Raw genomic sequence first — 226689 nt, forward strand, 5'->3', positions numbered from 1 at the left:
AGCTCCTTCCCTCCGCCCAGGGTGCCCAGGGCCATACCGCTGGAGTAGTCGACCAGCGCGACGCCGAGCGCGCCCTCGATGCTCGTCATCGCCTCTTTGAGCGCGGTCTGGGTGTTCGCCATGATCGTGGCAGTTCCTTTCGATGGGTGGTGTCCGGATGGTGCCGCTGTCGCGGCGGTGGGGGAAACCAAGGTGGGAGGGGACCGTGTGGTCAGGCCTGCTCGGCCTGGCCGAGTGCGTCGCCGACCAGTTCGGCGACGCGCGCGCCCGCCCTACGGGCCTCCAGATGGAGCCGGCCGACGTTGGTGCGCCCGTCCGCCAGCACGGTCAGGACGGCCGCGGGACCCGCGGCGTAGGTGGCGACATAGCCGTCCTCGCCCCGTACCAGCAGCTCGCGGAAGGCCCCCCGGCCGGTGGCCTCCGCCATCGACCGCGCCACCCCGAGGGCCGCGGCGGTCAGCGCGGCGACCCCCTCGGGCTCGATGGCGGCCGTGTCGTGCGCCAGCACCAGGCCGTCGCTGGTGGCGGCCAGGGCCCCGGTCACATCGGCGACGCGCGCCCGCAGCCGCCTGAGCTCCTCCAGCACCTCGGGCTCGGCGGCCATCAGCTGCTTCCTTTCCGTGCGCTGCCGCTCCGTGCGCTGCCGCAGGGTGCGTCTCATGAGGCCGGTCACCGGGCGGGCCGGGCGGTCGGGGGAATCACAGGTGTGCCTCCAAGGCGTCACGGAGCCGGCGCAGCAGGGTGATGTCGGGGTCGGCGAAGACGGCCGCGGCGGGGCCGCGGCCCGGGGTCGGTGGCGGGGGAGTGCGGGGCCGGGGTGTCTCGACGTGTCCCGCGGCCGCCAGCCGCCGGATGTCGATGAGGGTGTGGAAGGCGGGGCGCCCCAGGGCCCGGGCGATGGCGGCGGGGGTGCGGACGCCGTCGGCGAGCGCCAGCACCGCGCGCTGGCGGCGGGTGACCGGCGGGGCGTGGGCGTCGGAGCGGCGGGCCGCCACGGGCTCCTGGTCGACCTGCGGATACGGCCACAGATCGGCGAGCAGTTCCTGGCGGCGAAGGGTCTCCCGCTCGACGGCGCCCGCGTCCACCGGGCGCACCGGGCCCAGCCAGTGGGCCGCGCCCCGGTAGAAGCCGCGCGGACGGCTGTCGGGGCCCAGCGCGAAGTACGCGGCGTCGAACAGCGCGCCCAGGTGGCAGATCTCCAGCTCCGCGAGCGACAGCCGGCCGGTGTCGACGAGGCACCGGCCGACGCCGCCGAACGCCTCCCTCCGGTCCACCGCCTCCCGCCAGGAGTCGGCGGTGAGCCGCCCGCAGACGGTCAGCAGCACATCGATGCCGGGGGCCGCGGCGCTCTCGGCGTGCATCACCCGGCCCTCGGTCAGATACACCGTGCCCGCGTCGCACAGCAGGGCGCCACTGGCCCGCTCGGCGGCGAGTTCGGCGAGGCCGGGCGCGCGATGGGCTCTGCCGGAGGTCATATGAGCGCCAGACGCCGGGCCAGATCGCGCAGCCGCATCCGGGCGAACGCCAGGTTTCCCTCCTGGCGGTCGAGCCACAGATAGAGGAAGACACCGCTGTCGAAGGCCGTGTCGACGAAGCGCAGCAGGTGGTAGCAGGTGCGGGTGGTGACGATGACGTCTTCCACGGGCGCCGCCCCGGCCGCCTCGTCCTCCGTGTCCGTGTCCGTGTCTGTGCCTGTGTTGTCTGCCATGAGCGAGGCGAACGCGGTCTGTTCGGCGGCCATGCGGGCCAGTTCCGCGGTCTCCGCGGCGGTGGCCTCGGGGTCGCCGCCCCGGGTCTCGCCGACCATGCCGAGCGCGAGCCCGCTGGTCCACTCGATCACGGCCGCTCCCCGCGCGCCGTGCACGGTCATGGCCTCGAGCAGACACTCGTCGATTCCGGGCATGCGGCTCCCCTCCAGCGTGGCCCGAGTCGCACCGGCGGCGTTTCGCCAGTGACGACGAGGTTACGCACCGTTCAGCCTTGGGGAGGGAAATCCGGCAATGCTCCGAAACAACGGGGTGTTTGTAGTAGAGTCCGCGGCCCCGTCGGGTCAGGTCACGGGCGGCCGCTCGGCGAGCCGGGTCATCTGGCGGCGCGCCAGTTCGGTGGTCCGCCGCATATGCCGCAGCAGCACGGCGAGATCGGCCTCGCCGTCCTCGTGGAACAGTTCCTCCCAGCCGGCGCCCAGCTCCCGCCACACGGCGCCGAACCGCTCCAGCGCCCCCGGCACCACCTCCACCAGGACCCGCCGCCGGTCCTTCTCGTCCCGGCGGCGGGTGACCTGGCCGGCCTTCTCCAGCCGGTCCACCAGCCGGGTGGCCGAGCCGCTGGTCAGCCCGGTCAGCTCGGCGATCCGCCCGGTGGTGACCGGGCCGTCCTCGAGCGTGAGGAGGTTGAGGCACTGGAGATCGGTGGGGTGCATCCCCAGATGGTCCGCCACCGCCTGGTTGAACAGGATGTACGAGGCCATATAGCGCCGGGATTCCGGCCCCAGCTCCGCCAGCAGATCTTCGCGTGCCATCGGCAGGGCCTCCCGCGCCTCTCCGTCTCCAAATGGGGCGTCTCGTGCCGGCCGCGGACGGATGCGCCGCGCGGCCGCTGCGCCGCGCAGACATCTTACGGCCGGGCCGAGGCCATAATTATTTGCGTCACGCAGTCACTGCGTCCTATGTTTCTCTGCGTGACACAGATAAGTGATCAGCTTCCGGTGGCCGTGACCGGTGCCACCGGCGCCCAGGGCGGCGCCACGGCCCGAGCGCTGCTCCGCCTCGGCCGCCCCGTCCGCGCCCTCACCCGCGACCCCGCCTCGCCTGCCGCCGCCGAATTGCGGGCGCTCGGCGCGGATGTGGTCCGGGCCGACTTCGACGACCAGGATTCGCTGGCGGCCGCGCTCGCCGGCACCGCGGTGCTCTTCGCGATGTCCACGCCGTTCGGCAGCGACCTCTCCGCCGAGGTGCGCCAGGGGGTCGCCCTGCTGGACGCGGCTGCCGCCGCCGGGGTGCGGCACACCGTCTTCACCTCGGCCGCCAACGCCGACCGGTCCACGGGCATCCCGCACTTCGAGAGCAAGTGGCGGATCGAGCGGCACCTCGCCACCCTCGATATGCCATGGACGGTGATCGGCCCGGGCGCCTTCATGGAGAACTACGCGAACGGCTGGACCACGCGATCGCTCCGCGAGGGGGTCTTCCCCCTGCCCATGCCGCCCGGGCGCCCGCTGCCGGTGATCGCCGCGCGGGACATCGGCGCCTTCGCGGCCCTGGCGCTGACCCGTCCGGCGGAGTTCGCCGGGCGCCGGATCGACATCGCCTCGCAGTGGCGGACCCCCGAACAGATCGCCGCCGCGATCAGCGCCGCGAGCGGCCGTCAGATCCGCTTCCAGGAGGTGCCGCTGGCGGTCGCCGAGACCTACTCGGACGACCTGGCCGCCATGTTCCGCTACTTCCAGGAGACCGGGCTGGACGTGGACATCGACGGACTGCACCGCGACCACCCCGGAGTGGGCTGGCACACCCTCGAGAAGTGGGCCGCCGACCGCGCGTGGGACCTCTGACGCCCCTCGGGCCCCCGCCGGGCCCGAACCGCCGTGTCCCAGCCGGGTGGGACACGGCGTACGAGGTCAGCGGGACGGCTGCTGAGCCGCCCAGGAGTCGAGCACCGTCAGCACGTCCTTGAGGGTGTGCGCGGTGGCGTCGGGCTCGGCCGAATCCGGCCCGAGCTCCTCGTCGGGGATCTCGCTGTGCGGCACCCAGATCGTGCGCATACGGGCCTGCCGCGCACCGTAGATGTCCTCGAAGAGCCGGTCCCCGACGAAGGCGCACGCGCCGGGGTTGTCGGCGCCCAGCCGCTCGGCGATCAGCTCGAAGATGAGCGGGTTGGGCTTGGTCCAGGGCACCTCGCTGGAGTACACCGCGGCGTCGATGAGGTCATGGACGCCGTCCCGCTCGAAGATCTCGTGGTGCCATTCGGCCGACCACAGCGTGTTGGACAGCACGCCGACGCCCAGGTCCCGCTCGCGCAGCGTGCGCAGCAGTTCGGCCCCCTCCGGGTCGAGATAGGTGTGCTCCTCCCAGGCCCGCCGGTAGGCCGCGATCGCGGTGCCGTCCGGCACCACCTCCGCGGCGCGGAACACCTCGTCGAGGGTGGCCGAGCACTGGGTGTCCCGGCAGCGGGCCGCCAGGTCCCGGTCGGCCCGCAGCAGCCGCTGGGCGAGGTCCGGCGCGCCGTCCGGGTCGATCTCGCGCGCGGTCTCGAGCCAGATGCCCGCCAGATCCACCGTGTGCCACGGAGTGAGCGTTCCCGCCCAGTCGAAGACGACGTACTTGATGGTCATGCTGTTCCTCACCCTTCCCGCCCGAACCGGTCACGCCTGCCGTTCCCTGCCCACCGCGGCCCGCAGCAGTACGACGCCGACCGCGCATCCGGCCAGCAGCGTCGGTCCCACCGCCCACCACCCGTCAGCCGCGGTGACGACCAGACCCACCAGCGGCGGTCCCGCGAGCGATCCGACGCTGCCGAGCTGGGCCACCAGGCCGTTGGCGACGCCGACGTCCGCGCTGGTCCTCACCACGAGGGGGAGGGCCGCGAAGACGGTGGCGACGACCAACTCGTTGGTGACCGCGATCAGCACCGCGCTGGTCATGGAGATGCCCAGCCCGCCCGTCGCCCCGAAGGCGGCGAAGGCGCCGGCCGGCATCAACAGAGCAGCCGTGAAAAGGTACTTCATGGGCGCCCCCCGGCGCAGCAGCACACTCGCCGCGAAGCCCCCCGCGACCCCGGCGAAGGACACGCTTCCGGTGAGCGTCCCGGCCGCCGCGGTGGGCACGTCGAACTCGTCGTGCAGATAGGTGGGGTACAGCGCGACGAAGGTGACGATCGTGGCGCTGATGGTGGCGAACCCGGCGCCCAGCGCCACCGGGCGGGCGAGCCTGCGGGCGCGCGCCCGCAGGGCGGGGGACCCGGCGCCGTCCCCCGATCGCGTGACCCCCGAACCCTCCGGGGCCGGTCTGTCCGCGCCGGGTCTCGCCGATTCCGGTCCGTCCGAGTCCGAGCCCGCGTCCGCGTCCGCGGCGCGGGCCCCGGGCAGCCGGAGCGCCACACCGGCCACCACGAGGGTGGCGGCCGCGGCGACCGCCAGGGAGGTCCGCCAGCCGAACCCTCCGGACAGCAGCCCGCCGCCGAAGGCGCCCAGCGCGAGCCCCACCGGCATGAAGGTGCCCCAGATCGCCAGCGACACCGTGCGGTGCTCGTCGTCGCCGAGCCCCAGGATCAGCACGGGGGCCGCGATCACCACGACCACATAGCCCACGCTCTCCACCAGCCGCCCGCCGAGCAGCAGCGGAAAGCCACCGGCCCGGGAGACCAGCAGCCCCGCGAGCCCCATCACCACCAGACCGCCGATCAGCGTCCGCCGTGGATCAAGGGGGCGCAGCGCGAAGCTCACGGCCAGACCGAGCACCGCGGCCACCGCGGTGACCGAGGACGCGACCAGGCCCACTTGCCCCAGCGACAGTCCCAAGTCGCTCTCGAGGTCGATGGATACGGGGGTGATTCGGCCGATGCTGGTGGCGGCCATGACCCCCGACAGGTAAATTAATGTGAAATTCCACCAATAAGTGCGCTGCCCATGGACATGCTTGTTCTGCTCGCCGGATTCCGGAATCCCCGCGTCGGCGGTATCAGTGGTGTCGCTCTTCCTGCCCATCGGTCAAAGCCCTTTCCTTACGGGTCGACGAATCGGTCAACGGCATACATCGTGCGGAAACTCAGGGGAGGATCGCTCGACATGGTGGCAGCAGAGGATGGGACCGCGCCGCGCTCCGGCATTCTTGTGCTCGGTTCGCTGGCGATGGACCGTAAGTTTTTCGCCGCCGGGCTGTTCGGCCGCGGAGCGGCCCGCGGTGAAACGGTGTGGGCCGTGGAGCGGCACCACGGCGGCATCGGCCGGAATATCGCGACGAACGCGGCCCGGCTCGGCCTGCCGGTCACCTTCGTCGGCCTGTCCGGATTCGGCCCGGACGCGGCGGAGCTGGAGGGCGCGCTGTCCCGGCTGGGTGTCGTCCTCCACTTACGCCGCGCCGCCGAGGGCGTCGGCCGGTTCGACGTCACGCTGGATACGAACGGCTCACAGCTCTCCGCGCGCATCGCGCTGCCCGACCCGGCCCTCGGCAAGGCGCTGTGCGGACCGGAGCTGGCCAGGAGCATCGCCACCGCGGGCGCGGTGGTGATGGAGGGCGGGCTCGACGAGGACCTGATGGTGTGGGTGTCGGAACAGGCACGACGTCACGCGGTGCCGGTGTGCTGCCTGCCCACCCGGCAGGCCGACTTCGGCCCGCGCGCCCATCTGCTGCCCCGCTACGACGTGCTGGTCCTCAACGCCAAGGAGGCGCGCACCCTGCTGGGACAGGACCCCGGCGCGCCGGCCCGCCCCGCCGAGCAGGCAGGCCTGCTCCTGCGCCGGGGCCCGGAGGTGGTCGTGGTCACCGACGCCGCCCGAGGGGCCGCCCTGGCGACCGCGACGGGCCCCGGGCCGGTGCACCTCCCGGCCGAGCCGGGCGTATGCACCGACGACACGGGCGCGGGTGACGCGCTGGCCTCGGCCTTCGTCGTCGCCCTGGTGAACGGCGAGACACCGCGGGAGGCTCTGGCCCAGGGGCTGCGCGCGGCCCGGGTGACCATCGAGTGCCCGCAGACCACCTGCCACTCCCTGTCTCCGGCCGTCGTCGGTGCGGAGCCGACGGGGCGCGACCCTGTCGAAAGGGAGAGCGCGCGGAGGCCCCGAGGTACGAGGGGCCGAGCACGGTCGACCGTCGACAGGGGCTGAGGCGCCCCGGAGGCGTACGGAGTGTTGCAGTTCAGCCGCAGCTGACGGTGGAGGCCACCCGGTGCGCGCGCATCGTGATGCCGTCCGCGGCGAGGGCGCGCTCGATGACCTCGTGGTCGTACGACGCGAGCCCGGCGTCGGTGAGGATCTTCAGATCCGTGGAGTGCATCGGGAAGTCGTCGATGCTCCCCTGGCGGACCTCGCCCACGTTGTGCCCCGAGAAGCCCTCGGGCAGCTCATACGCGCGGTCGGCCAGGCAGGCGAACATCAGCAGGTGGTAGTCGCCCTGCTCCCACGCGCCGGTGAACTCGTAGACGGCGAAGAGCGAGCAGGAGTCCACGAGGATGCCGGTCTCCTCGTGGGCCTCCCGCCGCGCCGCGTCACAGGCCGCCTCGCCCGGCTCGATGCCTCCGCCCGGCAGCAGCCAGCTCCCGGCGTACGGCCCCTTCAGCTGGTGGACGAAGGTCACGGTACGGCCGGGCCCCGGCACCACCAGCAAGGCGGCGGGCAGCACACGGTCGAAACGGCTCATGCTGATGTCCTCATTCAGTACTCGGTGGGCCGCCCCTCGGGCGGAATGACCAAGGCCAGGCCCACGCGTTCGCCCTCCACCCTTCCCTTGCGGTGATATGGCTCCGTGTGCGTGGTGAAGCCATAAGTGGCCAGCGCCTGTCCGGGATTCGACAGGTCCGGGCCGCAGATGATCACCTTCGAGCGCACATCGAACGCCATCGCCTCCGCCACCAGCTCCTGGCTGGGCTCGTCGGACTCGATGTACGCCACGAACTCACCCCTGGCCTTGAGCGAGTAGCGTACCGAGCGTACGGAGTGCCCCCGACCGCGCAAATGCGCGTACATCAGATACTCGTTCTGGAAGCTCATCAGCGTCAGACCCGAGGTGGCCCCCGCCACGATGGTGGGAAACGGCGCGCCCGGCACGGCGGCCACCCGGTCGACCGTCATCACATTGCTGCGACGGGCCTCCGCGTAATAGCCCTTGAACTCGCCGAACGGGCCCTCGACCTCGTCCCTGGCCAGCACATGCCCCTCGATGACATGGGTGGCGTCGTCCGGCACCGGAGGGCTGCCGCCGAGGCCGAGCGGGCGCCCCAGCAGACGGGAGGCGATCTCGTAGTCGTCGCCCTCGGCGGGCAGCCGAGAGGCCGCCACCACGCTGATGGCGGGATCCGCGCCCAGGAACACCGAGATGGGCATGGGCCGTCCGCTCTCCAGCCAGGCCCGCAGATTGCGGTGGCCGTCGGTGCGCGGGTCCAGGAAGATGCGGACCTCGTCGGGCGCGACCACCTGGATGCGGTAGAAGCCGAGGTTGACGCCGCTCCCGTCGGGCCGGGTCGTCACCCCCACGCCCGCGGTGATGTACGGTCCGGCGTCGCCCGGGCGGTGCTGGAGGATCGGCAGGGCGTGCAGCAGCCCGCCCAACTCCTCCCGGCGATGGCCGCCTTGGGACGCGCGCACGGGATGCGCGGGGCCCGTCAGCCGGTCCGACATCTCCTCCAGGCGCTTCTCCTCGGTGGTGCCGAGCGCGGCGAGCAGCACTGCCCGCGGATACGGGTGCCCGAGCACCCGCCCGCCGGGACACTCCGCGACCCGGGTGAACACCGTCGTCGGACGTGTCCCCAGGGTCTTCTCGAACTCGGCGAGGGCGCGCGCCACCTCCACCCGTCGGCTGAGCGGGGTGTCACAGGTGTACAGGTCCACCGCGTCGTAACAGGCGGGCAGGGACACCTCGGCGGCGTTCTCCACCGGCACGAGCCCGCGGCCGGGCAGCCCCCGCGGGCCTCCCGCCGTCATCGGCGCCCCGTCCGCGCGGTGGCCGGGAGGGGGCGGCAGTCCGCCGTGCTCTCCCGGTCGGTCTCCCACGGAAAGACGATCCAGTCGTCGATGACCGCGGGACAGTAGTCGGGCACATAGCCGGACCGGTGGTTGCGGACCACCGCGGCGAAGCGCACATCGGACCGCGCCACCCCGGCGTCCGCCAGATACGCCAGCACCACATCGGCCGTGGAGCCGGTGCCGACGATGTCGTCCACCACCAGCACCCGGTCTCCCGGGCCCAGCTCGGGCGGGGAGCCGATGTCGATGACCGGCGCCTGCTTGGCGGCGTAGCGGGTGTCGTCCGCGGTCCTGCGCACCCGGATGGTGTGCTGGACGGGCGCGTCGAGGGCGCAGGTGAGAAAGCCGGCCGGGGTGAGACCGCCGCGGGCCACCGCCAGCACCGCGTCCGGCCGGAAGCCCTCGTCCCGCACCTGTGCGGCGAGGTCCGCCATCAGCTCCCCGAAGGAGGCCCAGTCCAGGAGGTACGGCCCCTGCCGGGACCACATGCCGGGCCGCTCACCGGCCACCGCGGGGGGCGTCGTGTCTCCGGACTCACTCATCGCCCACCGCCCGGGAGACATGGTCGATGTCGATCTGCTCCGAGCGCTCGCGCGCGTGCGGGCGGTTCTCGGCCCGGCCCGCGGAGGTCACCCGGATGAACTCGGCGCGTTCCCGGAAGCCGGCCATGTCCCGCGCCCCCGAATAGCTCATCGCCGACTGCACACCGCCCATGAGCCGGCGCAGCGTCCTGGCCACCGGGCCGGTGGCGGGGAAGGTCGCCTCGGTGCCCTCCGGCACATAGTCGTCAACCTCTTCCCGGGTGATCCTCTCGCCCGCCGCATGGCGCAGCGTCAGCTTCATGCCCAGGGAGACGAACCCGTTGCTGACCCGGTACGAGCGCCCGTCCCGGGTCACCGGGGTGGCCGCGCTCTCGTCGGCGCCCGCGAGCGCGGAGCCCAGCATCACCGCGTGTGCCCCGGCCGTCAGCGACTTGGCGATGTCGCCCGACTCCCGGATGCCGCCGTCCGCGATCACCCCCACCCCCCGTTCGGCCGCCGCGGCCGCGCAGTCCATGACGGCGGTGAGCTGGGGGACTCCGGTGCCGGCCACCAGCCTCGTGGTGCACACCCCGCCGGGCCCGATGCCCACCTTGACCACATCGGCGCCGGCCTCCGCCAGGTCCACGACCCCCGCGGCCGTGCCCACGTTCCCCGCGACCAGCGGCATCCGCGGGTAGGCGGCCCGCAGTTTGGCCACCGCCTCGATCACCTGGTCGCTGTGGCCGTGGGCGACGTCCACGAAGAGGATGTCCGCCGCGTGTTCGACCAGGCGCTCGGCGCGCTCCCGCCAGTCGCCGGTGACCCCCACCGCGGCGCCGGCCAGCAGCCGTCCGTCGGCGGCGCGGGTGGCCTCGGGCGCCGCGCCCTCCTCTGACCGGTGCGCCTTGACCGCGTCCAGGTGGTCCAGCTGCTGCTCCACGGTCTGCATCCGGTGCAGCACGCCCAGACCGCCGCTCAGCGCCATGGCCACGGCCATCCGGTCGCCCGTGCACCACTGGGTGTTCGCCGAGATGACGGGCGTGCGCAGCACGACGCCCGGCAGCAGCTCCGAGGAGGTGTCGGCCTGGCGGCGACTGGTCAGCGAGGTGCGCTGGGGCACCAGCAGGACATCGTCGAAACTCAGCCCGGTCCGCGGAGGTTCACTTTTCCGCACGAGATCTGTCTCCCTTCTCGACTGGGGCGGCCGGGCGCTCAGGAGCCGGGGCCGCGGAACGATTCGCTGGTGAGGGTGAGCAACTCGGTGCGCCGGGCGCTGTCCTGGAGCGCGCCGCGCCACACGGCCGTGGTCATGGTGGCGGGGGTACGGATGCCGCGCATGGCCATGCACAGATGCTCCCCCTTGCCGATCACGGCGACGTCCGGGCAGCCGGTGAGCTTCTCGACATCGTCCGCGATGTCCTGCGAGAGCCGCTCCTGAGACTGGAGCCGGTGTGCGTGCTGGTGCGCGATCCGGGCGAACTTGCTGAGGCCCAGGACCTGTCCGCGGGGGAGGTAGCCGATGGTCATCCGGCAGGAGAAGGGTAAGAGGTGGTGTTCGCACAGCGACCACACATGGATGCCGGAGACGGCCACCAGATCACCGCTACAGCTGGACTCGAAGACCGTATCGGTCGAACCGGGAGCGTACTCGGTGAACTCACGCCACCAACGCGCGTAGCGGGCGGGCGTGTCGCGCAGCCCTTCGCGTTCGGGATCCTCACCGATCTCCACGAGAAGCTGTCGGGCGAGTATTTCCAGGGGATCCTGGGGCGTCGCGCTCCGGTCGATCCGGTTGCTCCCCGGCAATTCGCTTATTCCACTGCTCATCAAACACCTCGTTTACTGCCCCATATGGTCACATGCAGCCGTCCGGACAGATTCCACTTCCGTCCGACGACCTGGTCCGCGAGCGTGCGGATGCCCTCGCTGATCTCCTCGGGAGACTGTCCGCGCGGCATGATCCAAATGTTCTTCAGCGAGTGCTGTGCGACGAGCGCGTCCACCTCTTCCAGGTCGGAGGCCGCCGCACAGACGAACTTGAAGGCCGTGCCGGGAAGCCGGGTGAACTCGCGCAGCACTTCCGGCACGATCCTGCGATTCTCGGCGACCCCCGAGTGGGCGAGTTTCGGCGACACGTTGAACCGCGCTCCGGTCGCGGTGAGCGCGTCTTCGGGGGCCACCGTCCCATTGGTCTCGATCTCCACCGCGACCCCCGCCCCGCGCAGCGCGCGGACCACCGGCACCAGCCTGCTCTGCTGGTTGAGCGGCTCCCCGCCGGAGACGACGATCAGGCCGACGCCGAAGTCCAGCAGCCGCCGCGCCACGTCGTCCGGGTCCAACGGGTGCAGCTCCTCGGCCGGGCGGTAGGCGATCCCGGTGTCCGAGACGCCCTTCCAGTCCCAGGTGTACGGAGTGTCGCACCAGCGGCAGTCCAGATTGCAGCCTCCCAGCCGCAGAAAGGCGCAGGACGTGCCCGTTGAGGGCCCTTCTCCCTGTACGGCCCTAGGTGGGCCCGAAGATCTCGTTGACCACGAGCTTCGGTGCCGTCACGTCCACCACCCCCTTTCGTGTCCTCCGTCGAGGATCGGGTCCCGGTCCGCCGTCAGAGGGGCGCGTCGACTCCGTTGGCGGAGGGACGGTAGGTCGCCCAGGTCTTGGGGGTCTCCGACACGCGTACGGCGGTGAGTTCGGGGAACTCCTTCACCCACCTCTCGTGGAGCCACATGGCGATGTTCTCCGCGGAGGGATTCACCCCGTCCAGCACATCGTTGAGATGCCGGTGATCCAGCGTCTCGTCGACCCACTTCTGGAACGAGGAGAGATCGCCGTAATCCCGGACGAAACCCGGACGTGCGAGATCTTCCGGCGCCGCGGACAGTTCCAGGACGACCACATAGTTATGGCCGTGCAGTCGGGCGCATGGGTGGCCGGACCGTAAATGATCCAGCTGGTGGCTCGCCGAGAAGTGAAACTCTTTGGTGATGGAGAGCATGATGAACCCTTCACCTCGCTTAAGTGAACAGGGGGCAGAAAAAATCTCCGCTCCGCTTTCCTGCTCAACGCCTTGTCGAGGATTCCCGAGCGCACGCCGGATCACAAGAGGGCCGTCCGGCCCTTTGGGCCCTTCAACCCAAGTGCGAGCGATCGTTGAGTGGTTCGCCCGCGCATGGAAATGTGGGGCCGGCTGCCGCCGACCCCACATTCACCGGTTTCCTCCGCCCCCGGAGGTTCAGGTGCCCTTCGACGCCTTGAAGTTACGGAAGAGCAGATAGGTGTCGAGGATGTCCGACGAGGCGCTTTCGACGGACCGGTAGATGCCCCACTTGGGCCGGACATAATCGTCCTGATCCGGGATCTTCACGCCCGACATGCTGCCCTGGACCGCCACCGGGGCCCCGGAGCCGGTGCCGTTGCGGGCCACGAACCCCGCCTTGCCGCTCGAGCCGATGGTGAGCGTCCACTCGATGGTGATCCACTTGTTGCGCAGCGGCGACAGGTTGGTCGAGGCGATGTCCGGCGACCCGGAGTTGGCGTACGCGCGGGCCCGCAGCGTCTCCGTGCTGCCGCTGCGGCCCAGGTCCAGGGTGACGTACGGGCCCCCGTTGTCCACGGGTGTCTTGGTCTGGAAGATATGCGTGAATTTGCTGGTGCCGTGCAGCGAGGTCGGCATGAACATCTCGTAGCCGATGGTCCATGTCTCGCCGTCGCGCATCTTCAGCTTCGAGCCGTCCTGCACCATGCCCTTGGACTCGGTGCGCTGACGGTCCCCGTCACCGGTGGTGTCCCGGTCGTCCTTCCAGATGTTGAAGCGGTAGTGATCACCTCCCTCGACGGTCACATAGTCCCGGTCGGGGTGGGCGCCTCCGCGGTCGGCCTCGATGCCCTCGAAGGCCTTGAGCCCGGCGCTTGACGGGTCCGGGTGCCAGAGCAGCTGCGGCGCCCGCGGGGCGGCCGACGCCTCCCGGCCCAGGGCGAGAGATGTGCCGACGGCGGCCGCGGTCATGGAGCCCAGTACCGCCCGGCGGCTGAGGTGGCGTGGAGCGTGTTCGGTCATGTTCGTTGGTTTCCTTCTGAGGATGTCAACCGATGACACACGCGGTGCGGACCTCTCACGATGGGCTGGCCCCCTAGGACTGTCAAGGTTCCTAACAATCTTTCATCCGACCTTTGCTCGGGCGACTTTCGCGTCTTGGGCCGTGCGGAATCGCTGAGCTGGGGCGCAGCAGGGGAGTTGCTCCGCTATTCCGGAATAACGTAATCTCCGTCCTATGGCTGGTGAGTCCCTGGAGAGACGGGTCGCCGCGCTCGAAGAACGGGTGGCGCGGCTGGAGGCAGAGCCCAAGGCGGAGCGGGACACGGTGTTCTGGGCCCTCGAGGGTCTGCGGAAGCGCCTCAGCGGCCCCGGTGAAGTGCTGTTCACCGGCGCGCTCGAACTCCCGACGGGCGAGACGTACGAATGGCAGCAAGGCGCCTCAACGGAAAGGCTGTTGGACGCCGACTGGTCGGAGTGCGCCGCGCCGCTCGCCGCCCTGGGCCACCCCGTCCGGCTCACTCTGCTGCGCGCCGCGCTGCGCGGCACCCGCTCCGCCGCGGAGCTCCAGGAGGTCGCGGGCCTGCACACCACCGGCCAGCTCTATCACCACCTCAAGCAACTCACCGCCACCGGCTGGCTTCAGGCCGAGGGCCGCGGCCACTACCAGGTCCCCGCGGGCCGGGTGGTGCCGCTGCTCGTCGTGCTGTCCACGGTGGTACCCACGGCAATCCGATCGACAGGGGAGTGACCATGCAGCGGAGAAAGTTCCTCACCGTGGCGACGGCGACGGCGGGCGGAACGCTGCTGGCCGGCAACGCCGCAGCCGCCGACGACCTGCCCGACCTGCCCGCGCTGGTGCGGCGGTATGTGACCCGTGCGCTGGAGGCCGGCAGCCCCAGCGTGGTCTGCGGGGTCATCCACGGCGGCCGCCGCCATGTGGCGGGCGCGGGCGAGGGCCCGGGCGGCGCGGCGCCCGACGGCAGAACCGTCTACCAGCTCGGCTCGATCGCCAAGACACTCACCGCCACGGCCCTGGCCCGCGCCGTGTGCGCGGGCACCACCCGCCTCGACGCCCCGCTCACCCTGCCCGCCCGGTTCCCCGTCCCGCACCGGGGGCCACGCCCGATCACCCTGGTCGATCTGGCCACCCACAGCTCCGGCCTGCCCTCGCTGCCGCCGAACCTGGCCGCCGACGCGGACCCTTACGACCCGTACGCCCACTACACGCTGGACGATCTGGCGAGCGGCCTCGGCGAGACCACCCTGGCCACCGAACCGGGTAGCCGCTACGCGTACTCGAACTTCGGGGTCGGCCTCCTCGGGCAGGCGCTGGCCTTCGATGCCGTCGATGCGATGCTGCGCCGCCGGGTGGCCGAGCCGCTCGGCCTGAAGGACACCACCACCGCGCTGCGGCCCGACATGGCGGCCCGCAAGGCGGTCGGACATTTCGCCGGACAGCCCGTCCCCGACTGGCGCGACCGCGTGCTCAGCGCGGCCGGCACCTCGATGTACGGCACCGCCGACGACATGGTGCGCTTCCTGAGCGCACAGCTGCGCCCGGGGCGCTCCCCGCTGCGGGCCGCCATCGAGCTGACCCAGCGCCCCCATTTCACGGCTGAGGGCGGCCTGCGGCTCGGGCTCGGCTGGCACCTCAGCCCGCTGCCCGGCGGCCGGACCATGACCTGGCACAACGGCGGCACGGGCGGGTTCAGCACCTGTGCCGCATTCAGCCGGGAGAGCGGCTCGGCGGTGGTGATGATGGTGAACACCTTCAACGAGCAGACCGCGACCGACCCCCGCCCGGTCGACGCCCTCACCTTCGGCCTGCTCGGCGAACTCACCGCGGTTTAGCGGTCGTCCGGGGCGATGCGCTCGGTCCAGACCATGGTTTCCTTGATGTCGGCGCCCGGGCCGACGCCATGGTTGGCCTTGCGCTGCCAGGACTGGTAGCCGGGCAGGAACGACTCGGTGTCGGTGTCGTTGTGCAGCGTGTACTGCACGATGAGCTTGCCGTCCGGGTCGGTGCCCTTGACGACGTAGTCCACGTTGTACGAGCCGAGCAGGGACTGCGCCTCGTTGGTGTCGCCGCCCCACAGATTGTCGAGCCCGGACATACCGGCCATGTCCTTGGCGAAGTCCTTCACCTGCCCGCCGAACGACTTGCCGGAGATCCGGTACGCGAGCTGGCCCTCCCCCTTGCCGGCCTGCCACCCCGCGAGCGTCTGGCTCCGGATGCCGTCCATGCTCTCGCTCTTGCGGAGTTGTTCGACGAACGGGTCGTGCTGGGAGAAGAAGTAGTGGTCGTCGCCCGTCCCGGCGACCCAGTTGGCCGCGAGGGTGCGCGGCGTGAGGTGGTTGGTCGAGGGGAAGGGGTCGAGGCCGTCCATGTCCCGGCCGAGGGCGTCATAGTGGTCCGTGCTGATGCCGCTGGTGTGGTTGATGTCCGTGCGGACCTGCCCGGTGTTGAACCACAGCTCCAGGCCGACGTTCTCCATCAGCGTGATCGACAGGTTCTGGTCGGCCTCGAACGCCTCCCGCAGGATCTCGTTGAGCCGGGTCTGGGCGGCGTTCACCTTCTTCACGTCGGCCGCGTCGTAGTTCTCCGGGGTGCACCCCTCGGCCAGGACCACCTGGGCCTTCGCCGGGTTGACGTACATCCCCTGCTCGCCGAACTCCCGCACCGCGTCGCTCAGCTTGCGCTGCGCGGCCTTCAGCTCCCCGGCCCCGTCCTCGATGCTCCGGCGGACCCCGTCGGCCACCTTGGCGGCGGCGGTCACCTGGCGCTGGATGTCATCGATCTGCGTCCAGGCGAAGGGGGCGGCCATGCCCTCCCAGTACCCCTTGTCCTTCAAGGGCTTCAGCACCTCGTCACGGACCTTGTCGTCGAGGTCCTTGATCCTGTCGTGGACGCCCTTCCACTTGGTGGCCAGGGTGTCCAGCGCCCCGAAGTCGGCCGATCGGAACTCCTGATAGAAGGTGGCCATCAGAACCTCGAGATCGATGAGAGGGACGGGTCGTCGGCCGGGAACCGGGGTTCCTTCAGGCCGAACGAATCTCCCGTGTCCACGTCCTGCTTCACATGGATGCCGGCCGCGGCCCGCAGGCTCTCGGAGATGTGGGCGAGCCAGGCGGTGACCGTGCCCGCCTGCTCCTCCCAGTGTTTGTGCGACTGTCTCAGCGCGCTCTCGGCCTGGAGACCGCCCACGCCCTTGAGCGCCGCGGAGGTCGGCTCCTCCAGCGACGCCGCCTGCTTGTGCAGCGTGTCGTACACCTCGTCCGCCTTGCCGGCCGCGCCGCGCAGCACGCCGGGGGCGATCGCGAGGTTCTGCGGCACCGGGCCCTGGACGCCGGGGGCGAGCGGACGCCGGGGCGCGGGCGCGCCGGGGTCGTAGATGTTGGGCTTGCCCGGCTGGGCCGCCAAGGGGGGCGGGGCGATGAGCCCGCCTCCCTCGGCCGATCCGGGCGGCAGTGGGAGCTGGTCGTCTCCCGGCTCGGGCAGATCGTTGTCGCTCATGGCGTCTGACACCCCCGTTGTGTGCACGACAGGGTACGTCGGTCGGCCCTGCGGGCGCCCTCATAACGTCCAAACAGATCGCCGGGAACGGCGCGGCCCCGCCTGATGACCGTGGCGGGGCAGGGCGCTCAGCCGAGCAGCAGCGTGTTGCACTCCCGCTGGAGCGCGAGGTCCTGCCACATCGGGTGGTGGGGCGCGGCGTTGGAGCACACCACCGTGCCCCAGGCGCCCACCCGGGCGGACTCGGCGACCGCGCGGCGGCAGAACGCGGCCCCGATCGGGCCCTCCTCGAAGGTGCCGTGCAGCGGGGTGTAGCCGATCCAGCCCTCGCCGAAGACCAGCGGGACTCCGGCCCCGGCGGCCCAGTCGGCGGCGGCCTCGATCCAGGTGACCAGCCGCTGCTCCATCGCGAGGCGGTGGACGGCGTACCGCTCGTACAGCCAGGCGTCCCATTTGACGGGGTCGCACCAGTCGTGTGCGTAGATCTCGCGGCCGACGAGCGTGGCCTCGAGACGCCACAGGTCGCCGGCGGGCGGCGCCCAGTCGGCCAGGTCCGGGGCGTCGGGGCGCAACAGGTGTTCCCGGGCGAAGTCCTGGGGGAAGGGGCGGGACGGGGCGCGCAGGGCGAAGGCGTCGATGAGCTCGTCGAGCACGCCGTAGACATACGGGTGGAAGACGGCGACGTCCACGTCGCGCGGGACGCCGCGCAGCGATCCGACCGGGACCTTGGCGTAGTTGACCGTGACCGGCCGGTCGGGGTGGCGCTCCCGGAACCGGGCGAGGCCGCGCTCCAGGCGCGGCCGCAGGGCGACCACGGTGTCTGGGCCCGCCAGCCCCTCGGTGAGCCGCCCGCCCTGGACCTCGTTGTGCAGCTCGGTGAAGGCGATCCGGTCGTCCAGCCCGTGGACGGCCAGGAAGTCGATCAGGTCGGCGAGCGCGTCGGCGAGGGCCTCGGCGCGCCGCTCGGGGGCGACGGCCATCAGGGCGTCGTACCAGGAGCGGTCGCCGCCGAACGACGGGCTCTGCTGGTACTCCCAGCTGGAGAGGATGACGAAGCAGCCGTGCCGGCGGGCGGCCTCGAACAGCGCGCGCAGATGGGCGCGGCCGTCGATCTCGGTGCTGCCGCCGACGTCGTACCAGCGGGTCCGCTGCCCGTATCCGCCGCCCAGGGGTGCCAGCCGGAGCCGGCTGGTGTCGAGCCCGGAGCCGAAGAGCAGAAAGGGCATGGCGCAGACGCGCACCGTGTTGTATCCGCGCGCCACGGCCTCGGCGAAGGCGCGGTCGAGGTCGGCGAAGGGTTCCCCGGGGCCGGTACGGGTGTACCAGCTGAAGTCCCACAGGGAGATGGTCAGTTTCTCCGGCAGGTGGTCGGGCGGCGCGACGGGCACGGTGGACCGGCCTTTCGGTAGGGGGACGGTTCATCGTCGGCGGGTGTCACAGGCAGTGTCAAGATGTATTCATATTTAATGCCCGCGATAGGGTGAGCGCCCGGATCTGCGAGGAGGAACCCCCATGCCGTCCTATTCCGGCCGAGGTGTGCACGGCCAGGTGGTCCGGCTGCTGGGTGCCCGCATCGTGGGCGGCGAGTTCGCCGAGGGCGAGGTCCTGGACGTACGGGCCCTCGGCGCCGAACTGGACGTCAGCCTCACCGTGATGCGCGAATCCCTGAAGGTCCTCGCCGGCAAGGGGCTCATCGACGCCCGCCAGAAGCGCGGCACCTTCGTGTGCCCCCGGGCCGCCTGGAACCTCCTGGACTCCGATGTCATCCGCTGGCGCGTGGAGGCGGGGGACGGCGAGCGGCTGATGCGCGATCTCGCCGACGTGCGCTCCCTCGTGGAGCCCGCCGCCGCCCACCGCGCGGCGCTGCGCCGCACCGAGGCCGATCTGGTCGCGCTCGGCGCCGCGCTCGCCGCCATGGCGGACGCCCGCGGGGCTGCCGCGGAGGAGGAGGCCGACGCCTCCTTCCACCGCGCGCTGCTCGCCGCCACCGGAAATGAACTCCTCGCCCGCCTCGATCTGTTGCTGGAGCCCGGCCTGCGCGAGCGGGACCGCCTGGTGCACGCCCACGGCGGCGCGGACGACCCCGTGCCCAGCCATCGCGCGGTCCTGGACGCCATACGCGAGCAGGACGCGCCCCGCGCCGAACTCGCCATGCTGGACCTGCTCGCCAAGGCGGCCGAGGACCTCGGCCAGGTGTCGGCCACGCGGGCCGACGTGAACTGACACCGGCAGGCTCAGCCCCTCGCCGACCCGGCCGGCACGGGTTCGGTCCCGCCGCCCCTCGGGCCGGCCGGTTCGGTCAGGTCGGCCAGGTCGACGGCGTCTGCCATGGCCTGTAGCCCCGTGTCGTTGAAGTGCAGATGGTCGCCGGTGTCGTAGGCGGGGAGGATGCGGTGCGGGTCCGCGGGGTCGCGGACCACGGCGTCGAAGTCCACCACCGCGTCGAACACCCCGCTGTTCCTGATGAACTCGTTCACCGCCTGCCGCACGGCCTCGCGGGCCTCGGTGTAGCCGCCGTTGCCGCCGTACGGGGTGATGGTGCCCCCGATGACGCGGATGCCGCGCGCGTGGGCCTGCTCGACGATGCCGCGGTAGGCGTCCGCGAACGCCGTGGGGTCGGTCTGGTTGGGGCTGCCCTTGATGTCGTTGATGCCCTCCATCACGATCATCGCGCGCACCCCGCTGCGGGAGAAGACGTCCGCGTCCAGCCGGGACAGCGCGCTGGGCCCGGTCCCGTCCAGCAGCACCCGGTTGCCCGAGATGCCGGCGTTGAGCACGCCCAGCTGTCGGCGCGGGGGCAGTACGCGCAGCCGCGCGGCCAGCCGGTCGGGCCAGCGGCGGTTGGCGCTCGCCGTGGACCCCGAGCCGTCGGTGATGGAGTCGCCGAGCGTGACCACGCTGCCGGGGGTGCGCGGGCTGAGCACGTCCACGCCGGTCACGTAGTACCAGGAGCTCGTGGTGGCCGTGAACGCGGCGCCGTCCTGGTCGGCGGTGTGGTCGCCGTCCGGGGAGAGGAACGAGGTCTGGAGGGCGGAGCGGTGGTAGGTCGCGGGCCCCGAGTCGGTCGGGGTGTACAGGGTGATCAGCAGATTGGTGTCCGCGGGGACGCGCAGCCGCACCGGGTCGCTGACCGCGTCCTCGCCGGCCGGCACGGTGGCCGAGGACCGGCCGTGGAAGGTGATCCGGCGGGCCGACCCGGCGATGGCGTTCGGGCTCTTCGGTGCCCCGGCCTCCTGGAGTGCCACGGTGGCCGCGCCGAGTTCGAGCGGGGCCGTGCCGAGCCGGTTGGATACTCGGATCCGGGCCGCCTGGCCCCCGACACTGGTGTGCACCACGTTGCGGATCGAGTTGCCGGGCAGGGCGGGTGCGGTGCCGGCCGCGGCGGCCTCCCAGGTGCCGACCCAGCCCCGGCCGCCGTGGCCGCCGGGGCCGGGGGCCGGTCCGCTGTCCGCCCAGGCGGTTGCCGCCCCGCTCAGCGGCACCAGGGCGAGTGTCAGTGCAGCGGCCAGGGTTGAGAGAACGTGCCGAATCGAGACCATGTGGTGCTGCCCTTCCAGGTGAGAGCCAGCCGGAGTGAGGTCACGTGCGGAACGGGGGCGCCGCGCCCGGCCGGGGTGCGGGCCGGGCGACATTGAGCGCGCCGTAGGCAATCATCACCAATACATCGGATGCGTCAAGGTGCCAGGCGCCGAAAACCTGGAGGCGCTGAAGACTGATGAGTTGATACACCCGATGTATCGAGGGTTGCTGTCCACGCCCCTCGGCGTCAGGCCGGGTAGGCGTGGGTCTGGGCGGCCTTGACCGAGGCCCAGACCGTGACCCCCGGGTGCAGGTCCAGCTCCGCGGCGGCCACGGTGGTGAGGTCGGCGGCGAGCGGGAGTTCGCCCGTGAGGTCGGCGCGGATCTGGTCGCCGTGGGACTCCAGCCCCGCCACCCGGACGCGCCAGACATTGCGCGCGCTGGACTGGGTGGGGCGGTCGCGGTGGAGGGTGACGGCGCCGGGCGGAAAGGCGACGAAGGCGGGGCCGGTCAGGTCGTCCGCGGTGATGATGGCGGGGCCGTCGGCCAACCGCACGGTGTGGCCGTCGGCGTGGCCCTTGTAGAGGTTGAGCCCGACCAGGTGGGCGATGTAGTCGGTCCGGGGGCGGCGGGCGACCTCGCCGGGGGTGCCCTCCTGGACCGCCCGGCCGCCCTCGATGACGACGAGCCGGTCGGCGAGCACCATGGCGTCCAGCGGGTCATGGGTGACCAGGACGGCCACCGCCTCGAACTCGGCGAGGTGGCGGCGGAGCTGCGCCCGTACGTCGAGGCGGGTGCGGGCGTCCAGGGCGGCCAGCGGCTCGTCGAGGAGCAGCAGCCGGGGGCGGGTGGCCAGGGCGCGGGCCAGGGCGACGCGCTGGGCCTGCCCGCCGGACAGCCGCCGGGGCTTGACGGAGGCGTGGCCGGCCAGGCCCATGCGGTCCAGCCAGGTGGCGGCCAGCGCGCGGGCCTCAGCCTTGGACAGGCCCTGGCAGCGGGGGCCGAACGCCACGTTGTCGAGCGCGCTCAGGTGGGGGAAGAGCAGATAGTCCTGGAACACCACGCCGACCGGGCGGGCCTCGGGCGGGGTGTCGCGCAGGGACCTGCCGTCCAGCCGCAGATGGCCGTCGCCGAGCGGGGCCAGCCCGGCCAGGGCGCGCAGGGCGGTGGTCTTGCCCGCGCCGTTCGGGCCGAGCAGGGCCAGGACATCGCCGGGCGCGGCGGTCAGCGCCACATCGAGGGAGAAGGCGCCCCGGTCGACGACGAGCCGCGCGTCCAGCCCCCCGGCGGGGGCGGCGGACGTGGCGGAGGCGACGGCGGAGGCGGTGGCACCGGATCCGTCGGTGGAGTCTGCGTCTCCCATGGTTCTCACGGCGTGGTCATCCAGCGGTCGCGCAGCCCGGCCAGGACCGCGATGGACACGGCGAGCAGCACCAGGCTCAGCGCGATCGCCGCGGCCGGGTCGCTCTGGAGGGCGAGATAGACGGCCAGCGGCATCGTCTGGGTGCGGCCGGGGAAGTTGCCGGCGAAGGTGATGGTGGCGCCGAACTCGCCCAGCGCGCGGGCCCAGGCCAGCACCGCCCCGGCGGCGATGCCGGGGGCGATCAGCGGCAGCGTCACCCGGCGGAAGGCGGTGAAGCGCGAGGCGCCCAGGGTCGTGGCGGCCTCCTCGTAGCGCGGATCGGCGGCCCGCAGCGTGCCTTCCACACTGATGACGAGAAACGGCATGGCCACGAACGCCTCGGCCACGATCACCCCCGTCGTGGTGAACGGCAGCGTGATTCCGAACGCGTCGTCGAGCCAGCGGCCCACCACCCCGTTGCGGCCCAGCGCCAGCAGCAGCGCCACACCGCCCACCACCGGCGGCAGCACCAGCGGCAGTGTCACCAGGGCCCGGACCAGGCCGCGCCCGGGAAACTCCGTACGGGCCAGCAGCCACGCGAGCGGCACCCCGAGCACCAGCGCCACCGCCGTGGCGGCCGTGGCGGTCACCAGCGACAGCCGCAGGGCCTCCCAGACACCCGGGCTGGTCAACTGCTCCGGAAGGCTGTGCCAGGGCGCCCGGACCAGCAGGGCGAACAGCGGCAGCAGCAGAAACGCCAGCCCGAGCAGCGCGGGCAGCAGCAGCGGCAGCGGCGCGAGACCCCGCCCGACGGCCCGCCGCCTCGGACGCCGGGGCCGCCGGCCACCGCCGGTGAGGGTGTCGACCGCGGCGTCCGAGGGGCCGGTCACGGCTTGAGGAACCCGGCGGCGGTGAGGACCTTCTGGCCCTCGGCGGACTTCACCAGGGCGACGAAGGCCTTGGCCGCCGCCGCGTTGGGCGCGTCCTTCAGCGGGGCGATCGGGTACGCGTTGATCGCCTCGGCCGACTCGGGGAACTCCACGCCGTCGACCTTGCCGCCCGCCGCCTTCACATCCGTCTTGTACACGACCGCGGCGTCGACCTCCTTCAGCTCCACCTTCGTCAGGGCGCCCTTCACATCCTGCTCATAGCTGACCGGGGTCAGCTTGAGACCGGAGGCGTCGAGCGCCTTCTGCGCGGCGGCACCGCAGGGCACCGTCTTCGCGCACAGGGCCACCTTCAGCCCGGACTTGGTGAGGTCCTTCAGGGTGCCGATCTGCTGCGGGTTGCCGGGGAGCGTCGCGATCGCAAGCTGGTTGCGGACGAACGTCGTCGGCGTGCCGTCGGTGTCATGCGCGTCGGTGACGATCTTCATCGTCTTGTCGCTGGCGGCCGCGAAGACATCGGCGGGCGCGCCGGAGGTGATGCTGGCCGCGAGGGTGTCGCTGCCGCCGAAGTTGAAGGCCACCTTCGTCCCCGGGTGCTCCGCCTCGAACTTCTCCTTCAGCGTCGTGAAGCTCTCCTTGAGCGAGGCGGCGGCGAACACCGTGACCGTGCCGGACAGCTTCTTCGCGGAGTCCTTCTCGGAGGAGTCCTTCTCCGAGGAGGAGTCGGAGGAGGACGAGCAGGCGCTCAGCGCGAGCAGCAGCGCGGCGGCCCCCGCCGCGGTCGTCGTCAGCGCGCGCGTCCTGCGGGGTGCGGAACGGGTCGTCACGGATATCTCCCTCTGCCCTGTCATGCCTTCTCGACGACCACGTTCGTCGACTTGATCACGGCGACCGCGGGAACGCCGGGCTCAAGCCCCAGTTCCTCGGCCGACTCCCGGCTGATCATGGACACCACGCGGAACGGCCCGGCCTGGATCTCCACCTGCGCCGACACATCCCCGAGGATCACCTCGGTGACGATGCCCGAGAAGCGGTTGCGCGCCGAGGAGCCGGTGCTCTCCCGCTCGGCGCGGTTCAGCTCCCGTACGAACGCGGCCAGGTCCGGCCCGGGGATGATCCGGCGGCCCTGCTCATCGCGCTCGGCGCGCAGCCTGCCGCTGTCGACCCAGCGCCTGAGCGTGTCCGCGCTGACGCCCATCAAGGCGGCGGCGTCCCCGATCCGATAGGTGTGCATACATCGATCATACTGCCGCAGATGCCAGCCCTACGATGCGTCTCACATCGCAGAAGCGGAACAATCAGGGGGAAGGCCTCGCAGATGCGGGACGGCCGAGACGGCACCAGCGGTGTTCCGGGGAACACCGCTGGAAGGAGGGACACCCGCGTCGGCGCGGTTACACGTTGACGCCGTAGTCCTTGGCGATGCCGCCGAGGCCCGTCGCATAGCCCTGGCCGATGGCGCGGAACTTCCACTCGCTCTCACGGCGGTAGAGCTGTCCGAACACCATGGCGGTCTGGTCGTGCGCGTCCTCGGTCAGCTCGTAGCGGCACATCTCCACGCCCGTCGCCTGGTGCACCAGGCGGATGTACGCGTCACGGATCCGGCCGAAGGTGGTGGCCGCCCCGCCCTCGTTGTGGATCGACACCACGAACACCACGGACTCGGCCTGCGCCGGGAGCAGGTTGAAGTCGACGGCGATCTGCTCGTCGTCGCCCTCGCCCTCGCCCGTCTGGTTGTCGCCGGTGTGGCGGACCGAACCCTCCGGCGTGGTGCGGCTGTTGAAGAAGACGAAGTGCTGGTCCGACAGAACCCTGCCGTTGCCGCCCAGGACCAGGGCGCTCGCGTCCAGGTCGACGTCACCGGGGCCGGTGTTCACCTTCCAGCCCAGGCCGACGACCACGCTGGCGAGACCGGGCTCGGCGCGGGTGAGGGAGTAGTTGCTGCCCTTGGTCAGGCTCACGGCCATGAGGTGTTTCCCCTTTAGTGCGAATGACTGCGAATCACATGCGCGTGAACGCGCGGCGTGCCATGGAGCGGACGGGCATGCCGATGGCGCCGGGAATCGCCGAGGACAGCCCGTCCACGCGTCATAATCTACAACGATGTAGAAGATGGCGGGTGGCTCTCGGACGATCTTCGGCCAAGCGGCGCACCTCCCGACGGCTCAGGGCCCGGCACCCCCAAGACGCCGCGCACCGGGCCGTGTTGGGCGGGCGGCCGCGGGTCCGATTGGCGTGGTGAGAGGCTTGGGCTACACCCTGTCGGCGTACAGAGCTGATCATGAAGCCGGTCGCGGCTGGTGACGGCAGGGGCCAGGGAGGGTGTACGGCATGCGCAAGAGGCTGCGGGAGCGGCTGCGTTACTGGTTCGACGGGACGATGGACCGTGGAACCTCGGCGCTGATCGGCTGGCTGGGGCTGGCCTCATTGGCATTGATCACCGTGGTGTCCTGCACGGTGGCGGTCCTCGCCCACAAGGACACCGAGGAGAACGGGGGCTGGCCGGGCGTCATCTGGATGAGCCTTCTGCGCACCCTCGACCCGGGCACGATGGGAGGGGACACCGGGCGGCCGGTGTTTCTGCTGCTGATGCTCACGGTGACCGTCGGGGGCATCTTCATCGTCAGCGCGCTGATCGGTGTGATCACCACCGGCCTGGAGTCCCGGATCCAGGAGCTGCGCAAGGGCAAGTCGCGGCTGATCGAGCACGGGCACACCGTCGTGCTGGGCTGGTCGGAGCAGATCTTCACGGTCATAGCCGAGCTGGTGGAGGCCAACCAGAGCGAGCGGCGCTCCTGCGTGGTGATCCTCGCCGACCGGGACAAGGTCGACATGGACGACGAGATCCGGCGGCGGATCCCCGACACCGGGAAGACGCGGGTGATCTGCCGCTCGGGCAGTCCGCTCCAGCGGGGGGACCTGGAGCTGGTGAGTCCGGACACCGCCAAGGCGATCATGGTGCTGCCGCCCGTCGGGGAGGACAGCGACATCGACGTCATCAAGCAGCTGTTGCTGCTGAACAGCCGCGTGTGGAGCGGGACGCGTCCGCATGTGGTGGCGGCGGTGCAGAGCTCCGAGAACCTGGCGGCCGCCCGCTTGGCCGCGGGCGAGAGCGCGCTGGTGGTCGACGTCGACGACATCGCCGTCCGGCTGATCGTCCAGTCCCACCGGCAATCCGGCCTGTCCACCGTCTTCAACGAGCTGCTCAGCTTCATGGGCAACGAGGTCTACCCGTGGGCCGAGCCCTCGCAGGTCGGTTCCACGTACGGGGAGTCCCTGAACGCCTTTGAGCTCGGCGTGCCCATCGGCCTGCACCGCGCGGACGGAGAGGTGCTGGTCAACCCCCCGATGGACACCGTCATCGGAAGCGGCGACCAGCTGCTGTTGGTCGCGGAGGACGATCTGCTCATCAAGGCGGCGAGCGAGCGGCCCACGATCGTCCGCTCGGCGATCGCCACAGCCGGCGTCGCGTCGCCGATGCCGGACCGGACCCTGATGATCGGCTGGAACCCCCGCGCTTCGAAGATCGTTTCACTGCTCGACCGGCTGGTGAAACCAGGGTCCGTGGTGGATGTCGCGGCCCCGCACCGGCCCGAGGAGGACCTGAGCGGAGAGCTGGCGAACCTGACGGTCGGCTACAAGCACTGCGAGCCGGTCCGCCGGCCGTCGCTGGAGTCCCTGGACCTGGACACCTATCGGCACATCGTGGTGCTGACGGACGACGAGATCGACGCCGGACGGGCCGACGACCGCACCCTGGTGACCCTCCTCCATCTGCGCGACATCGAAATCCAGCTCGGCGACCCGTACTCGATCGTCACCGAGATGAACGACGACGCGAACCGCGAGGTCGCGCAGGTCACCAAGGCCGACGACTTCATCGTCAGCACCAAGGTGATCAGCCTGCTGCTCACCCAGCTCACCGAGAACCGCCACCTGTACGCCGTGTTCGCCGACCTCTTCGACCCCGAGGGATCGGAGATCTACCTCAAGCCCGCGCCGAGCTATCTCACCCCGGGCGCGAAGGCGAACTTCGCCACCGTGATCGAGGCCGCCCGGCAGCGCGGTGAGTCGGCCATCGGCTACCGGCTGGCGCGGCAGAGCGACGAGCCGCCGCTCTACGGCGTCCACCTCAACCCCTCCAAGACCGCCCCGCTCGTCCTCCAGGAGGGTGACACGGTCGTGGTGCTCGCCGAGGACTAGAACCTGTCCGGCGGATCTTGACGCCTGCGGCGGGCTCGCCCCCGCCCCTTCCCGACCCCTGTCGATATGCGGCTCCGCCGCGCGGGGGGCTCCGCCCCAGACCCCGGGGTCCAGGGGCAAAGCCCCTGGTTACGGGAAGGGGCGGGTAGGGGAAAAGATCCGTCGGACACCCCCTAGGGTGATCCGTGTGACCCCTGAGCAACTGCGCTCCTTCTGCCTCTCCTTCAACGCGGCCGTGGAGGACTTCCCCTTTCCCCGGTTCGAGGAGATCTCGGCCTTCAAGGTGGGAGGCAAGGTCTTCGCCCTGACGACCCTGGACGCCCGCCCCCTCACCGTGAACCTGAAGTGCGACCCCGACGACGCGCTGCGCCTCCGCGGTGAGAACCCGGGGCTGATCGTCCCGGGGTGGCACATGAACAAGCGCCACTGGAACACGGTGACGGTGGACGGCGGGCTCCCGGACCGGCTGGTCCGGGAGCTCGTCGAGGACTCCTACGACCTGGTGGTCGCGCGGCTGCCGAAGGCCGAGCGCCTCAGGCTCGACCGCCCCTGAGGTCGTCCACCGTCACGCGGGGACGAGGCGGTACGTCCGTCCGGGGACGGTGTCGAACGAGGTGAGGTCCGGCTCGGGGTGGTCCACCCGCACCGGTTTTCCCTGCGCGATGACCCTCAGCCGGCCCGTCGACCGGACCACGGCCCGGGCTCCGGTGCCCGAGCGCAGCCGGCACTCGGCCAGGGCGCCGCCGCTCCAGGCGAGTTCCGCCTCGAAACCGCCACGGGCCAGCAGCCCCCGGATCCGGCCGTCGGGCAGCGATGAGGGCAGGGCGGGGAGGAGATGGAGTTCACCGGCGTGGGACTGGAGCAGCCACTCCGTGATCCCGGAGGTGGCGCCGAAGTTGCCGTCGATCTGGAACGGGGGGTGCAGATCGAAGAGGTTGGGCGCGGTGCGCTCGGGCGTGAGCAGGTCGCCCAGCAGTTTGAGGGAGCGGTCGCCCTCGTGGAGCCTCGCCCAGAAGTTGATTTTCCAGGCGAGCGACCAGCCGGTGCCCGCGTCGCCGCGCTGCTCCATGGTCCTGCGGGCCGCCGCGAACAGCTCGGGGGTTCCGCGCTCGGTGATCTGGTGGCTGGGGTGGAGCCCGTACAGGTGCGAGATGTGCCGGTGGCTCTGTTCCGGGGCGATGGCGTCCCAGTCCTCCTGCCACTCCTGGAGCTGGCCTTGGGCGCCGATCTTCATGGGCGGCAACTTCTCCCGCGCGGCCCGCGCCTCGCCCCGCGCGGCCGGGTCCTCGCCGAGCAGTTCGGAGGCCTTGACGAAGCCGTCGAAGAGATCGCGGAGAATCTGGTTGTCCATGGTCGGCCCCGCGCAGAGGGACACATCCGGGTGGTGGGCGTGCTCGGGGGACATCGACGGGCAGGTGACCAGGTGGCCGCTGGAGGGGTCGGTGACCAGGGCGTCGAGGAAGAACCGCACCGCGCCGGCGAGCACCGGATAGCGCTTGCGCAGCGCCTCCTTGTCGCCCGTGAACAGATAGTGGTCCCAGATGCCGGTCGCCAGCCAGGCCCCTCCGGTGGGCCAGGTCCCGTAGAAGGCCTTGTCGCAGGGGGCGGTGCCACGCCAGCCGTCCACGTTGTGATGGGCGACCCAGCCGCCCGCTCCGTACAGCGTCCGGGCGGTCTTCGCGCCGGACACCGACAGGTCGGCGAGCAGGTCGAAGACGGGCTCCCAGCACTCCAGAAGGTTGGTGAGGGGGGCGGGCCAGTAGTTCATCTCGGTGTTGATGTTGATGGTGTACCGGCACGACCAGGGCGGGCTGAGCACGTCGTTCCAGATGCCCTGGAGGTTGGCCGGCTGGGTGCCGGGCCGTGAGCAGGCGATCAGCAGATAGCGCCCGAACTGGTAGTGCAGAGTGATCAGTTGAGGGTCGGAGGCGGAGGTGAAGTTCTTCACCCGCTCGTCGGTGGGCAGCCCGGCCGCGTCGGTCACCCCCAGGTCGAGACCCACCCGGCGGAACAGGCGCCGGTGATCCTCGACATGGCGCTCGCGCAGCGTTCCGAACGGGACGTTGGAGGCGGCGTTGAGCGGGGCGGTGGCGCGGGCGAGGTGGTCGCCGGTCGGGTTCCGGAAGTCCGTATAGCTGGTGCCGACGGAGATCAGCAGGGTGACGGAGTCGGCGCCGGTCACGGTGAGTTCTCCGCCCTCGCTGCTGACGGCGCCCCCCTCCGCGTGGGCGCGGGCCAGCGCCCGGAACCGCACCTGCCCGGCGATGCCGCTCCGGGTCTCCCCTGAGCCGTCGATGGCGACGGTGATCCGGTCGGGCGAGGAGCCGGTCACGTCCTGGGGGCTGTCGAAGGCGGCGGTGAAGGAGACGGAACCGGGGGTGTCCGCGGTCAGCCGCATGGCGATGACCTGGTCGGGATGGCTGGCCATCACCTCGCGGCGGTAGGCGACGCCGCCCTGGGTGTAGCGCACGGACGTGACGGCGGAGTCGATGTCGAGCTCGCGCCGGTAGTTGCCGACCTCGCCCTGCGCTGGGAAGGTCAGCCGCAGCTCGCCGACCGTCTGATAGGGCAGCTCGGACAGCGGATTCCCCATGAACGTCTCGTCGATCAGGTCTTGGGCGCCGGCCCACTCCCCGGCGAACACCCTCCTGCGGATCTCGGGAAGGTTGCTCAGGCCCTGGGGACTCGCCGGGTCGTACGGCCCTCCGGCCCACACCGTGTCCTCGTTGAGCTGGAGCCGTTCGGTGTCGGTGCCGCCGAACACCATGGCGCCGAGCCGTCCGTTGCCGATGGGCAGCGCCTCCAGCCACGCGGCGGCGGGCCGCGGATACCAGAGGGCGAGCTCGCCGGGGAGGGGGGCGCTCGCGCCGGTGCCGGATGCCGCGGAGCCGGATCTCCCGGCGGCGTGGGCGCCTCCGGCCGGGACTCCGGACGCGATTCCGGCCGCGCCCGCCGCGGTCGCTGTGGACAGAGCGAAGAAATGTCTGCGGTCCATGGCCCCAAGACTCGATGCGTCGAATGGCTGGTGACTAGAGGCCGGCGACTGGTTTCAACGGGGGTGCGTCGCCCGCCGGAGCGGCGGATGTCCCCGCCCGGAGGCCGTCAGCGCAGGTGGCCGTCGGCGAGCCCGTTGAGGTACCTCTCGACGTGGGTGTAGCCGTCGGCGCCGGTGGCCTTGGCGTCGGCCGGGTCGGCCGGGTTCAACCCCTGCGCGCGTTCCCAGGCGTCCGGCATGCCGTCGCGGTCGCCGTCGGGCGGCGGGGTGCCGCCGCGCAGGGTGCCGAAGCCGCCCACGCTCTCCGGATCGCTGATGATGGCGCCGGTCTGCCGGGTCACATCGTCGACCAGGCGGGTGTCGATGGCGTCACGCGGCCGTGAGGCGCCCGCGCCCGCCAGCACCGTCCGGTACGCCTGCTGCGCCGTTTCCACGGTGACCGGCGGGAACGCGAAGGGCTTGTCCTCGACGGTGGCGGGCCCGAGATCCGCCTGTGTGGTCTCCCGGCCGTTGAGCCGCCCGTCGAGGTCTCCGTCGTAGAAATTGCCGGCCGCGTAGATGTGGTAATTGGCGTTGGCGCGCGAGAACGGACCGCCGGACGACGAGGGGCCCTTGATGAAGTAGTTTCCGATGGCGTTGGCGTTGCTCACGCCCGCCGAGTCGCCCAGGATGTAGGCGTCCGAACCCCAGTCGTAGATCACGCTGTTGACGTACTGGAGCCGCCCCTTGGACTTGGGATTGCGGGTCTTGTTGTGCAGATACAGATTGTGGCTCAGCGTCACACCGTCGCTCTGCACGAGGCCGCCGCACGAGTGCGGGGACAGGCCCTCGGCGATGATCGAGTTCTGGACGGTGACGTTGGTGCTCGAGTTGATGGAGAAGTTCTCGTCCCGCCCCCAGGAGGTGGAGACATGGTCGAGGATCATGTTGCTGCCGCTGTCGATCCCCACGGCGTCCCGGTTCTGGTTCGGTGTGAGCCCATGACGGAACCGCATGTACCGCACGATCACGTTGTCGGAGTTCGACAGGGAGATCTGATACCCCCGGGTGGACACCCCGTCGCCCGGGGCGGTCTGCCCGGCGACGGTGATGTCACTGGCGATGTGCAGCGGCGAGGCGAGCGTGATGTAGCCCCCCACGTCGAAGACGACGATGCGCGGGCCCCTGCTCACCGCGTCACGGAAGGAGCCGGGACCGGAGTCGGCCAGGGTGGTGACGTGATAGACCTCGCCGCCTCTGCCCCCGGAGACCTGCGCCCCGAACCCTTCCGCGCCGGGGAAGGCGACCGGTGCCATGACCGTACTGCTGCCCGCCGCGGCCGTGGCCGGAGCGCCCCCGGCCGTGGCCGGAGCGCCCCCGGCCGTGGGCGGCGTCAGCGGACCGGACACGGCGGCAAGCGCGATCGCCCCAAGGGCTGTCTTCCACCTGCGTAACACGAGTGGCGCTCCCTTCGGTTGGTTCTCCTGGTCCGTTGTCGCACCTGGAGGCCGGAAAGTTGCCGTGGACGAGCACGGGCGTTCTTGTCCACGGCGCGCCCCGCTGACACACTCATCCGCTGAAAGCGCTTACCCCGGAAATGCCCCTGACCGATCCAGTTCGAGGTGCGGAGACACGGTGAGCGAACACAGTCGCAGGCATGTGTTGCGGACCGGCCTTGGCGCGGCGGCCGGAACGACGGCGGTCGGCGGGGTCGGTGGTCCCGCCCACGCCTCGGCGGCGGCCCGGGCCGGCGGGGCGGCCGAGGCGGGCGGGGGAGCCGCGGAGGCGGCGGCCTCGGCGCGGGGGCGGCTCCCATGGGTGGCGGACCTGGGGGACGGCCGCTATCAGAACCCGGTGCTCAACGCCGACTGGTCCGATCCCGACGCGATCCGGGTGGGCGAGTACTTCTACCTGGTCGCCTCCACCTTCAACCGCGCCCCCGGACTGCCCGTCCTGCGCTCGGCCGACCTGGTCAACTGGACCGTCATCGGACACGCCCTGACCGAGCTGGAGCCCAAGGACCACTTCAGCAGGCCCCGGCACGGCGAAGGGGTGTGGGCCCCGGCGCTGCGCCACCACGACGGCAGGTTCTGGATCTTCTATCCGGACCCGGACTTCGGGATCTTCATGGTGACGGCCACGGATCCGCGCGGGCCGTGGAGCAAACCGCACCCGGTCAAGCCGGGCAAGGGGCTGATCGACCCCTGCCCGCTGTGGGACGACGACGGGAGCGCCTATCTGATCCACGCCTGGGCGAAGAGCCGCAGCGGCATCAACAACCGCCTGACGCTGCACCGTATGAGCCCGGACGGAACCACCCTGCTCGACGAGGGCAGGATCGTGGTCAACGGCGACGAACTGCCCGGCTACACCACGCTGGAGGGGCCGAAGCTGTACAAGCGGGACGGCTGGTACTGGATCTTCGCCCCGGCCGGCGGGGTCACCAACGGCTGGCAGTCGGCCTTCCGCTCCCGCTCCGTCCGGGGCCCCTATGAGGACCGCGTCGTGCTCGCCCAGGGCGACACCCCGGTCAACGGGCCGCACCAGGGGGCGTGGGTGGCCACCGCGAGTGGCGAGGACTGGTTTCTGCACTTCCAGGACCGCGGGCCCTACGGGCGGGTGGTGCATCTCCAGCCGATGCGGTGGCGCGCCGACGGGTGGCCGGTGATGGGCGCCGACGACGGCAGCGGCCGGGGCACCCCGGTGGCGGTGCACGCCAAGCCGCGCGTCGCCGGCCGGGCGAGGGTGACCGCGCCGGCCACCGGAGACGAGTTCACCGGGCCGGAACTGGGGAAGCAGTGGAGCTGGCAGGCGAACGCCGATCCGGCCTGGTGGTCGCTGCGCCGCTTCCCGAGCCGGCTCACCCTGGCCTGTCGGCCCAGCCCGGACACCGATGATCTGCGGCTGCTGCCCAACGTGCTGGGCCAGCGGCTGCCCGCCGAGTCCTTCGTCGCGACGACCTCGTTGACGCTGTCCACCAGGGACGGAGGGGCCCGGGCCGGGCTGGTCATGCTGGGCGGGAGCTACGCCTGGGCGGGCCTGCGCCACGACGGCGACCGGATCGTCCTGGCATATCGCACCGCGGCCGAGGGCGCCACCGAGGTGGACGCCGCACCACCGGTACCGCTGGGGAGAAGGCGCGCGGCGGTGCGGCTGCGGGTGAGCGTGAGCCCGGGAGCGGTGTGCCGGTTCGCGGCCGACGTGGACGGCGGCGGGTTCGCTCCGCTCGGCGCGCCGTTCCAGGCGACGGCGGGCAAGTGGATCGGGGCGACGGTGGGGCTCTTCGCCACCGCGCCGGAGGCCGCAGGACCGGGCGGCGCGGCGGCGTTCGACTGGTTCCGGGTGGGCCCGGGTCCGGCGCCGGGTCCCTAGGCCCTCGACGGGTGTGTCCGCCCCGGGGCTGAGCAGCCGGGTTTGAACGGAGAAACCGATCGGTTTACGATGCGTGGAAACCGATCGGTTTCATCGTTCCGTTTTCTGGTTGCGTTTTCTGGAGATCCCCATGACCACGATCAAGAACTCCGTCGTCCTCGTCACCGGCGGCAGCCGCGGCATCGGCAAGGCGCTGGTGGAAGAGGCGTACGCGCGCGGCGCCGGCAAGGTCTACGCCACGGCCCGCGACCCCCGCACCGTGACCCACCCCGACGCCGTCCCGCTGGCCCTGGAGGTCACCGACCCCGACTCGGTGGCGGCCGTGGCCGAGCGGGCCCAGGACGTCACCGTCCTGATCAACAACGCCGGCGTCTCGACCGGCGCGCGCTTCCTCACCTCGCCGATCGAGGACATCCGCCGCGAATTCGAGATCAACTACTACGGCCCGCTGCTGCTCGCCCGCGCCTTCGTCCCGGTCCTCGAGCGCAACGGCGGCGGCCACGTCCTCAACGTCCACTCCGTGCTGTCCTGGCTGGCCAACGGCTCCGCCTACAGCTCCTCGAAGGCCGCGATGTGGTCCCAGACCAACAGCCTGCGCCTGGAGCTGGTGCCACGCGGCATCCAGGTCACCGGGCTCCACATGGGGTACGTCGACACCGACATGACCTCCGGCGTCGACAGCCCCAAGTCCAGCCCGCGCGACATCGCCCTCGCCGCCCTGGACGGCATCGAGTCCGGAGCCGACGAGGTGCTGGCCGACGACCTCACGCGCTGGGTCAAGGGGGCGCTGTCGGGCGATCTGGCGTCGATGTACCAGCAGCTCGCCCAGTAGCGGCCGCCCAGTGGATCAGCCGAACGGACCCGGACAAGTCATGAACCGTGTTCATCCCTTCCGCGTGCTGCGCGCCAAACCCCTGTGGATCGCCAACGGCGTGATCGTGGGCGTCCTGGCGCTGCTGTTCACCGTGTTCTACGTCGGCGCCAACGTCGACCCGGCCGGCCATCTACGCAAGCTGCCGGTCGGCCTGGTCGACGCGGACAAGGGGGCGGCCGCCGACGGCAAGCGGATCGACCTGGGCGCGCGGATCACCGAGTCGATCGAGAAGTCGACCGCGGGCGGCGACAAGATCGACTGGAAGGTGATGAGCGAGAAGGAGGCGAAGGCGGAGCTAGGCAAGGGCAAGCTGTACGGGGCGCTGCTCGTCCCCGCCGACTTCTCCTCCTCCGTCACCGCGCTCTCCGCGACCACGGCCACCGCGGACCCGGTCCGCCCGCGGCTGACCGTGCTGACCAACCAGTCCGCCGGCAGCCTCGGCTCCAGCCTGGCGCGGGCGGCCACGACCACAGCCGCCGAGTCCGCCTCGCTCCAGGTCGGCAAGGAGCTGACCGCGCGGATCCCGCCCGCGCAGCAGGCGAAACTGCCGGCCGCCGCGCGGGTCCTGCTGGCCGACCCCGCCGCGGTCACGGTCGAGGACGGACATCCGCTCGACTCGCACAGCGGCCTGGGCCTGACCGCGTTCTACTACGCGCTCGTCCTCGTCGTCTGCGGAATGCTCGCCGCCAACGTCATCAGCGGCCAGGTGGACCACGCCCTCGGCTACACCCACAACGACATGGGCCCCCGCCGTGTGCACCGCCCCCTGCTGCGCGCCACCCGGGTGCAGACCCTCGCCATCGCCGCCACCCTCATGGCCGCCCTGTCCGTACTGATGGGCACCCTGGTGCTCGCGGGCGCGGTCGGCATCATGGGCATGGACGCCTCCCATCTGCCGCTGCTGTGGCTGTACTCGGTCGCCGCCATCGCCGTCTGCGGCATCGGCGCGCTCACCCTGCTCGCCGTCTTCGGCACGCCCGGCATGCTGCTGGTCACGCTGGTGTTCATCGCCATGGCGGTGCCGACGGCCGGAGCCACCACGCCCCTCCAGGCGCTGCCCGACTTCTACCGCTTCCTCGCGGAGTTCGAGCCGCTGCGGCAGATCACCGGCGGCGTCCGCTCGATCCTCTACTACGACGCCCAGGGCGACGCGGGCCTGACGCGAGGCTGGATCATGCTGGCCGTCGGCCTCGGGGCCGCCTGCCTCTTCGGCTTCGGTGTGACCCGGCTGTACGACCGCAAGGGGCTGCACCGCGTACCCGAGGAGGACGCGGTGCCCACAAAGGCCGCCGTTGCGGCGCGGTGAACGGAGTTAGCCTCTCACCATGACCACGGATGCGAAGCCCAGTTCCCGCGACCGGCTCCTGGAGGCGGCCGCCACGCTCGCCTACGCCGAAGGCGTCAGCATCGGCGTCGAGGCGCTGTGCAAGGCCGCGGGGGTGTCCAAGCGCTCGATGTACCAGCTGTTCGAGAGCAAGGACGAGCTGCTGGCGGCGAGCCTGGAGCGGCGCGCCGCCGCCTTCGCTGGCCGGCTCCTGCCCGAGGGGGACGACGCGCGGTCGCCGCGCGAGCGCATCCTGCACGTCTTCGAGCGGCTGGAGTCGCAGTCCGCCGCGCCCGAGTTCCTGGGCTGTCCGTATCTGGCCGTTCAGATCGAGCTGAAGAACCCCGAGCACCCCGCCAGCCGGGTCGCGCGGCGGATCAAGCAGGGGATGACGGAGTTCTTCCGCAAGGAGGCCGAGCGGGGCGGCGCGGGCGACCCCGACCTGCTGGCCAGACAGCTGGTCCTGCTCTTCGACGGGGCGAGCGCCCGCGCCGGGATCCGGGCCGACAGCCTGGCCGGTCTGATCGCCCCGACCGTCGCCACCCTGCTGGACGCGGCCGGCGTGGCCTGACGACCGAGGTCCGATGCCACGGGGACGGCTGGAAGGGGTGAGGCTGTGGCGGGGCGTCGTGAGGCGCCGGTGGACCGTTCCTAAAGACTGAGTGGGAGTGAGTCCTGTTGCCAGGGCTCATGCTCAGCCGGACGCCCCGAACGGTGTTGGGCGTTCTGGTCCACCGCGTTCGCTCCGCGACCGGCGCGCACGGATCGTGTCCGTGGTCCGGGGATGCGGGGGCGGCCCGCGGCCGGAGGCCGCTGATGAGCAGAGCCTCACGCTCTGGGGTGCCCGGTCGGGCCTGGACGGTCCGATGCCCGCACCCATCGCTCTGGTGGGTGCGGGGCGGTGCCGTCCGTCGCCGGATCGGGTGCCCCAGGGCGCGCCTTCCGACCGCCACGGCGGCAGCGTCGTGGCGTGTGGTCTTCCTGGTCTTGGTGGTGAGGGGCTTGTGCCAGTGCTGGGCGCCCCACTTGCTGGTGTAGGCCGGGTCGACGGCGATGATGGTGATGCCGAGTTCGGCCGCCATCGACACCAGCCGGGCCCGCAGCTTGCTGACGGGCATGCCGGAGACGAGGTTGCGGAAGCGTTTGCGGCGGCCATGTTTCTCGCGGGTGGTCTCCGCCTGGAAGTCGAGATCCTCGATCGCGACCGCGAGACCGTGGCGCTTGGCCCAGTGCAGCAGCCGGATCAGGGCGTGGCGGACCTGCGCGTCGCGGTGGCCGGCGGTGCCGGACAGGTCGTATGCGAACCGCAGTGGTTCGCCGGTGGGGTTGCCGTGCTCGTCGAGGCGCCAGGCGGCGAGGTGGTCGGCGTTGGTGTCCACCCCGATCAGCCCTCCCGCGCGGGCCGCCTCCAGCGGCAGGGCCTGGACCGGTGGCATCGTCCAGGACGCGGTCAGATACCAGCGCCCGCGGGCGGTGTCCTCGTGGATGCGGTAGGCGACGGCCCGGTGGGCGGTGACGCGGTCGGCCCACTGCTCGCCCCGGTGCGCGAACGCCACGCGGGCGGTGAGCACGTACCGGCCGTGCGGGGCGTTCGCCAGGTGCACAAGCGGTGCCGGGAGCCTGATCGAGACCTCGCCGCCGGGCGTGACGCGGATGGTCTCGTTGCCAAACCTTTTACCGGACTCGCCATCGGCCCGCAGGAACCGGCGCCCGGCCTCCCACCGCTTGCGCCACCCGGCCTCGGTCAACTCCGCTTCCGGCAGGTGGTGCCGGGTGTTCAGCAGACGTTTGCCGCCACGCACCACATCCACCCGCCCGGCCTCACGGTCGGCCCGCACGGCCTGAAGCCGGTCTTCGAGCACGCGCAGGCGGCGGGACTTGGCGAACCACTCCTGCCGTGTGCGGTAACCGCCCGGCGCCCCCTTGGTACCCCTCTCACCCACGGGCACGGACAGCCGGCGGGTGATCATCTCGATCCCGGCCTGAAGGCTCTGGAGGTACGCGAGCTGGCCGCGCCGGGCGAGCGCCCACTGGTCGTGAGTGGCCTTCGTGATACTGCCCGCCCAACGCGAAGAGGACTCCCCGGTCAGGACACGCTTGCGCTGCGCCCACTGCTCACTGCCGTGCTCCGGCCCGGCCGAACACCGGGCCTTGAGATCACGGGAAGCGAGCGAACCAAGCAGGTCGCCGACCAGGCGAAGCACCTTCTCGTCACCGGCAGTCAGGTGCCCCAGCCGGGTACGGATCGCGACCCCCGAAGGGCCGGGCACCACGAACGGCGCCACCACCTCCCGCAGTCCACCCACCCCCGCACCCCCGGCCAGTCATCGAATCAATCCGTCACCACACCCAACGACCACCACCGGCAAAGGTCACACATTCGATGCAAGAACCCCCGTTCCCCACCCAGGGAAGTGCTGCCTGCCACTGCCCGCAAGCTCACTCATACGTGCCAGAACACGCTCAAGTGCCGTCGATCACCACCTGTTCACAACCCCGGGGCGGGTCCGGTGCAACGGTTCGCGTTCGCGTTACGGAAGCTGCGGGAAGAGGCGGGCGGGATCACCTACCGGGCCATGGCGCACCGGGCGGGCTACTCGGTCACCACGTTGTCGCGGGCGGCGAATGGTGAGCAACTGCCCACGCTGCCCGTGACGTTGGCCTATGTTGCGGCCTGCGGGGGCGATGCGGACGAGTGGGAGGCGCGCTGGCGCGAGGCGGCGGAGGAGACGGCCGCCCGGCCGATCGTCGTGATCGACCCCTATCCGGGCAACCGATCGGTGGAGGTACGCGGCGCCGACGGCCCAAGGACACGGATCAACTGCCGCTGAAGCCCGGGCAGACCCTGCGCCGTGCGGCCGTCAGCGCGGACGACCGCCTGCTGGCGCTGTGTCCGGCGGGCGGGCCGGCCGAGATATGGGAGGTGACCACGCGCCGCAGGCTTCCCCCGCGCCGGTCCCTGGCCGGGCCGGATGTGTGCGGTGTCGGCCGGGGCGACCTCCGTGATCTGCGGTTCACCCCCGACGGCCGGAATCTGGCCGTCACGACCGGCGCCGGAGTCCGTCCGTACGACCTCGCCACCGGGCGGAAACGCCTGAGGATCGAGCGGCCGGGGCTGACCTGGACGCGGTTCAGCGAGGACGGAGAGCTGGTCGCGGCGGTCGGCGACGACGAGATTCTGGTGTGGCGAACCGCCGGCCCGGCCCGCCCGGTGCTCCGGTACCCGCTGCTCGGCGAGGAGGCGACCCAGCTCAGGCTGGATCCGGAGCGCGGCGTGCTCCGCTACCTCGGCGGCGCCTCGGGACACGTGGTCCGGTCCCTGGATCTGCGCGGCGTCGTCGGCACCACATGGCGCGAGAAGGCGTTGCGGTGGGCGGTGTTCAGCCCGGGCGGACGCACCCTGAGCACCGTGGACGGACAAGGAGAAAGACGGCTCTTCCGGGTGCGGGACGGACGCGGCGGGGCGGGCCTGGCTGCCTTGCGCGATGTGCCCTGTGCCGGCGGCGACTTTCCCGGACCCCGTCGCGCTCCGCGCGGATGCGAGAGATTCACGCTGTTCACCCGGGACGGGCGAACCATCGTGGCCGAGGTGTCCCCGCCGGATGCGGCCCGGCACCGGCAGGACGTCACGCTGACCGACCTCGCGGCACCGCACAAACGGACCGTCATCAACCTGGCGCCACCCGTGAAGTCCGCGAAGTCCGAGCAGGGCGGCGGCGGATCCGTGGACCTCAAGCTCACCCCCGACGGCAAGACCCTGATCGTCTCCCGGTTTCAGAAGGACAGGCCCATAACGGCCATCGAGCTGTGGGATGTCCGCCGCCGGGTCAGAACCAAGGTCCTGCCCCATACGGAGGCGGCCATCGTCGAGTTCCTGTCCGACGGGCGCCGTGTGCTCACCGCGGACAGCATCATCACCGAGGTGAAAACCGGCGCAGTGAGCCGACTCCCGTTCATGGAGAGTGGAATCAACGGGACCACGGCAGCGAGTGCGGATGGCCGGCTGCTGGCAGGGGGCACCTACGTCAGCCAGATCACCCTGTGGAGCGGGCGTACGCAACGCCGTCTCGCGGTCCTTACGGCCAACTCCACCGGCGTGTCGCGCAACGGCCCCGCGGGACTGATCTCAGCCATGGCGTTCTCCCGGGACGGCCGCGTCCTGGCCGCGGCCGGCGAGGACGGCGGGATACGGCTCTGGGACACCGAATCCCACCTCCAGCTGGGCCCGACCCTGTCCACCCAGGGCGACCGGATCCTGTCGCTGGCCTTCGGCCGGGACGGCGACACCCTGTACGCCGCCGGGCCGCGCGTCCCGCTGCACACGTACCCGATCGCCCCACGGCGCGTGGCCGAGGAGGTCTGCCGACGTGTTCAGGGGCAGCCGTCGACGGCGCAGTGGCGTGCGCTCATGCCCGATCTGCCCTACCGGAACCCCTGCTGAGCAGGAGGAACCCGCCGCCCCAGGTCAGGACTCCTCGCCCAGGGCCGCGATGTCGCCGAGCGGCACCGGCGCCGCCAGCGGCCGGCGGGCCAGCGGCAGGAGATCGTCCGCTTTCGGCGACCGGCCGGTGAGCGCCGCCGCCACCTGGGCGGTGGCGAACCCGCACACCCGGCCCTGGCACATGCCCATGCCGGGGCGGGCCAGCAGCTTCAGCGTCCGGGGGTCCTCGGCGCCGAGTTCGCGGGCCGCGTGGCACAGGTCGTGATAGGTCACCTCCTCGCAGCGGCAGATGACCGTGGACCGGTCGAGCCAGTCGGTCCAGCCCGGCGGAATCGGACAGGCGGCGTGCAGCGCGGCGGCGAACCGCCGCCCCCGGCGCACCCCGCGCTGGAGCCGGCGCAGCCGGCCCTCGTCGACCGCCCTGCCCAGATCGGCGGCCGCGGCGAGCCCGCTCAGCCGGCCCTCGCGGACGGCGAGCGCCGCGCCGCCGACCCCGGTGGCCTCGCCCGCCAGATAGACGCCGGGGACGCCGGGGACGTCGGCCCGCTGCCGGGCGTCGACCACGGCGACCAGCGAACCGTCCACGTCCAGCCGGGTGGCCGCGCCGACCATCAGCGGCAGCTCGAGCGACGGGGTGAAACCCCAGCCCAGCGCGACCAGATCGGCCTCCACCTCCATCCGCACGCCGTCGCGCGGACGCCCGTGGCGGTCCAGCGGCGCGATGCGCACGGACCGCACCCGGTCCTCCCCGCGGATCTCGGTGACCGCCGTCCTGGTCCGGTACGGGATGCGGTGCCGGGCCAGGAGCGCGGCGTACTGGGCGCCCTCGACCGCTTTGGCCGGTTCGCGCAGCGCGCCGCCCGGGTCGTGCAGCCAGCCGCGCAGCGGATTGGCCTCGCAGACCATGACGATCTCGGCCCCCGCCGCGGCGAGGCCGGTCGCCACCGGGAGCAGGAAGGGCCCCGTCCCCGCCACCACGGCCCGCCGCCCGGCGAGCGTGCCGCTTCCCTTGAGCAGGGCCTGCACCCCGCCGGCCGCCATGACCCCGGGCAGGTCCCAGCCGGGCACCGGGAGCTGGCGGTCGTACGCGCCCGGGCAGAGGATCAGCGAACGCGCGGTCAGCGCGCGGGCCTCGGGCTCGCGGGCGTCATGGCTCGGCCGCAGATGGAGGGTGAACCGGTCGGCGCCGCGCTCGATGAGCCACACCTGGTGCCCGAAGAGGGTACGGGTCCCGGTGCGGGCCAGGCCCGCGCGCAGGGCGGCGAACGTACGACGACCGTGCTGACCGGGGCCGGGGCCGTCGTCGTGCGGGCCATGCCGCCAGTACTGGCCGCCGGGCCGCTCACCGGCGTCCACCAGGACCACGGTCAGCCCGGCCGCCGCCGCCTCGACCGCGGCGGCCAGGCCCGCCGGTCCGGCGCCGACCACCGCCACATCGGCCACCGGCACATCTGCCGTTGTGTCATCGTTCCCGCGCATCGGCGTCCCCTCCCGCATGTCCGGACTCCAGCCGCATGCCGTCGGCCGCGGGCACCAGGCAGGCCCGCTGGTCGGGGTGGCCGTCGACGGTGATCAGGCAGTCGTAGCAGACCCCGATCCCGCAGAACAGCCCGCGCGGCCGCCCCTCCCCACGGGTGGTGCGCCAGGCGACCACCCCGGCCGCGACCAGCGCCGCCCCGACGCTCTGGCCCGGCCGGGCGTGGATGGTCCGCCCGTCGAAGGACAGCCGGCAGGGCGGGTTGCCGGGGGGCAGCTCAGGGGACATCTCAGGGGACATCGCGCGTCACCTCGTCGCCGGGCAGGGCTCGCTCGAATCGTTCGGGCGAGAAGGGGGTCAGGTCCAGGTCGGTCGGGCGGTCCGTCAGCGCCTGGGCGAGCAGCTTGCCGGTCCCCACCGACAGGCCCACCCCGGCGCCTTCGTGCCCGCAGGCGTGCCACAGCCCGGGGGCCCGTGGATCGGGACCGATCACCGGCAGATGGTCGGGACAGTACGGCCGGAAGCCCAGATAGCTGCGGATGGCCTGGACGGAGGCCAGAAACGGGAAGAGCGCGATCGCGTTGCGGGCCAGCGCCGCGAGGACGGAGGGCGGGGCGTCGCGGTCGAAGCCGACCCGCTCCCGCGACGAGCCGATCAGGACGGTGCCCGCGCGGGTGCCCTCGACGACGGGGGAGGTCTGGAGCGCCGCGTCCGAGCTGGCCACGTCGCCCACATACTCCGCCGCGTACACCTTGTGCCGGATCATGACCGGCAGGGGCTGGGTGACCAGCACACATCCCCGTCTCGGCAGCACCGGCACCCGCACCCCGGCCAGCTCGGCGACCGCGCCGGCCCAGGTGCCCGCCGCGTTGAGCACGGCGGGTGCGGCGAGCGGCCCGCGGGCGGTACGGACTCCGGTGATCCGCTCACCGGCCCGGAGAAACCCGGTGACCTCGGTGTCCGTCCGCACCTCGGCGCCCGCCTGCCGCGCCATGCGCAGCAGATGCGCCACCACCAGCATGGGCTGGACCTGGGCGTCCTGCGGGTAGTAGACGCCGTGGGCCAGCTTGGGGGAGAGGTGGGGCTCGTAGTCCCGCAGCTCGTCCCACGGGACGTCGACGGCGTCGATCCCGTGGGCGCGCTGCTCTCGCACGAGTTCGGCGAGCGGGCCCGCGCTGTCCGGGGAGGAGGCCACCACCAGGCCGCCCTTGGACTCGAACTCCCACAGCCCGGCGTGTTCGGCCAGTTCCTCGCGCCAGACCCGCTGGGAGTAGAGCGCCAGGTCGAGTTCGGGCCCGGCCTCCTTGTCGGACACCAGCAGATTGCCCTCGCCGGCGCTGGAGGTGCCGCCGGCCAGCGGGCCTCGGTCGACGACGGTGACCCGGAGGCCGGAGCGGGCCGCGAAGTACGCGGCGGCGGCGCCGACCACCCCGGCTCCGATCACCACCAGGTCGGCGGTGTCGGCGCGCGCCGCCCGACGGTCTTGGGCGGTCATGTGCCGCCCGCCCAGATGCCCCGTACATGTCCGATGTGACGGTGCATGAAGAGCTCGGCCGCCTCGGCGTTCCTGGACTCGACGAAGTCGAGGAGCTGGTGGTGCTCCGCCGCCGACTCCACCAGGGTGCCGTTCTTCACCAGCGGCGCCAGCCCCAGCAGGCGGGTCTGGGCCCGGAGGTTGGACACCACCTCCAGCAGGCGGCGGTTGCCGCCGTGCGCCAGCAGGGCGAGGTGGAAGACCCGGTCGGCCTCGACGTAGCCGATCAGGTCACCCCGCTCCGCGGCCTCCACGATGCGCTGGGCCAGCTCCCGCAGGGCGGGGAGGCCCTCCGCGGGGACCAGCGGTACCACCGCCCGGACCGAGGGCGGTTCCACCAGCAGCCGCACCGCGGTCACCTCGTCCAGGTCCCGCTCGGAGACCTCGGTGATGAGGAAGCCCTTGTTGGGCTGCGCCACCACCAACCCCTCCTTGACCAGGTCGATCATCGCCTCGCGCACCGGGGTGGAGGACACCCCGAACTTGGCGGCCAGCGTCGGCGCGGAATACACCGTGCCGGCCGTCAGCTCTCCGGAGATGATCGCGGCGCGCAGCGCGTTTCTGACCCGGTCGCGGAGGATTTCACGCTTTCCCACGGTGCGCAGGTGCGTCGTCGAGTCCTCCGCGACCGGCAGTTCGCCGTTCAACTGGTTCGCCTTTCTACAACAGGAATCCGGCCGGAAACGGGTCGTCCGGATCCAATGTGAACTGAGAGGTGCCGGTGACCCACGCCCGTCCGGTGATGGTAGGCACCACGGCGGGTCGCCCGGCCACCTCGGTCTCCTCGATCAGCCGGCCGATGAAGCGTGTGCCGATGAAGGACTCGTTCACAAACTCGGCCCCCAGGGCCAGTTCGCCGCGCGCGTGGAGCTGGGCCATGCGGGCGCTGGTGCCGGTGCCGCACGGCGAGCGGTCGAACCAACCGGGGTGGATGGCCATGGCGTGCCGGGAGTGTGCCGCGGTGGAGCCGGGCGCCTTGAGGTAGACGTGGTGGCAGCCGTGGATGTCGGGGCGGCCGGGGTGGACCGGCTCATCGCTCTCGTTGATCGCGGCCATGATCCCCTTGCCCGCCGCCAGCAGCTCGCCGGCGGCCCCCCGGTCGAACGGCAGGCCCAGCTCGGCCAGATCGACGATGGCGTAGAAGTTGCCGCCGAAGGCCAGATCGTAACGGACCTCGCCGAGGCCGGGCACCTTGACCGTGCGGTCCAGGGCGTGGGCGAAGGAGTCCACGTTCCGGAGGGTCACCGAACGCGCGCGGCCGTCCTGGACCGCCACCTCGGCCGTCACCAGCCCGGCCGGGGTGTCCAGGCGGATGACGGTGACCGGTTCGCGCACCTCCACCATGCCCGTTTCCACCAGCACCGTGGCGACCCCGATGGTGCCGTGGCCGCACATCGGCAGCAGCCCGGAGACCTCGATGAACAGCACGCCCCAGTCGGCCTCCGGGGTGGTCGGCGGCTGGAGGATGGCACCGCTCATCGCCGCGTGGCCGCGCGGCTCGTACATCAGCAGGGTGCGCACATCGTCGCGGTTCGCCATGAACCACGTGCGGCGCTCGGCCATGGTGTCGCCCGGGATGACGCCCACTCCGCCGACCACGACCCGGGTGGGCATGCCCTCGGTGTGCGATTCGACGGTGTGGAAGACGCGGCTGGATCTCACTTGTATCCCTTGGCGACAGCGACCTCGGTGTCCCGGACGACCCGCTCGGCGATCTCGGGCGGGAGCGGAGTGCGCGGCGGGCGGCAGGGGCCGCCGCGCAACCCGACGACGTCCATGGACAGCTTGATGGACTGGACGAACTCGGTCTTGGAGTCCCAGCGCAGCAGCGGGTGCAGATCGCGGTAGAGCGGCAGGGCCTTGGCGATGTCGGCGGGGTCGCCGGAGGTGGCGAGCCGGTAGAGCTCCACGCAGCTCTCCGGGAGGACGCCCGGGTAGCCGGCGATCCAGCCGACCGCCCCGGCCAGGCCCAGTTCGAGCAGGACGTCGTCGGCGCCGATGATCAGGTCGAGGCCGGGGGCGAGTTCGGCCAGCTCATAGGCGCGGCGGACGTCTCCGCTGAACTCCTTGACGGCGACGATCAGGCCCTCGCCGTGCAGTTCGGCCAGCAGGTCGGGGGTGAGATCGACCCTGGTGTCGTGGGGGTTGTTGTAGGCGACCACCGGAAGGCCGACCGCGGCGACCTCGCGGTAGTGCGCCAGCACGCCCTCGCGGTCGGCGCGGTAGGTGTTGGGCGGCAGCAGCAGCACCGAGTCGGCGCCCGCCTCGGCCGCCTGCTCGGCCCACCGGCGGGCCTCCAGCGCGCCGTACGCGGACACGCCGGGCATCACGGTGTGGCCCTCGGGGGATGCCTCGACGGCGGTGCGCACCATCCGGGCGCGCTCCTCGTCGGACAGCGTCTGGTACTCGCCGAGGGAGCCGTTCGGGCAGACGCCGTCACAGCCGCCCTCGGTGAGGAAGCGGACGTGCTCCGCGTAGGCGTCGTAGTCGACGGAGAGGTCGTTGCGCAGCGGCAGCGGTGTCGCGACGTGAACACCGCGCCAGGGGGTGTCGGGGCCAGCAGTCATGGATCCTCCTTCGGGACAGTGCAATGTTACATGCCACTGTAGTGGATACTACTTCGATGCTTGGGCTTGTTACGGTTCCCCGGCCGACGGGCCGACGGTCCATCGGCCGGGGGTCGGCAGACGGTCAGCGGGTCGTCATCCAGCGCTCCAGACCCGTCGCGTCGAGCGGCAGCGCCGAGGACAGCACCTCCGCACCCTCCTCGGTGACCAGCAGATCGTCCTCGATGCGCATCCCGATCCCGCGGAGCTCCGGCGGGAGGGTGCGGTCGTGCTCGTGGAAGTACAGCCCCGGTTCCACAGTGAGCACCATGCCGGGCGTCATCTTCGCCCCTTGGTACGCGTCGTAGTCCGCCCGCGCGCAGTCGTGCACATCGAGACCCAGGTGGTGGCCGATGCCACACACCAGATAGCGCCGGTGGTGCTGGCCCTGCGGGGACAGCGCCTCGTCGACGGAGACCGGCAACAGCCCCCAGTCGGCGAGGCCCCGCGCCACCACCTCCATCGCGGCGGTGTGGAAGTCGGCGAAGTCCCGGCCCGGGGCGACGGCGGCCAGGCCCGCCCGGTGCGCCCGCTCCACCAGGTCGTGCGCGGCGCGCTGGGCCGGGCTGAACCGGCCCGAGGCCGGGAAGGTGCGCGTCACATCGGCGGTGTAGTAGCTGTTCGTCTCCACACCCAGGTCCAGCAGCACCGCCTTGTCCTCCGCCACCGGGCCGTCGCAGCGCACCCAGTGCAGCGTGGCCGCGTGTGCGCCGCTGCCCACGATGGACGCGTAGCCGGGGCCGTTGCCGTGGGTGCGGGCGTAGCGGTCGAAGGTGCCCTGCAGCCAGCGCTCTCCGCCGCCCGCGATGGCCGCCGGGAACTCGCGCACCACGGCGGCGAATCCCTCGACGGTGCGGTCCACGGCCTGCCGCATCTGCTCGATTTCCCAGGCGTCCTTGACCATGCGCAGTTCGGACAGAGTACGGCCCAGATCGGCGGACGCGGCGAGTCCGTGGCGGTGTGCGGTGTCGGGGTCGAGCGCGCCGGTCAGCAGCGGCTTGGTCAGTCCGGCCAGCGCGGCGTCGAGCTCGTCGAGCGGGCGGACGTCCAGGCCCAGCGCCTCGCTCCACTCGTCAAGCCCGGGTGCGCCACCGACCCACAGCTCGCCGTGCGCGGCGTCGGCGAAGAACCCCAGATCCCCGGGGCGGGCCGGGGTGGGCAGGTGCAGGGTCGCGTCATGGCCCCCCGGTACGGGGCGCAGCACCAGTACGCCGTGCTCCACCCCGCCACACCCGGTCAGCCAGTAGAAGTCGCTGTCCGGGCGGAAGTCGTAGTTGGTGTCGTTGGAACGCACCGGAGCGCGCCCGGCGGCCACCACGATCGGCGCTCCCGGGTGGGCGGCGCTGAGCCGCGCCCGGTGGTGTGCGGCGGCGTCCGCGGCTCCCGGCACGGTCCGGGCGCTGCGGTCGGGGGTGTCCCAGCCCTCCGCCATGAACGCCGCGAAGGAGGGCAGCTCGGCCAGCCGGGGCATACGGGGGTCCAGCCGCGTGGACCGCGGCGAGGACTGCGGCGCGGTGGCGGCGGCTTCCGTGGCGGGGGTTTCCGTGGCGATGGCGGGAGCCTCCGTGGCGGTGGCGGTACGGGATCGGGTTGACAGGTCGTCGGTCATGGCAGTTCCTCGGGTGAGGCGGTGATGGACGCGTGCTCAGCGGCGCCCTCGCGGCGCCGGCGGTCCCATTCCGGGTCGATACGGGGTATCGCGGCCAGCAGGGTGCGGGTGTACGGGTCCCGGGGGCGCTCGAAGACCTCCGCGCAGGGGCCGGACTCCACGATGACACCCTGCTTCATCACCGCGATACGGTGCGAAATCCGGCGCACCACGGCGAGGTCGTGGGCGATGAAGAGGTACGAGAAGCCGCTCTCCTGCTGGAGGCGCAGCAGCAGGTCCATCACCTGTGCCTGCACCGACACATCGAGCGCGGAGACCGCCTCGTCGCAGATCACCAGCTTGGGGCCGACCGCGAGGGCGCGGGCGATGCCGATCCGCTGGGCCTGTCCGCCGGAGAACTGCGCCGGGTAGCGGTGCAGATGGTCGGGGTTGAGGCCGACCCGTTCCATCAGCTCCCCGGCGAAGGCCCGCCGCCCCCTGGGGATGGGAAGCCCCTGGTAGACCAGGGGTGCGGTGAGGATGCGCTCCACGGTGTGGCGGGGGTTGAGCGAGGAGAAGGGGTCCTGGAAGACGACCTGGACGTCATTGCGGAAGCGGGCCAGGTCGGTCCCGCGGGCATGGGTGACGTCCCGCCCGGCGAACTCGATGGTGCCGTCGGTGGCTTCCATCAGCTTCGCCACCAGCCGCGCGGTGGTGGACTTCCCGCTGCCGGACTCGCCCACCAGCGCCAGCGTCTCGTGCGGAAACACCTCGAAGCTGACCGAGTCCACGGCGGTGAACACCGATTTGCGCCCCAGCGGACCGCCCCCGCCCCGCGTGGTGAAGCGCTTGGTGAGATCGCGGGCGCGCAGCAGCGGCGGTGCATCAGCTTGGCTGCCTCGGCTGCCGGTCACCGGACTTCCTCCTGTGCTGGGGCGGGATCTGTCGGTCGGGCTGGTCGGGCCGTCGGCGATACGACGCCCGGTGCGGCCAGCTCGTCGTCGATACGCGGGATGCTCTCCAGCAGCATCCGGGTGTAGGGGTGGCGCGGCGCGGAGAAGACCCGCTCCGTGTCGGCGTATTCGAGCTGTTCCCCGTCGCGCATCACCAGCACCCGCTGGGCGATCGTGGCGATCACCGCCAGGTCGTGGGTGATGAAGAGCATGCCGGTGCCGGTCTGCCGCTTCAGCTCGGCCAGCAGCTCGAGGATCTGGGACTGCACCGTGACGTCCAGCGCGGTGGTGGGCTCGTCCGCGATGAGCAGGGCGGGTTCGCAGATCAGTGCCATCGCGATCATGATGCGCTGACGCTGTCCACCGGAGAACTGGTGCGGATAGCGGTCGACCCGCTCGGCCGGGTCCGGGATGCCGACCCGGCCGAGTGCGTCGATGGCCATCCGGCGGGCCGCGCGGCGCGAACCGCCGCGGTGGCAGCGGTAGACCTCGGCGATCTGGAGGCCCACCGTGTAGTACGGGTTGAGCGAGGACAGCGGGTCCTGGAAGACCATGGACATCGCGTTTCCGCGCAGCCGGCGCAGCTCGGCGTCCGGGCGGCCGAGCAGTTCGGTGCCCCGGAACCGGATGCTGCCGCTGGTGCGCGCGCCCCGTGGGAGCAGCCCCATGACGGCGAGCGCCGTCATGGACTTGCCCGAGCCGGACTCGCCGACGATGCCCAGGGTTTCGTTGTTCCGCAGAGTGAAGGTGTTGTCGCGGACGACGTCCACCGGTCCGCGGGTGGTCGGGAAGGTCACGGTCAGGCCCTCGACCTCCAGCAGGTCCGCGGACTCGTCCGGTCCGGCCCGGTGGGCTGGGGATTCGGTCATGACGCGGTGGTCCTTACGCGCGGGTCCAGCGCCGTGTAGAGCAGGTCGACCACGACGTTGCCGATCACCACGAAGAACGCCGCCAGCAGCGTGACCGCCATGATCACCGGCTGGTCGTTCTTCGCGATCGCATCCGAGGCCATCTTGCCCACGCCGTTGAGGCCGAAGACGGTTTCGGTGATGAGGGCGCCGCCGAGCAGACCGGCGAAGTCCATCCCGAAGATGGTGACGATCGGGGTGAGCGCCGGCCGCAGCGCGTGCCGGCGGAGTATCAGGACCGGCCCGAGCCCCTTGGCGCGGGCCGTGCGCATGAAGTTCTCGGCGAGCGTGTCGATGACGTTGGCCCGGGTCATGCGGGCGTAGAGACAGGCGTATCCGATGGCGAGCACGATCCACGGCATCAGATACGACTGGAACCAGGCCACCGGATCGTCGCCGAACGGGATCGCCGCAGGAAACGGCAGCACTTGCCACTTGACCACGAGCAGGTACTGGAGCGCCAGGGCGAGTACGTACGGGGGGATGCTGGAGCCGCCGAGCGCCAGCGCCATGGTGGAGCGGTCCCACCACGTACCCTCCTTGACCCCGCTCAGCAGCCCGATGGTGACCCCGCCGAGCAGCCAGAGCACGGCCGCGCCGACGGCGACGGTGACACTCACCGGGAGCCGCTCGAGGACCATCTCCCACACCGACTGGCCGCTCTGGAAGCTGTAGCCGAGGCAGGGGGCGGGGCAGTGGACCAGATTGGCGCCCGAGCCGTAGTCCCGGCCGGCCACGATGCCGCGCAGGAAGTCCCCCAGCTGCTGAAGGAAGGGGCGGTTGAGGCCGAGGGAGGTCCGGATCGTGTCGATGCGCTCCGGTGTGCAGGTCTTGCCGCAGATCATCACCGCGGGGTCGGGTGAGAGCTGGAAGAAGATGACATAGGTGAACACACAGACGGCCAGCAGGATGACCAGCACCCAGGAGAGCCGGCCGACGATGTAGCGGAGCATCAGGAGGCCTCCCCCGCGTCCAGGGCGTGCCGCAGCCGGTCGCCCACCACGGTCAGGGCGAGCACGGTGCCGAAGAGGAAGGCGCCGGGGATCACGAAGTACATCGGGTCCACCTGGTACCAGCTGACCGAGTTGGCGATCATCTGCCCCCAGGAGGCGGTCGGCGGGGTGACCCCGACGCCGAGGAAGGAGAGTCCGGCCTCGGTGCCGATGTATCCGGGCACGGCGAGCGTGGTCATCACGATGATGGTGCTGCGCAGATTGGGCAGGATCTCCGCGAAGATCAGCGCCCGGCTGCCGGCCCCGGAGGACCGCGCCGCCTCGACGAACTCCCGGCCCGTCAGGGTCAGCGTCTGACCGCGCACCACACGCGCCAGATACGGCCAGCCGAAGACACTCAACACGATCACCAGCAGCACCGGGCGGTTGCCGGCCGGCAGCGCGGACAGCACCGCGATCATGAAGATCAGGGCGGGAAACGCCATCAGGAAGTCCATCAGCCGGGAGATGACCTGGTCCACCCAGCGGCCGTAGAACCCGGCCAGCAGGCCGAGCACCACGCCGATGACGGTGGTCAGAAGGGTCGCGGAGACGGCGATCAGCATCGAGATCCGCGCCCCGTAGGCGATCCGGACCAGGATGTCGCGGCCGTTCTGCGGTTCCACGCCCAGCCAGTGGTCGCCGCTGATGCCACCGAGCGACCCCTTGGGCAGCCCGCCCAGGTCCTTGTCGACGGCCGCGCTGTCGAAGGTGTCCGGGCCGTGCCCGGCCAGCGTGCCGATCAGCGGCGCGAAGAGGGCCATCAGCACGATCAGGACGAGAAACGCGGTGCTGAGCACGGCCCCGATGTCGCGCCGCAGCTCGCGCAGGACACGTCGCGCGGTGCCGCCGGGCGGCGCGGCGCCGGTCGGTGGCGAGGGCAGTGACGGCTGCGCCTCGTGGAGGGTGGTGGTCGCCATGCCGGTTACTTCTTCGGGTCCGCGAGGCCGATGCCGACCAGGTCGATTCCGCCGCTGTACGAGATCGAGGTGTGGGCGCCCGCGATATTGGTGCCGACCACCAGCACGGTCTTGGAGTAGTTGAGCGGCACGATCGGGGCGCGCTTCATGATCTCGGCGTCGAGCTTGCCGTAGGCCTCGTTCTGCGCCGTCTCGTCCTCCATCGCCGCGATCTCGTCGATGCGCTTCTGGATCTTCTTGTCGTTGAGCATGGAGAGCACCGAGTTGCCCTTGTCGGAGATGAGGCGTCCGTCGAACAGCGGCGGCAGGAAGGTGGTGCCGCCCGGCCAGTCCGGGCACCAGCCGGTGAGCGCCGCGTCGTGCTGCTGTGAGGGCGTGCCGATGACCTCGTAGAAGGTCGAGGTGTCAATGGTGTTGATCTTCACCTTGATGCCCACCCGCTTCAGCCCCTGCTGGACGGCCACCGCCACCGCCTGCTCGGTCGCGTTGGCGCGGGCGTCCACGGTGAGGGTGAAGCCCTTGGACTGGCCGGCCTCGGCCAGCAGTTTGCGGGCGGCTTCCGGATCGCCGGTGCCGTCCTTGGAGGGATACACATCCGTGGCGTCCCGCCCGGGGATCGACGGGGGCTCGATGGAGGTGGCCGCGGTGGCCAGGGCGGAGCCGCCGAGGGCGTCCACCGTGGTCTGCTTGTTGACGGCGTACTCGATCGCCTGGCGCACCCGGACGTCCCGGAGCGGCCCCTTGGTGGTGTTCAGGCTCATATACGTGGTGCAGCCGGTCACGCCGGCGAGCGTGCGCTGCTTGAGCTGCGGTGTCTGGAGCCGGGCGATGGTCGCGGGCTGCACCTTGGGGCCGACGGCGTTGATGTCCTTGCCCTGCCCCGCTATCAGACGCTCGTCGATGGTCGCCGCGTCCAGGCCGAAGGTCCATACGAAACTGTCCGGGCGGGCGGCGCGCACCGTGTCGGTGGAGCGCTTCCAGTGCTTGTTGCGGACCAGCTCGAGCGACGAGCCCCGCCGGTAGTTCGCCACCTCGTACGGGCCGGACGCGATCGGCTTGGTGTCGAAGGCGGCCTTGGCGCCGGTGCCCTTGGGGAAGGGGGTGAAGTTCGGCTGTGCGACGACGCTGGAGAACTGCGGATAGGACTTCTTGAGATGGAAGACGATGGTGCGCTCGTCAGGGGTCTCGATGGTGTCCAGGTCGCCCGACTGGTACGGGCCCTTGTAGTCGGCGGGTGCGGCGATGACCTGCTTGGCGTACGGCGAGCCGATGCCCGCGTCGGGATCCCAGGCCCGCTCCACGCCGAACTTGACGTCCTGGCTGGTGATCGGGGCGCCATTCTGGAAGAACAGCCCCTTCTTGAGGGTGAAGGTCCAGGTCTTGTTGTTCTCGGAGGCCCGGCCGGTGTCGGTGGCCAGATCACCGACGATCTTCGTCCCGTCGCTGTGCGGACCGGCTGCCTCCCGGGTGGTGAGGGTGCGGTAGATCAGGCGGTAGAAGTTGTTGACCCCGCCGTCGAAGCCGCGCGCCGGATCGAGGTGCGAGAAGTCGGGCTTCTCCAGGAAGTGCACGGTGCCGCCGGTGGCGGGGTCCGCGGTGGGCTTGGCCTGGCCGGAGGCGGCGGGCCCGCCTCCGCTGCAAGCGGTGAGGGTCAGGGGAATGGCGGTGCACAGGGCGGCACAGGACAGGACGGCTCTTCTCATGGGGCCTTCTCCGGAAGTGAGTGACGCACGGACAAGGGGACGCACACGTGGGGGAGGTGCGAGTAAAGGGGGGGGTACGGGTGACGTACCTGCGGCCTGGGGGCCGGGGTCCAGGAGGACCAGGGGATCAGGGGATCAGAGGAACCAGGGGGAGGCTGGTCAGACGTTTCTGATCCACACGCGCATGGGGCCGGGCTCTCGGTTGCCCCACGCGAAGTACGGAACGAGCAGCATGTCAGCGGTGCTGGTGTCGGTGTCGGTGTCGGTGTCGGGGGAGGCTTCTCGCGGTCCGGCCGTGAGCACGGGATACAACTCCGGTGACCGCGGCGGCGCGACATCCGCCGCCACCCGGATCAGCACCGTCCCCGCCGGACCGCCGCCGTCGGCCTCCGGGGCGACGACGGTCCCGGCGGCCGCGAGGTGTTCCGCGCCGATCACCACGTCGTCGACGCCGGCCGGGCAGTCCTGCTGCTCCACGCAGTAGACCAGCGGGCCGCGGGCCACCGCGACCGCGCCACGCGTCGCGTCCAGGTGGGGATGGGAGACATGGCCGCGGACCGGCATGGGCAGGCTCAGCCGCAGCTCGTCACCCGGGCGCCAGAGCCGTTCGACGGTGAGCCAGCCGTCCACCGCGGTCCCGGCCGGCACCTCCCCGGCCACGGCCTCGTCGCCCACCGTGAGCCGGATCCGCCCGGCGTCCGCCCAGCCGGGCACCCGGAGCGAGATCCGGTACGGCCGGTCGGGCGCCCGGCGCACGGTGAGCCGTACCTCGCCGTCCCAGGGATAGCCGGTCGCCATGTCCAGCGCGACCTCCGTCCCGTCCACATGAGCCTGCGCATACCCTGCGACCAGCAGTTCTCCGGCGCGCTCGGCGACCAGGAAGTCGGCGAGCTGGGCCATCCAGCGCACCACATTGGGAGGGCAGCAGGGACAGCCGAACCAGGCCCGGCGCAGTGCCTCACCGCCCTCCTCGGCGCCGCTGCGCTGGTCGTGGTCGGCGCGCCGCTGCAACGGGTTGTCGTAGAAGAAGGCGCGCCCGTCCGCCGCGGGGCCCACCGCGAACGCGTTGTACAGGACGCGTTCCAGGACGTCGGGGTAGTGGGCGTCACCGGTGGCCAGGAACATCCGCCAGGCCCACTGCATGGTGCCGATGGCGGCACAGGTCTCGCTGTAGGAGCGCTCGGAGGGGAGTTCGTAGCGGTCGCCCACGGCTTCGTCGGAGTGGCGGCTGCCCAGCCCGCCCGTCACATACAGCTTGGTGGCCACCATGTCGTCCCACAGCCGCCGCAGCGCGTCGAGCAGTTCCCGGTCGCCGGTCTCCCGGTACACATCGGCGGCGCCCGCGGCCAGGTAGGTCATCCGCACCGCGTGTCCGGTGACCGACGGGAGTTCGCGCAGCGGCACATGGTCCTGGAAGTACTGGGAGCCGAAGACCCGTGACACCACGGTGCCGCGGCCGCGGCGGTCCACGAACAGCCGGGCCTGGGTCAGATATCTCTCGTCGCCGGTCTCCCGGTAGAGCTCCACCAGAGCCATCTCGACTTCGGGGTGGCCGCAGACCGCCTCCTCGCCCGTCGGCCCGTAGCGCTCCACCACCAGGTCCGCGAAGCGGATGGCCACATCCAGCAGGCGTCGGTCGCCGAGCTGCCGGTGGGCGGCGACCGCGGCCTGTGCGAGGTGACCGAGGTTGTACATTTCATGGCCCCATGCAAGATCTTCCCAGGGGGCCTTGGCACAGTCGGGGTCCTGGAAGAAGGAGTTGAGGTAGCCGTCCGGGGCCTGGACACGCTCCAGCAGCCCCACGGTCTCCTCGTAGAAGTCCCGCATCACCTGCCGCTCCAGGTCGCCGCCCTCGTCCGGCCGCGCCAGTTCGTAGGCCAGCCCCTCCAGGGTCTTGTAGAGGTCGGTGTCCAGAAACGGATACCGGCCTTGATAGGGCCTGACCTGCTCATTCTCCGCGAGCTTCGTGGGCAGCAGACGACGGAGGTTCTCCAGGTTGCCCGCCTTCTCGAGCTGTTCGAGCGTGTGCGGCACGGTGGCCTCGCGGTTGCGCCGCTGCCAGTCGGCCAGCAGCCCCCCGGTGATCCGCACCCGTGAGCCGCCCAGGGGTGTCACCTCTCCGGGGGCCAGCGGAGCCACCGCGCCGGTCCGGCCGACGGCGTCACGCGGGGATCGGTCCAGGGAATCCCGATCATCCATTCGCATCTCCAGTGCTGTGTAGCATTGCACTGAACCATAAACAGTGATGCGGGACATGCCAAGGTCTTGGACGGAAGAGAAACTTCCGCGAAATCCGGAGGCAGCCCGACCGGGTCGCCCAGCGGCCGGGCACGCCTCGGGTCACAGCCAGGGCGGCAGTTGCGGCAGCGGCGCCCCCGTGGTGGTGTGCAGGCCCTGGGCCCGCCCGCGGCCGGTGAGCCACCGCGCGAGATCGGCGGCGCGTCCCTCGACGCGGACCGCCGCGCCACCGGCCTCGTGGGCGCCGCCGGTTTCGCGGTCGGTGGCCCGCACGTCCGACTCGACCCCCTGCGTGCCGCGCCGGCGAGTCAGGGCGTCGCCGATCAGCGCGTCGAGCAGAGCGTCGGGGAGGGCCGTGAAGTCGCCGCCGTCCGGCAGATCGCACGCGTGGATCCACACCTCGCGACAGCGCAGCCAGGGGATCGTGGCCGCGGGCACGGTCCGGCCCTGGGCCGTGACCACCTCGGCCCGCCACCCCTCGTCGGTGATCTTGTCGAGCGCGGTGTCCAGGTGTTCCTGTTCCTCCTCGACGAAGTCGCGCAGCCGGCTCGCCGGCCATCGCGCGCCGGACTCGATCTCCTCGGCGCGGGCGGACGGGCTCGGGTACATCGGCGTCGGCTCCCCGGTGGCCGCCCAGTGCGCCAGCCGGGCCAGCGCCGTCGCGTTGTGGCCGACGTGGGACAGCAGGTGTCCGCCGGACCAGCCGGGCAGGGCGCTCGGCCCGTCCAGCCGCTCATCGCCGATGGCTTCGAGGCGGGCGGTGAAGTACTCGTGCCCCTGCGCCATCCAGCGCAGATACGTCACCGGTGCGGTGGCGCTCATGACGCGGTGTCCGGTTCCGCGCGCCGCACCGGGGTGACCGGCTCGCCGATGCCCTCGATGCGGGTGACCAGGCGCTGGCCGTCCCGCAGACAGCGCGGTGGTTCGCGCGCGTGACCCACCCCTCCGGTGGTGCCGGTGGCGATCAGGTCGCCCGGGTCGAGGGTGACGATGGTCGACACATAGGCGATCAGGTCGGCCGGGTCGAAGAGCAGATCACCGATGGTGGACTTCTGGACGACCTCGTCGTCGAGGGTGCAGCTGATCTCGGCGTCGGGGGCCAGCTCGTCCGGGGTGACCAGGCAGGGGCCGAGCGGAGTGGTGTCCTCCCAGGTCTTGCCCTGGAGCCACTCGCGGGTGCGGAACTGCCAGTCGCGCAAGGTCACATCGTTGAGGATGGTGTATCCGGCGATGGCGGCCGCCGCGGTGGCGCGGTCGGCGCGCCGGACGCGCCGGCCGACGACCACGACGAGCTCGGCCTCCCAGTCCACCGCGTCGGACTCGGGCGGCAGGGGCAGCGGGTCGTTCGGGCCGATCAGCGCCTCGGGGAACTTGGCGAAGAGCGTGGGGAACTCGGGCAGATCGCGGCCCATCTCCGTGATGTGCGTACGGTAGTTGAGCCCCACACAGACGATCTTGCCGGGGCGGGGGACGACCGGGGCGAGCCGGGCGGGCTCGATCGGCAGGAGGTCGCCGGTGGCGGCTGCCGCGACCGTCCGCCAGTCCGCCCGGGTGAGCAACTCGCCCACGTCGCCGGGGCCGATGTCGACATGGCCGTCGGGCTCGACACGCACCGTGCGGAACCCGCCCTCGGCGCGTACGGTCGCCAGCTTCATGCTCGGTCGCCTCCCTGGTGGGAGCGGTGGAGATGCAGTCGTTCGAAGATCGGCGCGTCGGAGAACCGGAACAGGTCCAGTCCCCGCTCGGTCGCCACGGTGAGCGGCTGCCACGAGGGGACGACGAACAGGTCGCCGCGCTCGACGGTCCAGCGGGACGCGCCGACCGTGACCTCGCCGGTGCCGTCGAACACCTGGAACACCGAGGAGCCGACCTCGCGCCGGGTGGCCGTCGCGGTGTCCGGGGCCAGCCGGTGGAACTCGGTGCGCAGCGTCGGCATGACGTCGCCGCCCGTGGTCGGGTTGGTGTAGCGCACCGCGGCGTGGCCGGGCTCGACGGTCACGTCGTGGCCCTCGCGTTCCAGGGCCAGTTGCTCGCGGAGCGCGTCGTCGGTGTGTTCCCACCGGTAGGCCAGCAGCGGTGTGGCCGGGGTGGGGTGCAGATGGGTCAGCGGGCGCAGCCCGGGGTGGGACCACAGTGTAGTGCTGGAACGGGATGTCCAGCCCGTCGATCCAGGCCATCGGGCGGTCGCTGTGGTTGAGGTGGGCGTGCCAGTGCCAGCCGGGCTGCGGCAGGAAGTCGCCGCGCCGCATGGCCACCGGGTCGCCGTCGACCACGGTCCACCCCCCCTCGCCCTCGACCACGAAGGGGAAGGCGTGCTGGGTGTGGCGGTGGACCGGCGCGTCCTCGTTGGGGTTGAGGTACTGGATCGCCGCTCACAGCGTCGGCGTCGCGAACGGCTGAACGCCGAGCCCCGGGTTGGCCAGCGCGATGGTGCGGCGTTCGTCGCCCCGGCCGACCGGGACCAGCCGCCCCGCGCGCTCGGCCGAGGGAAGCAGGTCGTTCCAGCGCCACAGGTGCGGCAGGGCCCGGGAGGAGGGGTGGGCCGGCATCAGCTCACCGATCTCGGTCCACAGCGGGACGAGGAGCTGCTGCTCGAACTCCCGGTAGCGCCACCTGAACCGGGCCGTCTCCCGCGTCGAGGGGGAGCTGCGCTCCGCGGCCTGACCGGCCCGGTGCCGGGTGCACCGCTCACTGGTCGGTGGCGAAGAGCGTAGCGAGCCGAATGGACAGCTCCAGCAGCTATCGCCAACTCACTGCCCCAGTTCCTCGCCCCGCTGATCGCACCGCTCTTCCTGACCATCGGCGGGGGAGACAGCAACTACCCGGCCACGGCGCCGATCCGCGGAGAGCGCTGACGCGGAGTGCGCTGACGCGGCGTCGGCGTAGCGGCGGGCCAGGCGCGCGAAGGCGTCCTTGAGCTCGGCCGGCCCGATGACCTCGATACCGGCGTCGAACCTGCCGATGGCGGCGGCCAGCGCGGGCCATGACCACGAGCCCAGCACGAGCCGGCAGCGGTCCGGGCCGAGTTCCTCGACGACCCCGTCGTGGGCGTGGCCGGACACCTCGCGGGCGGGCAGGTCGAGGATCACCTCGCCGCGGCAGGGCCAGCCGCCGGACCCGTCGGAGCCCCGGAACCGGTCGGCGACGAAGGCGGCCACGTCCCCTCCGGGCAGGTCGCGCGGGGTGAAGCGGGGCCCCGTCGGGGTGCGCGGGGCGATCCGGTCGACGCGGAAGGTGCGCCAGTCGTCGCGGTCGAGGTCCCAGGCGACGAGATACCAGCGCCCGCCCCAGGTGACGAGGTGGTGTGGCTGCGCCCGGCGCGGCGGAGCCGCGGCGGCGAGTCCGGCGTCGGCGGCTCCCGGCGGATACGCGGGGGCATAGTCGAAGCGCAGCACCTCGCGGGCGCGCACGGCCGCGCTGAGCGTCATGAGCACCCGGGGGTCGACCTGCGGATTCGGCCGGGCCCCGGGGCTCTCGACGGCGGTGACCCGCAGGGCGTCGACACGGTGACGCAGCCGCGCGGGCATCACCTGCCGGACGGTGTTCAGCGCGCGGGCCGCGGCCTCCTCGATGCCGACACCGGCGGTGGCGGCGGCGGTCCGGAGCGCCACGGCGAGGGCCACGGCCTGGTCGTCGTCGAACAGCAGCGGCGGCAGTTCCGTGCCCGCCTCCAGCCGGTAGCCCCCGTCCGGGCCCTTGGTGGTGAAAATCGGGTAGCCGAGCTCGCGCAGGCGGTCGATGTCGCGGCGCACGGTGCGCGGACTGACCTCCAGCCGCTCCGCCAGCAACCGGCCCGGCCAGTCCCGGCGCGCCTGGAGCAGGGAGAGCAGGGACAGCAGTCGCGCTGAGGTTTTCGGCATGAGGCCCATGGTGCCCGGAGAAGCGGCCACACCCTGACCTCTTCCCCTGCCACGGTTGTCCCTGCCGGAACGAGAACGACCAGAAGGAACCCGAACACCGTGACTGCCACCACCACGCCCCCCGCAGCCCTCGACGGCGAGCGGGCCGACCTGCTCGCCGAGCTGGCCGCCGCGCGATCCGCTCTGACCAACACGGTGCGCGAGCTCGGCGACGAGCAGGCCGCCAAGCGCCCGACGGTCAGCGAGCTGAGCCTGGGCGGGCTGATCAAACACGTCGCATCCATCGAGGAGGGATGGCTGCGCTTTGTGGCCGATGGCCCGTCGGCGCTGCGTTACGACCTGCCCGACGGCGTCACCTGGGCGGATCTCGCGGGTGGTACCGCACGCGAGATCCCGCAGTGGGCGATCGACCACCGGAACAACTTCCAGATGCTCCCCGGCGAGACACTGGCCGGGATCCTCGAGGGCTACGAGCGGGTCGCCGCCCGGAGCGAGGAGATCATCGCCACCGTGCCCGACCTGTCGGCGACGCACCCACTGCCGGAGGCGCCCTGGAACGAGCCGGGAGCGGTGCGGAGCGTGCGCCGGGTGCTGATGCACGTCATCGCCGAGACCGCCCAGCACGCCGGGCACGCGGACATCCTGCGCGAGGCCCTCGACGGGCGGAAGTCGAGCTGACGGTGACCGTTCTGGACAACCGGGCCCTGGGCCGCGCGACGCTCGCCCGGCAGTTGCTGCTCGATCGCGCCGACCTACCGGCCCTGGACGCCGTCGCCCACCTGTGCGGCATGCAGGCACAGGAGCCGCAGGAGCCGTTCGTCGGGCTCTGGTCGCGGCTGCGCGCCTTCGGCCCGGCGGTCCTCTCGGAGCTGCTGACGGGGCGGAGCGTGGTGCGGACCCATCTCATGCGCCGCACCGTCCATCTCCTCACCGCCGACGACGTCCTGGCCTGGCGATCCCGCCATGACGCCATGCTGCGCCAACGGGTGCTCGGGACCTACCGCCGTGAGTTCGAGGGGATCGACCTCGACGAACTCGGCGAGGCGGGCCGGGCGGTGATGGCCGACGGCGAGCCCCGCACGATGGCCGAGCTGGTGCGGGTGGTCGCCCCGCACCGGCCGGCGCCGCAACCGCGGGCGCTGGGCGAAATGCTGGTCGCGGCACTCGTCCCGGTGGTGCAGACACCGCCTCGCGGGCTGTGGCGCACCAAGGCGGGGGTGCGCAACGTCCTGCTCTCCTCCTGGCTGGGGCGAAAGCCCGACCCGCTCGCCCCGGATGGCTCCGACCCGGTCGGCCAGGCGCTGGTACGGCGCTATCTGGCCGCGTACGGCCCCGCGGCCTCGGCGGATCTGCGCGCCTGGTGCGGCCTGGCCGGACTCCCCGCCGCGGTGGCCGCGATCCGCGAGGAGCTGGTCACCTTTCGCGACGAGCGGGGCCGCGAGCTGCTCGACCTCCCCGGCGCGCCTCGCCCCGACCCCGACACCCCCGCTCCGGTGCGGTTTCTGCCCGCCTTCGACAACGCGATCCTCGGCTACCACGACCGCGGCCGGATCATCGACGACGCCCACCGCGGCCTCTCGGTCGCCGGCGAGCGTGTCGTGCTGGTCGACGGGCGCGTCGCCGCGACGTGGAGCGTCAAGGCCGACACCGTGGTCGTCGCCCCGCTGCGCGGTTTCTCCCCGGCAGAACACGCCGCGGTCGCCGAGGAGGGGCGGGAACTGGCGGCGTTCCTCTCGGACGACGAAAGCCACCGCGTGCAAGTCGCCTCGTCCCCGGGCTGATTCAGTGTGATCCCGCCCGTTCGGGCTGCGCGTGTTCGAAGGTGTCGTCGACGAGTACGACCTGATGTCCCGCGGCGGCCAGCAGGGAGGCCGCGATCGCGGCCCTGAAGCCGCTGTGACAGTGCACCCAGATCTCGGCGTCCGGCAGGGCGGGAAGGGCGCGGGGCAGCTCGGGCAGCGGTATGTGGCGGGCGCCGGGCAGATGTCCGCGCCGCCACTCGCCGCCGCTCCTGACGTCCAGCACCTCCACCGGCCGCCCGGCCAGGGCGGTGGCCAGGGTGGCGAAGTCCGTGCGCGGGTAGGAGGCCAGCCACCGGGGGCCTGCCCATTCCAGCGGGTTACCGGTGGCGACGGCCGCGGGATGGTCGAAGCCGATCCTGAGGAGCTCCCTCCGGGCGGCTTCGAGCTGTTCGGCGTCGGTGGCCAGCAGGGTGAGCGGTCCGTCGAACGGCACCAGCCAGCCCAGATAGGTGGCGAAGGCGCCGCGGGCGTCGATGTTCACGGCGCCCCGCAGATGGGTGTGCGCGAAGTCCGCCCGCGGCCGTACGTCCACCACCCACTCCCCGGCCGCGATGCGGGTGGCCACCTCGGTCAGGTCCGCGGGGCGGGGAGCGCCGAGGCCGGCCACGGGGGCCGGCCCGGCGGCATTGATCGCGGCCATCCGGCGGTAGTACGCGGGGAAGGGCTCGAGACCGGCCAGCGCGCCGGAGACGAAGGCCTCCTCGTCCAGGTTGAACACGGGATTGGCGGCGCGCTCCGAGCCGATCGTCGAACGCTCGACCGCACCGGCCGTCGCCGCGGCACAGAAGCTCCCGAAGCCGTGGGTCGGCAGGATCACGGTCTCATCGGGCAGCACCTCGGCCAGGTGGCGGGCCGACCGGTACTGGCGGCGGGCCAGCGGCTCGGCGAGCTCCGCCCCCATCAGGTCCGTGCGCCCGGTCGTCCCGTACAGCACCGAGCCGCCGGTGCAGACGAGCCGTGGCGCCCCGTCGCAGGGCGCGAACGCGTACGCGAGGTGATGGTCGGTGTGGCCGGGGGTGGCGATCACCTGGATCCGCAGCTCCCCGGCCCGGAACTCGTCCCCGTCGCCCGCCCTTACGGCGTCGAAGCCCAGCTTCGGACCCGTCGGCACCACATAGTCGGCACCGCGGCGTCGGGCCAGTTCCAGACCGCCCGTGACGTAGTCGTTGTGCAGATGGGTCTCCACCACCGCCCCGAGCCGAAGCGCCCCCGCGTCGAGCGCGGCCGTGATCCGCTCGATGTCACGCTGCGGGTCCACGGCGACCGCGACCGCGCCATCCGTGATCAAGTAGCTGCGATTTCCCAGGCTGGGCGTGGCGAGCTGGATGACGCCCGCCTCGGCCGCCGGGCTCCTGGCCACGTCCGTTCCCTTCCGTACCCAGCACAACGCTCGACACTTCGGGCGTCAAATCGATGGCCGGGCGGATCGCGGTGCGTAGTGGCCGAGGAACATGTCGACGCCGCCGGCGATCAGGCGGTCGGTGAGGCCGTCGTCGACGTCGGCGCCGTAGGCGCTGAAGACGAGGTGCGGGAAGACCAGGAGCGAGTACAGCTGGAGGAGGGCCACCTCGATATCGGGGATGGCGAGCCGGCCGTCCTCGTCCAGTCTCCGGAGCGCTCCCGCCACGGCGGGGTGGTGGTGCTCGGGGCCGGACTGGTGCCACACGGCGCCGAGTTCGGGGAAGCGGTGCAGCTCCCGGGCGACCACGTTCCGCAGGGCGAGGATGTCCGGGTCGGCGTGGATGCCGTCCACCCAGGCCCGGGCCACGGTGACGAGTGCCGCCCGCAGGTCGTCCGAGTCGGCGAGTCCGTCGATCGCCGCGACCAGGTCGCCGCTGAGCGGCGCGTCCAGCGAGTCCTTGACGACCCCGATGAACAGGGCTTCCTTGCTGCCGAAGTGGTTGTAGACGGTCACCTTGGACACGCCCGCGCGCGCGGCGATCAGATCGACGCTCACCTCGAAGCCCTCGCGCAGAAACAGTGCGCGGGCGGCCGTCACGATGGCCCGCCGCTTGGCTTCGGCGCGTGGCCCGGCGGGCGGCTGCTTCGCGGGTGTCCTGACCGTCTCGGGGCTCATGGCATGAGTCTACCCGGCATCTGAACTGTACGGTTGAGTTCAGTTGAACTGAACCGTACAGTTCATGTGTCCGCGCATCGCGTGCGTCAGGCCCGTACGGAGGAATCGTCATGAGCCACTCTCACCACACCGCCCACGCGCAGCATCCGCCCGCGCCCCACGAGGAAGTCCCGCCGCGCCGATGGCTGATGCTGGCGCTGCTCTGCCTGGCCCAGTTCATGCTCATCCTGGACGTCACCGTCGTGAACGTCGCCCTGCCCGACATGGCCGCCGACCTCCATCTCGGCCGCGAGACGCTCACCTGGGTCGTCACCGCCTACACGCTCTGCTTCGGCGGGCTGATGCTGCTCGGCGGCCGCCTCGCGGACGCGCTCGGCGCCCATCGCACGGTGCTCGCCGGGCTCGCGGTGTTCACCGCGGCGTCCCTGCTCACCGGGGTCGCCACGGACGCCACCACGCTGCTCGCCGGGCGGATCTGCCAGGGCGTCGGCGCCGCGCTGCTGTCGCCCTCGGCCCTGTCCGTCGTCACCACGACCTTCCTGGGCGAGGAGCGGAACAAGGCCCTGGGGGTGTGGGCGGCGATCGGCGGCACCGGGTCGGCCTTCGGCGTCCTGCTCGGTGGCGTCCTGACCGACGGGCCCGGCTGGCAATGGGTCTTCTACCTCAACGTCCCCGTCGGTGTTCTCGCGCTCGCCACCCTGCCGGCGCTGCTCCCGCGCCGGGCGCCCCAGCCCGTCCGGCTCGACGTGCCCGGCGCCGTGCTGGTCACCGCGGGCACCGCGTCGCTCATCTACGGCCTGGTGAAGGCGGGGGACGCGGGCTGGGGCGATGTCACCGCCGTACTGCCGCTGCTCGCGGCGCTCGTCCTGTACGCGGTGTTCGTCGTCGTCGAACGCGCCGCCCGGTCCCCGCTGATGGACCCGCGGATGTTCACCCGGCGCCCGGTGGTCGCGGGGGCGTTCCTGATGCTCGTCGCCACCGCGCTGCTGATCGCGTTCTTCTTCCTCGGCTCGGTCTATCTCCAGGGGATACGCGGACTCGACGCGCTGAAGACCGGGCTGGTGTTCCTGCCGGTGGCCGTGGCCACCGGCCTCGGCGCCCACCTCGGGTCGCGGTTCGTGGGCCGGATCGGCAGCCGTCCGACGGCCGTGGCGGGCATGGCGGTGGCGGCGGCCGGGACCGTGCCGTTGGCGTGGCTGCCGGCCGACGGCAGCGTGTACGCGAGGCTGCTGCCCGGGCTGGCCGTCGCCTCGCTCGGCATCGGCGCGGTCTTCGTCACCGCCACCACCACCGCGCTCGCGATGGTCGCCCACGAGGAGGCGGGGCTCGCCTCCGGGGTCGTCAACACCTTCCACGAGGTGGGCGGTTCGGTCGGGGTGGCCGTGATGTCCACCGTCGCCGCGGCCGGTATCGAGCGCGGAGCGATCGACGGCTTCACGGACGCGTTCACGCTCAGCGCGATCGTGGCCGCCGCGAGCCTGCCCGTCGCCCTGCTCCTCGTACCGCGCGGCAAGCCGCGGCCGTCCGGCGGCCCCCACGTGCACTGACACCAGGAGCGGAGCACACATCACGCCCGGTCGGCCTCGAGCGCGGGTTCTCGTCGGTGGTCCTTGCCGAGCAGGGCGGCTATGAGGACGGCGCCGAGCGCGAGCAGGGCGGCCGCGACGGTCAGGGCGAGGGAGAAGCCCTCCGTGGCGGCGTGCTCGGGGCCCCGCTCCGCGGTCAGGGCCTCGCTGCGCCGGGTGGCCAGGGCGACCAGGACCGCCAGCCCCACCGCGCCGCCGACCTGTTGGACCGAGCTCAGCAGGGCCGAGCCGAGCCCGGCGTTCTCCTCGGTGGTGCCCGTCACCGCCGCGACGGTGAGAGCGGGCAGGCTCAGCCCGGAGCCCAGGCTGGTGACGAGTATGCCCGGCAGCACCCCGGAGGCGTAGCCGTCGCTCGGCGCCACTCCGGAGAGCAGCAGCAGGCCGGCCGAGCAGATCAGGAACGACCCGACGAGGGTCCGGCGCACCCCGAACCCGATGACGGCACGGGACGAGAGCCATATCCCCGTGAGGATGCCTGCGCCGTAGGGCAGATACGCGACTCCGGCCGTGAGCGGGCCGTAGTCGAGCACCGTCTGGAGGTGGACCATCAGCAGGAACGCCATCGCGTAGAAGGCCGCGGAGAACAGCAGCGTCGCGGCGTTGGCGACGGCCCGGGTGCGGAAGGAGAGGAACGAGAGCGGCACCAGTGGCTCGGCCGTACGGGACTCCACCGCGAGGAAGGCGAGGGCCAGGGCGACGGCGAGTATCACGGGCGTGACGGAGAGCGGGTCGCCCCAGCCCGACTCCCCGGCCCGGGTCAGACCGTAGACCAGGGACAGCAGGGCGCCGGTGCCCAGGACCGCTCCGGGGAAGTCCGGACGTACCCGGCCGGGAGCCCGGCTCTCGGCGACCAGCCGGGGGACGAGCGCGAGGGCCACGGCGGCCACCGGCAGGTTGATCAGGAAGATCCAGCGCCAGGACGTGAAACCGGTCAGGGCGCCGGAGATCACCAGGCCCATCGTGCCGCCCAGCCCCGCGATGCCGCCCCACACACCGAGCGCCTTGGCCCGCTCCTCGGTGCCGGGGAACAGCAGGGTGATCAGTGACAGCGCGGCCGGGCCGGCCATGGCCGCGCCCGCACCCTGGACGAACCGCCCGGTGACGAGCTGCCAGGGTTCCTGGGCCAGCCCGCAGAACAGGCTCGCGGCGCCGAACAGCGCCACGCCGCCGAGGAAGACGCGCCGGCGGCCCAGCAGGTCGGCCGCGCGGCCGAACAGCAACAGCAGCCCGCCGAAGGCGAGGTAGTACGCGCCCGCGACCCAGGCCAGCCCCGCGGCGCCGAAGCCGAGCTCGCTCCGGATGCTGGGCAGAGCGACGTTCACCACCGTGTCGTCCAGGACGAGCATGAACTGCACGAAACACAGCACGACGAGCGCGAGCCGGCGACGGTTCGCGGCCGTGGTCCGGGCCTGAGGCGTGGCGGTCATGACGGCCGTCCCGCAGGGTTCGGCTGCGGATGAGTACCGGGGCGGCGCGCTGGGCGCGAAGGTGTGATCGGCATACGACGACGCTATGGACGGGCCGAGTTGGCCACCATCCGCCATGAGGCCATGTCATATCGCGTTGAGGCCATACGCTGTGCCGCATGACCGAGGAAGTCTCGCGTGCCGTCCCACCGGGGGTCGGCGCGATCGTCGTCGGGAAGTTTCCGCTGTTGTCGGGGGAGTGGATTTCCGCGCACAGCCATCCGGAACACCACATGCTGGCCTGGACGCGGCGCGGTGTGCTCGGCGTCGCCGTGGACGACACCTACTGGGTGCTGCCGCCGACCCGGGCGCTGTGGGTGCCGGCCGGGGTGGTCCACCGGGCCGGCGCGACCCGCGAGGCGGTCCTCTGCAGCGTCTATGTCGCGCACGCGCGGTGCGGTCTGGACTGGACCGAACCCATGCCGGTCGGTGTCGACGGGCTGCTCGCCCACCTCATCACCTACCTCGGTCGCGAGGACCTCGCCGACGACGCGCGGCTGCGCGCCGAGGCGGTCCTGCCGGACCTGCTCCGTCCCTTGCCCGCCCTGCCCATCGACGTGCCGCGGCCCGTCGATGACCGTGTGCGCGCCGTGGCCGACGCCCTGCTCGCCGATCCCTCCGACCGCCGTGGTCTGGATGCGCACGCACGGGCCGCCGGTGCGAGCCGACGCACCCTGACCCGGCTGTTCGTCCAGGACACCGGCATGAGCTTCGACCGCTGGCGCACCCATGCGCGGCTGCGCGCCGCGCTGCCCCTCCTCGCCGAGGGCCGGCCGGTGTCCCGTGTCGCACACGCCGTGGGATACGCGACCCCGAGCGCGTTTCTCGCCGCGTTCCGCCGGACCGTCGGCACCTCTCCGAAGCGCTACCTCAGCGGCGAGGTGTCCTTCGACACGGCCGCCATGAGCGCCGCTGACGACACATGACCCACGCCGCGTGAGGTGAAGCCCGTCACGCCACCATCATGAGCAGCATCGCGGACATGGCTCCGCCCATGCCGATATGAGCGGCCAGGGCCGCGTCAGGCGCCGCGCCGAGCCTGCGCCGACGGCCGTGGCTTCCCCGTTCCGTCGCCCTGGCCCGGTCCCACACCGAGAGGGTCAGCGATGCCAGGAACACCACAACCGTGTCCGGCATGGCGAGCAGCCAGCGACCCCAGCCGCGACCCCGGCCGCCCTCGCGGCCGATCGGACGCCTGCGGCCGGTGCCCCGGACCCGGGCCCACACGGACGCGCCGATCGACAGCAGGAAGTACACGGCGAGCCCCGCGATCACGAAACGCCAGACGGAGCCCGAAGCCGAGGCGGTGGTGGTGTCGGCGGCGGTCATGCCCGGCATGCTCATCCCGGGCATCGACCCCATGTCGTGCCCCGATCCGGTGTCGCGTGGCGCCGGCTCCATGCCCGGCATGTTCTCCATGCCCGGCATGTTCTCCATTCCAGGCATCCCGGCCATCGAAGAACCGCCCAGTGCGAGCACCGGCCCCGAGGATGTGGTCGTCATGGCGAGCGTCATGATCACCATTCCGGCGCTGCCGACGATGAGGTGTACCCAGTGGCGGCCGTGGCTCCAGCCGCACTCACGGGTGTGTTTGACGGCCATCGCCACGCCGCCGAGCCCCAGGAGGGCGAACGCGGTGGCCCACCACATGCCGTACCCCGCGTACCAGGCCGTCGTCGCGGGCAGCGCCATGACGGCCATGCACACGCCCATCAGTAGATCGCTCCCCGCCGCGAAGCGGGTTTCGCCGCTGGTGGTCGCCACCCGGACCATGCTGACGGCGGCCACCAGTGCGGCGATCGCCGCCACGGACCAGCTCAGAGCCAAGGTCTCCATCATCACCCTTTCCCGTCCCCCTCAACTACTGATGCTCTTAGTACGTAGTGGCTTAGGAGAATGTTCAGCGGGTGAGCCCGTCTTACCCCCGCGGGGTATATTGGCGGCGACACCCACCGGAAACACGGACGGAAGCGATGACGACAGCGGGCACTCGGCGGATCCGCGCCCGTGGTGGCGCGGTCCGCTGGACGCGGGTCGCCGTCATCGCGCTGTTCGCCGCGCTCGTCGTGCTCGTCCACCACGAGACGGCCGCCGTCTCCGCCCCGGCGCACGCGACCGCCATGAGCGGGATGCCGGGCATGGGCCACGCGCCCGCCACTGCGACGCCGTTGGACGCGACGGGGCACGGCAGCGCCGCGTGGCCCGCCGCTCCGGTCGCGGACAGCGACGTCGGCCCCTGTCCGGGCATGGCCATGCAGCACTGCGCGACCGCCGGTGTCGACGTGGTCAAAATCGCCCCGCCCGCCGAACTCCGTGTCGGGGTCGGCCGCGACACCCGCGCCGCTCCGGCCGGGCGCGATGTCCCCGGCACCGTGAGCCGCGCCCCGCCCGATCTCTCCGTTCTCTCCCGACTGCTCCTGTAGGCCGCCCCACGGCCGTCCGCGCGCCCGCGCGCGAACAGCCGTGCCCGCACGCGACCGAACAGAAGGCATGTCGAGAAGAGGACACCATCCCCATGAACAGCATCAACCGTCGTTCCGTCCTGCTGGCCGGGCTCGGCCTCGCGGGCGCGGGAGCGCTCGCCGCGTGCAGCGGCTCCGGGGAGGGCTCCGGGAGCGCCCCCAAGCTGGTCCAGCCGTCCGGTGCGGCGGTCGCCGCCGCCGAGAAGAAGCGCGCCGGCACCGGCAGGGTGCACCGGACGACCCTGACCGCCGCGCCCGCCACGCTGGACCTCGGCGCCGGTGTCATGGCCAGGAGCTGGGCCTTCTCCGGCCGGACCCCCGGAAAGGAGCTCCGGGTGTCGGTGGGCGACACCGTGGCTGCCGAGCTCTCCAACCAGCTGCCGGACCGGACCGCCACGTCCATCCACTGGCACGGCATCGCCATGCGCAACGACATGGACGGCGTTCCCCCGGTCACCCAGACGGCCGTGCGGTCCGGAGCCAACCACACCTACCGCTTCATCGCCGACGCCCCGGGGACGTACTTCTTCCATCCGCACGTCGGTGTCCAGCTCGACCGCGGTCTCTACGCCCCGCTGATCGTCGAGGACCCGAAGGAGCCGCTGTCGTACGACGACGAGTGGGTCGTGGTCCTGGACGACTGGGTCGACGGCGTCACCGGCACCCCCGACCAGGTCTTCGCCGAGGTGAAGCGGGGCATGGACGGGATGCACTCGGGCGGCCACGGCATGGACGGCATGGACATGGGCGGCGGCACGGCCGGGACGAGTGACTCGCCGTCCGCTTCCGGCGACGGCATGTCGATGAAGTTCATGCTGATGGGCGCGGAGAGCGAGCTGCTCGGCGGCGACGCCGGCGATGTGAAGTACCCGTACCACCTGATCAACGGCCGCGTGCCGGCCGACCCGGACGTGTACCGGGGCAAGCCCGGCAAGCGGGTCCGCCTCCGGATCATCAACGCGGGTGGCGACACCGCCTACCGCGTCGCGCTCGGCGGCCACAGGCTGACCGTCACCCACACCGACGGCTTCCCCGTCGAGCACGAACAGGCCGACGCCCTGCTGATCGGTATGGGGGAGCGCTACGACGTCCTGGTCACCCTCGCCGACGGCGTCTTCCCGCTCGTCGCGCTCGCGGAGGGCAAGAACGCGACCGCCATGGCCCTGGTCCGCACCGGCTCCGGCGGTGCGCCGAAAGCGACCGTACGGCCGAAGGAGCTGAACGGCATGATCATGACGGCGTCCCGGCTCCGGGCGGCGGACGGCGTCCGGCTGCCCTCGAAGAAGGTCGACCGGGTGCACCGGATCGAGCTGACCGGCGGCATGGCCAAGTACAACTGGGCCATCAACGGCAAGGCATACGACATGCGTAACCCGACGGCCGACCCGATCACGGTCGAGGAGGGCCAGCGGGTCCGGCTGGACTTCGTCAACAGCACGCAGATGTGGCACCCGATGCATCTGCACGGCCACACCTACCAGCTCGGGAAGGCCGGCCCGCGTAAGGACACCGCGATCGTGCTGCCGAAGAAGAAGCTGTCCGTGGTCTTCGACGCCGACAACCCCGGCCAGTGGATGCTGCACTGCCACAACGCCTACCACGGCGAGGCCGGGATGATGGCGATGGTGGCCTATCGGGCCTGATCCCCATTGCCTGACGCTGGGGGCCGCGGTGGCCCCCGGCGTCACTCCGTGGTTTCTCGCGGGTGGCCCTTGCGGGCGACGCCGATGACGCACGGAGGGCTGAGCGTAGAGGTGTCCGCCCGGCCGCAGGACGCGGGCGGCCTCGGCGAGCGCGGCGGGGACGTCGGCGATCTGTGTGCGGCGGCGGGTGAGTGATTCACTCAAAAGTGAACTATGCGTGCATAGCGTTCTCAATTGGCTAACATCGGCGCCATGTTCCGGGGTGTGGTGAAAGGGCCGGGGAAGTGCGGCCCGCTGGCGGGGTTGCTCCTGGGTCTGGCGCTGTTCGCCGTGGCCCATGCGCTCGTCTGCGCGCTTCACGTTCCTGGCGGCCACCGCGGACCGGTGTCCGTCCGGGAGTTCGGCGCGGTCGGGGCATCCGTCGACCGATGGGGCGGAATCCAGCCTTCTGATCACCGCGTCTCGGGCGGTGACGGTGGCTGCTGTGAGTCCATGGCGCACCCCTGTGACGGTCCGGCCCGCGTCGAGTCGCTGTTTCCGTGCGCGCTGCTGCTCGGGCTCCCCGCCCTGGGGACGGCGGTCCTGAATGCCCGCCCCGCCCCTGCTCATTCGGCGATCCATGTGGCGAGGGGGTCCCCTCCGGGCCGTGGCGCCGATGTGCTCCGGATGGCCTGCGTCAGCCGTACGTGACCGATTCCGTTCGCCGCGCGGGCAGGTTGGCGCGATGTTTCAGGGGTGTTTCTCGGGTGCTCCCGCGGCAGTGCTAAGGTCACGGCATGGTTACGGCCTGGTCGCCCTCCGTTATGCCGCGGTCCCGCCCCTCGGGGCGCCCGCTGCGTCTGCTGTGGGTGGCCGCGCTCCTGTTCGGGCTGGTGTACGCGCATGGCGTGAGCCCGGAGGGCGTGACGAGGCACCTCGCCACCATCGCGGCGGGCCAGGGTGTTTCCGTGGGCCACGGCGGCGCTGTCATGACGGCATCCGCCGCCTCGGAGAAGACCTCTGACGGTGCGTTCGTGACGCGTGACCACCACGACGGCCACCACGGCTCTCCCTATCCCGCACACGAGTGTCTGGTCGCCCAGCCACAGCACGGTTCCGGAGTGGCAGCTCCCTGCCCGGCGTTGCCCGGCCGGGAGCCGGCTGCCCTGATCGCGCCGCTCGAGGCGACCGGCCGGGCACCGATGTCCTGGGCCAGGTGCCCGTTCCAGGACTCCGCCGTCCGCGCGGTTCTGAGGATCTAGGCTCCGCCGTACCGTCGGCCTGCCGGCGTATGCCGCATACGCCGCCCCGGTCAGGCGCTTCCGGCTCACGGCTCCCCGACTTCCGGTGGCGCGCCGCTCAAGGGCGCTGATCCGGAGAGGTCCGGGCGCCGCCACCCCCCCCATGCCCACTTCTGCTCACCACCCACGCCCTCCCGTAGGGCGGGGTAGGTGTGTCATGCGGAGGAACCGTTGCCGTTCCACTCCCACGTCCGCCATGCCCTTTTACCGGGCTCGTCGTGGTATCGCGGTGTTGTCGCGCTTCTGTTGTGCGGGTTGCTGCTGACCGCTGTCGACTGCCTCGGCCCGCACAAGGAGCCGGCCGACCCGCGCGCCATGGCGCAGACCACCTCCGGGCCGCCCACGGCGGCGTCCCCCGGGGACCCGGACGCACCCGAGGCGGCGCGCGGCGTCGAATCCTGCGCTCCCCTCGGCCTCACCGGCCTGTCCACGCCGCGGCCACCGGCGCCGTCCCGCGATCTGACGCCGACTGCCGGTGCGCTCCCGGCGCCGGCCAGGGCGGCCTTCCGCGCGGCGATACGGCCCCGGGAGGAACGGGGCAGCCGAGCGCGGTCCGGGATTTCCAGACTCGCCGTCGTCTGCCGGTGGCGCATTTAGGCCATGCCCGCCACCGCCGTCCCGCCACCGCACGCGAGGGGCCTCCCCGGATCGGGAAGCCCGCCGCGGCTCGGCCGTGACGCGGTCAAAGACGACCCGACACTTTTCACGCTCTGCGGAGAAAACACGAAGATGCAATCCACCACGACCACCGACACCGGTTCGCTCACCGCAAGGTCGGCCATTTCCGACCTGGTCGGCAACACCCCTCTGCTGCGGGTGTCCGAGCCCCTCGCCCCGGCCGGCCGCGGCTTCTGGGCCAAGCTTGAGGGCTTCAACCCCGGCGGCATCAAGGACCGCCCCGGGCTGCACATGGTCGAACGGGCCCGGGCCCGCGGCGAACTGCGGCCCGGCGGCCGGATCATCGAGTCCACCAGCGGCACTCTCGGACTGGGACTCGCCCTGGCCGGCATGGTCTACGGCCACCCGGTCACCCTGGTCACCGACCCGGGTCTCGAGCTTTCCATGAACCGGCTGCTGACCGCATACGGCGCCCAGGTCAACGTCGTATCCGAGCCCCACCCCACCGGCGGCTGGCAGCAGGCCCGCCGCGACCGCGTCCGGCGCCTGCGGGACCAACACCCCGGCTCATGGTGTCCGGACCAGTACAACAACCCCGACAACGTCGCCGCCTACACCCCGCTCGCGCTGGAACTGGCCGGCGAACTCGGCCACATCGACACCCTGGTGTGCAGCGTCGGCACCGGCGGCCACTCCGCGGGCGTCTCCCGGGTCCTGCGCCAGCTCTACCCCGGCCTGAAGGTCGTCGGGGTCGACACCACCGGCTCGACCATCTTCGGCCAGCCTGCCAGGCCCCGCCTGATGCGCGGACTGGGATCCAGCATCTACCCCCGCAACGTCGCCTACGACCAGTTCTCCGAAGTGCACTGGGTGGCCCCGGCGGAGGCGGTGTGGACGTGCCGTCAGCTGGCCGCGTCCCACTACGCCACCGGCGGATGGAGTGTCGGAGCGGTCGCCCTGGTGGCCGGCTGGCTCGCCCGGACCAGCCCCGCGGACACTCGCATCGTGGCGATCTTCCCCGACGGCCCGCAGCGCTACCTGGGGACGGTCTACGACGACGACTACTGCGCCGCCCACGGTCTGCTCGACTCGCCCCCGGCACCCGAACCGGAGGTGATTGGTCACCTCGACGAGAAGGAGGCGACCCGCTGGACCCGGTGCACCACCGTGGTCGACCCCCTCTCCCACGACGGCGCCACCGAGGACGCCGGCGAGGAGGAGGGCCGGTGAAGGCACTGTTCACGCAGGCGCGTTCCTACGAGCGCAGCGTCCAGCTGTTGATGGTGAACCAGTTCACCATCAACCTGGGCTTCTACATGCTCATGCCCTACCTGGCCGCCCATCTGTCCGGAACCCTCGGACTGGCCGGCTGGCTGGTCGGACTGATCCTGGGGGTGCGCAACTTCAGCCAGCAGGGCATGTTCCTGGTCGGCGGCACCCTGGCCGACCGGTTCGGCTACAAGCCGCTGATCGTCGCCGGATGCGTGCTGCGCACCGCCGGGTTCGCGGCCCTCGGGCTCGTGGACTCCCTGCCCGCGCTGCTCGCGGCCTCGGCGGCCGCCGGGCTCGCCGGAGCGCTGTTCAATCCCGCCGTACGGGCGTATGTCGCAGCGGACGCGGGGGAGCGCCGGGTGGAGGCGTTCGCGCTGTTCAACGTCTTCTACCAGGCCGGTATCCTGCTCGGCCCGCTGGTGGGCATGGTGCTGACCGGCATCGACTTCCGCGTCACCTGCCTTACGGCCGCGGCGGTCTTCGCGGTGCTCAGCGTCGTCCAGATCCGGGCGCTGCCGTCCCGCCGGGCCGACGACGCCGAGGACGGCGGTCGGGGCGCCGCGCGCGAGAGCGTGTGGTCGCAGTGGCGGGACGTGGTGGCCAACCGGCCGTTCCTGCTCTTCTCCGTCGCCATGATCGGCTCGTATGTGCTGTCGTTCCAGGTCTATCTGGCCCTGCCGCTGGAGGTGCGCCGCCTCGGTGGCCAGGGCGCGGGCGGGACCGCGGCGGTGGCGCTGCTGTTCGCCGTCTCGGGCCTGGCCACCATCCTCGGGCAGACGAAGGTCACGGCCTGGTGCAAGGCCCGGATGGCGCCGGGGCGGGCGCTGGCCTGGGGACTGCTCACCATGGGCGTGGCGTTCGTGCCGCTGCTGGCCGCGACCGCCGTTCCCGAACCGGAGGGCGGCGTGGGCCGCTGGCTGCTCGCGGCCGTTCCGCCCGCGCTCTCGGCGCTGTTGCTCGCTCTGGGGACGATGATCGCCTATCCCTTCGAGATGGACACCATCGTCCGGCTCTCGGGTGACCGGCTCGTGGCCACTCACTACGGGCTGTACAACACCATCTGCGGGGTGGGCATCACCCTCGGCAACCTGCTCACCGGCGCCGCGCTGGACGCGGCCCGGGCGGCGGGGATGTCCGCGCTGCCGTGGTGCGCGCTGCTCGCGCTGGGCCTGGCGTGCGCCGCCGCGCTGTACGGGCTGCACCACACCGGCCGCCTCGCGGCGATGCCCGCTCCCGGGGCGCGGCCCGCGGCGGCCTGAGGGGGCCACGGACGGGAAACGGGCGGCGGACGGTCCCCGGCACCGCCCGCCGCCCCTCCACCGGCCGGTGGAAACTATCCGAGGACCGGGGGGCAACCGACCAGGAAAGGGAGCACCGGAACCGCCGTCACACCGACGGCCATCGCGGCCGACAGCGCCGGATGGGGGCGGCGCCGCGGAGCCAGTACGCGCCGGAGCCGTATGAGTACGTCGGCGCCGCCCATGGCGAACGCGCCCCGGGGTGTCTTCGCGGCGGCCATGTCGCACATGGCCGCCGCGAGCACCGCGCGCGGCTGGCGGCGCAGGGCGCGGTCGTCAGCGATCATCTCCAGGAGGATCGCGGTCTGTTCCCTGGCGTGCCGGGCCAGCGGCAGTCGGCGGAAGGTCCGGGCGAACGCCTCGGCGGCGGCCAGGGCCAGGTGGTGGCGGCCGGCGATATGGCCGCGCTCGTGTTCCAGTACGGCGTCGAGCTGGTCCGCGGTGAGCAGGCTCAGGGCGCCCCGGCTGACGACGACCCGGGAGCGCAGGCCGGGCAGGCTGTAGGCGGTGGGCAGGTCATGGTCCAGGACGGTGGCCCGCAGCGCTGCCGAGTGGCGGCCGACGACGTCCAGGACGCGCAGATGGCGCGAGCGTCGCCACCGCGCGTGCGCCACCTCCAAGGCGAACGATCCCAGGAGAACCAGCGGTACGGCGGCGGGCACGGCGATGGCGAGGGCGTCCGCGATGCCCGGGGTCGACACGCCGCTCTCCGGGGTGTCGGCCGGCCCGCAGGCGTGCAGGAAACCGGCCGCTCCCGTGTGGCGGTGTGGGGCCGGGACGGCCAGGTGATAGGCGGCAAGAGCCACCGCGGTCGTGAACGACACGGCCAGCGCGTGCCAGGCGAAGACGGCGAGCGCGGGCGAGCGGTGGGCCCAGCCGCGCAGCATCAGCCGGGGTGCGAGGAGGCCGACCGCCGCCGCGTAGCCGATCAATGCCGGGACCGCGGTCATGTGTCCGTGTGCCGTCCGGCGGTCCTCAGGGCCTCGCGCAGCGCGGCCACCTCGGTGGGGGACATCTGCCCGACGAAGTGGGCGAGTGCCGCCGGACGGTCCTCGCTCGCGCCCAGGGCGTCCTCCATCATGGCCGCGGAGTACTCCTCGCGGGTGCGGACCGGCTCGTACAGCCAGGCTCTGCCCTGCTTCTTCTCGCGCAGGAGCCAGCCTTTCGCATGAAGGATGTTGGCCACGGTCAGCACAGTGGTGTAGGCGAGGGGCCGCGTCTTGTTGATGTCGTCCACGATGTCGCGGACTGTCGCCGGGCGCTTCCACTTCCACAGGCGGTCCATGATCTCCGCCTCCAGTTCCCCCAACCGCCGCATGGCCGTTCCTCCCTCTCCGGCACCCCGTACGAAGGGCCATCGTAGGGCGATCTTCTCGTCCCTCATGCCCGAGGCCGACATGCGGAGCGCGGCCCGCTGCTGCCCCGTGAGGCCGTCACCGCCGGGCGGATCGCCGTCGCCGGCTCACCTGTCCGCCGGCTGGAAGCCGCGCAGCCGGAGGCTGTTGCCGACCACGAACACGGAGGAGAAGGCCATGGCGGCCCCGGCGATCATCGGGTTGAGGAGCCCGGAGGCCGCGAGGGGGAGCGCGGCGACGTTGTAGGCGAAGGCCCAGAAGAGGTTGGACCTGATGGTGCCCAGCGTCTTGCGGGAGAGGCGGATGGCGTCCGGGGCCGCCCGGAGGTCGCCGCGCACCAGGGTCAGATCGCCCGCCTCGATGGCGGCGTCGGTTCCGGTGCCCATCGCCAGCCCGAGGTCGGCCTGGGCGAGCGCGGCCGCGTCGTTGACCCCGTCGCCGACCATCGCCACCGAACGGCCCTCGCCCTGAAGGCGCTTGACCACATCCACCTTGTCCTGCGGCATGACCTCGGCGATCACCTGCTCGGGGGCTATGCCCACCTCCGCGGCGACCGCCTCGGCGACGGTCCGGTTGTCGCCGGTCAGCAGGATGGGGGTGAGGCCGAGGGAGCGCAGCCGGCTGATCGCCTCCGGGCTGGTGTCCTTGACGGCGTCCGCCACCTCGAGGACCGCACGCGCCTCGCCGTCCCAGGCGACCGCGATGGCGGTGCGCCCGGAGGCCTCGGCCTCGGCCTTGGCGCGCTCCAGTTCGGTGGGCAGCGAGATGGTCCATTCGGCCAGCAGCTTCTCGCGGCCGACCAGCACGGCGTGGCCCTCGACGACGCCCTGGACACCGAGGCCGGCGAGGTTGGCGAAGTCCTCGGGGGCGGGCAGGGCGCCCACCCGGGCGCCGGCGCCGGCGGCGACGGCCTGGGCGATGGGGTGTTCCGAGGAGTGCTCCAGGGCGCCCGCGAGCCGCAGGACGTCCGTCTCCTCCGTGCCCTTGGCGGTGTGGACGGCGAGCAGGGCCATCCGGCCGGTGGTGACGGTGCCGGTTTTGTCCAGGACGATGGTGTCCACCTTGCGCGTGGTCTCCAGGACCTCGGGGCCCTTGATCAGGATGCCGAGCTGGGCGCCGCGGCCGGTGCCGACCATGAGCGCGGTCGGGGTGGCCAGGCCCAGGGCGCAGGGGCAGGCGATGATGAGGACGGCGACCGCGGCGGTGAAGGCGGCGGACAGGCCCGCGCCGTTGCCGAGCCAGAAGCCCAGGGTGCCGAGCGCCAGGGCGATGACGACCGGGACGAAGACCGCGGAGATCTTGTCGGCGAGCCGCTGGGCGGCGGCCTTGCCGTTCTGCGCGTCCTCCACCAGCTTGGCCATGCGGGCGAGCTGGGTGTCGGCGCCGATCCGGGTGGCCTCGACGACCAGGCGGCCTCCGGCGTTGAGCGTGGCGCCGGTGACGCCGTCGCCCGCGCCGACCTCGACGGGCACGGATTCGCCGGTGAGCATGGAGGCGTCGACCGCGGAGGAGCCCTCGACGACCGTGCCGTCGGTGGCGATCTTCTCCCCGGGCCGGACCAGGAACCGGTCGCCGACCTTCAGCTCGCCGACCGGGATCAGCTCCTCGCGGCCGCCGCGCAGGACGGTGACCTCCTTGGCGCCCAGCTCCATCAGCGCCTTGAGCGCCGCCCCCGCCTTGCGCTTGGACCGCGCCTCGAAATAGCGGCCGGCCAGGATGAAGGCGGTGACGCCGGCCGCGGCCTCCAGATAGATGTTCCCGGCGCCGTCGGTGCGGGCGATGGTGAACTCGAAGGGGTGGGTCATGCCGGGCGTCCCGGCCGTGCCGAAGAACAGGGCCCACAGCGACCACAGGAACGCCGCGCTCGTGCCCACGGAGATCAGGGTGTCCATGGTGGCCGCGCCGTGCCGGGCGTTGGTCCAGGCCGCCCGGTGGAAGGGCCAGGCGGCGTAGGTCACCACGGGCGCCGCCAGCGTCAGCGACAGCCACTGCCAGTACTCGAACTGGAGCGCCGGGACCATGGCCATCGCGATCACGGGGACGGCGAGCGCGACGGCGGTGGTCAGCCGCTGGCGCAGCGGCCGCAGCTCGTCGGACGCCTCCTCCTCCGCGTCCGCGCCGCCGTCGGAGGCGGACCCGGTGCGCCCGCGGTCCGGCTCGGGCTCCCGCGCGGTGTAGCCGGTGGCCTCGACGGTGGAGATCAGGTCGGCGACGGCGATGTCCTCCCGGAAGGTGACCTTCGCCTTCTCGGTGGCGTAGTTGACGGTGGCCTCGACCCCGTCCATGCGATTGAGCTTCTTCTCGATCCGGGCCGCGCATGAGGCGCAGGTCATGCCGCCAATGGCGAGTTCGACCTCGGCGGCGCCGGGCGTGGTGGTGGTCATGTCTGCTCCTCGCAGCTCACGGGATGGCGGGCGGGGCCGCGGCCGGTGGCCCCGCCCGGGTGGGGCGGGTCAGGCGTCGGCTCGGCCGACGAAGGCGTAGCCCGCCTCGTCGACGGTCTTGGCGAGTAGCTGGTCGAACGCCTCGTCGGGCGCGGCGGAGCTCGTCACGGTCACCAGGCCGGTGCCGATCTCGACCTCGACGGCCTTGACGTCGTCCAGGGCGCCCACCGCCTTGGCGACGACGCCCTGGCAGTGAGCGCTGCCGACGCCCTCGACCCGGTATCGGGTGGTGGACGTGGTGTGGCAGCTTCCCTCGGGGGTGCAGCAGTCCGACATGGGATCCTCCGTCGTCGATCGAGATACCCTGGTGGGGTATCGCTGTGGCGTGTTCCTGTATACCCCCCACCCGTATCCTTCGCAAGGCCGTGGCCGACTTGACTTCATACCCCCGGGGGGTATGTTGAGGTCACGATATGCGGCTCCGCCGCGTGGGCACGGAGGCCGCGAGCACGGGCGGCCGGAAGACGAGGAGTGCGTCATGAACACCGGACTGCGGATCGCCGCATTCGCCGCCGCGCTCGCCGCGACCTTCGGCACCGCGTACGGCGTGGGCAGCGGGGTCGGCGAGATCTCACCCGAGCCGTCGGGCGGGGCTCACCAGGGACACTCGGCCCCCTCGCACGGCGAGAGCGGTGACGGAGGTCACGGGCAGGGCCATGTCGGAGGCCAGGAGTCCGCTCCGCCCGGAGGCCTCCAGGTATCCGAAGGGGGCTACAGCCTCGATCTGAGGACTCCGCGCCTCGAGGCGGGCAAGAGCGCCGACCTGCGCTTCTCCGTCGTTCGGGACGGGACGGGGCGCCCGCTCACCGCGTACGCCCGCGAGCACGACAAGGAACTGCACCTGATCGTCGCCTCACAGGACCTGGCGACCTTCCGCCATCTGCACCCGACCAGGGCGGCCGACGGCACCTGGTCCACCCCCGTGAAACTGCCCGAGGCCGGCGGTTACCGGGTCTTCGCCGACTTCAGGCCCAAGGGCGGGGAAGGGCTCACCCTGGGCGCCGACCTGGCCGTCTCCGGGGCGTACGAGCCGGCGGCGCTGCCCGCGCGGAACGCCAAGGCCACCGTCGACGGCTACGAGGTCGAGCTGGGCGGCGCGCTGACGCCGGGCCGCAGCGGCGAGCTCACCCTGACCGTCACCCGGGACGGCAAGCCGGTGCGGGACCTCCAGCCCTACCTCGGCGCCTACGGCCACCTGGTCGCCCTGCGCTCCGGCGACCTCGCCTATCTGCACGTCCACCCGAACGGCGAGCCCGGAGACGGAGAGACGAAGCCCGGCCCCGAGATCTCCTTCACGGCCACGGCGCCGAGCGCCGGCGCCTACCGCCTGTTCCTGGACTTCAAGCACCAGGGCAGGGTCCACACCGCGGCCTTCACGGTGCACGCTGCCGCGCCTACCTCAATTGAATGAGTCGGAATTCTCTCAATTGGTGTATTCGGATTTCGGCTAAGCGTACGAAGATGCAGGCCAGGTCATTTTCATAGCCTCCGAGGGATGGAAAAAGACGCCGCGGATTTTTCCGCGGTAATACACCCCATTTCCTTTCGGAAGAGCTGAAGTCGTGATTCCTCCTGCCTCTCGCGTACGTCCCGCCCTCGATCAGCCCGGCCGCCGCCGCAAGCGCATGGTGGGCGCGGCGGTGGCCGCGGGCCTGGCGCTCGGCGCCCTGACGGCGCCCGCGGCGGGGGCCGTGGGCCACGGCCCCCTGAGCGGTGCCAAGACGGCCGGTGCCAAGACCGGCCCCAAGCTCGACACCGGTTCCCCGGTACGGGTCAACCAGGTCGGCTACCTCACCCATGGCCCCAAGCAGGGCACCGTCGTCACCAGCGCCACCAAGCCCCTGAAGTGGACCCTCCGGGCCGCCGACGGCACCGCGCGGGCACGCGGGACCACGACCCCCGCCGGTGTCGACCCGAGCTCCAGGCAGAACGTCCAGACCTTCGACTTCAGCAAGGTCACCGCCAAGGGCAAGGGATACACGATCAACATCGACGGGAAGCAGAGCGAACCGTTCTCCATCGATGACAACATCTACAGCCCGCTGGTCCGTGACTCGCTGGAGTACTTCTACCAGAACCGCAGCGGCATCAAGATCGACACCGACATCGTCGGCGGCAAGTACGCGCGCCCCGCGGGCCACGACAAGGCCGCCCCGCACGGGGGCGACACCAACGTGCCGTGCCAGACGGGCGTCTGCGACTACCGCCGGAATGTCTCCGGCGGCTGGTACGACGCCGGCGACCAGGGCAAGTACGTCGTCAACGGCGGTATCTCCGTGGCCCAGCTGATGTCGGAGTTCGAGCGCACCAAGACCACCAAGGGCGCCGACGCCAAGCCGCTGGGCGACGGCAAGCTCCGGGTGCCCGAGCACGGCAACGGCATCCCGGACATCCTCGACGAGGCCCGCTGGGAGATGGACTTCCTGATGCGCATGCAGGTGCCCAAGGGCAAGCCGCTCGCCGGCATGGCGTTCCATAAGGTGCACGACAAGGAGTGGACCGGGTTCCCGACGCGGCCGGACCAGGACAAGCAGCAGCGCGAGCTGCACGCGCCGTCCACCGCCGCCACGCTCAACCTGGCGGCCACCGCCGCCCAGAGCGCCCGCCTCTTCAAGCCCTACGACCCGCAGTTCGCCGCCCGCAGCCTGCACGTGGCCAAGACCGCCTGGGCCGCTGCCAAGGCAAACCCGAACATGATCGCCAGTGACCAGGACTCCACGGGCGGTGGCGCGTACGGCGACGCGAACGTCAGCGACGAGTTCTACTGGGCCGCGGCCGAGCTGTTCATCACCACCGGTGACAACGCCTACCGCACGGAGCTCCTCCAGTCGCCGCTGCACGGCGACGTCGAAGCGCTCTTCCCGCGCACCAGCGCCGTGTCCTGGGCATCGACCGCGGGCCTCGGACAGCTCGACCTGGCCACCGTGGACAACAAGCTCACCGCCAAGCAGCGCGCCGACGTGCGCAAGACGGTGATCCGGGCCGCCGACCGCTACGCCGCGGAATCGGAGAAGTCGGCGTACGGCGTCCCGTACGCGCCGAAGGACGGCAAGTACGAGTGGGGCTCCAACAGCCAGGTGCTGAACAACATGGTCGTGCTCGCCACCGCACACGACCTGACCGGCAAGACCCGCTACCGTGACGCGGTGCTGCGCGGCATGGACTACCTGCTGGGCGCCAACCCGCTCAACCAGTCCTATGTCACGGGCTACGGCGAGCGGAGCTCCCACAACCAGCACCACCGCTTCTGGGCGCACCAGATCGACCCCAAGCTGCCGCACCCGGCCCGCGGGTCGCTGGCCGGAGGCCCGAACTCCGGGCTGGAGGACCCGGTCGCCCAGAAGAAGCTGAAGGGCTGCGCACCGGCGATGTGCTACACCGACAACATCATGGCGTTCTCCACCAACGAGATCACCATCAACTGGAACGCCCCGCTGGCCTGGATCTCCTCCTACGCCAACAACCTGGGCAAGGACATGGCGGCCCGGGGCTGAGCCCCGGTCCGTCCGAGTGACACCACGCCGCAGAGGGCGGCCGCGCACCTGGCGCGGCAGCCCTCAGCGGTTGACGGGGCACGGGGCGAGGGCCCTAGGAGATGGTGATGGCCAGCTCGTCGTCGGTGAAGGTGCCGTGGGCGGGGTTGATGTCCGTTTCCCCGCCGCGGCCGTCGCAGCCCCGGTCCGGGTTGAACATCAGATAGGTGCCCGAGGAGCAGCCGATGGCGATCTCGGCGTCGCCGCCGAGGACCACGCTGCCGGAGAGATTGGCTCCGCCCTGGACGATGGCGTTGTCCTTGACCACGACGTTGCCGCCGACGGTGGCGCCGGAGTTGACCCAGGACAGGCCGTCGATCCGGGCGTTGCCGGTGACGGTCGAGTTGCCGTACACCGCGGCGCGCGGCCCGACATAGGCGGTGGCCGCGACGTTGGCGCGGTTGTCGACCCAGCCGCCGCCGTTGGAGTGCCAGTGTCCGCCGCCGGTGGCGGTCGGCTTCTGGTAGCCCGGCTCATAGCCGGAGGGGACGGCGCCGCTGATCCGGAACTCGTACGGGTAGCGGTAGTTCTTGGTGTAGCCGTCGAGGTAGGCGTAGTGGTGCACGGTGGTCGGGGTGCCCGTGACCACCAGGTACACCTCCTTCTCACCGGCCTGGGTCTGGAAGCTGAGCTGACCGTCGGCGCTGGTGGAGACGGGTCCGTAGCGCGGGGTGCCGTTCTTGACCGCGACGAAGCCGTAGGACCAGCCGGACCCGGCGGCCCCGTTGACATGGCCCTTGAGGTGCAGTTTGATCAGCGCCCCGTCGTTGCTGGGCACCAGCTTGATCTTGTTGTAGCCGTAGTCGGACGGGGCGAGCGCGTCCGGGATGGCGTAGTGGCCGGTGGCCTGGTTGACCGCGTTCACCGGGACGCCGTTGTACGCGTTGATGAAGCCCGCGCCGTAGACGTTGTTGATGAACGGCATGATGTGGGACCGGTTGGAGTAGTCGTAGGTGACCTGGCGCTGCCCGTACTCGGCGACCCGGGTGTTCAGCTGCTCCTGGGTGAGGTTGTTGATCCGCCGGTAGGCCTCCAGCGGGTGCTCGTTGTTCCTCGCCTGGTTCCAGATGTCGGTGAAGGTCTTCATCCCGCCGTAGCGGTCGACCAGATACTGCACCAGCATCCAGTTGCCGTAGTGGTGGCGGCTGGAGGAGTAGGCCAGGTTCTCGGTGCGCAGGAACCGGGTGAGATCGCCCGCGCCCCCGTCCGGGTACACCTGCATCGCCATGTACTCGGCGCCGGTCTCCCAGAACGTCCCGGCCGAGGGGTCGGTCAGCCCGGCGCCGCCGCCCTTGCCCATGAACGTGTAGTTCTGGAACACATGGCCCAGCTCATGGGCCAGTCCCCAGGAGCCGGGCTGGGCCGCGCCGGGGGCGATGTTGATCACGCCGACCCGGCCGTCGGCCTGGCCGCCCGTGGCCCAGGCGTTGAGGTTGCTGTTGTTCCAGGTCTGGGTGATGATCACGTCGATCTTGTGCTGGGCCAGCAGGCCCGTCTCCGGCGTGAACTTCAGCGTGTTGACGTAGAAGGAGTACAACTGCTCCAGCTGGCTGAGGATGTTGTCGGGGTCGAACCGGTACTGCCCGGAGGCGTTCTTGGGATCGGTGCCCGACTTTTCCCCCCACAGCAGAATGAAATTGTTCGACTCCTTGGTTCTGTTCTGGGCCCACGGCACCTCGCCCGTGGCCGCCCAACTGGGCGGGATGTACACCGTCTTGGCCGCCGCTGCGGTCGGTCCCTGCTGGCGCGCGGCCGCCGGTGTCACGCCCAGTGCGACGGTGAGTGCCAGCATGGCCGCCGCCACGATTAATCGTCGCGGCCATGTCAATAACAGGGATCTCATGCCAGATCCTCCGTTCCGATGGGAATCCCGTGGGGCGAGGGAATGGTCCCACGGGAGCGCTCCCACGGCTACGGTCCGCGGATCGATGACGTCGTCCCACGGTCGCACCTACAACCATCCGACCCCCTCGCATGTCTCCTGGATGACGCAAACAGCGTCCAGAGGTAATAAGGGGGATACATGAAGCTTTCTCGCTATATGGCCGCCACCGCGGTCCTCGCCTCCGCCGTCGCCGGCACCGCGGCCCTGGCCCCGCAGGCCACGGCCGCCACCAGGGCGGCGTACAACGGGGTCTGCGGGAGCGGCTACAAGGTGGTGAACTCGGCGCCGATCGGTCAGAAGGGCACCGTCTACCTGACGTACAACGCCACGAAGGGCAAGAACTGCGTGGTCACCGTCCGGAACGCCGCGGGTTCCGCGGTCCCGATGTTCGCCTATCTCTATGCGTACGACGGCGAGTACCAGGAGGACACCGGCAACTACACGTCGTACGCGGGCCCGGTGTACGTCTCCGCGCGCGGGAAGTGCGTGGACTGGGCCGGTGGCATCGACAACCAGTCGACCTGGACCTACGGGAGCAACTGCGGGTCCCTGAGGGAGCACCGGGTGACCAAGGGCTGGTGACCGGTGGCCGGTTCGCCGCCGGGTCCGGGGAATGCGCGCATCCGTGCGGGTGTTGAGGTGGTACGTTCCGGCCGGACACCCCCGGGGTGTCGCGGTACCTGCCCCCTGCGGAAAGGCTCTGAACTGTGGCGGCCAGCCTCTCGGACGGCTTGAAGAAGTACCTCGATGAATCACGCGCCTTCGCGACCGTGGCGACCATCTCACTGGACGGCCGCCCTCACCTGACGGTCGTCTGGGTCATCCGCGACGGCGACGACCTGTTGTTCTCCACGACCGTGGACCGGCTCCAGGGCAAGAACCTCCGCCGTGACCCGCGGATAACCGTGATGGTCAACCCGCCGGAGAACCCGTACGTCTACGCGGAGGTGCGTGGCACCGCCACCCTCACCCCGGACACCGACAAGGAAGTGCTGAACAAGGTGTCGCAGAAGTACACGGGCAAGGACTACGCCACCTTCAACCCGGCATCCAAGGACGACGGTGAGCGTCTCGTCGTACGGGTCACTCCGACCAAGGTCGTGGGCAAGCTCTGACACACCGCACCCCCCGCGTCCCGCCCGATGGGCCGCGGGGGGTGTTCCGCGCTCAGCCCCGTCGCAGGGCGGCCAGCGTGGCGTCGAGGTCGGCGGGGCGGGGGCGGTTGTGGGGGAGCCGGGCGAGGAGCGCGGCCATGCCGCAGGTGTCGGTGAGCGCCGAGAAGACCAGACCTCCCGCGATGCCCGCCGAGACCAGCCGCCAGGCCGGGTGCAGCAGGCCGAGGCCCAGGCCGGTCAGCACGACGGCCCCGGCGGTGAAGCGGACCTGGCGCTCCATGCTCCAGGTGGCGCGGGAGGCGGCCGTGGGGTGGTGCAGTTCATGGCCGCGGTCCGCCCAGGCGCCGGTCCCCCCGGTCAGGGTCGCGGCGGCCACCCCGTGCTCGGCGAGCGTCTCGCACGCCTTCGCGGAGCGGGCGCCGGACGCGCAGACCACCAGTATCCCGCCCCTCCCGGCGGCCTCCTCGATCGCGGGCAGGGCGCGGACGAGCTGCTCGAGGGGGATGTTGTGGGCGCCGGGCAGATGCCCCGAGGCGTACTCGCCCGGTGTGCGGACGTCGATGACCGTGAGGTCGTGCAGCCGGGCGCGGGCCTGGTCGGCGGTGCAGGCGTGGGGAGCGTTCATGGTGGATGCCATCCTGAGTGTTTGTCGACGATGCCCCGGGCGGGGAGTAAATTACCCCTAGGGGTATTTCGTGGAGGAGTTTTCGTGGAACTGGATCTCGCCAGCGCGGAGCTGAAGGCCGTGCTGAACCGGTTGCGGCGTGCCCAGGGGCAGATCTCCGGCGTGATCCGGATGCTCGAGGAGGGGCGGGACTGCGAGGACGTCGTCACTCAGCTCGCCGCCGCGTCCCGCGCCCTGGACCGGGCGGGCTTCGCGATCATCGCCACCGGGTTGCAGCAGTGTCTGACCGATGTCGAGGCGGGCGGAAACGCGGACGAGGACCGCGAGCAGATGCGCGCCAGGCTGGAGAAGCTGTTTCTCTCGCTCGCGTGACCGTGACGCTCATGCGATCACGTCGATCAGCATGAACGCCGCCACCGCCAGCAGCACCGAGGCGAAGACGCGGCGGAGCGCGCCGCCGGAGACCCTGGCCGCGAGGCGTTTCCCGTCCCAGGCGCCGAGGATCGCGGTCCCGGTGAAGGGCGCGAGGACCGCCCAGTCGATGCCGTGGGCGCTGCCGCCGCGGGTGAGCAGCGCGGCAAGCGAGTTGGCGGTGATGACCAGCAGGCTGGTGCCGACCGCGGCCCGCATCCGCAGGCCGACCGCGCCCACCAGAGCCGGTACGGCGAGGAAGCCGCCGCCCACGCCCAGCACGCCCGTCACGGCGCCGAGACCGGCCCCGGCCGCGGCCGCCCGGTTCGGCCGCACCGGACGGTCGTCCTCCGGGGCGGGCGCATGGCGGAACATACGCAGCGAGGCGGCGGCCGCGACAAGCGCGAACGCCCCGGTCAGCAGGGCCGGCGGCAGCCGGCCGGCGACCAGTCCGCCCAGGGCCGCGGGCAGCAGCCCCGCGGCCGCGAAGAGCGCCCCCGTACGCCAGTGGACCTGGCCGTCGCGCGCATGTGCGTACAGCGCGGTGGCCGAGGTGGCGGTGACCAGGATCAGGCTCGCGGTGGTGGCCGCGGCGGGGGAGAAGCCGAGCGGATAGATCAGGGCGGGGACGGCCAGCACGCTGCCGCCGCCCCCGAGCGCGCCCAGCGCGAGGCCGATGACGGCCCCGGCGGCCAGGGCGAGGAGCGGTGCGCTCACGCCGTCGCGCCGCCGTCGCCCGGGCCGCCGGAGACGACGGGGAGCCCGGCGTTCCGGGCGGAGTCGAAACCGTCGTCGACGGCCACGACGGACCGGTCGGCGGCGTCCAGCAGCGAGGCCGCGACGGCGGCCCGCGCACCCCCGGCGCAGTGCACCCACACGGTGCCCGGCGGCACCTCCGCGAGCCGGTCCCGCAGCTGGTGCAGGGGGATGTGCACCGAGCCCGCGAGATGCTCCCGGGCGCGCTCGGACGCGCGGCGTACGTCGAGGACGACCGTGTCCGTGGCCCGGTCCGTGTCCCGGTCCGCGGTCCGGGCGGCGAGTTCGGCGAAGGTGGCACGCGGGAAGGAGCGCGGGCGCTCCCCGTCCCGCAGCCATCCCGCGAGGGGGCCGGTGGCGGCGGCAGCGGGCCGGTCGACGCCGACGCGCACGAGCTCGCGCTGGGCGGCGGCGAGCTGCCCGGCCGACTCGGCGAGCAGGGTGACCGGCTTGCCCCAGGGGATCAACCAGGCCAGATGGGTGGCGAGTTGGCCGTCGGCCGCGAAGTTGAAGGTCCCGGCGACATGACCCTCGGCGAAGGCGACGCGGCCGCGCAGGTCGACGACCCATTCGCCGGCCGCCAGGCGCGCGGCGATCTCGTCGGCGTCCGCGCGGGCGGGCGGGGTCAGATCGACGGGCGCCGGTCCGGCGGCGTTGGCCGGGCCCATGTGTGCGTAGTACGCGGGTATGTCGTCGAGCCCCGACAGCAGTCGGGCGACGAAGGTGTCGGCGTCCTCGGCGACCGCCTCATTGGTGGCGCGCTGCTCGCCGATCGTGGTCGTGTCACCCGTGGCCGGCCCGGAGGAACAGAAGCTCCCGAAGCCGTGGGTGGGCAGCACGGCGGTCTCGTCCGGCAACTCGGCGGCGAGCCTGCGGACGGAGCCGTGCTGGGCCCGGGCCAGCCGCTCGGTCAGCCGCGGTTCCACCAGGTCCGGGCGCCCGACCGTGCCGATGAGCAGGGACCCGCCGGTGAAGACGGCCACCGCGCGCCCGGCCTCCTCCAGCACATACGCGGTGTGGTGCGGGGTGTGGCCGGGGGTGGCCAGCGCGCGCAGCGCCAGCCCGCCGTCGATGTCCACGGTGTCGCCGTCGTCGACCGGCACCCGCTCGTAGGCCACCCGCGCCCCGGCGGGGACCAGGTAGGCGGCGCCGGTGAGCCGGGCGAGCTCCAGGCCGCCGGTCACATAGTCGTTGTGCACATGCGTCTCGACCACATGCGAGACGCGCACTCCCCGCCGGGCGGCCATGGCGATGACCCGGTCGATGTCGCGGGGCGGGTCGACCACCACGGCCGTCTCGCGGCCGCCGGCCAGATAGCCGCGGTTGCCCAGCCCCGGCACGTCCACGGTGTCGATGAAGAACACCTGCGCTCTCCCTTCGTGTGTGATTTACCCCCCGGGGTATATCGCCGACCCTAGCAGAATTACCCCCGGGGGTATCTGGGCGGCCGCCCCGGGGGCTAGAAAGCGCTGTCTCCAGCAGTCGGCGACAAGGTCCGAGGGGTGTCCGCCGGGGACGACAAAGTGGCACTGCACAGGCCGTGTTCGGCGAAACGGGCGTCTGATGTCTTGACAGGGATCGCTGACAGCGCTTTCCATGACTCGGCCGCAGCGCGGCACCCATCCCGAGGAAGGGGTCGATGATGACACCTGTACACCCAGCCGGGCGCGCCGGACGCGTCAGACGCGGGCGGCTGCTCGGCCCGCTCGTCGCGGTCGCCCTGGGCGCCCTCTCGCTGCTCGGGCAGCCCGCCACCGCCCTGGCCGCCGACGTGCCGGGTGGAACCACGTACTACGTGGACTCGCGCTCGGGGGACGACAGCGCCCCGGGCACCAGCGCCACCACGTCCTGGCGGAGCCTCGACCAGGTCAACCGGACGACGTTCCAGCCCGGCGACCGCATTCTGCTCAAGGCCGGCGGGTCATGGCAGGGACAGCTGTGGCCCAAGGGGTCGGGGGAGGAGCACCGGCCGATCGCGATCGGCGGCTACGGCAAGGGGCCGAAGCCGCGGATCCAGGGGGAGGGGCGCGTCGATGACGCGGTCCGCCTGTTCAACCAGGAGTACTGGGAGATCCGCGACCTCGACGTCAGTAACGAGGTCCCCGCCACCGGCACACCCGGCGAGAACCTGCGCGACCTGCGCGGCATCCACGTGTCGGGGGACGACTCGCGGCGGCTCGACCACTTCGTCATCGAGCGGGTCGATGTCCACGACGTCACCGGCGAGGTGAACTGGATCAGCGGCAGCGTCTCGAACAACGCCCCGGGAATCCACTTCAAGACGGGCTGGGACGGCTCCAAGAAGACCGGTGGCATCATCTTCGACACCACCGTGCCCGACATCACCACGCCGCCCGCCGCCCCGACGGTCCTCAACGACATACAGGTGCGCCACTCCACGGTGCGCAACACCTCGTTCGCGGGGATCGTGGTGAAGCAGTACACGGGTGACGGGAAGGACGCGGACGGCAACACCATCGCCACGCCGACCGGTTGGGGCACCCGCACCTCGGCTGGCGACACCACCTTCACCCCGCACACCGACGTCACCATCCGGGACAACTACATCACCCAGGCCGGCACGGCCTACGGGTGCAACGGGGTGTATCTGACCAATGTGCGCGGCGCCCTGGTCGACCACAACGTCGTGGACGCCACGGGTACCTCGGGCATCGAGACGTACTACTCCGACGACGTGGTGATCCAGCGCAACGAGGTGTACCGGACGCAGCAGAAGGCCGGGGGCGCCGACTCCAACGGCATCGACGCGGACAAGGGCACCACACGGGTCGTCATCCAGTACAACTTCGTCCATGACAACGGCGACGGCCTCCTGCTCTGCCAGTTCGCGTTCGGCGATGTCGTGGTCCGCTACAACATCCTCAGCGGCAACTCCCGGTACCCGTTCTATCTGCACTCCGACAAGGCGGCCACCGCCGAGGTCTACAACAACACGGTGTCCAACACCACCAGCCGCTATGTCGTGTACGGCTACGGCTCCTCCCTCGCCGCGCGCTACGACCTCCATGACAACGCCTTCTACTCGTCGGTCGCCGACGCGTCCCTGACGACCAGCCCGACCATCACCTACTCCCGCAACTTCTACGGCGGCGCCACGCTGCCGGTCCCCGCCACCGACACGGCGGCCCGCACGGGCGACCCGCTGTTCCGGGACCCGGCCGTATCGGGTCCGTACGGCACCGCCGCCACCGGACCGCAGCTCAAGACGGCCCTGGGCCTCGCCCCGGCCGAGGGCTCACCGCTGATCGACACCGGCGCGGCCACCGCGGACAACGGTGGCCGTGACTACATCGGCACCCGGCTCTACCAGGGCTCCCCGGACCTCGGCGCCGTCGAGTACCGGAGGTGACGGCCGTGCCCGGCCGGTGGCCGCGCCACCGGCCGGGCACACCGCAACGCGTGCAGGTAAAGACTGGTAGAGAGGGGAAGGTGACCCATGACCATCCCGAATCCACCCCGCGCGACCGGCCCGGCCGGACCCGCGACCAGTGGCGCTCCGTACGTGCGGAGCTGAACCGGCGCCGGTCCGACCTGACCGCCCGCGCCGCCGAAGCCTTTCCCGCCCACCGGCGGGTGGCCGGCACCCCCCTTCTCGCCCGGCCCGGGTGGATCCCCGACCGGCCCGTCCCGCTGGAGCGGGTGCGGCTGGTGTGGACCGGCGAGGCCCCCGCCACTGAGGTGGACGGGCACAGCCCCGCGCTCGACCCCATCCGGCCGCTGCGCGACGACGGCACACCGTATGCCTCCTACTCCGACGCCGTCGGTGAGCTGGCACGCCCCCGCCTGTTCGAAAACCGCGCGTGTTACCGGCTGCTCCGGGTGAGGGGCGGTGACGCACCCACGCTCACCTTCGGCCGCGGCCACTACTTCGACGTCATCGACATCTGCGAGGCCGTGGCACACGAGTTCGCCGCGGCCTCGCTCGGCGGCGGCACGCCCCGCACGCCGTTCCGCGCTCTCGTCGGCGACCCGACCGATCTGACGCGCCGCCCGGTCATGGCGGCCGTCAGCACTCTCCTTCTGCGCCAGGACACGGCCCATCACGCCGAATTCATCCTCCACTGGCGCGATCCGGCGAAGGTCGCCACCGGGGGCGGGCTCCACCAGGTGACGCCGGTCGGCATGTTCCAGCCGTCCCACGACGCCCCGTGGAACGAGGCCAACGACTTCGGCCTGTGGCGCGCGACCGTCCGGGAGCTCAGCGAGGAACTGCTGGGCACGAGCGAGGACTACGGCAGCGACACCGCCCCCATCGACTACGACGGGTGGCCCTTCCACCGGGCCCTGGGCGAGGCGCGCGCCTCCGGCGCGGCACGTGTCCACTGGCTGGGGCTCGGCGTGGACCCGCTGACCTTCGTCACCGACATGCTCACCGTCCTCGTCCTGGACGCCGAGGTCTTCGACGAGCTCTTCCGGGACCTGGCCGCGACCAACGACGAAGGACATCTCGTCGGCGTCGAGGACGGCACCGGCCGCTCCCTGGGCGTCCCCTTCCGGGCCGACCACATCGAGCGGCTCACCACCGTCGAACCCATGCAGCCCGCCGGCGCCGCTCTGCTCAGGCTCGCCTCGCTCCACCGGGACGCATTGCTGGGACGGGCCTGACCCGGCCCGTCCCAGCCATGTGTCCCGCGGGTATCAGCGGCGCAGCGTCAGCCAGTCGAGGGCCGCGACCCGCGGGCCGCTGGTGGCGACGAGATAGACGTCATGCGTGCCGGTGACGGTGCGGGGGAGCGCCACCGACCGTTCCCGCCAGGTGTCCGTGCCCCCGGTGTCCCGCACGGGCAGCGTGGCCGCCACCCGGCCGTCCGGGGCGTCCAGGCGCAGCTCCAGCGAGCAGCCGTGTCCGCAGCCCGCGGAGGCCAGCCGTACGGTCAGCCGGTCCGCGCCGGCGCCGAACCGCACCCCGCGGAAGCCGATCCGGTCGCCCGCCCCCAGCACGCCGGTGGCCGCGTCGCCCCGCTCCGCCCCGCGCACGGAGGTGGCCTGCTCGGCCTGGAGGGTGGCCGCGGCGTCGGGGCCGTCGGCGTAGAGCCGGATCTCGTTCACGGCCCAGGGCTGCTCGCCGGGGGCCGTGAGCTCGACGCGCAGATAGCGGGCGGTCTGCTGTGGGAACACCGCGTCCTGGGTGAAGGAGCGGCCGCCGACCCGGGCGAGCGGCGCGCCCCAGTGGCTGCCGTCGTCGCTGACGGACACGGTGAAGCCGTACGGGTGGCCGGTCGCGTCCATCCCGGCGTCGAGCGACAGCCGGCCGAAGGTCTTCGCCGCGCCCAGGTCGAGCGTGAGCGACTGGCCCAGGGCCTGTGCGGCGGCGCCCTTCCACTGGGTGGTCTGGACGCCGTCCACGGCGGCGGAGGCGTCGGATCCGTCGGAAGCCGTGGCTTTCCAGCCGTCGTTGCGGACCCGGGACTGGCAGCCCGGCAGGTCGCAGCCGGACGACCAGATCGGCGCGCCGTACTCGTACGCCCCCTGGTCGGGGCCCGCGCCCCGCACCTCGGCGGTCACCCCGTCCACGGCCTCCCCGGCGTCGATGGCGGGCGAGCCCGCGCGCGGCCACAGCTCGCCGTTGCGCGCGTCGGTGTAGCCCGGGTCGGCGGGCGGCAGCAGGTTGCTCCGCACCACCGGGGCCGGGTCGCCCGGCCCGCTGATCTCCATGGGCGCGAGCGCCACGTCGTTGCTGACATAGGTGCCCGAGGCGTCGGTCGCGCCGCTGAGCCGGACGGCCGTGGAGACCCCGAGGCCGTAGGACGAGTTGTGGTCGCGGTTGCCGAGGCTCACGCTGCTGTGGCCGTTGAAGAAGGTGCCGCGGGAGCCGGTGTTGTACGCCACGTTGTGGTGCAGCAGGAAGTTGCCGGAGGAGTTGTCGATGTAGTAGCCGACCTGGCCGTCGGCGTCGTGGACGGTGTTGTGGTCCACGCTGGTGCCCTTGGCGTCCAGGTTGCAGCACACATAGAACGGACTGCCGTCACGAGAGGTGCGCATGGCCTCGGACAGGTCGTTGTACGCGATGCGGTTGTCGTGGAAGGGCACCCCGTTGAGCTGCCACGCGGTGTCGATGCTCGCGCGGCCGGTGCGCCGGATGGTGTTGCGGGTGACGGTGTGTCCGCTGCCGTTGACCTCGATGCCGGGGGTGTAGCTGCCCATCCAGCCGACGTCATGGATATAGCTGTTGGTGACGGTGTTGCCGCTGCCGCGCAGCAGCACGCCGGTGCCCGCGGAGTACCCGATGTCGCTGTCGCGCAGGGTGTTGCCGCTGCCGAGGATCTGCACCCCCGAGTCCAGCACCCGGGAGGCGACGATATGGCCCTCGAAGGGCGGGATGGCCAGCTCGTCGTCGCGCGGCATGGGCAGCGTCGAGAACTCGGAGATGTAGCGGGCCCGCAGCTTCTCGACGAGCACACCGGTGCTGTCGGCGCCGGTGCGCAGCGAGGTGCCCCACAGGTCGAGTCCGCGGACGGTGACATACGAGCTGTCGCTCAGGTCCACGCCCCAGCTCTCGTACTTCGCGGTCACGGTGTGGCCCGCGAGGCCCCCCTTGGGCTCCACCAGGTACAGCCGCTTGGCGTCCTTGTCGTAGTACCACTCGCCCGGCTGGTCGAGCGTGGACTTGGCGCCCACCAGGTAGTAGTTGCGGTAGTTCTGGTTGCCCATGCACAGCGGGGTGCAGCGGTAGTTGCCGCCCTTGAAGTCGAGCGCGCCCGGGGCGGTGGCGGTCACCGTGCCGGTCTGCTGGCTCCACGGGTTGGAGCCGGCCCACAGATGGACGGTGGCGCCGGTGAAGTCGCCGGCCGGCAGGTCGGGGTCGTCGATGTGCTGATCGGTGGAGGTCCGCTCGGCCACGGCCCAGGACGGGTTGAGCGGATCGGGCCCGGAGTTGGGCCAGCGGCCCTCCATGGCCCGCTCGCCGTCGACGAACAGGGCGTTCTCGGTGGCGGGCAGCGGCAGGTCCACGTCGGCGGCGACCAGCCCGTCCCCCGCCTCCCGCCAGCCGGTGACGGTCCTGGTGCCGTCGACGGTGACGGTGCCGTCCCCGTACGCGGCGATGGTGACCGGCGCGCCCTTGGCGCCCGAGGGCGGGGCGACGCGCTCGCGGTAGCGGCCGCGGTGCACCAGACAGGTGTCCCCGGGGCGGACCAGCTCGGTGCAGCGGCCGATGGTGCGCAGCGGACGCTCCGCGCTGCCGCTGTCCCGGTCGGCGCCCCAGGTGGCGACGTGGTACGTGTGGCCCCGGGGCGCGCCGGGCGCGGTGTCGGCGGCCGCGGCCCCCGGGAGCGAGAGCGTGACCAGGGCCGCCGCTGCCGCGGCGCCCATGGACACGAGCCTGAGCGCGGATCTCATGTGCGTCCTCCAGTGTTCGGGTGTGCGGGTGGGCGTCTCCAGGCAGCCTCGCCGTCCGGCCCCGGGGCGGTGCCGAGGACGGCGCAGCGCAGCCAGTGCTCGCCGGGCGGAAGGTGTCCGGTGAGCGTGGGCAGGGCGGTGCGCCGGGCGAGCACATTGGTGCCGGGCAGACAGTCGACGACCTGTCCGGTGCGCTGTCCGTCGCTGTCGATCAGCCCGGTCAGCCCGGCCGGTCCCCAGGCGCGGGCCCGCCCGGCGCAGCCCTGCCGGGTGAGGCCCTGGTCGCGGTCGATCGCGAAGCCGCCCTCGGCGGTGTGCAGGGCGCGCCCGGTGCGGATGCGATGGGTGCGCAGATGCCAGGGCGGGGCGGCGGTCAGCCAGGTGGTGATCTCCACGTCCGGCCAGGGGTGCCACACACAGCGGACCGTGTCCTCGTCCACCTCGGTGGAGCCGGGCTCCTCGCGGACGCGGTAGTGGGCGCCGTCCTCGCTGAGGGCGAGCATCGAGTCGTACGCGCCCTGCTCCAAGCCCAGCGGCCCCGCGGGCAGGCTGAAGCCGAACCGGGTCGAGTAGGCGAACTTGGCGTACTTCTCCGCCCCGTGGCGCACCCACGCGTGGTGCTGACGGCCGGCCAGCAGGGTCACCTCGCCGCCCGTGCGCATCAGCACCGCGCCCGCGTGGGGCTGGGCGCTGACCGGGGCGAGGGCGGGGGCGGGCAGTTCCGGCGCGGTCCAGAAGGGGTGGTCAGCGGGGAGCGCGAGCGGCAGCAGGGACTTCATCGCCCAGTACGGAGAGCCCGGGGCGTTGTACTGCTCGGCGAGCGCGGGCTGCGGATAGCCGTACCCGATGGACAGCAGCCCCTCTCCCACGGCCTCCGGGCGCCGCTGCCACCAGCGCAGATGGCGCAGCAGATGCCCCTTGACCACGCCCCACGGGAGCGCCTCGACCCCGGCGTACGGCAGCGCGGCCCAGAACGCGGCCTGCGCGAAGCGGTAGGTGAGGCTGCGGCCGTACGGGACGGCGGCCCCGTCGTCGGCGAACCAGTGCCGCAGGTCCGCCGCGAACAGCGAGGCGCGCATCCGGAAGCGCACCGCGCGCTCGGGGTCGCGCTCACCGGCCAGCGCCGCGTACAGCAGTCCGTAGAAGTGCATGGCCCAGGGCACGTAGTAGTCGCGGCGCTCGGTGGGCCCGTCCGCGTACCAGCCGTCGCCGAGGGCGAAGGACTCCAGCCGGTCCAGCCTGGCCTTGATCGGGCCGCGGTCGTGGGACACCCCGACCCGGTCCAGGCCGAGGCCGATCAGGACGGGGAAGAACAGCCAGTTGTTCTCGGTGGTCGGGCGGTCGAGGGCGGAGCGCAGCCAGCGCGCGACCCGGTCCCGCTCGGGCCCCTTGAGCGGATCCCACAGCCGGTCGGGGGCGAGCGCGAGGGCGAAGCCGATCGCGGCCATCTCCACGATCCGCTGGTCGTGGGGGCCGGGTTCGCCCCAGTACTCGGGGTGGTCCGGGTCGGTGCCGGCGGCCAGGCCGCGCGCCCAGTGGCCCCAGTGCTCGAAGGCCCCGCCGCCCGCGGCGAGCGGCGCAAGACCCCACAGGGGCCGGGCGAAGGACTCCAGTTCGGCGGCCGTGTCGTCGTGGATGGCGGTGTTGACGCCGAGCCTGAGCCTGGCCCGGCCCGCGCTGAAGTGCGGCAGCAGCGGCTCGGTGAGTCGGCGCGCGAAGCCCTGCAACTCGTTGCGGTCGGTCATCCCTCGAAGACCACCTCAATACCTGGGAGTTGATGTTGCGATAGTTTTCGCAACACCGAGATCGCCCCGAAAGGTAGGAGAAACATCGGATGGGGTCAACGGCTGGGGACGAAATGGCTGGGGCGACTTTGGCCGAGATAGCGAAAGAGGCGGGCGTTTCCGTGTCAACCGTCTCAAAAGTGCTGCACGACAGATCCGATGTCTCATCGAAGACCAGAGCCAAGGTCCAACGCCTGCTGGAGCGGCACGGCTATCTCGCCCGGCACCGGGCCGCGACCCCGGCGCTGCCGCGCGGCGGGCTGATCGACTTCGTCATCAACGAGCTGGACAGCCCCTGGGCGGTCGAGCTGATCCGGGGCGCGGAAGAGGTCCTGCACGGGGTCGGCATGGGCCTGGTCGTCTCGGCCACCCACGGCCGCACCAGAGCGGCCCGCCAGTGGCTGGACTCCCTGGCCACCCGGCCCACCCGTGGCGCGATCCTGGTCGTGCCCGAGCTGACCACCGCGCAACACGAGGAGCTGCGCCGCCTTTCCCTCCCCTTCGCGCTGGTCGCCCCGGTCGACGAGCCCGCGCCCGGCGTGCCGTGGGTGGGCGCCACCAACTGGCCCGGCGGGCTGGCCGCCACCCGCCATCTGATCGCCCTGGGCCACCGCCGTATCGCGATCATCAGCGGTCCGCCCCGCCGCCTCACCTCACGCGCCCGCGTGGACGGCTACCGCTCCGCGCTGGAGGAGGCCGGACTGCCCTTCGACCCGGAGCTGGTGCGCTACGGCGACTTCACCCACGACCTCGCCCACCGGCACGCCCTGGACCTGCTCGCCCTGGACCGGCGGCCGACCGCGATCTTCGCGGGCAGCGACCACCAGGCCCTCGGCACCTTCCGCGCGGCCGCCACCCTGGGCCTGCGCATCCCCGAGGACCTCAGTGTGGTGGGCTTCGACGACCTGCCCTTCGCCGACTGGGTGACCCCGCGGCTGACGACCGTGCGCACCCCGCTCGCCGACATGACCGCGCTCGCCGCCCGGATGGTGCTTCAGCTGCTGGCCGGCGAACAGCCCGAGACCACCCGGGTCGAGGTCGCCACGGAGCTCGTGGTCCGCGAGAGCAGCGGACCGCCCGGCGGCGCTCGGCCCTCGGCCGGCTCGATGTCGTCGTAGCCGGCCGGCCCGAACCCTACGAGGCGGTGCCCTCCACGAGTTGCACCACCCGCTCCGGCGCGTAGAGGCCGTCGGTCAGCAGCTGGGACAGGCCGAGGATGCCGGCGTGCGGGTCCAGTTCGCTGCGCACGATCTGGAGGTTGCGGGTGGCCAGCGGCAGCGAGCGCCCGTACACGACCTCACGGATCCCGGCGAACAACTGCTCGTCGGTGTGGGCGAGTTGGCCACCGATGGCGATGACGCTGGGATTGAACATGTTGACGGCGTCGGCGATGGCCCCGCCGAGGATGCGCGCGGCGCGGCGCGCGAGCCGCACGGCGGTCGCGTCGCCGGAGCGGATGAGCCGCACGGCGTCGTCCACCGTGGTCACCTCGTAGCCGGCCTCCTTCAGGTCCCGGACCAGCGCCCAGCCGCCCGCGTACGCCTCCACGCAGCCGGTGTTGCCGCAGCGGCAGACCGGCGGCTCGGTGACATCGTCCACGGTCACCTGGATGTGACCCACGTCACCCGCCGCCCCGTCGGCCCCCCGGTGGATCCGGCCGCTGGCGATGAGGCCGGTCCCCACCCCGGTGCCGATCTTGACCATGAGCAGATGGGCGGTGTCCGGGTAGCGCAGCCGCTGCTCCCCGTACGCCATGGCGTTGACATCCTTGTCCACCAGCACCGGGCAGTCGTAGCGCGGGGCGAACCAGCCGGGGATGTCGTAGCGGTCCCAGCCGGTCATGATCGGCGGGCTGACCACGCGCCCGGTGGCGAAGTCCACCGGGCCCGGCACACCGAGGCCCACGCCGAGGACGTCCGTCTCGTCGTGCCGCGTCTCCTTGAGCAGCCGGCCGAACAATTCGTCGACCAGGGCCAGTACGGCCGTCGGCCCGGCCGTCACATCCGAGGTGGCCTCGCGCTCCGCCCGTACCTCCCCGCCCAGATCGCACACGGCGGTGCGCAGCCCGGTGGCGCCGATGTCCGCGACCAGCAGCACTCCGCGGTGGCGGTTGACGACGAATCGGCTCGCGGGGCGGCCGCGGGTGCGCGCGTCCTCCGGTGCCGGGACGAGGAGTTGGGCGCCGAGGAGGCTGTCCAGGCGCTGGTTGACGGTGGTCCGCGAAAGGCCCGTCAGCCGTACCACATCCGCCTTGGTGAGGCCCTCGTCGACATCGCGGAACAGGGCGAGAACATCGCCGAGAGCGACCCCGGTCCGGAGAGCGCCTGCGCTGATGGTGTCCACCCGCACACTCTAGCGATGGGCTTGATGCGACGGAAGATGCTCGTCTTGTGACGGAAAAAGTTGAAAGAAGGGTTGCTTGATCTCATAACCAGGGCTACGTTCAGCCGCATCACCATCGGAAGGGACGCCTGATGCGGAGAAAAGCCACCGTGAGAAGAGGGAGCGTTGTCGCCACCGCCGCCGCTGTCGTGGCCGGAGCCCTGGTCCTGAGCGGCTGCGGATCCGGTGACACGGGCGCGTCGGGCAGCACCAAGGTCGCCGCCGTGATCAAGGGGCTGGACAACCCGTTCTTCCAGAGCATGCAGCAGGGCATAGAGACCCAGGCCAAGTCGGCCAAGATGTCGACGACCGTGCAGGCCGCCAACTCGATCACCGACACCACCGGCCAGGCCGACAAGCTGAACGGGCTGGCGGGCCAGGACTACGGCTGCTTCATCGTCAACCCGATCTCCGGCTCCAACCTCGTCCAGGGGCTGGCCAAGCTCGCCGCGGCGAAGAAGACCATCGTCAACATCGACAACCCCGTCGACGCCAAGGCGGCCAAGGCGGCGGGCGCCACCCCGGCCACCTACATCGGCACCGACAACGTGGCGGCCGGCGAGACGGCCGGCCGGCGGATGACCGAGCTGCTGCCCAAGGGCGGCAAGGTCGCCGTCATCGGCGGCATCGCCGGCGATGTGACCAGCAACGCCCGCGTCGAAGGGTTCAAGAAGGGCGTGGACGGCAAGCTGACGGTGGTTCAGACCGTCGCCGCCGACTGGGACCGGCAGACCGCCCTCACCAAGGCCACCGACGTCCTGCGCGCCAACAAGGACCTGTCCGGCTTCTTCGTGGCCAACGACGACATGGGCCTGGGCGTCGCACGCGCCGTCGCCAACGCGGGCAAGACCGGCAAGGTCAAGGTCATCAGCGTGGACGGGGTCAAGGACGCGCTGAAGGCCGTCGAGTCCGGCACCCTGGACGCCACCGTGGCCCAGTACCCGTACGCCATCGGCCAGATGGGCCTCGAGGCCTGCCAGGCCGCAGCCAAGGGCAAGAAGCTGCCGGCCGACGTCAAGGCACCGGTCGAGCTGGTCACCAAGGACAACGCGGGCAAGGCCCTGGCCGCCACCCCGAAGCCCTTCGGCAGCTACGACGACCCCTTCAAGAAGCTCCTTCGCTAGGGCCGCCCCCTAGCAGCGACGAATCCGGCGGGCGGGTGGCGTGCCACGCCACCCGCCACCGCCAGGAGGACACACATGGCAAACGCAACGCTCGCGGCACCCGACCGTGACACTTGGCCCACGCGCCTGCGTGACATCGGTTTCTGGGCCGACTGGGCGGCCCTGGTCGGGCTCATCGTTCTCGTGGTGGTCTTCCAGGCCGCCAACCCGACCTTTCTGAGCACCGGCAACATCCAGTCCATGCTGGAGGCCGCCGCGATCCTGATCATCCTGGGGGTCGGGCAGACCTTCGTCATCGCCACCGCCGGCATCGACCTGTCCATCGCCTCCACCATGACCCTGGGCGCGGTCGGCTTCGGCCAGGCGTACTCGGCCGGCTGGGGACTCGCCGCGTCCTGCGCGGTCGCCGTGGCCGCCTCGACCCTCGCCGGGATGGTCAACGGCTTCGTGGTGGCCCGCGGCAAGATCACCGACTTCATCGTCACCCTCGGAATGCTGTCGGCGGCCTCCGGGCTCGCCCTCATCGTCTCCAACGGCAAGCCCGTGACCGTCATCGAACCGGCCCTGCTGCGGCTGTCCACCAACGGCATCGGAATCCTGGGCTGGATGTTCCTCATCGCCGCCGCCGTCGCGATCGTGGCCCATGTGGTGCTCTTCCACACCCGGTTCGGCACCCATCTGCTCGCCACCGGCGGATCCCCCGAGTCGGCCACCGCGATGGGCATCAGCACCGCGCGGATCAAGATCGCCGTGTACGCCGTCGCCGGGCTCCTCGCCGGCCTCGCCTCCATCCTGCTGGTGGCGCGGGTCGGGGCCGCCGAGCCCGCCGCCAACACCTCGTTCCTGCTGAACTCGGTCGCCGCCGTGGTCCTCGGAGGGGTCAGCCTGTTCGGCGGCCGGGCGACCGTCCTCGGCCCGGTCATCGGCGCCCTGCTGCTGACCGCACTGGTCAACGGCCTGACTCTGCTCGGCGTCTCCCAGTTCTACCAGCCGCTGTCCGTCGGCATCGTCGTGGTGCTCGCGGCCTTCCTGATGAGGTTTCAGCGATGACGACCGTGAAGTCCGAGCCCCAGCCCGCGGCCACCGCGTCGGACGAGTTGCTGCGCTGTGAGGACGTCTCGCTGTCCTTCGGCAACGTGCGCGCCCTCGTCGATGTCTCGGTGACCCTGCGCCGCGGCGAGATCACCGCGCTGGTCGGCGACAACGGCGCGGGGAAGTCCACCCTCGTGCGGTGCGTGTCCGGGATCCACCGGCCGGACAGCGGCCGCATCCTCTTCGACGGATCGCAGGTCGACTTCGGCTCGCCCGAGGACGCCCGCGACGCCGGCATCGAGACCGTGCACCAGAACCTCGCGCTGGTCGAGGACCTCACCGTCTGGCAGAACCTCTTCCTCAACCGGGAGATCGTCCGGCGCATCGGGCCGGTGTCCTTCCTCGACCGCAAGGCCATGCAGACCCGCGCTCAGGAGATGGTCTCCACCCTGGCGGTCAACGTCCCCGCGGTTACCTCGCGGGTGCGGCGGCTGTCCGGCGGCCAGCGCCAGGCCGTGTCCATCTGCCGGGCGGCCGGATTCAGCTCGCAGCTGGTCATCATGGACGAGCCCACGGCCGCCCTCGGTGTCCAGGAGACCGCGCGCGTCGAGGAGCTCATCCACAAGCTGCGCGACGACGGCCACGCCGTGCTGCTGATCAGCCACAACTTCGCACAGGTCATGCGGCTCAGCGACCAGGTCTGGGTGATGCGGTCCGGCCGCTGCGTCGCGGGCCGCCGGACCGAGGAGACCACGGGCGAGGAGATCGTCGCCCTCATCACCGGGGCCCAGGCCGGCTAGCCACCCCCCACCGACCAGCCACACAAAGGAACACTGTTCATGACCACCGTGACCCAGGCCAGCCCGATCGGCGTGCACGCCCTCGTCTGGGCGGGCGACACCTCTCCCGCGTCGCTCGCGTACGCCATCGACAAGACGAAGGCCACCGGCTACGACCTCCTCGAACTGTCGCTGCACGACTCGGACTCGATCGATGTCCCCGCGGCGCGGCGCCAGTTGGAGGACGCCGGACTGCGGGTCGCCTGCTCCCGCGGCCTCGCCTTCGACGCCGATGTCTCCAGCGAGGACCTCGCCGTGGTCGAGCGCGGCGAGAAACTCCTGCACAGCTCCCTCGCCGTGACCCACGGCCTCGGCGGAACACACTTCACCGGCGCGCTCTACAGCGCGCTCGGCAAGTACGCCGGTCCGCTCACCCCCGCCGGCCGGCGCAACGTCGTCACCGTACTGAAGCGGCTCGCCCAGGAGGCGGCGGGGCTCGGCATGACGCTGGGCCTGGAGATCTGCAACCGCTACGAGACCAATGTCATCAACACCGCCCGCGACGCGCTCGCGCTGGCCGATGACATCGGTGCGGACAACGTCCTGATCCACCTGGACACTTACCACATGAACATCGAAGAGGACGACCTCGTCCGACCCGTGCACGAGGTCGGCGACCGGCTCGGCTACGTCCACATCGGCGAGAACCACCGCGGCTACCTCGGCTCCGGACACCTGGACTTCACCGCCTTCTTCCATGCCCTCGCCGACATCGGCTACCAGGGCCCGATCACCTTCGAGTCCTTCTCCTCCGCTGTCGTCGCCCGGGGCCTGTCCAACGACCTCGCCGTCTGGCGCGACCTGTGGTCCGACGGCGAGGACCTGGCCCGCCACGCCCACACCTTCATCACCAACCAGCTCGCCGTGAGCGGCCGCGGCCGATGACGCCGACAACACCGCCGACGCCGCCGACGCCCATGGCGATCGAGGAACTCGCGGCCCGCGCCCGCGCGCTGGTGCGGCCCGGGAGGCGGGCGATTCTCGGAATCACCGGAAGCCCCGGGGCCGGCAAGTCCACCCTCGCGGAGCACCTCCTGGCCGCGCTGCGCTGCGGCCCGGCCGCGGACGGGGGAGACGGCTCCGGGGACTGGATCGCGCATGTGCCGATGGACGGCTTCCACCTCGCCGACATCGAACTCGACCGACTGGGGCGCCGCGACCGCAAGGGCGCCCCGGACACCTTCGACGCGGCGGGCTACGCGGCCCTGCTGCGCCGGTTGCACGAGGACGAGGACGAGGTGGTGTACGCGCCGGGCTTCGAACGGGAACTGGAGCAGCCGATCGCGGGCAGCATCCCCGTACCGCGCACCGCCCGGCTGATCATCACCGAGGGCAACTACCTCCTGCACGACGAGGGGGACTGGGCCCGGGTGCGGCCGCAGCTCGACGAGGTCTGGTACTGCGAGCTGGACGAGGAGGAGCGGGTGCGCCGGCTCGTCGCCCGCCATGAGCGGTTCGGCAAGGACCACGCCGCGGCGGTGGCCTGGAGCCTGGGCACCGACCAGCGCAACGCCGACCTGGTGGCCCGCACCCGGGACCGGGCCGACCTCGTCGTCACCGGGGACGCCGGGGGCGTCGCCGTCGCAGGGTGACGGCCGCGCCGGCGCCCACGGCGAGCACCGCCGCGCCGCCCGCGTACAGCGTCAGCGAGGTGCTCTCGTTGGCGTCGGCGGCGCGGTCGGTGTCCTGGCCGGTGTTCTCGGCGGTGCTTTCGCGGGTGGGTGTGTCGGTGGGCTCGGCGGTGCTTTCGGCGGTGGGTGTGTCGGTGGGCTCGGCGGTGGGTGCGGCCGGGGCCTTCTTGCCTGTCGTGTCCTCGGCTCCGCCGAACACCACATCGGAGCACGAGTAGTAGGTGTCCGGTGTGCTGGTGTTCCGCCAGATCGTGTACAGGAGCTGACGGCCGGTCCGGCCGGCCGGCAGCTTGGCCTCGATGTGGTAGGCCTCGTCGACCAGGGCCGGGTCGGTGGCCGTCGCGAAGGGCTTCGCCTCCAGATCGGACCATTTCAGCGGGCGCGTGGGGTCGTAGCCCTCCTTGGTGAGGTACAGCTCGAAGCTCCCGGCGTGGGGGATGGTCGAGCGGTAGGTGAGGGTGAGGTCCGCCCCGGCGGTCAGCCGTGTGGAAGGCCAGTCGGCGCGGGGCAGGTCCAGCCCCTGGTATGCGTCGATCCCTCCGCTGCACAGCTTGCCGTCGGGGATCCGCTGCCGGTCCTTGCCCGCCACCCCGGCCACGCGCAGATTGTCCCACTCGGCCGCGACCCCGCCCGCGGCCACGGCCGCCTTGCACGCGGCCGACCGGGCGTTCTCGCCCCCCTCGGGCGAACAGGCCACCGCCCGGCTGACCGGGTCCGTCGGCGCGCCATGCGCCCGGGCGGGCCCGGCGGCCAGCGCCGTGAGCAGGAGCGGGGCCGCCCCGACAAGGGCGGCCACGGTAGCGGTGCGGTGTGCGGTCATCCGATGCAGCCCTCCTGGCCCGAGCCGCGGGTCTCATTGCCCGCCCCGTGGAGTACGGAGCGCACGGGCGGCGCGTTCAACGCCCGCGCCCCGCGGCGCGAGCGCCATGCGAGCCACCCGGCGAGCGCCGCCACCGGAACCGTGGTGAGGAGCATGGTCGCGATCGCCCCGAGGCCGTCGGCCCCGGTGCCCAGCAGTTGGCCGGTGAGCAGGAACAGGACCATGTTGTTCCCGGCGTGGGCCAGGCTCGCCACCCAGACGGTGCGGCTGCGCAGAAACAGCCATGCCAGGACGACTTCCTGGCAGAGACAGGACACCGTCCAGATCACCAGGCCGAGCGGCATGTTCTCGAAGTCGGTGTAGCCGACGAAGGCGAGCGGATAGTGCCACACCGCCCAGATGACGCCCGTGGCCACGACGGACGGCACGAGTCGGCCGCCGAACAGCCGCGGCCTGAGGTAGCTGGTCCAGCCGAACTCCTCGCCCCAGTACACCGGGGTGAGCAGCGGAACGACCAGCATCAGGACGAGCAACGCCGTCCACCTGGACATCCCGGGCGCGAGTTCGTCGAGCGGGGACAGCTCCGGCCGCCACAGCCCCAGAACGGCCGCGAGCGCCATGGTCGCCGCGGCCAGTGCGAGCGGGCCGAGCCAGGCGGCCAGATAGTACGGCCACGCGGCGCGCGGCCGCAGCCGGAGCCCCGCGTCGGCGAACCCCTCCCGGGTGACCCAGCGCCGCACCACGACCGCCGCGATCCCCGGCACACAGAACCCCGGCAGTTGCAGCAGCGGGTTCAGCGCCGACAGGCCCAGGACACCATGGGCCACCCACAGCCACACCCAGGTACCGCCGAAGGTGATGGCGAGAAACGCCACGACCCCTCTGTCCCTCTTCGTCTTCGACATACGCGCCTTCCCTCGCGACCGGACCGGATCCGCGGATCAACGTGTCATCCGCGGGTACGGGCCCACATCGCTGGGCGGAGCGAAATCCTCTTCCCCCGGTGGCGGGAGGTGGCGTTGGCTCGCGCGAGGGAGGTGCCGGGGGCAATGCGTACGTCGAACTGCCAGGGCCAGTGGGGCGGCAGGCGGTGGCGGGCGTCCTCGGCTACTTGATCGCGAACACCGGTGGCGTGTCCTTCGCCCCGTCCGAGTTGACGATCACATACCGGCCGCCCTGCATCCGGTGCAGGGCGAGGACGCTGCTGAGCGGTGCGCCGCGCAGCAGGGTGCTGTCGTGCTTCTCGCCGGTGGCCGGGTCGAGGCGCCACAGGTCGCCACCGGCCAGGAGACCGAGTTCTCCGGAGCGGTCCTGCGTCAGGGCGGCGACGGTCCCGCCGAGCGATGTCTTCCAGACGCCTCTGCCGTCCTTGAGCGAAAACGCGGCGACGTGCTGGGGATCGTTCTGGTCCGCCGGGCCGACAGCGCTGATGAACAGCCCGTTGGTCACCACCGACCGGAAGACCGGCCGGGCGTCGAAGGGTTGGCCGTAGCCGTACTGCATGACCTCGAAGTCGAGGTCGTCCTCCTGCCCGAGCCGGGGGATCACGGCCTGCCGCCGTCCCTTGTCGTCGAAGCTGATCACCGCGTCGGTTCCGCGATCGTCGTCCTCCTTCACATACACGACGATCGGATCGGCCGACAGCATGAACACCTTCTCCCAGCGGCTCTCCGTCGGCAGCGTGCTGCGCCACTGCCGGGCGCCGGACCGGGGGTCGAGGGCGGACAGCCGCATCTTCGTGTTGTCCCCGTCGGTGCCGGTGCACTGCTCCATGACCAGGGCGCGCTCGGGCGTCGCGTCGACGGCCAGGGCCTGGCAGTTCCGGTCCAGCGGGCTGCGCCACCGGGGCGCGCCCTCGCGCAGCCCGAGCCCGACGACCGCCTTCTCCTCCAGGACCACCGCGGTGTCGCCGGCGCCCACCAGCCGGGCGTCGGTGGCCCGGTTGACGGAGTCATCGGCGTTGATCTTCTTCGTCCACAGCTCACGGCCGGAGGACAGATCGACGGCGACCACGGTGTCGCAGGGCTTCTCGTACCGTCCGAGGCCCACAAGACCGATGGAGGAGGGCGTGGTGCGGCTCATCGCGCACACCGATCTCCGCTCGGGCGCCGGGACGGTCCACCGCCGGGTGCCGTCCGAGGTGTCGTAGGCGAACAGCCCGTCGTTGCGCGCCCTGATGAGGGTGGACGGCCCCGGCATCCACTCTCCGACGGCCCGCGCGGAAGAGGGGCGGTCCCGGGGCGCCTCCCAGGCCACGTCCAGGTGCGGCCCGCGCAGCCATTCGTACCCGAGCACGCCCGTCCACACGCCGCCGGCCAGGCCCGCCACGACCAGCGACACCATCCAGGGTCTGGCCAGCGACCCGCTGTTCGCCCCGACGGCGAAGGACATCCCGATGACACCGGCGAAGGTGAAGACGAACGCGAGGATGAGCACCGGCGGGAGCCCTTCGGGGCACGGGGCGTGCCTGCCCCCGCACGCTCCGTTCGACTCGCTGGACAGCGCGGACCACCCCAGCCAGTGGAACACCACGGCCCAGGACACCAGGACCCCCGCCAGCACCAGGGCGACGGGCTTGACGGCACGCGAAATCGACACGGTCCCCCCACGGATGCGATCAGCGCGCGTACGGCGCGCAGGAGACATTAACCCAGCGTTCCGGACCAGCGGCGTCCCAGGGCTCGTCCATTTATATAGGTGCGTGATACAAATGAATGCATGGGTGATGCAGCTGTAGAACGTGTAAGCCCGGTCGACCGCGAGCGGCGCGCGGAGATCGCCGACCTCCTGGAGCAGCTGGCCGTGCTCGCGGTGCGCCAACTGGGCCGGCGGGACATCAGCATGACCGCCGCCTCCGCCCTCGGCCGGCTGGCCCGCGAGGGCCCCGCCCGGCTGACCGCCCTGGCCGCCGACGAAGGGGTGAGCCAGCCCGCCATGACCCAGCTGGTGCAGCGTCTGACCAAGCAGGGGCTGATGGCCCGGGTCGCCGACCCGGACGACGGCCGGGCCGTGCTCGTGTCCATCACCGACGCCGGGCGGCGACTGCTCGCCGAGCGCCGCCGGGACCGTGTCGCGCGCCTGTCCGACCTGTTGGCCGCGCTCCCGCCCGAGGACCAGACGACGCTCGCCGCCGCGGTCGGCTCGGCCGCGCCCGCCCTGCGGCGCCTCGTGGCGGCCGCCACCGACCTGGGCGGCCGGTCCGCGCCGCCCGCCGGGTGACGCCCCGTCACCCGGGCCCGGGCGCCGTCACGCCACTGATGACGCCTGCCTCGTGACGCGCCGTCACCCCTTCTTGCCGCGCCCCGACTCCATCACCCGAGAGCGCATTCAGAGAACGCATTCCTGACTGGAGTACACCTTGTCCGCTCATGCCAGCGCCCCGAGTCCGTTCCGGCAGCCGAAGGCCGTATGGGCCGTGGCCTTCGCCTGCGTGATCTCCTTCATGGGCATCGGGCTCGTCGACCCCATCCTGCCCGCCCTGTCCAGCCAGCTGCACGCCACGCCCAGCCAGGTGTCGCTGCTGTTCACCAGCTACCTGGTGGTCACCGCCGTCGCCATGCTGGTCACCGGTTTCGTCTCCAGCCGGATCGGCGCCAAGCGGACCCTGGTGGCGGGCCTGGCGGTCATCGTGGTGTTCAGCGCCCTCGCGGGCGCCTCCGGGAGCATCGGCGGCATCGTCGGCTTCCGCGCGGGCTGGGGTCTGGGTAACGCTCTGTTTATCGCCACCTCGCTCGCCGTGATCGTCGGATCGGCGAGCGGCGGCTTCGCCGGGGCGATCATCCTCTACGAGACCGCGCTCGGCGTCGGCATCGCCGTCGGCCCGCTGCTGGGCGGCGAGCTGGGCGGCATCAGCTGGCGCGGGCCCTTCTTCGGCGTCGCGGTGCTGATGGCGATCGCGCTGATCGCCACCCTGGCCCTCGTACAGCCGACCCCGACCCCCGCCCGCCGCGCCTCGATCCTCGATCCGCTCAAGGCGCTCCGCCACCGCGGGCTGCTCACCATGGGCCTGATGGCGCTCTGCTACAACTGGGGCTTCTTCACCGTCCTCGGCTACGCCCCGTTCCCGATGGAGCTCGGCACCCATGAGCTCGGCTATGTGTTCACCGGCTGGGGCGTGCTGGTGGCCGTCTTCTCCGTGTTCGCGGCGCCCCGGCTCCAGGCCCGCTTCGGCATAGCCCGCACCCTGTACCTCAACCTGGCGCTGTTCGCCCTGGACATCCTGGTCATCGGGGTGTTCACGGACTCCCGGGCCACGCTGATCGCCGCCGTGATCGCGGCCGGCGCCTTCATCGGCGTGAACAACACCATCACCACCCAGGCCGTCATGACCGTCTCCCCGGTCGAGCGCCCGGTGGCCTCCGCCGCCTATGGCTTCGTCCGGTTCATCGGCGGCGGCCTGGCGCCCTACGCCGCCGGCCGGCTGGCCGAGCACTACGACACGCATGTGCCGTTCTACGTCGGGGCGGCCGCGGTCCTGGTCGGGCTGGCCATCCTGTCGACCGGCCACTCCCTGCTGGCCGACGCCGAGCGGGCCCAGGCGGCCGAGGCGGCCCGGCACACCCCCGCCGAGAACCGGGCCGAGCGGCTGGAGCGGGACGCGCTGGCCGAGGACATCGGGTCCGCAAGCTGAGACGGGCCGAAGCGTGCGCCGAGACGAGGCGAGCCCCGTGGGTGCGGACCCGGGCCGCGGGGCTCGCGGGCCCATGGCGGGCGCCGGCGCACCGCACGCTGTGCGCCCCTCCGTGACCCGTTCGGAGGCTCCCGTCCCGGGCCCCCGCCCGGGCCCCTGACCGGCCCCGTCGTGGCCCGATTCAGCGCGACGCGGGCCGGTGGCCGCCGTACCCGGTCCCGGGACGGGGTGTCCACTCCTTGGGAATCAACGCGCACGCCGTTCTGGATCTCGTTAATCTGGCGACACATCCGGTTCAGCCGACACTAGGGAGTGTGCGGTGACCCCCGAGAAGACACAGAGCGACGATTCGCCGACACGGGACCGCGACATGCTCGCGGATCGGTCGGAGGTGGGCAACCTGGAAGTCTGGGCGAGATCGGCCCCGATCCGGCTCGCCGGGTACGAGGACGACTTGGCCGAGCCGCACATCCTCCAGAGCGTGGACTGACCCGGCGACCCCGTCGAACTTAACGGCCCCGCGCGGCAGAACGCGGCGCTCCCCGCATTCCCCTTCCTCTCGCCGCCCGCGCGCCTCAACTGACGGTTAAGTCCACCCGGCCATCGTCGGCCGGGGGTGGGCTGGTGTGTCGCCCGATGCCCATGGCAGGATGCATCGCGCGGCCGAGTCCGCCTTAACCAACCGTGAGTGAGTGCGCGGTGACCAGCAGGAGGGGGTGCGGATGGCAGTGGGGACCGAGCGGTCGCCGGACGCCGACGACAGCCCGCTGGCGCGGCGGCTCAACTATCTGTTCACCGCCATGCACCCGCCGGGCGCGCCCTACACCAACGCGCATGTGGCCGAGGCCATCAGCGGCGGCGACGAGTACGGCGGGGTCCGCCTGACCGAGCAGTATCTGTCCATGCTGCGCAACGGCAAGCGCACCAACCCCAGCCCGGACGTGCTGCGGGCCCTGGCGAAGTTCTTCGGCGTGCCCGTCGGCTATCTGCTGGGGGACCTGTCCCCGTCGCAGGCCGAGCGGGTCGAGGAAGAGGTGCGGTTTCTCGTCGCGATGCGCGACAAGCGGGTGCGCGGCATCGCGCTGCGCTCGGTGGGCCTGCCACCCGAGGTCCAGGACAGCCTGACCGCCATCATCTCCCAGTTCCGACAGCAGATGAACCTCCCACCGGACCCGGCCGACGCGGGCGGCCCGGGCGACCCGGGGGATCCGGACAACGGGGCGCCCAGTGGTCGACGGTGACCAGGAGCGGTTGTTCCAATCCTGGCGGCGGACCGGATGCGAGGACGGTGCAGGCATGCGAGTCGGGCGGATACGGCGGCGGTGCAAGCAGCTCATCAAGGAGCTCGGGCTGCCCGCCGCGACCGATCTGCGGGGTCTGTGCGACCTCGTGGCGGGCCGCGTCGGCCGCCCCGTCCACCTGGTGCCGATGAGCCTGGGCGGCGTGGTCTCGGGCATGACGGCCAGCACCGACGACGGGTTCTGGATCTTCTACGAGCTCCGTACGTCCCCCTGGCACCAGACCCATATCGTGCTGCACGAGGTCGGACATCTGCTGCTCGGCCACGACCAGGACCCCGCCGTGACGGAGGACGCGCTGCGCATGTGGGCGCCGTCGGTCGATGTGACCACCGCCATGCGCCGGTTGGGGATGACCGCGGACTTCGCCCGCCACCACTGCTACGACGATCTGACCGAGCGCGAGACCGAGGTGCTGGGCACCCTCCTCATGGAGCGCGTGGTGCCGGCCTCGCCCGACGACGGGCTGCCGCTCGAGGGGCGGGCGGCCGAACTCGCCGCCGCGCTCGGACCCGCGCTGCGGCATGTGCGCGGCGCGCGGGCCGGTGGCTCCCACGGCGTCCAAGGCGGGGGCGCGGATGTTTGACGTCGTGTACCTGTGCTTCGGCGCCGCCGCGTGGGCGATCGTCGCGTACAAGGCCCGCGCCTGGTTCCGCGACCGGCAGAACGCCGACCTCGGTCTGACCTGCGTCATGACGGCCGGGGTGGCGAATGTGTTCCTGCTCTCCGCGCCGAGCGTCTACCGCTGGTTCGACCGCCTGGTGGGCGTCGCCAACCTGGCCATGGTCCTCCTCTACTCCTCGGTGATGGTCTTCGCCACCGGCGCCCTGGTGCTGATGCTGCGCTGGACCGGCTCGGCGGTGCGGCCCCGCACGGTGGTGGCCGCCGTGGGCGCGGCGTGGTCGGTCGCCGTCATCGGCTTCGCCGTAGGCCGCCCCGACGCCGTCGAGCACCCCCGCGACTTCTCCACCGCCTACGCGGACGCCCCCGGCGTTGTCATCTTCCTGGCGCTGTATTTGGCCATTTTCGGCGCGGGCCTGGCCGGGCTCGGGGTGCTGTGCCGGCGCTACGCGTCCACCCTGCGCGGCTCCTGGCTGGCCCGGGGGCTGCGGGTGCTGGCCACCGGGTGCTGGCTGGGCCTGGCGTACTGCGCCTGCAAGGTGATCGGCCTGCTCTTCTCCTGGGCGGGCCGGGGTCTGCCCTGGCTGTCCAACGGCGTGGCACCGCTGACCGCTTCGGTCGCGGCCCTGCTGGTCCTCGCCGGGTTCGCCATCCCGGCGCTCGGGCCGCGCGCCTCCGCCTGGCGCAGGCTGCGCCGACTGGACCCGCTGTGGCGGGAGGTCACCGCCCAGGCGCCCGAGGTGGCCATGGCGACGTACCTGGGTTCCCCCCGCTGGACCGGCTGGTGGCCCTTCGCGGACCTGGAGTGGCGGGCCAACCGGCAGATGGCGGAGATCCGGGACGTACAGCGCGGCGTCCGCCGCCATGTGGAGCCGGAGGCGCTGGAGATCGCGCGTGTCAAGGGTCGTGCCGCGGGACTCGGGGATTGGCAACTTGTTGCATTCATGGAAGCGGCGGCGCTCCGACGCGGTTTGCTGAACCAAGCGGCCGGGCGGGTGCCGGTGCCCGGCGCGGACAGCGTGGTGGTGGAGACGGGGGCCGGGCCGGGCCAGGAGCACGAACACCTGGCGCGCGTCGCCGACGTGTACCACCGGCCGCTCGTCGACGAGGTACTCGAAGAGCTGGGCGAAAGGTCCGCCGCCCAGCGGCAGTGAAGGGGGACCGAGAACGAGGCGGCCCTGGACGGGGGTCGGGGCCGCCCGTGGCACAGGGCGGCGCCGGGGACATTCGGCCCCGGCGCCGCCTCTCGGCCAACACGCGTCACATGCACGGCCGGTGCTCGGAGACCGGGGTCCGGGGGGGGCTCCGTCCCAGGCCTCCGGGGTCCAGGGGCAAAGCCCCTGGTTGCGGGAAGGGGCGGGTAGGGGACGAGCCCGCCGCAGGAGTCAAGGTCCCGGGCCGGGCCTAGAGTCGGGGCCATGCAGAACACCGCGAACACCGCCGTTCCCGGCCCGTCCGAGCCGCTCGACACCCGTGCGCTGCTGGAGGATCCGCACCCCGCGTACGCCGCGCTGCGCGAGGCGGGCCCCGTGCACCGGATCTCGGGCCCGGACGGGCGGCCCGCCTGGCTGGTGACGCGCTATGACGACGTACGGCGGGCGCTCGCCGACCCCCGGCTGTCCCTGGACAAGAGCAACGCGCTGCCCGGCAACTTCCGTGGCTTCGCCCTGCCGCCCGCCCTGGACGCGAATCTGCTCAACATGGACCCGCCGGACCACACGCGCGTGCGCCGGCTGGTGTCCAAGGCCTTCACCCCCGCCCGCGTCGAGCGGATGCGGGAACCGGTCCGGCGCGCCGCGGACGAACTGCTGGACGCCGTCGAGCCGGCCGGCCGGGCCGACCTGATCGCCGCGTACGCCGGGCCGCTGCCCATCACCGTGATCTGCGACCTGCTCGGCGTCCCCCAGCGGGACCGGCGGGACTTCCGGGCCTGGAGCGACGCCCTGATCGCGCCCGACCCGGCGCGGCCGCACCTGGCGAAGGAGGCGGTCGGCAGCATGCTGCGCTTCTTCACCGGCCTGATCGCGAGCAAGCGGGAGCAGCCCGGCGACGACCTGCTCTCCGACCTGATCGCGGTGCGGGACGACGCGGGAGGCGGCGAGGGCACCGGCCCCGGCGGGGACCGGCTCACCGAGGACGAACTGACCTCGCTGGCCTTTCTGCTCCTGCTCGCCGGGTACGAGAACGTGATCCACCTCATCGGAAACTCGGTGCTCGCGCTGCTCGACCACCCCGAGCTGCTGCGGGAGCTGCGCGAGCGGCCCGCCGGCCTCGCGGCGGCGGTCGAGGAGTTCGCGCGCCTCGACGGCCCGGCGCCGCTGGCGATCCGTCGCTTTCCGCTCGAGGACCTGGAGATCGGCGGCGTGACCGTACCGGCGGGGGAGACCGTGCTGCTCTCCCTGGCCTCGGCCAACCGCGACCCGGGCCACTTCAAGGAACCGGACCGGCTTGATCCGAATAATGGCCGAATGGGACATCTTGCCTTCGGGCACGGGATCCACTATTGCCTCGGCGCGCCGCTGGCCCGTCTGGAAACCGAAACCGCGCTGGACGCCCTGCTGAGCCGCCTGCCGGGGCTGCGTCTCGACATTCCGCGCGCAGAGCTGCGCCGGCGGCCGACGATCCGTGCACATGGCTTGATCTCGCTTCCTGTCGCGTGGTAGCGGGGAAAACGAACACGCTTTTGATGCATAACTGCGCTTCGATGCGGTAAAAAGGTCTCGAGCCCGCCCGGTGTGCATCCCCCGTCGCACCGGGCGGGCCTTCGTCGTTCCAGGACCGCCGGAAGGCGATCACAGGTCCGGATGGGCTAGAGATTCGGCTAGAGAGCAAGGTCACAGAAGGAGACTCTGCTGTCGCTTTAGGTGCGCGCACTAGCCTCCTCCCATGACGGTCCTGCCTGACGACCTCCCGCTCGCCGCCGACTTCCCGGAGGCGACCCGAGACCAGTGGCACCACCTCGTCGAGGGGGTGCTGCGCAAATCCGGCACGGTCGATGCCGTGGGGGCGGAGGCCGCTGCGGCGCTCGCCACCGCCCTCGAGGACGGAATCTCGGTCCACCCGCTCTACACCGCCGAGGACGCGCCTCCCGACGCCGGTTATCCCGGGTTCGCGCCCTTCGTGCGCGGCGGGCGGGCGCAGGGCTCCACGGTCTCCGGCTGGGACGTACGCCAGCGCCACGCCCACTCCGACCCCGGGCACACCAACCGCGCGGTGCTCGCGGACCTGGAGAACGGGGCCGGCTCGCTGTGGCTGGCGGTGGGCGCGGCCGGACTGCCCGTGGAAGGGCTCCCGGAGGCCCTCAAGGGGGTCTATCTCGACCTCGCCCCCGTCGTCCTCGACGCGGGCGCCGACTTCGAGCCCGCCGCCCGCGCGCTGCTGCGGCTGTTCGCCGACCGCCAGGTGCCGCCGAGCGCCGCCCTCGGCAACCTCGGCGCCGACCCGCTGGGCCTGGCGGCCCGCACCGGCGACCACACCGACCTCGCGGGACACCTGTCCGCCGCCACCGAGCTGGCGGCGGTCTGCGACCGCGACCACCCGGGCGTGCGGGCCTTCACCGTGGACGCCCTGCCGTACCACGAGGCGGGCGGCTCGGCGGCGCAGGAGCTCGGCTGCTCGCTCGCCGCGGGCGTGGAGTATCTGCGCGCGCTGACCGACGCCGGGCCGCTGTCGGCCGAAGCGGCCTGCGCCCAGCTGGAATTCCGCTACGCGGCCACCGCCGACCAGTTCCTCACCATCGCGAAGCTGCGCGCCGCCAGGCGGTTGTGGGCGCGCGTGGCGCAGGTGTGCGGCGCGCCCTCCGAGGCGGCCGCCCAGCGCCAGCACGCGGTGACCTCCTCGGTGATGATGACCCGCCGCGACCCCTGGGTGAACATGCTCCGCACCACCGTCGCGGCCCTGGCCGCCGGGGTGGGCGGGGCCGACGCCGTCACCGTGCTGCCCTTCGACAGCGCGATCGGCCTGCCGGACGACTTCGCCCGCCGTATCGCCCGCAACACCTCCACCATCCTGCTCGAGGAGTCGCACCTGGCGCGGGTCATCGACCCGGCCGGAGGCTCCTGGTACGTCGAGAGCCTCACCGACGACGTGGCCAGCGCGGCCTGGGCCTTCTTCCAGGAGATCGAGCGCGCCGGGGGGCTGGCGCGGGCCCTCGCCTCCGGGCTGGTGGAGCGGAACCTGGCCGCCACCTGGGAGCGCCGCACCAAGGACCTCGCCCGGCGCAAGGAGCCGATCACCGGCGTCAGCGAGTTCCCGAACCTGGCGGAGCAGCCGGTGGAGCGCGAGCCCGCGCCCGTACCGCCCGGCGGCGGCCTGCCGCGGGTGCGCCGCGACGAGGCGTACGAGGCGCTGCGCGCCCGCTCCGACGCCCACCTGGCGGCGGAGGGCACCCGGCCCCGGGTGTTCCTGGCCGCGCTCGGCCCCGCGGCCGCGCACACCGCGCGCGCCGCGTTCGCCGCCAATCTCTTCCAGGCGGGCGGGATCGAGGCGGTGCACGAACCCGCCACGGTCGACGCGGAGTCGGTCGCCGAGGCGTTCGCCGCCAGCGGCGCCCGGGTGGCCTGCCTGTGTTCCAGCGACAAGGTGTACGAGCAGGAGGCGGTGGCCGTGGCCGAGCGGCTGAAGGCGGCCGGAGCGCTGCGCGTCCATCTGGCGGGCAGGCCCGGCGAGCGGCGCCAGGAGCTGGAGCTGGCCGGGGTGGACGAGTTCGTCTTCGCCGGCTGTGACGCGGTCGGGGTGCTCGCCTCGACCCTCGAGACCCTGGGGGTGGCGTGACCGTGAGCAAGATCCCTGACTTCTCCACGATCGACCTGGGGACACCCGGCGAGGCGTCGTCCGGCGCGGTCAGCGCCGGGGCATGGGCCGAAGCGCTCCAGGGAGCCATCGGCAAGGACGCCCTGGACCTGGTGTGGGACACCCCCGAGGGCATCGGGGTCAAGCCGCTGTACGGGCCCGAGGACCTGACCGGGCTCGACTTCCTGGGCACCTACCCGGGCATCGCCCCGTATCTGCGCGGCCCGTACCCGACGATGTACGTCAACCAGCCCTGGACCATCCGGCAGTACGCGGGCTTCTCCACCGCCGAGGAGTCCAACGCCTTCTACCGCCGCAACCTCGCCGCGGGCCAGAAGGGCCTCTCCGTCGCCTTCGACCTGCCCACCCACCGCGGCTACGACAGCGACCACCCCAGAGTCACCGGCGACGTCGGCATGGCGGGCGTGGCCATCGACTCCATCTACGACATGCGGCAGCTCTTCGACGGCATCCCGCTGGACCGGATGAGCGTGTCGATGACGATGAACGGCGCGGTGCTGCCCGTCCTCGCGCTCTACATCGTCGCCGCCGAGGAACAGGGGGTGACGCCCGACAAGCTGGCCGGGACCATCCAGAACGACATCCTCAAGGAGTTCATGGTCCGCAACACCTACATCTATCCGCCGCAGCCGTCGATGCGGATCATCTCCGACATCTTCTCCTTCACCTCGCAGCGGATGCCGCGCTACAACTCGATCTCCATCTCCGGCTACCACATCCAGGAAGCGGGCGCCACGGCCGACCTGGAGCTGGCCTACACCCTGGCCGACGGCGTGGAGTATCTGCGCGCCGGGCTCGACGCGGGCATGGACGTGGACGCCTTCGCGCCCCGGCTCTCGTTCTTCTGGGCGATCGGCATGAACTTCTTCATGGAGATCGCCAAGCTGCGGGCGGCCCGGCTGCTGTGGGCCAAGCTGGTCGGCCGGTTCGACCCCAAGAACCCCAAGTCGCTGTCGCTGCGCACCCATTCGCAGACCTCCGGCTGGTCGCTGACCGCCCAGGACGTCTTCAACAACGTGGCCCGCACCTGTGTGGAGGCCATGGCCGCCACCCAGGGCCACACCCAGTCGCTGCACACCAACGCCCTCGACGAGGCCCTCGCGCTGCCCACCGACTTCTCCGCGCGCATCGCCCGCAACACCCAGATCCTGCTCCAGCAGGAGTCCGGCACCTGCCGGGTGATCGACCCGTGGGGCGGCAGCGCGTATGTGGAGCGGCTCACCCACGACCTGGCCCGGCGCGCCTGGCTCCACATCGAGGAGGTCGAGGCCGCGGGCGGCATGGCCAAGGCCATCGACGCCGGCATCCCCAAGATGCGTGTCGAGGAGGCCGCGGCCCGCACCCAGGCGCGGATCGACTCGGGGCGGCAGCCGGTGATCGGCGTCAACAAGTATCGCGTCGACAGTGACGAGCAGATCGACGTCCTCAAGGTCGACAACTCCGCGGTGCGCGCCCAGCAGATCGAGAAGCTGCGCCGGCTGCGCGCCGAGCGCGACGACGCCGTCTGCCAGGACGCGCTGCGCGCGCTCACCGCGGCCGCCGAGTCCGGCCCGGGCGCCGGCCTTACGGGCAACCTCCTCGCCCTCGCCGTGAACGCGGCCCGCGCCAAGGCCACCGTCGGCGAGATCTCGGACGCGCTGGAGAAGGTGTACGGGCGCCACTCCGGCCAGATCCGTACGATCTCCGGTGTGTATCGAGACGAGGCCGGACCGTCCTCCGGCGTGGACCGCACCCGGGCGCTGGTCGAGGAGTTCGAGCGTGCGGAGGGCCGCCGCCCGCGCATCCTGGTCGCCAAGATGGGCCAGGACGGGCACGACCGCGGCCAGAAGGTGATCGCCACCGCCTTCGCCGACCTGGGCTTCGACGTCGACGTCGGCCCGCTCTTCCAGACGCCCGAGGAGGTCGCGCGGCAGGCGGTCGAGGCCGATGTGCACATCGTCGGCGTCTCCTCGCTGGCGGCAGGCCATCTCACGCTGGTGCCCGCGCTGCGCGAGCAACTGGCCGAGGCGGGGCGGGAGGACATCACCATCGTGGTGGGCGGGGTCATCCCGCCGCAGGACGTGCAGACCCTGCACGAGGCGGGCGCCGCCGCCGTCTTCCTGCCCGGCACGGTGATCCCCGACGCCGCGTACGAGCTGGTGCGGACGCTGGCCGCGGACCTCGGCCACGAGCTGTAGGCCCATGCCGCCGAAGAAGCGACCCACTATCGACATCGACACCTACGCCAAGGGTGTGCTCGACGGCTCGCGCGCCTACATCGCCCGCGCGATCACGCTCGTCGAGTCCACCCGCCCCGACCACCGCGACCTCGCCCAGCGGCTGCTGATCGAACTGCTGCCGCACGCGGGTGGGGCGCGCCGGGTGGGCATCAGCGGTGTGCCCGGGGTCGGCAAGTCCACCTTCATCGACGCCCTGGGCTCGTTGCTCACCGGGCTCGGCCACAAGGTCGCGGTGCTCGCCGTCGACCCCTCCTCCACCCGCACCGGCGGCTCCATCCTGGGCGACAAGACCCGGATGGAGCGGCTGGCCGTCGATCCGGCCGCCTTCGTCCGCCCCTCGCCGAGCGCGGGGACGCTGGGCGGGGTGGCCCGCGCCACCCGCGAGTCCATGGTGGTCATGGAGGCCGCGGGCTATGACGTGCTGCTGGTCGAGACGGTGGGCGTGGGCCAGTCGGAGACGGCCGTGGCGGGCATGGTCGACTCCTTTCTGCTGCTCTCCCTCGCCCGCACCGGCGACCAGCTCCAGGGCATCAAGAAGGGCGTCCTGGAGCTCGCGGACGTCGTCGCCATCAACAAGGCCGACGGCCCCCACGAGCGCGACGCCAAGGCCGCCGCCCGCGAACTCAGGGGCGCGCTGCGGCTGCTTCAGCCCCCGGACGCGCCCTGGAACCCCCCGGTGCTGACGTGCAGCGCCCGCGAGGGCACCGGCCTCGACGGGGTGTGGGAGCGGCTGGAGCAGCACCGCCGGGTGCTGGAGGCGACCGGCGCGCTGGACGCCAAGCGGCGCGACCAGCAGGTCGACTGGACCTGGTCCATGGTCCGCGACCAGCTGCTGACCCGGCTGCGCGAACACCCCGGGGTGCGGCGGCTCGGCCCCGTACTCGAACAGCAGGTGCGCGACGGCACGCTGACGGCGACGCTGGCCGCCGACCGGCTGCTGGAGGCTTTCGGGACGCCGGCCGACGCCGATGGCTGACCCGCCGCTGCCGGGGTCCGAGGTGGGGCCGTTCTTCGCCCTGCGCACCGGCCCCGGCGCCGGCGATCCGCGCGAGCAGGGCTATGTGCCGGTCGGCGCGGCCTACCGGACGACGCCCGAGGGGACGGCCGCGCCGCCGCTGCGCGCCCGCGTCGAGGCGGTCGCCGCGACGCTGCGCACCGATGAGCCGAGGGTCGCGGCTTCCCTTGCCTTCCAGGGGTTCGCCGCCCGGGTGTGGTCGCTCGCGCTCGGCCCGGCCGCGCTCTCCGGCAGGGTCTACAACCTCCGCCCCGACCGGCTGTGGTGGCACCCCGGGCGCACCGCCCCCGACGACCTGTGGTGGCCCGGGACGCCGTCGGTCATGGGCGAACCCGGAGGGCTCGCCGGCCAGGTGGGCGACGCGGCGTACGCCCAGTTGCTGCCGCTGCACGCAGCCGTCACCCGGGCGTACCGGGTCTCGGGGCGGCTGCTGTGGGGCAACGCCGCCTCGGCGCTGGCCGGTTCGCTGCGGGTCCTGCACGACTGGTGCCACGCGCACGGCCTCCCAGAGGCGGCGGAGCGGGCCACCGAGCTGGCCCGCGCCCAGCTCGCCCACCCGCCGCTGCGCGACACCGGCACCCTGACCTCACCCCCGCCCGCCTTCCGGCGCCGCACCTGCTGCCTCTACTACCGGGTGCCCGGTGGCGGGCTGTGCGGCGACTGCGTGCTGCGCCGAGCCCCGGGGTGAGGCAGACGGGCCCGCGGCGGGGCGGATACGGTGTGCGAATGCCGAAGAACGAGAACCTGTTCTCATCCTGGCGGGGCCGGCCCGGGCGCCTCACCTCCCGCCTGGTCCACCGCGGATGGCGCGCCGTACAGCGAGCCGGCGCGGTGACGGCCGACCGCCCCGGCCCGTACCGCTTCGCCCGCTTCGGCGTCGGCACCCGTCTCGCGTTCCCCCAGGGCACCATCTTCGGGGAGCCGTGGATCCAGCTCGGCGACCACTGCGTCATAGGCCAGCACGTGACGCTCACCGCGGGCATGATGCCGGGCCTCGACCTGGGCCCCGACCCCGTCCTGCGGCTCGGCAACGGCGTGGTCCTGGGCCGCGGCAGCCATGTGATCGCCTCCCGGACCGTGGAGTTCGGCAACGACGTCTTCTGCGGCCCGTACGTCTATGTCACCAGTGACAACCACTCCTACGACGACCCCGACCAGCCCATCGGCCGGCAGTGGCCGCGCTCGGCCCCCGTCCACATCGGCTCCGGCAGCTGGCTGGGCGCGGGCGCGGTGATCCTGCCCGGGGCGCGGCTCGGCCGCAACGTGGTGGTCGCGGCGGGCGCGATCGTACGGGGCGAGGTGCCCGATCACGCCGTGGTGGCCGGGGCGCCCGCCCGGATCATACGCCGCTGGGCCCCGGAATCCGGCTGGCAGCCGCCGCTGCGCACGCCCGCGCCGGTGCCGATCAGCGAGGACACCACGGTCGAGCAACTGCTCGCCCTCGCCGAGCGGGAGCGAGCGCGCGAACAGCGGGACGGAGCCGGGGACACGGACGTCGTAGCAGGTCAGTAGAGTTTCGGGGACTGTCCCCGACCGACGAGGTAACACCTGTGAGCCCGCCCCCTTCCCCCGTGACCGTGATCGGCATCGGCGCCGACGGCTGGGACGGGCTCGGCCCCGCGGGGCGGGAGGCGCTGCGCGCGGCCGAGGTGGTACTCGGCGGACACCGCCAACTCGATCTGCTGCCACCGGAGTGCCCCGCCGAACGGGTGCCCTGGCCCTCGCCGCTGCGCCCCGCCGTACCCGGGCTGTTCGCGGCCCACGCTGGGCGGCGGGTGTCCGTGCTGGCCAGCGGCGACCCCATGTTCTTCGGGATCGGCCGCACCCTGGCCGAGGAGTTGGGCGCCGACCGGCTGCGGGTGCTGCCCCACCCGTCGTCCATCTCGCTCGCCTGCGCGCGGCTCGGCTGGCCGGTCGAGGACACCGAGGTGATCAGCCTCGTCGGACGGCCCCTCGCCTCCCTGGCCCGTGCCCTCTACCCCCGGCGGCGGCTGCTCGTCCTCGGCGCGGGCGCCGCCACCCCCGCCGAGGTCGCCGCGCTGCTGCGCGACCGCGGCTTCGGCCCGAGCCGGATGCGGGTCCTGGAGCAACTGGGCGGCGAGCGCGAGCGCCACCTCGACGGCACCGCCGACCACTGGCACCACACCCCCGGCGACGCCCTCAACGTCATCGCCCTCGACTGCGCGCCGGCCGCAGATGCGTTGCGCCTGTCCGCCGTCCCCGGACTGCCGGACCAGGCGTACGAGCACGACGGCCAGCTGACCAAGCGTCACGTGCGCGCCGCCACGCTCGCCGCCCTGGCCCCCGCCCCCGGCGAACTGCTGTGGGACGTCGGCGGCGGCTCCGGCTCGATCGCCGTGGAGTGGCTGCGCACCCACCGCGCCTGCGCCGCGGTGTCCATCGAGCGCGACCCCGTACGGGCGATGCGCATCGGCCGCAACGCCGCCGCCCTCGGCGTGCCGGGGCTGCGCGTCGTCACCGGCGCCGCGCCCGGCGCCCTGGCCGGTCTGCCCACCCCCGACGCGGTGTTCATCGGGGGCGGCCTGACCGCGCCCGGCCTGCTGGAGGCCTGCTGGGCGGCGCTGCCGGCCGGCGGGCGGCTCGTCGCCAACACCGTGACGCTGGAGTCGGAGGCCCTGCTCGCCCAGTGGTACCGGCGGCACGGCGGGGAGCTGGTCCGGATCGCCGTCGCACACGCCGCCCCCGTCGGCGGCTTCACCGGCTGGCGGCAGGCGATGCCCGTCACCCAGTGGGCCGCGGCCAAACCCGCCGAAGGAGAGACTTCCCCATGACCGTGTACTTCATCGGCGCGGGCCCCGGCGCCGCCGACCTGATCACCGTGCGCGGCGCCCGCACCCTGGCCCGCTGCCGGGTGTGCCTGTACGCGGGCAGCCTGGTCCCCCGCGAACTCCTCGCCGAGTGCCCGCCGGACGCCCGCCTCGTCGACACCGCCCGGCTCAACCTCGACCAGATCACCGACGAACTGGTCGCGGCCCACCGGGCGGGCGAGGACGTGGCCCGGCTGCACTCGGGCGACCCGTCGGTGTTCAGCGCCGTCGCCGAGCAGATGCGGCGGCTGGACGCGCACGGGGTGCCGTACGAGGTGATCCCGGGCGTCCCCGCGTTCGCCGCCGCCGCGGCCGCGCTCGGGCGCGAGCTGACCGTGCCGACCGTCGGCCAGACCGTCGTCCTCACCCGCGTCGCCCAGCAGGCCACCCCGATGCCGGACGGCGAGGACCTCGCCACCCTCGGCCGCAGCCGGGCGCTGATCGTGCTGCACCTGGCCGCCCGCTACGTGGACCGGGTGGTGGCCGAACTCCTGCCGCACTACGGCCCCGACTGCCCGGCGGCGGTGGTCGCCCGGGCCAGCCGCCCCGACGAACTGGTGCTGCGCGGCACGCTGGGCGACATCGCGGACCGGGTGAAGGAGGCGGGCGTGGTGCGCACCGCGGTCATCATGGTGGGCCGCACGCTGGGCGCGGAGCAGTTCCGCGACAGCCACCTCTACTCGGCCCGCCGCGAGCGGCCTTAGGCGGCGCCGCGGCGGCTACGGTGCGATGCCCCTGCGGTGCGGTGCGGTGCGGTGCCGCTGCGCTGCGCTGCGGTGCGGTGGTGCCCCCCTGCGGGGCAAGTGCCCAGCGTGCGGCGGTGCCGCACGTGCGGCGCGGTGCCCCTGCGGTGCGGCGCCCCCGCGTGTGGCGGTGCCCCTGCGGTGCGGTGCTCCGCGTGCGGCGGTGCCCCCTGTGCGGCGGTGCCCCCCTGTGGTGCAGTGCCGCTGCGGTGCAGTGCCCCACGTGCGGCGCGGTGTCCCCCTGCGGTGCGGTGCCGCTGCGGTGCGGCGTCCCACATGCGGCGGTGCCCCTGCGGTGCGGTGCCCCACATGCGGCGGCGCCCCCCGTGCGGCGGTGCCCAGCGTGCGGCGGTGCCGCAAACGCAGTGTCGATGTGCGGCTCCGCCGCGTGGCAGGGGCTCCGCCCCTGGACCCCGGGGTCTGGGGCAGCGCCCCGGTTCGGGAAGGGGCGGGGCGGGGAAGGGGCCCGCCGCAGGCGTCGAGAACCGTCGGACACCCCCAGCCCGAGAGCGCGTGTCGGGTCACCGCTCCCGGGGGCCCCGGGGCACCGCGCGGCCGACGATCGTGCCCGCGCGGTCGATGCAGAGGACGTCCACGGACACCGGCGCCCCGCGCAGCACACCGAGCGCCGTGTCCTGGGCGGCCGCCGCGACCAGATCGCCGAGCGGCACCCCGCGCGCCATGCACAACTGCACCGCCTCCAGGCCGGTGTTGGCCGCCGCCACCGCCGCCGCCAGCTCCTCGTCCGCCCCGCCACGGCGGGCCAGCTCCGCGAGGAAGCCCTTGTCCACCTGTGAGCGCGAGGAGTGCAGATCCAGATGTCCTGCGGCCAGCTTGGAGAGCTTGGCGAAGCCCCCGGCGACGGTCAGCCGGTCCACCGGATGACGGCGCAGATACTTCAGCACCGCCCCCGCGAAGTCGCCCATGTCCAGCAGCGCGTCCTCCGGCAGCCCGTGCACGGCGACCGCCACCTTCTCGGAGGTCGAGCCCGTACACCCCGCCACATGCGTACGCCCCGCCGCGCGCGCCACGTCCACCCCGCGCCGGATGCTGTCGATCCACGCGGAGCAGGAGTACGGCACCACGATGCCCGTCGTGCCGAGGATCGACAGGCCGCCGAGGATGCCCAGGCGCGGATTCCAGGTGCTGCGGGCGATCTCCTCCCCGTGGTCCACCGAGATCTCGACCTCCACATCACCGGCCCCGCCGTGCCGGGCCGCGACCGCGGCGATGTGGTCGCGCATCATCTGGCGGGGCACGGGGTTGATCGCGGGCTCGCCGACCGCGAGCGGCAGGCCGGGGCGGGTCACCGTGCCGACCCCGGGCCCGGCCCGGAAGACCACGCCGCCGCCGGGCGGCAGCAGCCGCACCGTGGCGCGCACGACCGCGCCGTGCGTGACGTCCGGGTCGTCGCCCGCGTCCTTGACCACCGCGGCCATCGCCCGGTCCGCCGTCAGCTCCTCGCCCGCGAGGGCGAACGCGGGCCGCTGCCCCTTGGGCAGCTCGACCGTCACCGGGTCCGGGAACTCCCCGCACAGCAGCGCGGTGTACGCGGCCGTGGTCGCGGCGGTGGCACATGCCCCGGTGGTCCAGCCGTGCCGCAGCCCAGAACGCTCCAGCTGCGCCCCGCGCCCGCCGCCCGCCGCCTTGACCTCCGCCTCCGCCTCCGCCTCAGCCACGGGCCGACCGCCCCGCATACGATGACGGGCGTACGGACGACGAAAGGCCCCCGATGAACAGCGCGCCAGTGCGCCATGTGCTCATCCTCGGTGGCACCACCGAAGCGCGCCGACTGGCCGAGGAGCTCGCCGACGACCCCGCGCTGCGCGTCACCAGCTCGCTGGCCGGGCGTGTCGCCCAGCCACGGCTGCCCGCCGGGCAGGTGCGGATCGGCGGGTTCGGGGGGCCCGAGGGCATGGCTCGCTGGCTGCGCGAGCAGCACGTGGACGCGCTCATCGACGCCACCCATCCTTTCGCCGGCACGATCAGTCTCAACGCGGCCCGTGCGGCCGCCGACGTCCATGTTCCCCTGCTCGCCCTGCGCCGCCCCGGCTGGGTGCCGGGCCCGGGGGACCGCTGGCACTGGGCCGGGTCGCTGGACGAGGCGGCCCGGCTGCTGCCCGCCCTGGGGCGGCGGATCTTCCTCACCACCGGGCGGATGGGCCTGGCCGCGTTCGCCCAGCTCACCGAGCAGTGGTTCCTGGTGCGCTCCGTCGACGCGCCCGAGCCACCGGTTCCGCCGCGCATGGAAGTGCTCCTGGACCGCGGCCCGTTCACCCTGGAGAGGGAGGCGGAGCTGCTGCGCCGCCACCGCATCGACACCCTGGTCACCAAGGACAGCGGCGCCGGTGCCACCGCGGCCAAGCTCACCGCGGCGCGCGAGGCCGGGCTGCCGGTCGTCGTCGTACGGCGCCCCGCGGCCCCGGACGGCGTGTCCGTCGCGCCCGACCCGGCGGCCGCGCTGGCGTGGCTGCGCGCCACCCTGAGCTGACCGCCCGCCCGGCCGGAGGGTCGCCCGACCGGCGAGTCGCCCGGCGGGTCAGCGCTCCGGGTACCGGCGTGGCGTCCAGACGATCTCGGTGCCGTCGCCGCGCCGGGCCGTGCGGGTCTGGGAGGAGCCGACCAGCAGGATGGTGCGCATGTCGACCTGGGCGGGGTCGAGGTCGGCGAGTCCCACGATCCGTACCCGCTCCTCCGGGCCGCCCACGTCCCGGGCGACCACGACGGGCGTGTCGGGCGCGCGGTGTTCGAGCAGCAGCTCGCGTGCCTTGCCGACCTGCCAGATCCGGCTGCGCGAGCCGGGGTTGTACAGGGCGAGCACCAGGTCGGCGGCCGCGGCGGCGCGCAGCCGCTCGGCGATCACCTCCCAGGGCTTGAGCCGGTCGGACAGTGAGACCACCGCATAGTCGTGGCCGAGCGGGGCGCCCGCGCGGGCGGCGGCCGCGTGGGCCGCGGTCATGCCGGGCACCACCCGGACCGGCACCTCGCGGTACGGGTCCCCGGCCGCCGCCTCCAGCACGGCGGTGGCCATGGCGAAGACGCCCGGGTCTCCCGAGGAGACCACGGCGACCCGCCGCCCGCGCCGGGCCAGGTCGAGCGCGAACTCGGCCCGCTCGGCCTCCACCTTGTTGTCCGAGGCGTGCCGCCGCTGCCCCGGGCGCCGCGGCACCCGGTCCAGATAGGTGGTGTAGCCGACCAGGTCCTCGGCGGCGGCCAGTTCGCCGCGCGCCTCGGGGGTCAGCCACAGCGGGCCCGCCGGGCCGAGACCCACCACCACGACCTCGCCCGGGCGAGCCGGGGCCTGGGCCCCGATCCGGCTCGGCAGCAGTGCCACCGAGAAGTAGGGCACCGACTCGGGGTCCACCTCGGCCAGCGGCGCGGTGCGCTCCGCGTCCATCGTGGCCCGCTCCACGTACCGGGCCTCCGCCAGCCGCCCCGAGCGCTCCAGCGCCCGCCGCACCGCCGGGAAGGTCCGGCCGAGCTTCATCACCGCGGCCGCGTCGGTGGTGGCCAGACGCGCGGTCAGCTCCTCCTCCGGGAGGGTGCCGGGCAGGATCGTCAGCACCTCCTCGCCCTCCACCAGCGGCGCCCCGAGCCGGGCGGCGGCCGCGCTCACGGAGGTGACGCCGGGGACGACTTCGGTGGGGTAGCGGTCGGCCAGGCGCTTGTGCATGTGCATATACGAGCCGTAGAAGAGCGGATCGCCCTCGGCGAGCACCGCGACCGTTCGCCCCGCGTCCAGGTGGGCGGCCAGCCGGGCCGCGGCGTCCGCGTAGAACTCCTCCATCGCGCCGCGGTAGCCGCCGGGGTGGTCGGTGGTCTCGGTGGTGACCGGGTAGACCAGGCGCTCCTCGATGTGGTCGGGGCGCAGATGGCGCTCGGCGATGGAGCGCGCGATGCTGCGGCCGTGCCGGGCGCTGTGGTACGCGACGACATCGGCCTCGGCGATGACCTCCACGGCCCGCACCGTCATCAGCGAGGGGTCGCCGGGGCCGAGACCCACGCCGTACAGCCGGCCGGTCTGGTGCTCGCTCACTCTTCCTCGCTCGCAATCGCGTTGACCGCGGCCGCGGCGATGGCGCTGCCGCCGCGTCGGCCGCGCACCACCAGGTGGTCCAGCGCGGCCGGGTGCCCGGCCAGCGCATCCTTGGACTCGGCCGCGCCGATGAAGCCGACCGGCACGCCGATGACGGCGGCCGGGCGGGGCGCGCCGGCCCCACCCTCTTCGATGATCTCGAGCAGCCGGAACAGCGCGGTGGGCGCGTTGCCGATGGCCACGACCGCGCCCTCCAGCCGGTCGCGCCACAGCTCCAGCGCGGCGGCGCTGCGCGTGGTGCCCATGCGCCGGGCCAGTTCGGGCACCGCGGGGTCGGACAGGGTGCACAGCACCTCGTTGTCCGCGGGCAGCCGCTTGCGGGTCACGCCGCTGGCCACCATGTGCGCGTCGCAGAGCACGGGCGCCCCGGTGCGCAGCGCGGCGCGGGCGCGGGCGACCACCTGGGGGGTGTACGCGAGGTCCTGGACGAGGTCGACCATGCCGCAGGCGTGGATCATCCGTACCGCGACCTGGCTGACGTCGGAGGGAAGGCCGCCCAGGTCCGCCTCGGCGCGGATGGTGGCAAAGGAGGCGCGGTATATGGCCGCGCCGTCCTTCTCGTAGTCGAACACTGTGCCCTCGATCATGTCGCTCCACGGGCCGACGCCACGGCGCCGGCCAATTGGTCTGCTGTCACGTCCACGCCGGGCGTGGACCCTCCGGGGTCTCGCGCGGCGACCCGGTAGCCGTCGCCCGTCGCCAGCACGTCGACCCATCGGCCGCCGGGGTGGCCGCAGCGCCGCTCGCAGCCGGAGAAGTACACGGGCGGACGGCCCGGCGGCGGGTCCGGGCGGCCGTCGCCGGACGCGGCGCCCGCCACCGCGCCCGCCACCGCGCGCGCCGCGTCGGCGCGCACATCGGCCAGGGACTTGGCGCAGCCGGGCCGCCCGGTGCACGCGGCGATCCCGAGCCACGGGGAGTGCGGCGTGGCCACCAGCCCGGCGTCGGCGAGTTCCCGCAGCGCGGCCCGTGCCTCGTCAGGGGAGAAGCCGGGCAGCACCACGCCGCGCCAGGGTGTCACACGCAGCTCGCCCGAGCCGCCCCGGGAGGCGAGCCCGGCCAGCAGCCGCCACTGCGTGGCGGAGAGCCGCCCCAGCGGGACGGCGACGGACACCGCGCACCGCCCGTCAGGCCCGACGACGAGCCCGACGGCGGGTGTGGGGTCGGCGGCGGGTGTGCCCGCTGTGGTGGTCGGGGACTGGGGGCCGAGGGGTTTGGCCTGGATCCCCGCTGCGGCGAGTCGCCCGGCCAACCGGTCGGCCGTCACGGCGTGTCGCGCCGGCAGCTCGCGGACGCGCCAGGCCCGTGTGCCGCTCGCGCGCACCGCGTCGAGAAACGCCACGGCTGCCAGCGCGGCCGCGCGCGGCGCGTCCTCGGCGCGCACCAGGAGTTCGGCGCCCGAGGGGCCGTCACCGAGCCCGGGGGGACCCGGCGGCCGCGCCCTGCTCGGCGTGTCGTCGCCCGCTGCCCGCCCGGCCCGGCGCGCCGCGACGCCCGGCGCGCCGGAGTGGTCCGGCGCGCCGGAGTGGTCCGTCGCGTCAGGGCGGTCCGTCGCGTCGGGGGAGTCGGCGGCGTTCGGTGCGGTGGAATCCGCGCGCGCGAGTCCGTGACCCCCGGCGGAGCCGAGCCGCAGCACCGCCTCGCCGTCCGGAGTTGCGATCAATGTCACATCCGCGCCCAGCGCCGACACATCGCCGCGCCCGTCGTCGAGAGCGAACAGGAACCGGCCCGACAGCCCCGCCAGTTCGGCGAATCCGGACCCCGCGGGCACCTCGTCGCACAGCAGCGCGTCCAGCGCCCTCGCCCACGCCGGGGCATCCGCGTGCCCGGCCCCGTCCAGCCCGGACAGCGGGGACGCCACGATGTTGCGCACCCGGTCGTGGCGGTCCGACGGGAGCAGCCCGGCCGCCCGCAGCCGGGCCGCGAGGCCGGCCTCGCACCCCGCGTCGAGTCCGCGCAGCTGGAGATTGCCCCGGGAGGTGAGGTCCAGTCGGCCGTCTCCCAACTCCTCGGCCACGCCTGCCAGCACCAGGGCCTGACGTGCCGTCAGCAGCCCGCCCGGCACCCGCACCCGGGCCAGCGCGCCGTCGTCCGCCGAGTGCAGCCGCAGCGCGCCGGGACACGCGTCGTCGCGCCCGCGCACGGGGGTTTCATCCCCTGGTGGGGCGGTTGTCGGGGGGAGGGACATGGCGGCGAGCATACCGACGATCCGCTTCGCCTCACCGCCCCGTGGCAGGTCGAGAAGCCCTACTATGCTCACCGGCGGGTCGGTCCCGGCCCGCCACTGCACAAGACGGCACAAGGGTAGGAAGCCGGTGGAAATCCGGCGCGGTCCCGCCACTGTGAGCGCGGCAGCCGGTACGCGGCGGCCGGGCGAGCCAGGAACTCCCGCCGTCTTCGAACCCGCCCGGGGCGCGGACCCCGAGGAAGGCCTGCCGTCGCATGATCCTGCTGCTGTCGACGTCCGACACCGACCTGCTCAGCGCCCGCTCGGCACCGACCCCGGTGCCCTACCGGCTCGCCAATCCCGCCCGGCTCCCGCTGGACGACCTCCCCGCGCTCCTCGACGGCGTCGAACTCGTCGTCGTACGGCTGCTCGGCGGGGTGCGCGCCTGGCAGGAGGGGCTCGACACGCTGCTCGCCGGGGACCGCCCGGTCGTTGTCCTGACCGGAGAACAGGCCCCGGACGCCCAGCTCATGGAGGCCTCCACGGTCCCGGTCGGGATCGCCGCCGAGGCCCACGCCTACCTCGCGCACGGCGGGCCCGGGAACCTAGGTCAGCTGGCCCGCTTCCTGTCCGACACCGTCCTGCTCACCGGCCACGGCTTCGAGCCGCCCGCCCCCGCGCCCTCCTGGGGCGCGCTGGAGCGCACCGCGCGCGAGGGTGTCACCGGCCCGCGGGTCGCGGTGCTCTACTACCGCGCCCACCACATGAGCGGCAACACCGCCTTCGTCGAGGAGCTCTGCCGGGCCGTCGAGGACGCCGGGGCCCGCCCGCTCCCGCTGTACGTCGCCTCCCTGCGCGCGCCCGAGCCCGAGCTGCTGGAGGCCCTCGCCGGGGCCGACGCGGTGGTCACCACCGTGCTGGCCGCGGGCGGCACCCGGCCCGCCGAGGCGTCGGCCGGCGGCGACGACGAGGCCTGGGACGCGGGGGCGCTGGCCGCGCTGGACGTCCCGGTGCTCCAGGCGCTGTGCCTGACCGGCCCGCGCGCCGCCTGGGAGGAGAACGACGAGGGCCTCTCGCCCCTGGACGCGGCCACCCAGGTCGCCGTCCCGGAGTTCGACGGACGGCTGATCACCGTGCCGTTCTCCTTCAAGGAGACCGACCGGGACGGCCTGCCCGTCTACGTCGCCGACCCCGAGCGCGCCGCGCGTGTCGCCGGGATCGCGGTACGACACGCCCGGCTGCGCCACATACCCGCGGGTGACAAGCGCCTCGCGCTCGTCCTCTCCGCCTACCCCACCAAGCACTCCCGCATCGGCAACGCGGTCGGCCTGGACACCCCCGCCAGCGCCGTCGCCCTGCTGCGCCGACTGCGCGCCGAGGGCTTCGACCTCGGCCCCGAGGACGGGCCCGACGCGCTGCCCGGCCTCGCCTCGGGCGACGGCGACGAGCTGATCCGCGCCCTGATCGAGGTGGGCGGCCACGACCAGGACTGGCTCACCGAGGAGCAGTTGGCCCGCAACCCGGTCCGGATCCCCGCCGCCGACTACCGCCGCTGGTACGCCCGGCTGCCGCAGGAGCTGCGCGAGGCGGTGGAGGAGCACTGGGGGCCGCCGCCGGGCGAGATGTTCGTCGACACCAGCCGCGACCCGGAGGGCGAGATCGTGCTGGCCGCGCTGCGCCGCGGCAACCTCCTCGTCGTCATCCAGCCGCCGCGCGGCTTCGGCGAGAACCCGATCGCCATCTACCACGACCCCGATCTGCCGCCCTCCCACCACTACCTGGCCGCCTACCGCTGGATCGCCACCCCCCGGGCCGACGGCGGCTTCGGCGCCGACGCCATGGTGCACCTGGGCAAGCACGGCAACCTGGAGTGGCTGCCCGGCAAGAACGCGGGCCTGTCCGCCGCCTGCGGCCCCGACGCCGCGCTGGGCGATCTGCCGCTGATCTACCCGTTCCTGGTCAACGACCCCGGCGAGGGCACCCAGGCCAAGCGCCGCGCCCACGCCACCCTCGTCGACCACCTCGTGCCGCCCATGGCCCGCGCCGACTCCTACGGAGACATCGCGCGCCTGGAGCAGCTGCTGGACGAGTACGCCGCCATCTCCGCGATGGACCCGGCCAAACTCCCCGCCATCCGGGCCCAGATCTGGACCCTCATCCAGGCCGCCCGGCTCGACCACGACCTCGGCCTGGAGCAGCGGCCGGAGGACGACGGCTTCGACGACTTCCTGCTGCACGTGGACGGCTGGCTGTGCGAGGTCAAGGACGCCCAGATCCGCGACGGACTGCATGTCCTGGGCGCCGCCCCCTCCGGCCCCGAGCGCGTCAACCTCGTCCTGGCCATTCTGCGCGCCCGGCAGATCTGGGGCGGCACCACGGCGCTGCCCGGGCTGCGCGAGGCACTGGGCCTCGACGAGTCGGCCGCCGGCCGCACCGACACCGACGAGGCGGAGGACAGGGCCCGCGCCCTCGTCCAGGCCATGGAGGACGCCGACTGGGCCCCGGAGGCCACCGAGAAGGCGTGCCTGGGCCTGCCCGACGCGCAGCGGGACGCGGTCGCCGCGATCCTCGACTTCGCCGCCCGGGAGGTCGTGCCGCGGCTGGCCGCCACCACCGACGAGATCGACCACGCGGTGCACGCGCTGAACGGCGGCTTCGTGCCCGCGGGCCCCTCCGGCTCACCGCTGCGCGGCCTGGTCAACGTCCTGCCGACCGGCCGTAACTTCTACTCCGTCGACCCCAAGGCCGTGCCCAGCCGGCTGGCCTGGGAGACCGGCCAGGCGCTCGCCGACTCGCTGCTGGAGCGCTACCGCCGCGACAACGACGGCGCGTGGCCGCGCTCCGTCGGCCTGTCGCTGTGGGGCACCAGCGCGATGCGCACCTCGGGCGACGACGTGGCCGAGGCGCTCGCGCTGCTGGGCGTCCGCCCGGTGTGGGACGACGCCTCACGACGTGTCACCGGACTCGAACCCGTCCCCCTCGACCAGTTGGGCCGCCCCAGGGTCGATGTCACGCTGCGCATCAGCGGCTTCTTCCGTGACGCCTTCCCGCACGTCGTGGCGCTGCTCGACGACGCCGTACGCCTCGCCGCCTCCCTCGACGAGCCCGAGGGCGACAACTACATCCGTGCCCACGCCAAGGCCGACCTCGCCGAACACGGCGACGAACGCCGCGCCACCACCCGTATCTTCGGCTCCCGCCCCGGCACCTACGGCGCGGGCCTGCTCCAGCTCATCGACAGCCGCGACTGGCGCACCGACGCCGACCTCGCCGAGGTGTACACGGTCTGGGGCGGCTACGCCTACGGCCGCGGGCTGGAGGGCCGCCCGGCCCGCGCGGAGATGGAGAGCGCCTACCGACGGATCGCGGTCGCGGCCAAGAACACCGACACCCGCGAACACGACATCGCCGACTCGGACGACTACTTCCAGTACCACGGCGGCATGGTCGCCACGGTGCGCGCGCTCAAGGGCACCGCCCCGGCCGCGTACATCGGCGACTCCACCCGCCCCGAGACGGTCCGCACCCGCACCCTGCACGAGGAGACCTCCCGGGTCTTCCGCGCCCGCGTGGTCAACCCGCGCTGGATCGAGGCGATGCGCCGCCACGGCTACAAGGGCGCCTTCGAACTCGCCGCGACCGTCGACTACCTCTTCGGCTACGACGCCACCACCGGCGTGGTCGCCGACTGGATGTACGACAAGCTCGCCCAGAGCTACCTCCTGGACCCCGAGAACCGCTCCTTCCTCCAGGAGGCCAACCCGTGGGCGCTGCACGGGATGGCCGAGCGCCTGCTGGAGGCGGAGAGCCGCGGCCTGTGGGAGCAGCCCGACCCCGAGATCCTGGCGGCGGTTCGGGAGCTGTATCTGGAGACCGAGGGCGGCCTGGAGGGCGGGGAGGACGAGGCCGAGTGACCAACGGGGGGAGTGGGACGGCGCCGCTGGAGTCGGTGGCCTGGGTCTGTGTACGCGACGGGCGGCTGCTTGCGGTGCGCACCCGCGGCCGCGACGCGTTCTACCTGCCCGGCGGCAAGCTCGAACCGGGGGAGGACGGGCCGCGGGCGCTGGCCCGGGAACTCGCCGAGGAACTCGGCCTGATCGCCGTGCCCGCGACCACGGCCGGGCCGGCCATGCCGGCCATGTCAGCCATGTCGGAGGTCTACGTCATCGAGGACGAGGCGCACGGCCAGGGCGGCCGACGGCTGCGGATGACCTGCTACACGGGCGAGGCGCAGGGCGAGCCGACACCGGGCCGTGAGATCGCGGAGCTGGCCTGGCTGACGGCGCAGGAGGCGGATCGCTGCGCCCCCGCGCTGCGTCAGGTGCTGCGCCGGTTGGTGGCGGAGGGCCGCGTCCGCCACCGGTGACGCGGCCCGCGCGTCAGGGGTGCTTGAGGGACACCGGGGAGGTGGCGGGGCGGGAGGCGGAGCGGACCCGCTCGGGCCAGGCCGGGCAGTTCACCAGCTCGGCCCACTCCCGGTCGTAGCGCCCCGGCACCGCCCGTCCCGCGGAGGCCCAGCGCTCGACCAGTGCGGCGTAGATGGGCACACAGGTGCTCTGGTGGAGCGTTTCGCCGCCCGCGGTGCTCCGGTCCAGCGCTCTGCTCGGCTGTGAGAGAGAACGGCGTCGCATCGTCGTCGTCATGTCAGGCCAACGCGCCGCGCCCGGCGCGGTCACCCGCTTTCCGTGGAGCTCACCCGGACCGGGGCGGTCTCGCACATCTCATCGAGCGACTCGAACTCGAAAACCGGGGAAATCGATTCGGAGATATGCGCGTCGAACTGGTCCGCGATCGCGTATCACCAGGCACGGGCACGATTGAGACGAATAAAGGTGACGATCTACTGATCGCGCAGGCCGCAGGTATGCTCGGCTGCGACCTGAATACGGGGGCACGGTCAGGGCCTTGTGAGACCACCATGAACCGGGGGTTCGCGAATGAGGTTTCAGGTTCTGGGCAACTTCGAAGTCCTGGCCGACGCCCGTGTCCTGACGCCGACCGCTCCCAAGCTCCGCCGGGCCCTGGCCCTGCTGATACTGCGGCACAACGAGGTCGTGCCCACCAAGGCCCTCATCGGCGAACTCTGGGGAAGCAGCCCCCCGGACAAAGCCCTGCGCGCCGTACACACCTATATCTATGAACTCCGCCGCGGCCTGGCCCGCCCCGATGACGGCGGACAGCCTTTTCTCCAGACCCGGCCGAGCGGCTATGTCGTCCGTGTTCCGGAAAGCGCGATCGACCTCACTTCGTTTCGCGTCCTGGTCGAAGAGGGCAGGGAGGCGCGCGCCGCGGGGGACCCGGGACAGGTCAGGGTTCTGCTGAACCGGGCCCTGGGGCTGTGGCAGGGCAGCGCCCTGGCCAATGTGGACCGCGGCCCACTGCTCGAAGCGCACGCGACCGAGCTGGAGGAGAGCCGGCTGCGCGCCCTGGAGATGCGCATCGACGCCGATTTCCGGCTCGGCCGGCACCATGAACTCACCGGAGAACTCAAGGTCCTCGCCGCCTCCGGGCCCCTCCACGAAGGCCTCCACGCCAAACTGATGCTCGCGCTCTACCGTTCGGGGCGGCGCGGCGAGGCGCTCAAGGTCTTCCACGACCTGCGCCGCCAGCTGATCGACGAGCTGGGCCTGGAGCCGGGCCCCGAGATCCAGCGGCTCCAGCGCTCCATGCTCGTGGGGGACCCGTCGCTCGATCCGCCGCCTGCCCCGCTGCCGCCGCCGCGCCGCGCCCATCCCCCGCCCGCCCAGCTTCCCCGGGACACCGTCGACTTCACCGGGCGGCAGGCCGAACTCGACGAGGCGGGCCACCTGCTGGCGGCCCACGGCGACGGCACCGGCCTGCCCGTGGTGTCCCTGGTCGGTATGGCGGGCGTCGGCAAGACGGCCACCGCCATCCACCTCGCCCACGCGGTCCGCTCCCGCTACCCCGACGGACAGCTGTACGTCCCGCTGGGCGGATCGCAGCCCGTCCCGGCCACCGCGGCGGAGGGGATGGAGCACATCCTGCGGGCGATCGGCGTGGCGCCACGCGACATCCCGGCCACGCCGACCGGGCGGACCGCGCTGTTCCGCACCTGGAGCTCCGACCGCCGGGTGCTGCTGGTGCTGGACGACGCCGACTCGCCCCAGCAGGTCGAACCGCTGCTCCCGGGCGGCACCGGCTGCGCCGTGCTGATCACCAGCCGCTCCCTGCTGTACGGGCTGCGCGGGGCGCGGACCGTGGCGCTGGGCTGTCTGTCCACCGCGGAGGGCGAGCGGCTGCTCACCCGGCTGATCGGGCGCGAGCGCACGGACGCCGAGCCCCAGGCCGTCGCGGAGGTGGTGCGGGTCGTGGACGGGCTGCCGCTGGCCATCACCTTCCTCGGCGAGCGGCTGACGGCGATGCGGTCGGTCAGCGTCGCCCACGTGCTGGCGAAGATACGATCCGCCAAGGGGCAGCACCGGCTCTCCGAGTTCTCGGCGCTGGGCCTCGACCTCTACGACCGGCTGGACAGCTGCTTCCGCAAGCTCGACGGGGACGCCCAGGCGGCCTTTCTGCGGCTGGCCGTGATCCCGCGCCCGCTGTTCACCGCCGGGGAGGGAGCGCGGGCGCTGGGCACGGACACCACCACGGCCGATGTGGTGCTGATGCGGCTGGTCGACGCCTCGCTGGTGGAGGTCGCGGGGGAGCGGGCGGCGGGCCGGCGGCAGTACCGCTTCCGGGAACTGGTCCGCGCCTACGCGCTGGAGCGCATGGTGGCCGGTCGCGCGGTGCCCGCGGTGCGCCACTTCATGGGCTTCTGACGCCCAAGGCCCGGGCTCAGCGGCCCTCCCCACCCGGTCGGCCGCCCGGCCGGTCGAGGGTGACCGGCGGCATGAAGTCGCGGATCAGTGTGCGGTGCCACCACGCCCCCGTGGTCCGCAACTCGCTCCAGGTCGTGAAGCGGTAGAGAAACAGACGCGCGCGGATGTGCGTGGGCGGCGCGTCGGGGAAGGGGCACACCCGCAGCAGCCTGAGCGTCCTCCGGTCGCCCTCCAGCAACTTGGTGACCAGCGGGCCGAACCAGGACCGGGCGTAGCCGGGCGAGATCCCGGCGAACCACATCATCCAGTCGAGCCGCAGATGGTACGGGGCGAACTGGCGCGGCATCCGGCGCACATCGCCCGGCTTGCCCCGGAACTCGTACTCCTTCCACACCGCGTCCGGCGTGGGCACCGGCGCGTCGGTGCCCTCGATCACCACCTCGAACCGGGCGCGGTTGACGCTGCCGAAGGCCCCGTAGGTGTTGACCAGGTGGAGCGGATTGAAGGAGTAGTTCATCAGCTGCCGGCCCGACACCAGGTTGCGGGCGGGCCAGTAGCTGAGCACCACCACCAGGGCGGTGGCGGCCAGCACCAGGGTCTCGAACCACACCGGGGTAGCGGCGAGCGGCGGCGGCTCGGGCAGCCCCAGCGCCCGGGCGGCGCGCCGCCCGTCGACCGCGGCGAGGGCCAGCAGGATGGTCAGCCAGTTGAGCCAGGAGAAGTTGCCGGACGCCACCAGCCACAGCTGGGTGACCACGATCACGCCCCCGGCCACGCTCGCCACCGGCTGCGGCGTGAACAGCGCGAGCGGCACAAGGAGCTGGGCGACGTGGTTGGCCGCCACCTCGATCCGGTGCACGGGCTTCGGCAGCCGGTGGAAGAACCAGCTCAGCGGGCCAGGCATGGGCTGTGTCTCGTGGTGGAAGTACAGACAGGTCAGCTGCCGCCAGCAGCGGTCGCCCCGGATCTTGATCAGCCCGGCGCCGAACTCGACCCGGAACACCAGCCAGCGCAGCAGCCACAGCACCAGGACGGGCGGCGCGGTGTCGGCGTTGCCGAGGAAGACGGCCAGGAAGCCGGTCTCCAGCAGCAGCGACTCCCAGCCGAAGCCGTACCACACCTGCCCGACATTGACGATCGACAGATACAGCAGCCACAGCACCAGCCACATCAGCATCGCGGCCCACAGCGGCACCCGGTCCGCGGCCCCCGCCGCCACCGCGGCGGCCAGCGCCGCTCCCAGCCAGGTACAGCCGGTGAAGAAGCGGTCCGAGAAGTGGAGCTGGAAGAGGCTGGGGGAGCGCCCGAACGGCATCCGCGCGACGAACCACGGCACCGGCGTCAGCCCCCGCTCGCCGATCAGGGCCCGCCCCTGGTTCGCCGCGACCAGGAAGGCGACCACATAGACGGCCGCCAGCCCCCGTTGGAAGACCAGCCGGCTCAGCCAGTAGTCGGATGAGGTGAACCACTCCATGCGGAACCGCTCCCTGGGCTCGTCAGTGCCTGGGCGTCCGGCTATCCGTACCACCTGGGCCCGAGGGGCGCGGCCCGGCGGGCCCCGGGGCGGGCGTAGTTCATCCGGTCGGCGCGCGCCCGTCGCCGGTCCGCGCTTAACCGGTTCAGGGGCGCCGTGGCGGGGCGGTGCTGCCGCGCGGGGTGAGGGCCGGGGTGGGCGACTGATGGGTGCCGGGCGCCGCGTCGTCGAGCACATCGAACAGCCGGCGGGCGACCTCGGCCCCGAAGCCGAAGACGTCGTGGCTCATCGCCGACAGCGTGGGGCGGGTGAGCTGGCACAGCTGGGAGTCGTCCCAGGCCAGCAGCGAGACGTCCGCGGGCACCGAGAGACCCATCTCGGCGGTCACCGACAGCCCGGCCACCGCCATGATGTCGTTGTCGTAGATGACCGCGGTCGGCCGGTCGGCCGAGGCCAGCAGCGCCCGCGTGGCGCGCGCCCCCTCCTCCCCCGAGAAGTCGGTGGCGACCGTGCGCCCGTCGGCCAGGCCCAACTCCCGCACCGCGGCCTCGAAGGCGGCGGTGCGGATCACGCTGTGCCCGAGCGAGGCCGGGCCGCTCACCCGGGCGATCCGCCGGTGGCCCAGCGCCGCCAGATAGCGCACCGCCTCGACGACGGCGCTGCCGTCGTCCGTCCATACGCAGGTGAACCCGCCGGCCAGGGAGGGGTGTCCGGCCGCGACGGCGGGCAGCCCGAGCCGGTGCAGCGCGGGGACGCGCGGATCCTCGTCGTGGAGGTCCACCAGGATCGACCCGCCGATCTGGCGCCCCCGCCACCACGCCTCCTGGACCTCGATCTCCTCCCGGACGTCCCGCACCAGCCGCAGCAGCAGCGAGCAGTGCCGCTCGACGAGCACGCTCTCGATGCCCGAGACGAACTCCATGAACCACGGCTCGAGCCCCAGCATCCGGGCCGGCCGGGCGATGGCCAGGCCCACGGTGTCCACCCGCGCGTTGGACAGCGACCGGGCGGAGAGATGGGGTGCCCAGCCCAGCTCCCGGGCGGCCTCGAAGATCCGGGCCCGGGTGGCCTGGGAGACCCCGGGGCGGTCGTTGAAGGCCAGCGACACCGCGCCCTTGGAGACCCCGGCCCGCGCGGCCACGTCCTTGATGGTGACGCGCCGCGGTGGGCCCGCCGTGACCTCGCTGTCCATGCACCGACTCCCGCTGCTCGGCTGCCGCTCGCGACGAACGCCACACCTTACCGCGTCGGTAAACCGGTCAAGGTGGATTTTCGCGGGGCCTCGCTCAGGACTTCCGCTCAGGACCCGCCGCCCCGGTACACCGGCGGAAGGGGCAGCCGGTGCCAGGGCACGCAGCGGTCGACCAGGCCGAAGGCCGCGCGCACCGGGAGCGACAGCACGGCGTCGCGGCGCGGCGTCGCGGTGGGGAAGCGCGGCCCCGGCCGCTGGGCGCCGCTCGCCTCGTACGCGGCCCTGCGGGCGCGGTTGAGGTTGCCCAGCGGACGGAACTCCTCCGTGGTGTGCCAGGGGTTGAAGGCGAGCCGCTCCACCCGGTGCGCCGCCGAGCATGCCTCGGCCCCCTCCAGGTCCTGGCGCGGCACGGTCAGCACGGCCACCGGGACGACGGGCGCGTCGCTCTCCTGCCACTCCACCGAGCCGTCCTCGACCGGGGTGCGGCGCTCGTCCAGATACCGCTGCACACACAGCTCGAAGCAGACGTCGCCGGTGGACAGGCGCTGCGTCAGCTCCCGGTGGAGATAGCCGGGATCGCCGCGGTCCGGCGGCGGGGCGGGCGTGGAGCCGGGGGCGGGGCGCAGCCGGTAGCGGACCGGCCCCGCGTCGCCCCACAGGATCGCGCCACAGCTCCAGAAGGTCTCGCGGGCCAGCGAGCCGACCATGTGCCGGGTGGCGGTGTGCACATGGCGGCGCATCCGGGCGGCGGTGGACCAGCCGACGGCCAGCGGCAGCTTCACCAGCAGCCCGAAGACCCGCTCGGCGGCGCTGCCCGCGTCCCCCATGGCCTTGGCGAAGGCGACGTACTCGCGCGCGTCCGCGGCGTACGAGACCGGGAAGCTGGTGGTCAGCAGATCGTGCGTCCCCCCGGGCCCGGCCTGCACCCGCACGGCCATCCCGCGCAGATCCGGCGCGGCGTCCGGCCGCTCGGCGCCGCTCGCGTCGGCCAGCCGCACCGCGGCCGGATACTCGGCGCCCGGCTGTGCGTAGCCGACCCGCAGCGCCTCGGGGAGGTCGTCGTGGAAGCGGATCCGGGCGTTGTCCACACCGAGCGCCGGTTTGGCGTGGACGGTGCGCAGAAGGTGCGCGGGGCCACCGTGCTGGTTCCCCCGCCGCACGCCCGCCAGCTCGCGCGCCAGCTTGTCGAAGACCAGCCGCTCCGCCTCCGGGCTGCCGCCCTGGTACTGCTCGTAATGGAACGGAAACCGTGCGTGACGCAGTGCGGGCCGCTCATGCTGTGCGGTGTCGATCATGGGGGGAGCCTCCGTGCGGAACGGGAGAGCCGCGGTACGGCGGGAAGCGGGGCGGCACGGGCGTGCCGAGCCGGTGCGCGGCGCCCGGTCCGGCTCTGCGGTCAGCGTAGGGGCGGGCCGTCGGACCCGCAGCTCAGCACGGCTGGAGGGGTGACCGGAGGGGCCGGCCCGCCCGGCGGCGGGCGGCCGGCCGCTGCGGCACACTGGTCCCATGCCGGAACTGCCCGAGGTGGAGGCCCTGGCCCGGATCCTGGCCGAGCGTGCCGTCGGCCGGCAGATCGCCCGCGTCCACCCCGCCGCGGTCAGCGTCCTCAAGACGTACGACCCGCCGCTGACCGATCTCGAAGGGCGCACCGTCACAGCCGTCCGCCGCCACGGCAAGTTCCTCGACCTGGCCACTGACGGCCCGCATCTGGTCTTCCATCTCGCCAGGGCGGGCTGGCTGCGCTGGCGGGACGGCCTTCCGGAGGCGCCGCCCCGCCCCGGCAAGGGCCCGCTGGCGCTGCGGCTGCGCCTGGCCGGCCCGGAGGGCGCGGGCTTCGACCTGACCGAGGTGGGCACCCGCAAGGCGCTGTCCGTCTACTGCGTGCGCGACCCCCAGGAGGTGGAGGGCATCGCCCGGCTGGGGCCGGACCCGCTGGCGGAGTCCATGACCCCGGAGGTGTTCGCGGGGCTGCTGCGCGGGGTGCGCCACCGGATCAAGGGCGTGCTGCGCGACCAGAGCGTCATCGCCGGGATCGGCAACGCCTACTCCGACGAGATCCTGCACGCCGCCCGGATGTCGCCCTACCGGATGGCCGGGGACCTGACCGAGGAGGAGGTCACCCGGCTGTACGAGGCGATGGGCACCACGCTGCGCGACGCCGTCGAGCGCTCCCTGGGGTCGGCGGCGCGCGATCTGAAGGCGGAGAAGCGCAGCGGCATGCGGGTGCACGGCCGCACCGGCCAGCCGTGCCCGGTGTGCGGCGACATGGTGCGCGAGGTGTCCTTCGCGGACTCCTCCCTCCAGTACTGCCCCACCTGCCAGACCGGCGGGAAGCCGCTCGCCGACCGGCGGCTGTCCCGGCTGCTCAAGTAGCGCGGCTGTGCAAACAGCGCCCGCCTCAGGGGCGCGTCGCGGTCTTGTCGTCGCCCAGGAAACGGAACCGCCTCCCTTGGCTCCCTTGACGGTCACCGGCCCGATCCGCGAGGTGCCCCAGATCTGGTCGTCCGCGGTCTCCTGTCCCCGCCGCCCCCACGGGGCGCCCGAGGACAACAGCGAAATGATCCGCTCGTCCTGGTTCAGCCGCTGCTCCGGGCAGGGGGCACCGCCCAGCGGTAGCCGGGGGAGCACCACCTCCTCCAGCGTGGTCGCCATCTCCTGGTCCGCGCTGTCGGTGTCGGCGTGCACCGACACCACCGTCATCACCCGCACCGGCCCCTTGGCGGGGCTCTTGGCCGGCAGCACGCTGCGCTGCGACAGACTGGCCAGCACCCCCGGTGGCAGCTTCTCGCGCTGCCACACACACGTCTCGTCCAGCACCGCCCAGGTGTCCGGACCGCTCTCGAAGGGGCGCTGCCGACGCCTTCGGAGCGACGCTCCCCGACGGCGGCACCCCCAAGTCCGAAGGCGTTCCGCGGTCCTTGGGGCCCGCCCCGTCGGCCCCTGACGAACAGCCGCCGAGCAGGGCGCCGGCCGACACGGCGACCAGGCCCCCGCGAAGCACCTTGCGCCATCGCACAGTTGCCCCCTCCCCCCACATTTGACCGTTGATGACACCTTAGGATGCCGCCGTTCCACGCGGGACCCGGCGAAGACATCGGCCGGGGACTGGACGGTCGTCGGCCGACCCTGATAGCGGTGTGCCGAGAGACACCCGCACCACCCTCTGTCCCCCCACTCCACTCCACGGAGCACCATGACCAATGCCCTGATCATCGGTGGCGGAATCGCCGGAACCGTGACCGCGATCGCCCTGCGCAAGGCCGGGATCAACGCGGCCGTGTACGAGGCGTACCCCACCGAGGCCACCGACACGGGTGCGTTCCTGCTCGTCTCCGCCAACGGGATGGAGGCGCTGCGCACCATCGGCGCACACCGGCCGGTGCTGGACAACTCCTTCCCGGCAGGCCGCTCAGACTTCATCAGCAACACGGGCAAACGGCTCGGCGGGCGGCCCATGGCCGGCTCCGAGGAGGGCGCCCTCGGCGCCCGTACGATCAAACGCGCCACCCTGGGGCGGGTGTTGCGCGAGGAGGCGGAGCGCCGAGGTGTCCGCGTCCAGCACGGCAAGCGCCTGCTGGCCGCCCAGACCGGCCCCGACGGGCGCGTGGTGGCGTCCTTCGCGGACGGCGGGCGGGCGCAGGGGGACCTGCTCGTCGGCGCCGACGGAATCCACTCCCTCATCCGCAGGACCATCGAAGCCGCGGCGCCCCGGCCGCGCTTCACCGGCCAGCACACGGTGTGCGGCTACGCCCGGGACGCCGCGTCGCCCCCGGACCCCGACACCTACGCCATGATCTACGGCAAGCGCGCCTTCTTCGGCTGCACCACGGCCCCCGACGGCGAGGTCTGGTGGTTCGCCAACACCCCCGGCACCGAGCTGTCCAAGGACGAACTCGCGGCGACCACCCCGGAGCAGTGGCGCGAGCAGCTCGCCGCTCTGTTCGCGGAGGACAACACCCCCGCGGCCGACATCATCCGGGCGAGCGGCGAGTCCATCGTCGCCACCAACGCCTATGACATCGCCTCGACGCCCACCTGGTCCGACGAGACGATGGTCCTGGTGGGCGACGCGGTGCACGCCTGTGCGCCGAACGCCGCCCAGGGCGCGTCCCTGGCCATCGAGGACGGCGTCGTGCTCGCCAAGTGCCTGCGCGACCTGCGCAGCCCCCGGCCGGCCTTCGCCGCGTACGAGAGGCTGCGCCGCGAGCGGGTGGAGCGGGCGGTGGCGACCAGCGCGGGCCTGGTCCGCCGCACCGCGCCCGGGCCCGTCGGCCGGGCCCTGCGGGACGCGATGCTGCCGCGCAAGCTCGACCGGGCGGGCACCGACGGCGCCACGGACTGGCTGACCGGTTACCGCATCGACTGGGACGAGCCCGTCCCCGGAGAGGTGGCGCGAGCCCGTCGCTGACGGGACGGCCGGAGCGAGCGCGGCGGCCCGGCCTCGGGAATTCACTCCTGAGGCCGGGCCCGGCGTTTGGGGACGGGACCCGGGGGCACTTGGTGCGTTCCGTGAGATCCGTACGCACGGGAGCCCCGAGTGAACCGAGTCCGCATCGTGATCGTCGGCGCGGGATTCGCCGGCTACCAGGCGGCCCGTACGCTCTCCCGCACCCTGCGGGACGAGGCGGAGATCGTCCTGGTCAACCCCAACGACTACTTCCTGTATCTGCCACTGCTGCCGGACGTGGCGGCCGGGGTGCTCGAACCCCGCCGGGTCTCGGTCTCCCTCACCCAGACCCTGCCCCGGGTCCGCCTGGTGCTCGGCGAGGTCGGCTCCGTCGACTTCGCCGAGCGGCGGGTCGGCTGGACGGACCCGGAGGGCCGGTCCGCCGGGACGGACTACGACCGGCTGATCCTGTCCGTCGGCAGCGTCAACAAGCTGCTGCCGATCCCCGGCGTGGCCGAGCACGCGCACGGCTTCCGGGGCATGCCCGAGGCGCTCTACCTCCGCGACCACATGATCCGCCAGATCGAGCTGGCCGGCGCCGCCGACGACCCCGCGGAACGGGCCGCCCGGTGCACCTTCGTGGTGGTCGGCGCGGGGTACACGGGCACGGAGGTGGCCGCCCACGGCGTGCTGCTCACCGACGCGCTCGCCCGCCACAACGCGGGGCTGCGCGACGCGCCGCGGCCGCGCTGGCTGCTGGTGGACATCGCCGACCGGGTGCTGCCCGAGCTCGACCGGAGGCTGTCCGACACCGCGCACCGGGTGCTGTCCAGGCGCGGGGTGGACATCCGTACGGGCACCTCGGTCAAGGAGGCCACCGCGGACGGCGTGCTGCTCGACACCGGTGAGTTCGTGGCCACCCGGTCGCTGATCTGGTGCGTGGGCGTCCGGCCCGACCCGCTGGTGGACGACATCGGTCAGCCGACCGCCCAGGGACGGCTGTGCGTCGACCAGTATCTGGCCGTGCCCGGCCACCCCGAGGTGCTGGCCTGCGGGGACGCGGCGGCGGTGCCCGATCTGACCCGCCCGGGCCGGTACACGCCGATGACCGCGCAGCACGCCCAGCGGCAGGGCAGGGTGGCGGGCCGCAATGTCGCCGCCTCACTGGGGCACGGCTCGCGGCGCCCCTACAAACACCACGACCTCGGGTTCACCGTCGACCTCGGCGGGGTACAGGCCGCCGCGAACCCGCTGCGTGTGCCGCTGTCCGGGCCGCTCGCGAGCCTGGTCACCCACGGCTACCACCTCATGGCGATGCCCGGCAACCGCGTCCGGGTCGCCGCCGACTGGCTGATCGACACGGCGCTGCCGCCCCAGGGCGTACAGCTGGGCCTGGTGCCCTCCTGGGCGGTGCCGCTGGACACCGAGGCGCCCGAGCGGCCCCGGCTGCCCCGCAGGGCCCCGGCCGACCGCTGACGGACCCGGAAGGAGTGCTATGCAAGACCACCTGCTCAGCGAGCTCGGGCAGCAGCTCCGGGTGGACTCGGTGCGGGCCGCGGCGGCCGCCGGGTCCGGACATCCGACCTCGTCGATGTCGGCCGCGGACCTGATGGCCGTCCTGCTGGCCAACCACCTGCGCTACGACTTCGAGCAGCCCCGCCACCCCGGCAACGACCACCTGGTCTTCTCCAAGGGGCACGCGTCACCGCTGCTCTACTCCATGTTCAAGGCCGCCGGGGCGATCAGCGACGAGGAACTCCTCACCTTCCGCAAGCTCGGCAGCCTGCTGGAGGGACACCCCACGCCGCGGCTGCCGTGGGTGGACGTGGCCACCGGCTCGCTGGGGCAGGGGCTGCCCGTCGGCGTCGGGCTGGCGCTCGCCCATAAACGCCTGGAGAGGCCGGACGGGGCCAACAGCCGCGTATGGGTGCTGTGCGGGGACAGCGAGCTGGCCGAGGGGTCGGTGTGGGAGGCCTTCGAGCACGGCTGCTACGAACACCTCGACAACCTCACCGCCATCATCGACGTGAACCGGCTCGGCCAGCACGGGCCCACCCGCCACGAGTGGGACCTGGGCGCCTACGCGCGCCGTATGCACGCCTTCGGCTGGCACACCATCGAGATCGACGGCCATGACGTCGCCGCCGTCGACCGGGCCTACGGCGAGGCGGCGTCCACGGTCGGCCGGCCCACGGCGATCATCGCCCACACCGTCAAGGGCCGGGGCGTGGCCTCGGTGGAGAACCGGGAGGGCATGCACGGCAAGCCGCTGCCGAACCCCGAGGAGGCGGTCGCCGAGCTCGGCGGCGTACGGGAGATGGCCGTGCCGGTGCTCGGCCCGCCCGCGGTGAGCGCCGGGCCGCCGCCCGGTGACGGGCATCTGAGCCTGCCGCGGTTCGACCCCGGCGAGCGGGTCGCCACACGGGACGCGTTCGGGCAGGCGCTGGCCGCCCTCGGCACGGCCCGCGGCGATGTGGTCGTGCTCGACGGCGAGGTGGGCGACTCCACGCGCACCGAGTTCTTCGCCAAGGAGCACCCCGAGCGGTTCTTCGAGTGCTACATCGCCGAACAGCAACTGGTGGCCGCCGCCGTCGGGATGCAGGCGTGCGGATGGCTCCCGTACGCGTCCACCTTCGCGGCCTTCTTCACCCGCGCCTACGATTTCGTACGGATGGCCGCCATCAGCCGGGCGGACCTCAACCTGGTCGGCTCGCACGCCGGGGTGGCCATCGGCGAGGACGGCCCCTCGCAGATGGGCCTGGAGGACCTGGCGGCCTTCCGCGCGGTGCACGGCAGCACCGTGCTGTACCCGTGCGACGCCAACCAGACCGCCCAGCTGACCGCCGCGATGGCCGAGCAGTCCGGCATCCGCTATCTGCGCACCACCCGCGGCAGGACCCCGGTCCTCTACCCGCCCTCCGAGCGCTTCCCGATCGGCGGCAGCAAGCTGGTGCGCGCCACGGACGGCGACCGGGTGACCGTCGCCGCGGCCGGGGTGACCGTGCCCGAGGCGATCGCCGCCGCGGACCGGCTCGCCGGGGAGGGCATCCCCGTCCGCGTCATCGACCTGTACTCGGTCAAGCCGGTGGACGCGCAGACCCTGCGGGCCGCCGCCGAGCTGACGGGGCGCCTGATCACCGTCGAGGACCACCACCCCGAGGGCGGGCTGGGGGACGCGGTGCTCGAGGCCTTCTGCGACGGCCGCCCGGCGCCCCGCACGGTGAGGCTCGCCGTGCGCACCATGCCGGTCTCCGCCACCCCGGAACAGCAACTGTCCGAGGCCGGGATCGACGCGGAGGCCATCGCCGCCGCCGCCCGCGAACTGGTCGGCGCGGCGACCTGACGTACAACCGCCCACTGGACTTCACGAGGAGCGGACCATGAGCAACGAGCGCGGAAAGCGTGTGGTGGTGGTCGGCGCCACCGGCAACACCGGCACCAGCGTCCTCCGGGCGCTCGGCGAGGACCCGGACGTCGCCTCCGTCGTGGGGATCGCCCGCCGCGTCCCCGCCTGGACGCCGCCGAAGGTGACCTGGGTCCGGGCCGATATCGCGGAGGAGGCGGACGACCTGGTCCGGCCCCTTCAAGGCGCCGACGCCGTGATCCACCTGGCCTGGCTCATCCAGCCCAGCCACGCGCCGGTGACCACCTGGCGGACCAACGTCCTCGGCAGTATCCGCCTCTTCGAGGCCGTCGCGGCCGCGGAGGTGCCGGTGCTGGTCCACGCGTCCTCAGTGGGGGCGTACTCGCCCGGCCCCCAGGATCGCCGGGTGGACGAGTCCTGGCCCACCCACGGCTGGCCCGAGGCCGCGTACTGCCGCGAAAAGGCGTACCTGGAGCGGGTGCTGGACGCTTACGAGGGCGAGCATCCGCAGGTGAGGGTGGTGCGGATGCGCCCCGCCTTCCTCTTCAAGGAGCAGTCAGCGGCCGAGCAGCGCCGCCTGTTCCTGGGCCCGTTCCTGCCCCGTCGGCTGGTGCGCCCCGCCCTGCTGCCGGTGGTGCCCGACATCCGCGGCCTGCTGCTTCAGGCCCTGCACACCGACGACGCGGCCGAGGCCTACCGGCTGGCGATCGGCCGGGATGTGCGCGGCGCCTTCAACCTGGCCGCCGAACCCCCGCTCGACGCGCGGGTGCTCGCCGAGATGGTGGGCGCCAGGGTGGTCCGGACGCCACGCGTCGCCGCCCGCTCGGCACTGGCCGCCGCCTGGCACCTACGCCTGCTCCCCGCCGCGCCCCAGCTGTTCGACGCCGCGCTGCGGCTGCCGCTGATGGACGCCGGCCGCGCCCGGGACGAACTGGGGTGGCAGCCGCGGCGCACCTCCGCGGAGACGATCGAGGAGTTCCTGCACGGTCTGCGCCACGACGTCGGCATGGAGACGGCACCGCTGGTGGGACACGCGGCCCCGGGCGGCTGAGGGGGTACGGCTACCCGTCCTCTTCCCTGAAATCCTCCCATCGCGCTCTGACCACTCCGTCGGAGTCCGGCACGACGGCGCGCCAGTTCTCCATGGCGGAATCCTTGAGCATGAACGTGAAGCCCTCGTCGGTGATTTCGGCGAGAGAATCCGCGCCACCCGGATAGGAACGGTAGGTCAACTCTCCTGGCGTCAATGGAGCCTTGAAGGCCGTGAAGTCGTCGTCCAGCAGATCCGCGTCGAGCCGCAATTCGGGGTCGGACACGACACACAGCAGTGAGCGAGGGCGGACGGCTTCGGCCACCTCGGCGGAGTTTTCAGAGGTCACCCGGAACCATCGGTAGCCGCACGCGCCGTGCGCCCAGCGCTCGCACAGCAGGGTCAGCTCCGCGGTAGCTGTTCGTACGGCGGCCCAGAATTCCGCATCGGCCGGCCTGTCGACGATCCGTGACCCGTCCGCGGGTTCCGGTGCCGCGGTGCGCCATTCGAGACTCACGTCGTCGCCGTGCAGGCCCGCCATCCGGCCGGCCATTTCCGGCGTCATAAGGAGATGTACGAAACCATTCCATCCCGATTCGATGCGCAGCTGATCCGTGCTGGTCAGCCGGCAGTAGGGACCGCGACCGGCCGCCATGCCCACGGCAAGGTCCACAGCCTCCCGCGGGCTGATCTCCAGCCCGTTGCGGAGCGCGGAGAGCTCGTCGGGCAGCGGCTGGCCGACGAACAACTCGCTGACCTCGAGAGTGTCGGCGCCGCTCGCCTCGATCACGGCCCCGAGCACCCCACGCAACTCCGCGGCGTAAGAACCCCAGCCTTCGGCTTCGTCAAGCGCGTCTCGCACGTTTTCGTCACGAGGGCCGGCAATCAGCTCGGTGACTACTTCGCGATCCACTTGAGGCCTCGTATCTCTCCATTGGGTCCGACATCCAAATCGTAGGTGCCGTCCCGGGCCGAGTCCTTGGTGGACTGGAAGGGATTTTTGAAGTTGGCGCCCTTGAAAATTCCTCCCTTGTGCCCGGTCCGGTCCCAGGTGATGTAGCGCGGAAGTGTTCGCCCTGGCTTCTTGTGCTCCCAGATCATGGGTCCTGCGGCGGATTTCTTGCCGGTGTTTCTGTAGCCCAGGTACTTGGCGATGTCGTCGGACCACTCACGTGTGATCGGATTGCAGTTGCTGTTACGGGGTTTGTCGGCCGTCACCCGATCACCGGGGCGGATGTCCTCGCCGGGGCGGCGGGTGCCGTCGGTGAGGAGCGCCCGGGTGCCGGTGGCGAAACTGTGCGGCCTGGCGCAGTTCGCGCTGTTCCGCTCCTGCTTCACCCGGTCCACGAGCCGCTTCACCTCGAGCGTCGCCAGCGCGCGGGCGGTGACCAGGGTGCTGGCGGTGTACGGGATGCGGTACTGGACCGGTCGGCCGCCGTTGGCCCGGGAGCGGGCCCGGGCCTCCGCCTTCTTCTGCGCCTCGATCGAGGCGAAGGTCGGGCCGGCGCCCGCGTTGGAGCAGGACAGGTTGCCCGAGACGCTGGTGCCGCTGACGGCGAAGGTGCCCTGCCGGCTCGTGCACCCGCCGGCGGACTTTCCGTCGATGGTGAAGGAGGCGTTCATGACGGCGGTGACCTTGCCGTCCGTCAGGCGGCTCCTCGCGCTGGTGGTGATCTGTCCGGTGAAGCTCTGGCCGGCGGTGCAGCCCCCGGAGCCGCACTTGACCGATCCCGAGCCGCTGAGTGTGAGGGAGATGCCGCTGTCGGTGGCCTTGTTGAGTTCCTTGGTCCGCTTCTCCAGGGTGTCGAGCATCGGGTCGACGGCGTCCCCGGTGACCGGGGCCAGGTCCATGCCCTGGGAATCACTGCCTTCGAGAGGACCGTCCGTCACCTCGGGGGAATCCTTGGCCGCGGTCAGGCTCACCCTGCCGGCAGTGCCGCTCGGTGAGGGTTCCCCCAGCCGGGACGGGGCGTAGGTCTCCAGGCGCAGCACGCGGTGCGGCTTCTTCGCGGTGACGAGCAGCCGGCCCGCGGAGGTGTCCACCGCGAGGGCCGGTGTGCCGTGCACCGTGCGGGGCGGCCGAGCCGACTTGCTCGGGGCCGGAGTGCCCTCCAAGGCGTCCAGGGCCCGGGAGAGCTGAGTCGCCAGCGCGGCCGGGGACGGCCGGTGCTCGACCACTTCCTTCGCCGAGTCGGCGCTGCTCCCGTACCCGGCGTCCCATGTGCCGGGAGCCTCCTTGCCGGGCTTGGCGTCCTTGCCGGGCGCTGGGTCCACCCGCCAGCGGGTGAAGGTCTTGCCGCCCACGTTCAGGATCTCGCGGTCGAGCGACTTCTGGCCGTGGCCCATGGTGCCGAAGCGGCTGCCGGAGGCGGTGACGGTGACGTCGCGCTTCATGGTGTCGGCTGTCGAGGATTCTTCGTACCGCAGGCCGGGGGCCAGCAGAAGATTGTCGACCGCCTGCCGGAACGGCGCCAGGTTCAGCTTTGGCACGTTCCGCTTCGCCTGCGGCTCATCCGATCCCGACTCCGAGGCGTTGTCCCAGACCAGCAGCCCGGCCACCAGCGCCAGGATCAGCGCACCGGCCCCGCCGAAGAGCAGGAAGCGCCCGCGCCGCCCCGAGGGCAGCAGCCGCCGCGCTCCGCCGTGCGGCCCCGGAGATGGCGGTGGGGGCGGCGGGGCCCAGTACGGTGCGGCCTGCGGCGGTCCGTAGGGGGAGTGCTGCGGGGGTGGTGGGTACGGCGTGCCCTGCGGGGGCGCGTACGGGGGTTCCGGCGGAGGCCCGAAGGCGCCGGGGGGCGGGCCGAACGCGCCGCCCTGTGGCGGAGGTGGACCGTACGCGCCGCCCTGTGGCGACGGGCCCTCTGGTGGCCGCTGGCCGTCCGGGCGTGCCGGCTCCGTCATGAGATCCCCCGATCCCCCGTGTGCTGTCGATACCGCCGCCGCGACGTGATCGCGTCACTCGCGCGACTCCCTGCCCCAACTGCTGATCAGAAAGCCCATGTTCGCAGCAACAGGGCCTGATGGCCAGGGACGCGACCCGTGGCCCCGCGCGTCATCGAGTCGCGGACGGGGGCGGCGTGATGCACGGTGGGAGGGGCAGCTCCACGGTGAGGGGAAGGACCATGTCCAATCACACATACCGCGTTGTCGAGGTCGTCGGTTCGTCGGGGGACGGCATCGACGCCGCCATCACGAACGGCATCGATCGGGCGTCGAAGACCCTGCGTGGGCTTGACTGGTTCGAAGTCACCGAGATTCGCGGACACATGGAACAAGGGCGGATCGCGCACTACCAGGTGGGGCTGAAGATCGGCTTCCGTATCGAGGACACCGACTCCTGACGGCCGGCGGGCACGGTCGATCGCACTGATGTGCGGCCAGCCGTCCGGCGCCCCGGTCAGGGCACCACGGTCACCGGCCAGCGCCCGGCCTTGACCAGCCGGACCGCCACCGAGCCGATGAGACGGTGCCCCGCCTGCTCGGACGCGCCCACCACCACGGCGTCGGCCTTGAGCTTGTCGGCCGCCTGCACCAGGCCGCTGTACGGGTCGCCGCGGAACGTGTGGAACTCCCAGCGCACCTCGAAGACCCCGCGCAGCCGCTCCGTGGCCTCCCGGATCTCCTGGATCAGCTCCTCGGCGACCGCCTCGGTGGTCTGGGCCACCGAGGCCCCCAGCGCGGCGCCCGCGGCCAGCACCGGCTGCACATAGACCACGGCGAGCAGGGCGTGCTGCCGCCGGGCCAGCCCGGCCGCGTACGCCGCGGCGCGCCAGGAGGATTCGGAGCCGTCCACTCCGACCACGATGACTTTCGGGCCGTCCGTGCCGCGTTCGAAGGACGCGGGGAGTTTGTCCACCACATCTGCGAGGCTAGCGCCAGGGACGGGTAGGTGATCAACCGGCCCGGGCCGCGGCGTCCACGCGCCGCGACCCACCATGACCGGCACCGTACGACAGGAGAATCGATGGGCGGAACGCACCGCGGCGAGCTTCTCGCCATCAGTGATCTGCATGTGGCCTACCAGGAGAACCGGGAGATCGTGGAGCGGCTGCGGCCGGGCTCCGACGACGACTGGCTGATCGTCGCCGGGGACGTCGGCGAGCTGTTCGCCGACATCGAGTGGGCGCTGGGGCTGCTCAGCGAGCGGTTCGCCAAGGTCATCTGGTCGCCCGGCAACCACGAGCTGTGGACGCACCCCAAGGACCCGGTGAAGGAGCGGGGCGTGCGGCGCTACCAGGCGCTGGTCGACATGTGCCGGGCGAAGGGCATCGTCACCCCCGAGGACCCCTACCCGCTGTGGGAGGGCATCGGCGGGCCGCTGACCATCGCCCCGCTGTTCCTCCTCTACGACTATTCGTTCCGACTCGAGGGCCTGGAGACCAAGGAGGCGGCCCTCGCCCATGCGCACGAGGCGGGGGTCGTGTGCACCGACGAGCACTTCCTCCACCCGGAGCCGTACGCCACCCTGGACGCGTGGTGCCGGGCCCGCGTCAAGGAGACCGAGGCGCGGCTGGCGGCCTGCGACCCCGAGCTGCGGACCGTGCTGATCAACCACTGGCCGATGACCCGGCTCCCCACCAAGGTGCTGCGCTATCCCGACTTCGCCCTGTGGTGCGGCACCGAGCTCAGCGCCGACTGGCATGTGCGGTTCCGGGCCGAGACCGTGGTCTACGGCCATCTGCACATCCCCAGGACCACGGTGGAGGACGGGGTGCGTTTCCAGGAGGTCTCCGTCGGCTACCCCAGGGAGTGGAAGCGCCACGGGCTGCTGCCGGAGGACCCGCTGCGCCGGGTGCTGCCGGTGCCGGTGTCCTGACCCGCCGGCGTCGCGTACGCGCCCGTCTTGACGGCACCGGCGGGTGGCGCCGTACGGTCACGGCTGTGAACCCTGACGCGGTGTTCCTTCCCGAGACCTACGCCGCCGGTGTCCCGTACGCGCTCTTCGCACAGGCGCGCGCCACCCGCCCCGTCTGCTGGATCGAGGAACCCGCGGTCGGGGCGTGGCCCGCGGGTTCCGGCTTCTGGGCGGTCTTCCGGCACGCCGACGTCAAACAGGTGCTGCGCACGCCGGACGTGTTCTCCTCCCATCTGGGAGCCACCCAGATCCGCGACCCGGACACGCCCGCCGACCTGGAGTTCGTCCGGGCGATGATGCTCAACCAGGACCCGCCGGACCACTCCCGGACGCGCCGGGTCGTCGCGGCGGCCTTCACCCCGCGCGCGGTGCGCGAACTCCACGCCGTCATCGAGGCACGCGCGCGGGCGCTCGTCGAGGCCGTGGCGCCGCGGGGCGGGACGGACTTCGTGGAGCTCGCGGCGGACCTGCCGGTGTGGACCCTGGCCCATGTCATGGGCGTGCCCGAGAGCGACCGGCGGCTGCTGTTCGACTGGGCGAGCCGGGTCATCGGCTACCAGGACACCGAATACGCCGCGTCGAGCACCGCCGAGGCCGCGCCGCTCAGTCCGATGGGGCGCGCCGCGCTCGCCCACCGGCCGCGGTCACTGACCCGCCCGGACGGGCGGCCGATGAACCCGCGCTCCCGCGAGGCCCTCGCGGACATGTTCGCCTACGCCCACGCCCTGGCCGAACGGCCCCGGCCCGGCACCGTGATGGCGCAGCTGCGGGAGGGCGGCCTGAGCCGGGAGGAGTTCGAGAACATGTTCTTCCTCTTCGCCGTGGCCGGGAACGAAACCCTGCGCAACGGCATCCCCGGCGGGCTGCTGACCCTGCTGGACCACCCCGAGAGCCATGAACTCCTGCTGGCCCGCCCGGAGCTGACCGACTCCGCCGTGGAGGAGATGCTGCGCTTCTGGCCGCCCGTCATCGACTTCCGCCGCACCGCGACCCGCGAGGTGGAGCTGGGCGGGCAGCGCATCCGGCGCGGCGACAAGGTCGTCGTCTACCACGCCTCCGCCAACCGCGACGAGACGGTCTTCGCCGACCCCGACCGCTTCGACATCACCCGCAGTCCCAACGACCACGTCAGCTTCGGCCACGGCCCGCACTTCTGCCTGGGCGCGCACCTCGCCCGGCTCCAGATGCGGGCGATGCTGCGCAACGTCCTGACCCGCCTGCCCGGACTGCGCCGGGCAGGCGAGCCGGTGCGGCTCACCTCCAACTTCCAGAACGGCCTCAAGCACCTTCCCGTCAGCTGGGAAACAGATCCTTGAACGGCTCGGCCGTGTCCCCGACCGACCGGCCGAAGGGCGCGTCGAAGTCCCAGACCAGGAAGAGCAGAAAGACGATCAGCGCGCTGAACATCGCCGCCATCGCCAGCTCGCGCGGCGTACGGCGGATCTGAAGCGTGAACAGCAGCCCGATCACCAGCGCCGCGCCGACGAGCAGCCCCAGCCAGACCATCCTGGGCATCGTCGGCCCGGCGTTCGCCGCCCGCGCCTGGCGGGCGGCGTCCACCGCGGCGACCTGGTCCACCAGCGGCTGGTAGATGTGCCACTCCCGCTCGGTGCGCGGCGTGTAGTCGGTGACATCGCGCCGCAGCTCCGCCAGCAGCACGGCGCCGCGGTCGGTGAGCTCGCCCTTGTCGATCATCACCCGCCACTCCTTGGACGCCACATGGTCCGCGTACGCCTTGGCGTCCGCGCGGATGCGGTCGCGCACCGCCGCGGGGTAGCCGCTCGCGCGCTCGCTCACCTCGTGCAGCGCCTGGGCCTCGGTGCGCACCCCGTCCTGCGCGGCGCCTCTCGCCTCCCAGACCCCGGCGATGGCCAGGCCCAGCACGATGGCGTAGACCACGCCGATCATCATGATCATGTACTCGATGACATCGGGGGTCCCGGAGGGGTCGTCGTCCTCGGCGACCCGCCGCTGGTTGAGCAGGGTGACGGCCACGACGAGCGAGCAGACCCCCGCCGTCACGAGAGTCAGAATCAGCCATTCGGGCATGGGCAACCTCCGTCAGGTCGTCGGCGTCGGCGTCAGCCGCGCCGCCCGCCGCCGCGCGACGCGGAGCGCGAGCGAGAGCGGGGGCGCAGGGTGGCGGCCGCGAGCACCGCGGGCGCGGTGATCAGCAGGGTGAAGGTGACCAACGAGATGCCGCCGCCCTGCTGCCGGGGCGCGGGCGGGCGGTACGCGCGCAGCTCCGCGCTGTGAGGGGGCCCGGTCGGCGCCGGAGAGCTGGGCGTCGCCGTCCTGGGCGGCTTCTTGGGGGCCGGCCGGGACGGTGACGGGCGCGCGGGGCGCTCGGGGAGCGGCGCGGCCGAGGACGGCGCCGCCGGCTTCCCGGGCGGGGTGGGCGCCGGGGTGTGGGTGGGGCGGTGCGTCGGCGTGGGCGCGGTCGTCTGCGTGGGGGTGGGCGTCGGCGTCTGGGGCGGCGTCGACGTCTGCGTCGGGGTGGGGGTCGGCGTGGGGGTGTCCGTGGGTGTGGGCGTCGGGGTCTTGGTGGGGGTGGGGGTCGGCGTCGGACACCACCACCCCGGCCAGATCAGGTCAACACCCGGAATGCGCACCTTGACCTCGAGATGGAGCCCCACCCGCGGGCCGTCGGCCGGGTCGTCGGCCCCGTCGGCCCCGTCCGCCCCGGCTACCGGGCCCGCCCAGATCGAGGCGAGCACCAGGGCCGTGGCGAGAATCCCTGAACGCCATGTGCGTTGCCATCGGTTCACGACGCAGATCTTCGGCTGATCGGGCCCGTTGCAGCCGTATGCCCGCATAGATTCCCTCGAATAGGTGAATCACGCGGAAAACACCCTCTTGGGCGGCGACCGCTCTCAGCGCGCGTCCTTGAGCCGCGCCCGGTCCAGGATGGGGCCGGTGTCCACCCCGGGCGGCAGGGTGCCGAAGGCGTGCCCCCAGTCCCCGTCGAGCCGCGAGGCGCAGAAGGCGTCCGCCACCGCCGGGTGGCTGTGCCGCACCAGCAGGCTGCCCTGGAGGACCAGCGTCATCTGCTCGGCGAGGCGGCGGGCGAGCAGCTGGGCCCGCTGCGGGTCGGCGAGCTGCGGCAGCAGGCCGCGGAGGCGGGCGACGGCCGCGTCCAGCCGCGCGTCGGCCCCGGCGGCGGCGTCCACCTCGGCCAGGAAGGCCTCCAGCGCGCCCGTCTCCCGGCCCAGCGCGCGCAGCACGTCGAGGGCCGCGACATTGCCCGAGCCCTCCCAGATCGACAGCAGCGGCGCCTCCCGGTACAGCCGTGGCATGCCGGAGTCCTCCACATAGCCGTTGCCGCCCAGGCACTCCAGGGCCTCGGCCGCGTGTGCGGCGCCGCGCTTGCACACCCAGTACTTGCTCACCGCCAGCCCCAGCCGGCGCAGCGCCGCCTCCGTCTCGTCCCCGGCCTGAGCCCGGTCCAGGGCCGCCGCCAGCCGCATCGCCACCGTGGTGGCGGCCTCCGACTCGACGGCCAGGTCGGCCAGCACATTGCGCATCAGCGGCTGGTCGATCAGCTCCGCGCCGAACGCCCGCCGGTGCTCGGTGTGGTGCAGCGCCTGCCGGAGCCCGGCCCGCATGCCGGCGGCCGAGCCGATCACACAGTCCAGCCGGGTCACGTTGACCATCTCGACGATGGTGCGCACCCCGCGGCCCGGCTCGCCGACCCGCCAGGCCACCGCGCCGTCGTACTCGACCTCGGAGGAGGCGTTGGAGCGGTTGCCGAGCTTGTTCTTGAGCCGCTGAAGACGCATCTCGTTGCGCGTCCCGTCGGGCAGCACGCGCGGCACCAGGAAGCAGGTCAGGCCCTCGTCGGCCTGGGCGAGGGTGAGGAAGACGTCGCTCATCGGCGCGGAGGTGAACCACTTGTGACCGGTCAGCAGATAGCTGCCGTCGGCCTGGGGCAGGGCCCGGGTGGTGTTGGCGCGCACGTCCGAGCCGCCCTGCTTCTCCGTCATCGACATCCCGGCGATCAGCCCCCGCTTGCCCAGCGGCGGGCGCAGCCCGAAGTCGTAGACGCGGGAGGCAAGCAGCGGCTCGTACGCGGCCGCGAGCTCCGGCTCGGCGCGCAGCGCCGGGACCGCGGCGTACGTCATGGAGACGGGGCAGCCGTGGCCCGGCTCGGCCTGCGCGAAGACATAGAACTTGGCCGCGCGCGCCAGATGGGCCCCGGGGCGGCTGTCGCCCCAGGCGGCGGCGTGCTGCCCGCTGTCCACGGCGGCGGCCATCAGCCGGTGGTACGCGGGGTGGTACTCGACCTCGTCGACGCGGTGGCCGTACCGGTCGTGGGTGTGCAGCACCGGAGGGTGCTCCTCGGCCATCCGCGCCCAGTCCTGCACCTCGGCGGACCCGGCCAGCGCGCCCAGCTCCCGCACCTCCGGCTCGCCCCAGGCCGCTCCGTCCCGCCGCAGGGCCTCCAGCAGCGCGGGGTCGTCGGCCGTGCTGAAGCCGGTCAGCGGCGGAGCCTGGTTGAGGACTTCATGCGTGGCACCCATGGCGTCTCCTCGTGCGCGGCGGCCTTGCTCTCTTACACTTCCATCATGCGCGACAAAGAACTGTAATGGATAGGGTTCCGAGCACATATGGACGACACCCGTGGCACCCGCGAACCCCCTGATACCCGTGACAGGTCCGTACCTGGCGCCACCGATGCGGACGGCGCCCCCGGGGCCCTCGCGCTGCGCCCGCTGACCGCCCGCTCGGTCGTGCTCAGCACCCTGCTCGGCCACCACCCGCCGCAGCTGCCCGCCCGCGCCCTGGTCCGTGTCGGCGCGCTGTTCGGCACCGCGGAGGGGACCATCCGGGTCGCGCTCACCCGCATGGTCGCCGCCGGCGACCTGGAGCAGCGCGGCGGTGCCTACCGGCTCACCGACCGCCTCCTGGCCCGCCAGGCCCGGCAGGACGACAGCCGAGCCCCCCGCACCCGGAGCTGGGACGGCGGCTGGGAGATCGCGGTCGTCACCACCGACCGCCGCGCCGCGCCCGAGCGGGCCGCGCTGCGCCAGGCCATGGCCGCCCTGCGCCTGGCCGAGCTGCGCGAGGGCACCTGGCTGCGCCCCGCCAACCTCGTACGGCCGCGCCCGTCCGTCGCCGCCGAGCAGTGCGCCTGGCTGACCGGCGAGCCCGAGGGCGACCCGGCCCGGCTCGCGGCCCGGCTGTGGAACCTGGACGGCTGGGCCGCGCGGGCCCGGCTGCTGGCGGCAGCCCTGGACGGGGCGGACGGCCCGGCCGAGCGGTTCACCGTCGCGGCCGCGTCCCTCCGCCATCTGCTCACCGACCCCGTGCTGCCCGCCCGGCTGCTGCCCCCCGACTGGCCGGGCGCCGGCCTGCGCCACCGCTACGACGCCTTCGAGCGCGACTTCCAGGCCCTGCTGCCCCGCTACGCGGGGGACTGACCTCGGGGCGCGTGCGGTCCGACCTGCGCGGCGGTCCGGCGGTACGCGTCGTCGGCCAGGCCGAACAGCGCGGACGCCCCGCAGGCGCTCGACAGCTCCTTGGCCCGCCCGTACTCGGAGAGCGCCTCGTCGCGGCGGGCGAGCGCGGCCAGCGCCGTACCGGCCGTGACGCGGGCCTCGGCCTCGTACAGCGGCATCCGGGCCGCGCCGAACGACGCGGCGGCCTCGAGGGCGGCCCGGGCGGCCCCCGCGTCGTCGCCGGCCAGCCGCACCTGGGCCTCGGCCAGCAGCGCGAAGCCGCGCTCTCCGGCCGGGCCGTCGGGGGCCACGACGGCGGCCGCGCGGCGGGCCCACCGCTCGGCGGCCGGCACGTCGCCGCGCGCCAGCTCCGCGGTGGTCAGCACCCGGAACCACAGCGGGCGCGCGGGGGACTCGAACCTGAGCAGCTCCGGGCCGTCGCCCGCCTCGGTCACCGAGCGGACGCAACCGTCCGGATCGCCGCCGGCCAGCAGCGCCCGGCCGAGCATCCCGGTGATCGCGGCCCGGTTGAAGCCCGGTTCGGTTTCGTCCTGCGACAGCGACTCCTCGCAGATCTTCAGTGCCCCCGCGAAGTCGCCCCGCCACAGCGAGACCGCGGCGCCGACCACGTCGGCCAGGGAGCGGGGCTCCCGGCTGCCGGTGAGGGCCGCCGCGTCCAGCGCGTCCTCGGCGTCGGCCGCTGCCGCGTGCAGCCGGCCGAGGTCCAGCAGCACATAGGCCCGGGCCGCGAACAGGTCGGCGAGCAGGGCGGTCCTGCCGGTGCCGCGGGACAGCTCCAGGCCCCGGTCCAGGTGGCGCAGCGCGGACGTGTGGCGCCCGCGGAACATCTCCGTCCAGCCGATTACGGCCAGGATGTGCACATGCTCGGCCAGCTGGTGGTCACCGGTGTCGTCGATGGCCGCGAGCGCCTCGGCGAGGTGGTGGTCGGCCCGCGCGGTGTCCCCGGCCGCCGTGTGGGCGAGGGCGAGCATCCCGCGGGCCGTGGTGACCCGGATCGGCGCGCCGTCCTCCGCCAGCGTGCGCAGCGCGCGCTCGCCCCAGTCGACGGCCGTGGTGATGTCGGCGGTGCGCAGCGCCACGGCGGCGACGCCCAGCTCCAGGCCCGCCGTGACCCGGCGGGAGCGGCCGTCGGCGTTCCGCAACTCGCGCGTCAGCAGCGAGATCGCCTGCTGGTACCGGCCGAGCTGCCATTCCACCGTGGCCCGGGACCCGGCCACCTGGGCGGACAGATCGCGGGCCTCGGCGGGCAGCAGGGACGCGGCCGTGCGCAGGATGTCCCGGCTCTCCCGCAGATGGCCCGCCACGCTCAGCGCGTCGGCCTGCTTCAGCAGCCACTCCGGACGCGGCCGGTCGGGGCGCTCACCGAGCAGCCGCAGGGCGTTGCCGATCCACCCGGCGGCGGTCAGCGGGGCGACCGCGAGGATGTCGTCGGCCGCCTCGACGAGGACCTCCGCCGCCTGTACGTCGCCCACGCGGGCCGACTGCTGCACATGCGGTGCCCGCGCGGCCAGGGGCGCGCCGCGCGAGGCCAGCCCGCGCGCGGCCCGGGCGTGGGCCTCGATCCGCCAGCCGACGCCCGCGCCGTGGTAGACGGCGGCGCGCACCAGCGGATGGCGGAAGGCGAACCGCCGCGGGACGCCCCCCTGCCGTATCAGATCCCGCTCGGCGAGCTCGTCCACGGCCGCCAGGACATGCGCCTCGTCGGCCTCGGCGACGATCGCCACCAGGTCGGTCTCGAAGGAGTCCCCGAGCACGGCGGCCGCCTGCGCGGACATCCGCGCCCCGGCCGACACCCCCTCCAGCTCCTCCAGCAGCGTGGCGCTCAGGGACCGCTCCGGCTCCTCGGCGACGGCCGGGGCCGCCCCCGGGCCCGCCGCCACCCGCTCCCGCCTCCTGGCCAGAGCCTCCAGATAGAACGGGTTGCCGCCGCTGGCCTCGTACAGCTCCCGCTGACGGCGGCGGTTCATCTCCGGGCCGCACAGCTCTGCGGCCTCCGCCGCGGACAGCGGCCCCAGCCGGATCCCGGCCACCCGGTCGAGCACCCCGGCCCTGGCCAGCGCCGCGGGCAGCCGGGGCGGGGCCTGCCGGGGCCGGTAGGCGAGCGCCAGCAGCAGCCGCGTTCTGGGCGGGTGCCGTAACAGATGGCCGATCAACTCGACCGAGTCCTCGTCGGCCCAGTGCAGATCGTCCAGGGCGAGCACCAGCCCGGCCTCGGAACTCAAGCCCTCGAGCGAGGCCCGCACGGCCCGGTGGAACCCGTGCCGCTCGGTCACCTGTGCGCCGGCCGCCGCCGGTTCCGCTCCGGCCGGGCGCAGTGGGGCGCGGGCCGCGAACACCGCGCCGAGCGGGCCGGGCGCGTCGGGCGCCGGTGCGCCGTACGGTGTCCCGGACGCGTCCGCCGCGGCCCAGTGGTCCTCCAGCGCGTCCAGGATCACCCCGTACGGCGCCTGGGTGAACTCGGCGCCGCGCCCGGCCAGCACCGTGAACCCCCGCCGCCGCGCGCGCTCGCCGAACTCGCCCAGCAGCCGTGTCTTGCCGATGCCCGGTTCACCGACGATCTCCACCACGCGCGGCACATCGGCCCCGGTGTCCTCGAGCGCCCGGTCGATGACGGCCAACTCCGCCGCGCGGCCCACCAGTCGGCCTCCCGGGCGAGGGCCCGGCGCCGCGGGAGCGGGCACCTCGGGGACGGTAACTTCGGGGACGGGCGCCGGACCGTGTGGCCCGGCGGGGTCGGCCAGCCCCGGATCGGCGGCCAGGATGCGCTGGTGCAGCGTGCGCAGCGCGGGGCCCGGGTCACAGCCGAGCTCCTCCACCAGCCGCTGCCGGGTGCGCTGGTAGTGGTCGAGCGCCTCCGCCGGGCGGCCGCACCGGTACAGCGCGAGCATGAACTGGCCGGCCACCCGCTCGTCCAGCGGATGCGCGGCGGCCCGGGCGGACACCGCGGCCACCAGCTCGGAGTGGCGGCCGAGGCGCAACCGGACGTCGTCGAGGTCGAGTTCGGCCGCGAGCCGCTCCCGGCCGAGGGTGAGCCGGAGGGTGTTGATCCACGGTGTGTCCAGCCCGGCGAAGGCATCGCCCCGCCAGAGCGCGAGCGCCTGCCCGAACCGGACGGCCGTGTGGTCGTCCTGCTCGCAGGCGCGGGCCCGGGTGACCAGATCGCGGAAGCGGTGCAGATCCACCGCCGTCGCCGCGACGCCGATCAGATAGCCGCCGGACCCCCGCACGATCTCCACGCCCTCGGCGCTCTTGTCCTCGGCCGCGGTCAGGATCTGCCGCAGCCGGGAGAGATAGCCGTAGAGGGTGTCCCGCGCCCGGCGCGGAGGACGCTCGGCCCAGACGCGGTCGATGAGCTGCTCGACCGTGACCGGCCGGCCGACGTCGACCAGCAGAGCCGCCAGCACACAGCGCTGCCGGGCATGACCCAGATCGAGGGGCCGCCCCTCGGCGTACGCCTCGACGCTGCCCAGCAGACCGAACTCCACAGCCGTCCCTCCGACGGTCCCACGTCTCGGCCGACCAGCCGATTCTAGCTTTATTGCAGGTTCTCCGAGGGTGCGCCGCGCACGACGGTGTCCCTCGCGCGAGCCGCGCCGGGGTCCGAAAGCGGCATGAATACGGAGGACTTGGCGAATGCCGTACGGCCGAGCCGCCGATACGGCCGCCGTCTCAGGCCGTCTCGCGGAGGACCAGCTCGGTCGGCAGCACGAGTGATGGTTCGATCTGCTCGCCGGAGGCCAGGCGCAGCAGCTGGTGGGCCAGCTGCCGGCCGATCTGCGTGATGGGCTGGCGGACCGTGGTCAGCGGCGGCTCGGTGTAGCGGGCGGTCTCGATGTCGTCGAAGCCGACCAGGGCGACATCGTCCGGGACCCGGCGGCCGGCCTGCCGCAGCGCCCGCAGCACGCCCACCGCCATCAGGTCGGAGGCCACGAACACGGCGTCGAGGCCGGGGTCTTCGCGCAGCAGCTCGCGCATCGCGACCACCCCCGACTCCTGGGTGAAGTCGCCGAAGGCGACGGCCCCGGACAGCCGCGCCTCGGCCAGCGCCGCCCGGTAGCCGGCCAGCCGGTCGATCCCGGCGACCATGTCCTGCGGGCCCGCGACGGTGGCGATCCTGGTGCGCCCGGAGCGCGCCAGATGGCGCACGGCGGCGGCCGCGCCCCCGGCGTTGTCGACGCCCACGTACGGCAGGGACACCGGGCCGAGCAGCCGCTCGTTGGAGACCACCGGGATGCCCATGCGGGCGAGGCCGACGGGCAGCGGGTCGGCTCCGTGCACGGAGGCGACCATCACCCCGTCGACATGGCGCCCCAGGGCGAACCGCTCGATGCGCTCCCGGCCGGCGGAGGAGCGGGCCATCATCAGCACCAGCTGCTTGTCGGCCTCCTCCAGCCGCTGGCTCACCCCGCGCACGACGCCGGGGAAGAACTGGTCGTCGGAGAACACCCGGCCCGGCTCCTCGGGCAGCACGAGGGCGAAGGAGTCGGTGCGCTGTGTGACCAGGCTGCGGGCGGCCTGGTTGGGGACGTATCCCAGCTCACGGATGGCGCGTTGCACCGCCTCGCGGGCGTCCTCGCCGACCCGGGTGGAGCCGTTGACGACACGGGACACCGTGGCGCGCGAGACGCCCGCGTGCAGCGCCACGCTCTCCAATGTGGGCCGGGTCCGGTGCATGGGGACATACCTCGTTCTTCGTCGAGCCGCTGATCCGTGGGGGCGGCTCGTCACAGCATGGATCACCCGGCGCGGCGGACGGCACCCTTCGGCCGAAGTGGCACCGGCTGACCGCTCCCGGCGGGGCCCGCCCGGGATGGACTGCTCACGTCGCCAGGACGCGGGCGCGGCAGACGGAGGGGGAGCCCCAGGCGGTGCGCAGCGCGCGGGCCTTGCGGATCCACAGGGACAGGTCGTACTCGTCCGTGTAGCCGATCGCGCCGTGCAGCTGGAGCGCCGTCCTGGCCGCCGTGTACGCGGCCTCCCCCGCGGCCACCTTGGCGGCCGCGACCGCCGCCCCGGCGGCCCGGTCGGCGCCGTCGGCCAGCGCCAGCGCGGCCCCGAACAGCAGCGGCCGGGCGAACTCCAGGGCGATCAGGACATCCGCGAGCCGGTGCTTGACCGCCTGGAACGAGCCGATCTCGCGCCCGAACTGGGTGCGCTGTTTGACGTATGCGACGGTTCGCTCCAGCAGCGCCAGCCCGGTGCCGAGCGCCTGCGCGGCCGTCGCGAAGGTGGCCCAGTCCGCGGCGCGCGCGGCCGCCGCCGCGACGGCCGGGCCGCTCGCGAGCACCTCGCCGCCGCCCAGCGGCCCGGCCAGCCGCCTGGCCGGGTCCAGCGAGGGCTGCACCGGCCCGTGCCCCGAGCCCGTCCGCAGCCGTTCGCCCTCGACGACGAACACCGCGTCGGCGGCGTCCGCGTCCAGCGCGTACGGACCGCCCGCGGGGGTGGCGACGGTGACCACCGCATGCCCGGCCGCGATCCGCGGCAGCCAGTGCTTCGCCGCCGCGATCGCGTCGCCGCGCTCCGCGAGCGCGGCGAGCAGGACGGCCGCGGCGGCCGTCTCGACCAGCGGCCCCGGCACCGCGTGGCGGCCCGCCTCGACATACGCGACGGCGAGCTCCACCGGCAGCGGTCCCGCGCCCTCGTAGGCCTCCGGGACGGCCAGCGCGAACACCCCCGCCTCGCCCAGCCGCCCCCACACCGCCCGGCCCGGCCCCCGCTCCCCTCGCGCCCAGGCCCGCAACGCCTCCGCCGTCCCGGCGGCGGAGAGCATCCGGTCCAGGGTGCGGCCGAACTCCGTCTGTTCCTGGTCCAGCAGGAATCTCATCCGCACCGCCCCTTCCACGCTCGTGACGGCAGGGGACCGCGCCTCATCTGCGGCCCTTCGGCAGGCCGAGCAGCCGCTCGGCGATGATGTCGCGCTGGATCTCGTTGGTGCCCGCGTACACCGGGCCCGCCAGGGCGAAGGTGTAACCGTCGGCCCAGGCGCCGCGCGCGGGCGCGTCGAGGGCGGAGTCGGCGAGTTCGCCGTGGGGGCCGAGCAGGTCCAGGGCCGTTTCGTGGAGGGCGATGTCGAGCTCGGACCAGAAGACCTTGTTGAGGCTCGACTCGGCGCCCAGGGAGCCGCCGGCCGCCAGCCGGGACGCGCCCCCGTACGCGAACAGCTCGTACGCCCGGGCGTGGATCACCGCGTCGGCCACCCGGTCGCGCAGCGCGGACGAGTTGTCGGTGGCCGGATGGTCGCGCCACAGCGCCGCCAGGCGGCGCGCGGCCGCCGTGAAGCGCCCGGGGCTGCGCAGCGTCAGCCCCCGTTCGTTGCCCGCCGTGCTCATCGCGACCCGCCAGCCCTCGCCCGGTCCGCCGATCACGTCCTCGTCGGGCACGAAGACCTGGTCGAGGAAGAGCTCGGCGAAGGCGGGCTTGCCGTCGAGGCGCCCGATGGGGCGCACGGTCACCCCCGGCGCGCGCAGCGGGAACATCAGATAGGTCAGCCCGCGATGGGGGGCCGACGCGTCCCGGTCGCTGCGGAAGAGGCCGAAGGCGCCGTCGGCGAAGGCGGCCCGCGAGGACCAGGTCTTCAGACCGTTCAGCAGCCAGCCGCCGTCGGTGCGCTCGGCGGTGGAGCGCAGGGACGCGAGGTCCGAGCCGGACTCGGGCTCGGACCAGGCCTGTGCCCAGACGACCTCGCCGCGGGCCAGCGGCGGCAGCACCCGGGACCGCTGCTCCGGTGTGCCGTGCTCGAAGAGCGTGGGGGCCAGCAGGCTGATCCCGTTCTGGCCGACCCGGCCGGGCGCCCCCGCCGCGTAGTACTCCTCCTCGAAGAGCAGCCACTCGAACAGCGAGGCGCCGCGCCCGCCGTACTCCTCGGGCCAGCTCACCGCCGACCAGCGGCCCGAGGCGAGCGTGCGCTCCCACGTCCGGTGGGCGGCGAAGCCCTCGGCGGTCTCCAGGGAGGGCAGCGGCTCGGCGGGCACATGCGCCGCGAGCCACCGCCGGGCCTCGTCCCGGAACTCCCGCTGCCGCTCGGTCAGATCGAGATCCACCGCGGCTCCCGCCTCCCTCCCGGTTCCCTAACAAGTGTTTGGTAGGTTACCGTGGCGCCGTGACGGACAACAAGGCGGGCAACAAGGCCAACCGAGCGCCCTATGTCCCCGGCCACGGCCTCCTCACCGGCCGCACGGCCGTCATCACGGCCGCGGCGGGCAGCGGCATCGGCGGCGCCACCGCCCGCAGATTCCTGGAGGAGGGCGCCCGCGTCGTCATCGGCGACGCCCACGCCCGCCGCCTGAAGGAGACCGTCGCCGCGCTCGCCGGGGAGTTCGGGGCGGACCGGGTCGCCGGGACGGCCTGCGATGTGACCGACGAGGACCAGGTGGCCGCGCTCCTCGACCTCGCCGAGGAGACCCACGGCCGCCTCGACGCCCTCGTCAACAACGCCGGGCTCGGCGGCACCGCCGAGCTGACCGGGATGACCGACGAGCAGTGGCACAAGGTCATCGACGTCACCCTGGGCGGCACCTTCCGCTGCACCCGCGCCGCGCTGCGCCGGATGAGGGCCGACGGCCGCGGCGGCGTCATCGTCAACAACGCCTCCGTCGTCGGCTGGCGCGCCCAGGCCGGCCAGGCGCACTACGCGGCGGCCAAGGCCGGGGTGATGGCGCTCACCCGCTGCGCCGCCGTCGAGGCCGCCGCCTACGGCGTACGGGTCAACGCGGTCTCACCGAGCCTGGCCATGCATCCGCACCTGGTGAAGGTGACCACCCCCGAACTGCTCGCCGAGCTCACCGAGAAGGAGGCGTTCGGCCGGTACGCCGAGCCATGGGAGGTCGCCAACGTCATCGTCTTCCTGACCAGCGGCTACTCCTCGTACATGACGGGCGAGACGGTGTCCGTCAGCAGCCAGCACGCGTGAGGCGGAGGGGCCGGGAGAATGGACAGGTGCCGAAGACGAGCGAGAACAGCAAGAAGACCACCGTGACCCCGTCCCCCCAGCGACGCCGCGAACTGCTCTCGACGGCGGCGGAGGTGTTCGCCGCACACGGGTACAACGCGACCACCGTGCGCCGCATCGCCGACGAGGTGGGGATGCTCGCGGGCAGCCTGTACTACCACTTCGACTCGAAGGAGGCGATGGTCGACGAGATCCTCTCCACCTTCCTGGACGAGCTGTGGGCCGGTTACGAGGCCGTGCTCGGCGCCGGGCTCGGCCCCAGGGAGACCATCGAGGCGCTCGTCACCGAGTCCTTCCGGGAGATCGACCGGCACCGGGCGGCGGTCGCCATCTACCAGAAGGAGTCCAAGCACCTCTCCGCCCAGCCCCGCTTCGGCTATCTCACCGTCTCGCAGCGGAAGTTCGAGGAGGCGTGGCTGGGCACGCTCGAGCGGGGGGTGGCCGAGGGGGTCTTCCGCGCGGACCTCGACATCCGGCTTGCGTACCGCTTTCTGCGCGACACCGTCTGGGTCGCCGCCTCGTGGTACCGGCCGGGCGGACAGCACAGCCCCGAGGAGATCGCCCGCCAGTACCTGTCGATGGTCCTGGACGGCGTCACCCCGCGGGCCTGACCACCGGGACACCACCGGACAGGAGGGATCATGGCCGAGGCATACATCGTCGAAGCGGTACGGACCCCCGTCGGCAAGCGGAACGGCGGACTTGCGTCCGTCCACCCGGCCGACCTCGGCGCGCACGCACTGCGCGCCCTGATGGAGCGCTCGGGCGCCGACCCCGCCGCCGTCGAGGACGTGGTCCTCGGCTGCCTGGACACCGTCGGCCCGCAGGCCGGGGACATCGCGCGCACCTGCTGGCTGGCCGCCGGGCTGCCCGAGGAGGTCCCGGGCGTGACCGTCGACCGGCAGTGCGGCTCCTCGCAGCAGGCGATCCACTTCGCGGCGCAGGCGGTTCTCTCCGGCACCCAGGACCTGGTGGTCGCGGGCGGGGTGCAGAACATGTCGATGGTGCCCATCGCCTTCGCCAGCCGCCAGGCGACGGTGCCGCTCGGGCTGACCGAGGGCCCCTACGCGGGCTCGGAGGGCTGGCGGGCGCGCTACGGCGACCGGCCGGTCAACCAGTTCTACGGCGCCGAGCTGATCGCCGAGAAGTGGGGCATCACCCGCGAGGCGATGGAGGAGTTCGCGCTGCGCTCGCATCAGCGGGCGATCCGCGCCATGGACGAGGGCCGCTTCGACCGCGAGCTCGTGTCGTACGGGGAGGTCACCGCCGACGAGGGCCCGCGCCGGGACACCAGCCTGGAGAAGATGGCCGGACTCAAACCGGTCATGGAGGGCGGCCGGATCACCGCCGCCCTGTCCTCCCAGGTCTCCGACGGGGCCGCGGCGATGCTGATCGCCTCCGAGCGGGCGGTGCGCGAACACGGCCTGACGCCGCGCGCCCGCGTCCACCACCTCTCGGTGCGCGGCGAGGACCCGATCCGGATGCTGTCCGCGCCGATCCCGGCGACGGCGCACGCGCTGAAGAAGACCGGCATGACCATCGACGACATCGACCTGGTGGAGATCAACGAGGCCTTCGCCCCCGTGGTGCTGGCCTGGCTGCGGGAGACCGGCGCCGACCCGGAGAAGGTCAACGTCAACGGCGGCGCCATCGCCCTCGGCCACCCCCTCGGCGCCACCGGCACCAAGCTGATGACGACCCTGCTGCACGAACTGGAGCGCACGGGTGGGCGCTACGGCTTGCAGACGATGTGCGAGGGTGGCGGCCAGGCGAATACGACGATCATCGAGCGGCTGTGAGGCGGTCGACGACCTCCGCCGCCTCCGCCATCACCCGCTCCACCAGCTCCGCGCACGACGGCAGGTCGTCGATCACCCCGGCGACCTGCCCGGAGGCCATCACCCCGCTGTCCGTGCGGCCGTCCACCATCGACGCCTTCAGCAGCATCGGCGTGTTGGCGGCCAGCAGCACCTGACTCCAGGTCAGCTCCTTGCCGTGCTTCATCGCCAGCCCGTCCCGCACCATTCGCGCCCAGCTCAGCCCGGACAGCCGCCGGAAGGCCGCGGCGTGTCGCAGCGCCCGCGTCAGCGCCGCGACGCGCCCGGACCGTTCCAGGGACGCGACCAGCTCGCTGCGCAGCATCCGGTGGGGGAGCCCGTCGACCGCCGTGGTGACGGTGACATCGGCGACCGACGCCGCGAGATAGCGGGCCTTGACCGGGTCCGGGACCGTGCTGTCGGAGGTGAGCAGAAAGCGGGTGCCCATGGCGATCCCCGCGGCGCCGTACGCGAGCGCGGCCACCAGCCCGCGCCCGTCGAAGAAGCCGCCGGCCGCCACGACGGGGATGTCGACCGCGTCCACGACCTGGGGCAGCAGCACGGCGGTGCCGACGCTCCCGGTATGGCCGCCGCCCTCGCCGCCCTGGACCACGACCGCATCCGCGCCCCAGGCGGCGACCTTCTCGGCGTGTCGCCGGGCCCCGACGGACGGGATGACGACCACGCCCGCGTCCTTCAGCCGGGCGATCAGCTCGCGCGTGGGGGCGAGCGCGAAGGACGCGACCCGCACCCCCTCCTCGATGATGATCCGCACCCGCTCCTCGGCGTCCGCCGCGTCCGCCCGCAGGTTCACGCCGAAGGGCGCGTCGGTGCGCGATCCGACCTCCCGTACGGCCGACCGCAGCTGGTGCGGGGTCATGGTGGCGGAGGCCAGGATGCCGAGGGCACCGGCGTTGGCGGTGGCGGACACCAGCCGCGGCCCGGCGACCCACCCCATGCCGGTCTGCACGATCGGATGGCGCACACCGACGAGTTCGGTCAGCGGGGTGTCCATTACGCGGGCACCTCGCGCTCGCGCAGCCCCTCCGGGTCGATGACCTCCCGAATCAGCCGCAGCTCCGCCGCCGTGGGCTCACGGGTGTACGGGACGTCGTCCGCGATGTCGAGCGGGAAGCCGGTGGCCTCCCGCACCTGACCGGCGCTCACCCCCGGGTGCAGGGAGCGCACCCGCATGGTGCGGTCGGGCGTGGCGAAGTCCAGGACCGCGAGGTCGGTCACGACGCACGGGATGCGGTGGAAGCGGGTGGCGGAGGGCCCGGCGGCGGCCGCCCGGTCGTAGCCGACGCCGCAGACCATGTCGACGCGTTCGACGAAGACACGCCGGGAGTGCCGGGGCACCCAGTAACTCGTCGGGTTGTTCAGCGTGTTGACGGGCGCGCCGCGCACGCCCAGCAGCTGCCGCCGGGGCCGCTTCCAGTCGCCGATGCAGCTGATGTTCTGGTTGCCGTGCCGGTCCAGCTGACTGGCGCCCATCATCACATGGCGCTTGCCCGCGGTGACCAGCGCGAGGTGCTGGCGGTAGGGCAGCCAGCCCTCCACCACCCCCGGCCCGGCGCCCAGCAGCAGCGCCTCGCCGTCGGTGAGCAGCAGGTCGGGCGCGAAGGTGAGCCGCGCCAGCTGGGCGCCGGCGCGCGGCACGGCGCCCATCGGGGCGGCGAGGACCTCGCCGTCGCCGCGCCACGCCTCCGCGCAGGCGACCACGCAGTATTCGGCCCGGGTGACCGTGCTCATGCGCCCTCCTCCGCGAACGCCGCCACCGCCGTCTGGTACGCGCCCTCGTCCCCGCTCAGGAAGCGCTCGGTGAACTCCCGCCACGCGCCCGGGTCCGCGGCGGCCTTCGCGTACGCGCTCTGGAACGCCTCGTCGCGCCCGTAGTCGGGGGCGCAGGAGGTGAAGTGGGCGCCGTTCGGGGTCTCGATCACGCCGGTCACCGAGTGGCGCTTGACCAGCAGCGTCTGCGGACCGCCCGCCGCCGCGAACTCCGCGCTGTCGACGAGGCGCTCGCAGGAGACGTATGCCGCTTCGGCGGCCTCGCAGAACAGGTCGTCGAAGTACGGGTCCGGGCCCAGGTACTGGCCGTTGCCGTGTGCGTCGGCCCGGTTGAGGTGGACCAGCGCGGCGTCCAGCCGCAGCGCGGGCACCGCCACCAGCTCCTCCCCGTCCTCGTACGGCGAGGTGACCGTCCGCAGCCCCGGATTAACCGTCATCACGTCCGAGCCGAGCCCCGCCCGCACCGGCATGAACGGCAGCCGGTGGACGGCGGCGGTCAGCCCCCACATGAACATCGCCTCGTCCAGCTCCACCAGTTCGAGCTCCCCGCGCTCGCGCGCCGCCCTGAAGTGCGGTTCGAGCGGGATCGAGTCGAGCGTGGCGAAGGCGGCGACCAGCTTGCGGATCTTCCCGGCGGCAGCCAGCAGCCCGACGTCCGGCCCGCCGTACGAGACCACGGTCAGATCGGTGACCGGGGAGCGCAGCAGCGCCCGCACCAGCGCCATGGGCTTGCGCCGCGACCCCCAGCCGCCGATGCCGACCGTCATGCCGCTCTCGATCCGGCCGACGGCCTCCTCCAGGGACATGCGTTTGCCGCTGCCGGGCCTCAACGCCGCTCACCCGCCTCGGAAACGCCGGACACGAACGCCTCGCGGTGCCGGTCGGCGATCCCGCTCAGGTTGGCCTCGAAGGTGAAGCCCTGCTCGAAGCGGTAGCTGCGGCGCACATCGACCGGGTCGATGCCGTTGATCGCGGCCTTGGCCAGCCGCAGCAGCGCACCGTCCTTGGCGGCGATCTCGCGGGCCAGCGCCAGCGCCGCCGCCGACAGCTCGGCGCGCGGCACGACCCGCCACACCGAGCCGTGCCGGTGCAACTCCTCGGCGGTCACGGTGCGCGAGGTGTAGTACAGCGCGCGCATCAGGTGCTGCGGCACCAGCCGGGCCAGATGGGTGGCCGCGCCCAGGGCGCCCCGGTCCAGCTCCGGCAGCCCGAACGTCGCGTCGTCGCTGGCGACGATCGCGTCGGCGTTGCCGACCAGGCCGATGCCGCCGCCGAGGCAGAAGCCGTGCACCGCGGCGACGACCGGGACCTGGCAGTCGTAGACGGCGGCGAACGCCTCGTAGCAGCCGTGGTTGGCGCCGATCAGAGCCCCATGCCCCTCGGTGCGCTGCATCTCCTTGATGTCCACGCCCGCGTTGAAGCCCCGGCCGGCGGCGGCGAGGACGACACAGCGCACCTCCGGGTCGCTGCCCGCGCCGCGCACGGCCGCGGCGAGCTCGTACCAGCCCTGTACGGGAAGGGCGTTGACGGGTGGGAAGTCCACGGTGACGACGGCGATGCCCGCGTGTGGGGCGGAGGTGGAGACACCCATGAGCAGATCCGCTACCTTTCCACCAAACATTTGTTAGGCGAGAAGGTAGCAGCGGTCGGGGCGCAGCGGGAGGTGTCACGTGGCGGTCACCGTCGATCTGGCCGGGCGCGTCGCCCTCGTCACCGGGGGCACGCGGGGCGTGGGGGCGGGCATCGCGCGGGCGCTGCTCGCCGCGGGCGCCGAGGTGGTGGTCTGCGCGCGCCGGCCCGGGGAGAGGCCCGTCGAAGCGGCGGGCCGCACCGCCCGCTTCCTGCCGCTCGACGTCCGGGACCCGGACGCCGTCGGCGCCTTCCTCGCGCGGCTGCGCGACTCGTACGGACGGCTGGACCTGCTGGTCAACAACGCCGGAGGCAGCCCGTTCGGACTGCTCGCCGCCGCCGGGCCGCGCCGCGCCGCGCGTGTCGTCGAGCTGAATCTCATCGCACCCCTGACCGTCTCCCTCGCCGCCTATGAGGTGATGCGACATCAGCGGCGCGGCGGCTCCATCGTGATGATCGGCAGCGTCAGCGGGACCCGCCCGTCGCCCGGCACCGCCGCCTACGGAGCCGCCAAGGCGGGGCTCGAGAACCTCGCCCGCTCCCTCGCGGTGGAGTGGGCCCCCACGGTGCGGGTCAACACCGTGGTGCTGGGCATGGTCCGCACCGAACTGTCCCATCTGCACTACGGCGACGAGGCCGGGCTCGCCGCCGTCGGCCGCACCGTCCCCCTCGGGCGGCTGGCCGAGCCGGGCGAGGCGGGCGACGCCTGCGTCTTCCTCGCCTCCGACCTCGCCGCGTACATCAGCGGCGCCGCCCTGCACGTCCACGGCGGCGGTGAACGCCCGGCGTTCCTCGACGCCGCCAACGTCAACCAGCGGGAGGACTCACGATGACCGGACTGTGCGAGGGGCGGGTCGCCGTCGTCACCGGAGCGGGCCGCGGCCTGGGGCGCGCGCACGCGCTGGCCCTCGCGGCCGAGGGCGCGAGGGTCGTGGTCAACGACCTCGGCGTGGCCCTGGACGGCGGGGACGGCGCGGCGGACCGGGGCAGCCCGGCCCAGGACGTCGCCGGGGAGATCCGGGCGCTGGGCGGCGAGGCGGTCGCGCACGGCGGCGACATCGCCACCGCCGACGGCGCGGCCTCGCTGGTCGCCACCGCCCTCGACACCTACGGCCGGCTCGACTGCCTCGTCAACAACGCGGGCTTTCTGCGCGACCGCATGCTGATCAACCTGGACGAGGACGACTGGGACGCGGTGGTGCGCGTCCACCTCAAGGGCCACTTCCTGCCGCTGCGGCACGCCGCCGCTCACTGGCGCGCCGAGGCGAAGGCGGGCCGCGCCCCGGCTGCCCGCGTGGTCAACACCGGCTCCGGGGCCGGGCTGCTGGGCAGCGTCGGCCAGGGCAACTACTCCGCTGCCAAGGCCGGGATCGTCGGGCTCACCCTCGTGGCCGCCGCCGAGCTGGGCCGCTACGGCATCCAGGTCAACGCCATCGCCCCGGCCGCCCGCACCCGGATGACCGAGCGGACTCATCCCGAGACCATGGCGGCGCCGGACGCGGCGGACGCCTTCGACGCGATGGCCCCCGGGAACGTCTCGCCGCTCGTCGTCTGGCTCGCCTCCGCCGACAGTGCGGGCGTCACCGGCCGGGTCTTCGAGGCCGAGGCCGGGCGGATCACCGTCATGGAGGGCTGGCGGCCGGGCCCCACCGCCGACAAGGGTGCCCGCTGGACCCCGGCCGAGGCGGGCGAGGCCGCCCGGAAGCTGCTCGCCGACGCCGAGCCGCCCCGCCCGGTGTACGGGGCGTCATGAGCGGGCCGGACCCGCCGGGGTGCACCCCGCGCGGCGCAGGGTCGTCAGAAAGCGCGCGGCGAAGACGGGGTGGCCCGCGGGCGCGGGGTGCAGCCGGTCCAGGCCCTCGGGCTCCAGCAGCAGCCGCGTACAGCTCGGCCCGAACACCTCAGGGCCGTGCACATAGTGCAGATTCGTGTCCCCGTGCGCACGCAGCAGCTCCACCGCGCGCCGTATGTGCGCCCGGCACTCGCGCATCGTCATCCCGGACGGCCCCGGCACCTCCTCCCGCTCCGGCGCGACGATGCTCGACATCACCGCGAACGGGGTCGTCGGATGCCCCTCGCGCACCGTTTGCACAAAGCCGACGAGCGACGAGGTCAGCGAGTCGCGGTTGTGGCTGCCCAGTGCCTGGATGTTGATCCCGACGCAGACGGTGAGCAGCTCGGCCGGCAGGTCCCGCATCAGCCGCGCGGTCATCGGCTGAAGCTGGCAGGCCGCCCCCAGCGCCAGCGAGGTCAGCTCCCACCCGGCGCGCCGGGCCACCAGGGCCGTCCATGCCCGGCTCGGGGAGGCGGCGCCGCGCCCCTGCGAGATGGAGCTGCCGTAGTGGATCCAGCGCGGCCGCCCCTCGGCGCCGTCGCGCTCGACCGCCGCGCCCGCGTCCAGCGCCACCTCGCACAGCCGGAACTGGTGGTAGAAGGGCAGCCACAGCTCGACCGTCGCCAGGCTTCCCGGCCGGCCGCCCAGCCCGTCGACCCGGAACTCCGCGTCCCCGCCGTGCGTTTGCAGTTCGACGGTGGCCGTGTGCCGCCCCTCGCACAGCACATCCAGCCGGGCCACCTCCGGCGGCCCGTTGAGCTTCGGCGCGGGATCCGCCTGGTAGCGGCAGGTCAGCCCGGTGCTGTCGGTGCGCAGCGCCACCCGCACCCCCGACGGCATCGCGGCCCGCCCCAGCCCGCCCTCGGGCAGATGGAGCGCGGCCTCCCGGTGCGGCAGCCGCCAGGGCGCGGTCCAGCCGGGGCCCCGCTCCAGCGACACCGCCCCCCGATAGCGCAGCCGCGGATCGTCGTGGGCCAGACGCACCCGGCACTCTCCTCCGTTTTCTGTCGGGCGAAGGGCGCGTACCCCACCCCACGGCGGGCGCACGACGCCCGTACCTCGCACATCGTGCCACGGAGCGCCGAAGGCCGACCGGAAATGCATCGCGGATGGACCCTCCGCTACGGGAAACTGACGCGGTGCGCACGCGGAGGGGGTGGTGCGATGCCGTGGCCGCGGCGACGCAACCAGCAGGCCACTGACGAGACATCGGAGTCCGAGCGACTGCTCTTCGGCGGACGGCTCCGGTACGACATGGGATTCAGCCGCTACGACGACGCCTATCTGCATCTGTCGTTATGGGCCATGGCCCGCAGGCTGCCGCGCCTGGTGGGCTCCACCGTACGGCTCGCCTGGGCCGCCGACCGCAAGGCGCTGCGCACGGTCGCGGCGGCCGAACTCGGCCAGGGCATCGGCCAGGCGTTCAGCCTGGTGGCGGTGAACGACGCGCTGGCGGCGCTGCTGGCCGACGGGGCCACGGCCGACCGGCTGCGGGGCGCCCTGCCGTCCCTGATCGTGGTCGGCGTGGTGGCGGTCCTCGGCGCGCTGCTGGCCTCGGCGTCGACGGCGGGAACCGGCCGACTGGAGCCCAAGGTCGAACGGCTCGCGACCGAACGGTATCTGGAGTGCGCGGCCCGGGTGGAGCTGTCCGCGATCGAGGACGCGGAGTTCCACCGGCTGCTGGACTCCGCCCAATACGGGGCCTCTTCGGCCCGGCGCATGGTCAGGTACTGCGTGGCGGTGGTCAACGGGCTGCTCGCGGTCGTCGCCGCGGCCGGGGTGCTGACGGTGCTGCACCCCGTGCTGCTGCCGCTGCTGGTGCTCATCGCCCTGCCGCGCAGCTGGAGCGCGCTGCGCATCGCCCGCCGCCGCTATCTCTCCTTCCACACCATGATCGAACACGCCCGCGCGGGCCATCTGCTCAGCCGGCTGCTCACCGAGCGCGAGGCCGCGCAGGAGGTCCGGGTGCACGGCGTCGGCCGCTTCCTGCTGCGCCACTTCCGCCGGATGTCGGAGTCCGCCGAGGCCGAGCAGACCCGACTGGCCGACGCCGCGGCCCGCACCGAGCTGATCGCCGCGGCGTTCACCGGAGCGGCGACCCTCGCCACGTACTCGGCGCTCGCCGGGCTGCTGCTCACCGGCGGCATGGAGCTGTCCGTCGCGGGGACCGCGGTCATCGCCATCCGCACCGGCTCGCAGAACCTGTCCACGCTGGTGCTCCAGCTCAACCAGCTCTACGAGGAGATGCTGTTCGTCCAGGACCTGGACCGGCTGTGCGAGGACGCCGAGCGGTGCGCCATCCCCCAGGGCGGGCTGCCGCTGCCGAAGGAGCCGGAGGAGATCCGCTTCGAGTCCGTCTCCTTCACCTACCCCGGCAGCGACCGGCCCGCACTGGACAAGGTCAGTCTCACCATTCCCGGCGGGGGCGTGGTCGCGCTCGTCGGCGAGAACGGGTCCGGCAAGTCCACCCTGGTCAAGCTGCTCGCCGGACTCCATATGCCGGACTCGGGGCGGATCCTGTGGGACGGCACCGATATCGCGGAGGCCGACCGGGAGCAGCTCTTCTCCCGGATCGCCATGGTCAACCAGGACTTCAAGCGCTGGCCCTTCACCGCCAAGGCCAATGTCGCGATCGGCAGCCCGGAGACCCCCATCCGCGCCGCGGCCCTGGACCGCGCGGCGGTCTACGCCGGGGCGGACGACATCGTCGCCGGGCTGCCGCACGGCTGGGACACCCTGCTGGCCCGGGAGTTCCGCGGCGGCCACCAGCTCTCCGGCGGCCAGTGGCAGCGGCTGGGCATCGCCCGCGCCCGCTACCGCGCGGCCCCCGTGCTGCTGGTCGACGAGCCCACCTCCGCCCTCGACGCCCGCGCGGAACTCGCCGTCTTCGAGCAGATCCGCGCCCTCACGGGGGAGGGGCAGACCGTCGTCCTGATCACCCACCGGCTGGCCTCCGTCCGGCACGCCGACCTGATCCACGTCCTCCATGAGGGGCGGGTGACCGAGTCGGGCACCCCGCAGGAGCTGCTGGACCAGGGCGGCATCTACGCCGAGCTGTTCCATCTGCAAGCGTGTCAGTACGACCTCAGCGGGCCGTGACCACGCCGTGTCCGGCGAGTTCGGACAGCAGACGGTCCCTGCGGCGTGCGGCCTCGGCCGGGTCGCGGACGTCGGCGCTCAGCATCCCGAGGCGGTCCACCAGCTTCTCCACCACCGCGTTCCGCGCCGGCGACCGGCCGGGCAGCAGGGGGGACTCGAAGCCGTGCTGCCACACCCGGGCGATCGCGTGGTCGTTCTTCCAGCGCACCTCGCGCAGGGTCTCCAGCTGGAGCCGGGCGGCGGTGCGGCTGTCCATCCCGTGGTGGGTCCAGTCCTCCGCCTCGCCGTCCAGGTCGAAGACCTCCAGGCCGAAGCGGTCGGCCTCCTGCCAGACCGGCATGGTCTCGTCGTTCATCATGAAGACGTAGAGCGCGAACTGGCCGGAGTACTCCGAGACCAGGAACCGCCGGGTGTCCTCGAAGAGTTCGGGCGTCTCACCGGGATAGCCGACGATGAACGAGACGAAGGAGTGGATCGAGCTGTCCGAGAGCAGCTCGAAGGCCGTCCGGTTGGCGCGCGCCTTGACCTGCTTGTGCATATAGCCCAGCGTCGTGTCGTTCATCGACTCGAAGCCGATGGACAGCGCGCGGCAGTGCGCCCGTTCAAGGTCCGCCACGACCTCCCGGTCCCGGATCGAGTTGGCGCGTGTGTACGCCTCCCAGCCGACGTCCGCCTCCGCCAGCAGCGGCAGCAGCGCGCGCAGCCGGGTCGGCGGCACCGTGAACGTCGAATCCAGGGCCTTGATGTACTCGGCCCCGTTCTCGCGGCGGTAGCGCAGGAAGTCGTCGGCGATCTTCTGGGCCGACTTGTAGCGCCACTTCGGCGACGCGGCGGGGAAGGAGCAGTACTTGCAGCTGAACGGACAGCCGCGCATGGACTCGTAGGGGACGACCGGGAGCGTGCCGACCGGGCTGGGCGAGGGCTGCGCGTCCAGGTCGATGTACTCGATCCGGGTCATGCGCAGCCGGTCCGTGTCGCGGTCGCGCCACACCAGGTTGGGGATCTCGGCCACGTCGCCCTTGGTGCGCAGGGCGCGCAGCAGCGCGGGCAGGGCGGCCTCGGCGTCGCCTCGGACGATGTACCGGACGAAGGGGTGATCGGACAGGATCCGCTGGAACTTGAGGTTGCTGTACTGCCCGCCGAGCACCAGGACCGCGGTGGGGCAGCGTTCCTCCACCCAGCTCACGGCCTTGGCGAGGGTGCGGCGATCCCAGATGAACGTCGTCGAGAGCAGCACCACGTCCACGTCGGCCGGGGGTTCCACCGCGGAGCCGGTCCAGATCCGCTCGATCGGGAACACCTCGTGGTCGAATCCGGCGGCCAGAAGGATCGACTGAAGGGTGAAGGTGGTCAGATGGGGTGCCGTCTCCGGCTCGTGTTCCTCCTCGACGGGTGCGGAGAGGCGCACCGAGCTGACCGCGCGGGCCCGGCCGCCGGTGCGCCTCGGACGCAGCAGCGGGCGTCTTGTCGCGTCCGCCGTGCGCAGGAGGGACAGGTCGAACACCTCGCGCCGCCCGGCGGCCGCGCGGTGGCCCGCCGGGGCCAGTAACGCCTCGAACGAGGAGCCCTCCAGAAGCTTCTTGTTCGGTACCTCCGGCCCCATGCCGGAGATCAGGAGAACGTTCATCGGCTTCCTCCCGGGAAGTGTGTGCCGGCTTGGCGCCTTCAGCGCAGGAAGGCCCTGACCGCCGCGGCGATGCCCGCCTCGTCGAGCACGGGGGCGGGCGCCGCGGCGTCCCAGGGGGTGCCGAGGGCACGGAGCCGGTGCGGGACGTTCACCAGGGCCTCGGCGACACACCGCGCCGAGGTGCCGGCCAGATGGGGCTCGACCAGGACGACGTCGGCCCGGTCGGCGGCCAGCACCGCGGTGCGCAGGCCGACCGCGTCGAAGGGGCGGATCGTCGAGGCGTACAGAACGGTCAGGTCCAGTCCGGCGGTGGCGCGCACCACCGTGTCCAGCGTGGGGCCCACGGCCAGCACCACACCGCCCGCGCCCAGCCTGATGACCTCGAACGCCCCCGAGGCGCCGTGGGGTTCGGCGTTGCCTTGTTCGGGGAGTCGGATGTACGCGCTGCCGTCGCCGGCCGCGGCCTCCCGCAGCAGCCGCCCGACCTCGTCGGGGTGTCCCGGCACATGGACGCTCCAGCCGGGGAGCGTACCGAAGAGCGCCACGTCCTGCGGCGCGGTGTCGGGCGAGGCGCCGTAACCGACCAGCACCGTACGTCCCCCGGAGTGGCCGAGAACCGGCCCGAGTTGTTGCAGAACGCGCTCGACGGGTGCGCCGAGGTTGACCGGAACCGATCCGGCCAGGGTCGAGAGCGTGTCCGGATCCCATCCCTTGCCGAATCGATCGAGAATTGCTGATGGCGGATCCGACAGTCGAGTCATGCCCGGTCCTCTCGTGAATACCATTCGGGCTGCCCGAGAATGGTGTGATCCGGAGTGTGGCCCCGGGCAAGTAAGGAGGGCGTTAAATATTCAACCTTTAATTACTTGCCCATTCGTTTACTGTTTTGATGCCTTGGCTAGGGATGCGCAGGAGGCCAGCGGGGTTACCGTGATTCACCGTCAGGAAAGTTGCGGCGAAGGGGATTTCGATGGCTGGATCACCTGGCGGAAGCCCGCAGTTCGTGCATGTCATCGCCGGACCCACCGGCGTCGGAAAGAGCGCGGCCGCCACCGCGCTGGCCCGGATCACGGGCGCTCCGATCGTGGTGGCCGACCGGATCCAGTGCTTCACCGACCTGGCCACCACCAGCGCCCGGGCCGGTGAGGAGACGGCGGACGTGGAGCGTTCCTGGCTCGGCGACCGGACCGTCGCCGACGGGGACTACCCGGCCGAGGAGGCGGCGGACGCGCTCGTCCGCAAGCTGGAGCAACTCGGTGAGCAGCACCGGTTCGTGATCGTCGAGGGCGGCTCCATCTCGCTGCTCCAGGCCTTCGCGGAGCGGCTCCCGGAGCTTGACTGCCGGCTGACCGTACGGCTGCTGCACATCCAGGACCGGGAGGGCTATGTGGTCCGCCTGGCGCGCAGGGCGCGCCGGATGCTCGTCCCCGAGGGGGCCGGGAGCAGCATGCTCGAAGAGCTGGCCGCCCTTTGGGCGAGCCCGGACCATCGATTCTTCGCGGCCTCAGTCAACGGGCTCGAAGCGATTCTTGAATGGTGCGCCACCTATTCGGTGGGCGTGGAATCGCTGACCTCATATGAGCTCTCCGAGGCGCAACTGGAGAAGATGGCGTGGATGGTGGCGGAGCGCCACGCCGAACACGGCTTTTTACAGGACAGAATCTTCTCGAAAGTTTTCGACGGAATACCTTCGGCCATTTATGGCGCAGCGTGAGCCCCGAGGCGCCCCTGCGCCGGGTCACGGTTTTCTGCGGGGCCTCTTCCGGCTGCCGCCCGGTCCATCTGCGAGCGGCGGCCGAGTTCGGCCGGGCCGTGGCCGAGGCCGGGCTCGAGCTGGTGTACGGAGGGGCCCGGGTGGGTCTGATGGGGGCGGTCGCCGACGCCGCCCTGCGCGGGGGAGCCGCCGTCACGGGCGTCATCCCCCGCCACCTCGAGCGCCACGAGATCAGCCACACCGGACTCACCCGGCTGCTGGTCGTGGCGGACATGCACCAGCGCAAGGCGCGCATGGCGGAACTCGGCGACGCCTTCGTCGCCCTGCCGGGCGGCCTCGGCACCGCCGAGGAGATCTTCGAGGCGCTGACCTGGGCTCAGATCGGGCTGCACGACAAGCCCTGCGCCCTTCTCGACACCGGCGGCTACTACCAGCCGCTGCTCGCCTTTCTCGCCCACGCCGCGGCCGAAGGGTTCGTATCGCACCGCGACGTGGACGGCATCGTGGTCTGCGCTCGCCCCCGGGACGTCCTGCCCCGGCTCGCCGAGCGTCGAAGGCTCAGATGCTGAGGCCGTGCGAGCGCAGATAGGCCAGCGGGTTGATGTCCGAGCCGTAGCCGGGGCCGGTGCGGATCTCGAAGTGGAGATGCGGGCCGGTGACGTTGCCCGTCGAGCCCGACCGGCCCACCTGCTGGCCCCCGCTCACCTGTTGGCCCGCCCGGACGGACAGCTGCGACAGATGCGCGTACTGGCTGTATCTGCCGTCCGGGTGCCGGATGACCACCTCATAGCCGTACGCGTCGGCCCAGCCCGCCGAGACCACCTGGCCGGTGCTGACGGCCTTGACCGAGGTGCCGATGCCCACGGGAAAGTCGATGCCGGTGTGATGGCCGCTGGACCAGCTGCTCCCGGCCGCGCGGTAGGCCGTGGTCGGGCTGACCCCGCTGACCGGCAGGGTGAAGCCGGAGCCGGTGGCGGGCTTGGCCGCCGGGGGCTTGGGGGTGGTCCGGTGGGAGCTCTCCGGCTTGGCGGTCTTCGGCTTCGCTTTCGGTTCGGCCTTGGGCTTGGCCTTCGCCTTGGGCTTGGCCTGTGCCTCGGGTTTGGCCTGCGGCTTGGCCCGGGAGCCGTCCAGGGCTAGTCTCTGGCCCGGGTAGATCAGATCCGGATCGCCGCCGATGGTCTCGCGGTTGGCCTGGTAGATCGCCTGCCAGCCGCCGCCGACCTCGTGCCGGTTGGCGATCCGGGACAGCGAGTCGCCGCTGATCACCACATACTTGCTGTCCTTGGCGGTGGTACGGCCCGGCAGGCTGGTGGGCGTCGGCGTGTCGTGCTTCGTCTGCTTGGCCGGCTCGGCGCGCCGGGGCTGCGCGGCCTGCTGCCCCTTGGTCACCGACGCGTTGACGGCCTTGGCCGCACTGTGCGGCTCCGCGTCGCCGCGGGCCAGCCCGGCCCGCCCCGAGCAGCTCGGCCAGGCGCCGGGGCCCTGGGCGTCGAGCACCTTCTCGGCGATGGCTATCTGCTGGTCCCTGGAGGCCAGGTCGGCCCGGGGCGCGTAGGCGGTCCCGCCGTACGCCGCCCAGGTGGACTGCGTGAACTGGAGGCCTCCGTAGAAGCCGTTCCCGGTGTTGATGTCCCAGTTCTCGGTGGACTCGCAGTGGGCGAGCTTGTCCCAGGTCTCCTCGCTCGCCGCGCTCGCGCCGGTCGCTCCGACCAGGGGCAGGGCGAGACCGGCGCCGCTCGCCGTGACGCTGAGCGAGGCGCGGGAGATGCGGTTGGGCTTGTAGCGGCGGTGGCGTCCGCGTAAGGCCATGGACGGCTCCTTGTCATGCGCCTTCGCGGCGCGCTGCCGGGCGCGCCAAAGATTAGGGGTGTGGATTTCGCCACAACAAGAGGGAGTTGGGTCACGAATAGGGGTCATAGCGCGCTACGCTGCGGCCTCGCCATCACGATGTGATGTGGATCACATTATTTCGTTGGGTGTTGTGGGCGGGACGGAGCGTAGTGGCCCAAAGGGGCGCGGTGACAGCGGAGTTGTGCGCCCCCTTCGGCGCGGCGGGCGCGAGCCGCGAGTCACGGCCCGCGCCCGGACCGGCTCGGGGGCTACCCCTTGACCGCCAGCGACAGCGCGAACCGCCCCGCGCGGTCGGTCCACCACCGCCGCGGCTCGAGCCCCGCCGCGACGAGTTCCGCCCGCACCCGCTCCCGCCGGAACTTCGCGGAGACCTCGGTGCGGATCTCCTCCCCGGGCGCGAGATGGACCGCGAGGTCCAACGCGGGGATCTTCGCGGTGACCGCGCCGCGGGCCCGCAGCCGCATCTCGATCCACTCCCGCTCGGCGTCCCACAGCGCCACATGGTCGAAGTCCGCCGGGTCGAAGTCGGCGCCCAACTCCCGGTCGAGGACGGCCAGCACATTCTTGTTGAACTCCGCCGTGACGCCCTGCGCGTCGTCGTACGCGGCGACCAGTGTGGCCTCGTCCTTGACCAGGTCGGTGCCCAGCAGCAGCGAGTCGCCGGGCACGAGCAGGGCGCTGACCGAGGCGAGGAAACCGGCCCGCTCGACGGGCAGCAGATTGCCGATGGTGCCGCCGAGGAACGCCACCAGGCGTGGGCCCGGGGTGTCCGACGGCAGGGTGAGCCCCTCCAGGAAGTCGGCGACCAGCGCGTGCACCGTCAGCTCCGGGTGCTCGGCGAGCAGGGCGCGCCCCGCGAGGGTCAGCGCGCTCTCGCTCACGTCCACCGGCACATAGGCGTGCAGCTCGGGCAGGGCGCGGAGCAGATGGCGGGTCTTCTCGGAGGAGCCGGAGCCCAGCTCGACGAGGGTACGGGCGCCGGTCGCGGCGGCGATCTCCGCGGCCCGGGCGACCAGGATCTCCCGCTCCGCGCGGGTCGGGTAGTACTCGGGCAGCTCGGTGATCCGCTCGAACAGCTCGCTTCCGCGGGCGTCGTAGAACCACTTCGGCGGCAGCTGCTTGGGGGTACGGGTCAGGCCCTCGGCCACATCGGCGCGGAGCGCGGCGGCCGTGGCGTCGGCGGGCAGGGTGCGAGTGAGGGTGAAGGGGCTCACAGGGAAGCCTCCTTGAGTGCGGTGAGCTGGACATCGGAGCGGGTGGCGGAGAGCAGGGTGCGGTCGGGGACATCGGTCCAGCGCGGGTCGTCGTCGTAGGGCTCGGAGGCGACCACCACGCTGTGGCCCGGCTCGGCCAGATAGCTGAGGGTGTCGCCCCAGGCGGTGGCGGCGATGGTCTCGCCGTCGGTCAGCAGCAGATTGAGCCGTGACCCGGGCGCGGCGGCGGCCACCGTGCCGGTGGTCTCGCCCAGCGCCGTGGGCAGGTCCTGGCCCAGGCGCAGCCGGTGCAGCGTCAGCGCCCACAGGAACGCGGCGTCGCAGCGCGCCTCCATCCGCAGCAGATCGGCGGGCGGCAGGGTGGTGGTCAGCTCGGCCACGGAGTGGGGCCAGTCCTCGACCCTGCCGTTGTGGCTGAACAGCCAGGCGCCCGAGGCGAAGGGGGCGGCGCCCGCCTCCCCGTCGGCGCTCGTCTCGGAGGCGTTGCGCACGGCGGCGAGCAGCGCGCCGGTGCGCGTCACCCGGGCCAGATCGGCGAACGACAGATCGGCCCAGATGGGCCCGGCGCGCCGGTAGCGGGCGGCCACCGGATCGCCCTCCGCGTACCAGCCGACGCCGAACCCGTCGGCGTTCATCCTGCCGTGCCGCTGCCGCCGTGGCTCGTAAGACTGCCGGTACAGCCCGTGCGGGGGCGCGATGAGGAGTTCCCCCACGGGCCTGCTGGGTCCGAGGTAGGCGAGATGCCGGCACATCGGCATCACCCCCTTCCGATCCGGGTGGGTCCGTTCCGGGCAGCGTTCACGCCTCACCGGGCCCCGCGTCGCGGGCGGTGCGGAAGCCGGAGAAGATCTGGCGGCGGACCGGCAGGTCCCAGTTGCGGAACGTGCCGCGGCAGGCGACCGCGTCCACCGCGAAGGAGCCGCCGCGCAGGACCTTGTAGGTGTCGCCGAAGAAGACCTCCGAGTACTCGCGGTACGGAAAGGCACGGAACCCCGGGTAGGGCAGGAAGTCACTGGCCGTCCACTCCCACACATCGCCGATCAGCTGCCGGACGCCCAGCGGCGAGGCGCCGCGCGGATAGCTGCCGGCCGCGGCCGGGCGCAGATGGCGCTGGCCCAGGTTGGCGTGGTCCGGGGTGGGGTCGGCGTCGCCCCACGGGTAGCGCCGGGACCGGTCGGCGGCCGGGTCGTGCCGGGCGGCCTTCTCCCACTCCGCCTCGGAGGGCAGCCGCCGCCCCGCCCAGCGGGCATAGGCGTCGGCCTCGTACCAGCTCACATGTACCACGGGCTCCTCGGGCCGCACCGGCTCCGTCACCCCGAACCGGCGGCGCAGCCACTGCCCGCCCTCCCGCCGCCAGAACAGCGGCGCGCTCAGGCGGTGCTCGCGGACGTGACGCCAGCCCGGCCCGGTCCACCAGCTCCGCCGCTGATAGCCGCCGTCCTCGATGAACCGGGCGAAGGCTCCGGCCGTGACCGGGGCGGTGTCGATGAAGAAGGCGGGGACCACCCGGCGGTGCGCCGGGCGCTCGTTGTCCAGGGCCCAGGGCTCGGTGGACGTGCCCATGGTGAACGGACCGCCGGGGACCAGCACCTCCGACGGCAGCGATGCGCCGTCCGCGGCGTCCGGCGGGGGCGGAGCGGCCAGCGCGGCGGGCCCGCGCCGCAGCTGGTGGGTGATGAGCATCGTCTCGTCGTGCTGCTGCTCATGCTGCGCGATCATGCCGAACGCGAACGCGGCGTCGAGCAGTGGCCCGCCCCGCAGCGGGATCCGCTCGAGCACGTCGAGCACCCGGCCGCGTACATCGGCGACATATCCGCGGGCCTCGGCGGGCGGCAGCAGCGGCAGCGAGGGGCGCTCGGCGCGCGGGTGCTCGAAGGCGTCGTACACCGAGTCGATCTCGGGGCGCAGCGCATCCTGCCCGGCGACCGCCCGCAGCAGCCACTGCTCCTCCTGGTTGCCGATGTGCGCCAGATCCCAGACCAGCGGCGACATCAGCGGGGAGTGCTGGGCGGTGAGGTCGTGCTCGTCGACGCAGCTGGTGAGGGTGCGGGTGCGCTCGCGCGCCCCCCGCAGCGCCGCTTCGGCGCGCCTCCGCAGCGCCTCGGGGTCGGTGTCGGGTCCGGAAGCGGTCGTCATGGCCGGTACTCCTTCCCGGTGGCGGGGGTGAGCAGATCGTCGGCCGGACACCGGCCGCGGGCGACATAGCGGTCGGTGAAGGCGGCCACGGCGGAGGTGATCGCGGGGGAGGCCCCGAGCCGGGGCAGCGCCTCCAGGGCCGTGGCGAAGCAGACGGCGGCGGCGGCGCGGAGCTCGGGGTCGGCGAGAGCGTGCCGGGCGGCGGCGCGCCACAGCGGATTGGCCGGCGCGGGCTGCGGGCCCGCCGTCTCGGCGAGGGGCTTCACCACACGGTAGACGGTTTCCGTCGCCTGGGGGTCGTCGAAGAGGGCCACGGTGACGGCCAGGGGGACGATCCAGCCGTCGTCGCGCTGCGCGTCGATCATGCGCAGCTCCAGGTGGCCGCGGGGCCGGACGGGCGGGAAGAGCGTCGATACGTGGTAGTCGAGGTCGTCCCGGGTGGGCGGCCGGGGCGCGCCCGTGCGGATCCAGTCGCGGAAGGTGAGGCCGTACGGCACGGACCACGCCCCCGCGCCGTCCCGGACGGCCATGACGGGCGCGTCGAGCACATACCCGGCCCAGGCGGCGCGCGGGTCCGGGCCCGCGGGCGGCGCCAGCGTCCGGCCCGGGTCCATCGCGGCCCACACGGCCTGCCGGGTCGAGCGGTAGCCGGTCGGGGCGCCCATACGCAGCGGGGAGTTGGCGAAGGCGGCGGTCAGCACGGCCCCCAGCAGATGGGCCAGCCGCCAGCGCCGCCCGACGCCCAGCGGGCCCGGCTCCTCATGGCCGGCGTCCACGCACACCTGCACGGAGGCGGTGTTGCACATCATCGTGCGCCCGGCCGGTCCCCGGCGGTCGAAGTAGGTCTCCATCGTGGCGTAACGGGGAGTGGTGAGAAACCGCCGCGGCGGGCGCCAGGGGTCGTGCCCGTGGCCGGCGATGCCGAGGCCGAGGCGGGCGAGGAGGGGGCGTACGAGCGCCAGATCGGCGGCGGCGGACTCCACCAGGTCGGTGAGCGAGTCGGCCGGGAGGGAGCTGAGCTCCAGCTGGCCGCCCGGTTCGAAGGTGAGCGCGGACCGGAGCGGAAGCCCGCGCAGTGCGGTCACCGCGGCGTCCAGCCGGGCGGTCTCCACCGGGCGCGCGGGGTCGTGCGCGTCGTGCACAAGCCATTCGAGCTCGACACCGAACCGCCGAGGCGGTCCGGTCTTGAAACAGATGCCCCGTATTCGGGCCTCCGCCTCGGCTTCGCTGATCGCCTGGTTCTCGGGCACCGTCGTCTCCCGTCCGCCTTTTTATGGGCTCGGCAGCCATATCGGCTCGGCAGTGGCTCGCCGTGGTGCGAGTCGATGAGCCGTCGCCCACCCTCACCTGTGAGTGGTGTTCGACTCAAGGGCCCGTCCAGCCTCAGGGCCCGTCCAGCGTCGCACAGGAGTTCATCGGCCGCCCGGCGGAGTGGTCCTGGCGTGCCCCGCAGGACGGTTCCCCCGTTCGTACCGACTGGTTAGTATGCGGTTTCGGCGCGGGGACCGCGCCGACCGACAGCGTGTGGGAGGCCACCGGTATGCAGGCATGGCGAGTGCACGAGACGGGCGAGCCGCGCGCGGTGATGCGCCTGGAGGAGGTGGCGGAGCCGGTCGCCGGGCCCGGGGAGCTGCTGCTGCGGGTCAGGGCCGCCGACGTCAACTTCCCCGACGCCCTGCTCTGCCGCGGGCAGTACCAGGTGCGCCCGCCGCTGCCGTTCACCCCCGGCGTCGAGGTGTGCGGCGAGGTCCTGGCCGTCGGCGAGGGCGCCCCGGGCCGCCCGGGCGACCGCGTCATCGCCACCGCCGCGCTGCCCGCCGGCGGCTTCGCCGAGACCACGGTCGTCAGCGCCGCGGCCGCCCTGCCCGCCCCCGACGCGCTGGACGACGCCGAGGCCGCCGCGCTGCACATCGGCTACCAGACCGGCTGGTTCGGCCTGCACCGCCGGGCCCGGCTGGAGCCCGGGGAGACACTGCTGGTGCACGCCGCCGCGGGCGGCGTGGGCAGCGCCGCCGTCCAGCTCGGCAAGGCCCACGGCGCCCGGGTGATCGGCGTCGTCGGTGGTGCGGACAAGGCCGAGGTGGCCCGGGAGCTCGGCTGCGACCTGGTCGTCGACCGGCGGCGCGAGGACTTCGTGGCGGCCGTCAAGGAGGCCACCGGAGGACGGGGCGCCGATGTGATCTACGACCCGGTCGGCGGTGACGCGTTCGCCAAGTCGGTCAAGTGCGTGGCCTTCGAAGGCCGGATCGTGGTCGTCGGCTTCGCCAGCGGCGTGGTCCCGCAGGCCGCCCTCAACCACGCCCTCATCAAGAACTACGCGATCCTCGGCCTCCACTGGGGCCTGTACAACACCCACGACCCGGCCGCCGTCCGCGCCTGCCACGAGGAGCTGGCCAAGCTCGCCGCCCAGGGCGCGGTCAGGCCCCTGGTCAGCGAGCGGGTCCCGCTCGACGCGGCCGCCGACGCCGTCCAGCGCGTCGCGGACGGCACCACCACCGGCCGCGTCGTGGTCGTCCCGGGGCAGCGCCAGGGGGTGGGACGGTGAGCACGACCGCCGAACCGGGGCGGGTGACCGCCGACGAACTGCGCGACCGCGTCCGGCGGCTGCTCGCCGAGCACCCCGTGGCCACCACCGGCCGCCTGGACTTCCTGCGGGCCCGCTTCGACGCCGGACTCGCCTGGGTCCACTACCCGGCGGGGCTCGGCGGCCTGGGCGCCCCCCGCGCGCTCCAGGCCGTCGTGGACGCCGACCTCGACGCCGCGGGCGCGCCCGACAACAACCCCCGCCGCATCGGCATCGGCCTCGGCATGGCCGCGCCCACCATCCTCGGCTTCGGCACCGACGAGCAGCGCACCCGCCTGCTGCGCCCCCTGTGGACCGGCGAGGAGGTGTGGTGCCAGCTGTTCAGCGAACCGGGGGCCGGCTCCGACCTCGCGGCCCTCGCCACCCGGGCCGTGCGCGACGGCGACAGCTGGGTGGTCGACGGGCAGAAGGTCTGGACGTCCGGCGCACACCTCGCCCGCTGGGCGATCCTCATCGCCCGCACCGACCCCGACCTGCCCAAGCACCGCGGCATCAGCTACTTCACCTGCGACATGACCGACCCGGGCGTCGAGGTGCGCCCGCTGCGCCAGATCACCGGCGAGGCGGAGTTCAACGAGGTCTTCCTCACCGGTGTGCGCATCCCCGACAGCCGGCGTCTCGGCGGGGTCGGCGAGGGCTGGAAGGTCGCCCAGACCACCTTGATGAACGAGCGCGTCGCCATCGGCGGGGGCCGCGTCCCCCGCGAGGGCGGCATGATCGGCAAGGTCGCCGGCGCCTGGCGCGAGCGGCCCGAGCTGCGCACCCACGACCTGCACCAGCGGCTGCTCGGGCTGTGGGTGGAGGCCGAGGCGGCCCGGCTGGCGGGGATGCGGCTCGGCCAGCAGCTCGCGGTCGGCCAGCCAGGCCCCGAGGGCTCGGCGATGAAGCTCGCCTTCGCCCGCCTCAACCAGGAGATCAGCGGCCTGGAAGTGGAACTGCTGGGGGAGGAGGGCCTGCTGTACGACGACTGGACGCTGCGCCGCCCCGAGCTCGTCGACTTCACCGGGCGCGAGGCGGGCTACCGCTATCTGCGGGCCAAGGGCAACTCCATCGAGGGCGGCACCTCCGAAGTGCTGCTCAACATCATCGCCGAACGCGTCCTGGGCCTGCCGTCCGAGCCCCGGACCGACAAGGACCTCCCGTGGAAGGACCTGCCCCGATGAGCACCCCGGACCTGCTCTACTCCGAGGCCGAGGACGATCTGCGCTCCGCCGTGCGCTCGCTGCTCGCCGATCGCTGCCCGCCCTCCGCCGTCCTCGCCGGAGCGGAGAGCGCCCGCCCGTACGACCCCGCGCTGTGGCGCTCCCTGGCCGTGGAGATGGGGACGGCCGGGCTGCTGGTGCCGGACAAGCTCGGTGGACAGGGCGCCACCGCGCGGGAGGCGGCGGTCGTGCTGGAGGAGCTGGGCCGTGCCGTCGCCCCCGTCCCCTACCTCACCAGCGCCGTGCTCGCCGCCACGGCCCTGCTGGGCTGCGACACCGACGAGGAGCGGGTGGCCCGGCCGCTCGGCGCGCTCGCCGAGGGGCGCGCGGTCGGCGCGCTCGCGCTGCCGCTGTCCACCGCGCCCGGCGGCGGCGCGCCGAGCGCCACGGTCACCGCCCGCGGCGACGGCGCCCTCAGCGGCCGGGTCGGCGGCGTGGCGGGCGCGGCCGGAGCGGACATACTGCTCGTCCCCGCCGAGGGCCCCGACGGATACGGGCTCTATTCCGTCGACGCTGCCGCTGCCGCCGACGCCCCGGGCGTCACCGTGGAGCCGCTGACCCCGCTCGACCTCACCCGGCCGCTCTCCGCGCTCCACTTCGCCGACGCCCCGGCGCGCCGCCTCGCCGGGCCCGACCGCGCCCGGGACGCGGTCGGCCGGGCCCTGATGGCCGGGGCCGGGCTGCTCGCCTCCGAACAGCTGGGCCTGGCCGAGTGGTGTCTGACGGAGACCGTCCGCCACACCAAGGAGCGCCATCAGTTCGGCCGCCCCATTGGCTCGTTCCAGGCGCTCAAACACCGGATGGCCGGGCTCTGGCTGGAGCTGGTCTCCGCCCGGGCCGCCGCCCGGCACGCCGCCGACGCGCTCGCCACGGACAGCCCCGAGGTCCCCCTCGCGGTGGCGGTCGCCCAGGCGTACTGCGCGCGGGTCGCGGTGCACGCGGCCGAGGAGTGCGTACAACTGCACGGCGGGACCGGCATGACCTGGGAACACCCGGCGCACCTCTACCTCAAGCGGGCCAAGAGCGACGAGATCGCGCTGGGCACCCCCGGCCGTCACCGCGCGGCGCTGGCCGGGCTGGTGGACCTCCCCGCCCCCGTCGGCTGAGCGGAGCCGCCCCCGGCCGGTGCCCGCCGACCGGGGGCGGACGGGGGCGCCGGGGCGTACGGGCAGGGGCGGCCCGGGGGTTCGCACCCGTGATCGGCACCCGTATGGAGCACCCGAGATGGCGCGGGTCAAGGGGGTGTCTGGGCCAGACTGGCGGCCGGATTCCGATCCTCATGAAGCGCCTGAGGAGGCTCGCCATGGCCATTTCGATCTCCGTGGTCCTACTGCTGCTGATCCTGGCGGTGGTCTTCCTGCGGAGCGGAGGGCTGCGTGTCTCGCATGCGCTGGTCTGCGTCACCCTGGGCTTCTACCTGGCCAGCAGCAGCATCGCGCCCACCATCTCCGAGGGGCTGGCGGCCACCGCGGACGTGGTCAGCAGCGTGCGGCCCTGACCGGCGGGGCCCCGGCCGCAGGACGCAGAAACCCCCGGTCGGCGGGGGCGACCAGGGCCCGCGGCCCGGCGGCGCGCAGCACGACGTCCAGCACGGCGTCGGCCTCGGCGGCGTACGAGTGGGAGAACCACGCCATGTTCGCCTCGACCGCCGCCCACCGCTCGCGCCCCGTATCCGGGTCCCGCACCAGCCCGACGTCCAGCGTGACCGCGCTGGGCAGCGAGTCCCCCACGGCGGCGAGCAGCCGCCCGGCGAACCCGCGCACCGCCCGCTCGTGCGGGTCCCGGTCCAGCGCGGCGACGTCCAGCCGCCCGTGGGCGGCGTACCGGCTCCCGGCGGCGATCCGCCCCTCCAGCACGAACAGCCGGTACTCGACGGCGAACATCACCACCTCGGAGACCAGCACGGGGGTGTGCGGGCCGATGCCCTCCCCGGAACGGGGCAGCCGTGAGCCGTGTCCGTAGACCGCGGCGGGGAACGACTTGTCGCTGGGCGGCTTGACGAACACCGGGCCGCGGGCGGCCCGCGCCGCCGCCAGCGTGGTCAACTCGACCTTCCGGCCCGTGAACTCCCGCGGCAGCCGGGCGAGCCAGGCGTCCGGCGGCTCGAGCAGCCCGAGGCCGAGCCGGGCGGCCACCCGGTCGGCGGTGCGCGGGCCGCCGTACCAGTGCACCGGCCGGCCCGCCGCCTCGTCGAGCCCGCGCGGGCCCGAAAGCACCAGGACGTCCATTCCGCGCCGGGCCGCCGCCTCGCTCAGCAGGCCCGCCGTGCTCGTACGCTGAGCCGAGGTCAGAAGCAGCCGCACCACGCGGCTCACCGTATCGGCCGCCTCCCCGCGCGGACCACCCGGATCGCACCGGTCAGGTCGTCTCAGGGGCGGTCGGTGGTCGTCTCGGGGGCGGGGCGGGTGAACACCCCGATCCCGTTGGGGACCGGCCGCTCGGTGCCGCCCGAGGGGTGGTTGCGTACGGTCGCCCGCCCGCTCTCCGCGTCCCGCACCACGAGCGTGGAGGAGCCGCCCCCGTCGAGGTTGACCACATCGTCGGCCCCGAGGGCGAGCATCACATCCGCGAGCTCGCTGAGGGTCAGCCCGGCGCGGTAGGTCATCTCGCCGTCCAGCACCAGCAGATACAGCAGACGCCCGCCCTCGCCGATGCCCGCCGCGGTGCGCACCGCCCCAGTGAGCGGGTCGAGCCCGTCGAGCCTGTGACGGTCGCGCACGATCGGGAAACCGCCGAGCGCGAAGGCGAACGGCGGGCGGTGGGTCTCCCGCAGCCCGTACTCGAAGCGCACCGGTTCGCCCAGCCGCAGCTCGCGCAGCGCCCGCGCCCCCGCCTCCCGCCCCACCAGCACGAACGAATCCTCCGGGATGGGCCCCTTGCCGGGCGTGACCGCCCGCCGTGCGACCAGGCCCGCACGGACCGTCACCTCATAGGTCTCCGCGCTGCACGGCGCCGACCGGGAGGTGTCCACGCCGCAGGCGGCCCGCACCCGGGACGCGCCGCCCCAGCCGGAGGTGTACGCCCCGATGCCGTCCACCGCCACCGCGTACTGGTTCAGTCCGCGCAGCGGCCGGGTGCCCCGCCCCTCCGCCGTCACCGTGCCGCGCAGCGTCAGCCGGCCCACGCGGGCGATCCGGTCGGTGCCGACGCCGACCACGTCCTCCGTCGAGGTGCCCGGCGGCGGCGCCGGGCCGAATCGCTGGCCCTGGGGCACCGCCGACTTGAGCAGCTGCCCGGCCGAGACCTCCGGGCCCACCGCGGCGCCCGTCGCCTCCACACCGGGGTGCTGGGTCTCGGTGATGTGGAAGAAGTCGCCGTTCACGGCGGCGACCGCGGCGCGCTCGGCGGCCATGTCCGAGACCCGGGAGCGCGAGGCGACCGCGTCGGGGTGGAGCAGTCCCAGCGATACCCCCGGCTCCCGCAGGTCGACGGTGAGCAGATGGCCCAGCGCCGTGCCGTGCGAGGTGGCCAGCGTGAACTCGCGGTACTCCACGCCCGGCGCCGGTGCGGAGCGCTCCAGGTAGCGCGGCGCGGCGCGGGCCGTGGGCGCGGGACCCGCCCCGGCCCGGCCGGCACCGGCCAGCACGCCCCACGCGAGAGCCACCGCCACCGCCGTACGCATTCGCCCGGACCGCCTACGCACCCGCCCGGACCTTGAGCGACTCCTCACCGCCATCGCGCACCTCCCGTCAACCGCCCGGTCCCGGGCACCGCTTCGGCTTGAGCCGCGCTTGTGACGGGAACGGCGCGGAAATGGCCGGAGACCACCGGAGGAACTCTTCGCACGCCCCTGCCCAAGCGGCCCACGCCGCCCCGATACTCACTGGCGTCCGTCGAGCAACCCCGGCCCCGCGCCGGGGCAAGAGCCGGGAGGCCCCCATGGTCCGCCGCACGCGCCGTGCCTTTGTCGTCACCCTCGGAGCAGCCGTCGCGGGCGGGATAGCCGCCCCCGCATACGCGAGTTCGGGATCCGGCAGGGGCAAGCCGCCGCTGGCCAGAGCCCACGCGCACAACGACTACGAGCACCCGCGCCCGCTGCTCGACGCGCTCTCGCACGGCTTCGGGAGCGTGGAGGCCGACATCTGGCTGGTGGACGGGCAGTTGCTGGTCGCCCACGACGCGGCGGACCTCGACCCCACCCGCACCCTGGAGGCCCTCTACCTCGACCCGCTGGCGCGACGCGTCAAGCAGAACGGCGGACGCGTCTACCGCGGCCACGACCTGACGCTGCAACTGCTCATCGACATCAAGACCGCGGGCGAGCCCACTTACCTGGAACTCGCCAAGCGCCTGCGCCCCTACCACTCGATCCTGAGCAGCGCCCACGGCGGCGTCGGGGGCCGGGTGCGCCGCTCCGCGGTGACCGCCGTGATCTCCGGCGACCGCGGCGCGCGGGCCCCCATGGAGGCCGAGCGGGTGCGCCACGCCTTCTACGACGGGCGTCTCGAGGACCAGGGCACCGGCGTGCCCGCCTCCTTCATCCCGCTGATCAGCAGCAACTGGACGCAGAGCTTCGGCTGGCTGGGCTCCGGCGAGATGCCGCCGGCCGAGCGGGAGAAGCTGCGTCAGATCGTGGGTTCGGCGCATGCGAACGGCCAGCGCGTCCGCTTCTGGGCCACCCCCGATGTGGCGGGGCCGGAGCGCGAGGCGCTGTGGCGCGAACTCCTCGCCGCCGACGTCGACTACATCAACACCGACGACCTGGCGGGCCTGGAGGACTTCCTGCGCGGCGCTCACTGACCCGCGTCGCGGGCTCACGGCAGTCACTGGCAGATCGTATGATCAACACACGCGCCTCCCCGTGAGGCACGTGTGGGCCAGTCGGGCGACGCCCCGCACGCCGTGCCCCGCGAGACCTACGCGCCGCGCTGCTCCCTGAACGCCGCCGGGTCGTCCAGGACCGCCTGCACCACCGAGCCCGCCGCGCCCAGCACCGGCCCGTCGGAGCCCAGCCGGGAGACGGTCACCACGCCCTGGCCCGGCCGGGCCGGATCCGTGAGCCGCCGCGCCAGCTCCCGCTCCAGGGCGGGCAGCAGCCAGGGCGACAGCGGGGTGAGCGCCCCGCCGAGCACCACCTTCTGCGGGTCCAGCAGATTCACCGTGCCCGCCAGGGCGATGCCGAGCGCCGCGCCCGCCCCGCGCAGCGCGCTCCGCACGCGCGGGTCGCCGTCCGCCGCGTGCCGGGCCAGCAGGGCGATCCGGCCACCCGGGGCCCGGTGTTCGGCGGCGGCCTGCTCCGGGCTCAGGCCCCCGGCCCGCAGCACCGCCTCCTCGCCCGCGTACTGCTCCAGACAGCCGCGCCCGCCACACGCGCACTCCGGCCCCTCGGGCCGCACCGGCACATGCCCCAGCTCGCCCGCGAAACCGTGTGTCCCGCGCAGCAGCCGCCCGTCGATCACGACGGCGGCGCCGATGCCGATCTCGGCCGAGACATGCACGAAGTCACGCGGCGCGGGGTCGTGGCCGCCGAGCCACAGCTCCGCGAGCGCGCCCAGGTTGGCCTCGTTGTCGACGGTCAGGGCGCCGCCCGGCAGGGCCTCCCGCAGCGCGGCGCCCACGTCCACGCCCGACCAGCCGAGGTTCGGGGCGCGCACCACGACACAGGACTCGCGCGCCACCAGGCCCGGCACCGCCACCGCGAGCCCCACCGGCCGCAGCCCCTCGCCCTCCGCCTCCGCCGCGACACGCCGTACGAGCCCGGCGAGCCGCTCGAGCACGGGGCCCGGCGCCCGGCCCCGGTTCGCCGACTCGACCTGGGCCCTGGCCCGTACCCGCCTGCCGAGGTCCATCGCGTACACCGCAAGGTGGTCCACGCCTATCTCCGCGCCGAGCCCGGCCGGCCCGCGCTCGTTGAGCTGGAGCGCGCTGCCGGGGCGGCCGACCGTGCCCGGCCGGGACGGCCCGAGCTCCACCAGCAGTCCGTCCCTGGCCAGCTCGTCCACCAGGGTCGAGACGGCGGCCCGGGTCAGCCCGATCCGGGCCGCGACGGCGGCCCGGGACAGCGGACCGTGCGCGGCCACGGCATGCAGGACGAGGGAGAGGTTGCGTCTGCGCATCGCCTGCTGAGTGTTGGGCAGTGGCGCTGCCACCTGACCGTTCTCCCCTCGTTCCTGCTGGTCCTGGCGGTCCTGGACCCCGCGCGGTACCTCCGTGGCCCGGCCCCGACCCTACGGTGTGGCCCTGCGCAGCAGCGCGTCGGCATCGGACAGGACCCCGCCCAGGCGCTCCAGCGCAGCCTCGTCGCGCTCCACCGCCTCCCACGACGGCCCGTCCGCCGTCTTCCAGCGCCGGGCCACCGCCGCCGGGTCCTCGCCCAGCAGCAGGCCCGCGGCCTGCGCGGCGGCGCCGAGCGCGACCAGTTCCTCGGCCCGTGGCACCTGGACGGGCCGGCCGCTGAGGCGGCGCACCGTCTCGCGCCACGCCGCGCCCTTGGCGCCGCCGCCGATGAGCAGCAGCGGAGCGTCCGGCGCGGCGTCCGCGTCCAGGACCTCGTCGAGCGCTGTGAGCAGGGCGAACACGGCCCCGTCGTAAGCCGCCTGGAGCACTTGCCCCGGCGTCGTGTCATGGCGCAGCCCGTACAGCAGCCCGGAGGCCAGCGGCAGGTCGGGGGTGCGCTCGCCGTCGAGGAACGGCAGCAGAACGGCCGAGCCGCCCTGCTCCACCGCCTCGCGGTCGCGGCCGAGCAGGGCGGCGATCCGGTCCACGGCCAGCGTGCAGTTGAGCGTGCAGGCCAGCGGCAGCCAGGCGTCACGTGCGTCCGCGAACCCCGCGACCACCCCGGTGGGGTCGGTGGGCCGACGCCCCGAGACGGCGTAGACGGTGCCGGAGGTGCCCAGGCTCAGCACCGGCTGCCCGGGCCGCAGCCCGAGGCCCAGGGCCGCCGCCATGTTGTCGCCCGTGCCGGTGGCCACCAGGGCGCCGGCGGGCAGCGGCAGGCCGGGGAGGTGCCGTACGGTCCCGGCCGCCTCGCCGTGCCGCAGCACGCGCGGCAGCAGCTCGGGGGAGAGGCCGACGCGCTCCAGGATCTCCCCGTCGTACGACTCGGTCGCCGACGCCCACCAGCCGGTGCCGGAGGCGTCGCCGCGGTCGGTCGTGCCCTGGCCGGTGAGCCGTTCGGTGAGGTAGTCGTGGGGGAGCCGCACGGCGGCGGTGGCCCGCGCGGCCTCGGGCTCGGTCTCCTTCAGCCAGGCCCACTTGGTGACGGTGAAGGCGGGCGCGGGCACGCTGCCGATCCGCTCCGCCCACACCTTCGGCCCGCCCAGCTCCTCGACCAGGCGGTCGCGCTGCGGGGCCGAGCGCACGTCGTTCCACAGCAGCGCCGGGCGCACCGGGCGCCCCGCCGCGTCCAGGGTGACCAGGCCGTGCTGCTGGCCGCCGACCGAGATGGCGGCCGCCTGCCGGGCGTGCGCCCCGCACTGGCCGAGCGCCTCGGCCAGTGCCCGCCACCACTGCTCCGGGTCGCTCTCCTTGCCGTCACCCCCCGCCCCGCCGCCGACGGTGTGCGGCGCCTGGCCGCGCGCGACGACCTGGCCGGTCGCGGCGTCGACGACCAGCGCCTTGGTGGACTGCGTGGAGCTGTCCACGCCGACGACCAGCGGTCCCTCCGGCACGGGCACGGCTGCTGCTGCCATCGTGCTCTCCTCCTTCACGTCCCTGTCCCCGAGCGGGGCTTCCCTCGGGGCACTCGCGCATACTAATTTGTAAAGTGCCATGACGAAATAGGCGAGGGAGCCGCGATGAGTTACAACCCCACCCCCGAGGACAAGTTCACCTTCGGTCTGTGGACGGTCGGCTGGCAGGGCCGGGACCCCTTCGGGGACGCCACCCGCCCGGCCCTCGACCCCGTCGAGTCCGTGACCCGGCTCGCCGAGCTCGGCGCGTACGGCGTAACGTTCCACGACGACGACCTGATCCCCTTCGGCGCCTCCGCGACCGAGCGCGAGTCGCACATCAAGCGCTTCCGGCAGGCCCTGGACGCCACCGGCATGACCGTGCCCATGGCCACCACCAACCTCTTCACCCACCCGGTCTTCAAGGACGGCGCGTTCACCGCCAACGACCGCGACGTACGCCGCTACGCGCTGCGCAAGACCATCCGCAACATCGACCTCGCCGCCGAGCTGGGCGCCAAGACCTATGTGGCCTGGGGCGGGCGCGAGGGCGCGGAGTCCGGCGCCGCCAAGGACGTGCGCGCCGCGCTCGACCGGATGAAGGAGGCCTTCGACCTGCTCGCGGACTATGTCACCGAGCAGGGCTACGACCTGCGGTTCGCCATCGAGCCCAAGCCCAACGAGCCGCGCGGCGACATCCTCCTGCCGACCGTCGGCCACGCCCTCGCCTTCATCGAGCGGCTGGCGCGGCCCGAGCTGTTCGGCGTCAACCCCGAGGTCGGCCACGAGCAGATGGCCGGGCTGAACTTCCCGCACGGCATCGCCCAGGCGCTGTGGGCGGACAAGCTCTTCCACATCGACCTCAACGGCCAGTCCGGCATCAAGTACGACCAGGACCTGCGCTTCGGGGCGGGCGACCTGCGGGCCGCCTTCTGGCTCGTCGACCTCCTGGAGTCGGCCGGCTACCAGGGCCCGCGCCACTTCGACTTCAAGCCGCCGCGCACCGAGGACATCGCGGGCGTCTGGGCCTCCGCCGCCGGGTGCATGCGCAACTACCTCATCCTCAAGGAGCGCGCCGCGGCCTTCCGGGCCGACCCGGAGGTCCAGGAGGCGCTGCGCGCCTCGCGCCTGGACGAACTGGCGCGCCCGACGCTGGGCGAGGGGGAGACCGTGGCCGGTCTGCTCGCCGACCGCACCGCCTTCGAGGAGTTCGACGTCGACGCCGCGGCGGAGCGCGGCATGGCCTTCGAGCGCCTGGACCAGCTGGCGATGGACCACCTCCTGCGCGCCCGCGGCTGACCGCGCCGCCCGGCGGCCGGCCCGCGCGTGCCGCGGGCGGGTTGGCCGCCTGCCCGCGCGTGTTGCGGACAGGTCTGGCTGCCGGTCCGCGCGTGTCGCGGGCAGGTCCGGCCGTCGTTCCGCGCGTGCTGCGGGCAGGTTCGGCCGCCGGTCCAGCCCCCCGACGGGACCGGCGGCCGGGTCTGTGGGGCCGGAGCCCGTCAGGGCGTCCAGTCGCCCAGCCAGTCCGCGATCTCGTAGTCCGCGGCCTGGGAGTCGCTCAGCTGCGGCCGGTCGGTGCTCGCCGGTCCGGAGCCCGCCCCGGTGTTCTTGTACTCGGCGAAGCGGTCGTCCTTCCAGGAGAAACCGCTCATGTCGGTCCACGGGGTGGTTCGGACCGCGGCGCTCAGGGAGGTGTTGCGGACGACGGTCTGCGGATCGAGGCTCGCGTCGCCGCCCGCGTGCCAGGGGCGGCCCAGGTAGTGGCTGCGGTCGCTGACATCGCCGGTGACGTTGCTGTTGATGATCAGGAAGCCGTGCTTGCCGGCCGCGGTCGAGGGCGCGGCCACATACCCGGCCGAGCTGCCGTCGTACCGCTTGACCAGCCGTATCGTCGACTTGGTGATGACGGCGGAGGCGCGGCCGAAGATGAAGTCGACGTTGCCCTGGATCCAGGCGTTGTTGACGTACACCCGGCCGACCTTGTCCTTGCTCGCGGAGTCCAGCAGCAGGGTGTCCTGGTCGCCCAGGGCCCCGATGTTGTCCAGGACTATCTTGTCGCCCGCGGTGCGCAGCGCCACCGCCTGCTTGTCGGTGATGCTGGTGTTCGCCTCGTTGAAGTCGTTCACGAACTGGAGATTGCGGGCCTGGAAGTCGTCGGCCTCGACGGCGAAGGTCGCGCTGCCACTGGTGCCGTATGTGCCGCCGCCGGGCTTGGGGGTGCCCGAGGCGTTGTTGTAGACGATGGTCACGTCGTTCTTGCTGCTGGTGGTGCCCACCAGCCGGATGTGCGGCTTGTTGCCGGGGATCTTCACGGTCTCGCGGTACGTGCCGGGCTTCACGGAGATGGTCACGGCGGAGGGGTTGTTCGCCGGGACCGCGTCGACCGCGGCCTGCACGGTCGTGTAATTGCCGCTGCCGTCCTTCGCGACGACGATCGCCGCCGCGGCCTTCGCGTGCGCTGCCGGGGCGCCCGCTGCCATCAGCGCGGCGCCCGTGACCAGGGCGAGGGGAGCGCTGACGAGCGGTCCAGTGAGGCGCCGCCTAGGGCGCCGGTCCGTTGTGGACATGGGGGGTGACTCCGTCCCGTGGAGACGTGCCGGACATGCGGATGCTCTGCGGTTGCCGCGTGAGGCGGAAAGGTTGCCGGGGTGCGGTGGGCCGCTCTCGGCCCGGCTCTTCCGATGTCCGCTGGCTGCCGTTGTGGTTCCCGGCCGCGGCTCGGGCCGGTCTCGCCGGGCTTCGCGGAGCCCTCGGGCGACGGAGCGCGCAGTTCACCCCGGCGGTGCGCACGCCAAGTGGGCCCCATCCGCCGCGTCGTGCCGGTCGGCCGGCCGAGGTCCGGTGGGCGCGCCGCTTCGCGGACGGCGCGGTGCCGGGGGAGTCCGGCGGTTCTTGACGCCTGCGGCGGCCGCGCGGCGGCCATGCGACCGTGCGGCGGAGTCGTGTGTCGGCGCGGCGGCCCCGTCCCGCCCCTTCGCGGGCCCTGGCCCTGTACGCGGGCCCTGGGGTCGGGGTCCAGGGGTGGCCCCCGCCACGCGGCGGAGCCGCACATCGACGCTGCCGGAAGGGCCGAGGAAAGGATCCCGCTGCCGGACACCCCGACCGCGCGGCGCCGTCAGCCCGCGCCCGCCGCCGCCCCCACCATCCCGGCCCCGCGCGGGGACGGCGCCTCGAGGGACGCCAGCGCCGCCGCCGGGTCGTGGTCCGCCGGCCCGGCGGGCCACCAGCGGCCGCGCTCCTTGCGGTAGGGCCACCAGCGCCCGTCCCGGCCGTAACGCAGCTGCGCGTCCGCGCCGACCACCGTCCAGCGGTTGCTGCCCACCGCCCGCAGCCGCGGCGCCCGCTCCTCTCCCTCCCAGGCGGTGGTGAGCGAGGCGCGGGCGCGTGCCAGCGCCTCGTCGGCCGGGCTCCACTCCTCGTCCAGCACGGTGAGCGCGGCCGGTCCGCCGTGTCCCCAGGCGCGCACGGCGCGCGCCAGCTCGCCGCGGTCGCGGCCGCAGCCCGCGGCGAGGCGGTCGGCGATACCGGCCGGAGGCCCGGCGGCGGCCAGCCGCACCGCGTCCTGCCAGGGCGTGAGCGCGCTCGGCGGCGGGGCCGTGGCGTGGCCCGGCGCCAGCGCCTCGGCCAGCAGCCGCCGGGCGCGCACCGCGGCGTCCGCCGCCAGGAACTCCAGCGCGACGACGTCCAGGCCGGGCGCCGGGTCGCCGCCGCCGCTCAGCGCCGGCGGCCGGCCGGGCTCGGCCACGGTCGGCGGGGGCGCGGGCAGCGGTGGCAGGGAGGCGGCCGCGGCGAACGCCTCCCGCGCGGGTATGCCCTCCGGGGCCCGGCCCGCGCCCTCCTCGGCCGCGCCGCCCGGCGCGCGCCCGGCGGCGCGCGCCACGCTGCGCACCTGGAGCTCGTCCAGGAGCTCGCGCTCCCCGCGGCCGCGCATCAGCAGCAGTACGAAGGGGTCCTCGTCCAACAGCCGGGCGACCTGGTAGCAGAGCGCGGCGGTGTGGGGGCAGTGGTCCCACGCCTCGCATCCGCACTCCGGCTCCAGATCGCCGATGCCCGGGAGCAGTTCGACGCCCGCGGCCGCCGCGTCCTCGACGAGCTGCGGGGGCATGTCCCGGTCGAGCAGGGCGGCGATATGCCCGGCCCGGTCGGCGACCACGTCCAGCAGCCGCTCCCACTCGGCCTCGCCGAACTCCTGGAGCAGCACATCGGAGCGGTGGGGCGTGTGGTCGCGGTCCCGTACCACCGCGGTGATCCGGCCCGGCCGCACGCACACCGCCCCGACCGCCCCCTCGCGCGCGTGCTTGCGCCCGCGCCCCAGCTGTTCACCGTCGAGCGCCGTGTCCTCCAGCGCCTTGAGCCACGCCCGGCCCCACCAGGTGCGGGCGAAGCCGCGGCCGCGGGCGGGCGGCAGGGCCTCGAAGACGCGCTCGCGCTCGTCGTACCCCTCCCGGACGTTCCCGGTATCGGTCATCGCTCGGTCCCCCTCAGCTCCACGAGCTCCGCCAGCTCGGCGTCGGTCAGTTCGGTCAGCGCCGCGTCCCCCGCGCCGAGCACCGCGTCCGCCAGCTCCCGCTTGCGCTCGAGCATCGCGGCGATCCGGTCCTCCACCGTGCCCTCGGTGATCAGCCGGTGCACCTGCACCGGCTGGGTCTGCCCGATCCGGTACGCGCGGTCGGTGGCCTGCGCCTCCACGGCCGGGTTCCACCAGCGGTCGTAGTGCACGACATGTTCGGCCCGGGTGAGGTTGAGGCCGGTGCCCGCCGCCTTCAACGACAGCAGGAACACCGGCACTTCGCCCTGCTGGAAGCGGTCCACGAGCTCCTCGCGGCGCGCCACCGGCGTGCCTCCGTGCAGCAGCTGCGCGGCGACGCCGCGCGCCGCCAGATGTTCCTCGAGGATCCGCGCCATCCGGACGTACTGCGTGAAGACGAGGACGCTCGCGCCCTCGGCGAGGATGGTGTCCAGCAGTTCGTCGAGCAGTTCCAGCTTTCCCGACCGGCCGGGGACGACGGGTTGGTCCTCCTTCAGATACTGCGCGGGGTGGTTGCAGATCTGCTTCAGGCCGGTCAGAAGCTTGACGATGAGCCCGCGCCGGGCCGGCCCGGCGGTGCCGGAGATCTCGGCGAGCATCTCGCGCACCACCGCCTCGTACAGCCCGGCCTGCTCCTTGGTGAGCGCCACGGCGCGGTCCGTCTCGGTCTTCGGCGGCAGCTCGGGCGCGATGCCCGGGTCCGACTTGCGGCGCCGGAGCAGGAACGGGCGGACGAGCTTCGCCAGGCGCTCGGCGGCGGCCGGGTCGCTTCCGCTCTCGACGGGCTGGGCGTAGTGGGCGCGGAACCACCCGTGGCCGCCGAGCAGCCCGGGCGTCGTCCAGTCGAGGATCGCCCACAGCTCGGAGAGGTTGTTCTCGATCGGGGTCCCGGTGAGCGCGACGCGGGCCTTGGCGCCGATGGCGCGCAGCTGCTTGGCGGTCGCCGAGTACGGGTTCTTGACGTGCTGCGCCTCGTCGGCCACCACCAAGCCCCAGCCGTCGGGCACGGCCTCGGCCAGCCGCCGTGCGTCGAGCCGCATCGTCCCGTACGTGGTGAGGACGAACTCGCCGTCCGCCAGGTCCTCCAGGGCGCGCGCGGCGCCGTGGAAGCGGCGCACCGGGGTGCCGGGCGCGAAGCGTTCGATCTCGCGCTGCCAGTTCCCCAGCAGGGAGGCGGGCGCGACCACGAGGGTGGGCCCGGCGGCCTCGGGGACGTCCTGGCGGTGGAGATGAAGGGCGATCAGGGTGATGGTCTTGCCGAGGCCCATGTCGTCGGCGAGCGTGCCCCCGAGGCCCAGCGAGGTCATCCGGCTCAGCCAGCCCAGGCCGCGCAGCTGGTAGTCGCGCAGCGTGGCGGCCAGGCCCACGGGCGGGGCGACGGGCCCGTGCGCCGGGCCCTCGGGGTCGGCGAGGCGGTCCCGCAGCGTGGCCAGCCAGCCGGCGGCCCGCACCTCGACGCCGGTGCCGTCGGCCTCGGCCCGGCCGGTCAGGACGGCGCCGAGCGCGTCGGCGGTGGTGATGTCACGGTCCTCGCGGCCGTGGGCGCGGCGGACCGCCTCCGGGTCGATGACGACCCATCGGTCACGCAGCCGCACCACCGGGCGGGCGGCCTCGGCGAGCCGGTCCAGCTCCGCCCGGGTGAGTTCCCGGTCGCCGACGGCGAACCGCCAGCTGAAGCGGAGCAGCGCCTCGGCCGACAGATACGAGGGCAGCCCGGATCCGGCGGTGTCCGGACCCTCGCCGTCGACGCGCCCCTGCGGGCCGACGACGGCACGCGCGGTCAGGCCCCGGGCCAGCTCCTTGGGCCAGTGCACCTGGACCCCCGCGGCGTCCAGCGCCGCGGCCGCCGGGCCGAGCAGCTCGACGACGTCCTCGTCGGCGAGGTCGAGCGCCTCGGGTACGGCGGCGGACAGCAGCGGGGCGAGCGGTGACCAGGCGCGGACGGCCCGGCGCAGCGTCAGCAGCGCGTCCATGCGGGCGCGGGGGCCGAGGGCCGCGGCGGCGGGCGACGCGCCCGCCCATACGTCGGCGGCGTCCGCCACCAGGGTCGGGTCGGCGAGGCTGTGGAGTTGGAGGACGGCACGGAAGCGCGGGCCGGGGGACGGGGCCCGGTCGCGGCTCCCGTCGTGGCTTCGGTCGTGGACGAGGCCGTGGTCGCCGTCGCCGCCGAGGTCGCCGCCGAGGTCGCCGTCCAGCAGCTCGATCCGAAGCGACAGCCGGACACCGGCGTCGTGCCCGGCGGCGAGGTCCGCCGCCCAGGCCCGCTGCTCGGGCAGGCGTTGCGGCTTCGCCGCGGCGAACGCCGGACCGCCGGCGGCCAGGGCCGCCGCGGGCGAGCGCGGCAGCCCGTCCGCGACCGCGTCGAGAAACGCGCGGACGTGCCGCTCCGGCTCCGGGAGGCGCAGCGGGTCGGTGCCGGGCAGCGGCACGGCGTGGGCGGCGGGAGGCATGGCCGCCGCCAGCTCACGCACCCGCCGCAGATCCTCCTCGGCCAGCGGGCCGACGCGCCACGCGTCGTGGTCGGTGGCCGTGAGCCCGGGCAGCAGCCGTCCGCGCGCGGCGAGCTGGAGGGCGAGCACCGCGGCGGTGCCCCAGAAGGCCGCTGTGGGATCGGCGGGTGGGGAAGCGGTGTGCGCGGCGCGTGCGCGGGCGCGGGTGAGCACCGGAAGCGCCTCGCTCAGGGGCAGGACGAGGGCCCGTACGGCGCGGGTACGGACGCCCGGGTCTCCTTCGGCACCATCGGCCTGATCGACCTCATCGGAGGTGGCCGGGACCACGACGGTGATCTCTTCGGGGGTGCCCGGCCCGGTGGGGTCCGGGCCGTCCGGCCGCCAGAAGGCGACGCGTCCGGTGCGTGCCGGGTCGGCGGGGAGGAAGACGGTGGTGCAGCGGCTGAGTTCGGCGATCTCGGAGGGCGTTGCCACGGTGCGTGGTGTCACGGAGCTGACACATTCCTCAAATTTGACTAGCGGGAGCGGTCGAGGGTACCCGACGAGAGGCCCGCCGGGGCGGGCGTCCGTTGTGAACCGTCTCACCTGGGCCCTTCGCGCTCCGGTGGATGCTTCGCACTCAGGAACCGGACGCGGCCGACGTCCGTTGACACAAGTGAAGCGGCATGAGCCGCGAAGGAGGCAGAGGGAGATGTCCAAGCGCGCTGTGGCCGTCGCGGGGGGCGCGGCGGTGGGAGTGATCCTGCTGTGTCAGCTGTTGCCGTTCTGGGCGGCAGTGCTGGTGATCGTCGGTGTTCCCACGCTGGCGTATCTGGTGCTCGACCCCTCTCAGCGGCGCAGGCTGCGCCGTGTGTCGCGCAAGGAGCTGGGGCGCTGACCGGCCCTTTCGCGCGCCCTGATGGCGAATTCCCGGATGGAAACGGGGAGAAGGGAGCGGCGGGCCGCGGCGGGGTGGAGCAGGGCCGCCGGCCGAGCTCGGGGCCCGGGGTGACACGCGCCTTGGAGTGACCGCGCAACACCGATCGCGGGTCACCCGGACCCCGTCCCCGTTCCGTAAGTCACTTGTGCGGTCGGCCGGTGCTGGGCGAGCATGCTCGCCATGACGCATGGAAAGGACGGCCTCGCGACCTCTCGGTGATCGCCATGGCCGCATACGAAACTCCTCAGCCGCTGACCCCTTCCTGGCTCCGGGCGCACTTCGACCCGCTGCCCTTCCCCGCCCGGATGAGCGCCCTGGCGCGGTACGCCCGTACGCTCTCCCCGGACGCCTGCGCCACCCTGCGCGCCGCCCTCGACTCCTCTCCCGAGCCGGACGACCGGCACCTCGCGCTGTTCCTCGCCGTCGCCCGCCGCGACCTCGACGCCGTGGCCGCCGCGCTCGCCGACCCACTGTTGCGCCGCCGCGCCCTGTCCGCGGCCATCCGCCTGCCGGTGCCCGAAGCGGCCCTGGCCCGACTCGCCCTGGACGAGAGCCGGTCCGTACGCCACGAGACATACCGCGTTCTGCGCGTCGGGCGGCGTACCGGCCTCGCCGACCGGCTGCTGCCGCGGGCGCACACCGCGTACGGCCCCACCGACGCGGCCCGGCTCCTCCCCGCCTGCTCACCCGGCGTGGCGGCCGAGTGGCTGCCCCGTCTCGACCCGCCGATCGGCGTCCTGCACACCCTCGCCCGCACCGCCCCGGCGGCCGTCGCCGCCCGGCTGGCGGCCGACTACCAGGCGCGTGACGACTACGGTCGGCGCCGACTCGCCCGCCGCCACCGCCTGTTGGCCGCCGCCGTCGCGGAACGCGACACCGACGCCGGGCTGCTGCTCCTCGAACGAGCGCCCGCGCTCATCGACGGCCGCGGCACGGTGGCGCTCCTGCGCAAACCTCGGCAGGTGCTGGCGATCCTCCGGCGCGCCGCGGACCGCACGGACGCCGACCACCGCGGCGGGTCGGAACGGACGCCTGCCCTCCGTCCGCCCACCGGGCCGCTGCCGCGGTCCGTGCTGCGGGCCCTGCGCGCCCTCACCCCCGAGGAACTGGCCGAACTGGCCGAGGCGAGCTTCGGCGGATTCCGCCGGTACCGCGCCGACCGGCTGGACATCACCCCCGACCCCCTGCTCGCCCTGCTCCCCGCCGCCGCGCGGCGCCGCGTCGTCGAAGCCCGGCTCCCCGCGCGCGGCCCCGGCCGGAGGACCAGGCTCAACGCCCTCGCCGCGCTCGACCCGGCGGACCGCGCGGATCTCATGCGCCCCGTTCTCGCCCGGGCGGACCGGTCGCCGCTGCTGCGCAACCAGCTCCTCGCGGTGGTTCCGCTCGCCGACGCCGAACCGATCCTGCTCGAGGGGGCGGCGAGCCACCGCCCGTACGAACGCGCACTCGCCTGGCGCACGCTCATCGCGTGCGCCGAGCTCAACGCCGACCCCGCGGCCTTCGCGCGGACCGTGGCGGCCTGCGAGCGGGCCTGGCACGACCGCGAGGAGGTACGGCTCGCCGCGTTGGGGCAGGTCGCCGGCGCGTCGCCCCGGATGCTGACCGCGGTACCGCTGAGCGTGCTGCGCGACGCGGCGCTGACCACCGTCCACTCCCGCGACTCCACGTCCGCCACGGTCGCCGCCGCCGAACGGTGGCTGCGCCGTACCACGGAGAGCGCGGCGGCCAGGGGAGACGCCGAACGGGCGGCGCGCGTGGCCCGCCTGCTGTGCCAGGTCGTGGGCGATCCGCGCCGGCGCGGCCCGGTCGCACCGCTGAGGCTCGATGCCCGCGCGGCGGCGGCCATCTGGGCCGGAACGGCCCCCGACCCGCTCGGCGATGCCGCCGACCGACGGCCGTGTCCCCCCGCACACGTGGACCGGGCGGACGGCCGGGCGGAGAGACGCCTCCCCACCTCCCGGCTCGTGCCCCTCGCCGAACTCCTCACGCCCCACCTCCCCGCTCTGCCGGAGCTGGACGCGTTCGTGGGCCATACCGCGTTCGACGGCGAGGATCCCGGGTCGGCCGTGCGCGCGGCCGTGGCGTGGCTCGCGGCTCCTGCCACGCGAGAGCGCCGCTGCGCCCAACTGGTCGCCGCCGACGTATCGTTCGCCACGCTGGAACCGGTGCTGCGCACCCTCGCCACCCGCCGCACCGACCTGTTGGAGGACGTGCTGCGCGCCGCCCGCCACGGGCTGCGCGGTCAGCTGTCGGGGCGCGCCGCCAACTGCTGGGTGCCGCGCCTGCCGTGCTCCCTCACCGGCCGGTGGACCGCGCGGGCGCGCCACCTGCTGGCCACCCATCTCGCCGCGGTGGCGGCCGACGACGAGGCTCCGCCGCGCGCCCGCGCGGACGCGGCGGCTCTGGTGCGCGACCCGGCGCTCCTGGCGGACCTGGCGTCCGGCGCGCCGCAGCCCGTGGCCGCGGCGGCGCTGACCGCACTGAGCGAGAGCGCGGCGCTCCACGCGCACAACGTCGCCACGCCGCCGACGCGCACGGACCCCCGGCCCGACCCGACCCCGCGCGACTCCGCCACGCGAGACGTGCCGGGTCCGGGCCGGATGCTCGGTGGCGACAGGACAGGCGGCCAGGCGAGCGACGGCGTGGCGCCCGTCCGCGAGGCGCTCGAGGACGTGCCCGACGACGTGCCCGAGGGGGCCGCCCCGAACGCCGTAGCGGATTCGGACACGCCCGCCCTCGACGCCTACGGCCCGGTCGCCGACGCCCCTCACACGCCGCCCGACGTCCTCTCTTTCCTCCTCCGACACGCCGGAACCGGGGGAGCGCGGGGGAGGGCTGCCATGGCGGGGGTGCGGCGCCTGCTGGGCGGCGTACCCGACCGGAGGGCGGTCGCGCTGCTGGCACCCGTGGCGCGCTTGGTGACGACGCCGGTCGGCAGCCGTAAGGAGGCCGCCCGCGCGCTGGCCGAGCTGCCGGGTGACGGCGCGTTCGCCGCGCTGCTCGCGGCCTGGGACGAGCCCGGGCAGCACCGGGACGTGCGGGTGGTGCTCGCCCGTTCGCTCCTCGCCCGCGTCGACGCGCCGGGCGTGGCCGACCGGCTGACGGAGCAGGTGCACGAGTCCGCCGTCCGCGAGGCCGTGATCGTGAGCGATCCGGAGGCGGCGGGCATCCGTACCCGCTCGGCGTACGCGTCCTTCCTCGCCGGGGTGGTCCGCACCGGGGACGACGCGGCGGCCCGGGCCGCCTGCGCCGCGCTGCCGCACTGCGTGGCGGTCGGGGCGGCCGGCGGGTTCGAGGACGGGGTCGGCGCGCTGACGGCCGCCGCTGTCGCCACGCACCGGCCGTCGAGGGTGTGGCGCGCCGCGGTGGACGCGCTCGGGCGGCTGCCCGGAGACGAAGGGGGCGCCGCCCTGCGCCGCGTATTCGAGACGCTGGTCGCCCGCACACGCACCGAAACCGGCGCCGGTGAGGGGAGCGGACGCGCGAGCCGCGCCGACGCGCTGCGGCGGCTCGCGGACTGCGGGTCCGCCGTCATCAGCAGGCTCGTCCAGGAGTCGGCGGGCGAACTCCCGACCGGTGAACTCGCGCAGGGCGACGCCGTGGTGGACGCGCTCCTGGCCGCCGGGCTGCGCCGCCAGGCGACCAGCGCTGTGCTGAGCCTGGCCTGTGCCGGGCTCAGCAGGGGCGACCCCGGCCTCGGCCGCTGGGAGCGCTATCTGTCGCTGGTCCAGGAGCGGCCGGATCGCCTGCACTTCTTCGACCACTTCGCCTTCGACCATGAAGACGAGCGTGTGCGGGCAGCGGTGCGCAGTGTCGTCGGCGTGTTGCGCGAGCGCGGCGACGCCCCCGGCGGGCTGACCGCCCTCGTCCTGGTGAAGGCCATGGGCGCCAGGAACGGCTGGCAGGACCCGTGGCGGGCGGAGCTGGACGCGCTGTGCGGGCACGCCGACCCGGATACGGCCGAGGCGGCGCTCCTCGTCGACCCGTGCCGACGCCGATGACCGCGACCGGCGGCGGTGCCCCACGCACCGGCCGCGCGCGCCGGGCACGGCAGCCTCCTCTTGCGGGCCCGCCCGCCGGGGCGCCGTCAGGCGCCGCCGGTCTCCCGCAGCGACTCCAAAGTGCGGCGCAGCCAGGACTGTTCCGCCTGGCTGGTGGCGCGGGCGATGGTGAGGATGCCGCGCCGGAAGGGGTCCTCGACCTCCTCCGCGCGCAGCGGCCGGCCGCCGTCGTAGAAGAAGCTCGTGGGCTGCCGCAGAAACTCCAGCCGGCGCTCCAGCACCTCCGCCTGCGCCGCCGGGTCCTCCAGGTGCCGCAGAAACGCGAGCAGCGTGAACCAGCGGCTCTCGTCGGTGATGTCGGCGTGCGCCGGCCGGGCGAGGCGCAGGCGGAGTTCGGCGCGGCCCGCGGTGGTCAGGGTCAGCACATGCCGGGGCGCGGCCCCAGCACCCGGCTGGGTCTCGCGGGCCAGCAGCCCGGCCCTCTCCAGACGCTTGATCGCCGGGTACAGCGTGCTTTCGGCCACCGGCTTGACGTGCCCGGTCAGCGCGGCGATTCGCTTGCGCAGCTCATAGCCGTGCAGTGGCGTGTCGCAGAGAAAGCCCAGGATGGCGAGTTCCAGCATGTGCGCATTGTGACGCACGGGCGTTGTACCTCGACCGGGTAATACATCGCTATGGATGTATAGGCCTGCCTGCCGACTCAGCTCCGACACACCGCTCAGCCCTGGCGGACGGCTCAGCCCTGGCGGACGGCGAGGGCCAGGAAGCGTGTGTCCCGGTCCGTGTACGAGGTCAGCGCCCAGCCCGAACGGGCCAGCAGCGGGCGCAGATTGGGCTCGGCCCGCAGGTCGTCAGGGGTGATCGGGCGGCCCTTCCGGGCCGCGAGCGCCGCCCGCCCCACGGGGTGGAACAGCGCGAGCCTGCCCTGGGGGCGCACCACCCGCGCCAGCTCCCACAGCCCGGCCTCGGGCTCGGGAAGGTGGGAGATCAGCCCGGCGCCGAACACCGCGTCCAGACAGCCGTCACGCAGCGGCAGCCTGGTGACGTCGGCGAGGGCGAGCCCGGCGTCCCGGTGTCGTCCGGCGCGCACGGCGGCCGCCAGCATCGCGGGTGTGACGTCGGCGCCGAGGACCGTCCCGGCCGGGCCGACGGCCGCGCGCAGCGCGGGCAGGGCGCGGCCGGTACCGCAGCCGGCGTCGAGCACCGCGTCCCCGGCGCGCAGGCCGATCTCGGCGATGGCGGCGGCGTAGGCGGGGCCGTCGTCGGGGAAACGGGCGTCCCAGTCGGCGGCCCTCGGGGCGAAGAAGTCCCGGGCCTTGGCCAGGTGGTCGGCGGGGGTGTGCTGGCGGCTCATGCGGCTCCTCGGACGGGCGCGGATCGTCGGACGGGACAGATCATGAGGAAGCTGAGGGAAAACCCTGAGCGAGAACCCGAATATTGTGCACGTTCGAGCATCGACCGATCGTTCTGTCGTCTGTCCCTGTCAAATTCCAGCATCTTCCGAATGCGCCCCCTCTGTGCGCCCCCTCCCGGCTAGCGTCCGGCAGAGTTTCGCGGAACCCGACAGAGGGAGACGGCCATGACCGAGCACCGCCGAATCGCCGCCCGCTTCCCGGACGGTCTCGACTGCCTTCTGGACGATCTGGTGCTCCGTGTCGGGGACGTACGACACGCCGTCGTGCTCTTCGGCGACGGAGTGACGGTGAGCTCCTCCCGCGGGCTCAATCGACGCGACGCCGAGCAGCTGGCCGCCATGGCCTCCGGGTTCCACGGCCTCGTCGTCGGCGCGGCGGGCCGACGGCGAGGCCGTGCGGCACGCCAGACCATGGTGGAGACGGGGGTCGGCAACCTCTTCGTCGCGGCGGCGGGCGAGGGCTCGTGCCTGGCCGTCCTGAGCGCGGCCACCGCCGACCCCGCGCTGATCGCCTCGGAGACGGCCCGGCTCGTCGAGCGTGTCGAGGAGCATCTGCGCACCCACCCGTGCCTCCCGGAGACCCCCGCCGCCCCCGCCTGACCGGCTCACGCCACGCGGCCTCCGTGTCCCCGGCACACGGAGGCCGCGCGGAGGGCGCTGCTTGCCGGCTTTCCGCGCGGGTACTCGCGAACTCATGGCTGGAATCGAGCTCAACAGCGCCGCGTTCGACGACCACGACCCGATCCCGCGCCGCTACACGAAGGACGGGGAGGACCTCTCACCGCCGCTGACCTGGTCCGGTGTCCCCGCCGGCACGGCCGAGCTGGCCCTGCTGTGCGAGGACCCGGACGCGCCGTCGGGGACGTTCGTCCACTGGCTGGTCACCGGCATCGCCCCCAGCAGCGGCGGGGTGGGCGCCGGGCAGATACCGGCGGGCGGGCTGTCGCGCACCAACGGATACCACCAGGAGGGCTGGGGCGGGCCGCACCCGCCCGAGGGCGACCGGGCGCACCGGTACTTCTTCCGGCTGTACGCCCTTCCCGAACCGCTGGTCCTCCCTGACGAGGCCTCCGCCCACGAGGTGCACCAGGCCGTCGACCGCAGCCAGCTCGCGAGCGGCACACTGGTCGGCCTCTATCAGCGCTGAGACACCCAATGGTTTTCGGCCGAATCGGGCTAGTCGGCGACTCCGGCGAGGGCGATGACTTTCTCGATACGGACCCGCACCAGCAGCTCGCCCGGGACGCCGTTTCGGGCGCCGTACTGCTCCGCGACGTCCTCGCCCATGTACCGCGCCGCGATCCGGGTGGCCCAGTCACGGACCTCCTCCAGCCGGTCGCTGAGCTCGGCGCGCCCCTGAAGCGTGACGAACGCGAACGGGGGCCGGTCGTCGTCCACGCAGAGGCCGACCCGTCCGTCCCGGGCCAGGTTGCGGCCTTTGACGGTGTCCTGGCCTGTGTTGAAGACGAGGTCGTCGCCGTCGAGCAGAAACCACACGGGCGCGATATGCGGGCTGCCGTCGTCGCGCACCGTCGACAACTTCGCGGTGCGAGTGCCCTCCGAGACGAACTTCTGCCACTGATCCTTGGTCATTTTCCGTGCCATGTCTCCATCTTGTGTCAAGCGGCGCACATCGGCGCGCCGACAGGCGGGCCGGGTTGCCCGGAGAGCGGAGGTGAGAAAGGCTGGCCCGGCAGCTGTGGTGGATGGCCGGACGGGGAGGAACGGTATGGCACTCAGCAAAGGGCTCGATTGGCTGTTGGACGACCTGACCGAGCGGATCGCACAGATACGGCACGCCTTGGTGCTGTCGAACGACGGGCTGGTGACGGGCGCGAGCTCATCGCTCGTCCGCCAGGACGCCGAGCACTTGGCCGCGGTCGCCTCGGGCTTACACAGCCTGGCCAAGGGGTCCGGGCACCATTTCCGCACGGGGCGGGTGCGGCAGACGATGGTCGAATTCGAGGAGGGCGTGCTGTTTGTGACGGCCGCCGGCGACGGCAGCTGTCTGTGCGTGCTCAGCGGTCCGGACGCCGACGTCGGCCAGGTCGCGTACGAGATGGCGCTGTTGGTCAACAGGGTGGGGGAGCACCTGGGCGTCGAGGCGAGACAGGAGAGCGGGGCGCCCAGCGGGCTGTGATCCGGAGTTATCCACAGGCCTGATGGGCTGCCTTGCCCAGCGGCTATCGTCGTCACTGTCAGTGATTGACCAGTCGCGGGGGAGGGCCGTCGTGGTAGTGGAGGAACGTCAGAGGACGGGCGAGAAGTCGCGCCCGAGGTCGAGCCAGGGGTCTGGCCAGAGGTCGCGCCGGCAGCTGCGGAGCGGGCCGGTGCCGGCGGTGCCGGACGGCATCGAGGAGACCGTCGCGTTCGACAGGGCCGCGAGGGAACTGGGGCTCAAGCTCGGCGAGTTCGAGCTGGCCGTCCAGCTCGGCGAGGTGCTCACCGTGGCCGTGGGTGCCCTGGGGCGACGGGTGGGGCGTGCGGAGTTGCTGCGGCTCGCGGCCGCCGAGGGCTTCCCGAGCGCGTTGCGCGCGCGGCTCCGTGTTGTGGGCACGGCGGAGGGAGCCGAGCTGCTGGACATCAGCCCGGGGCGGTTCTCCCGGCTGGCGCGCGGTGGCTTCTTCACCCCGGTCCGCTTTTACGTCAACCGGTACCGAGCCGTGGTGTGGCTTTACCCGGCCGCGGAGCTCCGCGCGTTCGCGGAGCGGGAGCCCGCGCTGCTGACCGGCCGCATCCCGGCCGGGCTGCGCGCCACTCTCAGCGCCGGGGAGGACCAGCGGGCCGCCCGATGGCGCGGCCGCCGTATCGAGCAGTTGCTCACCCGGACCGAGGACCCCTGGGAGCGGGCCGCGGTGTGGGCCGCGGTGCTGGCCCCCGCCGAGTTGGACGCGACGCTCACCGACCCGGCCGAGCGCGCGTATGTGCGCGCGCTGATGCCCCGGCTCGCCCCGGTGGCCTCGGGGACCGGCTTGGCGGCGGAGGTGATCGCGGCCGTGGTGACGGTCGGCGACCCCACCGAGATCCGGCGCTGCCGGGCCGCGCTGGACACCTGTGTGCGGGACGCCCGGCGGGCGCGCCCCGCCCCGCGGCCGCCGGACGAGGCGGCGGCGCCGGACGGTGATCCGGTCCCGTCTGTCGGCGTGCTCACACTGCCCGACGGCGATCCCGCGCCGCCCGCCCTGTCCCCGGGGCGCCCCCGCGGGCTCTGGCACCGTCTCGTCGGCGGGCGCCGGGGCGCGGAGGGTGGCCCCATGGCTCCCTACAAGGGGCGGAAGAGCCCCTCCTGTACGACGGAGACGAGGAGCCGGCCGGCCCGGTCGTAGATCCGGCCGCGGGCCAGCCCCCGGCCGCCGGTGGCGATCGGCGACTCCTGGTCGTAGAGGAACCACTCGTCGGTGCGGAAGGGGCGGTGGAACCACATGGCGTGGTCCAGCGAGGCCATGTCGAAGCCGCGCCGGCTCCACAGCGGTTCCACCGGCACCCGCACCGCGTCCAGCAGCATCATGTCGCTCGCGTAGGTGAGCGCGCAGGTGTGCACCAGTGGATCGTCGCCGAGCGGGCCGACCGCGCGCATCCACACCGCACTGCGCGGCTCGGCGCCCTTGAGCTCCTCGGGCGTCCAGCGCAGCCGTTCCACATAGCGGATGTCGAAGGGCTGGCGGCGCGCCATTCTCTCGAGCGCCTCGGGGAGCGTCCCGAGATGCTCGCGGATCTCGTCGGCGAGTTTCGGCAGGCTCTCCGGCTCAGGCACCTCGGGCATCGGCAGCTGCTGTTCGATGCCCGGCTCGGGAAGATGGAAGGAGGCCGTCAGATTGAAGATCGTCCGTCCCTGCTGGACCGCGACGACCCGGCGTGTGGTGAAGGAGCGGCCGTCGCGGACGCGCTCCACCTGGTACACGATCGGCACGCCTGGCCGCCCCGGGCGCAGGAAGTACGCGTGGAGGGAGTGCACCGGGCGCTGCCCGTCGGTGGTCCGCCCCGCGGCCACCAGCGCCTGCCCGGCCACCTGCCCGCCGAACACCCGCTGGAGCGACTCGTCGGGGCTCAGGCCGCGGAATATGTTCAGCTCGATCTGCTCCAGGTCCAGCAGATCGACCAGACGCTCGGCGGGATTGGTCATCGGTGGTGCTCCTTCACTGGTGGTGCTCGTCGCGGGGCCCGGCCCCGCGACGTCTGGGGCCATGGCGCTTGGGCCCGTGGCGTGTCGGGCCGGGACGCCTGGGAGGCTACAACTGGCCCACGTCGGTGATCCGCACCACCGCACGCCCCTCTTCGTCGGAGGCGGCCAGGTCGACCTCGGCCGAGATGCCCCAGTCGTGGTCCCCGTTCGGGTCGTCGAAGGTCTGCCGCACCTGCCACAGCCCGTGCTCCGGCTGCTCCTCGATCCGCAGCAGCTTCGGGCCGCGCGCCTGAGGGCCGGTGCCCAGGTCCTCGTACTCCTCCCAGTAGGTGTCCATCGCCCTCGACCACGCGTCCTCGTCCCAGCCGGAGTCCGCGTCCATCTCGCCGAGCTCGGCCACCTTGTCCAGCGCGGCGAGCTCGACCCGGCGGAACATCGCGTTGCGCACCAGAACCCGGAAGGCGCGCGCGTTCGCGGTGACCGGCCGGACCTGGTCGGCGCGCTCCTGGGCCTCCTCCGCGGACTCCTCCTCGGGGTTCGCGAGCTGCTCCCACTCGTCCAGGAGGCTGGAGTCGACCTGACGCACCATCTCGCCGAGCCAGGCGATGAGGTCCTGGAAGTCGTCGGACTTCAGATCGTCCGGCACGGTGTGGTCCAGGGCCTTGTAGGCGCCGGCGAGGTAGCGCAGCACGATGCCCTCGGTCCGCGCCAGGTCGTAGAACGAGGTGAACTCGGTGAACGTCATCGCGCGCTCGTACATGTCGCGGATCACCGACTTGGGCGACAGCGGGTGGTCGCCGACCCAGGGGTGGCTCTTGCGGTAGAGGCCGTACGCGTGGAACAGCAGCTCCTCCAGCGGCTTGGGGTACGAGACGTCCTGGAGCCGCTCCATGCGCTCCTCGTACTCGACGCCGTCCGCCTTCATCGCGGCCACCGCTTCGCCGCGCGCCTTGTTCTGCTGCGCCGCCAGGATCTGGCGCGGATCGTCCAGGGTCGACTCGACCACCGAGACCATGTCCAGGGCGTAGGAGGGGGATTCGGGGTCCAGGAGTTCGAAGGCGGCCAGCGCGAAGGTGGACAGCGGCTGGTTCAGCGCGAAGTCCTGCTGGAGATCCACCGTCAGCCGCACCGTCCGCCCCTCGGCATCGGGCTCCTTGAGCTGCTCCACCACGCCGCCGTCCAGCAGCGATCGGTAGATCGCGATGGCGCGGCGGATGTGGCGCAGCTGATTGCGGCGCGGCTCGTGGTTGTCCTCCAGGAGGCGCCGCATCCCCGTGAAGGGGTTGCCGGGCCGGGCGATGACCGACAGCAGCATGGCGTGGGTGACCCGGAACCGGGAGGTGAGCGGCTCGGGTTCGGAGGCGATCAGCTTCTCGAAGGTGTTCTGCCCCCAGCTGACGAACCCCTCGGGCGCCTTCTTGCGCACCACCTTGCGCCGCTTCTTGGGATCGTCCCCGGCCTTCGCCAGCGCCTTCTCGTTCTCGATGACGTGCTCGGGCGCCTGCGCCACCACAAAGCCCGCGGTGTCGAACCCGGCCCGCCCGGCCCGGCCCGCGATCTGGTGGAACTCCCGGGCCCGCAGCGTGCGCACCCGCTGGCCGTCGTACTTCGTCAGCGCGGTGAACAAGACCGTGCGGATGGGCACGTTGACGCCCACGCCCAGCGTGTCCGTACCGCAGATGACCTTGAGCAGCCCGGCCTGTGCCAGCTTCTCCACCAGCCGCCGGTACTTCGGCAGCATCCCGGCATGGTGCACCCCGATACCGTGCCGCACATAGCGGGACAGATTCCGGCCGAACTTGGTGGTGAACCGGAAGTTGCCGATGAGCGCGGCGATCTCGTCCTTCTCCGCCCGCGAGCACATGTTGATGCTCATCAGCGCCTGGGCGCGCTCCACCGCGGCCGCCTGGGTGAAGTGCACGATGTAGACGGGCGCCTGCCGGGTCTCCAGCAGCTCGGTCAGCGTCTCGGTCAGCGGAGTGGTGCGGTACTCATAGCTCAGCGGCACGGGCCGGGTCGCGGACCGCACCACGGTGGTGGGCCGCCCGGTGCGCCGGGTGAGGTCCTCCTCGAACCGCGTCACATCGCCGAGCGTCGCCGACATCAGTACGAACTGGGCCTGGGGCAGCTCGATCAGCGGGATCTGCCAGGCCCAGCCGCGGTCCGGTTCCGCGTAGAAGTGGAACTCATCCATCACGACCTGGCCGATGTCGGCGTCCTTGCCGTCCCGCAGGGCGATGGAGGCCAGCACCTCGGCCGTGCAGCAGATCACCGGCGCGTCCGCGTTGACCGACGCGTCGCCCGTGAGCATCCCGACGTTCTCGGTGCCGAAGATCTTGCACAGCTCGAAGAACTTCTCCGAGACGAGGGCCTTGATGGGCGCGGTGTAGAAGGTGACCTCGTCCCGGGCGAGCGCGGCGAAGTGGGCGCCCGCCGCCACCAGGCTCTTGCCCGAGCCGGTGGGGGTGGACAGGATGACGTTCGACCCGGACACCACCTCGATCAGCGCTTCCTCCTGGGCGGGGTAGAGCGAGATGCCCCGCTCCTCGACCCACGTCGAAAACGCCTCGAAAAGGGCGTCGGGGTCGGCGTCGCTCGGCAGCTGATCGATAAGAGTCACCCCCCTATACTGCCTGCTTTCCCGCGCGAGCCGGGAACCGGCTGGCGGGACGAAGATCGCTCGCCGCTAGGCTGTGCCGCGCTGAACAGACCGAACTCCCGCGCGTACGCGGGCATGAACAGGGGCGGGGTTAAGACCATGATGGGACCGGCGCATTCGCTGTCCGGGGCGGCGGCCTGGCTGGGGGTGGGCGCGGCGACCGCGGCGGCGGGCCATGCGATGCCCTGGCCGGTGCTTGTCGTCGGCGCTCTGATCTGCGCCGGGGCGGCACTCGCCCCCGACCTCGACCACAAGGCGGCGACGATATCCCGCTCGTTCGGGCCGGTCTCGAGAACCCTGTGCGAAGTGACCGACAAACTCTCGCACGCGGTCTACAAGGCGACCAAGAAGCAGGGCGACCCGCGCCGCTCGGGCGGCCATCGCACACTCACCCACACCTGGCTGTGGGCGGTGCTGATCGGCGGGGGCGCCTCGGTGCTCGCCATGATCGGCGGCCGCTGGGCGGTGCTCGCGATCCTCTTCGTCCATATGGTGCTGGCCGTCGAGGGCCTGCTGTGGCGGATGGCCCGGGTCTCCAGCGATGTGCTGGTGTGGCTGCTCGGCGCGACCAGCGCCTGGATCCTCGCCGATGTGCTGCACAAGCCGGGCAACGGCGCCGACTGGCTGTTCACCGAGCCGGGTCAGGAGTACCTGTGGCTCGGCCTGCCGATCGTCCTGGGCGCGCTGGTGCACGACATCGGGGACGCGCTCACCGTCTCCGGCTGCCCGATCCTGTGGCCCATACCGATAGGCCGCAAGCGGTGGTACCCGGTCGGGCCCCCGAAGGGGATGCGGTTCCGGGCGGGCAGCTGGGTCGAGGTGAAGGTGCTGATGCCGGTCTTCATGGTGCTGGGCGGCCTGAGCGGCCTGGGCGCCCTCGGCGTCATCTGACGCCGAGGACACCGGGCCCGGCGGCGCGGGGGCGCCGCGCCGCCGGGGAGGCGGGCTACTGATGCCAGGAGCGCCACAGCGCCGCGTAGGCGCCGTCCGCCGCGACCAGTTCGTCATGGCTGCCCAGCTCGCTGATCCGGCCCTGCTCGACCACCGCGATCAGATCCGCGTCGTGCGCGGTGTGCAGCCGATGGGCGATGGCGACCACGGTGCGGCCCTCCAGCACCCGGGCCAGGGACCGCTCCAGGTGCCGGGCCGCCCGTGGATCGAGCAGCGAGGTGGCCTCGTCCAGCACCAGCGTGTGCGGGTCGGCCAGCACCAGCCGGGCCAGGGCGATCTGCTGGGCCTGCGCCGGGGTCAGGGCCAGCCCGCCCGACCCGACCTCGGTGTCCAGACCGTCCTTCAGCGCCCGCGCCCACCCGTCGGCGTCCACCGCGGTCAGGGCCGCCCACAGCTCGGTGTCCGCCGCGGCGGTGCGGGCCAGCAGCAGATTGTCGCGCAGCGACCCCACGAAGACATGGTGCTCCTGGTTGACCAGGGCGACATGCTCGCGCACCCGCTCCGCGGGCATCCGGGCCAGCTCGGCGTCGCCCAGCGTCACGGTGCCGACCCGGGGCGCGTAGATCCCGGCGAGCAGCCGGCCCAGCGTGGACTTGCCCGCGCCGGACGGCCCGACCAGCGCCAGCCGCGTCCCCGGCCGTACGCTCATCGTCACCCCGTGCAGCACATCGCTGTCGGCCCGGTACCCGAACCGCACCTCGTCCACGCGCACATGGCGGCCGCCGGGCGCCACCGTGTCGTCGGCCGAGTCCGGCTCGATCTCCCGCACCCCCACCAGCCGGGCCAGCGACACCTGCGCCACCTGGAGCTCGTCGTACCAGCGCAGAATCAGCCCGACCGGCTCCACCAGCATCTGTGCCAGCAGCGCCCCCGTCGTCAACTCGCCGACCGTCATCCAGCCCCGCAGCACACAGGCGCCGCCGATCATCAGCACCGAACCGGTGATCAGCGAGTACGTCACATTGATCACCGGGAACAGCACACTGCGCAGCCACAGGGTGTACCGCTCCCAGGCGGTCCACTCGCGGATCCGGCGCTCGGACAGGGCGGTCCGCCGGTCGCTCAGCCGCTGCGCCTCGATGGTCCGCCCGGCGTCCACCGTCTCGGTGAGGGACGCGGCCACCGCGGAGTATCCGGCGGCCTCCGAGCGGTAGGCGCTCGGCGCGCGCCGGAAGTACCAGCGGCAGCCGATCACCAGCACCGGGAGCCCGACCAGCACCGCCAGCCCCAGCGGCGGCGCCGTCACGGTCAGCGCGCCGAGCAGCAGCCCGGTCCACACCACCCCGATGGCCAGCTGCGGCACCGCCTCACGCATCGCGTTCGCCAGCCGGTCGATGTCGGTGGTGATCCGGGACAGCAGATCGCCGGTCCCGGCCCGCTCCAGCACGCTCGGCGGCAGGCCCACCGACCGTACGAGGAAGTCCTCGCGCAGATCCGCCAGCATCCGCTCGCCCAGCATCGCGCCGCGCAGCCGCACCAGCCGGACGAACACGGTCTGCACGGCGAGCGCCACCGCGAACAGCGCGACGGTGCGTCCGATGTGCAGCTCACGCTCTCCCGCCGAGATGTCCTCGACCAGCCCGCCCAGCAGATACGGGCCGACCATCGAGGCGATCACGGCGGTCGCGTTCACCGCCATCAGCACGGCGAAGGCCGTCCGGTGCCGCCGCAGCAGCTCGCGTACGTAGGTCCGCACGGTGGCGGGGGAGCCGACCGGCAGCGTCGTCGCCGACTGCGGTGCGGCCGGGTCATAGGCCGGTGGGGCCACTCCGATCATGCCGACTCCTCGATTCTGTCGATCCGCCCCACGGCCCCGGTCCCGGTGGTGGTCCCCAGGCCGGTATCCGCGTCCGCGTCCTCCGGCTCGCGGGTGACCACCGCGCGGTACGCGCCCTCGGTGCTCAGCAGTTCGCGGTGGCCGCCCGCGGCCGCCGCCTTGCCGTCCCGCACGAACACCACCCGGTCCGCCCGGTCCAGCAGCAGCGGGCTGGAGGTGAAGACCACGGTGGTCCGCCCCGTCCGCAGCCGCCGCAGGCCCTGTGCGATCCGTGCCTCGGTGTGCGAGTCCACCGCGGACGTCGGCTCGTCGAGGACCAGCACCTCGGGGTCGGTCACCAGCGAACGGGCCAGCGCCAGCCGCTGCCGCTGGCCGCCCGACAGCGAACGGCCGCGCTCGGTGATCCGCGCCCGCAGCGGATCCGCCGCGCCCGGGCCGTCCACCGACGCCTGCGCGAGTGCGTCCAGCACATCGCCGCACTGGGCCGCCTCCAGCGCCTCCGGCACCGTGACCGCCCCCGAGCGGGGCACATCGAGCAGCTCGGCGAGCGTGCCCGACAGCAGCACCGGGTCCTTGTCCTGGACCAGCACGGCCCGGCGCGCGGCGGCCAGGGGTACCTTGTCCAGCGGGACGCCGCCCAGCAGCGCCGACGGAGCCGGTTCGGCCTCCGCCTCCGCCGCGTCGTCGTCGCCTCCGTCGTCCGGGGGGTGCCCGCCGAGCCGGTCGGCCAGCCGCCCCGCCAGGTCCGGGTCTCCGCAGACCACCGCGGTCAGCTGCCCGGCGGGCGCGAGCACCCCGCTCGCCGGGTCGTACAGATCGCCGTCGAGGCTCTCCCCGTCCGGCCCGTCGGCCGTGGCGCCGACGCCGAGGGCCTCGGCGCCGGGCGAGGAGCGCCGCAGCCCCAGCACCCGGGCGGCGCGCCGCGCGGAAGGCCGGGAGAAGGAGTACGCCATCGCGATCTCCTCGAAGTTCCGCAGCGGAAAGAGGAGAAAGGTCACCGCGCTGTAGACGGTGACCAGCTCGCCCACCGTGATCTGCCCTTCCCGGGCGAGTGTCGCCCCGTACCAGACGACACCGATCATCAGCAGCCCCGGCAGGGCGATCTGGACGGCGGCGATCAGCGCCCACATGCGGGCGCTGCGCACCGCCGCCGTCCGCACCTCCTGCGAGGCCCGCCGGTAGCGGTCGAGAAACAGCTCCTCGCCGCCGATGCCGCGCAGCACCCGCAGCCCCGCCACGGTGTCCGAGGCCAGCTCGGTCGCCCGGCCGGCCTTCTCCCGCTGCTCGTCCGCCCGCCGGGTGGCCCGGGGCAGCAGCGGGAAGACCGCCAGCGCCAGGGCCGGCACGCCGAGGGCCACCGCCACCCCCAGCGCGGGCTGGTACACGACCAGGGCCACACACACCGCCACCGTGGTGATCGCGGCCGCCGTGAAGCGGGACAGCGCCTCCACGAACCAGCCGATCTTCTCGACATCGCCGGTGGAGACGGCCACCACCTCACCCGCCGCCACCCGCCGCGTCAGCGCCGAGCCCAGCTCGACCGCCTTGCGCGCCAGGAGCTGCTGCACCCGTGCCGCCGCTGTGATCCAGTTGGTGACCGCCGCCCGGTGCAGCATGGTGTCGCCGAGCGCGGTGAGCCCGGTCAGCCCGGCCATCAGCCCGCCGGCCAGCGCCAGCCGCGCGCCCGAGCGGTCCACGACCGCCTGCACGGCGAAGCCGATGGCCACGGGGAAGGACACCAGGGCGGCCATGTGCAGCAGACCCCACAGAGCCGCCTTCACCTGCCCGCCCAGCTGATTTCGGCCCAGCCACCACAGGAAGTGGGGTCCTGACCGGACGTCGGGTCGACCGGGATCGTCGTACGGAAGATCGCGAATGTGCATGGTGTCCCAGGGCTCGGGCGGGGTGACGGGCAGGCAATGAGCCGTGAAAGACTCGCGCCCCACCCCCGAGGCATTCAACTGGTTTTCCCGGGCCGGGACACGGAACACGCCAATCCCGTGTACGCCATCGCGATGTGGGAGTGGGACGATGGGGGACATGCGAATTTCCGGCACCCCCTCCCTGCGCGCCGCGGCCGCCACCGGCGCCGCCCTCATCCTGCTGACGGCCTGCGGTGGCGGGGCGGGCGGCGACGGCGACAAGGGCGGCGCCCAGGGCAAGCAGGCGCTGCGCAGCGCTTCACCCGCGCCGGATCCCACCCGCATCCCGGACGTGGGCGACGCCCTGCAGGCGAAGATCCCGGCCGACGCGCGGCAGGTCGTCGCGGTGTACGGCAAGGGCGTGAACTCCGCGGACGCGACCGTCGTGCTGTACTCGAAGCAGGGCAAGAACTGGCAGCGAACCCGCAGTTGGGCCGGGCACAACGGCAAGCGGGGCTGGACGACGGAGCATCACGAGGGCGACAAGCGCAGCCCGGTCGGCGTCTACACGCTCAGCGACGCGGGCGGGGTGCTGGCCGACCCGGGGGCCCGGTTGCCGTACTCCGAGGCCGCGGCCTTCGCCGCCCCGCACTACTGGCCGAAGACGCACTGGAATGACTTCAACTATGTCATCGCCATTGACTACAACCGCGTCAAGGGCACCTCACCGCTCGATCCGACCCGGCCCGAGGGTCAGAGCAAGGGCGGATCGATCTGGTTGCACATGGACCACGGCAGCGGCACCTCGGCGTGTGTGAGCCTGTCCAAGTCCGGCATGGAGTATCTGCTGAAGAACCTGGACCCCGAGCTGCACCCGGTCGTGGTGATGGGGGACAAGGCCCACCTGGCCGGGTGAGCCAACGGCCGCGCGGGCCGGGCCCGCGCGGCACCCGCTCAGCGTGGCGCGAGGGAGGCGCGCACCACGTCGATCACCTCTTCATCACGGACCTGCGCGAAGTCCTCGTACCACAGGCCGACCGCCTGGAACGGGTCCGGCTGGTCCAGAAACACCAGGTCGTCCGTCTCGGGGCGGACCGCCGCGGCGGCCTCCGGCGAGCACACCGGCACCGCGAGGATCACCCGGGCGGGCTCGCGCCGGCGTACGGAGCGCAGCGCGGCCCGTGCGGTGAAGCCGGTGGCCAGCCCGTCGTCCACGACGATCACCGTGCGGTCCCGTATCTCGGCGGGCGGGCGTCCACGGCGGTAGAGCTGCTCGTGGCGGCGCAGCTCGGTGCGCTCCTCCCGGGCCCACGGGGCGAGCTGGGCCGGCGTCAGATCGAGCAGGGCCAGCGCCCGTTCGTCGTACAGCGGTGGATCATCCCCGGCGAGCGCGCCCACCCCGAGCTCGGGGTTGAACGGGGCGCCGATCCTCCGGGCCACCAGCACGTCCAACGGCGCCCGCAGCGCCTGGGCGATCTCGTCCGCCACCGGCGCGCCGCCCCGGGGCAGCGCCAGCACCACGGGACGTCGCAACCGCTCGCCGCGCGGCGGCTCGCACAGCCGCTCGGCCAGCTTCCGCCCGGCCTGTCTCCGGTCGCGAAAACGCATCGTCCCGCGTCTCCCTTCTGCGGTCGTCCCCGGCGGACGCTCCTCGCACCCGGGTGCCCACCGGCCGGGGCGGTATGCGCGGGGAGGATTTTCCCGCTTGTTACACGCGGCTCTTCCGTGGAACCTCGCGCTCCGCCATAGTGGCGCATCGCGGAATTTATTTTCCGCATCTCAGAAAACGAGCCCGGAGGTGTTCACGTGCCGCTCGCCGCACCATCCCTTCCCCTGCGCGCCCTGAGACTGCTGCGCACCTCGCTGTTCACACAGGTCGCCTGCGCTCTCGTGCTCGGAGTCGCCGTCGGGCGCCTCTGGCCGGACGTGGGCACGGCCGTCCAGCCGCTCGGTGACGGATTCGTGCGTCTGATCAAGGCGGTGATCGCCCCGCTGGTCTTCTGCGTCGTCGTCGCCGGGATCGCCAAGGCGGGGGACCTCAGGGCCTTCGGACGGATCGGGCTCAAGGCCCTCATCTGGTTCGAGGTGGCCTCCACCGTGGCGCTGGTCCTCGGTCTGCTGGCGGCCAATCTGACCGGCCCCGGCGCCGGAATGCACGTCGACCCCGCCTCGCTCGACTCCTCCGCCGTCGACGACAAGACCGGTGGCGGGCATCTGCCCTCGACCTCCCAGTTCGTCCTGGACGCGCTGCCGGAGAGCGCAGTCGGAGCCTTCGCCCAGAACTCCCTGCTCCAAGTGCTCGTGCTGGCCTGTCTGGTGGGCGCGGCGCTGCTGCACCTGGGCAAGACGAAGGTGCCCGCGATCCTGCCGGCCGTCGAGCAGGCTCAGGAAGTCGTCTTCGCGATCGTCGGCTTCATCATGAGGCTCGCCCCGCTGGCGGTCTTCGGCGCCATGGCCCACCTGGTCGGCCAGTACGGGATGGGGGCCCTGACGACCTACGGCAAGCTGATCGCGCTCTGCTACGGCGTCGCGCTGCTCTTCCTGGCGCTGCTCGGCCTCGCGCTCAAGGCCATCACCGGGCTGAGCCTGTGGAAGTTCGTCAAGTACACCCGCGAGGAGATGCTGCTGGCCCTCGGGACCGCCTCCAGCGAAACCGTGATGCCGCGGATGATGCAGAAGCTGCGCGCGGCCGGGTGCCGGGACGACGCGGTCGGGCTGGTCCTCCCCACCGGATACTCCTTCAACCTGGACGGCGCCTCCATCTATCTGTCCATCGGCACGCTGTTCATCGCCCAGGCGGTCGGCGTGGATCTGAGCCTGGGGCAGCAGATCACCGTCGTCCTCGTGCTGATGCTCACCAGCAAGGGCATGGCGGGCGTGCCCGGTTCGGCCTTCCTCGCCCTCTCGGCGACCGCCTCCGCCCTCGGGGTGATCCCCGCGGCCGCCGTGGCGCTGCTGCTCGGCGTGGACCGGATCATGGACTCGATGCGGGTCGCGACCAATCTGCTCGGCAACTGTGTCGCCGTCTTCGCCGTCTCGCGCTGGGAGGGCGCGCTGGACGCGGCGAAGGCCAAGCGTGTGCTGGCGGGGGAGGAACCAGCCGTCGATGAGGAGCCCGCGCAGGACGCGGCATCGGCCGAGGCCGCCCCGCCCGCGGCGTCCCCCGCGTCCGGGCGCTGAGCGGACGTCGCCGGGCGCGGCGTCCCGGGGCGGGCATAGCGCGTCCCGGCGACGGGCGCCTCAGTAGCGGCCCTGATCGGGAGTGCCGGCGAGCGTGTCCAGCAGCTCGCCGAGCACATCGCGCTGCCGGTCGGACAGCGGGGCCAGGATGTCCTCCGCGGCGGCCCGGCGCGCGTCGCGCAGCGCGCGGAGCGTGGCGCGGCCGGTGTCGGTGAGCTCGACGCGCACCACCCGGCGGTTCTCCGGATCGGGCGCACGGCGCACCGAGCCGTGCGCCTCCAGAGCGTCCACCAGCGTGGTCACGGCGCGCGGGACCACCTCGAGCCGCTGGGCGAGGTCCGCCATGCGCGGCGGCCGGTCGCAGTGGGCGACCGTGCGCAGCAGCCGGGACTGGGCGGGGGTGATGCCCAGCGGTTCCATGTGCCGCTTCTGGGCGCGGTGCAGTCTGCGGGTCAGGCGCAGCAGCTGCTCCGCGAGGATGCCTGAGGTCTCGGGCGTGGGCATGATCGCAGTCTATCAGGACAAGGTTCATTGTGAGTATAGGTAACAATGAGCTATGCTCTGAAAGGCCGCGCCGTCAGCGGCCACAGGTCGTCCGCCCCTGCCCTGAAGGAGCCCATGCACCACGACACATCCCCGTGGACCCCACCTGCCGCCGACCCCGACCAGCCCGCCCAGCTGCGGCGCATCCTCGGACTCTTCCGCCCCTACCGCGGCCGCCTGGCCCTTGTCGGCCTGCTCGTCGCCGCCTCCGCGCTGGTCTCCGTCGCCTCGCCGTTCCTCCTCCGCGAGATCCTCGACACCGCGATTCCCGATCGCCGCACCGGACTGCTGACCCTGCTCGCCCTCGGCATGATCGCTGCCGCGGTCGTCACCAGCGTCTTCGGCGTGCTTCAGACGCTGATCTCCACGACCGTCGGCCAGCGCGTCATGCACGATCTGCGCACCGCGGTCTACGACCGGCTTCAGCGCATGCCGCTCGCCTTCTTCACCCGCACCCGCACCGGCGAGGTGCAGTCCCGGATCGCCAACGACATAGGCGGCATGCAGGCCACCGTCACCTCCACCGCGACCTCACTGGTCTCCAACCTCACCAGCGTCGTCGCCACGGTCGTCGCGATGCTCGCCCTCGACTGGCGGTTGACCGTCGTCTCGCTGCTCCTGCTGCCGGTGTTCGTCCTGATCAGCCGCCGGGTCGGGCGCGAGCGGAAGCGGATCACCTCGCAGCGCCAGAAGCAGATGGCGGCCATGTCCGCGATGGTGACCGAGTCCCTGTCGGTGAGCGGGATCCTGCTCGGCCGCACGATGGGCCGGTCCGAGTCGCTGACGCGGGAGTTCGCTGGGGAGTCCGAGCGCCTGGTCGGCCTGGAGGTGCGCTCCAGCATGGCCGGGCGCTGGCGGATGTCCACCATCGGCATCGTCATGGCCGCCATGCCCGCCATCATCTACTGGGCCGCCGGCATGGTCCTGGACTCGGGTGGCCCCACGGTCTCCATCGGCACACTGGTCGCCTTCGTATCGCTCCAGCAGGGGCTGTTCCGCCCCACGGTCAGCCTGCTGTCCACCGGAGTGGACATCCAGACCTCCCTCGCCCTCTTCCAGCGCATCTTCGAGTACCTGGACCTGCCGATCGACATCACCGAGCCGGCCGAGCCCGTGCGGTTGGAGAAGGTGCGCGGTGAAGTCCGTTTCGACCATGTCGACTTCTCATACGAGCAGGGCGAGAAGGGCGCGCTCAGTTCCATCGACCTGACCGTCCCGGCGGGTGGCAGCCTGGCCGTGGTCGGACCGACCGGATCCGGCAAGACCACCCTCAGCTATCTGGTGCCGCGGCTCTACGACGTGACCGGCGGCCGGGTTCTGATCGACGGAGTGGACGTTCGCGACCTCGACTTCGACACCCTTTCGCGCGCGGTCGGAGTGGTCTCCCAGGAGACCTATCTCTTCCATGCCTCCGTGGCCGACAATCTGCGCTTCGCCAAGCCCGACGCCACGGACGAGGAGATCGTGGCGGCCGCGCGGGCCGCCCAGATCCACGATCACATCGCCTCGCTGCCCGAGGGCTATGACACCCTCGTCGGCGAGCGTGGCTACCGCTTCTCCGGCGGTGAGAAGCAGCGCCTGGCCATCGCCCGGACCGTACTGCGCGACCCGCCCGTCCTCATCCTCGACGAGGCCACCAGCGCCCTGGACACGCGCACCGAGCACGCCGTGCAGGAGGCCATCGACACCCTCTCCGCCGGGCGGACCACGATCACCATCGCCCACCGCCTGTCGACCGTCCGGGACGCCGACCAGATCGTGGTCCTCGACGGCGGCCGCATCGCCGAGCGGGGCAGCCATGACGAACTGCTGGTCATGGGCGGGCGGTACGCCGCCCTGGTGCGGCGCGACGAGAGCCTCGCGGCCCCGGCCAGGTGAGCCCCGGCCGGTCCGCTCCGCTCCGCTGCCGGGAGGGATCGGCGGGGCCGCGCCCGCTCACCCGAACAGGCCGCGCAGAAACGCGATCTGCTCGGCCTGCTGGTGCACGCCCCCGCCCTCGTGGCCGTTGAAGGCCCACACCTTCAGGTCCTTGTCGCCCGCGTAGTGGTTGTACGCGGCGAACCCGCAGGACGTGGGGGTGACCGCGTCGCGCAGCGCGGTCGAGAAGAGCGCGGGGGCGTTGGCGCGGGCGGCGAAGTTGAGCCCGTCGAAGTGGTCCAGCGTGGCCAGGACCTGATCCGCCAGATCCCGGCGGCCGGCGCAGAACCGGGCCACCTCCCCGTACGGGTCCGCGTCGGTGATCTCCATGGCGCGGCGGATATGCGTCATGAACGGCACATCGACCAGCGCCCCGGTCAGATCGGGCACCAGCCCGGCCGCCGCCAGGGCCAGACCGCCACCCTGGCTGCCGCCGCTGACGACGATCCGCGCCGCGTCGACCAGCGGGTGCTCGCGGGCGGCCGCCACAGCGCGCACCGCGTCGGTGTAAAGACGGCGGTAGTAGTAGTCGTCCGGGGACAGAATGCCCTTGGTCATCTTGCCGGCGGCCTCGGGCCCGGTGCCGCCGACCGGATCGGGCGTGGTCCCGGGGTTGTTCGGGGACGTGCCCTGGCCACGGCTGTCCATGACGAAGACCGCGTAGCCCACCGAGGGCCACAGCAGCCAGTTGTGCGGCAGGCCCCGCCCGCCGCTGTAGCCGATGTACTGCACCACGCACGGCAGCGGGCCCTTCGCCTCGCGCGGCGCCAGCAGCCAGCCGTGTATCCGGTGCCTGCCGAAGCCGGAGAACTCCACATCGTAGGTGTGCAGTCGCGCCAGCCCCGTGTCCGTCTCGGTGAACACCGCGTCCAGGGCGTGCTCGCCCGCCTCGGCGAGGGTGCGGTCCCAGAAGGCGTCGAAGCCCTCGGGCTCGGGCAGGGACGGCCGATAGGCGCGCAGCTGGTCCAGGGGCATATCGACGAACACGGCGGAGGTACCTCCCGGGTGAGTGGTGCGACGGTGCGGGCGGGTCGGGCGCAGAGCTCTGGTAAGCGCTTACCATAGCGCTGTCGCTCGTCGCCGTACATGATCGTCCGGATGTCCGGTCAGTGTTCGACTTCTCGGTCACGAGAGAACGCCGGGCGGAGGCGCGGTGCTGGAGCGGACCACCAGCCGGGTGGACAGCTCCGTCCGGGTGCCCTCGGGCACCTCGCCCGACATCAGCCGCAGCAGGCTGCGCAGCGCCGTCGCCGCCATCTCGGACAGCGGCTGGCGCACCGTGGTGAGCGCGGGCGTGACCCAGCGGGCCTGCGGCAGATCGTCGAAGCCCACCACACTGATGTCGTCCGGCACCCGCAGCCCTCGCTCCGCCAGCGCCTGATACACGCCGAGCGCCATCTGGTCGGAGCAGGTGAAGACGGCGGTGGGCGGCTCGGGCAGCTCCAGGAGCTCGCACATTCGCTGACGGGAGACGCCCTCGTCGAAGTTGCCGTACCGCACATAGTCCGGCGGGACGCGCAGCCCGGCCGCCGACATCGCCGAGCGGTATCCGGCGACCCGGGCGCTGCTGCACTGCTTCCGCCGGTATCCGCCGATCACCGCGATCCGCCGGTGTCCGAGGCCGATCAGATGCTCGGTCGCGCTCACCCCGCCCTGCCAGTTGGCGGCGCCGACGGAGGGCACCCCGGGGGGCGGGTCCAGCACGGGATCGATCATCACAAACGGGATGCGGTGCTCGTCCAGCCACGCGTACTGAGTGGGCGTCAGCTCGGCGAGGTTGAACAGCACCCCGGCACTGCCGCGGGCGCACAGCTTGTCCAGCCAGCCCCGCTCGGGGCGGCCGCCGCGGGTGCGGGTGAGCCCGGCCGATACCACCACGTCGAGACCCGCGTCGTACGCGGCCTGCTCCACGCCGTGCAGCACCGCCCCCGACCACGCGGTGTCCAGCGAGTGCACCACCAGGTCGATCAGCGCCGGCGGCTTGGACGCCTCGAAGCGGGGCCTGCGCACATACCCCAGGCGGTCCAGCACCTCGGTGACCCGGCGCCGGGTGTCCGGGGCGACGTCCTCCCGGCCGTTGACCACCTTCGAGGCGGTCGGCACCGACACCCCCGCCTCGCGGGCGATGACCGCCAGGGTAGGACCCGTCGACCCCGAGGATCGCGCCATCGAGAATCCCCTTCCGTCCCCACCGGTTGATGCGAAAGTTTCGAATACGGGCGCTTAGCGCCCGAGATGTTGACCGGATAGCAACCGGTCCCTACATTAAGGCGCCCCA

Annotated in this window: 196 protein-coding genes, 1 pseudogene and 1 riboswitch (1 of these 198 running past the window's edge); of the genes and pseudogenes, 88 read left to right on the forward strand and 109 right to left on the reverse strand. The window is 73.0% G+C overall.

The genetic code is table 11. The annotated features are described in order from the left end of the window. From ACZ4WQ_RS32010 to ACZ4WQ_RS32030, 5 genes are all read right to left on the reverse strand, one after another. Positions 1-122, reverse strand: partial view of a hypothetical protein gene (locus ACZ4WQ_RS32010; protein WP_311728925.1) — the beginning only. It extends 253 nt beyond the left edge of the window; only the first 122 of its 375 coding nucleotides appear in the window; it begins with the start codon at positions 120-122; its stop codon lies off the left edge, out of view. An 89-nt stretch (positions 123-211) separates the two neighbouring features. Beyond that, complete coding sequence (locus tag ACZ4WQ_RS32015) at positions 212-661, reverse strand: roadblock/LC7 domain-containing protein (protein ID WP_311728926.1); 450 nt, start codon at positions 659-661, stop codon at positions 212-214. Between the two features lie 37 nt (positions 662-698). Continuing rightward, the gene (locus ACZ4WQ_RS32020; protein WP_398373504.1) at positions 699-1475 is read right to left on the reverse strand and encodes a transcriptional regulator; all 777 of its coding nucleotides are present in this window, start codon (positions 1473-1475) and stop codon (positions 699-701) included. After that, the gene (locus tag ACZ4WQ_RS32025; protein ID WP_398373505.1) at positions 1472-1903 is read right to left on the reverse strand and encodes a hypothetical protein; all 432 of its coding nucleotides are present in this window, start codon (positions 1901-1903) and stop codon (positions 1472-1474) included. The genes ACZ4WQ_RS32020 and ACZ4WQ_RS32025 overlap by 4 nt, the downstream gene beginning before the upstream one ends. Positions 1904-2050: 147 nt before the next feature. Beyond that, positions 2051-2521, reverse strand: coding sequence for a MarR family winged helix-turn-helix transcriptional regulator (locus tag ACZ4WQ_RS32030; protein ID WP_398373506.1), 471 nt, complete (start codon positions 2519-2521; stop codon positions 2051-2053). A gap of 159 nt (positions 2522-2680) precedes the next feature. Here ACZ4WQ_RS32030 and ACZ4WQ_RS32035 point away from each other — a divergent pair, with 159 nt between their 5' ends. Then, the gene (locus tag ACZ4WQ_RS32035; RefSeq protein ID WP_398373507.1) at positions 2681-3553 is read left to right on the forward strand and encodes an NmrA/HSCARG family protein; all 873 of its coding nucleotides are present in this window, start codon (positions 2681-2683) and stop codon (positions 3551-3553) included. Between the two features lie 66 nt (positions 3554-3619). On the opposite strand, the gene ACZ4WQ_RS32040 is transcribed toward ACZ4WQ_RS32035, so the two are convergent. Beyond that, the gene (locus tag ACZ4WQ_RS32040) at positions 3620-4333 is read right to left on the reverse strand and encodes an HAD family hydrolase (RefSeq protein WP_311728931.1); all 714 of its coding nucleotides are present in this window, start codon (positions 4331-4333) and stop codon (positions 3620-3622) included. A gap of 30 nt (positions 4334-4363) precedes the next feature. Next, entirely contained in the window at positions 4364-5704 is a 1341-nt protein-coding gene (locus ACZ4WQ_RS32045) for an MFS transporter (RefSeq protein ID WP_385337144.1), read from the reverse strand. Positions 5705-5785: 81 nt separating this feature from the next. On the opposite strand from ACZ4WQ_RS32045, the gene ACZ4WQ_RS32050 reads away from it, so the two are divergent. Continuing rightward, entirely contained in the window at positions 5786-6823 is a 1038-nt protein-coding gene (locus tag ACZ4WQ_RS32050; protein WP_398373508.1) for a PfkB family carbohydrate kinase, read from the forward strand. A 31-nt stretch (positions 6824-6854) separates the two neighbouring features. Here the strand turns inward: ACZ4WQ_RS32050 and ACZ4WQ_RS32055 are convergent, their stop codons facing one another. The 8 genes from ACZ4WQ_RS32055 to ACZ4WQ_RS32090 form a co-directional block, all read right to left on the reverse strand. Continuing rightward, on the reverse strand, positions 6855-7355 hold the full coding sequence (locus ACZ4WQ_RS32055; RefSeq protein ID WP_311728934.1) for an NUDIX hydrolase: 501 nt from the start codon (positions 7353-7355) through the stop codon (positions 6855-6857). Between the two features lie 14 nt (positions 7356-7369). After that, on the reverse strand, positions 7370-8704 hold the full coding sequence (locus tag ACZ4WQ_RS32060; RefSeq protein WP_398373509.1) for a UbiD family decarboxylase: 1335 nt from the start codon (positions 8702-8704) through the stop codon (positions 7370-7372). Continuing rightward, positions 8632-9219 carry a phosphoribosyltransferase gene (locus ACZ4WQ_RS32065; protein WP_352132217.1) on the reverse strand — a complete coding sequence of 196 codons (588 nt, stop codon included), beginning with the start codon at positions 9217-9219 and terminating at the stop codon, positions 8632-8634. The genes ACZ4WQ_RS32060 and ACZ4WQ_RS32065 overlap by 73 nt, the downstream gene beginning before the upstream one ends. After that, positions 9212-10372 (reverse strand): IMP dehydrogenase, encoded by a 1161-nt coding sequence (guaB, locus tag ACZ4WQ_RS32070; RefSeq protein ID WP_398373510.1) that lies wholly within the window; start codon positions 10370-10372, stop codon positions 9212-9214. Before guaB ends, ACZ4WQ_RS32065 begins: the two co-directional genes overlap by 8 nt. Positions 10373-10410: 38 nt before the next feature. Continuing rightward, positions 10411-11025 carry a GTP cyclohydrolase I gene (gene folE / locus ACZ4WQ_RS32075; RefSeq protein WP_311728938.1) on the reverse strand — a complete coding sequence of 205 codons (615 nt, stop codon included), beginning with the start codon at positions 11023-11025 and terminating at the stop codon, positions 10411-10413. Next, positions 11025-11654 carry a 7-carboxy-7-deazaguanine synthase QueE gene (locus ACZ4WQ_RS32080; protein ID WP_468022676.1) on the reverse strand — a complete coding sequence of 210 codons (630 nt, stop codon included), beginning with the start codon at positions 11652-11654 and terminating at the stop codon, positions 11025-11027. The genes folE and ACZ4WQ_RS32080 overlap by 1 nt, the downstream gene beginning before the upstream one ends. A gap of 146 nt (positions 11655-11800) precedes the next feature. After that, positions 11801-12190: a 6-pyruvoyl trahydropterin synthase family protein gene (locus ACZ4WQ_RS32085; protein WP_398373511.1), complete on the reverse strand. Its 390-nt coding sequence runs from the start codon at positions 12188-12190 to the stop codon at positions 11801-11803. A 237-nt stretch (positions 12191-12427) separates the two neighbouring features. Then, positions 12428-13252 (reverse strand): hypothetical protein, encoded by an 825-nt coding sequence (locus tag ACZ4WQ_RS32090; protein ID WP_311728940.1) that lies wholly within the window; start codon positions 13250-13252, stop codon positions 12428-12430. 214 nt (positions 13253-13466) lie between these two features. Here ACZ4WQ_RS32090 and ACZ4WQ_RS32095 point away from each other — a divergent pair, with 214 nt between their 5' ends. Then, positions 13467-13979, forward strand: a complete 513-nt coding sequence (locus ACZ4WQ_RS32095) for an ArsR/SmtB family transcription factor (protein ID WP_398373512.1) — start codon at positions 13467-13469, stop codon at positions 13977-13979. Positions 13980-13981: 2 nt separating this feature from the next. After that, a complete protein-coding gene (locus ACZ4WQ_RS32100) occupies positions 13982-15082 on the forward strand; it encodes a serine hydrolase domain-containing protein (protein ID WP_398373513.1) in 1101 nt (366 codons plus the stop codon). Here ACZ4WQ_RS32100 and ACZ4WQ_RS32105 read toward each other — a convergent pair. From ACZ4WQ_RS32105 to ACZ4WQ_RS32115, 3 genes are all read right to left on the reverse strand, one after another. After that, positions 15079-16215 carry a hypothetical protein gene (locus tag ACZ4WQ_RS32105; protein WP_398373514.1) on the reverse strand — a complete coding sequence of 379 codons (1137 nt, stop codon included), beginning with the start codon at positions 16213-16215 and terminating at the stop codon, positions 15079-15081. The genes ACZ4WQ_RS32100 and ACZ4WQ_RS32105 overlap by 4 nt on opposite strands. Continuing rightward, a complete protein-coding gene (locus ACZ4WQ_RS32110) occupies positions 16215-16745 on the reverse strand; it encodes a hypothetical protein (RefSeq protein ID WP_398373515.1) in 531 nt (176 codons plus the stop codon). Before ACZ4WQ_RS32110 ends, ACZ4WQ_RS32105 begins: the two co-directional genes overlap by 1 nt. A 128-nt stretch (positions 16746-16873) precedes the next feature. Then, complete coding sequence (locus tag ACZ4WQ_RS32115; protein WP_398373516.1) at positions 16874-18133, reverse strand: cellulase-like family protein; 1260 nt, start codon at positions 18131-18133, stop codon at positions 16874-16876. A gap of 124 nt (positions 18134-18257) precedes the next feature. Here ACZ4WQ_RS32115 and ACZ4WQ_RS32120 point away from each other — a divergent pair, with 124 nt between their 5' ends. Continuing rightward, the gene (locus tag ACZ4WQ_RS32120) at positions 18258-18968 is read left to right on the forward strand and encodes a FadR/GntR family transcriptional regulator (RefSeq protein WP_398373517.1); all 711 of its coding nucleotides are present in this window, start codon (positions 18258-18260) and stop codon (positions 18966-18968) included. 11 nt (positions 18969-18979) lie between these two features. Here the strand turns inward: ACZ4WQ_RS32120 and ACZ4WQ_RS32125 are convergent, their stop codons facing one another. The 6 genes from ACZ4WQ_RS32125 to ACZ4WQ_RS32150 form a co-directional block, all read right to left on the reverse strand. After that, positions 18980-20284 (reverse strand): SGNH/GDSL hydrolase family protein, encoded by a 1305-nt coding sequence (locus ACZ4WQ_RS32125; protein WP_398373518.1) that lies wholly within the window; start codon positions 20282-20284, stop codon positions 18980-18982. Between the two features lie 227 nt (positions 20285-20511). Beyond that, a complete protein-coding gene (locus ACZ4WQ_RS32130) occupies positions 20512-21627 on the reverse strand; it encodes an ABC transporter ATP-binding protein (RefSeq protein ID WP_311728949.1) in 1116 nt (371 codons plus the stop codon). A 5-nt stretch (positions 21628-21632) separates the two neighbouring features. Further along, positions 21633-22496: an ABC transporter permease gene (locus tag ACZ4WQ_RS32135; RefSeq protein WP_385337175.1), complete on the reverse strand. Its 864-nt coding sequence runs from the start codon at positions 22494-22496 to the stop codon at positions 21633-21635. Further along, positions 22493-23320, reverse strand: a complete 828-nt coding sequence (gene modA, locus ACZ4WQ_RS32140) for a molybdate ABC transporter substrate-binding protein (RefSeq protein ID WP_311728951.1) — start codon at positions 23318-23320, stop codon at positions 22493-22495. The genes ACZ4WQ_RS32135 and modA overlap by 4 nt, the downstream gene beginning before the upstream one ends. 20 nt (positions 23321-23340) lie before the next feature. Further along, positions 23341-23727 carry a TOBE domain-containing protein gene (locus ACZ4WQ_RS32145; RefSeq protein WP_311728952.1) on the reverse strand — a complete coding sequence of 129 codons (387 nt, stop codon included), beginning with the start codon at positions 23725-23727 and terminating at the stop codon, positions 23341-23343. A 160-nt stretch (positions 23728-23887) separates the two neighbouring features. Beyond that, on the reverse strand, positions 23888-24460 hold the full coding sequence (locus tag ACZ4WQ_RS32150; protein ID WP_311728953.1) for a TerD family protein: 573 nt from the start codon (positions 24458-24460) through the stop codon (positions 23888-23890). Positions 24461-24824: 364 nt separating this feature from the next. Between ACZ4WQ_RS32150 and ACZ4WQ_RS32155 the strand changes: the two genes are divergently transcribed. Beyond that, positions 24825-26696 (forward strand): CASTOR/POLLUX-related putative ion channel, encoded by a 1872-nt coding sequence (locus ACZ4WQ_RS32155; RefSeq protein ID WP_398373519.1) that lies wholly within the window; start codon positions 24825-24827, stop codon positions 26694-26696. Positions 26697-26883: 187 nt separating this feature from the next. Then, positions 26884-27249 (forward strand): MmcQ/YjbR family DNA-binding protein, encoded by a 366-nt coding sequence (locus tag ACZ4WQ_RS32160; RefSeq protein WP_311728955.1) that lies wholly within the window; start codon positions 26884-26886, stop codon positions 27247-27249. Between the two features lie 12 nt (positions 27250-27261). Here ACZ4WQ_RS32160 and ACZ4WQ_RS32165 read toward each other — a convergent pair whose 3' ends face one another. Beyond that, on the reverse strand, positions 27262-29691 hold the full coding sequence (locus ACZ4WQ_RS32165; protein ID WP_398373520.1) for a glycoside hydrolase family 95 protein: 2430 nt from the start codon (positions 29689-29691) through the stop codon (positions 27262-27264). Between the two features lie 107 nt (positions 29692-29798). After that, positions 29799-31079 (reverse strand): polysaccharide lyase family 1 protein, encoded by a 1281-nt coding sequence (locus tag ACZ4WQ_RS32170; RefSeq protein ID WP_398373521.1) that lies wholly within the window; start codon positions 31077-31079, stop codon positions 29799-29801. Positions 31080-31497: 418 nt separating this feature from the next. Here ACZ4WQ_RS32170 and ACZ4WQ_RS32175 point away from each other — a divergent pair, with 418 nt between their 5' ends. The 6 genes from ACZ4WQ_RS32175 (at position 31498) to ACZ4WQ_RS32200 (ending at position 39681) form a co-directional block, all read left to right on the forward strand. Then, positions 31498-33042 (forward strand): glycoside hydrolase 43 family protein, encoded by a 1545-nt coding sequence (locus tag ACZ4WQ_RS32175; protein WP_398373655.1) that lies wholly within the window; start codon positions 31498-31500, stop codon positions 33040-33042. 130 nt (positions 33043-33172) lie between these two features. Then, on the forward strand, positions 33173-33874 hold the full coding sequence (locus ACZ4WQ_RS32180; protein ID WP_358842550.1) for an SDR family oxidoreductase: 702 nt from the start codon (positions 33173-33175) through the stop codon (positions 33872-33874). 40 nt (positions 33875-33914) lie between these two features. Further along, positions 33915-35222: a DUF3533 domain-containing protein gene (locus ACZ4WQ_RS32185; protein WP_398373522.1), complete on the forward strand. Its 1308-nt coding sequence runs from the start codon at positions 33915-33917 to the stop codon at positions 35220-35222. Between the two features lie 19 nt (positions 35223-35241). After that, positions 35242-35811 carry a TetR/AcrR family transcriptional regulator gene (locus ACZ4WQ_RS32190; RefSeq protein ID WP_311728960.1) on the forward strand — a complete coding sequence of 190 codons (570 nt, stop codon included), beginning with the start codon at positions 35242-35244 and terminating at the stop codon, positions 35809-35811. A gap of 433 nt (positions 35812-36244) precedes the next feature. Continuing rightward, on the forward strand, positions 36245-38071 hold the full coding sequence (locus tag ACZ4WQ_RS32195; RefSeq protein WP_468022623.1) for a helix-turn-helix domain-containing protein: 1827 nt from the start codon (positions 36245-36247) through the stop codon (positions 38069-38071). A gap of 92 nt (positions 38072-38163) precedes the next feature. Continuing rightward, complete coding sequence (locus ACZ4WQ_RS32200) at positions 38164-39681, forward strand: WD40 repeat domain-containing protein (protein WP_398373523.1); 1518 nt, start codon at positions 38164-38166, stop codon at positions 39679-39681. A 24-nt stretch (positions 39682-39705) separates the two neighbouring features. On the opposite strand, the gene ACZ4WQ_RS32205 is transcribed toward ACZ4WQ_RS32200, so the two are convergent. From ACZ4WQ_RS32205 to ACZ4WQ_RS32285, 17 genes and pseudogenes are all read right to left on the reverse strand, one after another. Beyond that, positions 39706-41160, reverse strand: coding sequence for an FAD-dependent oxidoreductase (locus tag ACZ4WQ_RS32205; RefSeq protein ID WP_398373524.1), 1455 nt, complete (start codon positions 41158-41160; stop codon positions 39706-39708). Further along, complete coding sequence (locus ACZ4WQ_RS32210; protein WP_311728963.1) at positions 41144-41458, reverse strand: (2Fe-2S)-binding protein; 315 nt, start codon at positions 41456-41458, stop codon at positions 41144-41146. Before ACZ4WQ_RS32210 ends, ACZ4WQ_RS32205 begins: the two co-directional genes overlap by 17 nt. Beyond that, a complete protein-coding gene (locus ACZ4WQ_RS32215) occupies positions 41448-42653 on the reverse strand; it encodes an NAD(P)/FAD-dependent oxidoreductase (protein ID WP_398373525.1) in 1206 nt (401 codons plus the stop codon). Before ACZ4WQ_RS32215 ends, ACZ4WQ_RS32210 begins: the two co-directional genes overlap by 11 nt. Continuing rightward, positions 42650-43339, reverse strand: a complete 690-nt coding sequence (locus tag ACZ4WQ_RS32220) for a GntR family transcriptional regulator (RefSeq protein ID WP_311728965.1) — start codon at positions 43337-43339, stop codon at positions 42650-42652. Before ACZ4WQ_RS32220 ends, ACZ4WQ_RS32215 begins: the two co-directional genes overlap by 4 nt. 13 nt (positions 43340-43352) lie before the next feature. Further along, positions 43353-44354, reverse strand: a complete 1002-nt coding sequence (locus ACZ4WQ_RS32225) for a proline racemase family protein (RefSeq protein WP_358842544.1) — start codon at positions 44352-44354, stop codon at positions 43353-43355. Continuing rightward, positions 44351-45259 carry a dihydrodipicolinate synthase family protein gene (locus ACZ4WQ_RS32230; protein ID WP_398373526.1) on the reverse strand — a complete coding sequence of 303 codons (909 nt, stop codon included), beginning with the start codon at positions 45257-45259 and terminating at the stop codon, positions 44351-44353. The genes ACZ4WQ_RS32225 and ACZ4WQ_RS32230 overlap by 4 nt, the downstream gene beginning before the upstream one ends. 124 nt (positions 45260-45383) lie before the next feature. After that, positions 45384-46907, reverse strand: a complete 1524-nt coding sequence (locus tag ACZ4WQ_RS32235) for an aminopeptidase P family protein (protein ID WP_398373527.1) — start codon at positions 46905-46907, stop codon at positions 45384-45386. After that, a complete protein-coding gene (locus ACZ4WQ_RS32240) occupies positions 46904-47800 on the reverse strand; it encodes an ATP-binding cassette domain-containing protein (protein WP_398373528.1) in 897 nt (298 codons plus the stop codon). Before ACZ4WQ_RS32240 ends, ACZ4WQ_RS32235 begins: the two co-directional genes overlap by 4 nt. After that, positions 47797-48708, reverse strand: coding sequence for an ABC transporter ATP-binding protein (locus tag ACZ4WQ_RS32245; protein ID WP_014175751.1), 912 nt, complete (start codon positions 48706-48708; stop codon positions 47797-47799). Before ACZ4WQ_RS32245 ends, ACZ4WQ_RS32240 begins: the two co-directional genes overlap by 4 nt. Continuing rightward, entirely contained in the window at positions 48705-49700 is a 996-nt protein-coding gene (locus ACZ4WQ_RS32250; protein WP_468022624.1) for an ABC transporter permease, read from the reverse strand. The genes ACZ4WQ_RS32245 and ACZ4WQ_RS32250 overlap by 4 nt, the downstream gene beginning before the upstream one ends. Continuing rightward, the gene (locus ACZ4WQ_RS32255) at positions 49700-50659 is read right to left on the reverse strand and encodes an ABC transporter permease (protein WP_398373530.1); all 960 of its coding nucleotides are present in this window, start codon (positions 50657-50659) and stop codon (positions 49700-49702) included. The genes ACZ4WQ_RS32250 and ACZ4WQ_RS32255 overlap by 1 nt, the downstream gene beginning before the upstream one ends. 5 nt (positions 50660-50664) lie before the next feature. Continuing rightward, the gene (locus tag ACZ4WQ_RS32260) at positions 50665-52362 is read right to left on the reverse strand and encodes an ABC transporter substrate-binding protein (RefSeq protein WP_468022625.1); all 1698 of its coding nucleotides are present in this window, start codon (positions 52360-52362) and stop codon (positions 50665-50667) included. A 159-nt stretch (positions 52363-52521) separates the two neighbouring features. Beyond that, positions 52522-54561 carry a glycoside hydrolase family 127 protein gene (locus tag ACZ4WQ_RS32265; RefSeq protein ID WP_468022626.1) on the reverse strand — a complete coding sequence of 680 codons (2040 nt, stop codon included), beginning with the start codon at positions 54559-54561 and terminating at the stop codon, positions 52522-52524. A gap of 141 nt (positions 54562-54702) precedes the next feature. Beyond that, positions 54703-55422, reverse strand: a complete 720-nt coding sequence (locus ACZ4WQ_RS32270) for a maleylpyruvate isomerase family mycothiol-dependent enzyme (RefSeq protein ID WP_398373532.1) — start codon at positions 55420-55422, stop codon at positions 54703-54705. Next, positions 55419-56255 (reverse strand): fumarylacetoacetate hydrolase family protein, encoded by an 837-nt coding sequence (locus tag ACZ4WQ_RS32275; protein ID WP_398373533.1) that lies wholly within the window; start codon positions 56253-56255, stop codon positions 55419-55421. The genes ACZ4WQ_RS32270 and ACZ4WQ_RS32275 overlap by 4 nt, the downstream gene beginning before the upstream one ends. Then, positions 56252-57206 (reverse strand): annotated as a pseudogene (locus ACZ4WQ_RS32280) (cupin domain-containing protein); the annotation flags it as partial. The gene ACZ4WQ_RS32275 and the pseudogene ACZ4WQ_RS32280, both read right to left, overlap by 4 nt. A 144-nt stretch (positions 57207-57350) precedes the next feature. Next, complete coding sequence (locus ACZ4WQ_RS32285; protein ID WP_398373534.1) at positions 57351-58460, reverse strand: helix-turn-helix transcriptional regulator; 1110 nt, start codon at positions 58458-58460, stop codon at positions 57351-57353. 99 nt (positions 58461-58559) lie between these two features. Here ACZ4WQ_RS32285 and ACZ4WQ_RS32290 point away from each other — a divergent pair, with 99 nt between their 5' ends. Together ACZ4WQ_RS32290 and ACZ4WQ_RS32295 are read left to right on the forward strand one after the other, a co-directional pair. Then, positions 58560-59138 (forward strand): DinB family protein, encoded by a 579-nt coding sequence (locus ACZ4WQ_RS32290; RefSeq protein ID WP_311728979.1) that lies wholly within the window; start codon positions 58560-58562, stop codon positions 59136-59138. A gap of 2 nt (positions 59139-59140) precedes the next feature. Further along, positions 59141-60241, forward strand: a complete 1101-nt coding sequence (locus tag ACZ4WQ_RS32295; RefSeq protein WP_398373535.1) for a winged helix DNA-binding domain-containing protein — start codon at positions 59141-59143, stop codon at positions 60239-60241. A gap of 1 nt (position 60242) precedes the next feature. Here the strand turns inward: ACZ4WQ_RS32295 and ACZ4WQ_RS32300 are convergent, their stop codons facing one another. Continuing rightward, positions 60243-61622 carry a rhodanese-like domain-containing protein gene (locus tag ACZ4WQ_RS32300; RefSeq protein ID WP_398373536.1) on the reverse strand — a complete coding sequence of 460 codons (1380 nt, stop codon included), beginning with the start codon at positions 61620-61622 and terminating at the stop codon, positions 60243-60245. A 45-nt stretch (positions 61623-61667) separates the two neighbouring features. After that, the gene (locus tag ACZ4WQ_RS32305) at positions 61668-62339 is read right to left on the reverse strand and encodes a TetR/AcrR family transcriptional regulator (protein WP_311728982.1); all 672 of its coding nucleotides are present in this window, start codon (positions 62337-62339) and stop codon (positions 61668-61670) included. A gap of 110 nt (positions 62340-62449) precedes the next feature. Here ACZ4WQ_RS32305 and ACZ4WQ_RS32310 point away from each other — a divergent pair, with 110 nt between their 5' ends. Continuing rightward, complete coding sequence (locus ACZ4WQ_RS32310) at positions 62450-63886, forward strand: MFS transporter (protein WP_398373537.1); 1437 nt, start codon at positions 62450-62452, stop codon at positions 63884-63886. Positions 63887-63906: 20 nt separating this feature from the next. On the opposite strand, the gene ACZ4WQ_RS32315 is transcribed toward ACZ4WQ_RS32310, so the two are convergent. Next, positions 63907-65352 (reverse strand): MFS transporter, encoded by a 1446-nt coding sequence (locus ACZ4WQ_RS32315; RefSeq protein ID WP_361191479.1) that lies wholly within the window; start codon positions 65350-65352, stop codon positions 63907-63909. Positions 65353-65510: 158 nt separating this feature from the next. Between ACZ4WQ_RS32315 and ACZ4WQ_RS32320 the strand changes: the two genes are divergently transcribed. Further along, entirely contained in the window at positions 65511-66317 is an 807-nt protein-coding gene (locus ACZ4WQ_RS32320) for a helix-turn-helix domain-containing protein (protein WP_398373538.1), read from the forward strand. Positions 66318-66342: 25 nt separating this feature from the next. Here the strand turns inward: ACZ4WQ_RS32320 and ACZ4WQ_RS32325 are convergent, their stop codons facing one another. After that, a complete protein-coding gene (locus ACZ4WQ_RS32325; RefSeq protein WP_398373539.1) occupies positions 66343-67230 on the reverse strand; it encodes a DUF5134 domain-containing protein in 888 nt (295 codons plus the stop codon). 134 nt (positions 67231-67364) lie between these two features. On the opposite strand from ACZ4WQ_RS32325, the gene ACZ4WQ_RS32330 reads away from it, so the two are divergent. The 7 genes from ACZ4WQ_RS32330 (at position 67365) to ACZ4WQ_RS32360 (ending at position 73925) form a co-directional block, all read left to right on the forward strand. Further along, the gene (locus ACZ4WQ_RS32330; protein ID WP_398373540.1) at positions 67365-67814 is read left to right on the forward strand and encodes a hypothetical protein; all 450 of its coding nucleotides are present in this window, start codon (positions 67365-67367) and stop codon (positions 67812-67814) included. A gap of 92 nt (positions 67815-67906) precedes the next feature. After that, on the forward strand, positions 67907-69496 hold the full coding sequence (locus ACZ4WQ_RS32335; protein WP_398373541.1) for a multicopper oxidase family protein: 1590 nt from the start codon (positions 67907-67909) through the stop codon (positions 69494-69496). Between the two features lie 234 nt (positions 69497-69730). Next, complete coding sequence (locus tag ACZ4WQ_RS32340) at positions 69731-70186, forward strand: hypothetical protein (protein WP_398373542.1); 456 nt, start codon at positions 69731-69733, stop codon at positions 70184-70186. Positions 70187-70272: 86 nt separating this feature from the next. Then, on the forward strand, positions 70273-70737 hold the full coding sequence (locus tag ACZ4WQ_RS32345; protein ID WP_311728990.1) for a hypothetical protein: 465 nt from the start codon (positions 70273-70275) through the stop codon (positions 70735-70737). 294 nt (positions 70738-71031) lie between these two features. Beyond that, positions 71032-71373, forward strand: a complete 342-nt coding sequence (locus tag ACZ4WQ_RS32350; RefSeq protein WP_385349013.1) for a hypothetical protein — start codon at positions 71032-71034, stop codon at positions 71371-71373. Between the two features lie 132 nt (positions 71374-71505). Further along, positions 71506-72624, forward strand: a complete 1119-nt coding sequence (locus tag ACZ4WQ_RS32355) for a PLP-dependent cysteine synthase family protein (RefSeq protein WP_311728992.1) — start codon at positions 71506-71508, stop codon at positions 72622-72624. Next, positions 72621-73925 carry an MFS transporter gene (locus tag ACZ4WQ_RS32360; protein ID WP_361191463.1) on the forward strand — a complete coding sequence of 435 codons (1305 nt, stop codon included), beginning with the start codon at positions 72621-72623 and terminating at the stop codon, positions 73923-73925. The genes ACZ4WQ_RS32355 and ACZ4WQ_RS32360 overlap by 4 nt, the downstream gene beginning before the upstream one ends. 74 nt (positions 73926-73999) lie before the next feature. Here ACZ4WQ_RS32360 and ACZ4WQ_RS32365 read toward each other — a convergent pair whose 3' ends face one another. The 4 genes from ACZ4WQ_RS32365 to ACZ4WQ_RS32380 all read right to left on the reverse strand — a co-directional run bounded on the left by ACZ4WQ_RS32365 (position 74000) and on the right by ACZ4WQ_RS32380 (position 78039). Then, on the reverse strand, positions 74000-74914 hold the full coding sequence (locus tag ACZ4WQ_RS32365) for a M56 family metallopeptidase (RefSeq protein WP_311728994.1): 915 nt from the start codon (positions 74912-74914) through the stop codon (positions 74000-74002). Continuing rightward, positions 74911-75282 carry a BlaI/MecI/CopY family transcriptional regulator gene (locus tag ACZ4WQ_RS32370; RefSeq protein ID WP_311728995.1) on the reverse strand — a complete coding sequence of 124 codons (372 nt, stop codon included), beginning with the start codon at positions 75280-75282 and terminating at the stop codon, positions 74911-74913. Before ACZ4WQ_RS32370 ends, ACZ4WQ_RS32365 begins: the two co-directional genes overlap by 4 nt. A 144-nt stretch (positions 75283-75426) precedes the next feature. After that, entirely contained in the window at positions 75427-77703 is a 2277-nt protein-coding gene (locus ACZ4WQ_RS32375) for a heavy metal translocating P-type ATPase (RefSeq protein ID WP_398373543.1), read from the reverse strand. Positions 77704-77772: 69 nt separating this feature from the next. Then, positions 77773-78039, reverse strand: coding sequence for a heavy-metal-associated domain-containing protein (locus ACZ4WQ_RS32380; RefSeq protein ID WP_398373544.1), 267 nt, complete (start codon positions 78037-78039; stop codon positions 77773-77775). Positions 78040-78241: 202 nt separating this feature from the next. Here ACZ4WQ_RS32380 and ACZ4WQ_RS32385 point away from each other — a divergent pair, with 202 nt between their 5' ends. Together ACZ4WQ_RS32385 and ACZ4WQ_RS32390 are read left to right on the forward strand one after the other, a co-directional pair. Further along, positions 78242-79174 (forward strand): hypothetical protein, encoded by a 933-nt coding sequence (locus ACZ4WQ_RS32385; protein WP_398373545.1) that lies wholly within the window; start codon positions 78242-78244, stop codon positions 79172-79174. A 214-nt stretch (positions 79175-79388) separates the two neighbouring features. Further along, the gene (locus tag ACZ4WQ_RS32390; protein WP_385349051.1) at positions 79389-81257 is read left to right on the forward strand and encodes a glycoside hydrolase family 9 protein; all 1869 of its coding nucleotides are present in this window, start codon (positions 79389-79391) and stop codon (positions 81255-81257) included. A gap of 94 nt (positions 81258-81351) precedes the next feature. Here the strand turns inward: ACZ4WQ_RS32390 and ACZ4WQ_RS32395 are convergent, their stop codons facing one another. After that, complete coding sequence (locus ACZ4WQ_RS32395; protein WP_398373546.1) at positions 81352-83088, reverse strand: DUF6055 domain-containing protein; 1737 nt, start codon at positions 83086-83088, stop codon at positions 81352-81354. Between the two features lie 231 nt (positions 83089-83319). Here ACZ4WQ_RS32395 and ACZ4WQ_RS32400 point away from each other — a divergent pair, with 231 nt between their 5' ends. Both ACZ4WQ_RS32400 and ACZ4WQ_RS32405 read left to right on the forward strand, forming a co-directional pair. Then, the gene (locus tag ACZ4WQ_RS32400) at positions 83320-83763 is read left to right on the forward strand and encodes a spore-associated protein A (protein ID WP_385349034.1); all 444 of its coding nucleotides are present in this window, start codon (positions 83320-83322) and stop codon (positions 83761-83763) included. A 125-nt stretch (positions 83764-83888) separates the two neighbouring features. Further along, positions 83889-84296, forward strand: a complete 408-nt coding sequence (locus ACZ4WQ_RS32405; protein WP_311729000.1) for a PPOX class F420-dependent oxidoreductase — start codon at positions 83889-83891, stop codon at positions 84294-84296. 52 nt (positions 84297-84348) lie between these two features. Here ACZ4WQ_RS32405 and ACZ4WQ_RS32410 read toward each other — a convergent pair whose 3' ends face one another. Further along, positions 84349-84921, reverse strand: coding sequence for a rhodanese-like domain-containing protein (locus ACZ4WQ_RS32410; RefSeq protein WP_398373547.1), 573 nt, complete (start codon positions 84919-84921; stop codon positions 84349-84351). 84 nt (positions 84922-85005) lie between these two features. Here ACZ4WQ_RS32410 and ACZ4WQ_RS32415 point away from each other — a divergent pair, with 84 nt between their 5' ends. Next, positions 85006-85293 (forward strand): metal-sensitive transcriptional regulator, encoded by a 288-nt coding sequence (locus tag ACZ4WQ_RS32415; RefSeq protein WP_311729002.1) that lies wholly within the window; start codon positions 85006-85008, stop codon positions 85291-85293. Positions 85294-85302: 9 nt separating this feature from the next. On the opposite strand, the gene ACZ4WQ_RS32420 is transcribed toward ACZ4WQ_RS32415, so the two are convergent. After that, positions 85303-86049, reverse strand: a complete 747-nt coding sequence (locus tag ACZ4WQ_RS32420) for a sulfite exporter TauE/SafE family protein (RefSeq protein ID WP_398373548.1) — start codon at positions 86047-86049, stop codon at positions 85303-85305. Beyond that, a complete protein-coding gene (locus tag ACZ4WQ_RS32425) occupies positions 86046-87452 on the reverse strand; it encodes an MBL fold metallo-hydrolase (protein WP_398373549.1) in 1407 nt (468 codons plus the stop codon). Before ACZ4WQ_RS32425 ends, ACZ4WQ_RS32420 begins: the two co-directional genes overlap by 4 nt. A 275-nt stretch (positions 87453-87727) precedes the next feature. Between ACZ4WQ_RS32425 and ACZ4WQ_RS32430 the strand changes: the two genes are divergently transcribed. Further along, complete coding sequence (locus ACZ4WQ_RS32430) at positions 87728-89458, forward strand: right-handed parallel beta-helix repeat-containing protein (RefSeq protein WP_311729005.1); 1731 nt, start codon at positions 87728-87730, stop codon at positions 89456-89458. An 80-nt stretch (positions 89459-89538) separates the two neighbouring features. Continuing rightward, positions 89539-90714 carry a hypothetical protein gene (locus ACZ4WQ_RS32435; protein ID WP_398373550.1) on the forward strand — a complete coding sequence of 392 codons (1176 nt, stop codon included), beginning with the start codon at positions 89539-89541 and terminating at the stop codon, positions 90712-90714. A gap of 33 nt (positions 90715-90747) precedes the next feature. Here ACZ4WQ_RS32435 and ACZ4WQ_RS32440 read toward each other — a convergent pair whose 3' ends face one another. Further along, the gene (locus ACZ4WQ_RS32440) at positions 90748-93447 is read right to left on the reverse strand and encodes a carbohydrate-binding protein (protein ID WP_398373551.1); all 2700 of its coding nucleotides are present in this window, start codon (positions 93445-93447) and stop codon (positions 90748-90750) included. Then, complete coding sequence (locus ACZ4WQ_RS32445; protein WP_398373552.1) at positions 93444-95192, reverse strand: DUF2264 domain-containing protein; 1749 nt, start codon at positions 95190-95192, stop codon at positions 93444-93446. Before ACZ4WQ_RS32445 ends, ACZ4WQ_RS32440 begins: the two co-directional genes overlap by 4 nt. Before the next feature lie 113 nt (positions 95193-95305). Between ACZ4WQ_RS32445 and ACZ4WQ_RS32450 the strand changes: the two genes are divergently transcribed. Beyond that, entirely contained in the window at positions 95306-96349 is a 1044-nt protein-coding gene (locus tag ACZ4WQ_RS32450; protein ID WP_398373553.1) for a LacI family DNA-binding transcriptional regulator, read from the forward strand. A 16-nt stretch (positions 96350-96365) separates the two neighbouring features. On the opposite strand, the gene ACZ4WQ_RS32455 is transcribed toward ACZ4WQ_RS32450, so the two are convergent. Next, positions 96366-97574, reverse strand: a complete 1209-nt coding sequence (locus ACZ4WQ_RS32455) for an ROK family transcriptional regulator (RefSeq protein ID WP_398373554.1) — start codon at positions 97572-97574, stop codon at positions 96366-96368. Between the two features lie 149 nt (positions 97575-97723). Between ACZ4WQ_RS32455 and ACZ4WQ_RS32460 the strand changes: the two genes are divergently transcribed. The 5 genes from ACZ4WQ_RS32460 (at position 97724) to ACZ4WQ_RS32480 (ending at position 102200) form a co-directional block, all read left to right on the forward strand. Then, complete coding sequence (locus ACZ4WQ_RS32460) at positions 97724-98737, forward strand: sugar ABC transporter substrate-binding protein (protein WP_361191442.1); 1014 nt, start codon at positions 97724-97726, stop codon at positions 98735-98737. Positions 98738-98812: 75 nt separating this feature from the next. Then, entirely contained in the window at positions 98813-99787 is a 975-nt protein-coding gene (locus ACZ4WQ_RS32465) for an ABC transporter permease (RefSeq protein WP_311729012.1), read from the forward strand. Further along, positions 99784-100569, forward strand: coding sequence for an ATP-binding cassette domain-containing protein (locus tag ACZ4WQ_RS32470; protein WP_385351709.1), 786 nt, complete (start codon positions 99784-99786; stop codon positions 100567-100569). Before ACZ4WQ_RS32465 ends, ACZ4WQ_RS32470 begins: the two co-directional genes overlap by 4 nt. A 39-nt stretch (positions 100570-100608) precedes the next feature. Continuing rightward, positions 100609-101493: a sugar phosphate isomerase/epimerase family protein gene (locus ACZ4WQ_RS32475; protein WP_311729014.1), complete on the forward strand. Its 885-nt coding sequence runs from the start codon at positions 100609-100611 to the stop codon at positions 101491-101493. Further along, on the forward strand, positions 101490-102200 hold the full coding sequence (locus tag ACZ4WQ_RS32480) for a nucleoside/nucleotide kinase family protein (protein ID WP_361185380.1): 711 nt from the start codon (positions 101490-101492) through the stop codon (positions 102198-102200). Before ACZ4WQ_RS32475 ends, ACZ4WQ_RS32480 begins: the two co-directional genes overlap by 4 nt. On the opposite strand, the gene ACZ4WQ_RS32485 is transcribed toward ACZ4WQ_RS32480, so the two are convergent. The 3 genes from ACZ4WQ_RS32485 to ACZ4WQ_RS32495 all read right to left on the reverse strand — a co-directional run bounded on the left by ACZ4WQ_RS32485 (position 102163) and on the right by ACZ4WQ_RS32495 (position 105657). Continuing rightward, positions 102163-103059 (reverse strand): lytic polysaccharide monooxygenase auxiliary activity family 9 protein, encoded by an 897-nt coding sequence (locus ACZ4WQ_RS32485; protein WP_398373555.1) that lies wholly within the window; start codon positions 103057-103059, stop codon positions 102163-102165. The genes ACZ4WQ_RS32480 and ACZ4WQ_RS32485 overlap by 38 nt on opposite strands. After that, positions 103056-103964: a lysostaphin resistance A-like protein gene (locus tag ACZ4WQ_RS32490; RefSeq protein WP_398373556.1), complete on the reverse strand. Its 909-nt coding sequence runs from the start codon at positions 103962-103964 to the stop codon at positions 103056-103058. Before ACZ4WQ_RS32490 ends, ACZ4WQ_RS32485 begins: the two co-directional genes overlap by 4 nt. A gap of 202 nt (positions 103965-104166) precedes the next feature. Then, positions 104167-105657, reverse strand: a complete 1491-nt coding sequence (locus tag ACZ4WQ_RS32495; RefSeq protein ID WP_398373557.1) for an outer membrane protein assembly factor BamB family protein — start codon at positions 105655-105657, stop codon at positions 104167-104169. A gap of 120 nt (positions 105658-105777) precedes the next feature. Between ACZ4WQ_RS32495 and ACZ4WQ_RS32500 the strand changes: the two genes are divergently transcribed. The 14 genes from ACZ4WQ_RS32500 (at position 105778) to cobM (ending at position 121186) form a co-directional block, all read left to right on the forward strand. Further along, entirely contained in the window at positions 105778-106278 is a 501-nt protein-coding gene (locus tag ACZ4WQ_RS32500; RefSeq protein WP_398373558.1) for a MarR family winged helix-turn-helix transcriptional regulator, read from the forward strand. 139 nt (positions 106279-106417) lie between these two features. Beyond that, positions 106418-107689, forward strand: coding sequence for an MFS transporter (locus tag ACZ4WQ_RS32505; RefSeq protein ID WP_398373559.1), 1272 nt, complete (start codon positions 106418-106420; stop codon positions 107687-107689). 319 nt (positions 107690-108008) lie between these two features. Next, positions 108009-108179 (forward strand): hypothetical protein, encoded by a 171-nt coding sequence (locus tag ACZ4WQ_RS32510; RefSeq protein ID WP_311729021.1) that lies wholly within the window; start codon positions 108009-108011, stop codon positions 108177-108179. A gap of 232 nt (positions 108180-108411) precedes the next feature. Further along, the gene (locus ACZ4WQ_RS32515; RefSeq protein WP_361185391.1) at positions 108412-108930 is read left to right on the forward strand and encodes a helix-turn-helix domain-containing protein; all 519 of its coding nucleotides are present in this window, start codon (positions 108412-108414) and stop codon (positions 108928-108930) included. Positions 108931-108985: 55 nt separating this feature from the next. Beyond that, positions 108986-109573: a hypothetical protein gene (locus tag ACZ4WQ_RS32520; RefSeq protein WP_311729023.1), complete on the forward strand. Its 588-nt coding sequence runs from the start codon at positions 108986-108988 to the stop codon at positions 109571-109573. After that, on the forward strand, positions 109566-110762 hold the full coding sequence (locus ACZ4WQ_RS32525) for an MAB_1171c family putative transporter (RefSeq protein ID WP_311729024.1): 1197 nt from the start codon (positions 109566-109568) through the stop codon (positions 110760-110762). Before ACZ4WQ_RS32520 ends, ACZ4WQ_RS32525 begins: the two co-directional genes overlap by 8 nt. A 264-nt stretch (positions 110763-111026) precedes the next feature. Then, the gene (locus tag ACZ4WQ_RS32530) at positions 111027-112271 is read left to right on the forward strand and encodes a cytochrome P450 family protein (RefSeq protein ID WP_468022627.1); all 1245 of its coding nucleotides are present in this window, start codon (positions 111027-111029) and stop codon (positions 112269-112271) included. A gap of 223 nt (positions 112272-112494) precedes the next feature. Continuing rightward, positions 112495-114381, forward strand: coding sequence for a methylmalonyl-CoA mutase small subunit (mutA, locus tag ACZ4WQ_RS32535; RefSeq protein WP_468022628.1), 1887 nt, complete (start codon positions 112495-112497; stop codon positions 114379-114381). Next, positions 114378-116597 carry a methylmalonyl-CoA mutase gene (scpA, locus tag ACZ4WQ_RS32540; RefSeq protein WP_311729027.1) on the forward strand — a complete coding sequence of 740 codons (2220 nt, stop codon included), beginning with the start codon at positions 114378-114380 and terminating at the stop codon, positions 116595-116597. The genes mutA and scpA overlap by 4 nt, the downstream gene beginning before the upstream one ends. Before the next feature lie 4 nt (positions 116598-116601). Beyond that, positions 116602-117615, forward strand: coding sequence for a methylmalonyl Co-A mutase-associated GTPase MeaB (meaB, locus tag ACZ4WQ_RS32545; RefSeq protein ID WP_311729028.1), 1014 nt, complete (start codon positions 116602-116604; stop codon positions 117613-117615). Beyond that, complete coding sequence (locus ACZ4WQ_RS32550) at positions 117608-118342, forward strand: (2Fe-2S)-binding protein (RefSeq protein ID WP_398373564.1); 735 nt, start codon at positions 117608-117610, stop codon at positions 118340-118342. Before meaB ends, ACZ4WQ_RS32550 begins: the two co-directional genes overlap by 8 nt. A 38-nt stretch (positions 118343-118380) precedes the next feature. Then, entirely contained in the window at positions 118381-119166 is a 786-nt protein-coding gene (locus ACZ4WQ_RS32555) for an acyltransferase (RefSeq protein WP_358842495.1), read from the forward strand. A gap of 59 nt (positions 119167-119225) precedes the next feature. Next, a complete protein-coding gene (cbiE, locus tag ACZ4WQ_RS32560) occupies positions 119226-120446 on the forward strand; it encodes a precorrin-6y C5,15-methyltransferase (decarboxylating) subunit CbiE (protein ID WP_385347478.1) in 1221 nt (406 codons plus the stop codon). Next, complete coding sequence (gene cobM, locus ACZ4WQ_RS32565) at positions 120443-121186, forward strand: precorrin-4 C(11)-methyltransferase (RefSeq protein WP_311729032.1); 744 nt, start codon at positions 120443-120445, stop codon at positions 121184-121186. The genes cbiE and cobM overlap by 4 nt, the downstream gene beginning before the upstream one ends. Before the next feature lie 560 nt (positions 121187-121746). Here the strand turns inward: cobM and ACZ4WQ_RS32570 are convergent. Beyond that, the gene (locus ACZ4WQ_RS32570; protein WP_468022629.1) at positions 121747-122904 is read right to left on the reverse strand and encodes a cobalt-precorrin-5B (C(1))-methyltransferase; all 1158 of its coding nucleotides are present in this window, start codon (positions 122902-122904) and stop codon (positions 121747-121749) included. A gap of 53 nt (positions 122905-122957) precedes the next feature. Here ACZ4WQ_RS32570 and ACZ4WQ_RS32575 point away from each other — a divergent pair, with 53 nt between their 5' ends. Next, positions 122958-123716, forward strand: coding sequence for a cobalt-precorrin-6A reductase (locus ACZ4WQ_RS32575; RefSeq protein WP_398373567.1), 759 nt, complete (start codon positions 122958-122960; stop codon positions 123714-123716). A 48-nt stretch (positions 123717-123764) separates the two neighbouring features. On the opposite strand, the gene ACZ4WQ_RS32580 is transcribed toward ACZ4WQ_RS32575, so the two are convergent. From ACZ4WQ_RS32580 to ACZ4WQ_RS32590, 3 genes are read right to left on the reverse strand one after another with little or no spacing between them, the layout of a single operon-like run. Beyond that, on the reverse strand, positions 123765-125261 hold the full coding sequence (locus ACZ4WQ_RS32580; protein WP_311729035.1) for a precorrin-2 C(20)-methyltransferase: 1497 nt from the start codon (positions 125259-125261) through the stop codon (positions 123765-123767). Next, positions 125258-125908 (reverse strand): precorrin-8X methylmutase, encoded by a 651-nt coding sequence (locus ACZ4WQ_RS32585; RefSeq protein WP_468022630.1) that lies wholly within the window; start codon positions 125906-125908, stop codon positions 125258-125260. Before ACZ4WQ_RS32585 ends, ACZ4WQ_RS32580 begins: the two co-directional genes overlap by 4 nt. Beyond that, positions 125905-127521, reverse strand: a complete 1617-nt coding sequence (locus tag ACZ4WQ_RS32590) for a nitrite reductase (protein ID WP_468022677.1) — start codon at positions 127519-127521, stop codon at positions 125905-125907. The genes ACZ4WQ_RS32585 and ACZ4WQ_RS32590 overlap by 4 nt, the downstream gene beginning before the upstream one ends. Positions 127522-127627: 106 nt before the next feature. Beyond that, a riboswitch (cobalamin riboswitch) is annotated at positions 127628-127708 on the forward strand. Between the two features lie 55 nt (positions 127709-127763). Between ACZ4WQ_RS32590 and cobN the strand changes: the two genes are divergently transcribed. Continuing rightward, positions 127764-131402, forward strand: a complete 3639-nt coding sequence (cobN, locus tag ACZ4WQ_RS32595) for a cobaltochelatase subunit CobN (protein ID WP_468022631.1) — start codon at positions 127764-127766, stop codon at positions 131400-131402. After that, positions 131399-131854 (forward strand): NUDIX hydrolase, encoded by a 456-nt coding sequence (locus ACZ4WQ_RS32600; RefSeq protein WP_311729039.1) that lies wholly within the window; start codon positions 131399-131401, stop codon positions 131852-131854. The genes cobN and ACZ4WQ_RS32600 overlap by 4 nt, the downstream gene beginning before the upstream one ends. A gap of 13 nt (positions 131855-131867) precedes the next feature. Here ACZ4WQ_RS32600 and ACZ4WQ_RS32605 read toward each other — a convergent pair whose 3' ends face one another. Next, positions 131868-132119, reverse strand: a complete 252-nt coding sequence (locus ACZ4WQ_RS32605; RefSeq protein WP_311729040.1) for a hypothetical protein — start codon at positions 132117-132119, stop codon at positions 131868-131870. A gap of 306 nt (positions 132120-132425) precedes the next feature. Here ACZ4WQ_RS32605 and ACZ4WQ_RS32610 point away from each other — a divergent pair, with 306 nt between their 5' ends. Further along, positions 132426-134270 carry an AfsR/SARP family transcriptional regulator gene (locus ACZ4WQ_RS32610; RefSeq protein WP_468022632.1) on the forward strand — a complete coding sequence of 615 codons (1845 nt, stop codon included), beginning with the start codon at positions 132426-132428 and terminating at the stop codon, positions 134268-134270. 16 nt (positions 134271-134286) lie between these two features. Here ACZ4WQ_RS32610 and ACZ4WQ_RS32615 read toward each other — a convergent pair whose 3' ends face one another. The 3 genes from ACZ4WQ_RS32615 to ACZ4WQ_RS32625 form a co-directional block, all read right to left on the reverse strand. Further along, the gene (locus ACZ4WQ_RS32615; protein ID WP_398373573.1) at positions 134287-135744 is read right to left on the reverse strand and encodes a lipase maturation factor family protein; all 1458 of its coding nucleotides are present in this window, start codon (positions 135742-135744) and stop codon (positions 134287-134289) included. A gap of 145 nt (positions 135745-135889) precedes the next feature. Beyond that, positions 135890-136936 carry a LacI family DNA-binding transcriptional regulator gene (locus ACZ4WQ_RS32620; RefSeq protein ID WP_398373574.1) on the reverse strand — a complete coding sequence of 349 codons (1047 nt, stop codon included), beginning with the start codon at positions 136934-136936 and terminating at the stop codon, positions 135890-135892. A gap of 107 nt (positions 136937-137043) precedes the next feature. Beyond that, entirely contained in the window at positions 137044-138231 is a 1188-nt protein-coding gene (locus ACZ4WQ_RS32625) for a hypothetical protein (protein WP_398373575.1), read from the reverse strand. Between the two features lie 211 nt (positions 138232-138442). Here ACZ4WQ_RS32625 and ACZ4WQ_RS32630 point away from each other — a divergent pair, with 211 nt between their 5' ends. The 5 genes from ACZ4WQ_RS32630 (at position 138443) to ACZ4WQ_RS32650 (ending at position 145738) form a co-directional block, all read left to right on the forward strand. After that, complete coding sequence (locus ACZ4WQ_RS32630) at positions 138443-139309, forward strand: Fpg/Nei family DNA glycosylase (protein WP_398373576.1); 867 nt, start codon at positions 138443-138445, stop codon at positions 139307-139309. 820 nt (positions 139310-140129) lie between these two features. Next, positions 140130-141344: an FAD-dependent monooxygenase gene (locus tag ACZ4WQ_RS32635; protein ID WP_311729046.1), complete on the forward strand. Its 1215-nt coding sequence runs from the start codon at positions 140130-140132 to the stop codon at positions 141342-141344. Positions 141345-141473: 129 nt separating this feature from the next. Beyond that, complete coding sequence (locus tag ACZ4WQ_RS32640) at positions 141474-142799, forward strand: NAD(P)/FAD-dependent oxidoreductase (RefSeq protein ID WP_398373577.1); 1326 nt, start codon at positions 141474-141476, stop codon at positions 142797-142799. Between the two features lie 19 nt (positions 142800-142818). Then, complete coding sequence (locus tag ACZ4WQ_RS32645) at positions 142819-144666, forward strand: transketolase (RefSeq protein ID WP_361185433.1); 1848 nt, start codon at positions 142819-142821, stop codon at positions 144664-144666. Positions 144667-144703: 37 nt separating this feature from the next. Beyond that, positions 144704-145738 carry an NAD-dependent epimerase/dehydratase family protein gene (locus ACZ4WQ_RS32650; protein ID WP_385347453.1) on the forward strand — a complete coding sequence of 345 codons (1035 nt, stop codon included), beginning with the start codon at positions 144704-144706 and terminating at the stop codon, positions 145736-145738. Between the two features lie 10 nt (positions 145739-145748). Here the strand turns inward: ACZ4WQ_RS32650 and ACZ4WQ_RS32655 are convergent, their stop codons facing one another. Both ACZ4WQ_RS32655 and ACZ4WQ_RS32660 read right to left on the reverse strand, forming a co-directional pair. Further along, entirely contained in the window at positions 145749-146630 is an 882-nt protein-coding gene (locus ACZ4WQ_RS32655) for a hypothetical protein (RefSeq protein WP_385347451.1), read from the reverse strand. Further along, positions 146615-148618: a toxin C-terminal domain-containing protein gene (locus tag ACZ4WQ_RS32660; RefSeq protein ID WP_398373578.1), complete on the reverse strand. Its 2004-nt coding sequence runs from the start codon at positions 148616-148618 to the stop codon at positions 146615-146617. Before ACZ4WQ_RS32660 ends, ACZ4WQ_RS32655 begins: the two co-directional genes overlap by 16 nt. 221 nt (positions 148619-148839) lie before the next feature. Here ACZ4WQ_RS32660 and ACZ4WQ_RS32665 point away from each other — a divergent pair, with 221 nt between their 5' ends. Further along, complete coding sequence (locus ACZ4WQ_RS32665) at positions 148840-149058, forward strand: dodecin (protein ID WP_361185439.1); 219 nt, start codon at positions 148840-148842, stop codon at positions 149056-149058. 56 nt (positions 149059-149114) lie between these two features. Here ACZ4WQ_RS32665 and ACZ4WQ_RS32670 read toward each other — a convergent pair whose 3' ends face one another. Next, entirely contained in the window at positions 149115-149576 is a 462-nt protein-coding gene (locus ACZ4WQ_RS32670; protein WP_398373579.1) for a universal stress protein, read from the reverse strand. A 105-nt stretch (positions 149577-149681) separates the two neighbouring features. Here ACZ4WQ_RS32670 and ACZ4WQ_RS32675 point away from each other — a divergent pair, with 105 nt between their 5' ends. Both ACZ4WQ_RS32675 and ACZ4WQ_RS32680 read left to right on the forward strand, forming a co-directional pair. Beyond that, the gene (locus ACZ4WQ_RS32675) at positions 149682-150533 is read left to right on the forward strand and encodes a metallophosphoesterase family protein (protein WP_385347446.1); all 852 of its coding nucleotides are present in this window, start codon (positions 149682-149684) and stop codon (positions 150531-150533) included. Positions 150534-150598: 65 nt separating this feature from the next. Beyond that, a complete protein-coding gene (locus ACZ4WQ_RS32680) occupies positions 150599-151888 on the forward strand; it encodes a cytochrome P450 (RefSeq protein ID WP_385347444.1) in 1290 nt (429 codons plus the stop codon). On the opposite strand, the gene ACZ4WQ_RS32685 is transcribed toward ACZ4WQ_RS32680, so the two are convergent. The 3 genes from ACZ4WQ_RS32685 to ACZ4WQ_RS32695 form a co-directional block, all read right to left on the reverse strand. Then, on the reverse strand, positions 151866-152621 hold the full coding sequence (locus ACZ4WQ_RS32685) for a bestrophin-like domain (protein ID WP_311729056.1): 756 nt from the start codon (positions 152619-152621) through the stop codon (positions 151866-151868). The genes ACZ4WQ_RS32680 and ACZ4WQ_RS32685 overlap by 23 nt on opposite strands. A gap of 32 nt (positions 152622-152653) precedes the next feature. Next, positions 152654-153340 carry a hypothetical protein gene (locus tag ACZ4WQ_RS32690; RefSeq protein ID WP_398373580.1) on the reverse strand — a complete coding sequence of 229 codons (687 nt, stop codon included), beginning with the start codon at positions 153338-153340 and terminating at the stop codon, positions 152654-152656. Between the two features lie 105 nt (positions 153341-153445). Continuing rightward, on the reverse strand, positions 153446-155092 hold the full coding sequence (locus ACZ4WQ_RS32695) for an acyl-CoA dehydrogenase family protein (RefSeq protein ID WP_468022633.1): 1647 nt from the start codon (positions 155090-155092) through the stop codon (positions 153446-153448). An 87-nt stretch (positions 155093-155179) separates the two neighbouring features. Here ACZ4WQ_RS32695 and ACZ4WQ_RS32700 point away from each other — a divergent pair, with 87 nt between their 5' ends. Continuing rightward, positions 155180-155992 (forward strand): PaaX family transcriptional regulator C-terminal domain-containing protein, encoded by an 813-nt coding sequence (locus tag ACZ4WQ_RS32700; RefSeq protein ID WP_398373582.1) that lies wholly within the window; start codon positions 155180-155182, stop codon positions 155990-155992. Here the strand turns inward: ACZ4WQ_RS32700 and ACZ4WQ_RS32705 are convergent. The 4 genes from ACZ4WQ_RS32705 to ACZ4WQ_RS32720 all read right to left on the reverse strand — a co-directional run bounded on the left by ACZ4WQ_RS32705 (position 155977) and on the right by ACZ4WQ_RS32720 (position 163071). Further along, positions 155977-159516 carry a BTAD domain-containing putative transcriptional regulator gene (locus ACZ4WQ_RS32705; RefSeq protein WP_398373583.1) on the reverse strand — a complete coding sequence of 1180 codons (3540 nt, stop codon included), beginning with the start codon at positions 159514-159516 and terminating at the stop codon, positions 155977-155979. The genes ACZ4WQ_RS32700 and ACZ4WQ_RS32705 overlap by 16 nt on opposite strands. 184 nt (positions 159517-159700) lie before the next feature. Continuing rightward, a complete protein-coding gene (locus tag ACZ4WQ_RS32710) occupies positions 159701-160705 on the reverse strand; it encodes a LacI family DNA-binding transcriptional regulator (RefSeq protein ID WP_311728769.1) in 1005 nt (334 codons plus the stop codon). A 145-nt stretch (positions 160706-160850) separates the two neighbouring features. Beyond that, positions 160851-161855 (reverse strand): acyl-CoA dehydrogenase family protein, encoded by a 1005-nt coding sequence (locus ACZ4WQ_RS32715; RefSeq protein ID WP_468022634.1) that lies wholly within the window; start codon positions 161853-161855, stop codon positions 160851-160853. Between the two features lie 43 nt (positions 161856-161898). After that, positions 161899-163071 carry an acyl-CoA dehydrogenase family protein gene (locus ACZ4WQ_RS32720; RefSeq protein WP_468022635.1) on the reverse strand — a complete coding sequence of 391 codons (1173 nt, stop codon included), beginning with the start codon at positions 163069-163071 and terminating at the stop codon, positions 161899-161901. Between the two features lie 59 nt (positions 163072-163130). On the opposite strand from ACZ4WQ_RS32720, the gene ACZ4WQ_RS32725 reads away from it, so the two are divergent. The 3 genes from ACZ4WQ_RS32725 to ACZ4WQ_RS32735 are packed head-to-tail and all read left to right on the forward strand — an operon-like array spanning position 163131 to position 165778. Beyond that, a complete protein-coding gene (locus tag ACZ4WQ_RS32725; RefSeq protein WP_385347429.1) occupies positions 163131-163940 on the forward strand; it encodes an SDR family oxidoreductase in 810 nt (269 codons plus the stop codon). A gap of 26 nt (positions 163941-163966) precedes the next feature. Further along, positions 163967-164590 (forward strand): TetR/AcrR family transcriptional regulator, encoded by a 624-nt coding sequence (locus ACZ4WQ_RS32730; protein ID WP_311728765.1) that lies wholly within the window; start codon positions 163967-163969, stop codon positions 164588-164590. A gap of 30 nt (positions 164591-164620) precedes the next feature. After that, entirely contained in the window at positions 164621-165778 is a 1158-nt protein-coding gene (locus tag ACZ4WQ_RS32735) for an acetyl-CoA C-acetyltransferase (protein ID WP_358842467.1), read from the forward strand. Here the strand turns inward: ACZ4WQ_RS32735 and ACZ4WQ_RS32740 are convergent. The 4 genes from ACZ4WQ_RS32740 to ACZ4WQ_RS32755 are packed head-to-tail and all read right to left on the reverse strand — an operon-like array spanning position 165762 to position 169178. Continuing rightward, positions 165762-166811, reverse strand: a complete 1050-nt coding sequence (locus ACZ4WQ_RS32740; RefSeq protein WP_468022636.1) for an NAD(P)H-dependent flavin oxidoreductase — start codon at positions 166809-166811, stop codon at positions 165762-165764. The two genes, ACZ4WQ_RS32735 and ACZ4WQ_RS32740, sit on opposite strands and share 17 nt — an antisense overlap. Further along, entirely contained in the window at positions 166811-167548 is a 738-nt protein-coding gene (locus ACZ4WQ_RS32745) for a CoA-transferase subunit beta (protein WP_311728762.1), read from the reverse strand. The genes ACZ4WQ_RS32740 and ACZ4WQ_RS32745 overlap by 1 nt, the downstream gene beginning before the upstream one ends. Continuing rightward, on the reverse strand, positions 167545-168393 hold the full coding sequence (locus ACZ4WQ_RS32750; protein ID WP_311728761.1) for a CoA transferase subunit A: 849 nt from the start codon (positions 168391-168393) through the stop codon (positions 167545-167547). Before ACZ4WQ_RS32750 ends, ACZ4WQ_RS32745 begins: the two co-directional genes overlap by 4 nt. Positions 168394-168413: 20 nt before the next feature. Then, positions 168414-169178 (reverse strand): enoyl-CoA hydratase family protein, encoded by a 765-nt coding sequence (locus ACZ4WQ_RS32755; protein WP_311728760.1) that lies wholly within the window; start codon positions 169176-169178, stop codon positions 168414-168416. Between the two features lie 79 nt (positions 169179-169257). On the opposite strand from ACZ4WQ_RS32755, the gene ACZ4WQ_RS32760 reads away from it, so the two are divergent. Then, the gene (locus tag ACZ4WQ_RS32760; protein WP_468022637.1) at positions 169258-170049 is read left to right on the forward strand and encodes an SDR family oxidoreductase; all 792 of its coding nucleotides are present in this window, start codon (positions 169258-169260) and stop codon (positions 170047-170049) included. Next, complete coding sequence (locus ACZ4WQ_RS32765) at positions 170046-170969, forward strand: SDR family oxidoreductase (RefSeq protein ID WP_311728757.1); 924 nt, start codon at positions 170046-170048, stop codon at positions 170967-170969. Before ACZ4WQ_RS32760 ends, ACZ4WQ_RS32765 begins: the two co-directional genes overlap by 4 nt. On the opposite strand, the gene ACZ4WQ_RS32770 is transcribed toward ACZ4WQ_RS32765, so the two are convergent. Then, positions 170964-172034, reverse strand: coding sequence for an SGNH/GDSL hydrolase family protein (locus ACZ4WQ_RS32770; RefSeq protein WP_468022638.1), 1071 nt, complete (start codon positions 172032-172034; stop codon positions 170964-170966). The genes ACZ4WQ_RS32765 and ACZ4WQ_RS32770 overlap by 6 nt on opposite strands. Before the next feature lie 180 nt (positions 172035-172214). Between ACZ4WQ_RS32770 and ACZ4WQ_RS32775 the strand changes: the two genes are divergently transcribed. Further along, positions 172215-174149, forward strand: a complete 1935-nt coding sequence (locus ACZ4WQ_RS32775; protein WP_468022639.1) for an ABC transporter ATP-binding protein — start codon at positions 172215-172217, stop codon at positions 174147-174149. Here the strand turns inward: ACZ4WQ_RS32775 and ACZ4WQ_RS32780 are convergent. Together ACZ4WQ_RS32780 and ACZ4WQ_RS32785 are read right to left on the reverse strand one after the other, a co-directional pair. Next, positions 174136-175776 (reverse strand): B12-binding domain-containing radical SAM protein, encoded by a 1641-nt coding sequence (locus tag ACZ4WQ_RS32780; protein ID WP_398373587.1) that lies wholly within the window; start codon positions 175774-175776, stop codon positions 174136-174138. The two genes, ACZ4WQ_RS32775 and ACZ4WQ_RS32780, sit on opposite strands and share 14 nt — an antisense overlap. Before the next feature lie 38 nt (positions 175777-175814). Continuing rightward, positions 175815-176537: a transketolase gene (locus tag ACZ4WQ_RS32785; protein ID WP_398373588.1), complete on the reverse strand. Its 723-nt coding sequence runs from the start codon at positions 176535-176537 to the stop codon at positions 175815-175817. Between the two features lie 209 nt (positions 176538-176746). On the opposite strand from ACZ4WQ_RS32785, the gene ACZ4WQ_RS32790 reads away from it, so the two are divergent. Both ACZ4WQ_RS32790 and ACZ4WQ_RS32795 read left to right on the forward strand, forming a co-directional pair. Beyond that, a complete protein-coding gene (locus ACZ4WQ_RS32790; RefSeq protein ID WP_398373589.1) occupies positions 176747-177490 on the forward strand; it encodes an isopentenyl transferase family protein in 744 nt (247 codons plus the stop codon). Continuing rightward, positions 177487-178059 carry an LOG family protein gene (locus ACZ4WQ_RS32795; protein ID WP_358842457.1) on the forward strand — a complete coding sequence of 191 codons (573 nt, stop codon included), beginning with the start codon at positions 177487-177489 and terminating at the stop codon, positions 178057-178059. The genes ACZ4WQ_RS32790 and ACZ4WQ_RS32795 overlap by 4 nt, the downstream gene beginning before the upstream one ends. Here ACZ4WQ_RS32795 and ACZ4WQ_RS32800 read toward each other — a convergent pair. The 5 genes from ACZ4WQ_RS32800 to egtA form a co-directional block, all read right to left on the reverse strand. Continuing rightward, entirely contained in the window at positions 178049-179299 is a 1251-nt protein-coding gene (locus ACZ4WQ_RS32800; protein ID WP_385347409.1) for a transglycosylase family protein, read from the reverse strand. The two genes, ACZ4WQ_RS32795 and ACZ4WQ_RS32800, sit on opposite strands and share 11 nt — an antisense overlap. 290 nt (positions 179300-179589) lie before the next feature. After that, positions 179590-180555 (reverse strand): L-histidine N(alpha)-methyltransferase, encoded by a 966-nt coding sequence (gene egtD / locus ACZ4WQ_RS32805; protein ID WP_358842455.1) that lies wholly within the window; start codon positions 180553-180555, stop codon positions 179590-179592. Beyond that, a complete protein-coding gene (gene egtC / locus ACZ4WQ_RS32810) occupies positions 180552-181307 on the reverse strand; it encodes an ergothioneine biosynthesis protein EgtC (protein WP_311728748.1) in 756 nt (251 codons plus the stop codon). Before egtC ends, egtD begins: the two co-directional genes overlap by 4 nt. Before the next feature lie 46 nt (positions 181308-181353). Continuing rightward, entirely contained in the window at positions 181354-182691 is a 1338-nt protein-coding gene (egtB, locus tag ACZ4WQ_RS32815) for an ergothioneine biosynthesis protein EgtB (protein ID WP_398373590.1), read from the reverse strand. Beyond that, positions 182688-183941 carry an ergothioneine biosynthesis glutamate--cysteine ligase EgtA gene (gene egtA, locus ACZ4WQ_RS32820; protein ID WP_398373591.1) on the reverse strand — a complete coding sequence of 418 codons (1254 nt, stop codon included), beginning with the start codon at positions 183939-183941 and terminating at the stop codon, positions 182688-182690. The genes egtB and egtA overlap by 4 nt, the downstream gene beginning before the upstream one ends. 290 nt (positions 183942-184231) lie before the next feature. On the opposite strand from egtA, the gene ACZ4WQ_RS32825 reads away from it, so the two are divergent. From ACZ4WQ_RS32825 to ACZ4WQ_RS32840, 4 genes are all read left to right on the forward strand, one after another. After that, on the forward strand, positions 184232-185236 hold the full coding sequence (locus ACZ4WQ_RS32825; protein ID WP_398373592.1) for an NADPH:quinone oxidoreductase family protein: 1005 nt from the start codon (positions 184232-184234) through the stop codon (positions 185234-185236). Further along, complete coding sequence (locus ACZ4WQ_RS32830) at positions 185233-186438, forward strand: acyl-CoA dehydrogenase family protein (protein ID WP_398373593.1); 1206 nt, start codon at positions 185233-185235, stop codon at positions 186436-186438. Before ACZ4WQ_RS32825 ends, ACZ4WQ_RS32830 begins: the two co-directional genes overlap by 4 nt. Next, complete coding sequence (locus ACZ4WQ_RS32835; protein ID WP_468022640.1) at positions 186435-187583, forward strand: acyl-CoA dehydrogenase family protein; 1149 nt, start codon at positions 186435-186437, stop codon at positions 187581-187583. Before ACZ4WQ_RS32830 ends, ACZ4WQ_RS32835 begins: the two co-directional genes overlap by 4 nt. Positions 187584-187780: 197 nt before the next feature. Further along, positions 187781-187975, forward strand: a complete 195-nt coding sequence (locus ACZ4WQ_RS32840) for a hypothetical protein (RefSeq protein ID WP_311728743.1) — start codon at positions 187781-187783, stop codon at positions 187973-187975. On the opposite strand, the gene ACZ4WQ_RS32845 is transcribed toward ACZ4WQ_RS32840, so the two are convergent. Together ACZ4WQ_RS32845 and ACZ4WQ_RS32850 are read right to left on the reverse strand one after the other, a co-directional pair. After that, on the reverse strand, positions 187956-188774 hold the full coding sequence (locus ACZ4WQ_RS32845) for an ATP-grasp domain-containing protein (RefSeq protein WP_468022678.1): 819 nt from the start codon (positions 188772-188774) through the stop codon (positions 187956-187958). The two genes, ACZ4WQ_RS32840 and ACZ4WQ_RS32845, sit on opposite strands and share 20 nt — an antisense overlap. A 71-nt stretch (positions 188775-188845) precedes the next feature. After that, positions 188846-190099: a phosphodiester glycosidase family protein gene (locus tag ACZ4WQ_RS32850; protein ID WP_468022641.1), complete on the reverse strand. Its 1254-nt coding sequence runs from the start codon at positions 190097-190099 to the stop codon at positions 188846-188848. Positions 190100-190356: 257 nt separating this feature from the next. On the opposite strand from ACZ4WQ_RS32850, the gene ACZ4WQ_RS32855 reads away from it, so the two are divergent. Continuing rightward, positions 190357-191217: a phosphatidylinositol-specific phospholipase C/glycerophosphodiester phosphodiesterase family protein gene (locus ACZ4WQ_RS32855; protein WP_311728742.1), complete on the forward strand. Its 861-nt coding sequence runs from the start codon at positions 190357-190359 to the stop codon at positions 191215-191217. Between the two features lie 116 nt (positions 191218-191333). On the opposite strand, the gene ACZ4WQ_RS32860 is transcribed toward ACZ4WQ_RS32855, so the two are convergent. Together ACZ4WQ_RS32860 and xylB are read right to left on the reverse strand one after the other, a co-directional pair. After that, complete coding sequence (locus tag ACZ4WQ_RS32860; protein WP_398373595.1) at positions 191334-192566, reverse strand: ROK family protein; 1233 nt, start codon at positions 192564-192566, stop codon at positions 191334-191336. Positions 192567-192644: 78 nt separating this feature from the next. After that, positions 192645-194108, reverse strand: a complete 1464-nt coding sequence (xylB, locus tag ACZ4WQ_RS32865; protein ID WP_352131501.1) for a xylulokinase — start codon at positions 194106-194108, stop codon at positions 192645-192647. A 105-nt stretch (positions 194109-194213) separates the two neighbouring features. Between xylB and xylA the strand changes: the two genes are divergently transcribed. Beyond that, entirely contained in the window at positions 194214-195386 is a 1173-nt protein-coding gene (gene xylA / locus ACZ4WQ_RS32870; RefSeq protein ID WP_358842445.1) for a xylose isomerase, read from the forward strand. A gap of 200 nt (positions 195387-195586) precedes the next feature. On the opposite strand, the gene ACZ4WQ_RS32875 is transcribed toward xylA, so the two are convergent. The 3 genes from ACZ4WQ_RS32875 to ACZ4WQ_RS32885 all read right to left on the reverse strand — a co-directional run bounded on the left by ACZ4WQ_RS32875 (position 195587) and on the right by ACZ4WQ_RS32885 (position 201554). Next, on the reverse strand, positions 195587-196654 hold the full coding sequence (locus ACZ4WQ_RS32875; protein ID WP_468022642.1) for a pectinesterase family protein: 1068 nt from the start codon (positions 196652-196654) through the stop codon (positions 195587-195589). 548 nt (positions 196655-197202) lie between these two features. Continuing rightward, positions 197203-198555, reverse strand: a complete 1353-nt coding sequence (locus ACZ4WQ_RS32880) for an SWIM zinc finger family protein (protein ID WP_468022643.1) — start codon at positions 198553-198555, stop codon at positions 197203-197205. Next, entirely contained in the window at positions 198552-201554 is a 3003-nt protein-coding gene (locus ACZ4WQ_RS32885) for a DEAD/DEAH box helicase (RefSeq protein WP_468022644.1), read from the reverse strand. The genes ACZ4WQ_RS32880 and ACZ4WQ_RS32885 overlap by 4 nt, the downstream gene beginning before the upstream one ends. A 202-nt stretch (positions 201555-201756) precedes the next feature. On the opposite strand from ACZ4WQ_RS32885, the gene ACZ4WQ_RS32890 reads away from it, so the two are divergent. Both ACZ4WQ_RS32890 and ACZ4WQ_RS32895 read left to right on the forward strand, forming a co-directional pair. After that, positions 201757-201942, forward strand: coding sequence for a hypothetical protein (locus ACZ4WQ_RS32890; protein ID WP_311728735.1), 186 nt, complete (start codon positions 201757-201759; stop codon positions 201940-201942). Positions 201943-202208: 266 nt separating this feature from the next. Next, entirely contained in the window at positions 202209-205985 is a 3777-nt protein-coding gene (locus tag ACZ4WQ_RS32895; RefSeq protein ID WP_398373600.1) for a hypothetical protein, read from the forward strand. 86 nt (positions 205986-206071) lie between these two features. Here the strand turns inward: ACZ4WQ_RS32895 and ACZ4WQ_RS32900 are convergent, their stop codons facing one another. Beyond that, positions 206072-206608, reverse strand: a complete 537-nt coding sequence (locus tag ACZ4WQ_RS32900) for a PadR family transcriptional regulator (RefSeq protein WP_311728732.1) — start codon at positions 206606-206608, stop codon at positions 206072-206074. A gap of 113 nt (positions 206609-206721) precedes the next feature. Further along, a complete protein-coding gene (locus tag ACZ4WQ_RS32905) occupies positions 206722-207339 on the reverse strand; it encodes a class I SAM-dependent methyltransferase (RefSeq protein WP_385349455.1) in 618 nt (205 codons plus the stop codon). Positions 207340-207564: 225 nt separating this feature from the next. On the opposite strand from ACZ4WQ_RS32905, the gene ACZ4WQ_RS32910 reads away from it, so the two are divergent. Next, the gene (locus tag ACZ4WQ_RS32910) at positions 207565-207999 is read left to right on the forward strand and encodes a roadblock/LC7 domain-containing protein (protein ID WP_385349452.1); all 435 of its coding nucleotides are present in this window, start codon (positions 207565-207567) and stop codon (positions 207997-207999) included. A 94-nt stretch (positions 208000-208093) separates the two neighbouring features. Then, complete coding sequence (locus ACZ4WQ_RS32915) at positions 208094-208546, forward strand: YbhB/YbcL family Raf kinase inhibitor-like protein (RefSeq protein ID WP_358842438.1); 453 nt, start codon at positions 208094-208096, stop codon at positions 208544-208546. A 29-nt stretch (positions 208547-208575) separates the two neighbouring features. On the opposite strand, the gene ACZ4WQ_RS32920 is transcribed toward ACZ4WQ_RS32915, so the two are convergent. Continuing rightward, positions 208576-209004, reverse strand: a complete 429-nt coding sequence (locus ACZ4WQ_RS32920) for a PPOX class F420-dependent oxidoreductase (RefSeq protein WP_311728727.1) — start codon at positions 209002-209004, stop codon at positions 208576-208578. Positions 209005-209128: 124 nt separating this feature from the next. Between ACZ4WQ_RS32920 and ACZ4WQ_RS32925 the strand changes: the two genes are divergently transcribed. Together ACZ4WQ_RS32925 and ACZ4WQ_RS32930 are read left to right on the forward strand one after the other, a co-directional pair. After that, complete coding sequence (locus ACZ4WQ_RS32925) at positions 209129-209539, forward strand: roadblock/LC7 domain-containing protein (RefSeq protein WP_352131514.1); 411 nt, start codon at positions 209129-209131, stop codon at positions 209537-209539. Positions 209540-209729: 190 nt separating this feature from the next. Then, the gene (locus ACZ4WQ_RS32930; RefSeq protein WP_468022645.1) at positions 209730-210725 is read left to right on the forward strand and encodes a DUF6397 family protein; all 996 of its coding nucleotides are present in this window, start codon (positions 209730-209732) and stop codon (positions 210723-210725) included. On the opposite strand, the gene ACZ4WQ_RS32935 is transcribed toward ACZ4WQ_RS32930, so the two are convergent. Further along, positions 210662-211522: an acyl-CoA thioesterase gene (locus ACZ4WQ_RS32935; protein WP_311728723.1), complete on the reverse strand. Its 861-nt coding sequence runs from the start codon at positions 211520-211522 to the stop codon at positions 210662-210664. The genes ACZ4WQ_RS32930 and ACZ4WQ_RS32935 overlap by 64 nt on opposite strands. Before the next feature lie 106 nt (positions 211523-211628). Then, positions 211629-214142, reverse strand: coding sequence for a DEAD/DEAH box helicase (locus ACZ4WQ_RS32940; RefSeq protein ID WP_311728722.1), 2514 nt, complete (start codon positions 214140-214142; stop codon positions 211629-211631). 138 nt (positions 214143-214280) lie between these two features. Between ACZ4WQ_RS32940 and ACZ4WQ_RS32945 the strand changes: the two genes are divergently transcribed. Beyond that, positions 214281-215072, forward strand: coding sequence for a metal-dependent hydrolase (locus ACZ4WQ_RS32945; protein ID WP_311728721.1), 792 nt, complete (start codon positions 214281-214283; stop codon positions 215070-215072). A 55-nt stretch (positions 215073-215127) separates the two neighbouring features. On the opposite strand, the gene ACZ4WQ_RS32950 is transcribed toward ACZ4WQ_RS32945, so the two are convergent. Together ACZ4WQ_RS32950 and ACZ4WQ_RS32955 are read right to left on the reverse strand one after the other, a co-directional pair. Further along, on the reverse strand, positions 215128-216909 hold the full coding sequence (locus ACZ4WQ_RS32950; RefSeq protein ID WP_311728720.1) for an ABC transporter ATP-binding protein: 1782 nt from the start codon (positions 216907-216909) through the stop codon (positions 215128-215130). Beyond that, positions 216906-218792, reverse strand: a complete 1887-nt coding sequence (locus ACZ4WQ_RS32955; protein WP_468022679.1) for an ABC transporter ATP-binding protein — start codon at positions 218790-218792, stop codon at positions 216906-216908. Before ACZ4WQ_RS32955 ends, ACZ4WQ_RS32950 begins: the two co-directional genes overlap by 4 nt. Before the next feature lie 157 nt (positions 218793-218949). Here ACZ4WQ_RS32955 and ACZ4WQ_RS32960 point away from each other — a divergent pair, with 157 nt between their 5' ends. Further along, positions 218950-219687, forward strand: coding sequence for a hypothetical protein (locus ACZ4WQ_RS32960; protein WP_468022646.1), 738 nt, complete (start codon positions 218950-218952; stop codon positions 219685-219687). Between the two features lie 38 nt (positions 219688-219725). On the opposite strand, the gene ACZ4WQ_RS32965 is transcribed toward ACZ4WQ_RS32960, so the two are convergent. Further along, on the reverse strand, positions 219726-220379 hold the full coding sequence (locus ACZ4WQ_RS32965; protein ID WP_468022647.1) for a phosphoribosyltransferase: 654 nt from the start codon (positions 220377-220379) through the stop codon (positions 219726-219728). Between the two features lie 198 nt (positions 220380-220577). On the opposite strand from ACZ4WQ_RS32965, the gene ACZ4WQ_RS32970 reads away from it, so the two are divergent. Further along, a complete protein-coding gene (locus tag ACZ4WQ_RS32970) occupies positions 220578-221951 on the forward strand; it encodes a cation:dicarboxylate symporter family transporter (RefSeq protein WP_468022648.1) in 1374 nt (457 codons plus the stop codon). A gap of 60 nt (positions 221952-222011) precedes the next feature. On the opposite strand, the gene ACZ4WQ_RS32975 is transcribed toward ACZ4WQ_RS32970, so the two are convergent. Further along, complete coding sequence (locus tag ACZ4WQ_RS32975) at positions 222012-222455, reverse strand: MarR family winged helix-turn-helix transcriptional regulator (protein WP_311728714.1); 444 nt, start codon at positions 222453-222455, stop codon at positions 222012-222014. A gap of 114 nt (positions 222456-222569) precedes the next feature. On the opposite strand from ACZ4WQ_RS32975, the gene ACZ4WQ_RS32980 reads away from it, so the two are divergent. Next, positions 222570-224372 carry an ABC transporter ATP-binding protein gene (locus tag ACZ4WQ_RS32980; RefSeq protein WP_361185525.1) on the forward strand — a complete coding sequence of 601 codons (1803 nt, stop codon included), beginning with the start codon at positions 222570-222572 and terminating at the stop codon, positions 224370-224372. A 57-nt stretch (positions 224373-224429) separates the two neighbouring features. Here the strand turns inward: ACZ4WQ_RS32980 and ACZ4WQ_RS32985 are convergent, their stop codons facing one another. Both ACZ4WQ_RS32985 and ACZ4WQ_RS32990 read right to left on the reverse strand, forming a co-directional pair. Next, entirely contained in the window at positions 224430-225398 is a 969-nt protein-coding gene (locus tag ACZ4WQ_RS32985) for an acetylxylan esterase (RefSeq protein WP_468022649.1), read from the reverse strand. 138 nt (positions 225399-225536) lie between these two features. Next, positions 225537-226580 (reverse strand): LacI family DNA-binding transcriptional regulator, encoded by a 1044-nt coding sequence (locus ACZ4WQ_RS32990; protein ID WP_311728711.1) that lies wholly within the window; start codon positions 226578-226580, stop codon positions 225537-225539. Between the last annotated feature and the right edge of the window lie 109 nt (positions 226581-226689).

This window comes from Streptomyces sp. NPDC028305, assembly GCF_055569495.1.

Coding starts and splice junctions, on each gene's coding strand:
- ACZ4WQ_RS32715 (WP_468022634.1), bottom strand. CDS start 161,855: ATGAGATTCCTGCTGGACCAGGAACAGACGGAGTTCGGCCGCACCCTG.
- mutA (WP_468022628.1), top strand. CDS start 112,495: ATGACGGTCCTGCCTGACGACCTCCCGCTCGCCGCCGACTTCCCGGAG.
- cobM (WP_311729032.1), top strand. CDS start 120,443: ATGACCGTGTACTTCATCGGCGCGGGCCCCGGCGCCGCCGACCTGATC.
- ACZ4WQ_RS32120 (WP_398373517.1), top strand. CDS start 18,258: ATGCCGTCCTATTCCGGCCGAGGTGTGCACGGCCAGGTGGTCCGGCTG.
- ACZ4WQ_RS32635 (WP_311729046.1), top strand. CDS start 140,130: ATGACCAATGCCCTGATCATCGGTGGCGGAATCGCCGGAACCGTGACC.
- ACZ4WQ_RS32615 (WP_398373573.1), bottom strand. CDS start 135,744: ATGGAGTGGTTCACCTCATCCGACTACTGGCTGAGCCGGCTGGTCTTC.
- ACZ4WQ_RS32490 (WP_398373556.1), bottom strand. CDS start 103,964: ATGTCGAAGACGAAGAGGGACAGAGGGGTCGTGGCGTTTCTCGCCATC.
- ACZ4WQ_RS32960 (WP_468022646.1), top strand. CDS start 218,950: ATGCGAATTTCCGGCACCCCCTCCCTGCGCGCCGCGGCCGCCACCGGC.
- ACZ4WQ_RS32100 (WP_398373513.1), top strand. CDS start 13,982: ATGCAGCGGAGAAAGTTCCTCACCGTGGCGACGGCGACGGCGGGCGGA.
- ACZ4WQ_RS32735 (WP_358842467.1), top strand. CDS start 164,621: ATGGCCGAGGCATACATCGTCGAAGCGGTACGGACCCCCGTCGGCAAG.
- ACZ4WQ_RS32920 (WP_311728727.1), bottom strand. CDS start 209,004: ATGGCACGGAAAATGACCAAGGATCAGTGGCAGAAGTTCGTCTCGGAG.
- ACZ4WQ_RS32880 (WP_468022643.1), bottom strand. CDS start 198,555: ATGACCGATACCGGGAACGTCCGGGAGGGGTACGACGAGCGCGAGCGC.
- ACZ4WQ_RS32255 (WP_398373530.1), bottom strand. CDS start 50,659: ATGGCGACCACCACCCTCCACGAGGCGCAGCCGTCACTGCCCTCGCCA.
- ACZ4WQ_RS32440 (WP_398373551.1), bottom strand. CDS start 93,447: ATGAGATCCGCGCTCAGGCTCGTGTCCATGGGCGCCGCGGCAGCGGCG.
- ACZ4WQ_RS32755 (WP_311728760.1), bottom strand. CDS start 169,178: ATGGGTGTCTCCACCTCCGCCCCACACGCGGGCATCGCCGTCGTCACC.
- ACZ4WQ_RS32345 (WP_311728990.1), top strand. CDS start 70,273: ATGGTTACGGCCTGGTCGCCCTCCGTTATGCCGCGGTCCCGCCCCTCG.
- ACZ4WQ_RS32840 (WP_311728743.1), top strand. CDS start 187,781: ATGGCCATTTCGATCTCCGTGGTCCTACTGCTGCTGATCCTGGCGGTG.
- ACZ4WQ_RS32185 (WP_398373522.1), top strand. CDS start 33,915: ATGAACCGTGTTCATCCCTTCCGCGTGCTGCGCGCCAAACCCCTGTGG.
- ACZ4WQ_RS32270 (WP_398373532.1), bottom strand. CDS start 55,422: ATGAGCGCCACCGCACCGGTGACGTATCTGCGCTGGATGGCGCAGGGG.
- ACZ4WQ_RS32695 (WP_468022633.1), bottom strand. CDS start 155,092: ATGGGTGCCACGCATGAAGTCCTCAACCAGGCTCCGCCGCTGACCGGC.
- ACZ4WQ_RS32745 (WP_311728762.1), bottom strand. CDS start 167,548: ATGAGCACGGTCACCCGGGCCGAATACTGCGTGGTCGCCTGCGCGGAG.
- ACZ4WQ_RS32590 (WP_468022677.1), bottom strand. CDS start 127,521: ATGCTCGCCGCCATGTCCCTCCCCCCGACAACCGCCCCACCAGGGGAT.
- ACZ4WQ_RS32850 (WP_468022641.1), bottom strand. CDS start 190,099: ATGCGTACGGCGGTGGCGGTGGCTCTCGCGTGGGGCGTGCTGGCCGGT.
- ACZ4WQ_RS32315 (WP_361191479.1), bottom strand. CDS start 65,352: ATGACCGCCACGCCTCAGGCCCGGACCACGGCCGCGAACCGTCGCCGG.
- ACZ4WQ_RS32330 (WP_398373540.1), top strand. CDS start 67,365: ATGACGACAGCGGGCACTCGGCGGATCCGCGCCCGTGGTGGCGCGGTC.
- ACZ4WQ_RS32395 (WP_398373546.1), bottom strand. CDS start 83,088: ATGCTGGCACTCACCGTCGCACTGGGCGTGACACCGGCGGCCGCGCGC.
- ACZ4WQ_RS32555 (WP_358842495.1), top strand. CDS start 118,381: ATGCCGAAGAACGAGAACCTGTTCTCATCCTGGCGGGGCCGGCCCGGG.
- ACZ4WQ_RS32710 (WP_311728769.1), bottom strand. CDS start 160,705: ATGCACCGGACCCGGCCCACATTGGAGAGCGTGGCGCTGCACGCGGGC.
- ACZ4WQ_RS32355 (WP_311728992.1), top strand. CDS start 71,506: ATGCAATCCACCACGACCACCGACACCGGTTCGCTCACCGCAAGGTCG.
- ACZ4WQ_RS32950 (WP_311728720.1), bottom strand. CDS start 216,909: ATGATCGGAGTGGCCCCACCGGCCTATGACCCGGCCGCACCGCAGTCG.
- ACZ4WQ_RS32180 (WP_358842550.1), top strand. CDS start 33,173: ATGACCACGATCAAGAACTCCGTCGTCCTCGTCACCGGCGGCAGCCGC.
- ACZ4WQ_RS32835 (WP_468022640.1), top strand. CDS start 186,435: ATGAGCACCCCGGACCTGCTCTACTCCGAGGCCGAGGACGATCTGCGC.
- ACZ4WQ_RS32380 (WP_398373544.1), bottom strand. CDS start 78,039: ATGTCGGACTGCTGCACCCCCGAGGGAAGCTGCCACACCACGTCCACC.
- ACZ4WQ_RS32085 (WP_398373511.1), bottom strand. CDS start 12,190: ATGCTCTCCATCACCAAAGAGTTTCACTTCTCGGCGAGCCACCAGCTG.
- xylA (WP_358842445.1), top strand. CDS start 194,214: ATGAGTTACAACCCCACCCCCGAGGACAAGTTCACCTTCGGTCTGTGG.
- ACZ4WQ_RS32530 (WP_468022627.1), top strand. CDS start 111,027: ATGCAGAACACCGCGAACACCGCCGTTCCCGGCCCGTCCGAGCCGCTC.
- ACZ4WQ_RS32895 (WP_398373600.1), top strand. CDS start 202,209: ATGGCCGCATACGAAACTCCTCAGCCGCTGACCCCTTCCTGGCTCCGG.
- ACZ4WQ_RS32430 (WP_311729005.1), top strand. CDS start 87,728: ATGATGACACCTGTACACCCAGCCGGGCGCGCCGGACGCGTCAGACGC.
- ACZ4WQ_RS32145 (WP_311728952.1), bottom strand. CDS start 23,727: ATGCACACCTATCGGATCGGGGACGCCGCCGCCTTGATGGGCGTCAGC.
- ACZ4WQ_RS32245 (WP_014175751.1), bottom strand. CDS start 48,708: ATGACCGAATCCCCAGCCCACCGGGCCGGACCGGACGAGTCCGCGGAC.
- ACZ4WQ_RS32215 (WP_398373525.1), bottom strand. CDS start 42,653: ATGACCGCCCAAGACCGTCGGGCGGCGCGCGCCGACACCGCCGACCTG.
- ACZ4WQ_RS32470 (WP_385351709.1), top strand. CDS start 99,784: ATGACGACCGTGAAGTCCGAGCCCCAGCCCGCGGCCACCGCGTCGGAC.
- ACZ4WQ_RS32390 (WP_385349051.1), top strand. CDS start 79,389: ATGGTGGGCGCGGCGGTGGCCGCGGGCCTGGCGCTCGGCGCCCTGACG.
- ACZ4WQ_RS32045 (WP_385337144.1), bottom strand. CDS start 5,704: ATGGGCAGGAAGAGCGACACCACTGATACCGCCGACGCGGGGATTCCG.
- ACZ4WQ_RS32040 (WP_311728931.1), bottom strand. CDS start 4,333: ATGACCATCAAGTACGTCGTCTTCGACTGGGCGGGAACGCTCACTCCG.
- ACZ4WQ_RS32485 (WP_398373555.1), bottom strand. CDS start 103,059: ATGACCGCACACCGCACCGCTACCGTGGCCGCCCTTGTCGGGGCGGCC.
- ACZ4WQ_RS32665 (WP_361185439.1), top strand. CDS start 148,840: ATGTCCAATCACACATACCGCGTTGTCGAGGTCGTCGGTTCGTCGGGG.
- ACZ4WQ_RS32250 (WP_468022624.1), bottom strand. CDS start 49,700: ATGCTCCGCTACATCGTCGGCCGGCTCTCCTGGGTGCTGGTCATCCTG.
- ACZ4WQ_RS32515 (WP_361185391.1), top strand. CDS start 108,412: ATGGCAGTGGGGACCGAGCGGTCGCCGGACGCCGACGACAGCCCGCTG.
- ACZ4WQ_RS32875 (WP_468022642.1), bottom strand. CDS start 196,654: ATGTCCACAACGGACCGGCGCCCTAGGCGGCGCCTCACTGGACCGCTC.
- ACZ4WQ_RS32265 (WP_468022626.1), bottom strand. CDS start 54,561: ATGGATGATCGGGATTCCCTGGACCGATCCCCGCGTGACGCCGTCGGC.
- ACZ4WQ_RS32465 (WP_311729012.1), top strand. CDS start 98,813: ATGGCAAACGCAACGCTCGCGGCACCCGACCGTGACACTTGGCCCACG.
- ACZ4WQ_RS32605 (WP_311729040.1), bottom strand. CDS start 132,119: ATGCGACGCCGTTCTCTCTCACAGCCGAGCAGAGCGCTGGACCGGAGC.
- ACZ4WQ_RS32945 (WP_311728721.1), top strand. CDS start 214,281: ATGATGGGACCGGCGCATTCGCTGTCCGGGGCGGCGGCCTGGCTGGGG.
- ACZ4WQ_RS32645 (WP_361185433.1), top strand. CDS start 142,819: ATGCAAGACCACCTGCTCAGCGAGCTCGGGCAGCAGCTCCGGGTGGAC.
- ACZ4WQ_RS32110 (WP_398373515.1), bottom strand. CDS start 16,745: ATGAGCGACAACGATCTGCCCGAGCCGGGAGACGACCAGCTCCCACTG.
- ACZ4WQ_RS32205 (WP_398373524.1), bottom strand. CDS start 41,160: ATGCGCGGGAACGATGACACAACGGCAGATGTGCCGGTGGCCGATGTG.
- ACZ4WQ_RS32775 (WP_468022639.1), top strand. CDS start 172,215: ATGCCGTGGCCGCGGCGACGCAACCAGCAGGCCACTGACGAGACATCG.
- folE (WP_311728938.1), bottom strand. CDS start 11,025: ATGAGCAGTGGAATAAGCGAATTGCCGGGGAGCAACCGGATCGACCGG.
- ACZ4WQ_RS32980 (WP_361185525.1), top strand. CDS start 222,570: ATGCACCACGACACATCCCCGTGGACCCCACCTGCCGCCGACCCCGAC.
- ACZ4WQ_RS32230 (WP_398373526.1), bottom strand. CDS start 45,259: ATGACTGCTGGCCCCGACACCCCCTGGCGCGGTGTTCACGTCGCGACA.
- ACZ4WQ_RS32385 (WP_398373545.1), top strand. CDS start 78,242: ATGAACACCGGACTGCGGATCGCCGCATTCGCCGCCGCGCTCGCCGCG.
- ACZ4WQ_RS32050 (WP_398373508.1), top strand. CDS start 5,786: ATGGTGGCAGCAGAGGATGGGACCGCGCCGCGCTCCGGCATTCTTGTG.
- egtB (WP_398373590.1), bottom strand. CDS start 182,691: ATGACGACCGCTTCCGGACCCGACACCGACCCCGAGGCGCTGCGGAGG.
- ACZ4WQ_RS32285 (WP_398373534.1), bottom strand. CDS start 58,460: ATGCCGAAAACCTCAGCGCGACTGCTGTCCCTGCTCTCCCTGCTCCAG.
- cobN (WP_468022631.1), top strand. CDS start 127,764: ATGATCCTGCTGCTGTCGACGTCCGACACCGACCTGCTCAGCGCCCGC.
- ACZ4WQ_RS32020 (WP_398373504.1), bottom strand. CDS start 1,475: ATGACCTCCGGCAGAGCCCATCGCGCGCCCGGCCTCGCCGAACTCGCC.
- ACZ4WQ_RS32855 (WP_311728742.1), top strand. CDS start 190,357: ATGGTCCGCCGCACGCGCCGTGCCTTTGTCGTCACCCTCGGAGCAGCC.
- ACZ4WQ_RS32030 (WP_398373506.1), bottom strand. CDS start 2,521: ATGGCACGCGAAGATCTGCTGGCGGAGCTGGGGCCGGAATCCCGGCGC.
- ACZ4WQ_RS32800 (WP_385347409.1), bottom strand. CDS start 179,299: ATGGCCTTACGCGGACGCCACCGCCGCTACAAGCCCAACCGCATCTCC.
- ACZ4WQ_RS32925 (WP_352131514.1), top strand. CDS start 209,129: ATGGCACTCAGCAAAGGGCTCGATTGGCTGTTGGACGACCTGACCGAG.
- ACZ4WQ_RS32700 (WP_398373582.1), top strand. CDS start 155,180: ATGGACGACACCCGTGGCACCCGCGAACCCCCTGATACCCGTGACAGG.
- ACZ4WQ_RS32400 (WP_385349034.1), top strand. CDS start 83,320: ATGAAGCTTTCTCGCTATATGGCCGCCACCGCGGTCCTCGCCTCCGCC.
- ACZ4WQ_RS32740 (WP_468022636.1), bottom strand. CDS start 166,811: ATGGACACCCCGCTGACCGAACTCGTCGGTGTGCGCCATCCGATCGTG.
- ACZ4WQ_RS32065 (WP_352132217.1), bottom strand. CDS start 9,219: ATGAGTGAGTCCGGAGACACGACGCCCCCCGCGGTGGCCGGTGAGCGG.
- ACZ4WQ_RS32790 (WP_398373589.1), top strand. CDS start 176,747: ATGGCTGGATCACCTGGCGGAAGCCCGCAGTTCGTGCATGTCATCGCC.
- ACZ4WQ_RS32780 (WP_398373587.1), bottom strand. CDS start 175,776: ATGAACGTTCTCCTGATCTCCGGCATGGGGCCGGAGGTACCGAACAAG.
- ACZ4WQ_RS32375 (WP_398373543.1), bottom strand. CDS start 77,703: ATGACCACCACCACGCCCGGCGCCGCCGAGGTCGAACTCGCCATTGGC.
- ACZ4WQ_RS32155 (WP_398373519.1), top strand. CDS start 24,825: ATGCGCAAGAGGCTGCGGGAGCGGCTGCGTTACTGGTTCGACGGGACG.
- ACZ4WQ_RS32055 (WP_311728934.1), bottom strand. CDS start 7,355: ATGAGCCGTTTCGACCGTGTGCTGCCCGCCGCCTTGCTGGTGGTGCCG.
- ACZ4WQ_RS32260 (WP_468022625.1), bottom strand. CDS start 52,362: ATGAGAAGAGCCGTCCTGTCCTGTGCCGCCCTGTGCACCGCCATTCCC.
- ACZ4WQ_RS32990 (WP_311728711.1), bottom strand. CDS start 226,580: ATGGCGCGATCCTCGGGGTCGACGGGTCCTACCCTGGCGGTCATCGCC.
- ACZ4WQ_RS32685 (WP_311729056.1), bottom strand. CDS start 152,621: ATGCCCGAATGGCTGATTCTGACTCTCGTGACGGCGGGGGTCTGCTCG.
- ACZ4WQ_RS32210 (WP_311728963.1), bottom strand. CDS start 41,458: ATGTCCCCTGAGATGTCCCCTGAGCTGCCCCCCGGCAACCCGCCCTGC.
- ACZ4WQ_RS32320 (WP_398373538.1), top strand. CDS start 65,511: ATGACCGAGGAAGTCTCGCGTGCCGTCCCACCGGGGGTCGGCGCGATC.
- ACZ4WQ_RS32625 (WP_398373575.1), bottom strand. CDS start 138,231: ATGATCGACACCGCACAGCATGAGCGGCCCGCACTGCGTCACGCACGG.
- ACZ4WQ_RS32750 (WP_311728761.1), bottom strand. CDS start 168,393: ATGTCCCTGGAGGAGGCCGTCGGCCGGATCGAGAGCGGCATGACGGTC.
- ACZ4WQ_RS32785 (WP_398373588.1), bottom strand. CDS start 176,537: ATGACTCGACTGTCGGATCCGCCATCAGCAATTCTCGATCGATTCGGC.
- ACZ4WQ_RS32365 (WP_311728994.1), bottom strand. CDS start 74,914: ATGACCGCGGTCCCGGCATTGATCGGCTACGCGGCGGCGGTCGGCCTC.
- ACZ4WQ_RS32575 (WP_398373567.1), top strand. CDS start 122,958: ATGAACAGCGCGCCAGTGCGCCATGTGCTCATCCTCGGTGGCACCACC.
- ACZ4WQ_RS32325 (WP_398373539.1), bottom strand. CDS start 67,230: ATGATGGAGACCTTGGCTCTGAGCTGGTCCGTGGCGGCGATCGCCGCA.
- ACZ4WQ_RS32905 (WP_385349455.1), bottom strand. CDS start 207,339: ATGAGCCGCCAGCACACCCCCGCCGACCACCTGGCCAAGGCCCGGGAC.
- ACZ4WQ_RS32975 (WP_311728714.1), bottom strand. CDS start 222,455: ATGCCCACGCCCGAGACCTCAGGCATCCTCGCGGAGCAGCTGCTGCGC.
- ACZ4WQ_RS32335 (WP_398373541.1), top strand. CDS start 67,907: ATGAACAGCATCAACCGTCGTTCCGTCCTGCTGGCCGGGCTCGGCCTC.
- ACZ4WQ_RS32475 (WP_311729014.1), top strand. CDS start 100,609: ATGACCACCGTGACCCAGGCCAGCCCGATCGGCGTGCACGCCCTCGTC.
- ACZ4WQ_RS32150 (WP_311728953.1), bottom strand. CDS start 24,460: ATGGCCGTGAGCCTGACCAAGGGCAGCAACTACTCCCTCACCCGCGCC.
- ACZ4WQ_RS32910 (WP_385349452.1), top strand. CDS start 207,565: ATGACCGAGCACCGCCGAATCGCCGCCCGCTTCCCGGACGGTCTCGAC.
- ACZ4WQ_RS32015 (WP_311728926.1), bottom strand. CDS start 661: ATGAGACGCACCCTGCGGCAGCGCACGGAGCGGCAGCGCACGGAAAGG.
- ACZ4WQ_RS32585 (WP_468022630.1), bottom strand. CDS start 125,908: ATGATCGAGGGCACAGTGTTCGACTACGAGAAGGACGGCGCGGCCATA.
- ACZ4WQ_RS32520 (WP_311729023.1), top strand. CDS start 108,986: ATGCGAGTCGGGCGGATACGGCGGCGGTGCAAGCAGCTCATCAAGGAG.
- ACZ4WQ_RS32550 (WP_398373564.1), top strand. CDS start 117,608: ATGGCTGACCCGCCGCTGCCGGGGTCCGAGGTGGGGCCGTTCTTCGCC.
- ACZ4WQ_RS32955 (WP_468022679.1), bottom strand. CDS start 218,792: ATGCACATTCGCGATCTTCCGTACGACGATCCCGGTCGACCCGACGTC.
- ACZ4WQ_RS32915 (WP_358842438.1), top strand. CDS start 208,094: ATGGCTGGAATCGAGCTCAACAGCGCCGCGTTCGACGACCACGACCCG.
- ACZ4WQ_RS32890 (WP_311728735.1), top strand. CDS start 201,757: ATGTCCAAGCGCGCTGTGGCCGTCGCGGGGGGCGCGGCGGTGGGAGTG.
- ACZ4WQ_RS32130 (WP_311728949.1), bottom strand. CDS start 21,627: ATGGGAGACGCAGACTCCACCGACGGATCCGGTGCCACCGCCTCCGCC.
- meaB (WP_311729028.1), top strand. CDS start 116,602: ATGCCGCCGAAGAAGCGACCCACTATCGACATCGACACCTACGCCAAG.
- ACZ4WQ_RS32125 (WP_398373518.1), bottom strand. CDS start 20,284: ATGGTCTCGATTCGGCACGTTCTCTCAACCCTGGCCGCTGCACTGACA.
- ACZ4WQ_RS32190 (WP_311728960.1), top strand. CDS start 35,242: ATGACCACGGATGCGAAGCCCAGTTCCCGCGACCGGCTCCTGGAGGCG.
- ACZ4WQ_RS32610 (WP_468022632.1), top strand. CDS start 132,426: ATGAGGTTTCAGGTTCTGGGCAACTTCGAAGTCCTGGCCGACGCCCGT.
- ACZ4WQ_RS32480 (WP_361185380.1), top strand. CDS start 101,490: ATGACGCCGACAACACCGCCGACGCCGCCGACGCCCATGGCGATCGAG.
- ACZ4WQ_RS32935 (WP_311728723.1), bottom strand. CDS start 211,522: ATGACCAATCCCGCCGAGCGTCTGGTCGATCTGCTGGACCTGGAGCAG.
- ACZ4WQ_RS32675 (WP_385347446.1), top strand. CDS start 149,682: ATGGGCGGAACGCACCGCGGCGAGCTTCTCGCCATCAGTGATCTGCAT.
- ACZ4WQ_RS32630 (WP_398373576.1), top strand. CDS start 138,443: ATGCCGGAACTGCCCGAGGTGGAGGCCCTGGCCCGGATCCTGGCCGAG.
- egtC (WP_311728748.1), bottom strand. CDS start 181,307: ATGTGCCGGCATCTCGCCTACCTCGGACCCAGCAGGCCCGTGGGGGAA.
- ACZ4WQ_RS32025 (WP_398373505.1), bottom strand. CDS start 1,903: ATGCCCGGAATCGACGAGTGTCTGCTCGAGGCCATGACCGTGCACGGC.
- ACZ4WQ_RS32305 (WP_311728982.1), bottom strand. CDS start 62,339: ATGAGCCCCGAGACGGTCAGGACACCCGCGAAGCAGCCGCCCGCCGGG.
- ACZ4WQ_RS32660 (WP_398373578.1), bottom strand. CDS start 148,618: ATGACGGAGCCGGCACGCCCGGACGGCCAGCGGCCACCAGAGGGCCCG.
- ACZ4WQ_RS32500 (WP_398373558.1), top strand. CDS start 105,778: ATGGGTGATGCAGCTGTAGAACGTGTAAGCCCGGTCGACCGCGAGCGG.
- ACZ4WQ_RS32095 (WP_398373512.1), top strand. CDS start 13,467: ATGGCTGGTGAGTCCCTGGAGAGACGGGTCGCCGCGCTCGAAGAACGG.
- ACZ4WQ_RS32105 (WP_398373514.1), bottom strand. CDS start 16,215: ATGGCCACCTTCTATCAGGAGTTCCGATCGGCCGACTTCGGGGCGCTG.
- ACZ4WQ_RS32090 (WP_311728940.1), bottom strand. CDS start 13,252: ATGACCGAACACGCTCCACGCCACCTCAGCCGCCGGGCGGTACTGGGC.
- ACZ4WQ_RS32370 (WP_311728995.1), bottom strand. CDS start 75,282: ATGCGGCGGTTGGGGGAACTGGAGGCGGAGATCATGGACCGCCTGTGG.
- ACZ4WQ_RS32900 (WP_311728732.1), bottom strand. CDS start 206,608: ATGCTGGAACTCGCCATCCTGGGCTTTCTCTGCGACACGCCACTGCAC.
- xylB (WP_352131501.1), bottom strand. CDS start 194,108: ATGGCAGCAGCAGCCGTGCCCGTGCCGGAGGGACCGCTGGTCGTCGGC.
- ACZ4WQ_RS32275 (WP_398373533.1), bottom strand. CDS start 56,255: ATGAAGCTGGCGACCGTACGCGCCGAGGGCGGGTTCCGCACGGTGCGT.
- ACZ4WQ_RS32410 (WP_398373547.1), bottom strand. CDS start 84,921: ATGAACGCTCCCCACGCCTGCACCGCCGACCAGGCCCGCGCCCGGCTG.
- ACZ4WQ_RS32650 (WP_385347453.1), top strand. CDS start 144,704: ATGAGCAACGAGCGCGGAAAGCGTGTGGTGGTGGTCGGCGCCACCGGC.
- ACZ4WQ_RS32765 (WP_311728757.1), top strand. CDS start 170,046: ATGACCGGACTGTGCGAGGGGCGGGTCGCCGTCGTCACCGGAGCGGGC.
- ACZ4WQ_RS32525 (WP_311729024.1), top strand. CDS start 109,566: ATGTTTGACGTCGTGTACCTGTGCTTCGGCGCCGCCGCGTGGGCGATC.
- ACZ4WQ_RS32965 (WP_468022647.1), bottom strand. CDS start 220,379: ATGCGTTTTCGCGACCGGAGACAGGCCGGGCGGAAGCTGGCCGAGCGG.
- ACZ4WQ_RS32450 (WP_398373553.1), top strand. CDS start 95,306: ATGGCTGGGGCGACTTTGGCCGAGATAGCGAAAGAGGCGGGCGTTTCC.
- ACZ4WQ_RS32445 (WP_398373552.1), bottom strand. CDS start 95,192: ATGACCGACCGCAACGAGTTGCAGGGCTTCGCGCGCCGACTCACCGAG.
- ACZ4WQ_RS32310 (WP_398373537.1), top strand. CDS start 62,450: ATGAGCCACTCTCACCACACCGCCCACGCGCAGCATCCGCCCGCGCCC.
- ACZ4WQ_RS32620 (WP_398373574.1), bottom strand. CDS start 136,936: ATGGACAGCGAGGTCACGGCGGGCCCACCGCGGCGCGTCACCATCAAG.
- ACZ4WQ_RS32825 (WP_398373592.1), top strand. CDS start 184,232: ATGCAGGCATGGCGAGTGCACGAGACGGGCGAGCCGCGCGCGGTGATG.
- ACZ4WQ_RS32165 (WP_398373520.1), bottom strand. CDS start 29,691: ATGGACCGCAGACATTTCTTCGCTCTGTCCACAGCGACCGCGGCGGGC.
- ACZ4WQ_RS32235 (WP_398373527.1), bottom strand. CDS start 46,907: ATGACCGACGACCTGTCAACCCGATCCCGTACCGCCACCGCCACGGAG.